The sequence below is a fragment of the Rhodovarius crocodyli genome (assembly GCF_004005855.1).
GTDB classification, from domain to species: domain Bacteria; phylum Pseudomonadota; class Alphaproteobacteria; order Acetobacterales; family Acetobacteraceae; genus Rhodovarius; species Rhodovarius crocodyli.
In genome coordinates, this window is record NZ_SACL01000002.1 from 331,039 (window position 1) to 554,684 (window position 223,646).

Annotated in this window: 210 protein-coding genes and 5 tRNA genes (2 of these 215 only partly in view); 120 read left to right on the plus strand and 95 right to left on the minus strand. The window is 69.4% G+C overall.

Going from position 1 to position 223,646, the window contains the following annotated elements:
• A protein-coding gene (gene hxsC / locus EOD42_RS07575; RefSeq protein ID WP_240655046.1) for a His-Xaa-Ser system radical SAM maturase HxsC crosses the window boundary here: on the plus strand, window positions 1-202 show its final stretch. 989 nt of this gene lie to the left of the window's left edge; the window shows 202 of its 1,191 coding nt (coding positions 990-1,191); its start codon lies beyond the left edge, outside the window; its stop codon occupies window positions 200-202.
• A gap of 29 nt (window positions 203-231) precedes the next feature.
• Here hxsC and EOD42_RS26495 read toward each other — a convergent pair whose 3' ends face one another.
• Together EOD42_RS26495 and EOD42_RS25835 are read right to left on the minus strand one after the other, a co-directional pair.
• Window positions 232-2,577, minus strand: a complete 2,346-nt coding sequence (locus tag EOD42_RS26495; protein ID WP_127786896.1) for a hypothetical protein — start codon at window positions 2,575-2,577, stop codon at window positions 232-234.
• Between the two features lies 1 nt (window position 2,578).
• On the minus strand, window positions 2,579-4,669 hold the full coding sequence (locus EOD42_RS25835; RefSeq protein WP_164867821.1) for a hypothetical protein: 2,091 nt from the start codon (window positions 4,667-4,669) through the stop codon (window positions 2,579-2,581).
• A 340-nt stretch (window positions 4,670-5,009) separates the two neighbouring features.
• Here EOD42_RS25835 and EOD42_RS26635 point away from each other — a divergent pair, with 340 nt between their 5' ends.
• The 4 genes from EOD42_RS26635 to EOD42_RS26720 are packed head-to-tail and all read left to right on the plus strand — an operon-like array spanning window position 5,010 to window position 7,941.
• Complete coding sequence (locus tag EOD42_RS26635; protein ID WP_408902154.1) at window positions 5,010-5,438, plus strand: helix-turn-helix domain-containing protein; 429 nt, start codon at window positions 5,010-5,012, stop codon at window positions 5,436-5,438.
• Entirely contained in the window at window positions 5,438-6,358 is a 921-nt protein-coding gene (locus tag EOD42_RS07595; protein ID WP_127786899.1) for a helix-hairpin-helix domain-containing protein, read from the plus strand. The genes EOD42_RS26635 and EOD42_RS07595 overlap by 1 nt, the downstream gene beginning before the upstream one ends.
• Window positions 6,359-6,388: 30 nt before the next feature.
• Complete coding sequence (locus tag EOD42_RS07600) at window positions 6,389-7,627, plus strand: hypothetical protein (protein WP_127786900.1); 1,239 nt, start codon at window positions 6,389-6,391, stop codon at window positions 7,625-7,627.
• Complete coding sequence (locus tag EOD42_RS26720) at window positions 7,624-7,941, plus strand: VpaChn25_0724 family phage protein (RefSeq protein WP_456308044.1); 318 nt, start codon at window positions 7,624-7,626, stop codon at window positions 7,939-7,941. The genes EOD42_RS07600 and EOD42_RS26720 overlap by 4 nt, the downstream gene beginning before the upstream one ends.
• 103 nt (window positions 7,942-8,044) lie before the next feature.
• Here the strand turns inward: EOD42_RS26720 and EOD42_RS07605 are convergent, their stop codons facing one another.
• The 4 genes from EOD42_RS07605 to EOD42_RS07615 all read right to left on the minus strand — a co-directional run bounded on the left by EOD42_RS07605 (window position 8,045) and on the right by EOD42_RS07615 (window position 11,723).
• Window positions 8,045-8,722, minus strand: a complete 678-nt coding sequence (locus EOD42_RS07605) for a hypothetical protein (protein WP_127786901.1) — start codon at window positions 8,720-8,722, stop codon at window positions 8,045-8,047.
• Window positions 8,723-8,850: 128 nt separating this feature from the next.
• The gene (locus EOD42_RS07610; protein WP_127786902.1) at window positions 8,851-9,096 is read right to left on the minus strand and encodes a hypothetical protein; all 246 of its coding nucleotides are present in this window, start codon (window positions 9,094-9,096) and stop codon (window positions 8,851-8,853) included.
• On the minus strand, window positions 9,093-9,266 hold the full coding sequence (locus tag EOD42_RS25840; protein WP_164867823.1) for a hypothetical protein: 174 nt from the start codon (window positions 9,264-9,266) through the stop codon (window positions 9,093-9,095). Before EOD42_RS25840 ends, EOD42_RS07610 begins: the two co-directional genes overlap by 4 nt.
• 1,125 nt (window positions 9,267-10,391) lie before the next feature.
• On the minus strand, window positions 10,392-11,723 hold the full coding sequence (locus EOD42_RS07615; protein ID WP_127786903.1) for a tyrosine-type recombinase/integrase: 1,332 nt from the start codon (window positions 11,721-11,723) through the stop codon (window positions 10,392-10,394).
• Window positions 11,724-12,874: 1,151 nt separating this feature from the next.
• Between EOD42_RS07615 and EOD42_RS26640 the strand changes: the two genes are divergently transcribed.
• Complete coding sequence (locus tag EOD42_RS26640; protein ID WP_408902155.1) at window positions 12,875-13,084, plus strand: helix-turn-helix transcriptional regulator; 210 nt, start codon at window positions 12,875-12,877, stop codon at window positions 13,082-13,084.
• A 177-nt stretch (window positions 13,085-13,261) separates the two neighbouring features.
• A complete protein-coding gene (locus EOD42_RS07625) occupies window positions 13,262-16,948 on the plus strand; it encodes an Ig-like domain-containing protein (protein ID WP_127786905.1) in 3,687 nt (1,228 codons plus the stop codon).
• Window positions 16,949-17,344: 396 nt separating this feature from the next.
• On the opposite strand, the gene EOD42_RS26500 is transcribed toward EOD42_RS07625, so the two are convergent.
• The 8 genes from EOD42_RS26500 to EOD42_RS07665 all read right to left on the minus strand — a co-directional run bounded on the left by EOD42_RS26500 (window position 17,345) and on the right by EOD42_RS07665 (window position 25,120).
• The gene (locus EOD42_RS26500) at window positions 17,345-17,470 is read right to left on the minus strand and encodes a hypothetical protein (protein WP_276318134.1); all 126 of its coding nucleotides are present in this window, start codon (window positions 17,468-17,470) and stop codon (window positions 17,345-17,347) included.
• Between the two features lie 281 nt (window positions 17,471-17,751).
• Window positions 17,752-18,453 carry a hypothetical protein gene (locus EOD42_RS07635; RefSeq protein WP_127786907.1) on the minus strand — a complete coding sequence of 234 codons (702 nt, stop codon included), beginning with the start codon at window positions 18,451-18,453 and terminating at the stop codon, window positions 17,752-17,754.
• Window positions 18,454-18,562: 109 nt separating this feature from the next.
• Window positions 18,563-20,995 (minus strand): DNA ligase D, encoded by a 2,433-nt coding sequence (ligD, locus tag EOD42_RS07640; protein ID WP_127786908.1) that lies wholly within the window; start codon window positions 20,993-20,995, stop codon window positions 18,563-18,565.
• Window positions 20,992-21,855 carry a non-homologous end joining protein Ku gene (gene ku / locus EOD42_RS07645; protein ID WP_127786909.1) on the minus strand — a complete coding sequence of 288 codons (864 nt, stop codon included), beginning with the start codon at window positions 21,853-21,855 and terminating at the stop codon, window positions 20,992-20,994. The genes ligD and ku overlap by 4 nt, the downstream gene beginning before the upstream one ends.
• 92 nt (window positions 21,856-21,947) lie before the next feature.
• Complete coding sequence (locus EOD42_RS07650) at window positions 21,948-23,165, minus strand: MFS transporter (protein WP_240655048.1); 1,218 nt, start codon at window positions 23,163-23,165, stop codon at window positions 21,948-21,950.
• Between the two features lie 111 nt (window positions 23,166-23,276).
• Window positions 23,277-24,341 carry an ACR3 family arsenite efflux transporter gene (gene arsB, locus EOD42_RS07655; RefSeq protein ID WP_456308046.1) on the minus strand — a complete coding sequence of 355 codons (1,065 nt, stop codon included), beginning with the start codon at window positions 24,339-24,341 and terminating at the stop codon, window positions 23,277-23,279.
• Window positions 24,338-24,769: an arsenate reductase (glutaredoxin) gene (arsC, locus tag EOD42_RS07660; RefSeq protein WP_127786910.1), complete on the minus strand. Its 432-nt coding sequence runs from the start codon at window positions 24,767-24,769 to the stop codon at window positions 24,338-24,340. The genes arsB and arsC overlap by 4 nt, the downstream gene beginning before the upstream one ends.
• 12 nt (window positions 24,770-24,781) lie before the next feature.
• The gene (locus EOD42_RS07665) at window positions 24,782-25,120 is read right to left on the minus strand and encodes an ArsR/SmtB family transcription factor (RefSeq protein WP_127786911.1); all 339 of its coding nucleotides are present in this window, start codon (window positions 25,118-25,120) and stop codon (window positions 24,782-24,784) included.
• A 47-nt stretch (window positions 25,121-25,167) separates the two neighbouring features.
• Between EOD42_RS07665 and EOD42_RS07670 the strand changes: the two genes are divergently transcribed.
• On the plus strand, window positions 25,168-25,701 hold the full coding sequence (locus tag EOD42_RS07670; RefSeq protein ID WP_127786912.1) for a DUF6428 family protein: 534 nt from the start codon (window positions 25,168-25,170) through the stop codon (window positions 25,699-25,701).
• Here the strand turns inward: EOD42_RS07670 and EOD42_RS07675 are convergent.
• Entirely contained in the window at window positions 25,698-26,183 is a 486-nt protein-coding gene (locus EOD42_RS07675) for a glutathione peroxidase (protein ID WP_127786913.1), read from the minus strand. The two genes, EOD42_RS07670 and EOD42_RS07675, sit on opposite strands and share 4 nt — an antisense overlap.
• A 160-nt stretch (window positions 26,184-26,343) precedes the next feature.
• Here EOD42_RS07675 and EOD42_RS07680 point away from each other — a divergent pair, with 160 nt between their 5' ends.
• Complete coding sequence (locus tag EOD42_RS07680) at window positions 26,344-27,357, plus strand: Bug family tripartite tricarboxylate transporter substrate binding protein (protein ID WP_127786914.1); 1,014 nt, start codon at window positions 26,344-26,346, stop codon at window positions 27,355-27,357.
• Between the two features lie 55 nt (window positions 27,358-27,412).
• On the opposite strand, the gene EOD42_RS07685 is transcribed toward EOD42_RS07680, so the two are convergent.
• Entirely contained in the window at window positions 27,413-28,123 is a 711-nt protein-coding gene (locus EOD42_RS07685; protein WP_164867825.1) for a CBS domain-containing protein, read from the minus strand.
• A gap of 150 nt (window positions 28,124-28,273) precedes the next feature.
• On the opposite strand from EOD42_RS07685, the gene EOD42_RS07690 reads away from it, so the two are divergent.
• Window positions 28,274-30,031 (plus strand): flavin-containing monooxygenase, encoded by a 1,758-nt coding sequence (locus EOD42_RS07690; protein ID WP_127786916.1) that lies wholly within the window; start codon window positions 28,274-28,276, stop codon window positions 30,029-30,031.
• 334 nt (window positions 30,032-30,365) lie between these two features.
• On the opposite strand, the gene EOD42_RS07695 is transcribed toward EOD42_RS07690, so the two are convergent.
• Genes EOD42_RS07695 through coaBC form a run of 4 tightly spaced genes read right to left on the minus strand, consistent with a single transcriptional unit; the run spans window position 30,366 to window position 33,146 of the window.
• The gene (locus EOD42_RS07695; RefSeq protein ID WP_127786917.1) at window positions 30,366-30,740 is read right to left on the minus strand and encodes a DsrE family protein; all 375 of its coding nucleotides are present in this window, start codon (window positions 30,738-30,740) and stop codon (window positions 30,366-30,368) included.
• The gene (locus EOD42_RS07700) at window positions 30,737-31,519 is read right to left on the minus strand and encodes a HesA/MoeB/ThiF family protein (protein WP_127787206.1); all 783 of its coding nucleotides are present in this window, start codon (window positions 31,517-31,519) and stop codon (window positions 30,737-30,739) included. Before EOD42_RS07700 ends, EOD42_RS07695 begins: the two co-directional genes overlap by 4 nt.
• Before the next feature lie 2 nt (window positions 31,520-31,521).
• Complete coding sequence (gene dut, locus EOD42_RS07705) at window positions 31,522-31,968, minus strand: dUTP diphosphatase (protein ID WP_127786918.1); 447 nt, start codon at window positions 31,966-31,968, stop codon at window positions 31,522-31,524.
• Entirely contained in the window at window positions 31,965-33,146 is a 1,182-nt protein-coding gene (gene coaBC / locus EOD42_RS07710) for a bifunctional phosphopantothenoylcysteine decarboxylase/phosphopantothenate--cysteine ligase CoaBC (protein ID WP_127786919.1), read from the minus strand. The genes dut and coaBC overlap by 4 nt, the downstream gene beginning before the upstream one ends.
• An 86-nt stretch (window positions 33,147-33,232) precedes the next feature.
• On the opposite strand from coaBC, the gene EOD42_RS07715 reads away from it, so the two are divergent.
• Window positions 33,233-33,307: transfer RNA gene (locus EOD42_RS07715), tRNA-Thr, on the plus strand.
• Between the two features lie 80 nt (window positions 33,308-33,387).
• Entirely contained in the window at window positions 33,388-33,705 is a 318-nt protein-coding gene (locus tag EOD42_RS07720) for a hypothetical protein (RefSeq protein ID WP_127786920.1), read from the plus strand.
• Here EOD42_RS07720 and EOD42_RS07725 read toward each other — a convergent pair.
• The 4 genes from EOD42_RS07725 to wecB are packed head-to-tail and all read right to left on the minus strand — an operon-like array spanning window position 33,671 to window position 37,034.
• Window positions 33,671-34,078 (minus strand): thiol-disulfide oxidoreductase DCC family protein, encoded by a 408-nt coding sequence (locus EOD42_RS07725; protein ID WP_206020288.1) that lies wholly within the window; start codon window positions 34,076-34,078, stop codon window positions 33,671-33,673. The genes EOD42_RS07720 and EOD42_RS07725 overlap by 35 nt on opposite strands.
• Window positions 34,075-34,698: a glutathione S-transferase family protein gene (locus EOD42_RS07730; RefSeq protein WP_127786921.1), complete on the minus strand. Its 624-nt coding sequence runs from the start codon at window positions 34,696-34,698 to the stop codon at window positions 34,075-34,077. Before EOD42_RS07730 ends, EOD42_RS07725 begins: the two co-directional genes overlap by 4 nt.
• A gap of 18 nt (window positions 34,699-34,716) precedes the next feature.
• Window positions 34,717-35,937: a UDP-N-acetyl-D-mannosamine dehydrogenase gene (wecC, locus tag EOD42_RS07735; RefSeq protein WP_127786922.1), complete on the minus strand. Its 1,221-nt coding sequence runs from the start codon at window positions 35,935-35,937 to the stop codon at window positions 34,717-34,719.
• Window positions 35,934-37,034 (minus strand): non-hydrolyzing UDP-N-acetylglucosamine 2-epimerase, encoded by a 1,101-nt coding sequence (gene wecB, locus EOD42_RS07740; RefSeq protein ID WP_276318135.1) that lies wholly within the window; start codon window positions 37,032-37,034, stop codon window positions 35,934-35,936. Before wecB ends, wecC begins: the two co-directional genes overlap by 4 nt.
• Before the next feature lie 189 nt (window positions 37,035-37,223).
• Here wecB and EOD42_RS07745 point away from each other — a divergent pair, with 189 nt between their 5' ends.
• Together EOD42_RS07745 and EOD42_RS07750 are read left to right on the plus strand one after the other, a co-directional pair.
• On the plus strand, window positions 37,224-38,150 hold the full coding sequence (locus tag EOD42_RS07745) for a tetratricopeptide repeat protein (protein WP_127786923.1): 927 nt from the start codon (window positions 37,224-37,226) through the stop codon (window positions 38,148-38,150).
• The gene (locus EOD42_RS07750) at window positions 38,150-38,785 is read left to right on the plus strand and encodes an LON peptidase substrate-binding domain-containing protein (protein WP_127786924.1); all 636 of its coding nucleotides are present in this window, start codon (window positions 38,150-38,152) and stop codon (window positions 38,783-38,785) included. Before EOD42_RS07745 ends, EOD42_RS07750 begins: the two co-directional genes overlap by 1 nt.
• A 21-nt stretch (window positions 38,786-38,806) precedes the next feature.
• Here EOD42_RS07750 and EOD42_RS07755 read toward each other — a convergent pair whose 3' ends face one another.
• Window positions 38,807-39,085 (minus strand): hypothetical protein, encoded by a 279-nt coding sequence (locus tag EOD42_RS07755; RefSeq protein WP_127786925.1) that lies wholly within the window; start codon window positions 39,083-39,085, stop codon window positions 38,807-38,809.
• 109 nt (window positions 39,086-39,194) lie between these two features.
• Complete coding sequence (locus tag EOD42_RS07760) at window positions 39,195-39,881, minus strand: SCO family protein (protein ID WP_127786926.1); 687 nt, start codon at window positions 39,879-39,881, stop codon at window positions 39,195-39,197.
• A 233-nt stretch (window positions 39,882-40,114) separates the two neighbouring features.
• Here EOD42_RS07760 and EOD42_RS07765 point away from each other — a divergent pair, with 233 nt between their 5' ends.
• From EOD42_RS07765 to EOD42_RS07785, 5 genes are all read left to right on the plus strand, one after another.
• On the plus strand, window positions 40,115-41,446 hold the full coding sequence (locus EOD42_RS07765) for a CmpA/NrtA family ABC transporter substrate-binding protein (protein WP_127786927.1): 1,332 nt from the start codon (window positions 40,115-40,117) through the stop codon (window positions 41,444-41,446).
• Window positions 41,446-42,294, plus strand: a complete 849-nt coding sequence (gene ntrB / locus EOD42_RS07770) for a nitrate ABC transporter permease (protein ID WP_127786928.1) — start codon at window positions 41,446-41,448, stop codon at window positions 42,292-42,294. The genes EOD42_RS07765 and ntrB overlap by 1 nt, the downstream gene beginning before the upstream one ends.
• Complete coding sequence (locus tag EOD42_RS07775; protein WP_127786929.1) at window positions 42,291-43,121, plus strand: ABC transporter ATP-binding protein; 831 nt, start codon at window positions 42,291-42,293, stop codon at window positions 43,119-43,121. Before ntrB ends, EOD42_RS07775 begins: the two co-directional genes overlap by 4 nt.
• Before the next feature lie 15 nt (window positions 43,122-43,136).
• Window positions 43,137-43,619, plus strand: coding sequence for a cyanase (gene cynS / locus EOD42_RS07780; protein ID WP_127786930.1), 483 nt, complete (start codon window positions 43,137-43,139; stop codon window positions 43,617-43,619).
• Window positions 43,620-43,831: 212 nt separating this feature from the next.
• Complete coding sequence (locus EOD42_RS07785) at window positions 43,832-46,141, plus strand: molybdopterin guanine dinucleotide-containing S/N-oxide reductase (RefSeq protein ID WP_127786931.1); 2,310 nt, start codon at window positions 43,832-43,834, stop codon at window positions 46,139-46,141.
• A gap of 37 nt (window positions 46,142-46,178) precedes the next feature.
• On the opposite strand, the gene pdeM is transcribed toward EOD42_RS07785, so the two are convergent.
• Window positions 46,179-46,916, minus strand: a complete 738-nt coding sequence (gene pdeM / locus EOD42_RS07790; protein WP_127786932.1) for a ligase-associated DNA damage response endonuclease PdeM — start codon at window positions 46,914-46,916, stop codon at window positions 46,179-46,181.
• Window positions 46,913-49,345: a ligase-associated DNA damage response DEXH box helicase gene (locus EOD42_RS07795; protein ID WP_408902145.1), complete on the minus strand. Its 2,433-nt coding sequence runs from the start codon at window positions 49,343-49,345 to the stop codon at window positions 46,913-46,915. Before EOD42_RS07795 ends, pdeM begins: the two co-directional genes overlap by 4 nt.
• Window positions 49,346-49,439: 94 nt before the next feature.
• Here EOD42_RS07795 and EOD42_RS07800 point away from each other — a divergent pair, with 94 nt between their 5' ends.
• The 10 genes from EOD42_RS07800 to EOD42_RS07845 all read left to right on the plus strand — a co-directional run bounded on the left by EOD42_RS07800 (window position 49,440) and on the right by EOD42_RS07845 (window position 58,493).
• Window positions 49,440-50,453, plus strand: a complete 1,014-nt coding sequence (locus tag EOD42_RS07800; protein ID WP_127786934.1) for a ligase-associated DNA damage response exonuclease — start codon at window positions 49,440-49,442, stop codon at window positions 50,451-50,453.
• A gap of 135 nt (window positions 50,454-50,588) precedes the next feature.
• Window positions 50,589-51,419, plus strand: coding sequence for a sugar phosphate isomerase/epimerase family protein (locus EOD42_RS07805; RefSeq protein WP_127786935.1), 831 nt, complete (start codon window positions 50,589-50,591; stop codon window positions 51,417-51,419).
• A 48-nt stretch (window positions 51,420-51,467) separates the two neighbouring features.
• Window positions 51,468-52,820, plus strand: a complete 1,353-nt coding sequence (locus tag EOD42_RS07810; protein ID WP_127786936.1) for a peptidylprolyl isomerase — start codon at window positions 51,468-51,470, stop codon at window positions 52,818-52,820.
• On the plus strand, window positions 52,820-53,626 hold the full coding sequence (rsmA, locus tag EOD42_RS07815) for a 16S rRNA (adenine(1518)-N(6)/adenine(1519)-N(6))-dimethyltransferase RsmA (RefSeq protein WP_127786937.1): 807 nt from the start codon (window positions 52,820-52,822) through the stop codon (window positions 53,624-53,626). Before EOD42_RS07810 ends, rsmA begins: the two co-directional genes overlap by 1 nt.
• Window positions 53,627-53,651: 25 nt before the next feature.
• A complete protein-coding gene (locus EOD42_RS07820) occupies window positions 53,652-54,821 on the plus strand; it encodes a M20 aminoacylase family protein (protein ID WP_127786938.1) in 1,170 nt (389 codons plus the stop codon).
• 49 nt (window positions 54,822-54,870) lie between these two features.
• Window positions 54,871-56,271, plus strand: coding sequence for a cryptochrome/photolyase family protein (locus EOD42_RS07825; protein WP_127786939.1), 1,401 nt, complete (start codon window positions 54,871-54,873; stop codon window positions 56,269-56,271).
• 34 nt (window positions 56,272-56,305) lie between these two features.
• Window positions 56,306-57,049 carry a metallophosphoesterase gene (locus EOD42_RS07830; RefSeq protein ID WP_240655050.1) on the plus strand — a complete coding sequence of 248 codons (744 nt, stop codon included), beginning with the start codon at window positions 56,306-56,308 and terminating at the stop codon, window positions 57,047-57,049.
• Between the two features lie 46 nt (window positions 57,050-57,095).
• Window positions 57,096-57,419 (plus strand): ETC complex I subunit, encoded by a 324-nt coding sequence (locus tag EOD42_RS07835; protein ID WP_127786940.1) that lies wholly within the window; start codon window positions 57,096-57,098, stop codon window positions 57,417-57,419.
• A gap of 22 nt (window positions 57,420-57,441) precedes the next feature.
• Window positions 57,442-57,518, plus strand: a tRNA-Arg gene (locus tag EOD42_RS07840).
• Between the two features lie 78 nt (window positions 57,519-57,596).
• Complete coding sequence (locus EOD42_RS07845; RefSeq protein ID WP_127786941.1) at window positions 57,597-58,493, plus strand: LysR family transcriptional regulator; 897 nt, start codon at window positions 57,597-57,599, stop codon at window positions 58,491-58,493.
• A gap of 13 nt (window positions 58,494-58,506) precedes the next feature.
• Here EOD42_RS07845 and EOD42_RS07850 read toward each other — a convergent pair whose 3' ends face one another.
• Genes EOD42_RS07850 through EOD42_RS07865 form a run of 4 tightly spaced genes read right to left on the minus strand, consistent with a single transcriptional unit; the run spans window position 58,507 to window position 62,474 of the window.
• Entirely contained in the window at window positions 58,507-59,310 is an 804-nt protein-coding gene (locus EOD42_RS07850; RefSeq protein WP_127786942.1) for a GDSL-type esterase/lipase family protein, read from the minus strand.
• 1 nt (window position 59,311) lies between these two features.
• On the minus strand, window positions 59,312-59,968 hold the full coding sequence (locus EOD42_RS07855; protein ID WP_127786943.1) for an alginate O-acetyltransferase AlgF: 657 nt from the start codon (window positions 59,966-59,968) through the stop codon (window positions 59,312-59,314).
• Window positions 59,965-60,948: an alginate O-acetyltransferase AlgX-related protein gene (locus EOD42_RS07860; RefSeq protein ID WP_127786944.1), complete on the minus strand. Its 984-nt coding sequence runs from the start codon at window positions 60,946-60,948 to the stop codon at window positions 59,965-59,967. The genes EOD42_RS07855 and EOD42_RS07860 overlap by 4 nt, the downstream gene beginning before the upstream one ends.
• A 44-nt stretch (window positions 60,949-60,992) precedes the next feature.
• Window positions 60,993-62,474: a cellulase family glycosylhydrolase gene (locus EOD42_RS07865; protein ID WP_127786945.1), complete on the minus strand. Its 1,482-nt coding sequence runs from the start codon at window positions 62,472-62,474 to the stop codon at window positions 60,993-60,995.
• On the opposite strand from EOD42_RS07865, the gene EOD42_RS07870 reads away from it, so the two are divergent.
• Window positions 62,473-63,597, plus strand: coding sequence for a zinc-dependent alcohol dehydrogenase family protein (locus tag EOD42_RS07870; protein WP_240655052.1), 1,125 nt, complete (start codon window positions 62,473-62,475; stop codon window positions 63,595-63,597). The genes EOD42_RS07865 and EOD42_RS07870 overlap by 2 nt on opposite strands.
• A gap of 39 nt (window positions 63,598-63,636) precedes the next feature.
• Window positions 63,637-65,193 (plus strand): ABC transporter substrate-binding protein, encoded by a 1,557-nt coding sequence (locus EOD42_RS07875; RefSeq protein ID WP_127786947.1) that lies wholly within the window; start codon window positions 63,637-63,639, stop codon window positions 65,191-65,193.
• A 124-nt stretch (window positions 65,194-65,317) separates the two neighbouring features.
• On the opposite strand, the gene EOD42_RS07880 is transcribed toward EOD42_RS07875, so the two are convergent.
• Both EOD42_RS07880 and EOD42_RS07885 read right to left on the minus strand, forming a co-directional pair.
• Window positions 65,318-66,538 (minus strand): ABC transporter substrate-binding protein, encoded by a 1,221-nt coding sequence (locus EOD42_RS07880; RefSeq protein ID WP_127786948.1) that lies wholly within the window; start codon window positions 66,536-66,538, stop codon window positions 65,318-65,320.
• 45 nt (window positions 66,539-66,583) lie between these two features.
• The gene (locus tag EOD42_RS07885; protein WP_127786949.1) at window positions 66,584-67,543 is read right to left on the minus strand and encodes a LysR family transcriptional regulator; all 960 of its coding nucleotides are present in this window, start codon (window positions 67,541-67,543) and stop codon (window positions 66,584-66,586) included.
• A gap of 94 nt (window positions 67,544-67,637) precedes the next feature.
• Between EOD42_RS07885 and EOD42_RS07890 the strand changes: the two genes are divergently transcribed.
• The 7 genes from EOD42_RS07890 (at window position 67,638) to mgtA (ending at window position 75,891) form a co-directional block, all read left to right on the plus strand.
• Window positions 67,638-69,104, plus strand: coding sequence for a 4-hydroxyphenylacetate 3-hydroxylase family protein (locus tag EOD42_RS07890; protein ID WP_127786950.1), 1,467 nt, complete (start codon window positions 67,638-67,640; stop codon window positions 69,102-69,104).
• A complete protein-coding gene (locus tag EOD42_RS07895; protein WP_127786951.1) occupies window positions 69,104-69,514 on the plus strand; it encodes a RidA family protein in 411 nt (136 codons plus the stop codon). Before EOD42_RS07890 ends, EOD42_RS07895 begins: the two co-directional genes overlap by 1 nt.
• Window positions 69,515-69,611: 97 nt before the next feature.
• A complete protein-coding gene (locus tag EOD42_RS07900) occupies window positions 69,612-70,652 on the plus strand; it encodes an ABC transporter substrate-binding protein (protein ID WP_206020289.1) in 1,041 nt (346 codons plus the stop codon).
• A gap of 6 nt (window positions 70,653-70,658) precedes the next feature.
• A complete protein-coding gene (locus tag EOD42_RS07905; protein ID WP_206020290.1) occupies window positions 70,659-71,507 on the plus strand; it encodes an ABC transporter permease in 849 nt (282 codons plus the stop codon).
• Entirely contained in the window at window positions 71,504-72,298 is a 795-nt protein-coding gene (locus EOD42_RS07910) for an ABC transporter permease (protein WP_206020291.1), read from the plus strand. Before EOD42_RS07905 ends, EOD42_RS07910 begins: the two co-directional genes overlap by 4 nt.
• Window positions 72,285-73,364, plus strand: a complete 1,080-nt coding sequence (locus EOD42_RS07915) for an ABC transporter ATP-binding protein (RefSeq protein WP_127786952.1) — start codon at window positions 72,285-72,287, stop codon at window positions 73,362-73,364. The genes EOD42_RS07910 and EOD42_RS07915 overlap by 14 nt, the downstream gene beginning before the upstream one ends.
• A 40-nt stretch (window positions 73,365-73,404) precedes the next feature.
• Window positions 73,405-75,891: a magnesium-translocating P-type ATPase gene (gene mgtA / locus EOD42_RS07920; protein ID WP_127786953.1), complete on the plus strand. Its 2,487-nt coding sequence runs from the start codon at window positions 73,405-73,407 to the stop codon at window positions 75,889-75,891.
• Between the two features lie 25 nt (window positions 75,892-75,916).
• On the opposite strand, the gene EOD42_RS07925 is transcribed toward mgtA, so the two are convergent.
• Window positions 75,917-76,576: a peroxiredoxin gene (locus EOD42_RS07925; RefSeq protein ID WP_127786954.1), complete on the minus strand. Its 660-nt coding sequence runs from the start codon at window positions 76,574-76,576 to the stop codon at window positions 75,917-75,919.
• Between the two features lie 153 nt (window positions 76,577-76,729).
• Here EOD42_RS07925 and EOD42_RS07930 point away from each other — a divergent pair, with 153 nt between their 5' ends.
• Window positions 76,730-78,049, plus strand: coding sequence for an LLM class flavin-dependent oxidoreductase (locus EOD42_RS07930; protein WP_127786955.1), 1,320 nt, complete (start codon window positions 76,730-76,732; stop codon window positions 78,047-78,049).
• A 261-nt stretch (window positions 78,050-78,310) separates the two neighbouring features.
• On the opposite strand, the gene EOD42_RS07935 is transcribed toward EOD42_RS07930, so the two are convergent.
• Both EOD42_RS07935 and EOD42_RS07940 read right to left on the minus strand, forming a co-directional pair.
• Window positions 78,311-79,312, minus strand: coding sequence for a glycosyltransferase family 4 protein (locus EOD42_RS07935; RefSeq protein ID WP_127787213.1), 1,002 nt, complete (start codon window positions 79,310-79,312; stop codon window positions 78,311-78,313).
• A 41-nt stretch (window positions 79,313-79,353) separates the two neighbouring features.
• Window positions 79,354-80,157 carry a UDP-2,3-diacylglucosamine diphosphatase gene (locus EOD42_RS07940; RefSeq protein ID WP_127786956.1) on the minus strand — a complete coding sequence of 268 codons (804 nt, stop codon included), beginning with the start codon at window positions 80,155-80,157 and terminating at the stop codon, window positions 79,354-79,356.
• Between the two features lie 161 nt (window positions 80,158-80,318).
• Here EOD42_RS07940 and EOD42_RS07945 point away from each other — a divergent pair, with 161 nt between their 5' ends.
• The 14 genes from EOD42_RS07945 to EOD42_RS08010 all read left to right on the plus strand — a co-directional run bounded on the left by EOD42_RS07945 (window position 80,319) and on the right by EOD42_RS08010 (window position 93,651).
• On the plus strand, window positions 80,319-81,194 hold the full coding sequence (locus EOD42_RS07945) for a diacylglycerol/lipid kinase family protein (protein ID WP_164867826.1): 876 nt from the start codon (window positions 80,319-80,321) through the stop codon (window positions 81,192-81,194).
• A 62-nt stretch (window positions 81,195-81,256) separates the two neighbouring features.
• Window positions 81,257-81,931 (plus strand): RraA family protein, encoded by a 675-nt coding sequence (locus EOD42_RS07950; protein ID WP_127786958.1) that lies wholly within the window; start codon window positions 81,257-81,259, stop codon window positions 81,929-81,931.
• Between the two features lie 135 nt (window positions 81,932-82,066).
• The gene (locus tag EOD42_RS07955) at window positions 82,067-83,590 is read left to right on the plus strand and encodes a L,D-transpeptidase family protein (RefSeq protein WP_127786959.1); all 1,524 of its coding nucleotides are present in this window, start codon (window positions 82,067-82,069) and stop codon (window positions 83,588-83,590) included.
• A 7-nt stretch (window positions 83,591-83,597) separates the two neighbouring features.
• A complete protein-coding gene (locus tag EOD42_RS07960; protein ID WP_240655054.1) occupies window positions 83,598-84,215 on the plus strand; it encodes a DUF882 domain-containing protein in 618 nt (205 codons plus the stop codon).
• The gene (locus EOD42_RS07965; RefSeq protein WP_127786960.1) at window positions 84,191-85,270 is read left to right on the plus strand and encodes a GSCFA domain-containing protein; all 1,080 of its coding nucleotides are present in this window, start codon (window positions 84,191-84,193) and stop codon (window positions 85,268-85,270) included. Before EOD42_RS07960 ends, EOD42_RS07965 begins: the two co-directional genes overlap by 25 nt.
• On the plus strand, window positions 85,267-86,139 hold the full coding sequence (locus EOD42_RS07970) for a WcbI family polysaccharide biosynthesis putative acetyltransferase (protein WP_127786961.1): 873 nt from the start codon (window positions 85,267-85,269) through the stop codon (window positions 86,137-86,139). Before EOD42_RS07965 ends, EOD42_RS07970 begins: the two co-directional genes overlap by 4 nt.
• A 74-nt stretch (window positions 86,140-86,213) precedes the next feature.
• Entirely contained in the window at window positions 86,214-87,230 is a 1,017-nt protein-coding gene (locus EOD42_RS07975) for an ABC transporter substrate-binding protein (protein ID WP_127786962.1), read from the plus strand.
• A 56-nt stretch (window positions 87,231-87,286) separates the two neighbouring features.
• Complete coding sequence (locus EOD42_RS07980; RefSeq protein ID WP_127786963.1) at window positions 87,287-87,964, plus strand: ABC transporter ATP-binding protein; 678 nt, start codon at window positions 87,287-87,289, stop codon at window positions 87,962-87,964.
• Complete coding sequence (locus tag EOD42_RS07985) at window positions 87,964-88,731, plus strand: ABC transporter permease (protein ID WP_127786964.1); 768 nt, start codon at window positions 87,964-87,966, stop codon at window positions 88,729-88,731. Before EOD42_RS07980 ends, EOD42_RS07985 begins: the two co-directional genes overlap by 1 nt.
• On the plus strand, window positions 88,728-89,432 hold the full coding sequence (locus tag EOD42_RS07990; RefSeq protein ID WP_206020292.1) for an ABC transporter permease: 705 nt from the start codon (window positions 88,728-88,730) through the stop codon (window positions 89,430-89,432). The genes EOD42_RS07985 and EOD42_RS07990 overlap by 4 nt, the downstream gene beginning before the upstream one ends.
• On the plus strand, window positions 89,429-90,094 hold the full coding sequence (locus EOD42_RS07995) for an ATP-binding cassette domain-containing protein (RefSeq protein ID WP_127786965.1): 666 nt from the start codon (window positions 89,429-89,431) through the stop codon (window positions 90,092-90,094). The genes EOD42_RS07990 and EOD42_RS07995 overlap by 4 nt, the downstream gene beginning before the upstream one ends.
• A gap of 103 nt (window positions 90,095-90,197) precedes the next feature.
• On the plus strand, window positions 90,198-91,484 hold the full coding sequence (locus EOD42_RS08000) for an ArgE/DapE family deacylase (protein ID WP_127786966.1): 1,287 nt from the start codon (window positions 90,198-90,200) through the stop codon (window positions 91,482-91,484).
• Window positions 91,481-92,446, plus strand: a complete 966-nt coding sequence (locus EOD42_RS08005) for a tripartite tricarboxylate transporter substrate binding protein (protein ID WP_127786967.1) — start codon at window positions 91,481-91,483, stop codon at window positions 92,444-92,446. The genes EOD42_RS08000 and EOD42_RS08005 overlap by 4 nt, the downstream gene beginning before the upstream one ends.
• Window positions 92,443-93,651: a M28 family metallopeptidase gene (locus EOD42_RS08010; protein ID WP_127786968.1), complete on the plus strand. Its 1,209-nt coding sequence runs from the start codon at window positions 92,443-92,445 to the stop codon at window positions 93,649-93,651. The genes EOD42_RS08005 and EOD42_RS08010 overlap by 4 nt, the downstream gene beginning before the upstream one ends.
• 36 nt (window positions 93,652-93,687) lie before the next feature.
• On the opposite strand, the gene EOD42_RS08015 is transcribed toward EOD42_RS08010, so the two are convergent.
• From EOD42_RS08015 to EOD42_RS08025, 3 genes are read right to left on the minus strand one after another with little or no spacing between them, the layout of a single operon-like run.
• Window positions 93,688-95,016: a cytochrome c gene (locus EOD42_RS08015; RefSeq protein WP_127786969.1), complete on the minus strand. Its 1,329-nt coding sequence runs from the start codon at window positions 95,014-95,016 to the stop codon at window positions 93,688-93,690.
• Entirely contained in the window at window positions 95,013-96,779 is a 1,767-nt protein-coding gene (locus EOD42_RS08020) for a GMC family oxidoreductase (protein WP_127786970.1), read from the minus strand. The genes EOD42_RS08015 and EOD42_RS08020 overlap by 4 nt, the downstream gene beginning before the upstream one ends.
• Window positions 96,776-97,534: a gluconate 2-dehydrogenase subunit 3 family protein gene (locus tag EOD42_RS08025; protein WP_127786971.1), complete on the minus strand. Its 759-nt coding sequence runs from the start codon at window positions 97,532-97,534 to the stop codon at window positions 96,776-96,778. Before EOD42_RS08025 ends, EOD42_RS08020 begins: the two co-directional genes overlap by 4 nt.
• A 304-nt stretch (window positions 97,535-97,838) precedes the next feature.
• Here EOD42_RS08025 and EOD42_RS08030 point away from each other — a divergent pair, with 304 nt between their 5' ends.
• Genes EOD42_RS08030 through EOD42_RS08040 form a run of 3 tightly spaced genes read left to right on the plus strand, consistent with a single transcriptional unit; the run spans window position 97,839 to window position 100,430 of the window.
• The gene (locus EOD42_RS08030; RefSeq protein WP_164867827.1) at window positions 97,839-98,594 is read left to right on the plus strand and encodes an AraC family transcriptional regulator; all 756 of its coding nucleotides are present in this window, start codon (window positions 97,839-97,841) and stop codon (window positions 98,592-98,594) included.
• A gap of 55 nt (window positions 98,595-98,649) precedes the next feature.
• Window positions 98,650-99,477: a PhzF family phenazine biosynthesis protein gene (locus tag EOD42_RS08035; RefSeq protein WP_127786973.1), complete on the plus strand. Its 828-nt coding sequence runs from the start codon at window positions 98,650-98,652 to the stop codon at window positions 99,475-99,477.
• Window positions 99,477-100,430, plus strand: coding sequence for a tripartite tricarboxylate transporter substrate-binding protein (locus tag EOD42_RS08040; protein ID WP_127786974.1), 954 nt, complete (start codon window positions 99,477-99,479; stop codon window positions 100,428-100,430). The genes EOD42_RS08035 and EOD42_RS08040 overlap by 1 nt, the downstream gene beginning before the upstream one ends.
• On the opposite strand, the gene EOD42_RS08045 is transcribed toward EOD42_RS08040, so the two are convergent.
• From EOD42_RS08045 to EOD42_RS08060, 4 genes are read right to left on the minus strand one after another with little or no spacing between them, the layout of a single operon-like run.
• Window positions 100,431-101,906 (minus strand): M81 family metallopeptidase, encoded by a 1,476-nt coding sequence (locus tag EOD42_RS08045; RefSeq protein ID WP_127786975.1) that lies wholly within the window; start codon window positions 101,904-101,906, stop codon window positions 100,431-100,433.
• Window positions 101,907-101,909: 3 nt separating this feature from the next.
• Complete coding sequence (locus EOD42_RS08050; protein ID WP_127786976.1) at window positions 101,910-103,481, minus strand: ABC transporter substrate-binding protein; 1,572 nt, start codon at window positions 103,479-103,481, stop codon at window positions 101,910-101,912.
• The gene (locus tag EOD42_RS08055) at window positions 103,478-105,199 is read right to left on the minus strand and encodes an aconitase/3-isopropylmalate dehydratase large subunit family protein (RefSeq protein WP_127786977.1); all 1,722 of its coding nucleotides are present in this window, start codon (window positions 105,197-105,199) and stop codon (window positions 103,478-103,480) included. Before EOD42_RS08055 ends, EOD42_RS08050 begins: the two co-directional genes overlap by 4 nt.
• Window positions 105,199-106,077, minus strand: a complete 879-nt coding sequence (locus EOD42_RS08060; RefSeq protein WP_127786978.1) for an isocitrate lyase/PEP mutase family protein — start codon at window positions 106,075-106,077, stop codon at window positions 105,199-105,201. The genes EOD42_RS08055 and EOD42_RS08060 overlap by 1 nt, the downstream gene beginning before the upstream one ends.
• Window positions 106,078-106,133: 56 nt before the next feature.
• Between EOD42_RS08060 and EOD42_RS08065 the strand changes: the two genes are divergently transcribed.
• Window positions 106,134-107,525, plus strand: coding sequence for an aminotransferase-like domain-containing protein (locus EOD42_RS08065; RefSeq protein WP_127786979.1), 1,392 nt, complete (start codon window positions 106,134-106,136; stop codon window positions 107,523-107,525).
• Here EOD42_RS08065 and cls read toward each other — a convergent pair whose 3' ends face one another.
• Window positions 107,526-108,965 carry a cardiolipin synthase gene (gene cls, locus EOD42_RS08070; RefSeq protein WP_127787216.1) on the minus strand — a complete coding sequence of 480 codons (1,440 nt, stop codon included), beginning with the start codon at window positions 108,963-108,965 and terminating at the stop codon, window positions 107,526-107,528.
• A 72-nt stretch (window positions 108,966-109,037) separates the two neighbouring features.
• Here cls and EOD42_RS08075 point away from each other — a divergent pair, with 72 nt between their 5' ends.
• The 13 genes from EOD42_RS08075 (at window position 109,038) to EOD42_RS08135 (ending at window position 126,249) form a co-directional block, all read left to right on the plus strand.
• Complete coding sequence (locus EOD42_RS08075; RefSeq protein ID WP_240655056.1) at window positions 109,038-110,324, plus strand: NCS2 family permease; 1,287 nt, start codon at window positions 109,038-109,040, stop codon at window positions 110,322-110,324.
• Between the two features lie 186 nt (window positions 110,325-110,510).
• Window positions 110,511-110,954 (plus strand): MarR family transcriptional regulator, encoded by a 444-nt coding sequence (locus EOD42_RS08080; protein WP_206020294.1) that lies wholly within the window; start codon window positions 110,511-110,513, stop codon window positions 110,952-110,954.
• Window positions 110,951-112,327 carry an efflux transporter outer membrane subunit gene (locus tag EOD42_RS08085; protein WP_127786981.1) on the plus strand — a complete coding sequence of 459 codons (1,377 nt, stop codon included), beginning with the start codon at window positions 110,951-110,953 and terminating at the stop codon, window positions 112,325-112,327. Before EOD42_RS08080 ends, EOD42_RS08085 begins: the two co-directional genes overlap by 4 nt.
• Window positions 112,327-113,718: an efflux RND transporter periplasmic adaptor subunit gene (locus EOD42_RS08090; protein WP_164867828.1), complete on the plus strand. Its 1,392-nt coding sequence runs from the start codon at window positions 112,327-112,329 to the stop codon at window positions 113,716-113,718. Before EOD42_RS08085 ends, EOD42_RS08090 begins: the two co-directional genes overlap by 1 nt.
• Complete coding sequence (locus tag EOD42_RS08095; protein WP_127786983.1) at window positions 113,715-116,897, plus strand: efflux RND transporter permease subunit; 3,183 nt, start codon at window positions 113,715-113,717, stop codon at window positions 116,895-116,897. The genes EOD42_RS08090 and EOD42_RS08095 overlap by 4 nt, the downstream gene beginning before the upstream one ends.
• Before the next feature lie 3 nt (window positions 116,898-116,900).
• Window positions 116,901-119,993 (plus strand): efflux RND transporter permease subunit, encoded by a 3,093-nt coding sequence (locus EOD42_RS08100; protein ID WP_127786984.1) that lies wholly within the window; start codon window positions 116,901-116,903, stop codon window positions 119,991-119,993.
• Between the two features lie 92 nt (window positions 119,994-120,085).
• Window positions 120,086-120,739 carry a hydrolase gene (locus EOD42_RS08105; protein WP_127786985.1) on the plus strand — a complete coding sequence of 218 codons (654 nt, stop codon included), beginning with the start codon at window positions 120,086-120,088 and terminating at the stop codon, window positions 120,737-120,739.
• A 94-nt stretch (window positions 120,740-120,833) separates the two neighbouring features.
• Window positions 120,834-121,670, plus strand: coding sequence for an alpha/beta fold hydrolase (locus EOD42_RS08110; protein WP_127787218.1), 837 nt, complete (start codon window positions 120,834-120,836; stop codon window positions 121,668-121,670).
• 47 nt (window positions 121,671-121,717) lie between these two features.
• Window positions 121,718-121,978, plus strand: coding sequence for a DUF1427 family protein (locus EOD42_RS08115; protein WP_127786986.1), 261 nt, complete (start codon window positions 121,718-121,720; stop codon window positions 121,976-121,978).
• Between the two features lie 16 nt (window positions 121,979-121,994).
• Entirely contained in the window at window positions 121,995-123,854 is a 1,860-nt protein-coding gene (locus EOD42_RS08120) for an amidohydrolase (protein ID WP_127786987.1), read from the plus strand.
• A complete protein-coding gene (locus EOD42_RS08125; protein WP_127786988.1) occupies window positions 123,854-124,234 on the plus strand; it encodes a DoxX family protein in 381 nt (126 codons plus the stop codon). Before EOD42_RS08120 ends, EOD42_RS08125 begins: the two co-directional genes overlap by 1 nt.
• Complete coding sequence (locus EOD42_RS08130; RefSeq protein ID WP_127786989.1) at window positions 124,224-125,801, plus strand: MFS transporter; 1,578 nt, start codon at window positions 124,224-124,226, stop codon at window positions 125,799-125,801. Before EOD42_RS08125 ends, EOD42_RS08130 begins: the two co-directional genes overlap by 11 nt.
• An 88-nt stretch (window positions 125,802-125,889) precedes the next feature.
• A complete protein-coding gene (locus tag EOD42_RS08135) occupies window positions 125,890-126,249 on the plus strand; it encodes a helix-turn-helix domain-containing protein (protein ID WP_164867829.1) in 360 nt (119 codons plus the stop codon).
• Here EOD42_RS08135 and EOD42_RS08140 read toward each other — a convergent pair.
• From EOD42_RS08140 to EOD42_RS08160, 5 genes are all read right to left on the minus strand, one after another.
• The gene (locus EOD42_RS08140; RefSeq protein ID WP_164867830.1) at window positions 126,234-127,778 is read right to left on the minus strand and encodes an ABC transporter substrate-binding protein; all 1,545 of its coding nucleotides are present in this window, start codon (window positions 127,776-127,778) and stop codon (window positions 126,234-126,236) included. The genes EOD42_RS08135 and EOD42_RS08140 overlap by 16 nt on opposite strands.
• Before the next feature lie 16 nt (window positions 127,779-127,794).
• On the minus strand, window positions 127,795-128,544 hold the full coding sequence (locus EOD42_RS08145; RefSeq protein ID WP_127786992.1) for an SDR family oxidoreductase: 750 nt from the start codon (window positions 128,542-128,544) through the stop codon (window positions 127,795-127,797).
• Between the two features lie 65 nt (window positions 128,545-128,609).
• Entirely contained in the window at window positions 128,610-131,432 is a 2,823-nt protein-coding gene (locus EOD42_RS08150) for an ATP-binding protein (RefSeq protein WP_127786993.1), read from the minus strand.
• 68 nt (window positions 131,433-131,500) lie between these two features.
• Window positions 131,501-132,886, minus strand: coding sequence for a M20/M25/M40 family metallo-hydrolase (locus tag EOD42_RS08155; RefSeq protein WP_127786994.1), 1,386 nt, complete (start codon window positions 132,884-132,886; stop codon window positions 131,501-131,503).
• A gap of 52 nt (window positions 132,887-132,938) precedes the next feature.
• Window positions 132,939-133,931, minus strand: a complete 993-nt coding sequence (locus EOD42_RS08160) for a Bug family tripartite tricarboxylate transporter substrate binding protein (RefSeq protein ID WP_164867831.1) — start codon at window positions 133,929-133,931, stop codon at window positions 132,939-132,941.
• Between the two features lie 184 nt (window positions 133,932-134,115).
• Between EOD42_RS08160 and EOD42_RS08165 the strand changes: the two genes are divergently transcribed.
• Window positions 134,116-134,838: a GntR family transcriptional regulator gene (locus EOD42_RS08165; RefSeq protein WP_127786996.1), complete on the plus strand. Its 723-nt coding sequence runs from the start codon at window positions 134,116-134,118 to the stop codon at window positions 134,836-134,838.
• A gap of 35 nt (window positions 134,839-134,873) precedes the next feature.
• Window positions 134,874-136,514, plus strand: a complete 1,641-nt coding sequence (locus EOD42_RS08170) for a M28 family peptidase (RefSeq protein ID WP_164867832.1) — start codon at window positions 134,874-134,876, stop codon at window positions 136,512-136,514.
• 257 nt (window positions 136,515-136,771) lie between these two features.
• On the opposite strand, the gene EOD42_RS08175 is transcribed toward EOD42_RS08170, so the two are convergent.
• The 8 genes from EOD42_RS08175 to EOD42_RS08210 all read right to left on the minus strand — a co-directional run bounded on the left by EOD42_RS08175 (window position 136,772) and on the right by EOD42_RS08210 (window position 145,484).
• Complete coding sequence (locus EOD42_RS08175) at window positions 136,772-138,352, minus strand: ABC transporter substrate-binding protein (protein WP_127786998.1); 1,581 nt, start codon at window positions 138,350-138,352, stop codon at window positions 136,772-136,774.
• Window positions 138,349-139,818, minus strand: a complete 1,470-nt coding sequence (locus EOD42_RS08180; protein ID WP_127786999.1) for a M81 family metallopeptidase — start codon at window positions 139,816-139,818, stop codon at window positions 138,349-138,351. The genes EOD42_RS08175 and EOD42_RS08180 overlap by 4 nt, the downstream gene beginning before the upstream one ends.
• 4 nt (window positions 139,819-139,822) lie before the next feature.
• Window positions 139,823-140,197, minus strand: a complete 375-nt coding sequence (locus EOD42_RS08185) for a nuclear transport factor 2 family protein (RefSeq protein WP_206020295.1) — start codon at window positions 140,195-140,197, stop codon at window positions 139,823-139,825.
• A 74-nt stretch (window positions 140,198-140,271) separates the two neighbouring features.
• Complete coding sequence (gene argH / locus EOD42_RS08190) at window positions 140,272-141,777, minus strand: argininosuccinate lyase (RefSeq protein ID WP_127787001.1); 1,506 nt, start codon at window positions 141,775-141,777, stop codon at window positions 140,272-140,274.
• Between the two features lie 153 nt (window positions 141,778-141,930).
• Complete coding sequence (locus EOD42_RS08195; protein ID WP_127787002.1) at window positions 141,931-142,632, minus strand: amino acid ABC transporter permease; 702 nt, start codon at window positions 142,630-142,632, stop codon at window positions 141,931-141,933.
• Entirely contained in the window at window positions 142,629-143,291 is a 663-nt protein-coding gene (locus tag EOD42_RS08200) for an amino acid ABC transporter permease (protein WP_127787003.1), read from the minus strand. Before EOD42_RS08200 ends, EOD42_RS08195 begins: the two co-directional genes overlap by 4 nt.
• Window positions 143,291-144,121 carry a transporter substrate-binding domain-containing protein gene (locus tag EOD42_RS08205; RefSeq protein WP_127787004.1) on the minus strand — a complete coding sequence of 277 codons (831 nt, stop codon included), beginning with the start codon at window positions 144,119-144,121 and terminating at the stop codon, window positions 143,291-143,293. The genes EOD42_RS08200 and EOD42_RS08205 overlap by 1 nt, the downstream gene beginning before the upstream one ends.
• Before the next feature lie 16 nt (window positions 144,122-144,137).
• Complete coding sequence (locus EOD42_RS08210) at window positions 144,138-145,484, minus strand: NAD(P)/FAD-dependent oxidoreductase (protein ID WP_127787005.1); 1,347 nt, start codon at window positions 145,482-145,484, stop codon at window positions 144,138-144,140.
• A 99-nt stretch (window positions 145,485-145,583) separates the two neighbouring features.
• Here EOD42_RS08210 and EOD42_RS08215 point away from each other — a divergent pair, with 99 nt between their 5' ends.
• A complete protein-coding gene (locus EOD42_RS08215) occupies window positions 145,584-146,486 on the plus strand; it encodes a LysR substrate-binding domain-containing protein (RefSeq protein ID WP_127787006.1) in 903 nt (300 codons plus the stop codon).
• Window positions 146,487-146,526: 40 nt separating this feature from the next.
• Here the strand turns inward: EOD42_RS08215 and EOD42_RS08220 are convergent, their stop codons facing one another.
• The 9 genes from EOD42_RS08220 to EOD42_RS08260 form a co-directional block, all read right to left on the minus strand.
• Window positions 146,527-147,498: a tripartite tricarboxylate transporter substrate binding protein gene (locus EOD42_RS08220; RefSeq protein ID WP_127787007.1), complete on the minus strand. Its 972-nt coding sequence runs from the start codon at window positions 147,496-147,498 to the stop codon at window positions 146,527-146,529.
• An 8-nt stretch (window positions 147,499-147,506) separates the two neighbouring features.
• Window positions 147,507-148,310: an N-acyl homoserine lactonase family protein gene (locus EOD42_RS08225; protein WP_127787219.1), complete on the minus strand. Its 804-nt coding sequence runs from the start codon at window positions 148,308-148,310 to the stop codon at window positions 147,507-147,509.
• 5 nt (window positions 148,311-148,315) lie between these two features.
• Window positions 148,316-149,665, minus strand: a complete 1,350-nt coding sequence (locus EOD42_RS08230) for an MFS transporter (RefSeq protein WP_240655058.1) — start codon at window positions 149,663-149,665, stop codon at window positions 148,316-148,318.
• Window positions 149,666-149,702: 37 nt separating this feature from the next.
• On the minus strand, window positions 149,703-151,112 hold the full coding sequence (locus EOD42_RS08235; protein WP_127787008.1) for an FAD-binding oxidoreductase: 1,410 nt from the start codon (window positions 151,110-151,112) through the stop codon (window positions 149,703-149,705).
• Window positions 151,109-152,035, minus strand: a complete 927-nt coding sequence (locus EOD42_RS08240) for a 2-hydroxyacid dehydrogenase (protein ID WP_127787009.1) — start codon at window positions 152,033-152,035, stop codon at window positions 151,109-151,111. Before EOD42_RS08240 ends, EOD42_RS08235 begins: the two co-directional genes overlap by 4 nt.
• A 6-nt stretch (window positions 152,036-152,041) precedes the next feature.
• Window positions 152,042-152,701, minus strand: a complete 660-nt coding sequence (locus EOD42_RS08245) for an RraA family protein (RefSeq protein WP_127787010.1) — start codon at window positions 152,699-152,701, stop codon at window positions 152,042-152,044.
• Between the two features lie 10 nt (window positions 152,702-152,711).
• On the minus strand, window positions 152,712-153,689 hold the full coding sequence (locus EOD42_RS08250; RefSeq protein WP_206020296.1) for a Bug family tripartite tricarboxylate transporter substrate binding protein: 978 nt from the start codon (window positions 153,687-153,689) through the stop codon (window positions 152,712-152,714).
• Between the two features lie 89 nt (window positions 153,690-153,778).
• A complete protein-coding gene (locus tag EOD42_RS08255) occupies window positions 153,779-154,807 on the minus strand; it encodes an NAD-dependent epimerase/dehydratase family protein (protein WP_127787012.1) in 1,029 nt (342 codons plus the stop codon).
• A gap of 1 nt (window position 154,808) precedes the next feature.
• Window positions 154,809-156,254 carry an aldehyde dehydrogenase gene (locus tag EOD42_RS08260; RefSeq protein WP_127787013.1) on the minus strand — a complete coding sequence of 482 codons (1,446 nt, stop codon included), beginning with the start codon at window positions 156,252-156,254 and terminating at the stop codon, window positions 154,809-154,811.
• A gap of 114 nt (window positions 156,255-156,368) precedes the next feature.
• Here EOD42_RS08260 and EOD42_RS08265 point away from each other — a divergent pair, with 114 nt between their 5' ends.
• The 7 genes from EOD42_RS08265 to EOD42_RS08295 all read left to right on the plus strand — a co-directional run bounded on the left by EOD42_RS08265 (window position 156,369) and on the right by EOD42_RS08295 (window position 162,911).
• The gene (locus tag EOD42_RS08265) at window positions 156,369-157,034 is read left to right on the plus strand and encodes a GntR family transcriptional regulator (RefSeq protein WP_127787014.1); all 666 of its coding nucleotides are present in this window, start codon (window positions 156,369-156,371) and stop codon (window positions 157,032-157,034) included.
• Between the two features lie 174 nt (window positions 157,035-157,208).
• On the plus strand, window positions 157,209-158,564 hold the full coding sequence (gene miaB, locus EOD42_RS08270) for a tRNA (N6-isopentenyl adenosine(37)-C2)-methylthiotransferase MiaB (protein ID WP_127787015.1): 1,356 nt from the start codon (window positions 157,209-157,211) through the stop codon (window positions 158,562-158,564).
• Entirely contained in the window at window positions 158,561-159,637 is a 1,077-nt protein-coding gene (locus tag EOD42_RS08275) for a PhoH family protein (RefSeq protein WP_408902147.1), read from the plus strand. The genes miaB and EOD42_RS08275 overlap by 4 nt, the downstream gene beginning before the upstream one ends.
• Window positions 159,621-160,112 carry an rRNA maturation RNase YbeY gene (gene ybeY, locus EOD42_RS08280; RefSeq protein ID WP_127787016.1) on the plus strand — a complete coding sequence of 164 codons (492 nt, stop codon included), beginning with the start codon at window positions 159,621-159,623 and terminating at the stop codon, window positions 160,110-160,112. The genes EOD42_RS08275 and ybeY overlap by 17 nt, the downstream gene beginning before the upstream one ends.
• Window positions 160,113-160,125: 13 nt before the next feature.
• Window positions 160,126-161,022: a hemolysin family protein gene (locus EOD42_RS08285; RefSeq protein WP_127787017.1), complete on the plus strand. Its 897-nt coding sequence runs from the start codon at window positions 160,126-160,128 to the stop codon at window positions 161,020-161,022.
• A 93-nt stretch (window positions 161,023-161,115) separates the two neighbouring features.
• Window positions 161,116-162,495: an aminotransferase-like domain-containing protein gene (locus tag EOD42_RS08290; protein ID WP_127787018.1), complete on the plus strand. Its 1,380-nt coding sequence runs from the start codon at window positions 161,116-161,118 to the stop codon at window positions 162,493-162,495.
• Between the two features lie 14 nt (window positions 162,496-162,509).
• Window positions 162,510-162,911: a DUF983 domain-containing protein gene (locus tag EOD42_RS08295; protein WP_127787019.1), complete on the plus strand. Its 402-nt coding sequence runs from the start codon at window positions 162,510-162,512 to the stop codon at window positions 162,909-162,911.
• Window positions 162,912-163,017: 106 nt separating this feature from the next.
• Here the strand turns inward: EOD42_RS08295 and EOD42_RS08300 are convergent, their stop codons facing one another.
• From EOD42_RS08300 to EOD42_RS08345, 11 genes are all read right to left on the minus strand, one after another.
• Window positions 163,018-163,821 (minus strand): MetQ/NlpA family ABC transporter substrate-binding protein, encoded by an 804-nt coding sequence (locus EOD42_RS08300; protein WP_127787020.1) that lies wholly within the window; start codon window positions 163,819-163,821, stop codon window positions 163,018-163,020.
• An 11-nt stretch (window positions 163,822-163,832) separates the two neighbouring features.
• On the minus strand, window positions 163,833-164,654 hold the full coding sequence (locus EOD42_RS08305) for a MetQ/NlpA family ABC transporter substrate-binding protein (protein WP_127787021.1): 822 nt from the start codon (window positions 164,652-164,654) through the stop codon (window positions 163,833-163,835).
• Window positions 164,655-164,690: 36 nt separating this feature from the next.
• Window positions 164,691-165,332 carry a methionine ABC transporter permease gene (locus EOD42_RS08310; RefSeq protein WP_456308079.1) on the minus strand — a complete coding sequence of 214 codons (642 nt, stop codon included), beginning with the start codon at window positions 165,330-165,332 and terminating at the stop codon, window positions 164,691-164,693.
• A 20-nt stretch (window positions 165,333-165,352) separates the two neighbouring features.
• On the minus strand, window positions 165,353-166,465 hold the full coding sequence (locus EOD42_RS08315; protein WP_240655060.1) for a methionine ABC transporter ATP-binding protein: 1,113 nt from the start codon (window positions 166,463-166,465) through the stop codon (window positions 165,353-165,355).
• Window positions 166,466-166,473: 8 nt separating this feature from the next.
• Complete coding sequence (locus EOD42_RS08320) at window positions 166,474-166,689, minus strand: SH3 domain-containing protein (protein ID WP_127787022.1); 216 nt, start codon at window positions 166,687-166,689, stop codon at window positions 166,474-166,476.
• 49 nt (window positions 166,690-166,738) lie between these two features.
• Window positions 166,739-166,882 carry a hypothetical protein gene (locus EOD42_RS25845; protein WP_164867833.1) on the minus strand — a complete coding sequence of 48 codons (144 nt, stop codon included), beginning with the start codon at window positions 166,880-166,882 and terminating at the stop codon, window positions 166,739-166,741.
• A 57-nt stretch (window positions 166,883-166,939) separates the two neighbouring features.
• Window positions 166,940-167,671 carry a GntR family transcriptional regulator gene (locus EOD42_RS08325; RefSeq protein ID WP_164867834.1) on the minus strand — a complete coding sequence of 244 codons (732 nt, stop codon included), beginning with the start codon at window positions 167,669-167,671 and terminating at the stop codon, window positions 166,940-166,942.
• 47 nt (window positions 167,672-167,718) lie between these two features.
• Window positions 167,719-168,690, minus strand: a complete 972-nt coding sequence (locus tag EOD42_RS08330) for a Bug family tripartite tricarboxylate transporter substrate binding protein (RefSeq protein WP_127787024.1) — start codon at window positions 168,688-168,690, stop codon at window positions 167,719-167,721.
• A 327-nt stretch (window positions 168,691-169,017) separates the two neighbouring features.
• Window positions 169,018-169,407 carry a cupin gene (locus EOD42_RS08335; RefSeq protein WP_127787025.1) on the minus strand — a complete coding sequence of 130 codons (390 nt, stop codon included), beginning with the start codon at window positions 169,405-169,407 and terminating at the stop codon, window positions 169,018-169,020.
• A gap of 14 nt (window positions 169,408-169,421) precedes the next feature.
• Complete coding sequence (locus EOD42_RS08340) at window positions 169,422-170,108, minus strand: DUF2848 domain-containing protein (RefSeq protein ID WP_127787026.1); 687 nt, start codon at window positions 170,106-170,108, stop codon at window positions 169,422-169,424.
• Window positions 170,108-171,310 carry an FAD-dependent oxidoreductase gene (locus tag EOD42_RS08345; protein WP_164867835.1) on the minus strand — a complete coding sequence of 401 codons (1,203 nt, stop codon included), beginning with the start codon at window positions 171,308-171,310 and terminating at the stop codon, window positions 170,108-170,110. The genes EOD42_RS08340 and EOD42_RS08345 overlap by 1 nt, the downstream gene beginning before the upstream one ends.
• Window positions 171,311-171,514: 204 nt before the next feature.
• Here EOD42_RS08345 and EOD42_RS08350 point away from each other — a divergent pair, with 204 nt between their 5' ends.
• The 7 genes from EOD42_RS08350 to EOD42_RS08380 all read left to right on the plus strand — a co-directional run bounded on the left by EOD42_RS08350 (window position 171,515) and on the right by EOD42_RS08380 (window position 178,278).
• Window positions 171,515-171,961 carry a type II 3-dehydroquinate dehydratase gene (locus tag EOD42_RS08350; protein ID WP_127787028.1) on the plus strand — a complete coding sequence of 149 codons (447 nt, stop codon included), beginning with the start codon at window positions 171,515-171,517 and terminating at the stop codon, window positions 171,959-171,961.
• Window positions 171,958-172,869, plus strand: a complete 912-nt coding sequence (locus EOD42_RS08355) for a 2-hydroxyacid dehydrogenase (RefSeq protein WP_127787029.1) — start codon at window positions 171,958-171,960, stop codon at window positions 172,867-172,869. Before EOD42_RS08350 ends, EOD42_RS08355 begins: the two co-directional genes overlap by 4 nt.
• 202 nt (window positions 172,870-173,071) lie before the next feature.
• A complete protein-coding gene (locus tag EOD42_RS08360) occupies window positions 173,072-175,243 on the plus strand; it encodes a TonB-dependent siderophore receptor (protein WP_127787030.1) in 2,172 nt (723 codons plus the stop codon).
• Window positions 175,240-175,728 carry a DUF3649 domain-containing protein gene (locus EOD42_RS26320; RefSeq protein WP_240655062.1) on the plus strand — a complete coding sequence of 163 codons (489 nt, stop codon included), beginning with the start codon at window positions 175,240-175,242 and terminating at the stop codon, window positions 175,726-175,728. Before EOD42_RS08360 ends, EOD42_RS26320 begins: the two co-directional genes overlap by 4 nt.
• Window positions 175,725-177,272, plus strand: a complete 1,548-nt coding sequence (locus tag EOD42_RS08370; protein ID WP_127787031.1) for a PepSY-associated TM helix domain-containing protein — start codon at window positions 175,725-175,727, stop codon at window positions 177,270-177,272. The genes EOD42_RS26320 and EOD42_RS08370 overlap by 4 nt, the downstream gene beginning before the upstream one ends.
• Window positions 177,272-177,601, plus strand: a complete 330-nt coding sequence (locus tag EOD42_RS08375; protein WP_127787032.1) for a DUF3325 domain-containing protein — start codon at window positions 177,272-177,274, stop codon at window positions 177,599-177,601. The genes EOD42_RS08370 and EOD42_RS08375 overlap by 1 nt, the downstream gene beginning before the upstream one ends.
• Before the next feature lie 14 nt (window positions 177,602-177,615).
• Window positions 177,616-178,278, plus strand: coding sequence for a DUF4198 domain-containing protein (locus EOD42_RS08380; protein WP_127787033.1), 663 nt, complete (start codon window positions 177,616-177,618; stop codon window positions 178,276-178,278).
• A gap of 129 nt (window positions 178,279-178,407) precedes the next feature.
• Here the strand turns inward: EOD42_RS08380 and EOD42_RS08385 are convergent, their stop codons facing one another.
• Window positions 178,408-179,115 (minus strand): LrgB family protein, encoded by a 708-nt coding sequence (locus EOD42_RS08385; RefSeq protein ID WP_127787034.1) that lies wholly within the window; start codon window positions 179,113-179,115, stop codon window positions 178,408-178,410.
• The gene (locus tag EOD42_RS08390) at window positions 179,093-179,509 is read right to left on the minus strand and encodes a CidA/LrgA family protein (RefSeq protein WP_127787035.1); all 417 of its coding nucleotides are present in this window, start codon (window positions 179,507-179,509) and stop codon (window positions 179,093-179,095) included. The genes EOD42_RS08385 and EOD42_RS08390 overlap by 23 nt, the downstream gene beginning before the upstream one ends.
• Window positions 179,510-179,597: 88 nt before the next feature.
• Between EOD42_RS08390 and EOD42_RS08395 the strand changes: the two genes are divergently transcribed.
• Complete coding sequence (locus EOD42_RS08395; RefSeq protein WP_127787036.1) at window positions 179,598-180,470, plus strand: LysR family transcriptional regulator; 873 nt, start codon at window positions 179,598-179,600, stop codon at window positions 180,468-180,470.
• Here the strand turns inward: EOD42_RS08395 and EOD42_RS08400 are convergent, their stop codons facing one another.
• Together EOD42_RS08400 and EOD42_RS08405 are read right to left on the minus strand one after the other, a co-directional pair.
• Window positions 180,471-181,763: a glycosyltransferase gene (locus tag EOD42_RS08400; RefSeq protein WP_127787037.1), complete on the minus strand. Its 1,293-nt coding sequence runs from the start codon at window positions 181,761-181,763 to the stop codon at window positions 180,471-180,473.
• Window positions 181,756-182,376 carry a TetR/AcrR family transcriptional regulator gene (locus EOD42_RS08405; RefSeq protein ID WP_127787038.1) on the minus strand — a complete coding sequence of 207 codons (621 nt, stop codon included), beginning with the start codon at window positions 182,374-182,376 and terminating at the stop codon, window positions 181,756-181,758. Before EOD42_RS08405 ends, EOD42_RS08400 begins: the two co-directional genes overlap by 8 nt.
• A 153-nt stretch (window positions 182,377-182,529) precedes the next feature.
• Between EOD42_RS08405 and EOD42_RS08410 the strand changes: the two genes are divergently transcribed.
• Both EOD42_RS08410 and EOD42_RS08415 read left to right on the plus strand, forming a co-directional pair.
• Complete coding sequence (locus tag EOD42_RS08410; protein WP_240655064.1) at window positions 182,530-183,516, plus strand: alpha/beta hydrolase family protein; 987 nt, start codon at window positions 182,530-182,532, stop codon at window positions 183,514-183,516.
• A gap of 29 nt (window positions 183,517-183,545) precedes the next feature.
• Window positions 183,546-184,199: a DUF1028 domain-containing protein gene (locus tag EOD42_RS08415; protein WP_127787039.1), complete on the plus strand. Its 654-nt coding sequence runs from the start codon at window positions 183,546-183,548 to the stop codon at window positions 184,197-184,199.
• A gap of 185 nt (window positions 184,200-184,384) precedes the next feature.
• Here the strand turns inward: EOD42_RS08415 and lpxB are convergent, their stop codons facing one another.
• From lpxB to hisI, 4 genes are read right to left on the minus strand one after another with little or no spacing between them, the layout of a single operon-like run.
• Window positions 184,385-185,575: a lipid-A-disaccharide synthase gene (gene lpxB, locus EOD42_RS08420; RefSeq protein ID WP_127787040.1), complete on the minus strand. Its 1,191-nt coding sequence runs from the start codon at window positions 185,573-185,575 to the stop codon at window positions 184,385-184,387.
• Window positions 185,572-186,438 (minus strand): carbon-nitrogen hydrolase family protein, encoded by an 867-nt coding sequence (locus EOD42_RS08425; protein WP_240655066.1) that lies wholly within the window; start codon window positions 186,436-186,438, stop codon window positions 185,572-185,574. Before EOD42_RS08425 ends, lpxB begins: the two co-directional genes overlap by 4 nt.
• Complete coding sequence (locus tag EOD42_RS08430; RefSeq protein ID WP_127787042.1) at window positions 186,435-187,028, minus strand: GNAT family N-acetyltransferase; 594 nt, start codon at window positions 187,026-187,028, stop codon at window positions 186,435-186,437. Before EOD42_RS08430 ends, EOD42_RS08425 begins: the two co-directional genes overlap by 4 nt.
• Window positions 187,029-187,038: 10 nt before the next feature.
• Window positions 187,039-187,425, minus strand: a complete 387-nt coding sequence (hisI, locus tag EOD42_RS08435; RefSeq protein ID WP_127787043.1) for a phosphoribosyl-AMP cyclohydrolase — start codon at window positions 187,423-187,425, stop codon at window positions 187,039-187,041.
• Window positions 187,426-187,446: 21 nt separating this feature from the next.
• On the opposite strand from hisI, the gene EOD42_RS08440 reads away from it, so the two are divergent.
• The gene (locus tag EOD42_RS08440) at window positions 187,447-187,926 is read left to right on the plus strand and encodes a Fur family transcriptional regulator (RefSeq protein ID WP_127787044.1); all 480 of its coding nucleotides are present in this window, start codon (window positions 187,447-187,449) and stop codon (window positions 187,924-187,926) included.
• A 134-nt stretch (window positions 187,927-188,060) separates the two neighbouring features.
• Here the strand turns inward: EOD42_RS08440 and EOD42_RS08445 are convergent, their stop codons facing one another.
• A complete protein-coding gene (locus tag EOD42_RS08445; RefSeq protein ID WP_127787045.1) occupies window positions 188,061-188,432 on the minus strand; it encodes a YraN family protein in 372 nt (123 codons plus the stop codon).
• Window positions 188,413-189,480: a threonine aldolase family protein gene (locus EOD42_RS08450; protein WP_127787046.1), complete on the minus strand. Its 1,068-nt coding sequence runs from the start codon at window positions 189,478-189,480 to the stop codon at window positions 188,413-188,415. Before EOD42_RS08450 ends, EOD42_RS08445 begins: the two co-directional genes overlap by 20 nt.
• A 68-nt stretch (window positions 189,481-189,548) precedes the next feature.
• Between EOD42_RS08450 and EOD42_RS08455 the strand changes: the two genes are divergently transcribed.
• Together EOD42_RS08455 and upp are read left to right on the plus strand one after the other, a co-directional pair.
• Window positions 189,549-190,100, plus strand: coding sequence for a DUF4337 domain-containing protein (locus EOD42_RS08455; protein WP_127787047.1), 552 nt, complete (start codon window positions 189,549-189,551; stop codon window positions 190,098-190,100).
• A 170-nt stretch (window positions 190,101-190,270) separates the two neighbouring features.
• On the plus strand, window positions 190,271-190,897 hold the full coding sequence (gene upp / locus EOD42_RS08460) for a uracil phosphoribosyltransferase (RefSeq protein WP_127787048.1): 627 nt from the start codon (window positions 190,271-190,273) through the stop codon (window positions 190,895-190,897).
• Between the two features lie 40 nt (window positions 190,898-190,937).
• On the opposite strand, the gene EOD42_RS08465 is transcribed toward upp, so the two are convergent.
• Window positions 190,938-193,124, minus strand: coding sequence for an ATP-binding protein (locus EOD42_RS08465; protein ID WP_164867837.1), 2,187 nt, complete (start codon window positions 193,122-193,124; stop codon window positions 190,938-190,940).
• A 337-nt stretch (window positions 193,125-193,461) separates the two neighbouring features.
• Between EOD42_RS08465 and rpsB the strand changes: the two genes are divergently transcribed.
• From rpsB to gloA, 15 genes are all read left to right on the plus strand, one after another.
• Window positions 193,462-194,259: a 30S ribosomal protein S2 gene (gene rpsB, locus EOD42_RS08470; RefSeq protein WP_127787050.1), complete on the plus strand. Its 798-nt coding sequence runs from the start codon at window positions 193,462-193,464 to the stop codon at window positions 194,257-194,259.
• A 186-nt stretch (window positions 194,260-194,445) separates the two neighbouring features.
• On the plus strand, window positions 194,446-195,363 hold the full coding sequence (gene tsf, locus EOD42_RS08475; RefSeq protein ID WP_127787051.1) for a translation elongation factor Ts: 918 nt from the start codon (window positions 194,446-194,448) through the stop codon (window positions 195,361-195,363).
• A gap of 133 nt (window positions 195,364-195,496) precedes the next feature.
• Complete coding sequence (pyrH, locus tag EOD42_RS08480) at window positions 195,497-196,237, plus strand: UMP kinase (RefSeq protein WP_127787052.1); 741 nt, start codon at window positions 195,497-195,499, stop codon at window positions 196,235-196,237.
• A gap of 10 nt (window positions 196,238-196,247) precedes the next feature.
• The gene (gene frr / locus EOD42_RS08485; RefSeq protein ID WP_127787053.1) at window positions 196,248-196,820 is read left to right on the plus strand and encodes a ribosome recycling factor; all 573 of its coding nucleotides are present in this window, start codon (window positions 196,248-196,250) and stop codon (window positions 196,818-196,820) included.
• Window positions 196,820-197,569, plus strand: a complete 750-nt coding sequence (gene uppS, locus EOD42_RS08490; protein WP_127787054.1) for a polyprenyl diphosphate synthase — start codon at window positions 196,820-196,822, stop codon at window positions 197,567-197,569. The genes frr and uppS overlap by 1 nt, the downstream gene beginning before the upstream one ends.
• Window positions 197,566-198,420, plus strand: coding sequence for a phosphatidate cytidylyltransferase (locus EOD42_RS08495; RefSeq protein ID WP_127787055.1), 855 nt, complete (start codon window positions 197,566-197,568; stop codon window positions 198,418-198,420). Before uppS ends, EOD42_RS08495 begins: the two co-directional genes overlap by 4 nt.
• Window positions 198,411-199,580 (plus strand): 1-deoxy-D-xylulose-5-phosphate reductoisomerase, encoded by a 1,170-nt coding sequence (gene dxr / locus EOD42_RS08500; protein ID WP_127787056.1) that lies wholly within the window; start codon window positions 198,411-198,413, stop codon window positions 199,578-199,580. The genes EOD42_RS08495 and dxr overlap by 10 nt, the downstream gene beginning before the upstream one ends.
• A gap of 11 nt (window positions 199,581-199,591) precedes the next feature.
• The gene (rseP, locus tag EOD42_RS08505) at window positions 199,592-200,707 is read left to right on the plus strand and encodes an RIP metalloprotease RseP (protein ID WP_206020298.1); all 1,116 of its coding nucleotides are present in this window, start codon (window positions 199,592-199,594) and stop codon (window positions 200,705-200,707) included.
• A gap of 88 nt (window positions 200,708-200,795) precedes the next feature.
• Window positions 200,796-203,153: an outer membrane protein assembly factor BamA gene (bamA, locus tag EOD42_RS08510; RefSeq protein WP_240655094.1), complete on the plus strand. Its 2,358-nt coding sequence runs from the start codon at window positions 200,796-200,798 to the stop codon at window positions 203,151-203,153.
• Window positions 203,154-203,172: 19 nt separating this feature from the next.
• Entirely contained in the window at window positions 203,173-203,958 is a 786-nt protein-coding gene (locus EOD42_RS08515) for an OmpH family outer membrane protein (RefSeq protein ID WP_127787058.1), read from the plus strand.
• A gap of 6 nt (window positions 203,959-203,964) precedes the next feature.
• The gene (gene lpxD / locus EOD42_RS08520) at window positions 203,965-205,011 is read left to right on the plus strand and encodes a UDP-3-O-(3-hydroxymyristoyl)glucosamine N-acyltransferase (protein ID WP_127787059.1); all 1,047 of its coding nucleotides are present in this window, start codon (window positions 203,965-203,967) and stop codon (window positions 205,009-205,011) included.
• A 5-nt stretch (window positions 205,012-205,016) separates the two neighbouring features.
• Window positions 205,017-205,463: a 3-hydroxyacyl-ACP dehydratase FabZ gene (fabZ, locus tag EOD42_RS08525; protein ID WP_127787060.1), complete on the plus strand. Its 447-nt coding sequence runs from the start codon at window positions 205,017-205,019 to the stop codon at window positions 205,461-205,463.
• Complete coding sequence (gene lpxA / locus EOD42_RS08530) at window positions 205,460-206,278, plus strand: acyl-ACP--UDP-N-acetylglucosamine O-acyltransferase (RefSeq protein ID WP_127787061.1); 819 nt, start codon at window positions 205,460-205,462, stop codon at window positions 206,276-206,278. Before fabZ ends, lpxA begins: the two co-directional genes overlap by 4 nt.
• Window positions 206,275-207,126 carry an LpxI family protein gene (locus EOD42_RS08535; protein ID WP_127787062.1) on the plus strand — a complete coding sequence of 284 codons (852 nt, stop codon included), beginning with the start codon at window positions 206,275-206,277 and terminating at the stop codon, window positions 207,124-207,126. The genes lpxA and EOD42_RS08535 overlap by 4 nt, the downstream gene beginning before the upstream one ends.
• On the plus strand, window positions 207,123-207,509 hold the full coding sequence (gene gloA / locus EOD42_RS08540; RefSeq protein WP_127787063.1) for a lactoylglutathione lyase: 387 nt from the start codon (window positions 207,123-207,125) through the stop codon (window positions 207,507-207,509). Before EOD42_RS08535 ends, gloA begins: the two co-directional genes overlap by 4 nt.
• A 56-nt stretch (window positions 207,510-207,565) precedes the next feature.
• Here the strand turns inward: gloA and EOD42_RS08545 are convergent, their stop codons facing one another.
• The 3 genes from EOD42_RS08545 to EOD42_RS08555 all read right to left on the minus strand — a co-directional run bounded on the left by EOD42_RS08545 (window position 207,566) and on the right by EOD42_RS08555 (window position 211,844).
• Window positions 207,566-208,600 carry a ribonucleotide-diphosphate reductase subunit beta gene (locus EOD42_RS08545; protein ID WP_127787064.1) on the minus strand — a complete coding sequence of 345 codons (1,035 nt, stop codon included), beginning with the start codon at window positions 208,598-208,600 and terminating at the stop codon, window positions 207,566-207,568.
• A gap of 364 nt (window positions 208,601-208,964) precedes the next feature.
• Window positions 208,965-210,809, minus strand: a complete 1,845-nt coding sequence (locus EOD42_RS08550; RefSeq protein ID WP_408902148.1) for a ribonucleoside-diphosphate reductase subunit alpha — start codon at window positions 210,807-210,809, stop codon at window positions 208,965-208,967.
• A 360-nt stretch (window positions 210,810-211,169) separates the two neighbouring features.
• Complete coding sequence (locus EOD42_RS08555; protein WP_127787066.1) at window positions 211,170-211,844, minus strand: GntR family transcriptional regulator; 675 nt, start codon at window positions 211,842-211,844, stop codon at window positions 211,170-211,172.
• 193 nt (window positions 211,845-212,037) lie between these two features.
• Here EOD42_RS08555 and EOD42_RS08560 point away from each other — a divergent pair, with 193 nt between their 5' ends.
• The 12 genes from EOD42_RS08560 (at window position 212,038) to EOD42_RS08615 (ending at window position 219,464) form a co-directional block, all read left to right on the plus strand.
• Window positions 212,038-212,769, plus strand: coding sequence for a sulfite exporter TauE/SafE family protein (locus tag EOD42_RS08560; protein WP_127787067.1), 732 nt, complete (start codon window positions 212,038-212,040; stop codon window positions 212,767-212,769).
• A 66-nt stretch (window positions 212,770-212,835) separates the two neighbouring features.
• Entirely contained in the window at window positions 212,836-213,126 is a 291-nt protein-coding gene (locus tag EOD42_RS08565; RefSeq protein ID WP_127787068.1) for a hypothetical protein, read from the plus strand.
• Between the two features lie 41 nt (window positions 213,127-213,167).
• Entirely contained in the window at window positions 213,168-214,487 is a 1,320-nt protein-coding gene (gene chrA / locus EOD42_RS08570; RefSeq protein WP_127787069.1) for a chromate efflux transporter, read from the plus strand.
• A 97-nt stretch (window positions 214,488-214,584) separates the two neighbouring features.
• Window positions 214,585-214,667 (plus strand) — tRNA-Tyr (locus EOD42_RS08575).
• Between the two features lie 59 nt (window positions 214,668-214,726).
• A tRNA-Gly gene (locus EOD42_RS08580) sits at window positions 214,727-214,800 on the plus strand.
• Window positions 214,801-214,868: 68 nt separating this feature from the next.
• Window positions 214,869-216,056 (plus strand): elongation factor Tu, encoded by a 1,188-nt coding sequence (gene tuf, locus EOD42_RS08585; RefSeq protein WP_127787070.1) that lies wholly within the window; start codon window positions 214,869-214,871, stop codon window positions 216,054-216,056.
• A 53-nt stretch (window positions 216,057-216,109) separates the two neighbouring features.
• Window positions 216,110-216,186 (plus strand) — tRNA-Trp (locus tag EOD42_RS08590).
• Between the two features lie 82 nt (window positions 216,187-216,268).
• Window positions 216,269-216,460 (plus strand): preprotein translocase subunit SecE, encoded by a 192-nt coding sequence (gene secE, locus EOD42_RS08595; protein ID WP_127787071.1) that lies wholly within the window; start codon window positions 216,269-216,271, stop codon window positions 216,458-216,460.
• A gap of 12 nt (window positions 216,461-216,472) precedes the next feature.
• A complete protein-coding gene (gene nusG, locus EOD42_RS08600) occupies window positions 216,473-217,012 on the plus strand; it encodes a transcription termination/antitermination protein NusG (protein WP_127787072.1) in 540 nt (179 codons plus the stop codon).
• Between the two features lie 58 nt (window positions 217,013-217,070).
• Window positions 217,071-218,024 (plus strand): tripartite tricarboxylate transporter substrate-binding protein, encoded by a 954-nt coding sequence (locus tag EOD42_RS08605; protein ID WP_164867838.1) that lies wholly within the window; start codon window positions 217,071-217,073, stop codon window positions 218,022-218,024.
• Window positions 218,024-219,136: a serine hydrolase domain-containing protein gene (locus EOD42_RS08610; RefSeq protein WP_127787074.1), complete on the plus strand. Its 1,113-nt coding sequence runs from the start codon at window positions 218,024-218,026 to the stop codon at window positions 219,134-219,136. The genes EOD42_RS08605 and EOD42_RS08610 overlap by 1 nt, the downstream gene beginning before the upstream one ends.
• Window positions 219,137-219,194: 58 nt before the next feature.
• Entirely contained in the window at window positions 219,195-219,464 is a 270-nt protein-coding gene (locus tag EOD42_RS08615; protein WP_127787075.1) for a hypothetical protein, read from the plus strand.
• Here EOD42_RS08615 and EOD42_RS08620 read toward each other — a convergent pair.
• From EOD42_RS08620 to EOD42_RS08630, 3 genes are all read right to left on the minus strand, one after another.
• On the minus strand, window positions 219,454-220,530 hold the full coding sequence (locus tag EOD42_RS08620; protein ID WP_240655070.1) for an isocitrate/isopropylmalate dehydrogenase family protein: 1,077 nt from the start codon (window positions 220,528-220,530) through the stop codon (window positions 219,454-219,456). The two genes, EOD42_RS08615 and EOD42_RS08620, sit on opposite strands and share 11 nt — an antisense overlap.
• A 25-nt stretch (window positions 220,531-220,555) precedes the next feature.
• On the minus strand, window positions 220,556-222,622 hold the full coding sequence (locus tag EOD42_RS08625; protein WP_127787076.1) for a methyl-accepting chemotaxis protein: 2,067 nt from the start codon (window positions 222,620-222,622) through the stop codon (window positions 220,556-220,558).
• A 71-nt stretch (window positions 222,623-222,693) separates the two neighbouring features.
• Window positions 222,694-223,646 carry the 3' portion of a tripartite tricarboxylate transporter substrate binding protein gene (locus EOD42_RS08630; RefSeq protein ID WP_127787077.1) on the minus strand. It continues 16 nt past the right edge of the window, so only the last 953 of its 969 coding nucleotides appear in the window; its start codon lies off the right edge, out of view; its stop codon occupies window positions 222,694-222,696.

Sequence of the window (223,646 nt, forward strand, 5' to 3'; positions counted from 1 at the left end):
CAACTTACCACTCTGCGTCTTGCCCGAAGGAGTGCGGCCCTGGGCTGTCCGCTCAATCTCGGACTGGAAGAACGATCGCCCTGATGTCTGTTCCTCTTGCAGTGCAGCAGGGCGCTGCGCAGGCTTCTTCACGACAGGGAAGACCAAGTTTAGTCGAGGCATCCAACCCATCGCTGAACCGGTTACTTTTCTTGGTAGATGACCGCTGGCAATAGAGTACCTAGTCAGCTTTTACCGCCCGTTCCACTGCCCAACGATACCACCTGCCGTGCCGCCCATGACTGCCTGCGCCAGCATCCGAGCCCGCAGCGACGCGCCCTCATCCCGCTGTGCCCGGGCGCGAAGGCGGTTCACAGTCTCCACGTTCCGCGCCGCGTCCGTGTCCATGAGGATGCGGGCTAGTTCCCGACTAGTGCTGTCGTTAACCCCGCTATAACGCCGCACAGCCGGGCTCAGGATGCGCGCTAGTATCCCGCCACTGCCGGTCAGTGCGGATAGCATGAACTCTGCGGGCGCTGCACCGTCGTCCTGGCCTTGTGCGAGCAGGCGTGCGGTCTGCGAGTTGACGCGCGGGGAAATTGTGCGCTCGACATCGGCCATGCCGGCTTCGCGGCGAAGGATGTCGACCAGCATCTGCCGTCGAGCGGGTTCTGGCTCGATGGCTTCCAGACGGCGACCGTGCCGTCGATCCTCAGCCAGCACTCGTGCCAGTGATGGAGCGCGTGCTGGGTCGCTCGTCATGTCGGTGATCGCTCGGCCGGCGCCCAGTCGATAGAAGTCCCGTGCTTCCGGCGACAGGTTATCGACCTGGCCGGCCACGACATCCGGGTTGGTGCGGAACGCGGCCTGACCCTGCCGCAGCGCGCCCATGGCCTCGGAAGGCCCCGCCCAGGCTGCACGCGCCGCAGCATACCCCGGGCTCGCGCCGTCCAGCGTGTCCAGCAGCGAACGGCGCATGCCTTCGACAGCGCGGCCGTACTGGTTGAGTTGCAGTTGCCCCGTGGGCTGGCGGAACGTCTCTAGTTCATCGTCCAGACCGCGCTTGATCGCGTCCATGAGGCGAAGGTTCGGCGCCTGGCCATCCACCAGCACGAACCGGCCGGCTTCGGTGCCATCGGTGGGGGCTTCTGCCATCGCGCGCTGCCTTGCCGTGACGGCGCGTTCATATGCCTCTCGCTCGGCGGCGGTCGCGGCTTCGTCCACCACCCGGCCCTGCACCGGGTCGTTGAGGTAACGCGGCTGAGGCGGCACCGGCTCCGGGGGGAAGGTGGCCTCCACACGTGCACCAGCCACGCCATTGCGCTCGCCGGGGCGGATATAGCGCACCCCGTAGTCCTCTGGGTTGAAGGCGCGTCCCTCGGCGAGGTGCTCCATCTGGATCACACGAAGGCCGCGCTGCATGGCCTGCTGCCCGAGCGGATCCGACGCCATCTCGGCAAGGCGGGGCAGGGCGGTGTCATCTAGCCGGCCAGCAAAGGCACTCTCGTACAGCGGGCGAGCCTGGGCAGATCGCCGCGCCTGAAGCTCGGCCACCTCATCCATCACCCGCGTGCCACCGCCGCCGCCCAGCGCCTCGTCAACGGCCTCGGCCACCCGTTCAGGACGTCCAGCACGCCGCATCTGCACAAGGCGATCGGCGGTATCCATCGCCGGGCCGGGTGTGTTCGCGGCGCCAGCGGTGAGGTTCTGCAGATTGCGCCCGCCGCTATCCACCAGCGCAGCCACACCACCGCCGGGCGGGTTCGCGGCCACCTCGTTCAGGGAGGCGCCATCACGGCCCAGGGCGCGAAGAACCTGGCGCTCCGCCGTGGCGGTCGGGTCGGTCAGGTTGAAGGTGCGTCCGACATCCGAGATGACGCGGCCAGCCAGTGGGAGCGCCGTGCCAAGCGCACCACCAACGACGCCACCCACGGCGGCGCCCTGGCCGGCTCCGGCCGCGCGATTGCCGAAGCCACCTTCGCCCTCACCGAAGCCGGTGGCTGCACCAGCGGTGGCGCCGAGGGCCAGACCACGGGCCGGCAGTGATGTCGCGACGCGCGCCGCACCTGACGCGCCCGGCAGGCCGGCAAGCGTCCCGCCCAGCGCCGTCAGACCAGCGGTGGCGCCGGTTGCTCTGCCGACAGCCCCAGCGGCTCGTGCAGCCAGGCCGCCCGGGGCCAACATACCGGCAACGCCACCGCCGACATTGGCGACAGTGGCAGCAATCGGGTTGTCCTCCTGGAACACGCGGTCGCGCGCGCGGCCCTCGGCAAGGGCCTGCTCATAGGTGATGTCGCCGAGGGAGCGGGCGCCCGCGATGATCTCGTCACCGAAGCCGAAGGTGAGCCCGTTCAGGGCTTGGCGGGCGAGGCCACCAGCATAGCCGGTGACGCCGCTGTTCTGCTCGCGCGCGGTAGTGTTCTCGCGGTTGCGCCGATCACGCTGGACCACCTCCTGCACATCGCGCCAGGAATTGCCGTCAAGGAACAGCTCTCGGCCCGTCTCGTCGTTCCTCGCGCGTCGTGGTGCTACCCACTGACCGTTGTCATCGAGGATGCGGATTTCGCCCGCGTCGTTGACGATGATGTTGTTGGCCATGTCAGCGGACCTCCCTGAAGCCAGGCGGCAGCGGCGGCACCGAACCCGCCGGCTGACCACCACGGAATGCACCACCCGGCATCTCGGCGCGCATGCTCTCGATGACCTGCCGGCGGGCATTCGCCTTCTGCTCGATCACTTCGCGGCTATCCCCCGGGCTGGGGAAGAAGCGGGTTTGCACGTCCAGGAGTTCCTGGTTGGTGAAGGCAGCGCCGGTCTCGCGGCGTAGCACGCCAGCAGCAAATTGGCGGACCGCGTTGAAATACTGCTGGTCGTTTGCGTCCAACCCCGGGTTCACTGCGCCTTCCGGCAGGTTGCGCCATGCCGCCAGTACGGGGGCCGATGGGATCCTGACGCGGGACAGGATGCGGTCGGCGCCTTCCGCTGCCTGGCCGAACATGTTGGCGCGGCCCTGGGCATCGGTCAGCGGTTGGTCGCGGCGTGCCGTGCCGGGAATGATGCGTGGGGCGTTCGGGTCGGTGACCGCAGGTGGTTCGGCCACAGTGCCAGGAACCGGGCCAGGACGCTGCGGAGTGCCGGGGTCGATGGGCGCTACAGGGAGAGGTGCGGCACGCGGGCGGGGAGGCTGTGTGCCGGCCTGCGGGGCCTGCTGACTGCCGGATGGCGGCGGGGGCAGGTCAGACACGTCGCGCGGCACCATGGCGAGGACACGGCGCTGCCCGGTCGGGTCGTTCGGGTCGGCAACCTCCTGCGGTGCCCCGCCCTCCCGCAGGAAGGTGTAGGCGCGCCGGTATAGCGCGACTTCCTCGGGCGTGGCTGTGCCATCGGCGATCTTGGGGCCGAGTTGCATGGCGAGGTTCGTTGCCTGCGCCGTCATGCTGGTGCCCTCGAACGCACCGGACCGAGGCACGGTATAGACCGGCTGGCCCGTGCGCGGGTTGATGAAGGTTGTTCCCGGCTGGCCAGGAATGGGACGCTGGTTGTCTGCCGACAGGCCAGCCGTAAGGCGGGCCATGCTTTCGGCATGCGCGCGCCCGGCCGCATCTCGGCCAAGCTGGAACCGTTGGTCGTCGGCGCGCTGCTCGCGCCGTTCCAGGCGGGCCGCATCACGTTCCATCCCAGCCTGTGCCATCGGCAGCAGCGATTGGGCATACTCGCGGATCAGCGGGTTGCTCTGCGTGCCGCCCATCAGCGCGATAGCGAGCAGGCGGCTGTTCTGGTTGCCCGGTGCCATAGTCGCATTGGGCTGTGCAGTCCCCGCCACGGCAGACGCGAGCATCTGCCGGTTATCCGAGATGGGCGTGGAAACGCCAGACAGGCTTTCACGCGGAGGCGCAGGCCGAGGGCCGGGGGGCTGCTGGGGCTGAGTGCCAGCGACCGCTGAGGCCAGGGACGGCGCCTGCGGTGCGGGAGGCTGGCCTGCGACTGCGCCTGTTCGCGCCAGAACTGGTTGCGGCGAGCCGTAGTCGGAGGCCGCCGCACGGGGCGCAGAATTCCAGTAGGAGTTGCCGAGCGCGGCAAGCCGCTGCTGTTGCTGTTCGCCGGTCAACCCAGCGTCGGCCAGGATAGCAGCGCGCTGCCGCCCGAGATCATCGGTAAGTCCGCGCAGTGCGGGCGACGCCACTGGAGCGCCCGGACCATCTGGCACGGGCACATCCGGAGCCGAGGGGGAGGCAGGCGCCATTACTCCGGTCGGGGCATAGCCACGCGGAAGGCCGCCGGGCGACATCGGCGCCTGCGCAGGCTGCTGCGGGGCAGCCGGCGGCGGCAACGGCTCGGACTGGATCGGCGCCCGGGGCATGTTGCCCGCACTCGGGGCAGCGGCGGGTGTTGCAGGCTGACCGCCATTCATCAACGCGCTGACTAGGCCCGACTTGTCGATGAAGGCCGACAGTTCACGCTGGCGGCCGTCCTGAAGCTCGCGCGCGTCGCGATCCGCCTGTTGGAGGCCTAGATTGCCGCGAAGGATGTTGATGAGGTGCGCGGCGCCCTGCGTGTGGCTGCGGATAGTCTGCGGATTGTCCTGTGCCAGGATCTCGGCCAGCCGCCGGTTGCGCTGGATAGCGGCGGCCTCGGGGTCGCGCATGAACAGCTGGTTGTCGCCCGTCAGGGCGGCGAGGTGGCCTGCCATCGGCTTGCCCTTTCACCAATTTTGCCGCGCGCATCATAGCACAAAATGGGAAAGAGCATCACTTTCACATCGTCAATGGCGCGCAAATCTGCGGAATTCCTATGCGCAGCGGAGCTGGAAGGCAGTTCCTTGGACCTTCTGGCAAATGGCGCCGATGATCGGCGGAAATGCAGGATGGATGAAGCCAATGGATAATCGCTGGCTGACGCGACGGGCAGCGGCGGCATACCTAAGCCTGAGGGAGAGCGTATTTGCCGACTACGTCCGGGCCGGCACACTCCCTCAGCCATCGGCGGTGCTTGCTGAGGCGCGTTGGGATCGCGACGCAATTGACGCAGCGATGTCCGCCGGGGGCGCGCCTTCCGCCATAGATCGCCCGACAACGCGGACCTACCCGACAGATGAGGCAGATACCCGGCGCCTCGATAAGCTGTCAGGCAGCGCTCGCCTTCAGCTGAGAGATGTTGCGGCCCTGCTAGGTTGCACACCGCGTATGGCTCTGAAGCTCGTGGGGGCTGGAGAGTTACCGGCGTCGCGGGTTGGGAGGATCTGGACCGCCCGAAAAGCTGATATAGACGCCTACCTCGCCCGCACGGCCAATAGCGCTCCGCCGCGCTCCCGCGATGTGATTTGGCGGTCACCGCAGCTGGCCGGCCGACATCGGCGCGAGCGAGTGATTTCAGAGGAGGAGTACGAGCGCATGATCGGTCTTCGGCCGGCCATCTCCCCATTGGCGCCTCAGAAGGCGAAGCGGGGTAAGATATCCTGATGGATGAGCGATGGCTCACGCGGCGTGAGGGGGAGTTCGCGGTCCGGCTGGGGCTCCGCATGGTGAAGGGGCTTTCCAACCCGCATGCCGCGGCGATCGTAGCGGCGCGTGGCGGCGCCCCGTTCAGATCCACGGACGAGCTTTGGCACCGGGCGGGCGTGCCTGCGGCAGCGATGGTGCAACTGGCGGAGGCGGATGCGTTCCAGCCCTCGCTGGGCTTGGCCAGGCGAGAGGCGTTGTGGGCGCTGAAGCCGCTGCGGGATGAACCCTTGCCGTTGTTTGCAGCCGCCTCCCAGCAGGCCGAGATGCTGGTACCTGAGGTGCATGAGCCCGGCGTTACGCTGCGACCCATGACTGCGGGCGGCGAGGTGGTGAAGGACTATGGGCATGTCGGGCTGACGCTGCGGGACCATCCGCTGACCTTTCTGCGCGAGGATCTGAAGCGCCGCAGGATCGTGACCTGTGCCGAGGCTGCGGCAGCGCGTGATGGCAAGTGGCTGGAGGTGGCGGGCATCGTGCTGATCCGGCAGCGGCCGGGGTCAGCGAAGGGGGTGATGTTCATCACCATCGAAGACGAGACAGGCATCGCCAATCTCGTCATCTGGCCCAGCATGTTCGAGCAGGAGCGGCGGACAATCCTCAGCGCCGGCATGCTGGCGGTGAAGGGGCGTATCCAGCGTGAGGGCGAAGTGGTGCACCTGGTTGCAAAGCGCCTCACCGACATGTCCCCGGAGCTGGCTGGCGTGGGCGAGAGGGACACGCCGTTCCCGGTGCCGCATGGGCGGGGGGATGAGTTTCACAACTTCAGCTCAGCGCCTGATCACCGAGATGCGCCGCCGAGGGGGCTACGCACGCGGGACATCTACATCCCCGACCTGCACATCGACAGCATCAAGGTCAGGCCGAGGAATTTCCGCTAGTCCTGGCACCCGAGCGAGTCGGAGAGAGCCATGACACGTGAGGAGCTTCACGCTCTGGTATGGGCAAAGCCGATGCGGACGGCTGCTGCTGAACGCGGCATCTCAGATGTGGCACTGGCCAAGCAATGCCGCAGAGCAGGCGTGCCGGTGCCCCCGCGAGGCTATTGGAATAAGGTCCACGCAGGGAAGGCAGTGGTTGCGCAATCTCTTCCCCCACTTCCTCCAACCCCGCTTCAGAAGGCAGGCCTTGGTGGTCTGTTCCCCGCTCTCAAGGCCCCACCCACCGGGGTTGGAGGTACAAATACGAAGGCACTGCTTCGCCCAGAATTTCTAGATCTAGCAGAAGCAAAAAAGCGCATTGAGGCTGTCCTTGGAGGCTTGGATCTCCGTAGGCGCTTCGCGCAGTCTCATCCGATTGTGGCTAAGCTACTTGAGCAGGAAGAGAAGCGGAAAACCAAAAGACGCCCTGGTGAAGATGATGCATACTACGAACTTTTTTATATAAATTTATCAAAGCCGATACAGCAGAGGCGCCTGAAATTTCTTTCCAAACTCCTGAATTTTTTAGGTGATCTCGGAATAGATGCTTTTGGGAGCAAACAGGAAGGCGAAAACTTCTCGCTGGAGATAGGGGCGTCGTCCGTGAGTATCCTTATTGGAGTCGAAGACGGTTCCCACAAAGACCCCTTTCGTCATCGGCGCAGGGCAGGTGTGCCGGACAAACCAGGGATACGCCTCGACGTCCTCGAAGACGGTCGTGACGGCAGATCAACTGTCCGAACGTGGCGTGACGGCGCGCTGCCTATTGAGCAGCAATTGGCCGACATCCTGCGGGGGATACTCTTTTATGCGGAAACCCGGGCACGCCAAGGCGCGATCCGAGGCTATGACTGGGCAATAGCTGACCGAATGAGGAAGGCGGAGGAGCTAGAAGCTGCTGCAGGCCGTGCGAGAGAGCAAAGGATCGCTTGTGAAGCGGCGGCTCTGAAGGCGCGGCGGGATGCGCTCTTCGGGGGCGCAAATGACCTCGAGCAAGCTGAGCGTATCCGGCGATATGTCGCGGCAGTACGAGAACGGTGTGCTCAGTTGCCCGAGACGCTGGCTCCCGATCTTCTTGCCCAATGGACGCTTTGGGCCCTCAGCGAAGCTAATGCCCTCGACCCAGTGCTGTCGGGACGAGTTTTGCGAGACACGAAGCGTTGGGTGGGGCCCGTCAACCATCCCGCGATTGATGGCGACGGGGCTACCGGACAGGACATACACCGATGAAATCTAACATTCCGGACGGGGTCCTAGAAATTGCTCGAGAACATCGAGCCCTTGCGACACTTCGCCTACTCGATCGCCTAGGACCATGCTCGAATGCTGAGGTGCTTCAGGGATGTTTGGGTTTAATTGGGCTGCGTGGGTCCAGGGATTCATTCATCGAGCAACTACACGCTCTGGCTGAACAGAAACTCATTACCCTCGAGAAATGCGAAAGGGTGCACGTCGTCGAGCTGACCGCGCGAGGCGCTGACGTAGCAGCCGGACGGCTTGAAGTTCCCGGCGTGGCGAAGGCATACCCCGAATGTCCGTACTAATCGCATAGACCCCTATGCTCCCTATGCTCCCTATGCGTTTAGGGGTCAGCGCCAAAGTCGGATGAGCTCTCTGTGCGAGTTCGACGGATTTGACGGGCAGCGGTTATGCGAACTCGACGGCTAACGCTGCCCGGTAGGCGTCCAGGTAAGGGCCAATCTGGCCCATCAGCGATCCCCCAAACCGGGGGTTCAATTCGAACACCAACGGAACGCCCTCATGCACCCGGTAGTCGAAGCAGCAGGTCCCTTCCGTGAAGCCTACTGCCTGGAGGATGCGCTGAAAGCATTCGAGGTGAGGTGTCTCGTCGGTCTGCCACTCGGAGCGAAGTTCGCCCATCCGAATGCCTTTGACGTAAGGGCCGAGCGGCATCTCATAGCGGATGGTGGCTTCGAACATCACCTGGCCGTTTCGGAGAAGTAGGTGTGTGGCCCACTCCTCGTTGCCGGGAATGTACGCCTGTAGGAAATGCTCTGCTGGATCTAGTGCGCTGGGCGGTAGGCCGTGCAGAATTCGTGAGTGCTCGCCCCAGGCGTCTCGCCGCCGCTTCAGGATAACGGGGAAGCTGTCCGGCACTTCCACGATGGCCGGGATGTGCTTGCCGAGACCCGCCTCCATCACGGCAAGATTGAAGGCCAGCTTGTCGTGGCACAGCGCTTCTGAAGCCGCGGTCGGCACGATCGCATTGGGTGAATGGCGCCCTTCAAGGCACTGGCGATCAAAGAGCGTAAGGGGAACTACAACGTCTGCGTCACACAGGTTGGCCTCCGACAGAAGTGCCATACTCCCGGTCCAACCTGCATCGGAAGCGCCCTGCAAAAGTCGATCTTGCCACTCTGTACGCAACCCAAAGAGCACTCGTTTCATACTGCTGTCTCGCGATCATTCAGTCGTTTCAGCACGCATCGCCACTACATCAGCGGCTGCCAGCCGGGCAGTAACTCCACCATCTGGTCAGGGCTGGCGATGATGGCCCGCTCGACAAATGGCGTGTCTCGGCCGGTCAGGAATGACGTGACCGCCCCTACGATGAAGCGCTCCGAAATTGTGGACGAAGCTCCGAATAGTGGCACCTCGAACACTGCGCCGACGCTCTCGGGAATGTCCGCCCGGCCTACAAGCCGTTGCTCGCCAGCGATATCGCGATAGACCTTCACGGGAGCACCTCTTGGCCTTCCTCGGCGAGGTAGCCGCGAGCCGTCAGCCAGCGCACCAGGATGATGTTCATCAACTGGGCCTTGTTGCATCCTACCTGCCTGGCTGCCTTGTCGAGCGCGTCGAGTGTGGTTTCCTCGATGCGTGTTCCCACAAACTTAGATCTGCTCATCCATCGATTGTAGCAGGTGACGACACGCTCATCAGCAAATCGGCGATCTCATTCGCCAGTCGGGAGTATGGGCTCGTCCTGCCCGATCACGCCTTGCTTCGCCGCGATTGAGAACGCCGTCACATATACGACCTTCCGCCCTTGGCTTCCGAGTTGATGCCAGAGCTTCATAAGCCTCTCCCAGTCCTTAGGGCCTGGGTTAGGCACGTCAGCGCCGGGGCGGTTGATGTCGAAGCCGAACGGCGTGTTCTTCAAGATGCGGACTCCATGCCCTCAAGCGTCTTGTTCCCCGCATCTCTAAGCCGTTGCCCGACGATAGGTTGCGACGGCCAGTAGTGGGAGCCGTAACCCCCAGTGCGAAGCGGGCACCTAGCTGGCTGGAACCGTGCAATCCCGCAACTATCCTTGGGTTGAGGAGCGCAGCATGTTGTTCTCGCTCTGGTGGAACTGTTGCTGCTCGTCGGGATAGGAGCACAGCCCTTCCCAAACATGGCGCAAGACGGCTGCCTCAAAGCTCCGTCCGTGATCAGTGAGAGCGTCTTCCGCATAGCGGAGCATGGCGACGATTGACTGCTTGGTGCGCTGGACTTCCGTGACGCCATCATTCTGGTGGACCACTTACTCAACCCCGTTTCTGTCGATGCCTCGTGATCATGCGACTCGGGAGGCAATAGGCAACTTACGGTTGCATAATCACTCACATGTGAGTGATTGCCTGTTGCATAAATGGCACAATTTCCGATGGGACATTCGCTTGTCATCAGAAGCCTTTGGAATCGTGCTCTCATTGAGCCGTTCTGATTGAAATTGCTTACGGATGATCACGTAGAAGTGAAGTCCAAAATACAACCTATGATAGAGTTTGTCGGGTTGACGAGGGCGGGCGCCCTGTTGCAGCGCCACCAGAACCGCGTTTCAGGAAAATTAATGCCCGGTCATTCGATTGCCGGGCAAGGTAATTGATCCGGATTCGTATCAATGATTTGTGAGCTGATGTGCTTCCAGTGAGCAGTTGTGGGCTTCCGCTTCGGACCAAACGCATCCGCTCGCCCCCCCCTATGACCCCTATGCTCCCTATGCGTTTGGGGGTCAGCGTCAAAGTCGGATCAACGGGTCTGGGGGTGTTCAGCTAGCATTGCGAGGGAGAAGGCGCACAACGTTGCTCGGCTGCGGCTTGCCCTCAATGGCCGCCGCCAGCGATGAGGCCCAGGCTTCCATAGCTGCCACCCTCTCAGGCCAGCGGACTGCATACTGATAGCCGCCCATGACGCCCCCGCGGGTAGCTGACTGCTTGTGGTTAAGCATGGCGTCCGCGACGGATTCAGAAACGCCCACCTCTGCGACGCCTGTGGCAAAGGTCCGGCGCAGATCGTGCCAGGCCCAATCATCAAACCCGGACAGCTCGTCCAGCTTGGCGTTGATGGCCGAGAAGGTGGACAACGGATTGTCGGAGACAGGGGCTTTGAAAACCAGCCCGGTCTTGGGTTTGCCTGCGGCCTCATGTCGCTGCCGGAGTATATCCAGCACCAAGGCAGGGAGGTGCAGGCGGTGGGGCTCCCCGTTCTTCGTCATCTTCCCAGCCTGCGTCCAGATCGCTCCATCAAGATCCACATGCCGCCAGTCCATTCTGGCCGCCTCGATCCGGCGGCAGGGAACCACCAGCAGGAAGCGGGCAAAGTCCCGATGCACCCCATGGTCCATACCCTCCGCAGCTTTCCAGATGATGGCGGCTTGGTCAGGGGTGAGGTGACGGGTCCGAGGAGCGGCAGGCTTAGGGCGCTTATCCTTGCCGATCGAGAGGCAAACGTTAGACGGCGCATGCCCATCATCCATGCACCAGTCCAGGAATCGTGAGACGGCTCCGAAGCGATGGCGGGCAACAGCTGGACGCTTGGCTTCGGCGCGCAGCAGGGTGCGCAGATCGGGGGCACTTACATCCCGCACCGCCTTGTCGCCAGCCTTCATGGTCTCCACCGCAGCACGCAGGTGGGCCAGCTCTGTAGCCACATAGGCGGCACCTGGGGTGCCACGGCCCCTCATCTTCGGGCGGTGGGGCAAGGCCTCAGCGTAAATCTCCACTAGGCGGTCCACGGTGGCGGCGATCTTCACCGCGTTCGCCCTGTGGGCTGCCTTCCGCTGTCCTGCTGGGTCACCGCCTGTAGCCAGCGATCCCTTGGTCTTGTTCGCCTCCAGACGGGCGTCTTCAGGGGAGTGACTGGCCGGCGTGCCAATCATCAGGCTGCGGGTGGGGAAGCGCTTACCGGTCAATGGATCCATGCCGCGGGGCTTGTAGGAGTAGACCCAGGACATGGCGGTGGGGTTCACCACCAACGCCAAGCCCCGGCACTCCATATCGCGGATCACTGTCCGCACCCCGGTGGCACGACGCTTCCAGGCGCCCTCAATGGAGGTGCGCGTGATCCGCACCGGCCCTTCGCTCTGCACCTTGATCGCCATGCCCGTACCCTTGGTCTGACCGGACGCAAATCCTGTGCCCCTGACCGGACATTGACCGGACGCGAGGCACGTAGTCAAGCGGAGAGGTGCGTAGGGTGGCGGAGGCTAATGCTAGGATAAGTCTATGACTCTCAGCGATTCTAAGGAGGCCAGCGGAAGCCAGCGTAGGCTAAACCCGATGATTCCTAATCCTGGGGCCGTGGGTTCGAATCCCGCCGGGGACACCAAACATTTCAAACGTTTCAGGCCGTTTTCCGGAATCTTGTTGAGAGGCTGCGCCTTTTTTGCGGACTCTTGGCGGATCCTTCAGAATGACACTGGTTGGCAGTCGTGGGCGGCTCAGTCGAGGCTGGCTCCATTAAAGCCATGCCGCCGCCGCATGTCGGACGGCCTTGCGGAAGCCATTACGGCGGTTCCGCGCGATCCTGGGACCGCCGTCCCAACTTCCTGATCTTATATCCAAGTTCTGGTTGAGAATAAGAAATCCCTGCATGAGGGGTCCGGCGGTCCGCCCCCCTGCATCCTTCAGAGATTTGTCCCCACCCTCTGGCAGGTCCGGTCGCATGCGGCCTTTGCAGGCGTTGCGCCCCGTCGCCCTGTAACAGCCCCGTTGTACCCTCCTTGCAATGGCTGGCTAGTGAATGCGCGTGCCGTGGCTTTGCGCATAGTGGGCAAGCAATTCCCAGGGATTTGGGGGATACGTCGTCCGGGAGCTTGCTTTCTCTTTGAGGGGTAAAATTAGAATCCCAGTTGATAAAATTTATAACATATTTACCGTATTTCACATTAACATGATGCGGCATAAGATGATCGTCAATATTGATGATATTGCTAGAGGTCTTGTCAGTCCCATTTTGTTTTTGGATGAAGGAGGCCGGATTCTGTCTGCGAGCGTGACTGCTCTCGCCTTCCTGCAGCACCAAAGTGCAGTTTATGTCGTGGAGGGGGTGCTGCGGCTCCGACGCGAGGAAGAGGAAGCTACTTGGCGCGCAGTTCTTGGGTGCGCTGCCCCCCATCACACTTTCTTAACGTTACGAAGTCGGACTGGGTCGCCAGTTACCCTGCTTTCAATAGATCGTCCGATATCAAATCTTTTGATCGTTTCAATTTCGGTGCTGGAAGGTGCAGGCGTAAGGCCCCCTAGCCCACAGATGCTCCGCGACACATTCCGCTTCAGCCGAAGGGAAACGGATGTGGCCCTCGGTATCCTTATGGGCCTGAGACCAACTGACATCGCACAGACACTGTCAATTTCGGTGGAGACAGTTCGCAGCCATCTCAAATCTGCGATGGCGAAGGCAGGCTGTACACAACAGGCTCAGTTGGCGTTGCTGCTTGCAAGATTGCCATCTGAAACATAACGCCGACCGTTAACCGGGATATGTTCGATGACGCAATCAGCCATTGGTCTATATTTTTGAATTTCACCCAACCGGGTGAAGTTTCGTTCGATTTGCTGCTGCTAATCCGGGTCACGAAAATTTGAGTCACGATGCGCTCCTCTCACTGGACGCCCGTGGCAATCCGGGAGCGATGAGATGAGCGGCACCACCATTCCCCTCGCCGGCGGCGGTATGGATTATACCGGGACGTCTGGGTCGGATACGCAATACGGCACGGAATACGATGACGTGCTGCGCGGGGTGGATGGTGGCGACCAGTTGTATGGCCGGTTGGGCGACGACCTTCTGGAAGGCGGCATCGGCAATGACAGGCTGGACGGCGGCGATGGCAACGACACGCTGCTAGGCGGCGGCGGCACCGACAACCTGTTCGGTGGCAATGGTAACGACATCCTGCGCGGTGGGGATGGCAATGACTATCTCGATGGCGGCAGCGGTCGCAACGACCTGGATGGTGGCGACGGAGATGATTACCTCAACCTGACCTATCAGGGTGGCATCGCGACGGGCGGCACCGGCAATGACACGCTGGAGGCTTCCGTCACCGATGACGGCGTCTCCAGCTATGCCATCGATGCCGGTGACGGCGACGACAGCATCTACATCTATGGGTACGCCCCATCGTCGCACCTCTCCATTACGGGCGGTGCCGGGTACGATGTTCTCTACATCCAGACAGATTATTGGTACCCGTCCCTGGATACGGCTGTGATCCATGGCGTCGAGAAGATCGTTACCTACCAGTCGCTTGTCCTCGCGGACAGCTTGGTTGGCGCAGGCCAAACTCTGCAGGTGCTGGCGAATTCCTACGGCATCACGATCGATGGCAGCGCCGAGACCGACGGCAAGTTGCTGTTGTGGGGTGGCAGCTATAACGACCGTCTGATCGGTGGGGCGGGTGACGACACCCTCAATGGCGGCAACGGTAACGATACCCTGCGCGGCGGCCTCGGCAACGACACCCTCGATGGCGGCGATGGCGTTGATACCGCCCTGTATGCAGGCCCCTCCAGCCTCTACAACTGGTACTACACCGGCATCTTCGACACCTTTCGCGTCGAGGGCGCCGAGGGTTCCGACCTGCTGAAGAACATGCAGTATCTGCAGTTCTCCGACCGCACCATCACCCTGCGCCCGGCCGGTCTGCCGGTCATCGTGGCCCCCGACAACTCCGCGGTCATCGGTACCAATGATCCTGAGCAGTTGATTGGCGATGCGCGGGACAACATCCTCTCCGGCACCGGTAGCACCGACCGGTTCGAGTCTGGCCTGGGCACGGATCTGATCCGCGACGTTATCGCGGATCTCGATGGCGACGTGATCGCGGGCTATGAGATCGGGGAGCGCATCCAGGTCCAGGGAGCGCTACTTGCCCCCGCCCAGGTCAGCTACGAGCTGGGCGCTGCGGGCAGCGGCGTGATCCGCATCGAGACCACCGGCGACACCACGCCCGAGGCCACCATCACCCTGCTCGGCGAAGGCACCACCCCGCTGCCGGCCGGGCTGGTGCTGCGCACCGAACAGGTTGGCGGCGACACCTTTATCTGGCTGGAACGCGGCACCCCTGGCGCGCTGACGAACTTCCGCGTCGCGTCCGGCAGCGATGCCGGCACGTCCAGCGAGGACGGTATCACTAGCGCCGACGTTCTCACCTTCACCGGCTTTGCCGCTGCCGGCGCCGCCGTCACCCTGCGTGAGGGGGGCGCCGCCATCGCCACCGGCACCGCCGATGCGCAGGGCCAGTTCTCGATCGCCGTGCCCGGCCTGGCCGAAGGCCAGCACGCCATCACCGCGGAATGGCTCAAGGATGGCAGCACGGCACATACGCCGGGCGTGATGCATGTCCAGATCGACCGCACCGGGCCGCAAGGTTCGGTCAGTGTCACCTCCGCGCTCGGCACCACGACAGCGCCTGGCGCAGTGGGCACGCTGCCCGTGCTCAACGCCGGCTCGACCGCCACGGCAACCTTTACTTTCTCAGAGGCCGTCTACGGACTCACCTCCAGCGCCTTCACGGTTTCTGGCAGTGCGCAGATCACCAATGTCGCGACCACGGACCACATCACCTACACCGTCACCCTTGCGGGGCTCACCGGGCAAGACGGCGTGACGGGCAGCGTCGGCATCGCACCGGGCGCCCTGACGGACATCGCCGGCAATGCAGTGCAGGTGCTGAGCACCGGCCTATCCACCGACCCCACGAATGACTTCTACGTCGATACGGTCCGGCCCGGCGCAGTCATAGCGCTCGCGCCCGGCGCCATCGGTCCTAACTCGGCCGTAACCGGCACTGTTACCTTCTCTGAGGCTCCGGCGGCAGGGTTCGACCCGGCGCAGCTGGTGCTGGCCAGCGCCGGCACCATCAGCTTCGGCGCCAGCCCGTTGAACGGCAGTGTCCTGACCTTCACCTGGCACACCCCGCAGGATCTCGGCAGTGCCACGCTCAGTGTGGCCGGTGCGGCATACGCGGATCGCGTCGGCAATGCCGGTACTGATGCGTCACTACCCGTCACCGTGGTGCAGGTGGAACTGCCTGGTATCGAGATCCACAGCCCGCCGGTCTGGGGGCAGGTCTTCACCGGCAGCATCGGTCAGGATGTGTTTCGCATCCAGGGCGGCAACAACACCATCCTGGCTGGCGGCGGCAGCGACGATATCTACGTCACTGGCTGGGGCAACCATATCGAGGGCGGGGCAGGCAACGACCTCATCCAGGGCACCCAGGGCAACAGCTGGATCGACGGTGGTGACGGCAACGACATCATCGCCGCGGGCGGCCACAACAACGTCATCTTCGGCGGCGCCGGCGACGACACGATCTGGTCTGGAGAGGGCAATGCCACCGTCGATGGCGGTTCTGGCAACAACATCCTGTATGTGAAGGGCTGGAACAACCTGATCACTGTGGGTGACGGCGACAACCGCATACAGGACGCCGATGGCCAGGTGACGCTGACGGCGGGCAACGGCAACAACACCGTGGCACTACTGGGCTGGAACAACCACCTGACGCTGGCCAACGGCAACAACCATGTAACGGTCGCCTGGGGCGGCCATACCACCATCGCTGCCGGCAATGGCAACAACACGATCGAGCTGTCGGGCTGGTCCAACATCGTCAGCACGGGGTTGGGCAACGACAAGGTATGGGCAGGGATGGGCATGTCCACCATCTCGACCGGCGCGGGCGATGACGAGGTGTGGTTGGGTGCCTCCGGTGGGTCACGTGTGGAACTGGGTGACGGCAATGACGTGGTGCTTACCGGCGGCGCTTATGGCGATGTGCTGATCGGTGGGCGTGGCAACGACCAATACGTGCTGCGGGACGTATCGGCCACCATCGTTGAGAACCCGGGTGAGGGCTATGACACCGCCTGGGTGGCGGTGGATGGCTATACGTTGGCGGCCAATGTCGAGTACGGCCGGCTGATCGAGACCGCGACGCGGCTGACGGGTTCGGCTGGGAGCGATGTCCTGGTGGGCAACAGCGCCGGCAGGGCCAGCAATCTGGATGGCGGCGGGGGCGACGACACGCTGTGGGGCACCGCGGAGGCCGATATCCTGAAGGGCGGGATGGGTGACGATGTGATCTACTCTCAGGGCGGGCTGGACACCTTTGTGTTCGACGCCGCGTCCTGGGGGCATGACCAGATCAGCGGCTGGCTGTTGGGGCAGAAGCTGGATCTGCGCGGGTCGGGCTACGGTTTTGGCGACCTGACCGTCGTGTCTAGTGGCGGCAACAGCCAGGTGAGCGTCGGCGACAGCAGCATCTTCGTTCATGGTGCAGCCAGTTTGGCAGTAGGCGACTTCATCTTCGGTTAGAGAGCTGAAAGCGCGCTGCCGCTGCTGCCTGTCTTGCTGCAGAAGGTCGGGGTATCGGCCTCGACCTTTATTCGCTTGGGGGCGATTGCGGAGGAGCTTTGGTCAGTAGGGGCGAAGAGCATCCAGATCGCGCACCTAAGAAGTTTGCTCTGTGTGGCTTGCTGCGGCCCCGGGAAAAGCAGGCGGGCAGGGGTCTTGTGGGGGGGCAACCTTCGCCAGCGCGCCCCATCAGCGTCGCTCGGTCTAACCACGATCGCCGGACTCGATCCTTGCGATGGCTGATTGCCGCCTTTTCCGGCGCGGGCAACGGATCGCCAGCGCTGAGGACATGATCCGCCCACCGCGGCAGGGCCTCGGCTCGCTCTGCCGCGAAGTCATGAACCTGATAGATGCCCTTCACCCATGGGTGGTGGCACTGGCGGCATGATTGAGGATGCGATCCGCGACATCCGGCAGCACACCCAGCCTGGCCATGGCCGTCACGCCGGTCCGGCGGAAATCATGTATGCGCCACGCAGGCATCTCAATGCGCCTTTCACCTTCGACGGCACTGGCTTTCTGTCTCTACTCAGCGATGGGGTATCCATCCGGGCCTTCGCCTTCGAGTAAGCCCGGGGGCCGTCACCGCCTTCGCCCCGCAGGCCCGTCTTTCCGGGCTGCCAGACACAAGGCCCACCCGGCCTATCCCACCGAGCGTGAGGCACGCCACCATCCGGAGACGGTTCGGCGCGGGTGGATACTACGCCCGGCGATCAACCCGGAAGGCTTGTTGCGCGGCGTCGACTTTTCGCAATCTGCCCGCCTCAGCGCGGGGCTGAGGGCCAGTTCGACAGGAACTCCCGGGGCGAGTGCCGCAGCCTCTCCTTGCCGATGCCCATGATGATCGCGTCCATGCTGTGCGTGTTCTCGGCACCATGGGCATCCACCACGATCTCGTGGCCCACATGCGCGCCGAAACTGCCCAGCACGTCCCCTCGCACGGTGAAGCAGATGCCGACCGCGTCGGAGGTGTTGTTGGAAGTCGAGGCGCGATGCAGCTGCTGCTGCCTGAACAGGTTGAAGGCCGGCATCTTGAGGTAGGAGGCCATGCCCGGCCCGTTGAAGGAGATGAACGGCAGCCCCGCCCAGTTGCCGACCACCTCGGCCAGCCCGCCGCCCAGCGAATGGCCGCACATGCTGACCTGGCGGCCATACGCGATACTCAAGGCCCATTTCACCATGGTGGTGGCGCTGCCGGCCATGTTCGGGATGGCGTTGACACCTATCCGGGCATTGCCGGCACTCTGCGAGACAGAGGCGCCCCCCCTGCCATGAGCGCCCGAGAAGCCGACGATCACGTCGCTGTTATTGGCAAAGACGCCGCCCTGGTAACCATTGCCGTACCAGGTCGCCCACTCCCATTTCTGAACCTGCCAGCCCTCGAGGTTGCCCATGTTGACCGCGGGGCCGTCCTGGCGGGCATAGACCGCCTTGGCGACATCCGCGTAGTTCTCAACAGTGGCCATGAATCCGGATCCCCGCGTGTTTCGCCATTGGTGGGGCAATACCGCAGGGACTTCAACGTGGCGTGAACGATGGGGCTGATCGGCAGGCCCGATCGCGCGCGCCGGCACCTCATTGCCGCCGGACCAGCCTTGCCATCGCCTCCCGCAGCGGCCGGGCGGCATCGTCCAGATCGGGCCAGGGGTCTTTCAGCGTGCGCTTCAGCCCATCCGGCAGATGAATCGCCGAGGGGCCGAAGGCCTGCCTGCGCCGCCATCCCTGTTGCACCTGCCGCCAGCTGACGGGCAAGGCCACCGGCGCGCCCGGCCTCGCGCGCGGGGAGAAACTCGCCACCGCGGTCGCCAGCAGGTCGTTGCGCAGATAGTCGAGGAAGATGCGCCCCTTGCGCGCCTTCTTGGCCAGGGCCGTGGTGTACCGGTCCGGCGCGTCATGCTCCATCATGGCGCAGAGCAGCCGGGCGAACTGCTTGGCCTCCTCCCAGCCGCTGCCGTCCTTTCGCGCGCGCGCGATCGGCACCAGCACATGGATGCCCTTGCCGCCGGTCAGGCGCGGAAAGCTCTCCAGCCCCAGCGCGCCCAGCCGGTCGCGCAGCTCCAGCGCCGCATCGCGCACCGTGCGGAAATCCGCGCCCTCGCTGGGGTCCAGGTCGAAGATCAGGCGATCCGGCCATTCGGGCGCATCGGCCGGCGCGCCGCCCGGGTGCAGTTCCAGCACCGAGATCTGCGCCAGGTCACGCAGCGCGCGGGCGTTGTCGATGCGCAGATACTCCCGCGGCTGGCCGGGCATGCGCAGGCTGCCGATGCTATCGGGCTGGCCGCGCATGGGGTGGCGCTGGAAGAAGTGCTGGCCGCCGATGCCGTCCGGGGCGCGCAGCAGCGCGAGCGGTCGGCCGGCGACATAGGGCAGCAGCGCCTCGGCATAGCGTTCATACCAGGCGGCCAGATCGGCCTTGGTGATGGCCGGCTGGTCATCGGTGGCGGGCCACAGCACCCGCTCGGGGTGGGTAAGCCTGGAGACGGTGGGCATCGTCACCTCCCGCGCGGGCTTGTCCTCCCGCAATCCCTGGAAGCTGGCATGGCGCAGCAGCCCCTCCGCGCCGAAGCCGCCATAGGCGACCTGCGCGACCAGGCTGGGCTGCACCCAGACCGGCGCGCCGCCCGGCTGGCGGGCGGGGGCGGTGGTGAAGGGATGGCGCGGCTGCGCCAGCTTCTCCAGCCGCGTGACCAGCCGTTTCGCCATGGCCTCGGAAAAGCCGGTGCCCACCCGCCCGGCATAGCGCAGCCCGCCATCCTCCCGCACGCCCAGCAGCAGCGCGCCCAGGCGCTTGCCGTGCTTGTCGCGCGTGAAGCCGCCGATCACGAACTCATCGTCGTTGCGGCACTTCGCCTTGGTCCAGCCGCCGTCACGGCCGGAACTGTAGGGGGCGTCGCTGCGCTTGGAGACGATGCCCTCAAGCCCGGTGCGGCAGGCGGCTTCGAGCATGACGTCGCCGGGCGCGGCGAAATCCTCGACATAGCGCAGGGCATCCGGCGCCTTGCGCAGCAGCCTGCGCAGCGCGGCCTTGCGCTCGGCCAGGGGCTTTGGGCGCCAGTCCTGCCTGCCGTCATGCAGCAGGTCGAAGGCATGGAACACCAGGGGATGCGCGACCTCGCCCGCCAGGGTGGCCTGCAGCGCGGCGAAGCTCTGCGTGCCGTCCTCGGCCACGGCGACCGCCTCGCCATCCAGCAGGGCATCGGCCAGGCCGGCCGCTGCCTCGGCCAGGGTGGGGAAGCGGTCGGTCCAGTCCAGGCCGGTGCGGGTGCGTATGGTCACTTCGCCGCCCGCCACCCGCAGCTGCAGGCGATAGCCATCGAGCTTCTGCTCATGCAGCCAGTCGTCGCCGCCGGGGGGCTGGTCGACCAGCCGGCACAGCTGCGGGGGCACGAAATCGGGCATGGCCTGGTCCTTGGCGCCCTGCTTCGCGGCGCCGGCCGCGATCTGCGCCATGGTGCGGCCGCTGTCGACGGAGGTCGCGGCCTTCAGCACCGCATCGCCCTTGCCGGGAGTGGCGACGCTGTCCTTCTCCTTGATCAGCAGCCAGTTGTGCCGCGTCTCGCCACGGCGCGGCTTCATGCGCACCAGCACGAAGCCGCCGCGCAGGCGCTCCCCGGCCAGGACGAATTTCAGTTCGCCCTTCTCCAGATCCTCGTCGACGGTTTCGGGTGACAGCGGTGCCCAGCTGCCCCGGTCCCACAGCATCACGGTGCCGCCGCCATAGGCGGGCTTCGGGATGGTGCCCTCGAAGCTGCCGTAGTCGAGCGGATGGTCCTCGACCTCTACGGCCAGGCGTTTGTCTGCGGGGTCGAGCGAGGGGCCGCGCGTCACCGCCCATGACTTCAGCACGCCTCGCCATTCCAGGCGGAAATCATAGTGCAGCCGCGTCGCGTCATGTTTCTGCACCACGAAGGACAATTGCCTGCGCGACCGTGCTGCCCGCCCCGGCGGCTCCGGGCTGGTCGAGAAGTCCCGCCGGCTGTTGTAGTGTTCAAGCCGGCGGGCGGTCATGACGCGCGCCTGGGGGCGGCGGGTTTCTTCTTGGCGGCAGGTGCCTTGGCGCTCTTCTTCGCGGCGGGCCGGCGCTGGGCGGCCTTGCCTTCAAGGCTCTGCCGCAGCGCCTCCATCAGGTCGATCACATTGCCGCTCTTCGGCGCCTTCCGGCGGCGCCCGCCGCCGCCGTCGCCGCCCTGTTTCGACGCGATCAGCTCCCGCAGCGCCTCCTCATAGCGGTCGTTGAAGGAGGACGGGTCGAACTCGCCCTCGAACTGCTCGACGATCTGCCGGGCGATGGTGGTCATGCGCTTGTCGGGCTTGCCGGCCGGGATGTCGTCGAAGAATTCCGCCGTGTCGCGGACCTCGTCATGGCTGCGCAGGGTGGTCAGCAGCATGCCCTTTCCGCGCGGCTCGATGGCCACCACGCGTTCCCGCGCGCCCATCACCAGCCGGGCGATCGCGATGCGGCCCGCATCCTCCATCGCGGCATGGATCACGGCGAAGGCGTCCGCGCCCGCCTTGCCTTCGGGCGCCAGGTAATAGGGCTGGTCCCACCAGATGCGGTCGATGCTGGCCGCATCCACGAAGCGCTCGATATCGAGCAGCCGCGTGCTTTCGAGACGGACGGAGCGCAGCTCCTCATCGGTCAGCAGGACGTACTGGTCCTCCTCGACCTCGAAGCCGCGCACCAGGTCGCGCCGCTCGATGGGTCCGCTGTCCGGGTCGATCATCTGCTGGCGGACGCGGTTGCCCGTCTTGGGATTGATGAAGTGGAAGCGCACGTCACGGCTGGTCGAGGCCGCCGCATAGAGCGAGACGGGGCATGTCACGAGGGACAGGCGCAGATGGCCCTCCCATGTCGGCCTGATCGCCATGGCCTGCTTCTCCGGCGCGGGGGTCAACCGGGCAACGCCGTCAGGCCGGGCAAGGTTGCCTACGGCCCGGGGGGGGCTTCCCGGTCTTCTCGCTACCGGGTGCGGGCGGGGCCGGCCGGCACCCGCCGCGCGGTCAGCAGGGCAAGCCAGGCGGCCAGCAGCAGCAGCGCCGCGGCGGCGGTGAAGCTCATGACGTGGCCGCCCAGGTCGAACAGCACGCCGCCCACCGTGGCGCCCAGGGTGATGGCCAGCTGGATCAGCCCGACCATCAGCCCGCCCCCGGCCTCCGCGTCGTCGGGCAGGGTCAGCGCGAGCCAGCTCCACCAGGCGACCGGCGCGGCCGTCGCGACGAAGCCCCACAAGGCCAGCAATGCCCAGGTCGCGGGCATGCTGTGGCCGAAGGCCACCAGCGCGAGCGCCATGCCGGCCATCGCGACCGGCCCCCCGACCAGCAGGCGATACAGCTGGGTGTGCACCGCAGCACCGACCAGCAGCGTGCCGAGGAAGCCCGCCACGCCCATCGCCAGCAGCATGAGGGAGAGGGTGGTCACGTCCGCGCCCGTCACCGTCTCCAGGAAGGGGCGCAGATAGGTGAACAGGGCGAACTGCCCCATGAAGAAGATGGTCACGGCCGCCATGCCGAGCGCGACCACGGGGCGGCGCAGCAGCGTGAGGATGCCACGGCGCGCGCCGCGGCCGGCCTGCATCGGCGGCAGGCTGGCCGCCTGCCAGACCAGCACGACGGCCGCCAGCGGCACCACGCAGAAAAAGGCGCCCCGCCAGCCGATGATCCCGCCCAGGAAGCTGCCGAGCGGCGCGGCGACGACGGTGGCCAGCGCGTTGCCGCCGTTCAGGATGGCGAGCGCGCGGGGCACATCGGCCACCGGCACCAGCCGCATGGCGGTGGCCGCCGACATCGACCAGAAGCCGCCGATCGCGATCCCGATCAGCGCGCGGCCCAGCAGGAACGGCACATAGCCCGGGGCGAGCGACACCAGGCTGCCCGAGGCCACCATGAGCGCCGTCATAATCAGCAGCAGGTTCCGGCGATCCATGCCGCCGGAAAGCCGCGCGATGAGGAAGCTCGTCAGCACGGCGAAGGCGCCCGAGACGGCGATGGCCTGTCCGGCCTGGCCCTCTGTGACGTGCAGGTCGGCCGCGACCGGGGTCAGCAGGCTGACCGGCATGAACTCCGAGGCGATGAGGACGAAGGCGCCGAAGGAGAGGGAGAACACCGCCCCCCAGCGCGGGCGTGAAGCGGTCTCTGACGACGCGGCGCGCGCGTCGCCTGCCATGGCGGTCTGTTGCATGGGCCAAGACATACTGTCGCGGCCCCGTGGGGATTACCCGGCCTGGCAGGGATGGGCTGATCGCCCCCGTGCATCAATCGGCCGGCCGGGCGGCCGCGGGGCGCGTGCCCGCTACTGCCCGCGCTCGTACCACCCGCGCGAAGCCCGCACGATCCGCACGACAGAGAGCATCACGGGAACCTCGATCAGCACGCCCACCACGGTGGCCAATGCCGCGCCCGACTGGAAGCCGAACAGCACGATGGCGGTGGCGACGGCCAGTTCGAAGAAATTGCTGGCCCCGATCAGCGCGGAAGGGCCGGCCACGCACCACGCCACCCCGAGCCGCCGGTTGAGCCAATAGGCCAGCCCCGCGTTGAAATAGACCTGGATCAGGATCGGCACGGCCAGCAGCAGGATGACGGTGGGCTGGCGCACGATCTGCTCGCCCTGCAGGCCGAACAGCAGCAGCAGCGTGGCCAGCAGCGCCAGCAGGGACCAGGGGCCCAGCCGATCCAGCACGCGCTGCAGCAGCGGCTGGCCGCCACTCTCCAGCAGGCGGCGCCGCCACAGCTGCGCCACCGCCACAGGCAGCACGATGTACAGCCCGACCGACAGCAGCAGTGTGTCCCACGGCACGGTGATGGCGGACAGGCCGAGCAGCAGCCCCACCACCGGCGCGAAGGCCACGACCATGATCAGGTCGTTCAACGCCACCTGGCCCAGGGTGAAGTTGGGCTCGCCATCCACCAGGTTGGACCACACGAACACCATCGCGGTGCAGGGGGCCGCCGCCAGCAGGATCAGCCCGGCCATGTAGCTGTCGATCTGGTCTGCCGGCAGCAGGGGGCGGAACAGGGTGCCGATGAACAGCCAGCCCAGCAGCGCCATCGAGAACGGCTTCACCAGCCAGTTGATGCCGACGGTGGTGGCGATGCCCTTCCAATGCATGCCCAGCTGCCCCAGCGCCGCCGGGTCGATCTTCAGCAGCATCGGGATGATCATCAGCCATACCAGCAGCGCGACGGGCAGGTTGACCTCGGCGACGGTGGCCGAGCCCAGGGCCTGGAAGGCGCCGGGCATCGCCTGGCCCAGCGCCACCCCGGCCACGATGCACAGCCCCACCCACAGCGTCAGGAAGCGTTCGAAGATGCCCATCGCGGCAGGCTTGCCGGGCTGCATCACGGCCTCGCTCACGATGCGCGGCCTTCGACGCGGCGGCCCTCGGCGTCCACCACCTTCTCGCCGTCCTCCTTGGTGAAGGCGCCCTGCTGGGCGGGCAGCAGTTCCAGCACCAGCTCGGAGGGACGGCACAGCCGCACGCCGGCGGGCGAGACCACGATCGGGCGATTGATCAGGATGGGATGCGCCATCATGGCATCCAGCAGCTGCGCCTCCGTCAGGGCCGGGTCGCCCAGCCCCAGCTCGGCATAGGGGGTGCCCTTTTCCCGCAGCAGGTCGCGCGCCGTGATGCCCATGCGGGCGATCAGCCCGGTCAGCTCCGCACGGCTGGGCGGGGTCTTCAGGTATTCGATCACATGCGGCTCGATGCCGCTGTTGCGGATCATCGCCAGCGTGTTGCGAGAGGTCCCGCAATCGGGGTTGTGATAGATCGTGACGCTCATCTCGGGGCTCCGTCAGGGGCAGTCGCAGGCGGCCAGGGCGGCCATGGCGGGGGCGCAGACCTCCGGGTGGCCCTGGCAGCAGTCGCGCATCAGAAAGGCGATCAGCCCGGACAGCGTGTCGAAGGTGGCGCTGTAGCGGATCGACCGGCCCTCCCGGCGGGACTGGACCAGCCCGGCCTGTTCCAGCTGGTTCAAATGGAAGGAGAGGCGTGAAGAGGCGGCATCCAGCGCATCCCCGATCGCGCCCGCCGCCAGCCCCTCGGGCCCCGCCGTGACCAGCAGCCGCACGATCCTGAGGCGGGTTTCCTGCGAGAGGGCGGCGAGGGCAGCGAGGGCTTGCGTTTCGTCCATGGACATTTCAATATCTCAAAAGAAATTGAAATGAAAGTGGCAGAACGATGAACGTCCCGGCACTTCCCATCGCGATCGCCTTTCCGGCCGATCCCTCGCTGAGTGACCTGCTGTCGGCACTCGCGCTGCACGGCGACCGCGCGCTGGTCGTCACCTATGCGGACCGCACCATCCGGCCCGGCTTTCACGTCACGGAGGTGAAGGCGGGTTCCTTCGTCACGCTGGACTGCGGCGGCAACCCGGACAGCTGGCATGAGACGGTGCTTCAGCTGGAGGACCTGCCCGCCAACGACACCACCCCCGACTACATGCCGGTGTCGAAGTTCCTCGCCATCCTGGCCAGGGTGGGGGAGAAGGTGGCGCTGGACCGCGAGGCGCGCGTCACCTTCGAGCTCGGCCGCCCGGGCGAGGCGATGCAGGTGATGGAGCCCGAGGCGCTGGCGATCGAGCCCGGCCGCGTCGTGCTGCGCCTCACGCCCCGCGCGGCCATCTGCAAGCCGCGCCATCGCGGTGAGCAGGCGGCCAGGGAGAGGGCCGCCGCCACCGCCTGTTGCGCGCCGCGCAGCGGCTGCTGCGGCTAACTGCCGGGCAGCAGCGCCTCGATCGCCCCCGCCAGGGACTCCGGCTTGGCGGAGGGCGCATAGCGCTTCACCACCCGCCCGTCCGGCGCGATCAGGAACTTGGTGAAGTTCCACTTCACCTTGCGCGTGCCGAAGATGCCGCGCGCTTCCTCGGTCAGGTGCCGGTAGAGCGGGTGCGCGCCCGGCCCGTTCACCTCGGTCTTGGCGAAGACGGGAAAGGTGACGTCATAGCGGGAGGAGCAGAAGCTCCTGATCTCGGCCGCATCGCCCGGTTCCTGCGCGCCGAACTGGTTGCAGGGGAAGCCCAGCACCACGAAGCCGCGCGGGGCATAGCGGCGGTACAGCGCCTCAAGCCCCTCATATTGCGGGGTGAAGCCGCAGCGGCTGGCCAGATTCACCACCAGCAGCGCGCGGCCGGCGTAATCGGACAGGCGCTGCTTCTGGCCGTCGATGGTGAGGAGGTCGGTGTCGAAGCTCGGCATGGGGTTGAGCTAGCACAAATCGCGGGCAAGGCCAGGGCAGGCTATGCTGCTCTGCACAATTTTGCGGCGCTTGGCGCTTGCCCTTCGTGGCCGGCGGGGTTACTGCGCCCCCAACATCGGCACCCTGCAATGGGGCCGGTCGCTGACAGCGGAGACAACAATGCAGCGTCGTAACCTTCTTCTCGGCACCGCCTCGGTCGCCGCGGCGGGCCTGTCGGCCGACCGCGCCATGGCCCAAGGGGGAAACCCTGGCGATGCCTTCCCCAGCCGGCCCATCCGCCTGGTGGTTCCCTTCGCGCCCGGCGGCGCGGTGGACATCACCGGCCGCGTTCTGGCCGAGCGCCTGCCCTCGATCCTGGGCCAGACCGTCACGGTGGATAACCGCGGCGGCGCCGGCGGCAACCTGGGCGGCGATGCCGTCGCCAAGGCCGAAAAGGACGGGCACACCCTGCTGCTGGGCACGGTGACCATGTTCGCGGCCAACAAGTTCCTGTACCGCCGCTCCATGAGCTATGACCCGATCCGCGACTTCGCGCCGGTCAGCCGGGTGGCGACGGGCACGGTGCTGCTGGTGGTCAACAGCCAGAAGCCCTGGCGCACCTTCCAGGAGCTGATCGAGTATGCCCGCCAGAACCCGGGCAAGGTCACGATGGGTTCCTCGGGCACCGGCACGGTCAGCCACCTGACGATCAGCGCCGTGGCGCGCGCGGCGGGCGTGGACATCACCCATGTGCCCTATCGTGGCGGCGGCCCTGCCATCACGGACCTGCTGGCCAACTCCATCGACATGATGTTCGACGTGATGCCGGCCCTGATGCCGCATGTGCGCGAGGGCCGCTTCCGCGCGCTCGCCGTCGGCAGCGCGGACCGCGTGGACTATGTGCCGGGCCTGGAGAATGTGCCCGGCATGCGCGAACTGCTGCCCAGCGCCAACATCGACATGCAGAGCTGGTACGCCGTGACCGCCCCCTCGGGCGTGCCGGCCGCGCGCATCCAGCGCCTGCACGACGCCGTGCTGCAGGTGGTCCGCACCCCCGACTACCGCGCGAAGCTGGAGCCGCTGGGCTTCAAGCCCGTGTGGGACGAGACCCCGGCGGCCTTCGGTGACTATATGCGTGAGCAGGAGCAGCTGTGGCAGCGCATCGTGGCCGAATCCGGCGCCACGCTGGACTGATCCGGCCCATGGCTCCGGGGGCGACCTCCCGGAGCCGTTCTTTTTTGCGCGGCGCCTAGAACGAGGCGCGCATGAGCAGCGGCATGTCCTTCATGCTGTCCTGCACCCTGGTCACGCCCGGCACATCGCGCATCAGCACGACCAGCGCCTTGCGCATGTCGTCCGAGCGCGCATAGCCGTAGAGCGTGACCTCGCTGCCCTCCACGCTGGGATAGACCCAGAAGGTGTCGGTCCAGGGCTGGCTGCGCAGGGCCTGCACCACGGCCTGCAGCAGCGTGGCCTCGCCCGAGGCGACACGCTCCGCCGGCTGCTGCAGCACCGCCCGCAGCAGATCCGCGCGGGAGACGATGCCCACCAGCCTGCCCTGGCGCAGCACCGGCACGCGGCGGATCCGGCGCTCCTCCATCAGCTGCGCGATCCCGTCCAGGCCGGTGGTCTCCTCGGCCGTCACCAGCTCAGCGGTCATCACATCCCGCGCGGTCTTGCCGCGGGCCTTCACGAAGCGCTGCAGGGTGGGGGTGGCGGTCCGGAACAGGTCCAGGAACCAGTTGAAGGGGCCGCGCGGTGCATCGGCCAGGCGACGGATCAGGTCGCCCTCCGTCACCACGCCCAGCAGCTCCCCCTCCGCACCCACCACCGGCACGGCGGAAATGCCGCGCCCGGCCAGCAGGCGGGCGATCTCGGCCACCGGCATTTCCGGCGGCACGACGGTCAGGTTGCTGGACATCACATCCTTGGCACGCATGGCGATAACGATCCCGGTCATGGTTGATCCCCTCTCGGGGTATGCGGGGAAGCCTAGATACATTTCCAAAAGTTCACGTTGATGCATGTCAAGGAATGGGAGGCGACCACCCCCCTTCTGCTTCCGCCGGAGCTGGGGAAAGATGCCCGGAACAAGAACCGGAGACGCCCGATGCCCCATGCCGAAATGAGCCGACCCTTGCCCGAGGCGGTCACCGCCTGGCTCGGTGCCTTCGGCCATGCACTGGCGATGGGGGATTCCACGGCGGCCGCCGCACTGTTCCTGCCCGACGGGCATTGGCGCGACATCCTGGCCTTCGGCTGGGACATCCGCACCACCTCCGGCCCGCAGGAGATAGCGCGCGTGCTGGGGCAGGCCCTGCCTGCCACCCGCCCGCACGGGTTCCGGCTGGCTGCCGGCCGAACGCCGCCCCGCCATGTGCGCCGCGCCGGGCAGGAGGTGGTGGAGGCCTTCGCCACCTTCGAGACGGCGGCCGGCCATGCCAACGCCGTGCTGCGCCTGCTGCCGGACCCCGATGCGCCGGGCGAGCTGCGCTGCTGGATGCTGGCCACCAGCCTGGACAGCCTGCACGGGCATGAGGAAACCACCGGCATGCGCCGGCCGACCGGCGAGGATTTCTCCCGCAAGTTCGGCGCCGAGAACTGGCTGGACCGGCGTAACCGGGCCCGTGCCTATGCCGACCATGACCCCACCGTGATCGTGGTGGGGGCGGGGCAGGCGGGGTTGGCCATCGCGGCGCGGCTGTCCCAGCTCGGCCTCGACACGCTGATCATCGACCGGCAGGCGCGCATCGGCGACAACTGGCGCAAGCGCTACCACTCGCTGACGCTGCATAACGAGGTGCATGTGAACCACATGCCCTACATGCCCTTCCCGCCGACCTGGCCGGTCTTCATCCCGAAGGACATGCTGGCCAACTGGTTCGAGCATTATGTCGAGGCGCTGGAGCTGAATGCCTGGACCGGCACCAGCCTGACCGCCGGCAGCTATGACGATGCCGCCGGCCACTGGACCGTGACCCTGCGGCGCGAGGACGGCACCGAGCGCGTGATGCGCCCGCGCCACCTGGTCTTCGCCACCGGCGTCAGCGGCATTCCCATCATGCCGAACCTGCCGGGGCTGGAGGATTTCCAGGGCACGGTGATGCACTCAGGTGCCTATACCGAGGGCTCCGCCTGGAAGGGTAGGCCGGCGCTCGTGCTGGGCACCGGCAACAGCGCGCATGACGTGGCGCAGGACCTGCACGCCAGCGGCGCCGATGTCTCGATGATCCAGCGCAGCCCCACCCATATCGTGGGCATCCGCCAGGCCCAGGCCGTTTATTCCATCTATGCCGAGGGCATTCCCATCGAGGACTGCGACCTGCTGGCCACCGCCATGCCCTATCCCGTGCTGATCAAGGCGTACCAGATCGCGACCGCCCATGCGGCCATCGAGGATGCGCCGCTGCTGAAGGGGCTGGCCGATCGTGGCTTCAAGCTGACAGGCGGCGAGGACGATACCGGCTTCCAGATGATGTATCTGCGCCGGGGCGGGGGATATTACTTCAATGTCGGCTGCTCAGACCTCGTGGCCGACGGCAGCATCGGGCTGGTGCATTTCCAGGACATCGAGCGTTTCACCGCGACCGGTGTGCTGATGAAGGACGGACGGGAAGTGCCGGCGGAGCTGCTGGTCCTGGCCACCGGCTATCGCAACCAGCAGGAGGTGGTGCGCCGCGCCCTGGGTGACGCGGTGGCCGACCGGATCGGGCCGGTCTGGGGCTTCGACGATGGCGGGGAGTTGCGGAACATGTGGCGCCCGACAGGCCAGCCGGGGCTGTGGTTCACGGCAGGCAGCCTGGCGCAGTGCCGGATTTATTCGAAGTTCCTGGCGTTGCAGGTGAAGGCGGCCGAACTGAGTAAGTAATTATGTTCTTTTTTGGAAAAAAAGAACCAAAAAACTTTTTGATTGTTTCTGAGATGCGCCTGTCTATTAGGGTTTTCCCAAAAAATCACAAAGTCTTTTTGCTTTTTTTTCTTCAGAAAAAGAAGAATTAACCCTCTGGGGCGCTTCCGATATCAATCAGTTTCGTCATTGAATCTTTACCCTCTGCCCCAATAATGCCACGGAGGCGCCCAAACCGCGCCCAGACCCACAGCCAGGATGGCGACCGTCAAACGAGGTTCGCCATGCGCCTGCTCACCCTGCTTCGGAACTGGCTCAACTACCGCCCCGAGCGCCGCTACATGCGGGGCTCGCGCTAAAGGGTCAGCATCTGGGCTCCGGCGCCGATGCGCGACAGGAAGCCCACCAGCCCCGAGACCTCCACGCCGGGCAGCAGGGCAGCGCCGCGCAGCCCCTCCATCGCCAGCCCGGCGTCGCAGACCAGCAGGCCCACGCCCAGCTCCTGCGCCGCTTCGCGCAGCGCGCTCAGCGGCGCCACCCCGGCCGAGGCAACCTCCGCCTCGCGCGGGTCCGCCTCCAGCGGGCGTTCCGCCAGCAGGGCACGGGTTCCGGCATTCGTCGCGAAGATCGTCACGTCCCGGCCGATGGCGGCCGCCGCGGTGGCCACCATCAACGCGTAATGCGCGCGCTCATGCCCGCCCGAGATCAGGATGATGCCCAAGGCACTCATGTGATGTCCGTGATGGTCGGCGTCTCACCGCACAGGGCGCATGCCAGGTCGCGCTTCAGCCTGATGGTGCGCATGCGCGCATCCAGCGCATCCCATAGCAGCAGGCGGCCGGTCAGGGTTTCACCGATGCCCAGGATCAGCTTCAGCACCTCGGTCGCCTGCAGCGTGCCCATCACGCCGGTGACCGCACCCAGCACCCCGGCCTCGGAGCAGCTGGGCACCAGCCCGTCCGGCGGCGGTTCCGGGTGCAGGCAGCGCTGGCAGGGAAAGCCCTGGCCCTCATGGCTGCGGAAGACCGAGAGCTGCCCCTCGAAACGCAGCACGGCGGCCGAGACCAGCGGGCGGCCCAGCAGATGGCACGCATCGCCCAGCAGGAAGCGGGTGGGGAAATTGTCGGTGCCGTCGCAGATGATGTCGTATTGCGGAATGAGTTCGCGCGCGGTGGCGGCATCCATCCGGCGCTGATGCACCTCCACCTTCACCTCGGGGTTCAGCTGGTGCAGGGCCTCGGCCGCGCTGTCGGCCTTGTTGCGGCCCAGGCGCTCCGTGGTGTGGGCGATCTGGCGCTGCAGGTTCGACAGTTCCAGCGTGTCGTGGTCGATCAGCCCCAGCGTGCCGACGCCGGCGGCCGCCAGATACATGGCGAGCGGTGAGCCCAGCCCACCCGCGCCCACGATCAGCACCCGCGCCTCGCGCAGCCGCGCCTGGCCCACCGCGCCCACCTGCTGCAGCAGGATGTGGCGGGAATAGCGGTGGATCTCGGCCTCGGAGAAATCCAGGTTCACGGCCGGGTGCCCGTGCTGCCGAAGCCGCCCGCGCCGCGCGTGGAGGAGGGCAGTTCCGCCACCTCCTCGAAATGCCCGCGCGTGACCGGGGCCAGCACGGCCTGCGCCAGCCGCATGCCGCGCTCCACCACGAAGGGCTCGGCGCCGGTGTTGAGCAGGATGATGCCGACCTCGCCGCGGTAATCCTCGTCGATCGTGCCGGGGGAATTCACCAGCGCGATGCCGTGCTTGAGCGCCAGGCCGGAGCGGGGGCGGATCTGCCACTCATGCCCGGCGGGCAGCGCCACGCACAGGCCCGTGGGCAGCAAGGCCCGCGCGCCGGGCGCGATGGTGACGGGGGCGGCCACGGCCGCCAGCAGGTCCATGGCGGCGGCGCCCCCGGTGGCGTAGCTGGGCAGGGGCAGGCCTTCGGCGTGGGGAAGGCGCTGGACCAGGATCTTCATGCAAAGGCCTCTGCGATACGGGCCGCGAGTCGCGCGGCCACGTCAGATTTGGGCAGGCGGGGCCAATCCTCCACCCCCTGCTTCGTGACAAGATGAATGGTGTTCTCCTCAGCCCCGAACACACCTACTGAGACATCATTGGCCAGGATCCAGTCGCAGCCCTTGCGGGCCAGCTTGGACTTGGCGTGCTCGATCACATGCTCCGTCTCGGCCGCGAAGCCCACGACCAGGGCGGGGCGCTGCGCGTGGGTCGACAGCGTGGCCAGGATGTCGGGGTTCAGCGTCATCGACAGGGTCGGCGCGTCGGCACCCGGTTCCTTCTTCAGCTTCTGGTCGGCCTCGCGCGCGACGCGCCAGTCCGCGACGGCGGCGGCGCAGACGGCGGCATCGGCGGGCAGGGCGGCCTCGCAGGCGGCCAGCATGTCGCGCGCGCTCTCGATGCGCACGACCTCCACGCCCGGCGGGTCAGGCTGGACCACGGGCCCCGAGACCAGTGTCACCCGCGCGCCGAGCGCCGCCAGCGCGCCCGCGATGGCATGGCCCTGCTTGCCGCTGGAACGGTTGGAGATGTAGCGCACCGGGTCGATCGGCTCCTGCGTGGGCCCGGAGGTGACGATGATGTGCCGCCCCGCGAGAGGCTGCGGGCCGAAGCTGTCTCGCACCATGTCCAGCAGCTCATCGGGTTCCACGAAGCGGCCGGGACCGGATTCGGGCTCCGCCATGGCGCCGCTGGCGGGGCCGGCGAAGCGCACGCCGCGCGCCTGCAGCTTGGCCACATTGGCGCGGGTGGCCGGGTGTTCCCACATGGCGGGGTTCATGGCGGGCGCCGCCAGCACGGGCGCGCGGGTGGCCAGCAGCACGGTGGAGGCGAGATCCGGCGCCAGCCCGTTGGCCATCAGCGCCAGCATGTTGGCGCTGGCGGGCGCCACCACCACCAGGTCGGCCCAGCGCGCGAGCTTGATATGGCCGATGCTTTCCTCGGCCGCCCACAGATCCTGGTGCACCGGCTGGCCCGTCAGCGCCGCGAGCGATTCCCGGGTGACGAAGCGTGCGCCGCCTTCGGTCAGGATGGCCATGACCGAGGCGCCCTCGGCGCGGGCCAGGCGGATGAAGGCGAGTGTCTTGAAGGCAGCCACGCTGCCCGAGACGATGAGGAGGATGCGCTTGCCGGTGAGCATGGGGCGCAGGCTAGCCCAGGGTGGGTGGCGGCGGAACCATCCTCCCCCTTGAGGGGCGCGCCCGGGCACCGTAGAACCGGGCCCGGGCCGGGTTAGCACAGCGGTAGTGCAGCGGTTTTGTAAACCGAAGGTCGGGGGTTCGATCCCCTCACCCGGCACCAGCCCTTCCTGAAAAAAAGTATGCCAAGGAAACCGACCTGTAACCGGGACGTTATACGCTCGATCTCATTCATCGACTGTAATGAACAAGGACGAAGGCGGCATGAGCGTGAACCTGGAGGCGGCGGAAGTGATTCTGATGCGGGGGGAACTTGATCGCCTCCGATCCGTGGCGCCCGACGCGCCCAACCGCTGCCCGGACCACGAAAACCGCATCCTGCGCCTTCAGGCGGAAATCGCGCTGCGCACGGGCGGCGGCAAGCCGATCGCCCTGCCCATCGCACCGGGAACCGCGCAGGAAATGGCAGGGCGCAAGCTGCGCAAGGTTCCGGCCCAGCGGGGCGAGGCGGGTGCCCTGCCGCGCCTTATCGCAGCACCCGGGATCTCTGCTCGGCGCTAGGCAGCCAGCAGCTTTCCCGCTTGCCGAACAACCGGTAGCGGTTCCGCGCGACCAGCCGGTAGACGGCATCGCGCAGCCGCTTCGGCACGAAACCCAGCGCCGTCGCCGCGCGCCAGGGCCAGCCCAGCCCGCCCCAGATCGCCAGCACCGCGTCACTGTCCCGCAGCGCCATTCCGTCGCGCACCACGATCATGGTGTCAGGGTCCGCGGGGTCGATGCCGAAGCGCCGGTACAGCGCCTGCCCGGCTTCTCCCTGCATGGAAGCAAGCCTGAACACGCCCGCCTTGTCATGCCGCAGCACGAATTGCGCATTGGCCGAGCACAACACGCACATCGCATCGAAGACGATGACGGGCGGCTCGGCGGCCATCATGGCAGGCCGTTGCGGATGTGCCGCATGAAGGCCGGGCGCGCGGAGAGGCGCTCATAATAGGCCGACAGCGCCGGCAGTTCGGGCCTGTCGGGGATGTTCCGCATGCTGAACCAGCGATGCACGATGAAGCCCGCCGGGATATCGGCCAGGGTGAAGGCGTCGCCCGCCAGGAAAGGCGAGGTCAGCGCCTGGTCCAGAATGACCATGCGCGCCTTGTAGCCCTCGCGCGCCGGGCCCGCGATATGCGGCTGGCACCAGGGCTCCAGCCCCTGCTCGCCGCCCAGATAGGCGCCCTGCATGGGGCCGGTCATTTCATAGGCCACCCAATCCATCCAGGCCTCGACACCCGCCCGCGCCACCAGGTCCTGCGGGTACAGCGCCCAGGCCTGCTGGCGGGAGGCGAGGTAGCGCAGGATCACATGGGATTCGCGGATCACCGCGGCACCGTCCAGCAGGACCGGCACCTTGCCCAGCGGGTTGATCGCCAGGAACTCCGGCACCTGGGTGTCGCGGTGAAAGCGGCCCCAATCCTCCTGCTGGAAGTCGAGCCCCAGCTCATCCAGCAGCCACAGCACCTTGCGGACATTGAAGGCGTTCTTGCGCCCGAGCAGCTTCAGCATGCGGGCAGCATGGCGCGTTCAGGCCAGCAGGCCAACCGTGTCCAGCACCATCTTTCCCTCGGGCCTGAGGCCGTGGAAGGCGCGATGGGCGACCAGTATGGCGATGATGTCGGCCTCCTCCAGCGCCTCGGCCAGCGTGACCTGCCGGGCGCGGCCGGCGAGGGAGGCGGGCAGGGCGGCCAGATGCGGTTCCACCACCATCAGTTCCAGGCCCGTCTCGCCCGCCATCTCAACCGCGATGGCCAGGGCCGGACTTTCCCGCAGATCCTCGATATCCGGCTTGTAGGACAGGCCAAGGATGGCCAGGCGCGGCGCCTTCAGCCGGGCTGCCATGGCGCGCAGCCGGGCCGCGACATCGCGCGGGCGGGCATCGTTCACGGCGCGCGCCGTGCGGATCAGCGGCGCGGCATCAGGCGCCGCATCCACCAGGAACCAGGGGTCCACCGCGATGCAATGCCCGCCCACCCCGGGGCCGGGGCGCAGGATGCCCACGCGCGGATGCCGGTTGGCCAGGGCGATGGCCTGCCAGATATCGACGCCCACCGCCTCCGCGATGCCGGCCAGCTCATTGGCGAAGGCGATGTTGGCGTCGCGATAGGCGTTTTCCGACAGCTTCGCGAATTCCGCCGTGCGGCAGTCCGTGACCAGGCAGGCGCCGGTCGCGAAGCTCTCATACAAGGCACGGGCACGGGCGGCGCAGCCGGGCGTCATGCCGCCGATGATGCGGTCGTTGGCGATCAGTTCCTTCAGCGCCTGGCCGGGCAGCACGCGTTCCGGGCAATGGGCGATGTGGATGTCGCCGGGGCGCCCCAGCGCGGGCAGGCGCAGATCGGGTCGGGCCAGGGCCAGCCGGGCCGCCAGCCCCTCGGTCGCGCCGACCGGGCAGGTGCTCTCGACGATCACGCAGTCACCCGGGCGCAGCAGAGGCGCGATGGCGTCGCCGGCCGCATGCAGGAAGGACAGGTCGGGCCGGCGATCCGCAGTGAAGGGCGTCGGCACCGCGATCAGGTGATAGTCGGCGGCGACAGGCGACGGGCCCGCCGAGAGCCTGCCGGTCTGCACCGCGGCCTGCAGCAGCATGGCCAGGTCAGGTTCCTGGAAATGCGGGCAGGCGCCGTTCACGGCCGCCACCACGGCCGCGCTGGTGTCGCACCCCCACACCCGGTGCCCGCGCGCCGCCAGCAGCGCCGCCGAAGGCAGCCCCACATAGCCGAGCCCCGTGACGCAGACCTCGCTCATCCCAGGAATTCCCGGATGGCCGCCACGATCCGGGCCGAGGCCCGGCCGTCGCCATAGGGAAACACCGGCCGGGCGCGGGCGGCGTATTCGCCGGGGTCCATCAGCAGGGCGGCCTCGGCCTCGATGCGCGCGGGGTCGGTGCCGATCACGCGCACCACCCCGGTCGCCACCGCCTCCGGGCGCTCGGTCACCTCGCGCAGCACCAGCACGGGCTTGCCCAGGGCGGGCGCTTCCTCCTGCAACCCGCCGGAATCGGTGATGACGAAGCGGCAGGCGCGCATGGCCTGGATCATGGCCGGATAGTCCAGCGGGTCCGTCAAGGTAATGCCCGGCCGGCCGGAGAGCGCCTCATGCACCGCGCCCCGCACCGCGGGGTTGGGATGCACCGGATAGAGCAGTTCCACATCGCCGCGCGCGGCGACCCGGCGCAGCCCCTCCGCAATGCGGCGGAAGCCCTCGCCGAAGCTTTCCCGGCGATGGGCCGTGACCAGGATGCGGGGCAGGGCGGGCGCGGGCGGCTGCGGCAGGCTGCCGGCCATCGCGAGCAGCGCGTCGATCGCGGTGTTGCCCGTCACGATCACGCGCCCCGCCCCGTATTCCCGGGCGAGGTTGGCCGCGGCCTCCGCGGTGGGGGCGAAGCGCAGGGCCGCGATGGCATCCACCGCCACGCGATTGGCTTCCTCCGGGAAGGGGCGGGTCAGGTCATGGCTGCGCAGACCGGCCTCCACATGGCCGACCGGGATGCCGGCGTGAAAGGCCGCGAGCGCCGCGCCCAGCGCCGTCGTGGTGTCCCCATGCACCAGCATCAGGTCGGGGCGCAGTTCCTCCAGCACCGGGGGCAGGGCCGCGAGAATGGAGGAGAGCAGCGCCACCGGCGCCTGGCCCGGCCGCATCAGCGCCAGGTCCCGGTCGGGCGCCGCGCCGAAGGCGGCGAAGACCTGGGCCAGCATGTCGCGGTGCTGGCCCGTGGTGCACAGGCTGTGGCGGAACCCGGCCTGCTTCAGCGCCCCCGCCAGCGGCAGCATCTTGATGGCCTCGGGCCTGGTGCCGAGGATGGTCAGCACATGGGCCGGCCCATGCTCGCCTGGGTTGTTCACGCGCGCTATCGCGGATTCCTCCGGCTGGCGATACAACCAGAGCGATAGGACGTGCCCGTGTGGGCACGCAAGGGTTTTGCAGGATCGTTACGTCCCGCACGCATTCCCGCCCCGGGGCGTGGCGGCGGCGGGCATCTTGCCTTATCCCTGTGCCGGACACATCTGCCGCTCACGCCAGGGACAGAACCGATGCAAGTGATTTCCGACATGCAGCCGCCCGCCGGGCCCGATCCCGTGATGGACGGTGACCAGAAGACCTTCATGCAGGATGTGGTGCAGGCCTCTCGCGAGGTTCCCATCCTGGTTGATTTCTGGGCGACCTGGTGCGGCCCCTGCAAGACCCTGACCCCCGCGCTGGAGAAGGTGGTGCGTTCCGCCGGCGGCCGTGTGCGGCTGGTCAAGATCGACATCGACCAGAACCGCCAGCTGGTGCAGCAGCTGGTCCAGATGGGCCTGCCGCTGCAGTCCGTCCCCACCGTCGCCGCCTTCTGGCAGGGCCAGATCGCCGACATCTTCCAGGGCGCCCTGCCCGAGAGCGAGCTGCGCCGCTTCGTCGAGGCGCTGCTGAAGATGGCCGGCGGGCAGATGCCCGGCGCCGACCTGCTGGCCGAGGCCGAGACCGCGCTGGAGGAAGGCGACGTCCAGACCGCCGCCGAGATCTTCGCCGCCCTCATCGAGCAGGAGCCCGAGAACCCCAAGGCCTATGCCGGGCTCGCGCGCTGCATGCTGGCGCTGGACCAGGAGGAACAGGCGCTGGCCGTGCTCGACGGCGCGCCCGAGAAGATCGCGGCCCATGCCGACCTCACGGCCATCCGTTCCCAGATCGAGCTGGCGGCCGCGGGCCGCGAGGCGCAGTCCAAGTTCGGTGAGTTCGAGGCGCGCCTCGCGGCCGACCCCGACGACCACGCGGCGCGCATCGACCTGGCCGTGGCGCTGAATGCCGCCGACCGGCGCGAGGACGCGGCCGAGCAGCTGCTGGAAGCCATCCGCCGCGACCGCGTCTGGAACGAGGAAGCCGCCCGCAAGCAGCTGCTGAAGTTCTTCGAGGCCTGGGGCTTCATGGACCCGGCCAGCGTCAAGGGCCGCCGCGCGCTGTCGGCGATCCTGTTCAAGTAGTGCCCTTTCCGCCCCCGCGTGCCGAGGAACTGCCGGATACCATCGCGGTCTTCCCGCTGCCGGGGGCGTTGCTGCTGCCGCATGGCCGCCTGCCGCTGAACATCTTCGAGCCGCGCTATCTGGCGATGGTCGAGGATGCGCTGGCGGCGGGGCGGATGTTCGGCATGATCCAGCCCGATGCGGCGGGCGGCACCTATGCCGTCGGCTGCCTCGGGCGCGTCTGCTCCTTCGCGGAGACGGATGACGGGCGGATGCTCATTACCCTGACCGGCCTCGCGCGGTTCCGCACGCGGGAGGAAGCGCCGCCCCGCCGGGGCTATCGGCGCATGCGGGTCGATTTCTCGGCGTTCACCCAGGACCTGGCGCCGCTGCCCGCCGAGGCCACGCTGCGCCCCGGAGAGCTGGAGGCGGTGCTGCGCCCCTATTTCCTGGCGCGCGAGATGGAGGTGAACTGGGACGCGATCGCCCGCATGCCCGAGGCGGTGCTGGTCACCACCCTGGGCATGCTGTGCCCCTTCGAGGTCGCGGAGAAGCAGGCGCTGCTGGAGGCCGGGAGCCTGCCCGAGCGGGCGGCGATGCTTCTGGCGCTGGTCAAGATGGGAATGCACGGCGAGGGCGGGCGGCGGCCCAGCTGAGGCCCGCCCGCGAGGGGCGCCTCAGTCGTTCGGGTGGCGCAGGTGCCACAGCCGCTCATGCGCGGCGACCAGGCTTTCCATGTTGCGCCGGCGGTTGGCATCCGGATGGCTCGGGCGGCGCATCAGCATCATTTCCAGAATGCGCAGCAACTGCTCGGCCACCTCGAAATCGCCCTGGTCGCAGGCCTGGTGGAACGCAATCAACACCTTGTCGGACAGGCGGCGGCTGTATCGAAGCTGCGGCGCCTTGGAGGCGTCGGCGGCTTCGGCCGTCTCAGTCAGTCTGTCGTCGCTGTCCATTGGAAAAAATCTCGATCCGTGCAGAAAATTGACACATCGCATGCGGTGTTAGGAAGCGGCATGCAACTGCCCCGGGGTCATAACGGCCGGTGATCACGAAATTGTGAGATCAGCGGCTCGCGTTGCTTCGCATTTGCATCGCAACGCTGCGCGCCATGTCGTCAACACTTGTCTCAGGGCGGTAGAGCGTCCGCACCCGACCATCCGGACCCACCAGATAAATGAAGCTGGAATGGTCCATCAGATACTCGTTCATCTCCCGCGGCTGGACCTTCTGGTAGAACACGCGGAAGCGGCGCGCGGCCTCGGCCACCTGCTCGCTCGTGCCGGTCAGCCCCTGCATGCGCGGATGGAAGCGGCTGACATAGTCGGCCATCACCGCCTGGGTGTCGCGGTCCGGGTCGATCGTGATCATCATCGGCGTCACCTGCTCACCGGCCGGGCCCATGGCGTCCAGCACATCGGCGATGCGGCCGAGCTCCGTCGGGCAGACATCGGGGCAATAGGTGTAGCCGAAATACAGCAGCATCCACTTGCCGGCATAGTCGCGCTCGGTCACCGCCTGGCCGTCCTGGCGGGTCAGGCTGAAGGGGCCGCCGAGGGAGACGCCGGAGGGCAGCTGAACCCCGCCGCCCACATTGGGCACCGGCATGGACTGGCCGAAGATGGAGGCCAGGCGCTGCGCGAAGGCCTCGCCCACATCCTGGCCTGGGGCGCGGGTGAACCAGGCATGCGCCCACACGCCGCCGATCGCGACGATCAGGACCAGACAGGCATAGCGGATGAATTTGAGCATGCGGCGGGCATAGCCCGGCCGGGCCGGAGCGCCAAGCCGCGCGATGGCCGCCGGCGGCGCTGGGGCGGGCGGGGCCCGTTCTGTCGCGATGTCGCGAGGATAGGCAAAAACAACGCTATCTGCCCGACCGGGCGGCAGGGCCGGCGTGGACGCACCGCAACTGCCTTCGATTTCATCCTTCGGGCCTGCCCGGCTGCGCCAAGCTTCCCGCCTCTCAAGGAGGTTCCCGCCCGATGGCCCGTTTCCCCCTGCCTTCCTGCGGTTGCGGCCGGCCGCATGCGGGCTTCGCCTGCACCGAGGCGCCCGGCGACGGCACCGGCGCCGAAGGCAGGCTGGTGGAGGAGACGGTGCTGCGGGCGGTGTTTCCGGATGCCGCCACCCGCCGCTCCCTGATCGCGGCCTTCGGCCTCGGCACCGTCATGGCCGCCATCGCCGATGTCCTGCCTTTGGGCATCGCGCGTGAGGCGCTGGCCCAGGCGCCCGGCCCGCTGGAGAAGTCCGCGCTGAAGATCGGCTTCATCCCCATCACCTGCGCGACGCCCATCATCATGGCGGACCCGATGGGCTTCTACCGCAAGCACGGGCTGAACGTGGAGGTGATCCGCACCGCCGGCTGGGCGGTGATCCGGGACCGCGCCATCGCCCGCGAATATGATGCGGCCCATATGCTGAGCCCGATGCCGGTAGCGATGTCGCTGGGCGTGGGGGTGGCGGCACCGCAGCCCTGGGCGGTGGCGGCCATCGAGAACATCAACGGCCAGGCCATCACGCTGGCGAACAAGCACCGCGAGAAGCGCGATCCGAAGGACTGGAAGGGCTTCCGCTTCGCCGTGCCGTTCGACTTTTCCATGCACAACTACCTGCTGCGCGCCTATCTGGCCGAGCACGGCATCGACCCGGATCGGGACGTGCAGATCCGCTCCGTGCCGCCGCCGGAGATGGTGGCCAACCTGCGCGCGGACAACATCGACGGCTTCCTGGGGCCCGACCCCTTCAACCAGCGCGCGGTGTTCGATGGGCTGGGCTTCATCCATGTGCTGACCAAGGATTTCTGGCAGGGCCATCCCTGCTGCGCCTTCGCGGTGCCCGCCGGCATGCCGCGCGAGATGCCCAACACCTTCGCCGCGCTGATGCGCGCGATCGTGGAGGCCACAGCCCATGCCGACAAGGCAGAGAACCGGCGCGAGGTGGCGGCCGCCATCTCTGGCCCGAACTACCTGAACCAGCCCGAGACGGTGGTGACCCAGGTGCTGACCGGCACCTTTGCCGATGGGCTGGGCCAGGTGCGCCGCGTGCCCGACCGCATCGGCTTCGACCCCTATCCCTGGCATTCCATGGCGATCTGGATCCTGACCCAGATGCGCCGCTGGGGGCATCTGCAGCGCGATGTGGACTACACCGCCGTCTCGGGCCAGGTGTTCCTGGCGCTGGATGCCGGGCGCGTGATGCAGGGCATGGGGCTGCCGGTGCCGGCCAGCCCGCTTCGTAAGGAGACGATCTTCGGCCGCGAGTTCGACCCGGCGGCGGCCGGCGCCTACCTCAACTCCTTCGCCATCCGCCGTTGATGCAGGCCGTTCCCGCCTGGAAGGCGGCGCTGCTCTCTCTGGCTATCCTCGCCGTGTTCCTCGGCGCCTGGGAACTGGCGCTGAAGGCGGGTGCCGCGGGCGGCGGGGCGGCCATCGACCCCGAATACGCGGCCCTGCTGGGCCAGGCCGCCCAGCAGGGCGGCCGCACCCCGATGCCGGCGCCCAGCCAGATCGCGGTGCGATTGTGGGAACTGCTGCGCGACCCCTTCTATGTGCGCGGCCCCAATGACCAGGGCATCGGCATCCAGGTGGCGTGGTCGCTGGGGCGGGTGCTGCTGGGCTTTCTGATCGCGGCGGTCGTCGCCATTCCGCTGGGCTTCGTCATCGGCATGTCGCCGCTGTTGAACGCGGCGCTGAATCCCTTCATCCAGGTGCTGCGGCCGGTCTCGCCGCTCGCCTGGATGCCGCTCGCGCTGTTCACCATCCAGGACAGTTCGATCAGCGCCATCTTCGTGATCTTCATCTGCTCCATCTGGCCCATGCTGATGAACACGGCCTTCGGTGTCGCCAATGTCCGCCGCGAATGGCTGAACGTGGCCCGCACGCTGGAGGCCGGGACCTGGCGCACCGCCTTCCGCGTCATCCTGCCCGCCGCCGCCCCCACCATCTTGACCGGCATGCGAATTTCCATCGGCATCGCCTGGCTGGTGATCGTGGCCGCCGAGATGCTCGTGGGCGGCACGGGCATCGGCTACTGGGTCTGGAACCAGTGGAACAACCTGTCGCTGGCGGACATCGTGATCGCGATCCTGATGATCGGGCTGGTGGGCCTCGCGCTCGACCGGCTGCTCGGCCTCGTTCAGCGGTGGGTGGCCTGGCAGGAATGAAGCCTTATGTCAGCGTGGAGGGGATAGCCCGGCGCTTCCCCGGCCTTACCGTGTTCCAGGATGTGTGGTTCGGCATCGCGCGGGGCGAATTCGTCTGCCTCGTCGGCCATTCGGGCTGCGGCAAGACCACCATCCTGAACATCCTGGCAGGGCTGGACAGCCCCAGCGACGGCGGGGTGGTGGTGGATGGGCAGGAGATCACCGGCCCCGCGCTGGACCGCGCCGTGGTGTTCCAGGGCCATGCGCTGATGCCCTGGCTGACGGCCGAGCAGAATGTCGGCTTCGCGCTGTCCTGCCGGAAACCCGGCTGGGGCAGGGCACGCCTGCGGGAGGAAGCGCGCGCCGTGCTGGCCAAGGTGGGGCTGGAGCACGCCGCCGACCGCAAGCCCGCCATGCTATCGGGTGGCATGAAGCAGCGGGTGGGCATCGCCCGTGCCCTCGCGGTCCAGCCCAAGATGATGCTGATGGACGAGCCCTTCAGCGCGCTGGATGCCCTCACGCGCGGGTCCCTGCAGGAGGAAGTCTCCCGCCTGACGACCGAGGCCGGGCAGACCGCCTTCATGATCACCCATGACGTGGATGAGGCGATCCTGCTGGCGGACCGCATCCTGCTGATGACCAACGGCCCCGAGGCGCGCATCGCCGAGGTGCTGGTGAACACGCTGCCGCGCCCGCGCATCCGGGCCACGCTGCACCACCAGCCCGGCTACCACGGCCTGCGCGACCACATCATGGATTTCCTCGTCACGCGTTCCCGCACCCTCGCGGGGGCGCCGCCCGAGGGATACGACCCCCGCGACCCGCCAATCGTGCGGTTGGCGGAATAAGCACAGGAGAATGCGATGACCCGCACCCAACTCACCGAGAAGATCCTCGACATCAAGCGCGAGAAGGGCTGGAGCTGGAAATACATCTGCGGCGAGATCGGCGGCATGTCCGATACGCTGATCGTGGGCGCGCTGCTGGGCCAGATGAAACTGGTGAAGCCGCTGGCCGCCAAGGCCGCCGCCCTGTTCGGCCTCAGCGCCGCCGAACAGTCCATGCTGAACGAGGTGCCCTATCGCGGCATGCCGATGCCGCCCACCGACCCGCTGATCTACCGTTTCTATGAGATGGTGATGGTGAACGGCCCGGCCTGGAAGGCGCTGATCGAGGAGGAATTCGGCGACGGCATCATGTCCGCCATCGACTTCGACTTCGACTTCGAGCGCATGCCGCATCCCAAGGGTGACCGGGTGAAGATCAGCATGTCGGGGAAGTTCCTGCCGTATAAATATTATGGGGCGGAGCAGGGGATTCCGGAATATGGCTTTAAGGAGGAGTAAGAGACGTTCTTTTTTGTAAAAAAGAACCAAAAAACTTTTTGAAATTTGTGTGGCTCCAGGGGTTGGGACCGTCTTAACCACTGACGGGCGCCAAATTCTCAAAAGTCTTTTTGCTTCTTTTTCTACAGAAAAAGAAGGCCCTTCTCACCCCCCTGGCGCCCTGCCACGTCTTCCTGCTGTAATGCTTCGGCTGCGAACGAGGTGTTGAAGGCATGGACGGGATCGAGTGGCGGACGCATAGCTCCCATTGGGGCGTGTTCAGCGCGGGCTGGAAGGACGGCGAGCTGGTCGTCCGCCCGCATCCGTCGGACCCGGACCCCAACGGCATCCTGCAGAACCTGCCCCAGGCGCTGCGCCACCAGGCGCGCGTCGGCCAGCCGATGGTACGCCGCGGCTGGCTGGAGCGCGGCCCCGGCCCGGACGCCACGCGCGGCGCCGATGAGTATGTCGCCGTCTCCTGGCCGCAGGTGCTGGACCTGCTGGCGAAGGAACTCGCGCGGGTGCAGGAGCAGCACGGCGTCGCCTCGATCTTCGGCGGGTCCTACGGCTGGTCCAGCGCGGGGCGTTTCCACCATGCGCAGAGCCAGGTGCACCGCTTCCTGAACAATGTGATGGGCGGCTATGTGCGGTCGGTGAACAGCTATTCCGCCGGTGCCTCGGCAGTGATCCTGCCGCATATCCTGGGCCATTACGAACAGCTCTCGCGCAACACCATCACCTGGAAGGCGGTGGCCGAGCACAGCGAGGTGGTGCTGGCCTTCGGCGGCATGGCGCTGAAGAACTCCATGGTGGCGGCGGGCGGCATCAGCCGGCACATCGAGCGCGGCTCCATGGCGCGCGCGGCCGAACGCGGGGCGCGCTTCGTGCTGATCTCGCCCCTGCGCGGCGACCTGCCGGAGGAAGCGCGCGCGGAGTGGATGACGCTGACGCCGGGCACCGACACCGCGCTGATGCTGGGCATCGCCCACACGCTGGTGGCCGCCGGCAAGCACGACCAGGCCTTCATCGAGCGCTACTGCGTGGGCTGGGACAAGTTCGCGCCCTATCTGCTCGGTGTCTCTGACGGCCAGGCCAAGGATGCCGACTGGGCGGCCGCGATCTGCGGCGTGCCGGCCGAGCAGATCCGCGCCCTGGCGCTGTCGCTGCCGGGCAAGCGCGTGCTGGTGACCGTGGCCCATTCCCTGCAGCGCGCCGAACATGGCGAGCAGCCGGTGTGGATGGGCGCCGTGCTGGCCGCCATCCTGGGCCAGATCGGCCTGCCGGGCGGCGGCTACGGCTATGCGCTGGGGGCACTGGGCCATACGGGGCGCGAGACCAACATCGCGGCCGTGGCCTCGCTGAACCAGGGCAAGAACTCGGTGGCGGACTTCATCCCCGTCGCCCGTATCTCGGACATGCTGCTGAAGCCCGGCGAGCCCTATGAGTATAACGGCCAGCACCGCACCTATCCGGACATCAAGCTGGTCTATTGGGCGGGCGGCAACCCGTTCCACCACCACCAGGACCTGAACCGCCTGCGCGCCGCCTTCCGCGGCATCGACACGCTGGTGGTGCACGAGAATGCCTGGACCGCGACCGCCCGCCACGCCGACATCGTGCTGCCCGCCACCATGACGGCCGAGCGCGAGGATATCGGCAGCAGCGCCGTGGACCCGGTGGTGGTCGCGATGAAGCCGCTGGCCGAGCCCTTCGGCGAGGCGCGCGACGATTACTGGATCTTCTCCGAGCTGGCCCGGCGCCTGGGCAAGGAACAGGAATTCACCGAGGGCCGAGACGTGCGCGCCTGGCTGCGCGTGCTGTATGCGCCGCTGGAGAAGCGCATGGCCGATCTGGGCCAGCCCGTGCTCAGCTTCGACGAGTTCTGGGAGGCGGGCGAGGCGGTGGTGCCGCAGACCCCGGACACCGGCGGCTTCCTCGCGGCTTTCCGGGCGGACCCGGCGGGCGAGCCGCTGCCCACCCCTTCGGGCAAGATCGAGATCTTCTCCGAGACCATCGCGGGCTTCGGCTATGACGACTGCCCGGGCCACCCCGCTTGGCTCGCGCCCACCGAGGTGCCGAGCGCCGAGGAGCCCCTGCATCTGGTGGCCAACCAGCCCGCGACCCGCCTGCATTCGCAGCTGGATTTCGGCGGCCATAGCCAGGACAGCAAGCGCCGCGGGCGCGAGGTGATGTGCATCCACCCCCGGGATGCCGAGGCGCGCGGCATCGAGGACGGCCAGGTGGTGCGCCTGTTCAACGGGCGCGGCGCGTGCCTGGCCACCGCGCGCGTGACGCCCGATGTGATGGCGGGCGTCGTGCAACTGCCGACCGGCGCCTGGTACGACCCGATCGACCCCGGCGAGGCCAACCCCATGTGCGTGCACGGCAACCCCAATGTGCTGACGCGGGACAAGGGCACGTCACGGCTGGCCCAGGGCTGCACCGGGCAGCTGACGACGGTGCAGGTCGAGGCCTTCACGGGCAACCTGCCGCCGATCCGGGCCTTCGTGCCGCCGGGGATGGAGGCGATGGCGGCGGAGTAATGAGCCCTGCGCCCCGTTGAGGGGCAGCGCCCCGGCGCTACGGGAAACTCGGCCACCCTTCATCCACCCGCTCCCGCTCCGGCGCGCTTTCCGGCACCACGAACGGCACCGGCGCGCTGTGCAGCCGGTCCTTACCCAGCAGGAATACCCGCCCCTGCCGGTGCGCCAGCGGCGCCAGCGCGGGGCTGCGCACGTCCAGCCCGCCGGTCAGCGCGCCGAAGGCCGGCAGCACCACATGCTGCGGGCCGGCCAGGAAGCAGGGGCGGCTGATCCGGCCGGCCCGCGTCTCCAGGCTGGCCTTGGGGTGGTAGTGGCCGCTGATCTCGCCTTCGCGGTGGCGCGCGATCGGCCCGCCGCCGATATGGCGGAACCGCATGGGGCCGAGCGCCAGCTCCTCCATCGCCTCGCCGGGCAGGCTGGCGGGGGGCGCGGGGTCGTGGTTGCCCAGCACCCAGGTCACGCGCAGCCCGGCCAGCAGGGCGGCCAGGGTGGCGCGGTCGTCGTCGGCCAGGCGCGCATGGCCTTCGGCGTCATGAAAGCTGTCACCCAGCAGCACCAGGTGGCGCGGCTCATAGCGGCGCAGCACGAAGGAGAGCTTCTTCAGCGTCTCGCGCGTGTCGTATGGCGGCAGCAGCCGGCCGCGCGCGGCGAAATGGCTGGATTTTTCCAGATGCAGGTCCGCGACCGCCATCAGCCGCTCGCCGGGCCACAGCAATACCCCGCTGGGGCACAGCATCAGGCGGTGGCCCACGATATGGATGGGGGCGGCGATCATGACCGTCCCCCGGGGCGGCGCTTTCTCGGGCGGGGTTCCCGGGGTGCGGGCGGCAAGGCTTCGTTCACGTCGTTCAGATTCCCCTCGAAACTTTCGGCACCGCCGGTGGCTTCCTCCACCAGGGCGGCAGCCTCGGCCAGCAGCGCGTCCTCGGCGCCGCCGGCCACCCATTCGCGCCCCACTTCGATCAGCGCCGGCACCGCCAGCGGCGACACGCAATCCAGCACCCGGTGGCGGATATGCCCCTTCGCGCGCGCCAGCAGGGCGGCGATGCGCGAGATGTCCGTCAGGCCCGAGGCCGCTTCGGCGCGGGTCGCGCGCAGCAATATATGGTCCGGCTCATGCCGGCGCAGCACGTCATAGATCAGGTCGGAATTGACCGTCATCTGGCGCTTGGATTTCTCGGCGCCGGGGTGGTTCTTGTCGATCAGCCCCGCGATCATGGCGATGTTGCGGAAGGTCCGGCGCAGCATGGAACTCTCGGCCATCCACTCGTCCAGATCCTCGCCCAGCATGTCCTCGCTGAACAGGGTCTCCATGTCCGTGGGCTCGAAGGCGCTCCAGGCCGAGAGCACATAGTCCGTGCTGACATAGCCCATGGGGGCATAGCCGAGGCGCTCCATCCGCTTGGTCAGCAGCATCCCCAGGCTCTGATGGGCCAGCCGTCCCTCGAAGGTATAGGCCACCAGGAACCATCGGCCGCCACGCGGGAAGGTCTCGATCAGCAGGCCATCGGGCTCCGGCAGCTCACTGCGCAGGCGCTGCATGTCCAGCCATTCGCGCACCGGGTCGGGCAGGGCGGACCAGCGGGACGGGTCATGCATGATCTCCCGCACCTCGGCCGCCAGATAGGTCGAGAGCGGCAACCGGCTGCCGCCATAGGCCGGCACGCGCGGCTCACCCGGGCCACCGCCGGGGCGGACCATGGCCACCACGCCGTCCATAGCCTCGAAGCGCAGCACCTGGCCCGCGAACAGGAAATTGTCGCCCGGGCGCAGGGTGGAGACGAACCATTCCTCCACCTCGCCCAGCATGGGCCCGCCGCGCATGCGGATCTTGACCAGCGGCTGCTCGACGATGGTGCCGAGGTTCATGCGCAGCTGCCGGGCGATCGCCGGGCCCCGCACATGCATATAGCCCTCGGCGTCGCGGAACAGGCGGCGATAGCGTTCATAGACCCGCAGCGCGTAGCCGCCATCCTCCACGAAGCGCAGCACGTCGTCGAAATCCCGGCGGGGCAGGGCGGCATAGGGGGCGGCGCGTGTCACCTCGGCGAACAAATCGTCGGGCAGAAAAGGCGCGTGGCAGGCCATGGCCAATATGTGCTGGGCCAGCACGTCCAGCCCGCCGGGGCGCGGCGGGTCGCCATCCTGCTTGCGGGCCTTCACGGCACCCAGGGCGGCCACGCATTCGATCACCTCGAAGCGGTTGGCCGGCACCAGCGTCGCGCGCGATGCCTCATCCATGCGGTGGTTGGAGCGCCCCACCCGCTGCATCAGCCGCGACACGCCCTTGGGCGCGCCCACCTGGATCACCTGGTCCACATCGCCCCAGTCGATGCCGAGGTCGAGGCTGGAGGTCGCGACCACGGCGCGCAGCTTTCCCGCCGCCATCGCGGCCTCCACCTTGCGGCGCTGTTCCACCGTCAGGCTGCCATGGTGCAGGGCGATGGGCAGCACCGCCTCGTTCATCCGCCACAGGGCTGCGAAGATCAGCTCCGACTGGGCGCGGGTGTTGACGAAGACGATGGTGACGCGGGCGGCCTCGATCCGGCGATAGATCTCGGGCGCGGAGGCGAGCCCCATATGCCCGCCCCAGGGCAGGTGCCCCTCCGGCAGCTGGATGTCGATGTCCGGCAGGGCGCCGCCCGCCACCTCGACCAGCTTCGCGTCCGCGGACCGGCCGCTGGGGGCCACATAGGCGCGCAGCGCATCCGGGTGCGCGACGGTGGCCGACAGCCCCACCCGCGCCGCGCCCGGCACCAGCGCCGAGAGGCGGGACAGGCACAGCGCCAGCTGGTCTCCCCGCTTGGTGCCGGCCAGCGCGTGGATCTCGTCGATCACGATGCGGCGCAGGCCGCCGAACATCTCCCGCGCCTCGGGCAGGGAGAGCAACAGGGTCAGGCTCTCGGGCGTTGTCAGCAGGATGTTGGGTGGTTTCTCACGCTGCCGGGCGCGGCGGTTGGCGGGGGTGTCGCCGGTGCGGGTCTCGATGGAGATATCGAGCGCCATCTCCGACACCGGCGCCACCAGGTTGCGGGCGATGTCCACCGCCAGCGCCTTCAACGGCGAGACATAGAGGGTGTGGAGCCCCTCGCGCGGGGTGGCGGCCAGCTCCGCCAGCGTGGGCAGGAAGCCCGCCAGGGTCTTGCCCGCGCCGGTCGGCGCGATCAGCAGCGCGCTCTCGCCGGCCCGCGCGGCGTCCAGCATCGCGATCTGGTGCGGCCGGGGTTGCCAGCCGCGCCGATCGAACCAACTCTGCAAAGGTTCCGGCAATGTTCTCACTGAGGAGGCGTCTTACACCGTGCCGCCGCACCCCGAAAGCTGGCTTCGCGTCACGGAGGCCGGGCTGTTCTGTGAACCGGGCGGGTTCTACATCGACCCGACCCGCGCCGTGCCGCGCGCCGTCATCACGCATGGCCACTCTGACCACGCGCGCCCCGGTCACATGTCCGTGCTCGGCACGCCCGAAACCCTGGCCATCATGCGCCTGCGCATGGGTGAGGAGCGGGCAGGGCTGACGCAACAGCCGCTTGCGTATCATTCCCCGCTCGACATCAACGGGGTGCGCGTCACGCTGGTCCCGGCCGGGCATGTGCTGGGCAGCGCCCAGGTGGTGATGGACTGGCAGGGCAGCCGGGCGGTGGTCAGCGGCGACTACAAGCGCAGCCCCGACCCGACCTGCCCGCCCTTCGAGCCCGTGACCTGCGACGTGTTCGTGACGGAGGCGACCTTCGCCCTGCCGGTCTTCACCCACCCGAAGCCCGCCGACGAGATCGCGAAGCTGCTGCGCTCGGCCAGCCTGTTCCCGGAACGCACCCATGTCATCGGCGCCTACTCGCTGGGCAAGGCGCAGCGGATGATCGCCCTGCTGCGCCAGTCCGGCTGGGACCGGCCGGTGCATCTGCACGGGGCGCATGTGGCGATGTGTGCCTTGTATGAGGAGCTGGGCGTGAAGCTCGGCCCCCTGCTGCCGGCGACGGTGAAGGACAAGGCCGCCCTGGTGGGGGCCATGGTGCTGGCCCCGCCTTCGGCCATCGCGGACCGCTGGGCCAGGCGGCTGAACGACCCCATCCCCTGCATGGCCTCGGGCTGGATGCGTATCCGGGCCCGGGCAAGGCAAGGGGGCGTGGAGCTGCCCCTCGTCATCTCGGACCATGCCGATTGGCCCGAGCTGCTGCGCACCGCGCGTGAGGTGCAGGCGCCCGAGATCTGGATCACCCATGGGCGGGAGGATGCGCTGATCCATGCCCTGTCCGGCATGGGCATCCGCGGCCGGGCGCTGCATCTGGTGGGGCTGGAGGAGGGGGAGGAGTAGGATCGGCCGTTTCGCACGATCGGGCAGCATATGATTATCATGCGTGCGAATATGTGTGAAATTTCACGGAGTTGATTACAATTTGAGCGCGAAACGTTGTTCCGCTGCCCGAATCACTGCGCTATCCCGCCCGCCATGGAATTCGTGCTGTGCAATGAGCTGCTGCGTGACCTGACCTTGCCGCAGCAGGCCGACCATGCCGCCGCCCTCGGCTATGCGGGGCTTGAGGTGGCGCCATTCACCCTGGAGGCAGACGAACCCCACCGGATGCCCGCGCATGAGCGCCGCCTGCTGCGCCGCGCGGCCGAGGACGCCGGCGCCCCCATTCTCGGCCTGCACTGGCTGCTGGCCGCACCCGCCGGGCTTTCCATCACGAGCGCCGACCCCGCGCTGCGCGCCCGGACGCTGGACGTGATGCAGGGGCTGATCGCGCTGGCGGCCGATCTGGGGGCGGAATATCTGGTGCATGGCAGCCCCGGCCAGCGCGTCGTCTCCGCCCAGGGGGACGCGGAACGCGCGAATGAGGCCATGCTGATGGCCGGCGATTGGGCCCGGGCCGTCGGCGTCACCTATATCATTGAGCCGCTGGACCCCGGCCAGACCAACTGGATGTCCTCAACGCATGAGGCCGTGGCCTTCACCGAGGCCGCTGGCAACCCGCATCTGGCCACCATGCTGGACGTGAGCGCGGCCGAGAACACCGAATCCGAGACGGTGCCGGACCTGCTGCGCCGCTATGTCCCCACCGGCCAGATCGCCCATATCCATCTGAATGACCGTACCCGCCGGGGCCCGGGGCAGGGGGTGGACCGTTTCATTCCCATCCTCGAAGCCCTGATCGAGACGGGCTATTCCGGCAGGGCGGGGGTCGAGAGTTTCGACTACCTGCCCGACGGGCCCGGCACGGCCGCGCGCGCCATCGGCTATCTGCAGGGCTGCCTTGAGGCCATAGGCCGCCGGCCTTAGCGCCGTTGGGGCATAGCCATGAGCAAGACCGGAGGCTAAACAGGCCGCATGCTTCCTAGCGCTTCGTCTCTGACGCCTTCGATCCGGCTTGCGGCCGCGCTTTCCGCCGGGCTTTCGCTGCTGGTCGCCGCCCCAGCCTGGGCGCAGGGGCGCGCACCGCGCCCGCATGCCGCGACCGAGGCGCCGCAGCCACCACGCGGCAACGTCAACCGCATCCTGGCGGTGGTCAACGGCGATGTCGTGACCCAGTCCGAGGTGTCCAGCCGCACGCGCCTGTTCGCGCTGAATGCCGGCTTCGCGGCCTCCGGCGAGATGCTGGCCCGCATGGAACCCCAGGTTCTGCGCCTGCTGGTCGATGAGAAGCTGCGCATGCAGGAAGTGCAGCGCCGCCAGATCCCGGTTTCCGACAATGACGTGGCCGACGCCCTGCGCGACATCGAGCAGCGCAACGGCCTGCCGCGCGGCGCCCTGACCGCCCAGCTGCGCCAGGCCGGCATCCAGCCGCGCAGCCTGTATGACCAGATCCGCGTGCAGATCGGCTGGGGCCGCCTGGTGCGTGTGCTTCTCGGCAGCCAGTTCGAGGTGCCCGACTCCGAGGTTCAGGAGCTGATCGCCAGCCAGCGCGCCCGCCAGGACCAGGCGGCGTATCTGCTGGGCGAGATCTTCATCCCCGTGGACAACCCCGCCCAGGAAGGCGAGGTGACCACCTTCGTGAACGATGTGGTGACCCAGCTGCGCCGGGGCCTGCCCTTCCCGGTGGCTGCGACCCAGTTCAGCCAGTCCTCCACCGCCGTGCAGGGCGGCGACATGGGCTGGCAGGGCCTGGACCGGCTGGACCCGGCGGTGGCGGCCATCGTGCCGCGCATGCCGCCCGGCGCCATCACCAACCCCATCCGCGTTCCCGGCGGCTTCCAGATCATCGCCATGCGCCAGCGGCGCGAGGGCGGGCCGAATGGCGGCGTGACGCAGCTGACGCTGCGGCAGGCGAACTTCCCCTTCCCCGGCCGGCTTGACCCGCAGAATCCGACCGAGGCGCAGCGCGGCGTGGTGGAGCGCGCGATGCGCATCAGCCAGTCCGTGCGCGGCTGCGAGGCCTTCGAGCAGCAGGGCCGCGCCGGCTCCGACCGCCCGGCCGATCCGGGCCCCGTCGTGCTGGAGGCGGTGAACCCGCCGCAGCTGCGCAGCCTGCTGGCGGGGCTGACGCCCGGCCGGTCGTCCCAGCCGCTGATCTCGCCCGAGGGCGTGACCCTCATCATGGTCTGCTCGCGTGAGCGTCAGGCGCCGCAGGGCATGAGCGCCGATGCGGCGCGTGAGCAGCTGCGCCGCGACCGTATCGAGACGCTCTCGCGCCAGCTGCAGCGTGAGCTGCGCCGCCGCGCCGTGATCGACAACCGCGCCTGATGGGCACCACCCTGCGCGATGTGGTGGCCCGGCACGGGCTGGCCCCGCGCAAATCGCTCGGCCAGCACTTCCTGCTGGATGAGGGTGTCTGCACGCGCATAGCGGCCCTGGCCGGCGAGCTGACCGGCCGGCACGTGCTGGAGGTGGGCCCCGGGCCCGGCGGGCTGACGCGGGCATTGCTGGCTCGGCCGCTGGAAACCCTGCTGGCCTGCGAGCTGGACGACCGCGCCATCGCGGCGCTGGCCGAGATCGGCGACCCGCGCCTGACCGTGCTGCACCAGGATGCGATGAAGCTGGATGCGGCCGCCGCCATTCCGGCACCGCGCCAGATCGTGGCGAACCTGCCCTATAATGTCGGCACGCCGCTGCTGATCGCCTGGCTGCGCCAGGCGGCTTCCTTCGAGCGCCTGACGCTGATGTTCCAGCTTGAGGTCGCGGAGCGCATCTGCGCCGCCCCCGACACGGAACATTACGGGCGGCTGGCGGTGCTGAGCCAATGGACCTGCGAGTGCCGGGTGCTGATGCGCCTGCCGCCCGGCGCCTTCTCGCCCCCGCCCAAGGTGCATTCCGCCGTGGTGGGCCTGGTGCCCCGCGCGCAGCAGCCCGAGCCCGCGCTGCTGGCCGCGATGGAGAAGCTGACCGCCGCCGCCTTCGGCCAGCGCCGCAAGATGCTGCGCGGCAGCCTGAAGTCCCTGGGCGATGCGGAGGGTCTGCTGGCAAGCTGCGGCATCGCGGGCGACCGCCGGGCGGAGACGCTGAGCATCGCCGAATTCGACGCGCTGGCACGGCAATTGATGGCGCGCTGACGCGCCCCAACCCGCGGAGACACGCATGAGCCTGGTCGAGAAAATCGCGCAACGCCTGCCCGAGTACACCGCCTGGCGCCGCGATTTCCACGCGCATCCCGAGGTGGGCTTCGAGGAGCACCGCACGGCCGGGCTGGTGGCCGAGCGACTGCAGGCCATGGGTATCGAGGTGCATACCGGCATCGGCGGCACGGGGGTCGTGGGGGTGATCCGCGGCAAGGCCACCGGCAACACGCCGCGCACCGTGGGGCTGCGCGCCGACATGGACGCGCTGCCGCTGACCGAGGCCAATGCCTTCGCCCATGCCAGCACGCACCAGGGCCGCATGCATGGCTGCGGGCATGACGGGCACACCACCATGCTGCTGGCCGCCGCCCGCGAACTGGCCGAGACCCGGGATTTCGAGGGCACGGTGCACCTGTATTTCCAGCCCGCGGAGGAGCTGGGCGCCGGCGCGCCGGCCATGCAGAAGGATGGCCTGTTCCAGCGTTTCCCGGCCGATGCGGTCTATGCCCTGCACAACCGGCCGGGCATGCCGGTGGGGCATTACGGGCTGCGCTCCGGCCCCATGCTGGCGGGCGTGACCTTCTGGGACATTCATGTGCAGGGCAAGGGCGGCCACGCCGCGCGGCCCGAGGTGACGCATGACCCGGTGGTATGTGGCGCCGCGCTGATCTCGGCCCTGCAATCGGTCGTGTCCCGCAATGTCTCCCCCCACGCCCAGGCGGTGCTGAGCGTGACGGGCATGGAGACGGGGCGTGCCTATAACGTCATTCCCGACGGCGTGCGGCTGTTCGGCACCGTGCGCACCTATGCGGTCGAGGTGACGGACCTGATCCGGGAGCGGATGGGCGCGCTGGCCTCCTCGGTCGCGGCGGGTTTCGGCTGCACCGCGCAGCTGGATTTCCGCGTGCTGACCCCGCCCCTGATCAACAGCGCCGAGAACGCCGAGCGGTTCGGCGATGCGGTGGCCGGGCTGGTCGGTGAGGACAAGGTGAAGCGCGCCATGCCACCCAGCATGGGCGGCGAGGATTTTGCCTATTTCCTCCAGGAAGTCCCGGGCGCCTTCCTCAATGTCGGCAACGGCACGGAGGGGGCGGACCTGCACCACCCGCGCTATGACTTCAACGACGAGGCCATCCCCTATGGCGCGGCGGCGCTGGTGGCGGTGGTGCGCAAGGAACTCGGCGCGTAAAATCCGAGCGGCCGGTTCAACTATCCGGCCGCATAACTATTCTGTGGGGATGACGCCTTCCATCCTCTGGTTCCGCCAGGATCTGCGCCTGGCCGACAACCCCTCCCTGCATGCGGCCCTCGAATCGGGGCCGGTGCTGCCGGTCTATGTGCTGGATGACGCGGCGGCGGAGGAATGGGCGCCCGGCGGGGCGCAGCGGTGGTGGCTGCATCATTCCCTGGCGGCGCTGGCCGCGGATCTGGCCGCGCGGGGGGCGCCGCTGCTGCTGCTGCGCGGCGATGCCGCCACCCTGCTGCCGCATCTGGCCGGGACCATCGGGGCGGGCAGCGTCCATGCCGGGCGGATGTATGAACCCTGGGCGCGCCGCCGCGACGAGGCGGTGCACCACGCCCTGGCCGAAACGGGCCGGAAGCTCACGCTGCACAGCGCCACCCTGCTGCATGAGCCGCACCGGCTGCGGACGGGGCAGGGCAAGCCTTATTCGGTGTTCACACCCTTCTCGCGCGCTGTATTCGCCCTGGGCGAGCCTGCGCCGCCTCTACCCGTGCCGGACCGCATCGCCTCGGTCGCGTCGCCGCTGGACCCGCTGGCGCTGGAGGGGCTGGACCTGCTGCCGCGCCCGCCCATCCCGGAATGGTGGTCCGAGTTCCCCGATCATTGGCAGCCCGGCGAGGCAGGGGCCGCCCGTCGCCTGGCGCGGCTGACGCCGGAGCTGCTGGCCGCCTATCCGGCCCGCCGCGACATCCCCGGCGAAGACGCGACCTCGGCCCTGTCGCCGCATCTGCGCTTCGGGGAGGTTTCGCCCCGCCAGGTGTGGCATGCGGCGCGGGAGGCCGGGGCGGCGGGCGAGCACACCTTCCTGAAGGAGGTGCTGTGGCGCGATTTCTCCTATCACCTGCTGTGGCACCGGCCTGAGATGCCGCAGACGGCCCTGCAATCGAAGTTCGGCGAGTTTCCCTGGCGGCCTGATTCCCGCCTTCTGGCGGCCTGGCAGCAGGGGCGCACGGGCTATCCCATCGTCGATGCCGGCATGCGCCAGCTGTGGCGCACGGGCTGGATGCACAACCGGGTGCGGATGGTGGCGGCCAGCCTGCTGGTGAAGCACCTGTTGCAGCCCTGGCAGCACGGCGAGGCATGGTTCTGGGACACGCTGGTGGATGGTGACTTGGCATCCAATGCGGCGTCCTGGCAGTGGGTGGCGGGCTGCGGGGCGGATGCCGCCCCCTATTTCCGCGTGTTCAACCCGGTGCTGCAGGGCGAGAAGTTCGACCCCGAGGGCAGCTATGTCCGCCGCTGGGTGCCGGAGCTGGCGGGGGTTCCAGGCCGTTTCATCCATAAGCCGTGGGAGGCGCCGCGCCCGCCTGCCGGCTACCCCGCCCCCATCGTGGAACATGGCAGAGGCCGAGAGCGGGCGCTTGCCGCCTATGCCGCCCTGCGGGATGAAGGTTAAGACAGTGATCTGACAGTCCTTGATGGTGGCGGGCGTGGATGATGGTGCGGCATGGCGGGACCCCTTGCGGCTGCGGGAGCGCGGATTTCGCGGCCTGCGGGTGGTGGGCGACGTGCATGGCGATGCCAGGGGCTTCGAATCCGCCGCCGCCGGGGCCGAGGCCGGCGGGCTGTTCCTGCTGCAGCTGGGTGACCTGACGGATGGCGGGCATGACAGCCCGGCCGTGCTGCGCCGCATCTTCGCGCTGATGGATGAGGGCCGCGGCCTGTTCCTGCTGGGCAACCACGAGCACAAGCTGCGCCGCGCCCTGCTGGGCGTGCGGCTGCGCGGCATGACAGAGGCGCTGGAGAACACGCTGGCGGATATCGACGCCGCCCCCGACCGCGACGCGCTGCGCGCCCGGCTGATCCTGGAGATCGGGCGCGCGCCGGTCTGGCTGCGGCGCGGCAACACCATCTTCGCCCATGCCGCCTACCACCCGGCCATGCTGCATGAGCCTTCGCCGCCCGATGCCGGCGCGCGCCGCGTGGAACCCCCCGTCACGCGAGCGATCTACGGCCAGGTCGTGGCGGGCCCCAAGCGCGACGGCTACCCCGAGCGCCTGCTGCACTGGGTCGATTCGATCCCGCAGGGCATCACGGCCTATGTCGGGCACGACACGCGCAGCACCGACGGCCGCCCCTGGTACACCCGGGGCCGCCATGGCGGAGAGGCCGTGTTCCTCGATACGGGCGCCGGCAAGGGCGGACATCTCTCCTGGCTGGACCTGCCCCTTTGAGGGGGGCGGCAACGGGGGTATAGGAAGCGCTTCGAAAGGAATTCGCATGAGCCTGGTGAAGCCCGCAGCCCGCATCTTCAGCCCCTCGCGCAACGCGATGCAGTCCGGCCCCGGCAAGACCGGGGACTGGGTGCTGGAATTCGCGCCGAACACGCGCCCGGTGGTGGACCCGCTGATGGGCTGGACCGGTGGCCTGTCCACCCAGCGCCAGGTGCGTCTGAGCTTCCCTTCCCAGGAAGCCGCGGTGGCCTATGCCAAGGCCGAGGGCCTGCATTACGTGGTCGAGGTGCCGCCGGCGCGCCGCCCGATCAAGCCCAAGAGCTACTCCGACAATTTCCGCAATGACCGGCGGGAAAACTGGACCCACTGAGGTCCGCTGTTGAGGTTGCCGGGCGCCCTTAGCTCAGATGGATAGAGCAGGAGCCTTCTAAGCTTCAGGCCGCTGGTTCGAATCCAGCAGGGCGCGCCATCTCCCCACCGGGCTCTGCCCATGAAACTCCGTCCGCTCCCCACTTCCCGGCGCGCCGGGAATGACTAGCTATGCGGCATGAGCCGTACCGATCTCTCCGATCTCCGCCTGTTTGCCGCCATCGCCCGCTTCCGCAGCTTCCGCCGGGCGGCGGATGAGATGTCGGTCTCCACCTCAGCCCTCAGCCACGCGATCAGCAAGCTCGAACGCCGGCTTGAGGTCAGGCTGCTGCACCGGACCACGCGCAGCGTGACCCCCACCGAGGCGGGCATGCTGCTGCTGGAGGGGCTGACCAGCGGCTTCAGCCAGATCGACGGCGCGCTCGACCAGCTCAACCGCTTCCGCGACCAGCCGATCGGGCGCATCCGCCTGACGGCGCTGCGGTTGAGCCTGGGCATGCTGCTGGACCAGCTGTTTCCCGTCCTGGCCGAGCGCTATCCGGGCATCGAGCTGGAAGTCTCGGCCGATGACCGGATGGTGGACCTGGTGGCGGAAGGCTTCGATGCGGGCATCCGCTTCGGCGATACGGTGCCGCAGGACATGGTGACGGTGCGCCTCTCGCCCGACCTGCGCTGGGTCATCGTGGGCGCGCCTTCCTACTTCGCGCGGCACGGAAGGCCGCGGGAGCCGGGTGATCTGGCGGGCCACCAGGGCATTCGCGGCCGTTCCGGCAACGGGCGTCTGTATGAGTGGGAGTTGGGGGCGGCGTGCGATGTCCACGTCTCGGCGCCGGCGGTGCTCTGCGTGAGCGACCCTGATGCGTCCATGCGCGCGGCGGTGGCGGGTGTGGGGCTCGCCTATCTGCCGGAGGAGATGGTGCGTCCCCAGCTGGCCGATGGCCGGCTGGAGATCGTGATGCCCGAATGGGCCTCGCCCGGGGCGGGCTTCCACCTCTATTACCCCAGCCGCCGCCAGCTGCCGGCGGGCGTCCGTATCCTGATCGACCTGCTGCGCGAGATCCGCCCGCTGGGCTGAACCGCGCCGCCGCCTATTCGCCCATCAGCCGCCGGATCGTGGGCTCCATCGCGGCGGCCACGATGCCATAGCCCACCATGGTCAGGTGCAGCCGGTCGAAGCTTACCTGCTCCGACAGGTTGCCCTCGCGGTCCAGCAGATAGGGGCCGAGATCCAGGTAGAAGGTGCTCTCATTGTCGGCGCAGCGCTGGATCAGCGCGTTGACCTGGGCGTTCACCGCGCGCAGCGGCTCGGTGGCTGTCGCGCCGCGCGGCAGGATGCCCAGCAGCAGCACCTTGGTGCCCGGAGAACGCGTCTGGATGAAGCGCGTGATCTCGGCCAGGCCCTGGGCCACGTCCTCGGGCTTGCCGGACCATTGCGTGTTGTTGGTGCCGAGCAGGATGACCGCGACGCGCGGCCGCATGTCGCCCCATTGCCCATTGGCCAGCCGGTACAGCGCGCCCTGGGTGAAGTCGCCCCACAGGCCGAGGTTCACCGGGTTGCGATGGCCATGGAACTGCCGCCACAGGCCGGGGTCGAAATACTGGGTGATGCTGTCGCCGATGAAGACGATGCCCGCGCGGCTGCGGTCCACCCCCTGCAACTGCTGGTCCAGCTGGGCGCGGCGGCCGCGCCATTCCGGGCTTTCCAGATTCTCGGCCGCGGCCTCACGCGGCAGCGGGGTCGCGCGCGGGATCGCGGGGCAACCCAGCGCGGCCTGCTGCGACGGGGCAGGGGCGGCGGGCGGCGGGGGCTCGCGGCTCGTCACCAGCACGCCGCCCAGTATGCCCACGGCCAGCGTGCCCAGCAGCAGCAGGGGAATGCGGAAGCGTTCCATCTCAGCGGCGCCTTTCGGTGCTGTCGCGGGTGATGAAGGCGACGGGTGCGGCCCCGGGGCGCATCAGCCAGATGCTGTACATGCCCCCGGCCTCCAGCCCGCCGAGGCGCAGCGAGGCTGCCGCCCCGCCGCAGCGGGCGGCCAGATCGGCCTCCACCGGGTTCACGCTGCGTGACTGCGCGGCGCCCGGCGCCACGCTGCGGAACACGGCGGTGCCGGCCGGCATGATCGCCAGTTCGCCATCCGCGCAGGCGCCCGTCGCGTTGTAGAAGGACAGCCGCGCGCGCAGCTGGTTGAACTCGGCCTGGTCGGTCACCGGCTCCGCGGCCACGCGGCCGTCGCGCTCGACCAGCAGCAGGGTGGTGAAGCTGCCCGGCGCCAGGCGCAGCGTGCGTCGCCCGCCGGGAAACTCCACCGCGACATCGCGGCCCTGCACGCGCTCGACGATCGTGTAGGGCGACACGCGCGCATCATTCGCGGTGCCCAGCGCACGCGGCGCCCCCTGTTCGGCCCGCACCGAGACCTCGGCCCCCGTCGCGTTCACATAGCGCAGGAAGGCGGCACCGGCCGGAGGCTCCGGGTCATAGAGAAAGCGCTGCGCCTGGGCCGGCAGCGCCGACACCAGGGCGGCAGCGGCGGCCAGCAGCGCGCGCCTCACCGCGCCACCGCCCGGCGCAGGTCATTCAGGAACTGCGGTGCGGGCATCGCGCTGGCGGGTTCCCACCAATTGCCGGCATCGGGCATCTGCTCCAGGCTGCCCTCCATCAGCTGCCACAGCAGCACCTTGGGGCGCTGGGCGCGGAACTGGCTGCCGGTGACGTAGTCCAGCAGGGTGCGATAGGGGCCCACGCGGGCCGTCTTCCACACCAGCGCCACCGGGCGGTTCAAGGCGCTGCTCAACACATGCGGATAGCCGAAATAGGGCTGCATGTAGCTGTTGCCGACCACGACCACATCGGCGTTGTCGTCCTCCAGCAAGCCGCCCGCCACGCTGCCCCCGCCCGAGGCCGCGGCCGCCTGGCGGATACGGAAGCGTTCCGCCGGGAAGCGGGCCTTCTCGGCCTCCGGCAGCAATTGCAGGAAGTCGCCGCTGTGGACGTTGGTGATGAAGTTGCCGAGCCGCGTGCCGGGGCGGCGGCTGGCCGGCAGCTGCACCGCGCCCTTGATGGCGTTGGCCATGTCGATGGCCGCGGCCTCGGCACCCACGGCGGTCCAGTGGCTGTCGGCCTTGAAGAACACCGCCTCGCGCTGGCTGGTGCGCAGGTTGGCCAGCAGGGTCGCGTAGTCGGGCACGATGGCGCCCGCCTGCCGCAGCTGCGTCAACGCCTGCTCGTAGCGGCGCTGGGCGTCCTGGTTGGGCTGGAAATCGGGGGGCAGCATGTCCGCCAGCACCCGGGCGCGGGTCGGGATCAGCGGCACCGCCACCTCCATCCCGGCATCCTTCAGGATGCGGATGACCTGGCCCGCGAGCTGGATCACCGGGCGCATGCGCTGCGCGCTGGCGCGGCGGATATCCTCCCAGCCGGCGAAGATGTGGCTGTCCTTGCCGAAGACGATGTTGCCCCGGACCTGGGCCAAGGCCGGCTGCGCCAGGGCAAGACCAGCGCCCGCCGGCAGCAGGATGCGGCGTGTCAGCATCCGCGAAATCCCCGTTCCAAAAATCGTCACTGTGAACGGAAAGTTCACAGGCCCCGAGGATTACCACGATCTATGCGATTGGCACCATCTCCTGAGCCGCCGGAGCCATCGACGGCGCGTGTTGTCAGCCGGTCGCCATCCAGCCGCCATTCGGCGCAGCTTTCGGCGCCGCCGCGCAGGTGGGGAAAGCGCTGGCACATCCGCCCCTCGGCCGAGATGCGCCAGGTGCCCGGGTAACGCTGGCCGTCATGCCCCGCGACCATGCTGCCGTCCGGGTTGTAGTAGATGGCGCCCCAGGGGCCGGATTCAGTGTTGCCCGCGATGGCGCGGCGCAGTTCCTCGGGGGCCATGGCGCGCGGCGCGGGGGGGCGGGCGCCCTGGACCCTGCTGCCGGCGCGGGCCGCCAGCGCCTGGCGGATGAACTGGCCCCAGTCGGGGCTGGGGGCGAAGGTCTCGGGGTCCGCCAGCAGGCTGGGGGGGAAGCTGTGGCTGAAGCTCCAGGCGGTCCAGCCCAGGCCCGCCTGGTCGAAGGCGTTCATGATGGCGTCCCGATACCGGCCCGGTCCGCGATGGGCGCTTTCCGGGTGGCCGTTCTCACCGAAGCCGAATTCGGTGGCGATGACGGGCAGGCGCCGGGCGGGCGCCAGGAAGGCGTCCTCCCACGAGATATTCCACTCGCTGCCGGCATAGGGATGGGCGGCATAGGCCACATTGGGCCGCCGCACTGGGTTGGCCACCGCGTGGCGCAGGTTATAGCCGAATTCCAGCCCGCCCAGGATCACCGGCCGTACCGGGTCATGCACGCGGATGGCGTCGATCAGCCCCTCGGACCAGTCGCGCAGCCGCGTCCAGTCCTCCTCCGTGGTGTCGTAGTCGAACTGGCCGGGCGAGTTCTGCCGGACCGGCTCGTTGAACAGCTCATAGAAGGCGATGGCGGGTTCGTCGCGATAGCGCCGGGCCACCTGTTCCCAGAAGGAGCGGATCTCGGCCTGGCTGGTCTCGTAGAGCTCGCCATAGCGCCAGTCGAGCAGCGACTTGTAGGTCTCGTCGGGCGGGTAGCCGATGCTGTGGTAGCAGATGATGAGATAGAGGCCGTAGCGGCGCGCATAGGCCACCGACCAGTCGATGACGCGGAACACCTCCGCCACGCCATGCCGGCGCCACAGGGCGGGCAGCACGGAAATACGGACCGTCTCCGCCTGCCAGTCCACCGCGGCCCGGAAAAGCCGGCGGTCGAAGAAGCCGATCTGCCGATCCTGGCGCTGGGCGATCCAGACCACCTCCGGCACCGCGACCCCGCGCAGCACGCGGGTGCGGCCCAGCTGGTCCACGATGCGGTTGCCGTCGGTGCGGAAGCGCTGCGGGTAGTCGGCCGGCACCGCCACCGGCGTCTCGGGCGCGTTCAGATCGGGCGGGCCCGAGGAGCAGGAGGCCACAAAGAACACCAGCAGCAGTCCCGCCCACTTGCGCAACCGTTGCCGCAGGCCCTTCAATGCCGTGGAAGAGGAAACATCAACGATGCGCATGAAGGCCGCCGTCCTGCATCAGCAGGGCCTGCCCCGCCCCTATGTCGAAACCAAGCCCCTGGTGATCGAGGAGGTGGAGCTGGACCCGCCCGGCCCGGGCGAGGTGCTGATCGAGATCGCGGCCGCGGGCCTGTGTCATTCCGACCTGTCCACCATCGAGAATCTGCGCCCCCGGCCCATGCCCATCATCATCGGGCATGAGGGTGCCGGCGTCATCCGCGAAACCGGCCCCGATGTCCATGGTCTGCAGAAGGGCGACCATGTGGTGTGCCTGTTCGTGGCCAGCTGCGGTGATTGCCGCCCGTGCCGCAAGGGCCGCCCCAACATCTGCGAGGGCGGCTTCGCGGCCCGCGCGGCGGGCACGCTGCCCTCGGGCGCCAAGCGCCTGAAGCTGAACGGCGAGTTCATCCACCACAATTCCGGCCTGTCCCTGTTCGCCCAGTATGCGGTGGTGGACCAGTCCGCGCTCGTGAAGATCCCGAAGGATGTGCCGCTGGCCGACGCCGCGCTGTTCGGCTGCGCGGTCATGACCGGGGCAGGGGCGGTGCTGAACACGGCCGGCCTGCGCGCGGGTGAGGAGATCGGTGTGGTGGGCCTCGGCGGCGTCGGCATGTCGGCGCTGCTGGCGGCCGTGGCCGCCGGGGCCAGCCGCGTGGTCGCGGTGGACATGAACCCGGCCAAGCTGGAGCTGGCCCGGCAATGGGGCGCGACCCACGCCTTCGACGCGCGGGACCCCGATTGCGCCGCCAAGGTGCGGGAGGCGACGTCCGGCGGCCTCGACACCGTGATCGAGACGGCGGGCGCCATCCCGGCGCTGCAGCTGGCCTATGCCATCGCGGCCCGCGGCGGGGAGGTGATCACCGCCGGCCTGCCGCACGTGAACTCGGCCTTCCCACTGCCCGCCTTCAACATGGTCAGTGAGGAGAAGGCGGTGCGCGGCAGCTATATGGGCAGCTGCGTGCCGACGCGGGACATTCCGAAGCTGCTGGGCATGTACCGGCGCGGCACCCTGCCCGTGACGCGGCTGCAAAGCGGCACGATTGCCCTGGAGGAGATCAATGCCGGCTTCGACCGGCTGGCCGCCGGCGAGACGCTGCGACAAATGCTGCTTCCCAACGGTTAAGGCCGCGTTACGCTCCCGTCATCGAGACGGGAGCACCTGATGCGCAAGAGTCTGTTCGCCGCCCTGTTGCTGGCGCCCCTCACCGCCGGGGCGCAGACCCTGGCCATCGGCGCGGCGTCCCCCGTCACCACCGTCGATCCGCAATTCTACAACACCGGGCCGAACAACGCGCTGACAGCGCATATCTTCGACCATCTGGTGGAGCGCGACGCCCATGCGCGTGCCACGCCGGGCCTTGCCAGTTCCTGGCGGGTGCTGACGGATACCAGCTGGGAGTTCACGCTGCGGCCCAACGTCACCTGGCATGACGGCCGGCCCTTCACGGCCGAGGATGTGGTGTTCAGCATCGCCCGCGTGCCCACGGTGCAGGGTTCGCCCGCCAGCTTCGCTGGCTTCGTGCGGGCCATCGAGCGTATCGAGGTGGCCGACCCGCATCGCCTCATCATCCATACCCGCACGCCCCACCCGCTGCTGCCGCTGGACCTGTCATCGGTGTCCATCGTCGCGCGCCACGCGGCCCAGAATGCCGGCACCGAGGATTTCAACAGCCTGCGCGCGGCCATCGGCACCGGCCCCTATCGCCTGACATCCTTCCGCCCCGGCGACCGTGCGGAGATGGTGCGCAACGACGCCTGGTGGGGCCCGGCCCAGCCCTGGCAACGCGTGACCTATCGCATTCTCGCCAATGACGGCGGCCGCACCGCGGCGCTGCTCGCCGGCGACGTGGACATCATCGAGCAGGTCCCCACCGCCGACATCCCGCGCATCCGTCGCGACCAGCGTTTCGCGATCTCAGAAATGGCCTCGGCGCGCGCCATGTATCTGGGCACGAACCTGGCCGGCGACACGGCCCCCGGCATCACCGACAATGCCGGCAACCCGCTGCCCACCAACCCCTTGCGGGACGTGCGGGTGCGCCAGGCCATCAGCCTGGCCATCGCCCGCGACCAGCTGGCCGAGCGCGTGATGGACGGCACCGCCGTGCCCACCGCGCAATGGCTGCCCGAGGGCGCCTTCGGCTTCGATCCCTCGCTGCCCGCGCCGCGCCAGGACATCGAGCGCGCCCGCCAGTTGCTGGCCGAGGCCGGCTATCCGGACGGTTTCCGTGCCAGCATCGGCACCCCCAACGACCGCTGGCCCAATGACGCGCGCCAGGCCCAGGCCATCGCGCAGATGCTGACGCGGGTGGGCATCCGCGCCACCGTGGATGCCATGCCGTTCCCGGCCTATGCCGCGCGCAATTCCCGCATGGAATTCGGCATCCGGCTGGCCAGCTGGGGCAGCAGCAGCGGTGAATCCTCGAACTTCCTGATCAACATCGTCAGCACCTACAACCGCGAGCGCCGCACCGGCGCCGCGAACTGGAACCGCTTCTCCAGCCCGGAACTGGACGCCATGGTTTCACGCGGAAGTGCCACCATGGAGGACGGCGCGCGCGAGGCGGTGTGGCACCAGGCCACGCGCTTTGTTTACGAGAACATGGCGGTGATCCCGCTGCTGCAGCTCAACAATATCTGGGCGCTGCGGCGGGGGATCGAGCATGAGCCGAGCATCGGTGAGGCGACGCTGGCGATCAGGACGAGGCCGAGGAGATAAATGTTCTTTTTTGGAAAAAAGAACCAAAAAACGTTTGGGAGTTTAGGGGCGCGCTACCGGCCGGGGTGCCCCTAAACTCATAAAGTCTTTTTGCTTCTTTTTCTTCAGAAAAAGAAGAAAGCCTTCACGTCCTCAACAACGGGCACTCGCTCTCCGCCGCCGGCCGGAACGCTTCGTCGCCTGGAATGGTCTTCACCACCTCCAGCAGATCCCACTCCCCGCGCGACTGCGACGGCGCCTTGGCCCGCATCAGGTACATGTCGCGGATGATGCGCCCGTCCTCTCGGATGCGGCCGTTGCGGGTCATGAAGTCGTTGATGGGGGTGGCCCGCATCTTGGCCATCACGGGTTCCGCCGCGTCGCTGCCCGCGTCGCGGATGGCGTTGAGGTAATGGGTCACGGCGCCCCACATGCTGGCCTGCATCATGGTGGGCGGGCGGCCATGGATGCGCTGGAAGCGCTGCGCGAAGGCGCGGGTCTGCTCGTTCTGGTCCCAGTAATAGGCCTCGGTGAACAGCAGGCCCTGGGCGGTGTCCAGGCCGATGGCCTTGATGTTGGTCAGCAGGCACAGCAGGGCCGCGGGCTGGATGCCCCGGCGCAGCAGGCCGAACTCGCCCATCTGCTTCACGGCGTTGATCAGGTCGGTGCCGGCCACTGCAAGCCCCACCGCATTCGCGCCCGAGGAAGCGGCGCGCAGCAGATGGGCGGAGAAATCGGCCTCATTCAGCGGCGCGCGGCTGGACCCCACGACCTCGCCGCCCAGGGCGCGCACCACGGCCGCGCCATTGGCCTCCAGCGAATGGCCGAAGGCGTAGTCGGAGGTGATGAAGTACCACTTCCGCTTGCCCTCCGCGATCATCGCCGAGACGGTGCCGCGTGCGAGGGCGTAGTTGTCGAAGGTCCAGTGCAGGCCGTTCGGCGTGCAGGCGCGGCCGGTCAGTTCCGTGGTGCCGGCGGCGATCGAGACGTTGATCTTGCCCTTCTCGCGCGTCAGCTGCTGCACGGCGAGCGCCACGGCGGAATTGCCGATGCCGAAGATGGCGTCGACCTTTTCCTGGTCGTACCAGCGGCGGGCGATGGCCATGCCGATGTCCGGGCGGTTCTGCAGATCGCCGTAGACCAGCTCGATGGGGGCGTTCAGCACGCGGCCGCCGAAATCCTCGATGGCCATGCGGGCGGCGACGACATCACCCATGCCCTGCTGGTCGGCAAAGGGGCCGGACATGTCGTCCAGCACGCCGATCTTCACCACATTGTCCGAGGCATTGGCGAGCGCCCTGGAGGCAGGCCAGATGGCGGCCGAGGCCAGGCCGCCCGTCAGCAGGCGGCGATTGATGGGAAGCATGGTCGGTTCCTCTCCAATGGGCCCTCTTGATGGGGCGATGCCGCATCATTGCGGGTTTGGCGGGGCCTGGCCAGCGCGTTCCGGCACGCGGCGCGGGTCGAAGATGCCGCCATCGCCGAAGGCCACCCGCACGAAGCGCGCCAGCGCCTTCACGGCGGGGCGCGACGCGGGGCCCGGGGCCGCGGCCAGCACCAGCCGCGTGGGTTCCAGCCGCCGGTTCAGCGGCACGGAGGTGATGCGGCTGCCGTCGATCGCATAGGGGGTTTCGGGCTGCACGTTCTGGATGGTCCAGCCGAGGCCATTGCCCACCAGCCCGCGCAGCAACTCCTGGCTGCGGCTGCGAAAGCCGATGCGCGGCGTCAGCCCGCAGGCACGGAACAGGCCGTGGAAATAGTCGCGCGAATGCGGCAGGTCGAGCAGCAGGTAGGGCTCGTCGATCAGCTCCTCCAGGCCGAGGCTGCCGCGCCGCGCCAGGCGGTGGCGCAGCGGCAGCACCACCACGGGCGCCAGCATGGCCACGGGCGTGACCACCAGCCCGTCAGGCAGGCCGAAATCATAGGTCAGCGCGATCTCGGTGCGGCCGGCTTCCAGGGCGGCCAGCACCTCGTCATGGTCGCCTTCCTCCACCCGGATCGAGACGCGCGGCGCACCCTGGCCGAAGCCGCCCAGGATGGCCGGCAGATAACGCGGCGCGATGGTCAGGAAGCAGCCCATGGAAACCTCGCCGGCCAGTTCCTCGCCCAGCGAGGTCGCGGAATGCATGAAGTCCTCCGCATGGCGCAGCAGCAGCCGGGCCTCGGCCACCACGCGGGTGCCGGCGGGGGTCAGCGTCACGCCGCGCGCGTGGCGGCGCAGGAACAGGGCGATGCCCATCTCGCGCTCCAGCGCCGCCACCGCCTCGGAGATCGAAGGCTGCGAGACGTTCAGCCGCTTCGCCGCCCCGGTGAGGGACTGCGTGTCGGCCACCGCCACCAGGTAGCGCAGGGCGCGCAGCGAGGGTTGCATCGGCATTTCCTATGCAAAAGACCGGAAAACAATATTTCCCCGATGCGTAATGGCTCTGCAATCCTGCCGGCCACACTGATTTCAGGAGCACCCCATGATCCGCACCGGCGCCCAATACCGAGAGGGCATCCGCGACGGCCGTGAGGTCTGGGTCGAGGGCGAACGCGTCCGCGACGTCACCGCCCACCCCGCCTTCAAGCCCATCATCGACGTCAAGGCGCGCATGTACGACATGGCGCATGACGCGAAGTTCCAGGACGCGCTGACCTATACCGAAGGCAGCGCCCGCCACAGCGTCTACCAGCAGCCGCCCCGCACCAAGGAGGATTGGCAGCGCAAGTGGCATGCCGTGGACCTGCTGCTGAACGACATCGGTGGCGTGGCCACGCGGCTGGGCGACGAGACGGTGGGCGAGATGTGGTCCCTGCAGGATGGCCGCGACATCCTGGCCGAGATCGACCCGCGTTTCGCCGACAACATCGACAACCACATCCGCCGCGTGGTCGAGCTCGACCCCTTCCATGTCTCGGCCAACACCGACCCCAAGGGCGACCGCAGCCTGCCCCCCGGTGAGCGTGACCCGGACATGATGATCCGCGTGGTGAAGGAGACCGATGCCGGCATCATCATCCGCGGGGCCAAGTTCGAAACGGCCGCGGCCTATGCCGACCAGGCCTATCTGAAGCCCACCGTCGGCGCCTGGACCAATGAGGCCGAGAGCCCGCACGCGGTCGGCTGCATCGTGAAGATGGGCGCGCCCGGCGTGCGCCACATCTGCCGCATGCCCTATGCCAACCGCGCCCCCGCCGAGGACATCCCGCTCGCCTCCCGCTTCGACGAGGTTGAGGCGCTGGTGGTGTTCGACGACGTGCTGATCCCGTGGGAGGACGTGTTCTTCTACCGCCACACCCGCGCGGCCCAGCAGGTGCGCGCCACCCTGCACCGCTACAGCGCCTTTCCCTATGTGCTGCGCATTCTCTACGTCGCCGACATGATGATCGGGGCCGCGATGTGGAACGCGAAGCAGACCGGCCTCGAGAAGCTGCAATCGGTGCAGGAGAAGCTGGCCGACCTGGCCGTGTACCGGGAGGGCATCCGCGCCCATCTCACGGCCTCCATCGCGCTGGCCGAGGTATCGCCCGCCGGGCTGCTGATGCCCAACCAGTCCATCCTCTATGCCGGGCGCGTGCTGGCCTGCAGCCAGCTGCCCGCCATGATGCACGCGGCCCGCGAGCTGATGGGCGGGCAGATCTGCGTGACGCCGGAGCTCGCGCAGTTCCGCGGCGGCGCGGCACCCTGGCTCGACAAGTTCTACACGCTGAACAAGGAGTGGGGCGCGGAGGACCGGCGCAAGCTGCTCGCCTTCGCGCGTGACCTTCTGAACAGCGACTATGCCGGCCACCGCCTCGCTTTCGTGCAGTTCGCGCAGGCACCGCATTTCAATCACCTTCAAGCCGTCTACAAAAGCTTCGACTTCTCTGGCCCACTGGATTTCGTCCGCCGCAGCGCCGGCATGTCGGAACGCATCCTGGGCGCCGCTGCCAACAAGGATAAGCACTGATGGTCACGCACACCCGCATCCGCGCCTTCAACACGAAGGACGCCTACCCCGAGCAGAAGCTCGACAACGACGTGTGCATGGCCGTGCGTGCGGGCAACACGGTCTATCTGCGCGGCCAGACCATGATGGACCTGGACGGCAAGCTGGTGGGCATCGGCGACCCGGCCGCCCAGGCCGACAACGCCATGCGCTGCGCCGAGATCCTGCTGAAGGAGGCAGGGTCGGAGCTGTCGCACATCGTGAAGATCGTGATCTACATCACCGACCGCGCCTATCGCGAGCCGGTCTATCAGACCATCGGCCGCTGGCTGAAGGGCGTCTACCCGGTCAGCACTGGCATCATCGTGAACGGGCTCGCGAAGCCCGAATACATGATGGAGATCGACATCATCGCCGAGATCCCGGCCTGATCCGCTTGAGCCAGGATTATTCATCCTGGCTCAAATTTTCCTATTGAGTGAGGATCGAATCTATTTAATCTCATTGTCGGAACGAAGGAGGCTCAGAATGGTCGAGTTCACCCGGCGGCGCGCCGCGCTGCTGCCCGTGGCGGCTCTCGCGATGCCGCACATCGCCAACGCCCAGGCTGGGCGCATCTCCGTCTCCATCTGGGGCGGCTCCTGGCGCGACATGGTGCAGGCCGCCATCGCCGCGAAGTTCACGCGTGAGACCGGCGCCACGGTCGAGTTCCAGACCGGCGGCACCATCGACCGGCTGAACCGCGCCAAGCTGGCGAAGGGCAGCCCCGAGAGCGACCTCACCTTCACCACCTCTCATGTCGGCTGGCTGTACCAGTCCGACGACCTGTTCGAGACGCTGGACATGTCGCGCATCCCCAATGCCGCGAACCTGGTCGAGCAGGCCAAGATCAGCCCGGGCCATATCGGCACCTGGGCCTATGTCTACACCATCGGCTATCGGCCGGACCTGCTGCCGGGGGTGAACTTCACCTCCTGGAACGACCTGTGGGCGCCCGCGATGCGTGAGAAGCTGGCCGCCCCCGATTGGGACCCGTCCCACCTGATCGCGGTGGCCGCCAAGCTGGCGGGCGCCGATGCCGCGACCTGGGAGCGCGGGCAGGACAAGCTCCGCGCGCTGAAGCCCAATTTCAAGGCCTTCTACACCAACGACGCCAACGGCCAGCAGCTGCTGGCCAGCGGCGAGACGCCGGTGCAGGTCATCCTGTCGATGAATGCGCATTACCTGGTGAACCAGGGCATGAACGTGCGCCTGTCCATCCCGCAGGAAGGCGGGGTGCTGGGTGTCGATACCGTCGCGATCATGAAGGGCAGCCGCCGTCAGGAGCTGGCCTACAAGTTCATCAACACCTGCCTGGACCCCGAGGTGCAGGCCGCGATCGCCAATGACAAGAAGGGCTCGCCCACCGTCACCAACGCGCGGCTCGACCCGGCCGTGGCGGCGCTGCCCGGCGTGTTCACCACGCCCGAGCAGTGGCGCACCCAGGCGCTGATCATCGACCACCGCCTGCGCGCCGAGAAGACCAATGAGTGGCGCCGCTGGTTCCAGGAAAACATCATCGCGCGCTGATCCCAGGTGACGCGCCCGTTCCTTCGCCTGTTCGTCTCCCCCGCCGCGCTGGTCGCGGCGGGCTTCCTGCTGGCGATGGCGGCCATCCTGCAATACGCCGTGCTCGCCCATATCCCGGGTGAGCTGAACCCCGGCGGCTTCACCCTCCGCAACTTCCAGGAGATGCTGAAGCCGCTCTATGCCGGCGTGTTCTTCGATACCGTGCGCCTGTGCTTCCTGACCGCCGTGCTGGCCCTGCTGGCGGGCTATCCGCTGGCGCTGGCCATGGTCCGGGCGCGGAACCCCTATATCAAATCGGCCATCCTCATCATCTCCGTCACGCCGCTGTTCCTGGGTGAGGTGGTGCGCACCTATGCCTGGCTGATCGTCCTCGGCAACCGGGGCTTCATCAACGGCGCGCTGCTGTGGCTGGGCATCATCGACCAGCCGGTGACGCTGATGTTCACCACGGGCGGCGTCATCATGGGCCTGGTGCACGTCACGCTGCCGGTCGTGGTCATCATGTTGTCGGCCGCCATCAGCCATATCGACCGGGACCTGGAGAAGGCGGCCGTGGCGCTGGGGGCGAAGCCGTTCCGCGTGTTCCTGACGGTCACCCTGCCGCTGTCCATGCCGGGCATCGTGGCCGCGCTGACCACGGGCTTCGCCTGGACCTTCTCGGCCTTCGCCACGCCGCAGATCATCGGCGGCGGGCGGGTGAACATGGTCTCCAACCTCGTCTATTCGCTGGGCTTCTCCAGCTTCAACTTCCCCTTCGCGGCGGCGCTGTCCATCGCGGGCCTGCTGCTGACCGCGGTGTCGCTCGCCGTGTTCCGCCTGATGCTGAGGCCGCTGGAAAGGATGGGTGCGAAGTGACCACCGCCTTCCGCCTGCTGGTGGTGCTGCTGCTGGCCTTCGTGCTGATGCCGGCCGTCGTCGCCTGCATCGCCGCCTTCGACACCCGCGCGCTGATCGCCTTTCCGCCCGTGGGCTTCACCTGGCGCTGGTTCGTCCGCGCGCTGACCTATGAGGATTTCCAGATCGGCTTCGTCAACAGCCTGCATGTGGCGGCGATCGCGTCCAGCATCGCCATCATCGTCGGCAGTGCCGTGGCCTATGCGATCGACCGTTATGATTTCGCGGGCAAGCGCGTGCTCGAAGCCATCCTGCTGGCCCCCCTCGCCATCCCGCATTTCACCATCGGCCTCGGCGCGCTGATCGTGGCCTATCAGGTCGGCATGGCGCGGGGCTGGTCGGTGGTGGTGGCGTGCCATGTGGTGCTGGTGCTGCCCTTCGTGCTGCGCAGCCTCTATGTCTCGCTGAAGAACATGGACCCGCGGCTGGAGGCAGCCGCGCTGTCGCTGGGGGCGAAGCCGTGGCGCGTGCTGCTGACGGTCACGCTGCCGGGGCTGGCGCCGGGCCTGGCCGGCGGCTGGATATTCGCCGCCATCCTGTCCTTCAACGAATTCACGGCCTCCCTGTTCGTCACCGTCCAGCGCACCCAGACGCTGCCGGTCGCCATGTACAACTATGTGCGCGAATACGCGGACCCCTCCATGGCCGCGCTCTCGGCGCTCTACATCCTGCTGACCACGGTGCTGCTCACCGTGGCCAATCGTTTCCTCGGCCTCGGCCGCATTCTCGGGACCGAAGATGTCCGGCATTGACGATGTTCTCCGGCTAGACGGCGTGGGCAAGAAGTTCGGCGCCTTCACCGCCCTGCATGAGGCCTGGCTGCGCGTGCAGCCCGGCGAGTTCGTGACGCTGCTCGGCCCCTCGGGCTGCGGCAAGACGACGCTGCTGAACCTGATCGCGGGGTTCCTGGAAGCCGATGCCGGCGAGATCTTCATCGGCGGCAAGCTGGTGACGCAGACCCCGGTGTGGGAGCGCGACATCGGCATCGTCTTCCAGTCCTATGCGCTGTTCCCGCACATGGATGTGGCGAAGAACGTGGGCTACGGGCTGCGCGCGCGCGGGGTTTCCCGCGCCGAGGAAGCCGCCCGCGTGGCCGAGGCCCTGGCCATGGTGCGGCTCTCGGCGCTGGCCGACCGCAAGCCGCGCCAGCTCTCGGGCGGGCAGCAGCAGCGCGTGGCCCTCGCCCGCGCGCTGGTCATCCGCCCCAGCCTGCTGCTGCTGGACGAACCCTTCTCGGCACTCGACCGCAACCTGCGGATGGAGATGCAGTTCGAGCTGAAGGAGATCCAGCTGAAGCTCGGCGTCACCACCATCTTCGTCACCCATGACCAGGGCGAGGCGATGTCCATGTCGGACCGCATCGCCGTGATGTCCGAGGGGCGCATCCTGCAGCTCGACACGCCGGAGGCCGTGTATCGCCGCCCGGCGCACCGCTTCGTCGCGGGCTTCATCGGCGATGCCACGGTGCTGCGCGGCCGCCTGCTGGGCATGCAGGGTGGCAAGGCGGGCGTCTCGGCCGCGGGCGTTACCTTCTCGGTGCCCGCCGCGCCGCTGGAGGGCGTGGCACCGGGCGCCGATATCGACGTCTTCCTGCGCCCCGAACACCTGCACCCCGCCGAGGGCGGGGAGGCGCTGGAGGGCACCGTCGTCAGCCGCGCCTATCTGGGTGACAGGGCGGAACTGCTGGTCGAAACCCCCGGCGCCGGCCGCGTGCTGCTGCGCGTGCCGGGCCTGGCCGCGCTGGAGCGCTGGGGCGTCGGCGCGCCCATCCGCATGGGGTTCGCGGGGGCGGAGCCGGTGGCCTTTCCCACCGGCTGACTTCTCGCAACCGAAACGAAATCGGGTCTAGGCTGCCGCCATGGCAGCTCCCGACTCCCCATTCTGGCACCAGCCGCTCTCCTCCACCCTCCAGTCGCTCGATGCTTCCGATGCCGGCCTGACCGGTGCCGAGGCCAAGGCCCGCCTCGGCCGCTACGGGCCCAACCTGGCGGCACCCCCGCCCGGCCGCCGCCTGCTGGCCCGCATCGGGCGGCGGCTGATCGAGCCCCTGGTGCTGATCCTGCTGATCGCGGGGGCCATCGCCGGCATCAGCGGCGATGTCGCGAGCTTCGTCATCATCTCGCTCATCGTCGCGCTCTCCGTCACGCTGGACGTGGTGCAGGAGCGCCGCGCGGAGGCCACGGCGGATGCGCTGCGCCGCCAGGTGGCGCTGTCGGCCCGCGTGCGCCGCGACGGCGCGCTGGTCGAGATCCCGGTCGAGCAGGTGGTGCCCGGCGATGTGCTGGAGCTCTCGCCCGGGGAGCTGGTGCCGGCCGACGGGCTGCTCCTCGCGGCACGCGATGCGCATGTGAACGAGGCGCTGCTGACCGGCGAGGTGTATCCGGTGGAGAAGAAGCGCGCGGATGCGGCGGAGGAGGGCGCGCTCTATGCCGGCACCGCCTTCGTCAGCGGCTCCGCCAGCATGGTCGCGGTGCTGACCGGCCCGCGCACGCGTTTCGGCGCCATCTCCGCCGCGCTGGAGGCCGAGGCCCCGCCCACTGCCTTCCAGATCGGGGTGCGGCGGCTGGGCGTGCTGATCGTCAGGCTCACGACCTTCCTGGTGCTGTTCGTGCTGCTGGCGCATCTGGTCTTCGCGCGCCCGCCGCTCGAATCCTTCCTGTTCGCGGTGGCGCTGGCGGTGGGGCTGACGCCGGAGCTGCTGCCCATGGTCATGACCGTCACGCTTTCGCGCGGGGCGGCGCGGATGGCGGCGCGCCAGGTGGTGGTGAAGCGGCTGGCCGCCATTCACGACCTGGGCGCCATGAACGTGCTGTGCACCGACAAGACCGGCACGCTGACCGAGGCGCGGATCACCCTGGCGGGCACGCCCGATGTCTCGGGCGCGGACAGCGCGCGGGTGCTCGAGATGGCGCGCGCCAATGCGGGGCTCGCGGCCGGCGTGCCAGGTCCGCTCGATGCCGCCATCCTGGCGGGCGGCGGGGCAGGGGCGTGGCAGCGGATGGACGAGGTGCCCTTCGATTTCGAGCGCCGCTGCGCCTCGGTCCTGGCGGGGCAGGGCGAGGAACGCCTGCTGATCACCAAGGGCGGGCCGGAGGCCGTGCTCTCCCGCTGCGCCAGTGTCGAGACGCCGGACGGCCCCCGCCCGCTGGATGACGCGATGCGCGCCCGCATCGCGGCGCTGGAGGAGGAGAAGGCCGGGGCAGGGCTGCGCATGCTGGCCGTGGCCGTCCGCCCCTTCGGCGGCACCGCCGCCGCGCGTGAGGACGAGCAGGGCCTGTGCCTGGTGGGCTTCTGCCTGTTCGAGGACCCGCCCAAGCCCTCGGCCGGCGAGGCGATCCGCCGCCTGACGGAGGCCGGGGTGCGGGTGAAGGTCATCTCGGGCGACGCGGCGCCGGTGGTGGCGCATCTGGCGCGCACGCTCGGCATGAAGCGGCTGCGGGTGCTGACCGGGCCCGAGATGGAGGGCATGCCCAGCGCCACCCTGGCGCGGCTGGTGCTGCAGGTGGACCTGTTCGCCCGCATCTCGCCCGAGGGCAAGCTGCGCATCATCCGCGCCCTGCAGAAGCACGGGGCCACGGTGGGCTTCATGGGCGACGGCATCAACGACGCGCCCGCCATCCATGCCGCCGATGCCGGCATTTCCGTGCAGGGGGCCACCGATGTGGCCCAGGCCGCGGCGGACCTGATCCTGCTGCAGCCCGACCTCGGCGTGCTGGCGGACGGGCTGATGGAGGGGCGGCGGACCTACGGCAACATCATGAAGTACATCCGCATGGGCACCAGTTCCAATTTCGGGAACATGCTGTCCATGGCGCTGGCCTCCATCGCCATTCCCTTCCTGCCGCTGACGCCGGTGCAGGTGCTGCTGAACAACCTGCTCTATGACTTCTCCGAGACGGGCATCCCCTTCGACACGGTGGACGAGGCGACGACCGCGCGCCCGCATGGCTGGCAGATGGCGCCGCTGCTGCGCTTCACCCTGGTCATGGGCGCGCTGTCCTCGGCCTTCGACATGGCGACCTTCGCGCTGCTGGTCTGGGTGTTCCAGGCGGGGCCGGAGGTGTTCCGCACCGCCTGGTTCCTGGAAAGCATGGCGACCCAGATCCTGGTGATCTTCCTGATCCGCAGCGCGGGGCCGTTCTGGCGGCATTGGCCGCACCCGGTGCTGGCCGGCACGTCGCTGGCCGCGCTGGCGGTGGCGGTCTTCCTGGCGCTGGGGCCGCTGGCGCCGGTGCTGGGCTTCGCGCCGCTGCCGGGCGCGCTGCTGGGGGCGATCGGGCTGCTGGTGGTGCTGTACCTGGCCGCCGCCGAATTGCTGAAGCGCGTGGCGTTGCCCAGGCGGTGAGGCCGGGCAACGCCGCCGCCGCGCCCTACTTGGGCTGCGGCACGATCCGCAGATAGGGGCGCGGCGCGTCCCAGCCATTGGGGTAGATCTTCCTGGCTTCGTCATCCGAGACGCTGCCGGCGATGATCACCTTGTCCCCGTCCTGCCAGTTCACCGGCGTCGCCACCTTGTGCTTCGCGGTCAACTGCATCGAATCAAGCACGCGCAGGATCTCGTCGAAGTTGCGCCCGGTGGTCATCGGATAGCTGATCATCAGCTTGATGCGCTTGTCGGGGCCCACGATGAACACGGTGCGCACCGTGGCGTTGTCAGCGGCCGTGCGGCCGTCGGACCCGCCGTCCAGGCTCTCGGGCAGCATGTTGTACAGCTTGGACACGTTCAGGTCCGTGTCGCCGATCATCGGGAAGTTGGGGTGGGTGCCCTGGGTGGCCTCGATGTCCTCGGCCCATTTCGCATGGTTGGTCACGGGGTCCACGCTCAGGCCGATGACCTTGGTGTTCCGCTTGTCGAATTCGGGCTTCAGCTTGGCCATGTAGCCCAGCTCGGTCGTGCAGACCGGCGTGAAGTCCTTGGGGTGGGAGAACAGGATGGCCCAGGAATCGCCGATCCATTCATGGAAATCGATCACGCCCTCGGTGGTCTGCGCCTTGAAGTTAGGCGCCTCGGAATTGATCCGCAGAGACATCGCCCGCTTCCTCTCATCGGTTGTCGTTGCGCGTATCACAGCATAGCTCGCTCGCGCCCAGGTAGTGACGCTTTACGGAAGCGCAATGAGCGCCCCACTTGTCCGTACCACCGGGGCGGCGTAACCCTGGGCTTCAGGGAAAAGGAACACGGCATGCCGGCAGACAAACCGCGCCAGATTCGTCTCGGCCTCTTCATGCAGGGGGCGGGGCACCATGTGTCGGGCTGGCGTCATCCTCAGGCGGAATTCGGCGGCGAGAATCTGGGGCTGATCCAGCGCATCGCGAACACGGCCGAGCAGGGCCTGTTCGACATGCTGTTCCTGGCCGACGGCCTGGCCTCGGCGGCCGACATGCACCCCAGCTTCGTGGTGCGCATCGAGCCGATCGCGCTGCTCTCGGCGTTGGCCATGTCGACCAAGCACCTGGGCCTGGCCGCCACCGCCAGCACCACCTATGGCGAGCCCTATCACGTGGCGCGCGCCTTCGCCTCGGTGGACCACCTTTCGGGCGGCCGCGCGGCCTGGAATGCCGTCACCACCTCCTATGCGCGCTCGGCCGCCAATTTCACCCGCGGCGAACACCCGAGCCACGATGAGCGATACGCCATCGCCGAGGAGTTCCTGGATACGGTGAAGGGGCTGTGGGACAGCTTCGCCGACGACGCCTTCCCGAAGGACAAGGAAAGCGGCGTCTATGTGCGCGGCGACCGCATCCACACCCTCGACCACAAGGGCAAGTACTTCTCGGTCAAAGGCCCGCTGAACTCATCGCGCCCGCCGCAGGGCCACCCCATCATCATCCAGGCCGGCTCCTCGCTGCCCGGCCAGAAGCTGGCGGCCCGCACCGCAGACGCCGTCTTTACCGCCCAGCAGAGCCTGGAGGAGTCGAAAGCCTTCTGCGACAGCCTGTCCCGGCTGATGGCCGAGGAAGGCAGGGCGCGCCACACGCTGCACGTCATGCCGGGCTTCTGCCCCGTGGTCGGCGCGACCGAATCCGAGGCCCGCGCCGAGTTCGAGAAGCTGCAATCCGGCATCGACCCCGTCGCCGCCCTGCGCCTGCTGTCGGACCGCATCGGCCATGAGCTGTCGGGCTACAACCTCGACGAGCCGCTGCCCGACCTGCCGGAATCCCAGGCCCTGCAATCCCGCGCCAAGCTGCTGACCCAGATGGCGCGCCGCGACAACATGACCCTGCGCCAGCTCTCCAACCTGGTCGCCGGCGCGCGCGGGCACCGCATCGTCTGGGGCACGCCCGCCCAGATCGCGGATACGATGCAGGAATGGTTCGAGGCCGGCGCCGCGGACGGCTTCAACATCATGCCGCCCTTCTTCCCCACCCAGTTCGAACGCTTCGTCGAATCCGTGGTGCCGGAACTGCAGAAGCGCGGCCTGTTCCGCACCGCCTACGAAGGCACGACCCTGCGCGAGAACCTGGGCCTGGAACGGCCGAAGAACCGGTTCTTCGAGGGGTGAAGGTGGGCCGGGGCCTTGCCCCGGACCCCAGCCAGGGGCTTTGCCCCCGGCACCCCCACCAAAGGCCGAAAGGCCTTTGGAAACCGGGAGCTGAAAGTTTGAGGAAGGGGCTGTAGGCGCGCTTGGAAGCGGCGGGCGTTCTGAGCCCCTTCCTCAAACTTTCAGATAGCTGATGGGTTCCAAGGGTCGCTACGACCCTTGGCGGGTGTCCAGAGGGCGGAGCCCTTTGGTGGGGTCGGGGGCAAAGCCCCCGGTCCGCCCTCACCCATGAAGAACCAGCTGCTTCCGGAACTGTGCCGCGCAGGCGGCCCAGGAGTAGGTTTCGGCGTGGGCGCGGGCGGTCTCGCGGCTGCATTCCAGCGCGGCGAGGCAGGCTGTGCGCAGGTCATCGTCCAGCTGGCCGGCGCCGGGGTTGGTCACCACATCGCGCGGGCCCATGACCGGATAGGCCGCGACCGGCGTGCCGCAGGCCATGGCCTCCAGCAGCACCAGCCCGAAGGTGTCCGTGCGTGAGGGGAAGACGAACACGTCGGCCGAGCGATAGGCGCTGGCCAGGTTCGCGCCGCTTCGCCAACCCGCGAAATGCACGGCGGGGAAGCGTGCCTGCAGATCCGCGCGCTGGGGCCCGTCGCCGACCACGACCTTGGTGCCCGGCAGGTCCAGGGACAGGAAGGCCTCGATGTTCTTCTCCACCGCCACGCGCCCGGCATACAGGAAGATGGGGCGCGGCAGGTCGGCGAACTCGGTGGGGCCCTCGGGGGTGAACAGCGAGAGGTCCACGCCCCGCGTCCAGGGCAGCACATGGCGGAAGCCTCGCTCGGCCAGCTCGTTCTGCAGGGTGGCGGTCGCGGCATAGGTGCCGCTGGCGGCATTGTGGAACCGCCGCAGCCAGGCCCAGGCGAGGCGCGGCGGCATGCCGGTGCGCGCATGGACGTATTCGGCGAAGCGGGTGTGGAAGCTGGTGGTGAAGGCCCAGCCGCGCTTGCGGCACAGGCGCCGCGCCGCCATGCCGAGCGGCCCCTCGGTCGCGATATGCATGGAGTCGGGCCGGAACTGGTCCACCAGCCGCTTCAGCCGGCGCGCCGGCAGCAGCGCCAGCCGGATCTCGGGATAGCTGGGCATCGGCATGGTGTGGAATCGGTCGGGGCCGATCACCTCCACCACGTCGCCGCCGGCGCGCAGTTCCTCGTTCACGGTCGAGAGGGTACGGACCACGCCGTTGACCTGCGGGTACCAGGCGTCGGAGACGATCAGCAGCCGGATGGGGGCACCCGGCAAGGGATGTCGCGGTTCAGCGGAACGGATCAAGCGGGCACGGTCTCTGCGGCGGTGCTGCCGCGCCACATGCTCAGGCGGTTCTCCTGCGCCCAGTCGATCAGGCGGAAGGTGCCGTCGGTCTCCTCGACCAGGGCGGTGCAGCTTTCCACCCAGTCGCCGCAGTTCATGTAGGCCGTGCCCTGCACGTCGCGCATCTCGGCGTGGTGGATGTGGCCGCAGACCACGCCGTTCAGCCCGCGGCGGCGGGCCTCTCCGGCGAGTGCCACCTCGAAGCGGTCGATGGCCTTCACCGCCTCCTTCACCTGGCGCTTCAGCCATTGGCTGAGCGACCAGTAGGGGTAGCCGAAGCGCTGGCGGGCCGAGTTGAACACGCGGTTGATGACCAGCGCCCAGTCATAGGCCCAGTCGCCCAGATAGGCGAGGAACTTGGCGTAGCGGATGACGCCGTCGAACTCGTCCCCGTGCATGATCAGGTACTTCCGGCCGTCGGCGGCCTCATGCACCGCCTCGCGCGCCAGCTTCACGCCCGCGACCTCGAGGCCAAGCCACTGGCGGAACATCTCGTCGTGGTTTCCGGGGATGTAGGTCACCTTGGTGCCGCGCTCGGCCTTCTCCAGCAGCAGGCGCAGCACCTCGTCGAATTCCTCGTGCCAGTACCAGCTCTTGCGCAGGCGCCAGCCGTCCACGATGTCGCCCACCAGGTACAGGTGGTCGCATTCGGTGCGGCGGAGGAAGTCGATCAGGAAATCGCTCCGGCAGCCGCGGGTGCCGAGATGAATGTCCGAAATGAAGACGGCGCGGTGGCGCCGCTGGGTCTGGCCGTTCTGCATGGCGCGCCCGGATTCCTTCTTGCGGTCGCGGTCCGGATAAACCGGGTCGCACGGCTTTCGCGTGAAGCTTCGATGAAGGAAAAAGCCCGGTTTTCCGCCGGTCACAGCGATGTCACGCGGCTGGCATCGAATTGTCACGCAGCCCGGGTAAGGCCCCGCCCGTGCTGATCATCTTCAATCCCGTGGCCGGGGGCAGCCGCCGCCGCCGCTTCGCCCGCGCCCTGCGTTGCCTGCGTGGCGCGGGCGCCCGTGTCGAGATCGCGGAGACCCGCCACGCGGGCCATGCCGCCGTCCTGGCCGCCGAGGCCGCCCGGCGTGGAGAGCGCCTGATCGTGGCCGGCGGCGGCGACGGCACGGTGGCGGAGGTCGCGGGCGGCATGGCCGGCAGCGGGGCCACGCTGGGGCTGCTGCCGCTCGGCACCGCCAATGTGCTGGCGCATGAGCTGGGCCTGCCGATCGGCCCGGAGCAGGCGGCGGGCGTGCTGATGACCGGGCGCGAGGTGGTGCTGCGCCCCGGCATCGCGCGCTATCCGGGCGGGCGGCAGCGGCTGTTCGTGCAGATGCTGGGCGCGGGCTTCGATGCCGCGGTCGTCACGCATCTCAACCCCGCCGAGAAGCGGCGCTTCGGCAAGGGGGCCTATCTGGCCGAGAGCCTGCGCCAGATCGGGGCCTATCGTTTCCCCACCATCCTGGCCGGGCTGGATGACGCGCCGATGCAGGCGGTGGCGAGTGTCATCGTCTCGAAGGGGCGGCTCTATGCCGGCCGCTTCGTCGCGCTGCCGGGCGCGAGCCCGCTGCATGCCGGCTTCTCGGTGCTGCGCTTCACGCGGGGCGGGCCGCTGGCGACCATGATCGCGGGCAGCGCTCTGCCGCTGGGGCTGCTGCACCGGGTTCCCGGCGCGGTGCTGGAGCGGGCGGGACGGGTTCACCTGGCCTCCGCCTCCCCCGTGCCGGCCCAGGCGGATGGCGATGCGGCGGGCGAACTGCCCGTCGTGATCGAGGACGCGCCGGAGGGCCTGCCCTTTCTGGTGCCCTGAGGGGGCTCTCGACCTCGCCCGGCCACTGTGCTGCCTTGCCGCATCCAGGAAAGGTAGCGTCCATGCCCATCGGTTTCCGTATCCGCCCCGTCACTGATCGCGTCGATCCCGCCCTGTGTGAGCGCGCGAGGAAGATCCCGGCCGCCAATATCGGTGATGTGATGAACCGCATGCAGTCCATGCGCGGGGGCTTCCGTGCCTTCGGCGGGCTGCGCACGATCGCGGGGCCGGCCTTCACGGTGCGCGCCTGGCCGGGCGACAACCTGATGCTGCATCGCGCCGTGGACATGGCCGAGCCCGGCGACATCATCGTCTGCGACGGCGGCGGGGGGCTGGATTGCGCCCTGATGGGCGACCTGATGCTGGGGCACGCCACGGCGCGCGGCATCCAGGGCGTGGTGATGGACGGCGCCGTGCGCGACATCGCGGAGCTGGCGCAGATGAAGATCGGCGTCTGGGCACGCGGCCACACCCCCGCCGGCCCCACCAAGGAGGGCCCGGGCGAGATCGGCACCACCCTGGCCTGCGGCGGCCTGTCGGTGGCGCCGGGTGACCTGATCGTTGCCGATGAGGACGGGGTGGTGGTGGTGCCGCGCGCCGAGGCCGAGGCCGTGATCACGGCGGCCGAGGCGCATCAGGCCAAGGAAACCGCCATCACCGCCGCGATCCGGGGCGAGGGCTGGGATCGCGGATGGGTGGCGGAGGCCCTGCGCGCGAAGGGTTGCGAGGGCGCCTGAACGCACGGCTTTGCACCCTGGCGGCGTATTCGCTATGTTCCCGCGCATGGGTGCCGCAGGGGGGCGCCCGCGGCGCAGTCCAGGGTCCCGCAGGGGGTGGGCACCAGGCGCGCCCCTGTAGAAAGGGTTGCTGGCATGAAGGCGCCACAGACGGATAGTTCGGCCCCAACCGGCGGGGCGCTGGGGCGCCGGCACGCGCTGCTGGCGGCCGCCGGCATGACGCTGCTGCCCGGCATCGCCATGGCCGCGGACATGGACGCCGTGGAACGCCTGGCCCAGCGCCTGCGCGGGCTGGAGGCCGACGGCCTCGACCCCGCCTGGTACCAGATCCCGCCGCGTGAAGCCGCCTATGCCGACCCGGCGGGCTATGCCGCCGGCGTGCAGAACGCCGCCCGCCTGGCCCTGCAGGACCTGGTGCAGGGCCGTGCCGCCATCCCCACCGGCCGCATCGACATCCGCCGCGACCCCGCGGCGAACCCGATCGGCCCCTGGCTGACGGAACTGTCGACCGCGACCGAGCCCGTGACCGTGATCGAGCGCGCCGCCATGCTGCCCGAGGGCGCGGCCCCGCTGAAGGCCAAGCTGGCCGAGGCCCGCGCGCGCCTCGCCGGCTGGACCTTCCCCCAGATCCCGGTCAGCGGCACGATCGAGCCTGGCCGTACCGACAGCCGCGTGCCCGCGATGCGTGAGCGGCTTTCCGGCACCGACCCCGTCCTGGCCGCCAGCCCCCTGCCGGCGGACCCCAACCTGTATGACGAGACCCTGCAGGCGGCGGTGCGCCGCTTCCAGCAGGGCGCGAACCTGGAAGTGGACGGCCGCGTGGGCCCCGGCACCCAGGCCGCGATGAACCGCACGCCCGAGAACGACATCACCTCCCTGCGGGTGGCGCTCGATATGCGGCGAGGGGCCTGGAAGCCCGGGCATGAGCGCCGCGTGGACGTGAACCTGCCCGACTTCACCCTGGCGGTGAAGGAAGGCGACCGCCTGGTGCTGGGCATGGATGTGGTGGTGGGGCGCCCCGGCCGCGCCACCCCGCTGCTGGCCACCCGCCTGACCACGGTGCAGTTCAACCCGCCCTGGGGCGTGCCGGTCCGCAACGCGGTGGAGGACAAGCTGCCCCAGCTGCAGCGCAACCCGCTGGCCCTGCAGCGCGCGGGCATCCGCATCTTCCAGCGCGTGGACGGCGAGACGACCGAGGTCGATCCCACCACGATCAACTGGCGCAGCTACAGCCGCACCAACTTCCCGTTCATCATGCGGCAGGACCCGGGTGAGCTGAACGCCCTCGGCCGGCTGAAGTTCATCATGCCGAACGGCGAAGACATCTACATGCACGACACCTCGGAGCCGCACCTGTTCCGCCGGCCCGAGCGTGCCTATTCCTCCGGCTGCATCCGCCTGAGCCGCCCCATGGACTTCCTCGTGATGCTGATGGAAGGCATGGACGGCTGGAACCGCCCGCGCATGGAGCGCAGCGTGGCCGAGGGGCGCACCTTCTCGGTGCCCCTGCGGCGGCAGCTTCCCGTCCGCCTCCTGTATCAGACCGCCGTGGTGGAGAACGGCGGCGTCCGCATTCGTCCCGATATCTATGGGCTGGATACCCAGTACCTGCGGGCCATGGAACGTGGCCCCGCCCGGCCCATCGCTTCCCGGAGCTGACACGACTATGAATTTCCTCGGCCATTGCTGCCCCGCCTGCGAGGGGCTGGAAGCCTCTCTTCGCCTGGAATGCGACGCCCCATCGAAGCCAGGGCGCCGCGCCCTGTTCGCGGCGGCGCTGGCAGGCACGGCAGGGGTCATGGCCACGCCACCGGCAGTGGCGCAGGTATTCGGCGGCGGGCCGCGCAGCATCGCCATCCACCGGCTGCAGACCGGTGAGAGCGTGAACGGCACCTATTGGCATGACGGCCGCTATGACCGTGAGATGCTGCGCCAGCTGGATTGGGTGATGCGCGACCCCCGTATGAGCGAGGCGACGCCGATGGACCCGCGCCTGTTCGACGTGCTGGCCACCGTCCAGGCCCGCATGGGCGCGCAGGGTGAGGCCTGGCACGTCGTCTCCGGCTATCGTGCGCCGGAGACCAACGCCATGCGTTCCCGCGAGTCCCGCCGGGTGTCGCGCGTGTCGCTGCACATGTCCGGCATGGCGGCGGATGTGCAGCTCACGGGGCGCAACTCGCTTCAGCTGGCCCGCGTGGCGGCCGAGATGCAGCTCGGCGGTGTCGGGCTCTATCGCCGGGACGGTTTCATCCACCTGGATTGCGGCCCAGCCCGCCGCTGGTGATGGGCGCCCCGCACCCCTATCGCCGCCTTCCGCCGCAGCGCTTCTGGCGCCACGCGGCGCGCGAGGCGGCGGAAGGCGTGCCCGACCCCGTCACCCCGCCCGATTTCCGTATCGGCCCCGATGATGCCGTGGCCACGGCGGGGTCGTGCTTCGCCCAACATATCGCGGCGCATCTGAAGGCGGGCGGGTTCAACCTGCTGGTCACCGAGACCGATGCCGGGGCGGTGGAGGCACCGTTCTCCGCCCTCTACGGCAATGTCTACACAGCGCGGCAGATGCTGCAGCTGGCGCGCCGCGCCCATGGGCTGTGGCGGCCGGGCGAACAGGCCTGGCGCCGCCCCGACGGCCGCTGGGTGGACCCGTTCCGCCCGCAGCTGTTCCCCGCCGGCTTCGAGACGCCCGAGGCCGTGGCGTCCGCCCGGCTCTCGCATCTGGCCGCCGTCGAGCGCCTGCTGGCCGAGGCGCGGGTGCTGGTGCTGACGCTGGGGCTGACCGAGGCCTGGCTCGCGCCCTGCGGTGCCGCGCTGCCGGTGCCCCCCGGCGTGCTCGGCATCGAGGAAGGGGCCGGCGAGGCCCGCTTCCACAACTTCACCTTCGAGGAGGTGGTGGCCGACCTGGACGCGCTGATGGAGGAGCTGCTGGAGGACAATCCCGGCCTGCGCGTCATCCTCACCGTCTCTCCGGTGCCGCTGGTCGCGACCTATGAGGCGCGGCATGTGCTGGAGAGCAACACATTGAGCAAGGCCGTGCTGCGCGCCGCCGCGGGCCGCGCGGCGGACCGCCATGCCGCCGTCACCTATTTCCCGTCCTTCGAGATGGTGACATCGCCGCTCGCGCCCGCCGATGCCTTCGCGGCTGACCGGCGCTCGGTCTCCGACGCCATGGTGGGGCGGGTGATGGGCGTGTTCTCCCGCCATTTCCTGGCCGAGCGCGGCAGCCTGCCCAACGCCCCGGCAGCCCCGTCCGCCGCGCCCGACATCACCCCCGAACAGGAGGCGGCCTTCCGCGCCCGCTCATCCATCCTGTGCGACGAGGAACGCCTGGACCCTTCATGAAGATCGGTGTGCTTTTCAGCTGCCAGCACGCCATGCTGGCTCATGCGCTGCGTGCCCTCGTGCCCGGCAGCCATGTGCCGCATTACGATCTGGCCGATTGCCGCACGCCGGAGGCGCAGCAGGAAGTGCTGCGTCACCTGGAGGGCAGCGACATCCTGATCACGGCAGGCGCGCCCGAGGAGTTCGGGCCGCTGCACGACCCGGTGCTGGCCGGGCGGGTGAAGGCGCTGCACCAGTTCCCGTCGCTCAGCTTCGGCGGTTTCCATCCCGACACGGTGCACATCCCGCTGCCGGACGGCCACACGCTGCACGGGCCGACGGGCCAGTATCACTCACGCCTGGCGCTCGGGGCCTATCTGTCGGGCTTTTCGCCCGGCGAGGCGGAACTGCTGTTCAACCGCCGGGTGTTCTCGCGGCTGGGCTATCTGGGGGCCTTCGCGCTCGAAAGCGCGCTGATGACGCGGCTCTATGCCGACTACGGCATCGAACTGACCGAGGCGCTGGAGCGCTGGCGGGCCCGGGGGGTGTTCATGCACAGCGTGAACCACCCGCTGAACTTCGTCATGGTCGACATGGCCGTGCTGGTCGCGCGGCGGCTGGGGCTGATGCAGCCGGGGGGATGGGCCGACTGGCTGGTGGTGGAGGACAATCTGCGCCTGCATCCCCGGCACCCCGTCCTGCCGCCCCTGGCCAGGGAGCTGGGGGTGGAGGGCGAGACCGGCTTTCACATCGGCGGGCCGCGTGTGGCCGAAAATTCCCTCTCGCTCGGCCAGTTCCTGGCGGCGGAATACGCGGCCTTCCAGGCCCGGCCGCATGAGGTGCTGCGCGGTGCCGAGGGGCTTGATGCCGTGATGACGCTGCTGGCCTGACGGACGCACCACGCGTTCCTCTTGGAAGCGCGCGGGAATTCCGCCAGCATCCCCCCGCCCGAGGAGGACCCGCCATGGCCGACGCACCGCTCCGCACCCGTTACCGCATCACCCGCCGTGGGGCGATGCTGGCGCTGACCGCCGTGCCCGGGGCGCGGGTGGCGGTGGCGCAGAGCCTGGACAAGGTCACCTTCCAGACCGACTGGCGCGCCCAGGCCGAGCATGGCGGCTATTACCAGGCGGTCGCCGCCGGCATCTATCGCCGCCACGGTATCGAATGCGACCTGCGCCAGGGCGGGCCGCAGCAGAACCCCATCCAGCTGCTGCTCGCCGGCCGTGTGGACATGGTGATGTCCAGCGCCTTCTCCGCGCTGAACTTCGCGCGTGAGGACGTGCCCTTCACCTGCATCGGCGCCATCATGCAGAAGGATCCGCAGATCCTGATGACGCATGAGGGCAACGGCATCGAGCGTTTCGAGGACATGCGCGGCAAGCCCATCCTCGTCGCGTCCTCGGGGCGTGCCACCTATTGGCCGTTCCTGAAGGCGCGCTTCGGCTTCACGGACGAGCAGATCCGTCCCTACACCTTCAACATCGCGCCCTTCCTGGCCGACCGGAACGCCATCCAGCAGGGCTTCCTGGCGGCCGAGCCGCTGACCGCGATCGAGGCCGGCGCGCGCCCCAAGGTCTTCCTGATCGCCGATGCCGGCTACGAGTGCTACAACGCCACCATCAACATCAGCCGCCGCATGGTGGCCGAGAAGCGCGACCTGGTGCAGCGCTTCGTGAACGCCACGATCGAGGGCTGGGCCGAGTTCATGAAGGGCCAGGACATCGCGGCGGCCTCCGCGCTGATCATCCGCGACAACCCGGAAATGTCCCAGGCCAAGATCGACTACGCGATCCGCACCCTGAACCAGAACGGCGTGGTCTCCAGCGGCGACGCGCTGCGCGACGGCATCGGCGCGATGAGCGCGGATCGCTGGAACCGCTTCTATGCCTCCATGCGCGACAGCGGGGCCTATCCGGCCGGTATCGACGTGGCCAAGGCCTATGACCTGTCCTTCGTGAACAAGCGCGTGGGGATGTGAGCCTCGTCTCGCTGAGGCAGGTAGGGCGCCGCTTCCCCAAAGGGCGGGGGGGCGGGATGCAGGCGCTGGCGGGGCTCGACCTCGACATCGCGGAGGGTGAGTTCCTGGCGGTGCTGGGCCCCTCGGGCTGCGGCAAGTCGACCATGCTGCGGCTGATCGCGGGGCTGGAGGCACCGGATGCCGGCACCATCACGGCCCCCGGCCGCGACATCGGCTTCGTGTTCCAGGAACCCACGCTGATGCCCTGGGCCGGCGCGCTGCGCAATGTGGCGCTGCCGCTGGAACTGGCGGGCATGCCGCGCCGGCAGGCCGAGGCCCGCGCCGCGCAGATGCTGGAACGCGTGGGCCTGGGCGACTTCGCCGCCGCCTATCCGCGCGCGCTGTCGGGCGGCATGCGGATGCGGGTTTCCATCGCGCGCGCCCTGGTCACGCGGCCGCGCCTGCTGCTGATGGATGAGCCCTTCGCGGCGCTGGACGAGATCACCCGCTTCCGCCTGAACAATGACCTGCTGGCGCTGTGGCGGGAGCTGCGCTGCACGGTGGTGTTCGTCACCCATTCCGTGTTCGAGAGCGTGTACCTCGCCGAGCGCATCGCCGTGATGTCCGCGCGGCCGGGCAGGGTGGTGGCCCAGCACCTGGTGCCGGCGGCAGACCGCGCGGAGCCCGAGTTCCGCACCTCCGCCGCCTATGCCGCCCATTGCCGGGCCGTCAGCCACGCGCTGGAGGCCGCCTGATGCGCCATCTGAAATACCTGCTGCCGGCGCTGGTGGGCCTGGCCTTCCTGGGCGGGTGGGAGTGGATCGTGCGCGCCAACGCCATCCCGCCCTATATCCTGCCCGGGCCCGTTCTGGTGGCGCGCACCCTGGCGCGGGACTGGAACTCGCTGTCCGTCTCGCTGCTCGTCACCCTGCAGATCACCTTCGCGGCGCTGGTGGTGGCGGCCGCGCTCGGTCTGCTGCTGGCGGTGCTGTTCAGCCAGTCGCGCCTGCTGGAACTCAGCCTGTTTCCCTATGCGGTGGTGCTGCAGGTGACACCCATCGTGGCGGTGGCGCCGCTGATCATCATCTGGGTGGAGGATGTGCGGGTCGCGCTGCTGATCTGCGCCTGGATCGTCGCCTTCTTTCCCATCCTGTCCAACACCACGCTGGGGCTGAACAGCACCGACCGAAACCTTGAGGACCTGTTCCGCCTCTATGGCGCCACGCGCTGGCAGAAGCTGTGGCGGCTGCGGCTGCCGACGGCGCTGCCATACTTCCTGGCGGGGCTGCGCATCTCGGGCGGGCTGTCGCTGATCGGGGCGATCGCGGCGGAATTCGTGGCTGGTACGGGCGGCGCCGCCTCGGGCCTGGCCTATCGCATCATGGAGGCAGGCTTCCAGCTGCAGATCCCGCGCATGTTCGCGGCGCTCGCCCTCATTTGCTTCACGGGCATCCTGATCTATCTGGCGCTCAGCCTGGTGTCGCACCTGATGCTCAGGCGCTGGCACGAAAGCGAGCGGTGAACGATCTATCCTCGGCATTGGCGCAGGCGGCGGGGTTGCTGCTGCAGGGCGACCCGGGCTTCCGGCGCATCGTGGGCCTGTCTCTGCGCGTCAGCCTGACGGCGGTGGCGGTGGCGGCCATGATCGGCCTGCCCGTGGGCGCGGCGCTCGCGGTCGCGCGCTTTCCGGGGCGCGGGGCGGTGATCGCCGCCATGAACGCGCTGATGGGGCTGCCGCCGGTGCTGTGCGGCCTGCTGGTCTATCTGCTGCTGTCGCGCTCGGGCCCGCTCGGGCAGTTCGGCCTGCTGTTCACGCCGACCGCCATGGTGGTGGCGCAGGCGGCGCTGATCGCGCCCATCCTGGCCGCCCTCTCCTGCCAGCTGCTGCAATCCCTGTGGGAGGAATACGCCGAGCAGCTGCGCAGCCTGGGCATTTCGCGCCTCGGCGCCGTGCCCACCCTGTTGTGGGAGGGGCGCTTCGGCCTGATCACGGTGCTGCTGGCGGGCTTCGGCCGGGCGGCGGCGGAGGTGGGCGCCGTGATGATCGTGGGCGGCAACATCGAGGGCTTCACCCGCGTCATGACCACCGCCATCGCGCTGGAGACCAGCAAGGGCGACCTGCCGCTGGCCATCGCGCTGGGCCTGGTGCTGATGCTGGTGGTGCTGGGGGTGAACCTGTTCGCCTGGGCGCTGCGCGGCTGGGCGCAGAGGAGCGGGCATTGATCCGCGCGGAGGGGCTTTCCTATGCGGTGGGCGGCGTGCCCATCATCCGCGACCTGTCCTTCGCGGCGGCGCTTGCCGCGCCGCTGCTGATCCTGGGGCCGAACGGGGCCGGCAAATCCGTGCTGCTGCGGCTGCTGCACGGGCTGCTGCGGCCCGATGCCGGGCGCATCGAGGTACCGGGCCCGCAGGCGATGGTGTTCCAGCGCCCGGTGCTGCTGCGCCGTTCCGCGCTGGAGAATGTGCTGTTCCCGCTGCACGGGCCGGAGGCCGCCCCGCGCGCCCGTGCCGCGCTGGAGCTCGTGGGCCTTTCCGCCATGGCCGACCGGCCGGCGCGCCGGCTCTCGGGCGGGGAGCAGCAGCGCCTTGCACTCGCGCGTGCCGCCGCCCTCGCACCCCGCATCCTGTTCCTGGACGAGCCCTGCGCGGCGCTGGACCCCGCGGCCACCCGCGCGGTGGAGGAGATCATCGCGCATCTGGCCGCGGCCGGCACGCGCATCGTCATGACCAGCCATGATCTGGGGCAGGCGCGGCGCCTGGCCGGTGAGGTCTTGTTCCTGCATCGCGGCCGTTTGCTGGAACACACCCCTGCCGCCGATTTCTTCACCACCCCCCGCACGGCGGAGGCCGCCGCTTTCCTGCGCGGGGAACTGCTCTGGGCTTAGTCATCGATGCATGCGCGGTGACATTTAACGCCGGCCGCGCCGGTTGTCGGTACACTGTTCCCCTGCAAAGCTCCGTCCCACGCAAGACGAAAACGGAGCCAACATGCCCGATGCTGCCATCCTCGCCCGCCTGAAGGCCGCGGTTGAGGAGAATTTCGCCGCCGAGACCGAGTTCCTGGCCGATCTGGTGCGCTTCCCCAGCCTGCGCGGGCGGGAAGCGCCGCTGCAGGACTGGGTCTCCCGGCAGTTCGCGGCACGCGGCTGGGCGGTGGACCGTTTCTCGCTGGCCGATGTGCCGCTGGCGCAGCACCCCAAGGCCAGCCCGATGGTGGATTGCGACCCCGCAGGCAGCTTCCAGGTGGTGGGCACCAAGCGCGCCGCGACCCCCAAGGGCCGCAGCCTGATCCTGCAGGGCCATATCGACGTGGTGCCCGAGGGCCCGACCGAGATGTGGACCTATCCGCCCTATGCCGGGCATGTGCATGACGGCTGGCTGTACGGGCGCGGCGCGAACGACATGAAGGCGGGCGTCGCCAGCATGATATTCGCCATGGACGCGCTGGCCAAGGCCGGGCTGGTTCCCACCGCCGACATCCATGTGCAGACCGTGACCGAGGAGGAGAGCACCGGCAACGGCGCGCTCTCGACCCTGCTGCGCGGCTATCGCGCCGATGCGGCGCTGATCCCGGAGCCCACGGGCGGCAGCATCACCCGCGCGCATACCGGCACGCTGTGGTTCCGCATCCGCGTGGCCGGCGTGCCCGTGCATGTGGCCGTGGCCCAGACCGGCAGCAACGCCATCATGTCGGCCTATACGCTGGTGCAGGCGATGTATGACTACACCGCCGAGGCCAACAAGGCGGCCCTGACCCACAAGTGGTACAGCGACATCGACAGCCCCATCAAGTTCAACCCCGGCATCATCCGGGGCGGTGACTGGGCCAGCTCCACCCCCGCCTGGTGCGAGGTGGATTGCCGCATCGGCCTGCTGCCGGGCCAGGACATCAAGGAAGTGCAGAAGGCGGTCGAGGCCACCATCGCCGGTGCCGCCCGCAAGGACGCCTTCCTGGCCAACAACCCGCCCAGCGTGACCTGGCACGGCTTCCTGGCCGACGGCTTCGTGCAGGAGCCGGGCACCGAGGCCGAGGCCGTGCTGGCCGCAGCCCACATGGCGGCCTTCGGCAGCGAGATGCCGGCGCGTGCCTCCACCGCCGTGAACGACACCCGCTTCTATGGGCTGTATTTCGACATGCCCGCGCTGTGCTACGGCCCGAAGGGCGAGGGCAACCACGGCTTCGATGAGCGCACGAACCTGGCGCATCTGAAATCCACCACCCTGGCGATCGCCACCTTCATCGCCGACTGGTGCGGCGTCGAGGAGGCGGCATGACCACCCGCCGCACCTTGCTGGTGGCGGCCGGCGCCGCCGCGCTGGCCACGCCCGCCCTGGCGCAGTCGGATTGGCCGAGCCGCGCCATCCGCGTCGTGGTGCCCTTCGCGCCCGGCGGCTCCTCGGATGTGCTGGGCCGGCTGATCCAGCCCGGCATGCAGCAGGCCCTCGGCCAGCCCGTGGTGGTGGAGAACCGCGCGGGCGCGGGCTCCATGCTGGGGGCGGAATACGTCGCCCGCTCGGCGCCCGACGGCTACACCTTCCTGCTGGCGGACCTGCCCTTCGCCATCATCCCCGCGGTGATGGAGCGCGTGCCCTACAACCCGTGGGACGACTTCACGCGCGCCAGCCTGATCGGCGTGGCGCCGCTGATGATGTTCGTGGCCAACAACGTGCCGGCGAACAACATCCAGGAATTCGTGGCCCTGGCGAAGGCGCGGCCCGACACGCTGACCTATGGCTCGGGCGGCGTGGGGGCTGCCAGCCATCTGGTGGGTGAGATGTTCCAGGCAGCCACCGACACCAAGCTGGTGCATGTGCCCTATCGCGGCGGCGGGCCCGCCATGCAGGACCTGGCGGCGGGCAATGTGCAGGCGGTGTTCGTCTCGCTCGCCTCGGCCCTGCCGCAGGTGCTGGCGGGGCAGGTGAAGGCCATCGGCGTGATGTCGCGCACGCGCCTCGCGGCGCAGCCCAACGTGCCCACCTTCGAGGAAGCGGGCATCGACCTGGTCAGCGAGCACTGGTGGGGGCTGATGGCGCCCGCCCGCACGCCCCAGCCGATCCTGGAGAAGGTGACGCAGGCGCTGAACAGCACCCTGGCCTCGGCGGCCATCCAGCCGCGGCTGGATGCGCTGGCCGTGCTGCCGCGCGCCACCGGCCAGGCGGATTTCGAGACCTTGCTGCGGGCCGATCTGACCCGTATTGCGGAGATCGCCAGAAGCAAGAACATCCGCGCCCAATGACCCTCGACACCGTCCTCGCCTCCGTCGCCGCCGACCCGCTGCTCTGGAGCGACTTCAACGCGCTCTGTGATGCGGGGGGGCGGCTGGCGGGCAGTTCCAGCGAAAGCTCGGCCTTCACGCTGGCCGCGGTGCGGATGGCGGCCATCGGCCCCACCCGCAACGAGCCCGCGCCCTATGCCGGCTGGACCTGCCATGAGGCGCGGGTGGTGCATGAGCCGAGCGGCGAGGAGATCGCCTGCGCGCCGCTGCTGGGCAGCATGCCCTGCCAGGACCTGGTGCTGGACGTGAAGGATCTGGGGCGGGGCGCGCCCGGCCATGCCGGGCTCGACGGCCTGGCCGTGCTGGCGCGGCACGAATACCCCTTCGCGACCCACACCATCCATCGCCGCGTGAAGCTGAACGCGGCGCGCGATGCGGGGGCGGCGGCCTTCCTGATCGTGCAGCCTGAGCCGGGGGTGGGGCCCGTTTCCGGGTCGTCGGGGCGCGCGGGCGGGCCGGGCATCCCGGCGTTGGGCATCGGCATCGAGGGTGCGACCAGGCTGCTTTCGGGCGGCAAGGTGCGCATCAGCGTCTCGGCCGAGGACCGGGCGATGGAGACGCCGAACCTCATCATGGAAATCCCGGGGCGCGGGCCTGATTACGTCGTGCTGTCCGCGCATCTGGACGGCCATCCGCTGGCGGAATCGGCGCTGGACAACGGCACGGGGGTCGCGGCCGCGCTGGCCATGGCGCGGGCCGTGCGGCCCTTCGTCGAGAATGCCCCGCGCGGTTTGATGGTCTGCATCTTCGGCGCCGAGGAATGGGCCCTGGCCGGCAGCAAATCCTGGCTGGCCGCCATGGACCCCGACCGGCGTGACCGCATGTCCTTCAACCTGAACCTGGACAGCATCGCCGGCAGCCCGAACCTGACGGCCCTGACCAGCGGCTTTTCGAAGCTGCCGGATTTCCTGACCGGCGCGGTACCCGGGCTGGGCATCCATGAGCCGCTGATGACCAATAGCGACCATGCCAATTTCGCGGCGCATGGGGTGCCCGCCACGCGCATCGTGGCCGGCTTCAATGAGCCGGACTGCCGGCTGCGGCTGATCCTGACCGGGGCGGACAAGCGCCGCCTGGCGCCGGAGCCTGAACTGCGGGCTGCGACGCTCGCCTGCACGCGCATGCTGTGGCAGGCGCTGATGGCCCCGGAGCTGGACCTGCGCTGAGGACAACCGGGGGCCTGGGGCCCCCGGCCGATGGCGCTACGCGACGGCGTGCCGGCGCCTGCGGCGGCGCATCAGCAACGCCGTGGCCAGCACCAGCAGGCACACGAGCACCACGCCGCCGATGACGAGCGCCCAGGGCTTTTCGGGCTCCCCATCGCGCTGCTTCGCGACCTCATGCGGTGCCACGGGCGGGGCGGCATTGCCCCAGCTGTTGCGCACATAGGTCAGCACATCCGCCACCTGCTGGTCGTTCAGCCGCCAGCCGAGCGAGGGCATGGCGGGCGTGGTCGGCGCGCCGGGCGTCTGCGCGCCCTGGCTGCCGGCCAGCACCAGATGCACCAGCGTCTCGGGATTGGCCTGGCGCAGCAGCGGGTTGCCGGCCAGGGCCGGGAACAGCTGCCGGGCGCCGCGCCCTTCGCCGCCATGGCATGCCGCGCAATTGGCGGCATAGATGGCCCCACCGGCCTGCATGCGCGGCTCGGTCGCGGCCAGGGGCTGCGGGGCGGGCGGCGCCGTGCCGTTTAGGGACCGCAGATACACCGCAATCGCCCGCAGATCGGCATCGCTCATGCGCGAGGTGGAGTTCTCCACCGCCTCGCGCATCGGCCCGGAGGCCACGCTATGCGTGTTCACGCCCGTGCGCAGGTAGGTGACCAGTTCCTCCTGGCTCCAGCCGCCGATGCCGGTCTGGCTGTTGCCCGTGATGTCGGGCGCGAACCAGCCCTGCAGCGAGGCACCGCGCAGCGCCTGGCCGGTGTCGTCCGCGCCCATGATGTTCTTGGGCGTGTGGCAGGACCCGCAATGGCCCGGCCCCTGCACCAGATAGGCACCCCGGTTCCATTCGGCCGATTGCGCGGGGTCGGCGCGGAAGGGCTCGGGCCGGAAGTTCAGCAGGTTCCAGCCCCACATCGCGAGGCGGATGTTGAACGGGAATGGCAGCTGGTTGGCCACCACCGCGTTCCGCACCGGCTGGACGGTCGCCATATAGGCCCAGAGATCGGCGATGTCCTGGTCGGTCATCATCGAGTAGGCCGGGTAGGGCATGGCGGGGTACAGGCGCCGGCCGCCATGGCCGATGCCGGTGCGCATCATCCGGGTGAAGTCGGCCTCGTTCCAGTTGCCGATGCCGGTCTCGGGGTCCTGGGTGATGTTGGGCGGCACCAGCCGGCCGAAGGGTGTCTCCAGCGGGGCGCCGCCAGCGAACGGCGCGCCGCCCGGGCGCGTGTGGCAGGCCATGCAGTCACCCAGCACCGCCTGGTACTGGCCGCGCGTGATGCGGTCGGCCTGGTCGGCGCCCTCGGCATGGGCGGTGGCGCCGCCCATGAGCAGGGCCAGCGCGGCCAGCGTGTTGCGAAGCGCGCTCATGCCGCCACCAACGGCTGGCCGGCCGCCTTCAGGTAACGGTTGCGGATGGCATCCGCCGCCAGGAAGGCCAGCGCGCCCACCGTGCCGGTCGGGTTCTTGCCCGCGTTGTGCGCGAAGGCCGAGGCACCGACGACGAACACGTTGTTCACGTCCCAGCTCTGCAGATAGCGGTTCACCGCGCTGCGCGTGGGGTCGGTGCCCATGATGGCCCCGCCCGTGTTGTGGGTGCTCTGGTAGGGCACGGAGTTCCAGGCCTTGGCCGTGCGGCTGGTGGTGTATTGCCGCCCGCCCAGGGCACGGGCGACCTCCTCCGACCGGTCGGACATGAAGTGCGACATGCGGATGTCGTTGTCCGGGAACTCGAAGGTCATGCGCAGCAGGGGCCTGCCGTGCCGGTCCTTATAGGTCGGGTCCAGGTCCAGGTAGTTGCCGCGCTGCGGATAGCTGCTGCCCTGGCAGCTGAAGCTGAGCGTGCTGCGGTAGTTGCGTGCCGTCTCCCGCTTCCAGGCGCTGCCCCAGCGCGGCGTGCCGGGCGGCACGGGCCGGTAGCCGATGGGCCGCGCATTGGTCGGGATGCAGTTGATGCCCGCACCGCCCACGAAATCCACGCTGCCGTGGTCGAAGGCATCGCCGTTGTAGTCGTCCACGGACTGGCCGAGGGAGCCCGCGGCGATGAAGGGATTGAACTCCTTGCCGTCGAAGAACACCTGGGTGCCGCAATTGGTCTGATAGCAGTAGTTGCGCCCGACCGTGCCCTCGTTGGTGTTGGGATCATACTGCTTGCCGATGCCCGAGAGCATCATCAGCCGCACATTCATCAGCCCATAGGCACAGAGCAGCACGATGTCGGCGGGCTGGAAGAACTCCTCGCCCGAGGCATCCATGTAGGTCACGCCGCGCGCCATGTTGCCCGAGCGGTGCTTCTCGATCTTCAGCACCTCGCATTCCGTGCGCAGCTCGAAGTTGGGCTTGCGCATCAGCACCGGCAGCACGCAGGTCTGGGCGCTGGATTTGGAGTAGTTGGCGCAGCCGAAGCGTTCGCAGAAGCCGCACATGGTGCACTGCCCCATCGCGATGCCGAGCGGGTTCACGTATTCGGCCGAGAGATTGGCCGAGGGGGTGGGGAAGGGCGACAGGTTCAGGGATTTCGCGGCCTCGGCGAACAGCGTCGGCGCATAGGTCATCTGCATGGGCGGCAGCGGGTATTCGCGGGCGCGCGGGTCCTCGAACGGATTGCCGCCCGGCTGCTTCTGGCCGCGGATGTTGCCGGCCTTGCCCGAGATGCCGCAGAGGTATTCGAAGGCGTCGTAGAAGGGCTCCATCTCGGCGGCCGTCACGCCCCAGTCCTGCAGGTCGAGGCCCGCGAACTTGGCCGCGCCGTAGCGTTCGGTCAGGTGGCTGTTGATGCGGAAGTCGCTGTCCCAGAAGCGCCAGGTGTGGCCGTTCCAGTGCACGCCCGCACCGCCCACCCCGTGGCCCGGCAGGAAGGAGCCGTAGTCGCGCATGGGCAGCGCCGTCTGCCCGGCATTGTTGCGCATGGTGATGGCTTCCGTTCCCGGCTGGAGGAACAGGTCGCGACGGATGGCGTAGCGCAGCTCATCCTGCGCATAGCCGATGTTGAAGTCGGTGGCGGTGTCGCGCCAGGGGCCGCGCTCCAGCGCCAGCACGTCCAGCCCCTCGTCGGCCAGCTCATTGGCGATGATGGAGCCGGTCCAGCCCAGCCCCACGATCACCACATCCTTGCGGGGGAGAATGCGCGTCATCGTGCGGCCCCCGCCCTGGGCGACCATTCGGCGGCACCCATGATGGAGACGGGCGGCTGCGGATAGCGCTGGTTATGCCTGGAAACCCAGTCCCGATAATCATACCGCGTGCCCGGGAAGCCCAGCATCCGCCAGGACGCCATGCCCCGGTTGCCGCCATAGACGGGGTCGGAGAAGAAGCCCTCCATCGTGTTCTGCAGCAGAAGGTTGAAGAAGCCGGCGCCGCCCTGCGGCAAGGTGATCTCGTTCTTGTCGAGGCCGGTCAGGAAGGCGTCCTGCTCCTCGGCCGGCAGGGCCGCGAAGGGGCGGTTCTTTTCCCGTTTCAGCCAGCTGTCGATGGCGGCGAGACCCGCGCGGTAACGCTGGGCCGGGTTCGCCTCACCCTGATAGCCCTGGGTGGGCAGGCCCTGGGCGAAGGGGCCCCTGGTATAGAGGCGGCTGGAATTGCCGTAGGGGCCCGCCAGCTGGCGGTCGATGAAGACGGCGCAGCCGGCCTCCTTGCCCCCGACGCTGAGGTCATCGGCCGGGATCAGCCGGTCGACCATGGCTTCGACCGCCACGGCCTCATCCTGGGTGAAGAACAGCCAGGCGCCGGGCAGCACGGGGCGCGGCGGGTCGGCGGAATAGGTCCTGAAGGGAAGGGCGCCGGAATAGCTGCGGGCGGCGGCGGCATGGGCGCCGGCCGCCAGCGAGATGGCGGTGACGGAGGCGAGGAGTTCGCGGCGTGAGCCGGAACCGTTGGGTGGGCTTAGCATAGGCCTGCCTTCCTGCTGCGCGGCCCCTGGGGGCGGCATCTGCGAGAATCCTGGAGAAAAGCCTACGCCCCGGCGCGAATCTTGGAGCAGTGAGATGGGGTGTGCTCACGGAAAGCCGGATGAATGGCGCCGGAGGGCACGTGGTGCCGGCCTCCTGTCCGGCACGCGTCGGGCGTGTCACGGCGTCGCGTTGGAGCGCAGACGCATAATAGAAACGCCGCTTCATGAATTTAGTTGCGCAGGCGATGTGACATGTCGGTGATGTAATGCGCCACCGCGCGGCCCGGGCATGTTAGGGCAGGGCATGGCTTTCTCCCTGGGCGATGCGGATTGGGCCGCCACCGATGCGCGGGGCGGCGACTATGCGATGGACTGGCACACGCATGACTGCGCGATGCTGCTGTTGCCGCGAACAGGCGTGATGCGCGTGGCGCTGGAGGGGATCGGGCGCACCGAGCACGACCTGCGCCCGGGCGAGGGGCTGATCGTGACGGCGGGCGTCGGCCACCGCACCCGTGCCGGCAGCCGGGACCATCGGCACCTGGCTTTCTATCTCTCCCGGGCGCGGCTGGCGGCCTGGCTGCCGCGTGGCGCCGACTGGCGCAGCGGGCCGCTGCCGGGGCCGCTGCTTCCGCTGCTGGCCTATCGCGACGGGCTGGCGGCGGGGGAGGAGCGGGCGGGCCTCACGGACCGGCTGATCGTGGCGGAGTTCCTGTCCCACGCCATGCCGCCGCTGGCGCGCGACCATGGGGCGGCGCTGGTGCGGGCGGTGGCCGCGCATCTGTCGGCCGACCCGGCCGCAAGACATGACCTCGATGGACTGGCCGCCCGTTTCGGCGTGTCGCGCCGCCACCTGACGCGCCTGTTCCGGCGCCATGCCGGAGAGGGCATCAGCGACTTCCTGCAACGGCTGCGCGTGAACGCCGCCGCCGGGCGGCTGGCGGCCGGCGCGGGCGTGCTGGAGGCCGCGGGTGCGGTGGGGGTGGCCTCGCCATCCCATCTGGCGCGCATGTTCCGGCGGCAGACCGGGCACGCGCCCGGCAAGGCCCGATCAGGCTGAACTGATGGCCCGATCGGGCGCGCGGTGCCGCCCCGTGCCCGGGTAAGCCCGGGCCATGGAAACCATCCTGATCAGCGTCTTCCCGGCCGCCCCGGGCGGCGGCAACCCGGCCCCTATCGTGCCGCGCGCCGATGGCATGTCGGCCGAGGCCATGCGCGAACTCGCGGCCCGGCATGGCCATGAGAGCGCCTTCGTGCTGCGCCCCGAGGACCCGGCCGGCGCGGACTACCGCTTCCGCTTCTTCGTGCCCGCGCATGAGATGGAGATGTGCGGCCATGCGACGCTCGGCGCCTCCTGGCTGCTGCGCCGGCGCGGCGAAGCGATGGGCGCGTCGCTGGCCATCGAGACGTTGTCCGGCAAGGTTCATGCCTTTTTCGACGGTGACGACGTGGAGATCACCCAGCCCGCCGGCGAGGCCCGCGGCATCGCGGACCCGGCCATGGTGCTGGACGCGCTGGGCCTGACGCCCTGCGACCTGCTGCCCGCCCCGATCCTGAACGCCGCCACCAGCCGGGTGAAGACGCTGGTCATGCTGAAGGATGTGGAGCGCCTGCATGCGCTGTCGCCCGACGCCGCGAAGGTGAAGGCGGTGTGCGACGCCATCGGCTCGACCGGCCTGTATCCCTTCGCGATGGGGGCAGGCGGCACCGCCCATGCGCGGCAGTTCCCCCGCGCATCCGGCTATCCGGAGGATGCGGCGACGGGCATCGCGGCCACTGCCCTTTATGCCGGGCTGCGCACATTGGGCGCCGCCCCACCCAGGCTGGTGGTGCGCCAGGGCGAGGCCATGGGGCGCCCGTCCGAAATCAACGTCCATGCCGCAGCTGATGGCGGGTTGCGCCTGTCCGGGCGCGTGGAGATGCTTGAGGAGGGCCAACACTGATGCTTCGCCGTTCCCTGCTGGCCACGCTGGCCATCCCCGCCGTGGCCAAGGCGCAGACCCCCTGGCCCACCAACGCCGTGCGGCTGGTGGTGCCCTATGCCGCCGGCGGCCCCACCGATGTCGCCGTGCGCATCCTGGCCGAGGCGCTGGCCGCTCCGCTCGCGGCCCGGGTGGTGGTGGAGAACCGCACCGGTGCCGGCACCGTGGTCGGCACGGATGCGGTGGCCAAGGCGCGGGACGGGCACAGCTTCCTGGTTGCGACCGTGGCCCATGCGGTGAACCGGGCGGTGGTGGCGCAGCTGCCCTTCGACCCGGTGGCGGATTTCCGCGGCGTGGCGCTGGTCGGCACCGTGCCGCAGATCCTGCTGGTGCAGCGCGACCTGCCGGTGAATGACCTGGCGGGCCTGCTGACCCTGCTGCGGGCGGAGCCGGGCAAGCATGCCTATGGCTCGGCGGGCATCGGCAGCGCGCAGCATCTGGCGGCGGAGCTGTTCCGCACCTCCGCCCAGGTGCAGATCGAGCACATTCCCTATCGCGGCGCGGCCCCTGCCGTCACGGATCTGGTGGCAGGGAGGCTGACGCTGGTGATCGACAGCGCCGCCACGGCCTTGGCGCAGCTGCGCACGGGCCAGGTGAAGGCGCTCGCCGTGACGTCCCCCGCGCGGCTGCCCGCCCTGCCGAACGTGCCCGCCATGGCCGAACTGCTGCCGGGCTATGAGGCCTATACCTGGAACGCCGTGCTGGCACCGGCCGTCATGCCCGATGCGGCGGTGGCGCGGATGAACGCGGCGGTAAACCAGACCCTGCGCGAGGGCCGCACCGCCGCCCGCCTGACGGAGCTCGGCATCAGCGTCACGCCCGACAGCACGCCGCCCCAGGTGGACCGTTTCGTGGCGGGTGAGATGGCGAAGTGGAGCGCGGTGCTGGCCAACGCCGGCATCCGCCCCGAATAGTCAGGCGATCAGCTCACCCACCGCATCCTCGTCCAGCGGCCAGATCGGGCGCTGGACGTTCTGGTAGTCGATCAGCCGGTAGTCGTCGCGCCGCAGCAGCCCGTCCGAATGGATGTGCAGCACGCCGGCCAGGATCGGGTCGTAATGCGCGCGGAAATGGTTGCTGGACTTCAGCACCAGCAATTTGCGCTGGGTGGGATCGATGCCGACATGGGTGAACAGCTCCCGCCCCAGCGCCTGGGTGCGGGCGGAATTGAGCACCACATCGATACCGCCGATGCGGATGGCGGCCAGATCCCCCAGCTCCGACTGGGTGGAGCCATAGGTCTGCGTCGCGTCGCGCGCGAGACCCGTGACCTTCACCATCGCGTCGATCGGCTGCCCCGAGGCAGGGCCGGTCTTGCCGCCGAAGCGCAGGGGGAACTCGGCGCCCAGCCCCGCCGCGAAGCAGGTGCGCACCGCCACGGGGTCATACAGCGGGCCGAGGGCCACGTTGGTCACGCCCTTCTCGATCATCCGCCGCAGGATGGTGGTGTTGTCCGATGGCCCGCCGCCGCCGGCGTTGTCCGAGGCATCGGTGACCGCGATCGGCTGGCCGGGCATGGCGAGCGCCGCGTCGATGCCCTCATCCACGCCATGGAAGCGGGGCGTCGTCACGCCGCGCAGGGCCGCGAATTCCTGGCCCAGCAGGGTGGCCACGCGGTCGGCCGCCGCCTTGTCCCCATCGGCCACCACCAGCAGCCGGCACCCCATTTCCGGCACATCGGCATAGGGGTAGCAATGGCCGATGGACACCGAGAGGATGCCGTCCTTCCCCTCAAAGCCGGTGGCACGGTCCACGAAGGCGCGCATCAGCGGATGGGTGGTCGGGAAGCTGCCGATCTGCCTGCAATCAAACACCGACATCACGGGGCGCAGGCGCCCGGCCAGCGTGCCGAGGACGAAATCCAGCAGCTCATGCGCGCGCGCCACCGTGTCGGTGTGCGGGTATTCCTTGTACATCACGATGATGTCGGACAGCCCCACGCGCTTCAGCGTCAGGTGGCAATGCGGGTCCAGCTCCACGCCGATCACGCAGCCGGGGCCGACCAGCGCGCGGGCGCGTTCCAGCAGGTCGCCCTCGACATCGTCATAGCCGAAGGCGGCCATGGCGCCGTGCATGCCCAGCAGCAGCGCATCCAGGGGCAAGGCATCCGCGATCTCACTCAGGATGGTGTCACGCATGGCTTCGTAATCGGCGCGGTTGGTGCGCCCGCCCGGGCTCGCGTGGAAACAGCTGCCCTCGACCAGGGTGAAGCCGTCCTTCGCCGCGCGGTGGCGCGCCACCCACAGCTGGGCGGTGCATTGCTTCGGCCCGTCATCCGGGTGTTCGCCCGGCCCGTACAGCACCGACTGCGCGTAGTCGTCCCGGCAGGTCGGCACCGGGGAGAAGGTGTTGGATTCCGTGCCGATCGAGGCGGTGTAGATGCGGGTCACGCCTCAGCCCTTCCGCACATTATGGAACAGCGGGAAGCCGCCCAGGATGCCCGACAGGTTCCGGCGATAGGCCGTCTCCTCGAAATACTGGCCGAGGGGCACATAGGGGACATCGATCATCGCCTGGGCCTGCATCTCACGCGCCACGCGCTGCTCGGTGGCCAGGTCGGTAGCGGCGAACCATTCGGTGCGCAGCGCCTCCAGCCTCGGGCTGGTCGGCCAGCCGGGGTTGCTGCGCTCACCCAGGCCGCGCGTGTTCTGGTGGCTGGCGGGGTTGTAGGCCTCAAGCCCCGCGATATTGGTGAAGTAGATCGACCAGCCGCCCTGATCCACCGGGTCCTTCTTCAGGCGGCGCTGCACCACCGTGCCCCAGTCCACCGTCTGCAGATCCACGTTGAAGCCGATGCGGCGCAGCAGGTCGGCGCCCACGATGGCCAGCGCGTTCAGCTGCGGATAGTCGCCCGCGCCCATCACCACGATGCGCTCACCCTTGTAGCCGGCGGCGGCCAGGTCACGTGCCGAGCGCGCCAGGTCGCGCGGTGAGGTCACGGCCTCCATCCCGGCATCATTGGCCAGGGGCGTGCCCGGGGTGAAGATGCCCACCTTGTCGCGCCAGTGGCTGCGGTCCTCGCCGGCGACCGCGGTCAGGAAATCCGATTGCTCCACCGCGCGCAGCACCACCTGGCGGATGGCCGGGTTGTTGAAGGGCGCCTGCAACTGGTTGAAGCGCATGATGGGCAGGGAGCCATCCTGGTCCGTGCGGCTGAGGGCGACGTTGCGGTTGCGGCGCAGGCTGGGCAGCAGGTCGACCAGCGGCTTCTCCAGCCAGTCCACCTCGCCATTGCCGAGCGCGCCGGCGGCGGTGGCGGGGTCGGGGATGACCATCCATTCCACCCGGTCGATGAACACGCGCTTGGGGCCGGCGGTGCGGCTGGGCGTGCCCTCGGCGCGCGGCACATAGCCGTCGAACTTGTCATAGACCAGCCGGCTGCCACCGACATATTCGCCGCGGTTGAAGCGGAAGGGGCCGCTGCCGATGATCTCGCTCACCTGGCGGTCGGCGGGGCCATTGGCCAGGCGCTCCGGCATGATGGCGGGCATATAGCTGGACGGCTTGCCGAGGGCGGCCGGCAGCAGGCCGAAGGGGCGCTTCAGGCGGAACTGCACCGTGCGGTCGTCGAGTGCCGACAGCTCATCGGTCACGGCCCGCAGTTCCTGCCCGAAGGCATCCCGCCGCCACCAGCGCTGCAGGCTGGCCACCACATCCCTGGCCAGCACCGGCGTGCCGTCATGGAACTTCAGCCCCTCGCGCAGGGTCAGTTTCCAGCGCCTGCCGTCATCTTCCATGACATGCCCCGCCACCATCTGGGGCGAGACCTCGAAGCCGTCATTGGTCCCGTACAGCGTGTCATAGACGAGGAAGGCGTGGTTGCGCGTGACATAGGCGGTGGTGAAGGTCGGATCGAGCACGCCCACATCGGCCTGCGGCACGAAGCGGACCACGCTGCCCTGCTGGGCGATGGCCGGGGCGGCGAACAGGCCGGCGCTGCCGGCCAGCAAGGAACGACGGTTCATAACGGGGTCTCCATCAGGCGTCGGGGATCGGTGAGGCGGCCCGTCACCGCGCTGGCGGCGACGGTGGCGGGGCTGGCGAGAAGGATCTCGGCGCTGCGGCTGCCCATGCGGCCGGGCGCGTTGCGGGAACCGGAGGAGACACACACCTCCCCATCGCCCAGCAGGCCCATGTGCAGGCCCGCGCAGGCGCCGCAGCCGGGCGGCGTCAGCACGCAGCCGGCATCGAGCAGGGTGGCGAGCGTGCCGTCCCGCAGGGCGGCGGACTGCACGGCGCGGGAGGCGGGCGTGACCAGCATGCGCACCCCCGGCGCCAGGCGGCGGCCGGCGAGAATGGCGGCGGCCTCGCGCAGGTCCTCGATGCGGCCATTGGTGCAGGTGCCGAGGAAGGCCTGGTTGATGGCGGGCGCGCCGAAATCCGCGATGGGGGCCACCCGGCCGGGCAGGGCGGCCATGGGCGACAGCGCGCCAAGATCGACCACGACCTCCTGCATATAGGCCGCCCCGGCGTCGAGACGCGGCCAGCCATGGTCGGGCGGCACCATGGCCGCCTTGGCGCCGAGCTCGACGGCCATGTTGCACAGGGTCATGCGCTGGGCCGTGGACAGCGAGGCCACGCCCGGCCCGTGGAACTCCAGCGCGCGATAGGTGGCGCCCGCGCTGCCCATCAACCGCAGCAGCGTCAGGCAGATGTCCTTGGCGGTCACGCCGGGGTTGAGCACCCCGTCCAGCACGATGCGGATGGTCTCGGGCACCCGCAGCCAGATACGGCCGGTGGCCCAGACATGAGCGGTCTCGGTGGCACCGAGCCCCGTGCCGAAGCAGCCGACCGCGCCCAGCGTGGTGGTGTGGCTGTCGGCGTTGAAGGCCAGCTCGCCGGGCTTCACCAGCCCCTGTTCGATGCAGATCTGGTGGGAAATGCCCTCGCCCACCTCATGCAGCCGCTCCACGCCGAGGCGTTGCAGGAAGCGCCGGCCCTCGGCATGGGCGGTGGCGTGCTCCACCGTCTCGGCCGGGGCGAAATGGTCATAGAACACACCGAGCCGTTCCGGATGCGGCAGGCGGGTGACGCCGGCGCGATCCAGGTGGTGCATCAGCAGCGAGATGGTGTCGTCCGGGATGAAGCAGTGGTCGGGCGTCACCTCGGCCATCTCGCCCGCGCGCAGGGGGCGGCCGGCGGCGCGGGAGAGGATCTGCTCCGCCAGCGTGCCGTTGTCGCGGACAGGCGCATGCAGCGGCGCGGGGGCCGCGGCCGCCAGGCCCGCGAGCAACCCGCCGCGGGCGATGATCGCCAGCAGCGCGGCGGGCAGGGGCGGTACGGCAAGACGCTGCCCGTCCGCCTCGATCCAGCCCTCGGCCAGGTCGGCGGTCACGGTGGCCCCGGTCTCCAGCGCAGGCAGTTCCGGGCAGGCCACGGCGGGCAGGCCGTTGTTGATGCAGTTGCGGAAGAACAGGCGGGAGAAGCCGCGCGCCACCACCAGCTTCACGCCGGCACCCAGCAGGGCGGTCACCGCTTCCTCGCGCGCGCTGCCGCCGCCCAGGTTGTCGCCGGCCACCAGCACCGGGTGGGCGGCCACGCGGGCGGGCCATTCGTCACCCAGCCCCTGCAGCGCATGGGCCGCCTGGCGCCTGTGGTCCGTGATGCCCATGAAGCGCGCGGGGTAGAGAAGGTCCGCGTTGATGTCGCTGCCCGCGACCAGCGCGCTGCCGGAAACCCGCATCAGCCCTGTTCCGGCCGGTAGCGCGTGTCCATGGCGGCCACCGCCTCCAGCCCGACGATCTCGTTGAACTCGGCAAAGCCGCTCATCCGGTCGGCCATGGCGGCATAGGTGCCGGCGCGGTTCACCTCGGCATACAGGTCGCCCAGGGCCCGCGTCACGGCGAACACCACGTCGGGGTTCTGCACGAAGCGAAAGCCCATGGCCGCGATCTCGGCGGCGGGCGGGGTGGGGGAACGGCCGCCGAGCGCCCAGTTGAACACGGTGGGGCAGTCGAACTGCGGCGGCACGGAGGCCATCTGCTCCATGGTCTCCAGCGCCTCGATGAAGATCATGTCGGCGCCGGCCTCGCGATAGGCATGGGCGCGCTCCAGGGCGTCCTCGTAATTCGTGACCGCCAGGGCGTCGGTGCGGGCCAGGATGGCGAAATCGGCGTCGCGGCGGGTGTCCACGGCGGCCTTGATCTTGGCGACCATCTCCGCCTTCGGGATCACCCGCTTGCCTGCCATGTGGCCGCAGCGCTTGGGGGATACCTGGTCCTCGATCTGCACCCCCGCGACGCCGGCCTTCTCCAGCCCCCGGATCAGCCGCCCGACATTGAGATGGTTGCCGTAGCCATCATCGCCGTCGGCCAGCAGCGGCACGCCGATACGGTCCGCGATGCGGGCCGCGGTCTCCACCATCTCGGTCAGGGTCAGATAGCCGACATCGGGCAGGCCGAGGCGACCGGCGGCCACGCAATAGCCGCTCATATAGGCCATCGGCAGGCCGGCGCGCTCGGCCAGCAGGGCCGACAGCGCGTCATAGACGCCGGCCATGGGGATCAGCTCGGTGCCGGCCATCAGCTGGCGGAGGGCGGCGGGGCGGGATTCTGTGCTCACGTCACGCAGAATGAACCAGTACGATTTTATGGCAATCGGCAAATTGTACTGGTTTAATGTGCGGGCGCGCCGCGGCGCATAGGAAAGCGTCAGCCGATGCGTTATCAGGCAGCACCGTTCCCGCCCGGAGAATCCGTCCCCTGGCCACACCCAAATTCCTGACGCTGGTCGACCATCTGGCCCAGGGCATTGCCAGCGGCCGCTGGCGCGAGGGCGAGCGCCTGCCGCCGCAACGCGAGCTCGCGGCCCAGTTCGGCGTGACCATCGCGACCATGACCCGCGCCGTGGCCGAGGCGACGAGGATGGGGCTGGTGATCGCGCGTCCCGGCAGCGGCACCTATGTGCGCGGCGCCGAGGCACCGGAGCCCAGCGGCATCGACCTGCGGCTGAACAACGTGCCCATCGTGCCCGGCATCCGCGCCGCGCTGGCTGCGGCGATGGCCGAGCTGGGGCGTGAAGGCGACCCGGAGCGCCTGTTCGGCTACAACCCCGGCACGGGTGCCGCCCGACACCGCGCGGCGGCCGCCCGCTGGGTGGCGCCGCGCGGCCTGACCACCTCGGCCGAGGGGCTGCTGCTGTCCCACGGCGCGCAGCACGGCCTGGCGGCCTGCCTCGCGGCGCTGGCCCGGCCCGGCGACACGGTGCTGTGCGAGGCCTGGACCTATGCGGGCTTCCACCGCCTGGCGGCCGAGGCCGGCCTGCGGCTTCAGGGCGTGGCCATGGACGAGGAAGGCATGTGCCCCGAGGCGCTGGCCCGGGCCCTGCGTGAAACCGGCGCGCGCCTGGTTCTCTGCAGCCCCGCCGTGCAGAATCCCACCACCGCCACCATGGGGCTGGCGCGCCGCCGCGCCATACTGGACGCCTGCCGGGCAGTGGATGCCTTCGTGCTGGAGGACGACGTCTGCGGCTATCTGGCCGGCGACACCCTGCCGCCGTTGGCCGAGCTGGACCCGGAGCGCGCGGTCTATATCACGGGCCTTTCCAAGGCCGTCGCCCCCGGCTTCCGGCTGGGGCTGCTGCGCCCCCCGGCGCGCCTGCGCGCGGCCATCACCCAGGCGCTGGGCGTGCATCACTGGGTCGCCCCGGGCTTCTATGCTGAGGTCCTGGCCCGGCTGGTCGAGGCCGGGGTGCGGGCCGATCACCGGGCAGAGGTCGCGGCGCGCATGGCGCTGCTGGCCGCCCCGCTAGGCCTGCGGCCGCCGCTCGCCAGCTATCACGCCTGGCTGCCGGTGCCCGATGTCTGGCCCGTGGGCGATTTCGTGGCGGCGCTGGCCGGGCGGGGCGTGCTGGTGTTGCCGGCCGGGCATTTCGCCGTGGCCGGGGCGCCCGCGCCGCGCCATGTGCGGCTGTGCCTGGGGGCGGTCCCGCCCGAGGCGCTTTCCCGTGCGGCGGGCATCATCGCCGGGCTGGCGCGCGAACAGCCCTGGGCCCAGCAGGCGATGGTCTGACTACAGCAGCGGGCTGAACATGGTCAGCGCATTGTCCCACAGCCGACGCGGCAGGCCGCGCCCGCGCAGGGCCTTCCGCGTCACCTCGATGGAGGCCGCGCGATAGACCTCCTGGCGCGCCCGCACCTGCGTCACGATGTCGCCCGGTCCGAGCAGGGTGTTGTTCTCCAGGTTCAGCTCCATGCTGCGCCGGTCCATGTTGGCGGAGCCCACCAGCGCCACCTCGGCGTCGGCCACCAGCGTCTTGGCGTGCAGCAGCCCGCCCTGGAACTCGAAGACGCGCACGCCCGCATCCAGCAGGTCCGGGTAATGGGCCTTGCCGATCGCGCCCACCGCCCAGGAATCATTGCGCGCCGGCAGGATCAGGCTGGTGGCCACGCCCCGCCGCGCGCAGGCGATGAGGGCCGCCAGCACCGGCGGGTCCGGCACGAAATAGGGGGTGGTGATCACCACCTCGCGTTCCGCGCCGCACAGCAGCCCGACGAAGACGTCCGACATGGCGCCCCGCACCGCCAGCGGGCCGGTGCCGAAGGCGATGGCGGGAAAGCCGCCTTCCAGCGGTGCGGGCGCCGCGGGGGGCAGGGCCAGCTCCTCCTCCGTCTCGGCCATCCAGCTGGCGGTGAACAGCAGCTGGTTCTGCAGCACGACCGGCCCCTGGAAGCGCAGCATGATGTCCACCCAGGGCGCGAAGCGGCGCTTGATCCGGAACTCCGGGTCGGCCGCGTTCTGGCTGCCGCCATAGGCGATGCGGTCGTCGATCACGACGATCTTGCGGTGGTTGCGCAGGTCCGCCCGGTTGCCGAGGAAGAACAGCAGCCCCCGGTCGACCTTCAGCGCGGCGCAGAGCTGCACGCCGTCCCGCGCCATGTCCCGCCAGTGGCGGGAACGGATGAGCGAGCGCGAGCCCAGCCCGTCCGCGATGACCCGGCAGGCCACCCCGCGCCTGGCCGCCGCCCGCACCGCCTGCATCAGCCGCAGGCCGTTATTGTCGGCCAGCCAGATGTAGAAGGAGATGTGGACGCTGTGCCACGCCGCATCGATATCGCGCACCATGGCGTCGATGGCCGCGTCGGCATCGGCCAGCACGGTCGCGCGGTTGCCGCCCACGGCAGGCACGGCGGCGATGGCCTCGCAGCGGCGGAACACAGGCCGGAAGCCCGCGGGCAGGGCAGGGGCGCCCGCGATCACGGGCGGCCATGCCGCGCGAAGCTGGCCGCGCAGCGCCTGCGCCACCTGCAGGGAGCGCCGGCGCACCCGGCGCTCCAGCCAGGGCTCGCCCACCAGCAGATAGGCCGCGATCCCCAGGCCCGGCAGCAGCAGCAGCGCCAGCACCCAGGCCGCGCGCGAGGAAGGGTCCTTGCCGTCCACCAGGATGGCGCGGCCGACGGCCGCGATCTGGGCCGCGGCCAGGCAGAGCCCCCAGAAGAATTCGCCTGACATGGTCACGCCGCGACTATGCCAGATTCGGATCGAATCGGCGTATCGTTGCGCAGCCAGCCAGGAGGACCCGCCGTGGACCGCTTCTTCTCGCTCTCAGCCCGCGGCACCGATACCCGCACCGAGATCATCGCCGGCCTCTCCACCTTCCTCACCATGGCCTACATCATCGTGGTGAACCCCTCGATCATGGCGGCGGCGGGCATCGACCAGGGGGCGGCCTTCGTCGCGACCTGCCTGGCGGCGGCCATCGGGTCGATGTTGATGGGCATGATCGCGAATTTCCCGATCGCGCTGGCGCCCGGCATGGGGCTGAACGCCTATTTCGCCTTCGCCGTGGTGCAGGGCATGGGCGTGCCCTGGCAGGTGGCGCTGGGGGCAGTGTTCCTGTCGGGGCTGGTGTTCCTGGCGGTTTCCCTGCTGCGGGTGCGCGAATGGCTGGTGAACGGCATTCCGGTCTCGCTGAAATTCGGCATCGCGGCCGGCATCGGCTTCTTCCTCGGCCTGATCGGGCTGAAGAACATGGGCCTGGTGGTGGGGCATCCGGCCACGCTGGTGGCGCTGGGGCCGATCGCGCAGACCTCCACCCTGCTGGCCTGCGGGGGCTTCCTGCTGATCGCGGGGCTTTCGGCGCGCGGCGTGCCGGGGGGCATCGTCATCGGCATCCTGGCCACGGCGTTGGCCGGGATTCCCTTCGGGCTGACCACCTTCCAGGGCATCGCCAGCCTGCCGCCCTCGCTCGCGCCCACCTTCCTGCAACTGGACATCGCGGGCGCGCTCGGCCTCGGCGTCCTGAGCATCGTGTTCACCTTCTTCCTGGTGGACCTGCTGGACAACACCGGCACGTTGATCGGCACGGTGCACCGCGCGGGGCTGATGCGGCCGGACGGCACGGTGCCCAACCTCGGCCGCGCATTGCTGGCCGATTCGACCGGCGCGGTGACCGGGGCGGTGCTCGGCACCTCCACCACCGTCAGCTACATCGAGAGCGCGGCGGGCATCCAGGCGGGCGGGCGCACCGGCCTCACGGCGGTCACGGTCGGGGTGCTGTTCCTGCTGGCGCTGTTCCTGGCGCCGCTGGCCACCTCCATCCCGGCCTTCGCCACCGCACCCGCGCTGGTCTTCGTGGCCTGCCTGATGGCGCGCTCACTGAAGGAGCTGAACTGGGAGGATTCGACCGACTACATGCCCGCCATCGTGACGGCACTGGCCATGCCCTTCACCTTCTCCATCGCGACGGGCATCGGCCTCGGCTTCATCGCCTTCGCGGGCGGCAAGGCGATCGCGGGCCGTGCGGCTGAGGTGCATGGCGCCGTGTGGCTGATCGCGGCGCTGTCTGTCGTGAAGTTCGCGCTGGCCTGATCGCGGGCGTGACGAAATGTCACGCAGAATGACTTTTGTTTCTTATCAATTGGTTATAGTTGTGGGCGCCCCGTGCCGCCGGTAATCTCATGCCCGTGAGGTAACCGATGGTTGCGACGGGCGTTTCTCTCTCGACCCGAATGATTTGATAAGATATGCGTATCAAATCGGGCGAGAGGATGTGAAATGAGCGCAGCAGGCGCGGATGAAGGGGTCGCCGTGCTGCGCGCGGTCATGGCGCTCGGCCGCAGGCTGCGCGCGGCGCGCCCGGCGGCCGGGGTCAACCTCTCGGGCCTCAGCCTGCTCGGCACGCTTGCCAGGCGTGGCCCGATGCCCGCCGCCCAGCTGGCCCAGGCCGAGCGCCTGCAGCCGCAATCCCTGACCCGGCTGATCGCCGCCCTGGAACGCGACGGGCTGATCGAACGCCACCGCTCGGACGCCGACCGCCGCGCGCTGCTGATCGCGCCCACCCCGGCCGGCCGCGCCGCGCTGGCCGAGGAGATCCGCATCCGCCAGGCCTGGCTGGACCGCGCCATGCACAGTGCCTTGTCGGCCGAGGAGCGCCGGACCCTGGCCATGGCCGCCGAGGGCATGATGAAACTGGCCCAGGCCGAGGATGTGCAGCCATGAGCCTGCCGAGACGCGGCCTCTGCGCCGCCCTTCTGCTGTCAGGGTGCGCGGTGCGCCTGCCGGGCACCAATTCGGGCATCGAGCTGCCCGACCGCTTCACCGCCGCCGAGGCCGCGGCCCTGTGGCCCGCCGTCGATTGGTGGAAGGGCTTCGGCTCGTCGGAGCTGGATGCGCTGATGGCGGCCGCCGCCACCGGCAGCTTCGACATCCGTGCCGCCGAGGCACGGCTTCGCCAGGCCGATGCCCAGGTGCGCGTCACCGGCCAGGCGCTGCTGCCCACCGGCAACCTGACCGCCAACACGACGCGCAGCCAGACCTCGGGCACCACCAGCGTCAGCGGGCGCACCACCATCCGCTCCATCGACGCGTTGTCGCTGAATGCCAGCTACGAGCTGGATTTCTGGGGCCGCAACCGCGCGGCGCTGGAGGCCGCGCGGCAGTCCCGCAACGCCAGCCGCTTCAACCTGGCCGTGGTGGGGCTGACGACCCAGGCCTCGGTCGCCAATACCTATCTGCAGGTGCTGGCCTCGCGTGAGCAGCTGGAGATCCAGCAGCAGAACCTGGCGGCGGCCGAGCGCATCCTGTCCCTGCTGCGCATCCAGGTGAATGCGGGCACCTCCTCGGGGCTGGAACTCGCGCAGCAGCAGACGCTGGTGGACCAGCAGCGCGCGCAGATCCCGCCGCTGCGCCAGGCGGTGGCGCAGAACACCGCCTCGCTCGGCACGCTGACCGGGCAGGTGCCCGAGCGTATCGCGGCCCCGCGGATGAAGCTGGCGGAGCTGCGGGTGCCGCCCGCCAGCCCCGGCCTGCCGTCGGAGGTATTGGCCCGCCGCCCCGACATCGCCCAGGCCGAGGCCACGCTGACGCAGTATCAGGCCAGCGCCTTCAGCGCGCGGGCGGCCATGCTGCCGGCCTTCACCCTGACCGCCAGCGGCGGCTTCCAGTCCCTGCTGATCGAGAACCTGCTGCGCCCGGGCTCGGCCGTGTTCAGCCTGGCGGCGGGGCTGACCCAGCCGATCTTCCAGCTGGGCCAGCTGCGCGCCCAGGCCCGGCTGACCGAGGCCCAGGCCGAGGAAATGCTGGAGAACTACCGCAAGGCGATCGTGGCGGCGCTGGTCGATACCGAGAACGCGATCGTGGCGCTGAACGAGACGACGGACCAGGAGCGGCTGCAATCGGCCGCCACCCGCAGCGCCGAGACGGCGCAGGGCATCGCGGAGACCCAGTTCCGCGTCGGCACCGTGCCGCTGATCAATGTGCTGAACACCCAGCAGACCCTGTATTCCGCGCGCAACCAGCTGGTGCAGGTGCGCCTCGCACGCTTCCAGGCGGCAGTCGGCCTGTTCCGCGCCCTGGGTGGAGGATGGTCGTAATGCCCGGAGATTCCCCGATGATCGAGAACCCCGGGCATGCCGCGCCGCCGCCGGCGCGCCGCAGGCGCCGCGCCTGGCCCTGGCTGCTGCTGATCCTGCTGGTCGCGGGCGGGGCAGGGGGCTGGTACTGGTGGACCCACATGCGCCAGCCCGCGGCCACCGAGGCCCAGCAGGGCCGGCGCGGCGCCGGCCAGGGGCGCCCCGCCATTCCCGTGGCGGCCGCCCCCGCCACCCCGCGCGATATCCCGATCCGCCTCGCGGCGCTGGGCACCGTGCAGGCGCTGAACAGCGTGACGCTGCGCGCCCAGGTGGAGGGTGTGCTGCTGGAAGTGGCCGTGACCGAGGGCCAGGAGGTCGAGGCGGGCACCGTGGTCGCCCGGATCGACCCGCGCCCCTATGCCGCGGCGCTGGCCCAGGCGGAGGCCAAGCGCGCCCAGGACCAGGCCCTGCTGGCCAATGCGCGGGTGGATCTGCAGCGCTATACCGAACTGGCGCGCGCCGCCGGCGCCTCCCGCCAGCAGCTGGATACCCAGCGCGCGCTGGTGCAGCAGTATGAGGCGCTGATCCAGGCCGATGAGGCCGCCATCGCCTCCGCCCGCACGCAGCTGGATTTCACGACCATCCGCTCCCCGGTCAATGGCCGGGTGGGGCTGAGGCAGGTGGATCCGGGCAATGTGGTGCGTTCCTCCGACACCAACGGCGTGATGGTGGTGAACCAGCTGCGGCCGATCACCGTCTCCTTCACATTGCCGCAGCAGCAGCTGCGCCAGGTGCTGACGGCGATGGGCCAGGGGCCGGTCGCGGTGCAGGTGGTGGACGCCGCCGGCCAGACCCAGGCCGAGGGCACGCTGCTGACGCCGGACAACCAGGTGGACACCACCACGGGCACGGTGCGCTTCAAGGCCACCTTCCCGAACGACAACGGCCTGCTGTGGCCGGGCGCCTTCGTGAATGTGCGCCTGACGGTGGGCACGCTGCGCCAGGTGCTGACCATCCCGCTGGAGGCGGTGCAGCGCGGCCCGCAGGGCGCCTTCACCTTCGTCCTGCAGGAAGACAGCACGGTGAAGCAGCGCCCCCTGACGCTGGGGCTGGTGACGGACCGCGTGGCCGTGGTGCAGCAGGGGCTGCAGCAGGGTGAGCGGGTGATCACCTCCGGCGCGCTGCGGCTGGATGATGGGGCGCGGGTGGTGATGATGCAGCCCCAAGGCGGCGGGCAAGGTGGCGCCCAACCCGGTGGTGGCCAACCCGGTGGCGGCCAGCCCGGTGCTGGCCAACGCTGGCGCCGGCCCGGGGCAGAGCAGCCCGGCGCGGGCCAGGAAGCCCCGCAGGGCCAGCGCCCGGAACGCCGCCAGGCGCCCCAACAGGCCCCCCAACAGGCCCCGGCCCCGTGAACGTCTCCGCCCCTTTCATCGCACGGCCGGTCGCCACCACGCTGCTGTCCATCGCCATGCTGCTGGCGGGGCTTCTGGGCTACATGCAGCTGCCGGTCTCGGCCCTGCCGGAGGTGGACTTTCCCACCATCGAGGTCACGACCCAGCTGCCCGGGGCCTCGCCCGAGACGGCGGCGGTGCAGATCACGGCCTCCCTCGAACGCCAGCTCGGCCAGATCGCCGGGCTGACGACGATGATCTCCTCCTCCGGGCCCGGCGTGTCGCGCATCACGCTGCAGTTCGACCTGGGGCGGAACATCGACGACGCGGCGCAGGACGTGCAGGCCGCGATCAACGCATCTCGCGGCACCCTGCCGCAGAACCTTCCCTATCCGCCGGTCTATTCCAAGGTGAACCCGGCCGACCCGCCGATCCTGACGCTCGCGCTCACCTCCGAAACCCTGCCGATCCATCGCCTGTCCGATGTCGCGGACACGCTGCTGGCGCAGCGGCTCAGCCAGGTCTCCGGCGTGGGGCGCGTCTCGGTGCAGGGCAACATGCGCCCGGCCGTGCGGATCCAGGCCGATCCGCAGCGCCTCGCGGCCTATGGGCTGTCCATGGAGGACATCCGCAGCGCCGTGGTCAGCGCCAACCAGGCCGGGCCGAAGGGCTCGCTTGATGGGCCGCGCCAGGCCAGCACGGTCATGGCGAATGACCAGATCACGGCGCCGGCCGATTTCGCGCGCGTCGTCATCGCCTGGCGCAACGGCGCGCCCGTGCGCCTGTCCGATGTGGCCAATGTGGTGGACGGGCTGGAGAACACGCTGAACGCCGCCTGGCTGAACGGCAGCCGCGCGGTGCTGCTGGATGTGCAGCGCCAGCCCGGCGCCAACATCGTGGCCACCGTCGAGCGCCTGCAGGACCAGCTGCAGGGCCTGCAGAACGCCCTGCCGCCCGGCGTGCGCCTGACCATCGTGGCCGACCGGACGGAGACCATCCGTGCCTCGGTGCATGAGGTGCAGTTCACGCTGATCCTGTCGGTCGTGCTGGTGGTGCTGGTGATCTACCTGTTCCTGCACAGCGCGCGCGCGACGCTGGTGCCGGCCGTGGCCCTGCCGCTCTCCATCATCGGCACCTTCGGCGTGATGTGGGTGTGCGGCTTCTCGATGGACAACCTGTCGCTGATGGCGCTGACCATCGCGACCGGCTTCATCGTGGACGACGCGATCGTGATGATCGAGAACATCGTCCGGCTGATCGAGAAGGGCGAGAAGCCGCTGGCCGCCGCCTTCAAGGGCGCGGCCCAGATCGGCTTCACCGTCGTATCGCTGACGGTCTCGCTCATCGCGGTGTTCATCCCGCTGTTGTTCATGACGGGCGTGGTGGGGCGGCTGTTCCGCGAATTCGCCCTCACGCTCACCATCTCCGTCCTCGTCTCCATGGTGGTGTCGCTGACGCTGACGCCGATGATGACCGGCCTGCTGATGCGCCCCGCCGCCGAGATGAAGCCCGGCCTGCTGCCCCGCATCGCGGAGCGCGGCTTCGACTGGCTGCGCGACCGCTATGTCTCCACCCTGGACGTGGCGCTGCGCCACCAGTGGCTGATGCTGCTGGTCACCTTCATCACCATCGGCGCCACCGTCTGGCTGTATGTGGTGGTGCCCAAGGGCTTCCTGCCGCAGCAGGATACCGGCCTGCTGACGGTCATCACGGAGGTGCCGCAGGATGCCTCCTTCACCCGCCTGGCGGAGCGCCAGCAGGAAGTCGCGCGCGTGGTGGCCGAGGACCCGGATGTCGCGCGCGTGACGGCGGTGGCCGGGGCGGGCGGCATCAACGCGGCCCAGAACCTGGGCAGCCTGACGGCTGTTCTGCGCCCGCGCGCGGATCGCGTGGCCAATGCGCAGACGATCGCGGAACGTCTGCAGGCGCGCCTGGCCGCCATTCCCGATGTCTCGGTGCAGATCCAGTCCGTGCCCGACATCCGCATCGGTGCGCGTGCCAGCGGCACCGCCTTCCAGTACACGCTGAGCGATTCCGACACGGCGCGCCTGGCCGAATGGGTGCCGCGGCTGGTGTCGCGGCTGCATGACGCGCCGGAGCTGCGCAATGTCGCGAGCGACCTGCGCGATGGCGGGCTGCGCCTCTCGGTGAATGTCGACCGCGACCTGGCCGCGCGGCTGGGCGTGACCATCCAGGCGGTGGACGACGTGCTGTATGACAGCTTCGGCCAGCGCCAGATCTCCACCATCTATGGCCAGGCCAACCAGTACCGCGTGGTGCTGGAGGTCGACCCGGCCATGCGCGACGACCCGGCGCTGATCGGGCTGCTGCGCATTCCGGGGGCCGTCAGCAACACGGGCGGCGGCACGGGCGCGACCCAGGTGACGTCGGGTGCCACGGTGGCCGCCACCAGCGCCAGTACCAGCGGCAACTACCAGGTGCCGCTATCGGGCATCGCCGCCATCACCCGGCAGGCGGGGCCGCTGACCATCACCCGGCAGGACCAGTTCCCCGCCGTCACCATCGGCTTCGACCTCGCGCCCGGCGTCTCGCTCGGCCATGCGGTGCAGGCCATCGAGGGCGCCCAGCGCGCGCTCGGCATGCCCGACACCATGCAGGGCGAGTTTTCCGGCGACGCGGCGGAGTTCGCCAGTTCGCTGGCCAGCGAGCCCTATCTGATCCTGGCCGCCGTGGTGGTGATCTATCTCGTGCTCGGCATGCTGTACGAGAGCGCGATCCATCCCATCACCATCCTCTCCACCCTGCCTTCGGCCGGCATCGGCGCGCTGCTGGCGCTGTGGTTCATGGGGCTGGATCTGTCGGTCGTGGGGCTGATCGGCATCGTGCTGCTGATGGGCATCGTGAAGAAGAACGCGATCATGATGATCGACTTCGCGCTGGAGGCGCAGCGCGACGAGGGTATGACCTCCTTCGAGGCGATCCGCGAGGCCTGCGTGCTGCGCTTCCGCCCCATCATGATGACCACCATGGCCGCCCTGCTGGGCGCCGTGCCGCTGGTGCTGGGCGACGGGCCGGGCAGCGAGCTGCGCCTGCCGCTCGGTGTGTCCGTCATCGGCGGGCTGCTGCTGAGCCAGGTGATCACCCTCTACACCACCCCCGTCATCTACCTGGCGCTGGAACGGCTGCGGCCGAGCCGCGCGCCGGAACCCATCCCCCGCTCCTCCCTCGGGGAGGGCTGAACCATGTCGATCTCGGCCCCCTTCATCATGCGGCCGATCGCGACGACCATGCTCGCGATCGGCATCGCGCTGGCCGGGATCGTAGCGTGGTTCGGGCTGGCGGTGGCGCCCCTGCCGCGGGTGGACCTGCCGACCATCGTGGTGAACGCCAGCCAGCCGGGCGCGGACCCGGCAGTGATGGCGGCCTCCGTCGCAGCACCGCTGGAACGGCATCTGGGCGCCATCGCGGGCGTGACCGAGATCACGTCGACCTCCGCCCTCGGCAGCACCTCGATCGTCGTGCAGTTCGACCTGAACCGCCCGGTGGCGGAGGCCGCGAAGGACGTGATGGCGGCCATCAACGCCGCCGGCAGCGACCTGCCGGCCGGCCTGCCCAACCCGCCCACCTTCCGCCGCGCCAACCCGGCCGATGCGCCCGTGCTGATCATGGCCATCACCTCCGACCAGCTGGAGCCCTCGGCGGTCTATGACGCGGTGGACAGCATCGTCTCCCCGCGCATCGCCCGCGTGCCGGGCGTGGCCCAGGTGGTGGTGACGGGCGCCGAGCAGCCGGCCGTGCGCGTGCAGGTGGACCCGGCGGCCGCGGCCTCGGCCGGCATCACGCTCGAGAACATCCGCTCCACCATCACCTCCTCCAACGTCACCCAGCCGGTGGGGCTGTTCGACAACGGCGTGCATGCGGGCGCCATCACGGTGAATGACCGCATCGAGCGGCCGGAGGACTATGCCAACCTGATCCTGCGCACTTCCAACGGCGCCATCATGCGCCTGTCGGATGTGGCCCGGGTCTCGCCCGGGGTGCGGGACCGCCGGCAGGGCGGCAACTACAACGGCCGGCCCGCCGTGCTGATGATCATCTTCAAGCAGCCGGACGCCAATGTGATCGAGGTGGTGGACGGCATCCGCGGCATGCTGCCCACGCTGCAGCGCTGGATCCCGGCGGGCATCGACATCAACATCATGCGCGACCGCACCCAGACCATCCGCGCCAGCGTGCTGGATGTGCAGCACACGCTCTACATCTCGATCGCGCTGGTGGTGATGGTCGTCGCGATCTTCCTGCGCCGCTTCTCTGCCGTGCTGGCGGCGGCCATCGCGGTGCCGCTCTCGCTGCTCGGCACGCTGGCGGCCATGTGGCTGATCGGCGCCTCGCTCGACAACCTGTCGCTGATGGCGCTCACCATCTCGGTGGGCTTCGTGGTGGACGACGCCATCGTGATGATCGAGCAGATGATGCGCCTGCGCGAGCGTGGCGTGCCGCCCTTGCGGGCCGCGCTCGAAGGCGCGCGGCGCATCGGCTTCACGGTGGTCTCCATCACCGTCTCGCTGATCGCGGTGTTCATCCCGCTGCTGTTCATGCCGGGGGTGGTGGGGCGGCTGTTCCGCGAATTCTCCATCGTGCTGGCCGTGGCGGTCGCACTCTCGGCCGTCATCTCCCTGACCGTGACACCCATGGTGGCCGGGCGCCTCGGCACCGGAGAGGAGAAGCCGCCCGGCTGGTTCGGCCGCCGGTTCGAGCGCCTGATGGACTGGATCATCGAGGGCTACATGCGCAGCCTGGCGGTGGTGCTGCGCTGGTCGCGCCTGGCGCTGCTGTTCACCGTGGCGCTCGTGGGCGTCACGGTCTGGCTCTACATCATCGTGCCCAAGGACTTCTTTCCGCAGCAGGATACCGGACTGATCGCGGGCGCGGTGCAGGCCGCGCCCGATACCTCCTTCCAGACCATGATGCAGCGCCAGACGGAGGCCAGCCGCATCATCATGCAGGACCCCGCGGTGGCGGCGGTCGGCGGCTCCGTCGGGGGCGGCAGCGGGCGCGGCGGCGTCAGCTCCGCCAGCCTGTTCGTCTCCCTGAAGCCGCTGGAGGAGCGGCCGGGCGTCACGGCCGACATGGTGATCAACCGGCTGCGCCCGCAGCTGGGGCGCATCGCCGGCACCCAGACCTTCCTGCGCGCCGTGCAGGACATCAATGTGGGCGGGCGGTCGGGCAATGCGCAGTTCCAGTACGCGCTGCTGGCGGCCGACCTGGATGAGCTGCAGAACTGGTCCGAGGCGCTGGTGCGCCGCCTGAAGGAGATACCGCAGCTGCAGGATGTCTCCTCCGACCAGCAGCGCGCGGGGCTGATCACGCGGCTGGTGGTGGACCGGGATGCCGCCGCGCGCCTGGGCCTGACGGTGCAGGGCATCAACGCCGTGCTGAACAACGCCTTCGCCCAGCGCCAGGTCAGCGTGATCTACCGCACGCGCAACCAGTACCGCGTGGTGATGGAGATCGACCCGGCGCTGACCGAGGACCCCAACCAGCTGATGCGCATCTTCCTGCCCGGGCGGGGCGGCACCTCCATCCCGCTCGGCGCGGTGGCGCGGCTGGAACGGGCCAGCGCGCCGCTGGCCATCATGCACCAGGGGCAGTTCCCGGCCTCGACCATCACCTTCAACCTGGCACCCGGCGTGGCGCTGGGTGAGGCATCCACCCTGGTCGAGCAGGCGCAGCGCGACATCGGCATGCCGCCCAGCGTGCGCGGCGAATTCGCGGGCAATGCGCGGGTGTTCCGCTCGGTCCAGCAGGGGCAGGGGCTGCTGGTGCTGGCGGCTCTCGCCTGCATCTATCTCGTGCTCGGCATCCTGTATGAGGACCCGTGGCACCCGATCACCATCATCTCCACCCTGCCCACGGCGGGCATCGGCGCGCTGCTGGCGCTGATGCTGACGGGCACGCCCTTCACCGTGATCGCGCTGATCGGCGTGATCCTGCTGATGGGCATCGTGAAGAAGAACGGCATCATGATGGTGGACTTCGCGCTGGAGCATGAGCGCGAGGAGGGCGCGGCCCCGATGGAGGCCATCCTGGCCGCCTGCCGCGAGCGTTTCCGCCCCATCCTGATGACGACGCTGGCCGCCCTGCTGGGGGCCGTGCCCCTGGCCATCGGCGCGGGGGCAGGCAGCGAGCTGCGCCGGCCGCTCGGCATCGCCATCATCGGTGGGCTGGCGCTGTCGCAGATCCTCACGCTCTACACCACGCCCGTGGTGTATCTGGCCCTCGAAAGGCTGAAGGCGCGGCTGGGCAGCAGGACGCGGAAGGTGGCGACGGCCTGAGGCGGGGCGGCGCCGAAAAGGTACGAAGGGTGCAAGCCCGAAGCGGGCGCACAAGGGCAGGTTGAGGCCATACACCTCACAAGGACCTTCCCATGGCCCTCACCGCTACGCCGACCCCCGGCAAGATGCTGCTGAACGCCGATGACCACATCCTGGTCATGATCGACTTCCAGTCGCAGATGTCCTTCGCCACCAAATCCATCGACGCGGTGAACCTGCGCAACAACGCGGCCCTGATCTCACACGCGGCGGCCGGCTTCGGCGTCTCCACCATCCTGACCACCGTGGCCGAGAAGTCCTTCTCGGGCCCGATGTTCAGCGAGATCACGGATGCCTTCCCCGGCCAGGCGCTGCTCGACCGCACCTCCATGAACACCTGGGAGGATGCCGCGGTGATCGAGGAGATCAACCGCATCGGCAAGCCGCGCATCGTCCTCGCCGGGCTGTGGACGGGCGTGTGCATCGTGGGCCCCGCGCTGTCGGCCATCGACCAGGGCTTCGAGGTGTATGTGATCGCGGATGCCTGCGGCGATGTCTCGACCGAGGCGCATGAGCGCGCGATGGAGCGCATGATCCAGGCCGGCGCCCGCCCGATGACCAGCCTGCAGTATCTGCTGGAGCTGCAGCGCGACTGGGCCCGCACCGGCACCTACGAGATGACGACCGGAATCGCCAAGAAGTTCGGCGGTTCCTATGGCCTGGGAATCATCTACGCCAAGTCCATGTTCGGCGCGCATGAAGGCTGAGGCCACCCGCCGTGAGGGGGCGGCCCTGCTGGCCGCTTCCGCCATGCTGCCGGCCCTGGGCCGGGCGTCCACCACAAGCGAAGGACAGACCGCGATGAGCACCGTGACCACGCCCGATGGCGTCGAGATCTTCTACAAGGATTGGGGCCCGAAGAGCGCCCAGCCGATCATGTTCCACCATGGCTGGCCGCTGAGCGCCGATGACTGGGACGCGCAGATGCTGTTCTTCCTGTCGAAGGGCTTCCGCGTGGTGGCCCATGACCGGCGCGGCCATGGGCGCTCGGCCCAGGTGGCGGACGGCCATGACATGGACCACTACGCCGCCGATGCCTTCGCGGTGGTGCAGCATCTGGACCTGCGCAATGCCGTGCATATCGGCCATTCGACCGGCGGCGGCGAGGTCGCGCGCTATGTCGCGAAGCACGGCCAGCCCGCCGGCCGCGTGGCCAAGGCCGTGCTGGTCAGCGCCGTGCCGCCGCTGATGCTGAAGACCCCCGCCAACCCCGAGGGCCTGCCCATCGAGGTGTTCGACGGCTTCCGCGCGGCGCTCGCGGCCAACCGCGCGCAGTTCTTCCGCGACGTGCCGGCCGGGCCCTTCTATGGCTTCAACCGCCCGGGGGCGACCGTGCATGAGGGCGTGATCCAGAACTGGTGGCGCCAGGGCATGATGGGTGGTGCCAAGGCGCATTACGACGGCATCAAGGCCTTCTCCGAGACCGACCAGACCGATGACCTGCGCGCCATCACGGTGCCCACGCTGGTGCTGCACGGCGATGACGACCAGATCGTGCCCATCGCCGATGCCGCGTTGAAGTCGGCGCCTCTGCTCAGCCGCGGCACGCTGAAGGTCTATCCCGGCTTCTCGCACGGGATGCTGACGGTGAACGCCGACACGCTGAACGCCGATCTGCTGGCCTTCATCCAGGCGTGAACCCCGCGGGCGGGCCGCGCGGCCCGCCCCTTTCCGAGAGCAATCACATGAAGGTCTATCTCGCCTCGATCGGCGCGGGGCTGCTGGTGGGCGTGGTCTACAGCCTGCTCAACGTCCGCTCCCCCGCGCCGCCCGTGGTGGCGCTGCTCGGCCTGCTCGGCATCCTGCTGGGTGAGCAGATCGTGCCGCTGGCCAGGCGCGTCTTCGCCGGCCACCCGATCAGCGTCTCCGTCATCATGGAAGACAGCCGCAACCACCTGTTCGGCCACCTGCCGTCGCGCGCCGCCAAGCCCGCCGACGAAGCGTAATTCCGGAGAACCCGCCATGGCAGCCACCGCCGCCCCCGACATGATCCTGCACAATGGCGGGATCACCAGTCTCGACCGTGCCAACCCGGCGCCCGAGGCCGTGGCCATCACCGCCGGCCGCTTCAGCGCGGTGGGCGAGGCCCGCGACATCCTGCCCACCGCCGGCCCCGGCACCCGCGTGATCGACCTCGGCGGCCGGCGGCTGATCCCGGGCCTGTTCGACAACCACCTGCACCTGATCCGCGGCGGGCTGAACTTCAACATGGAACTGCGCTGGGACGGCGTGCGCAGCCTGGCCGATGCGATGGATATGCTGAAGCGCCAGGCGGCCGTGACGCCGCCGCCGCAATGGGTGCGCATCGTGGGCGGCTTCACCGAGCATCAGTTCGAGGAAAAGCGCCTGCCGACGCTGGCCGAGATCAACGCGGCGGCTCCGGAAACGCCTGTCTTCATCCTGCACCTGTATGACCGTGCCCTGCTGAACGCGGCCGCCCTGCGCGCCGTGGGCTATGACAAGGACACGCCCAACCCGCCGGGCGGCGAGATCCAGCGCGACCCCGACGGCACGCCCACCGGCCTGCTGCTGGCCAGGCCGAATGCGACCATCCTGTACGCGACGCTGGCGCGCGGGCCGAAGCTGCCGCTGGAATACCAGCTGAACTCCACGCGCCACTTCATGCGCGACCTGAACCGGCTGGGTGTCACGAGTGCCATCGACGCCGGCGGCGGCAACCAGAACTACCCCGATGACTATGAGGTCATCCAGAAGCTGGCCGCGGACGACCAGCTGACCGTGCGCATCGCCTACAACCTGTTCACCCAGAAGCCGAAGCAGGAGAAGGAAGACTTCCTGCGCTGGACCAGTGAGAACAAGTACCAGCAGGGCGACGACTATTTCCGCCTGAACGGCGCGGGCGAGATGCTGGTCTATACCGCCGCCGATTTCGAGGATTTCCGTGTCGAGCGCCCGGACATGCCCGAGAGCATGGAAGGCGACCTGGAAAGCGTGGTGCGCGTGCTGGTGCAGAACCGCTGGCCCTGGCGGCTGCACGCCACCTATGACGAGACCATCACCCGGGCGCTGGACGTGTTCGAGAAGGTGAACGAGGAGATGCCGCTCGACGGGCTGCACTGGATCTTCGACCACGCGGAGACCGTCAGCGAGCGCAGCCTGGAGCGCATCGCGCGGCTGGGCGGTGGCGTCGCGGTGCAGCACCGCATGGCCTATCAGGGCGAGTATTTCGTCGAGCGCTATGGCGCCCGCGCCGCGGAGGCCACCCCGCCGGTGGCGAAGATGCTGGAGATGGGGGTGAAGGTCTCGGCCGGCACCGACGCCACCCGCGTCGCCTCCTACAACCCCTGGGTCGGGCTGTACTGGCTGGTGACGGGCCGCACCGTGGGCGGCACCCGCATCACGCCCGAGCGCAACACGCTGGACCGCGAGACCGCGCTGCGCATGCTGACCGAGAAGGTCACCTGGTTCTCCAACGAGGAAGGCAAGAAGGGCCAGATCGCGGTGGGGCAGCTGGCGGACCTGGCCGTGCTGGACCGCGACTATTTCTCGGTGCCGGGTGACGAGATCCAGGACATCACCTCGGTGCTGACGGTGGTGGGCGGGCGCATCGTGCATGGCGCGTCGGACTACGCGCCGCTGGCCCCCGACCTGCCGCCCGCCATGCCCGACTGGTCGCCGGTGCGCCGCTTCGGCGGCTATCAGCAGCGGCGGCAGACGCCCTTCGCGCGTGCCGTCTCCTGCTGCGCCACCTCCTGCGGTGTGCATGGGCACGACCATGCGCGGGCCTGGGCATCGGCCACGCCGGCCGGGCAGGATCGCGGCTTCTGGGGGGCGCTCGGCTGCTCCTGCTGGTCGTTCTGATGGCGCGCGCTCTCACCTTCCTCGGGCTGCTGCTGCTCTGCGCGGCCTACCTCCAGGGCGGGCTGAACAAGCTGCTCGATTTTCCGGGCGCGGTGGCGGAGGCGGAGCATTTCGCCCTGCCGCTGCCCACGGTCACGGCCGTGCTGACCATCATTCTCGAACTCGGCGCCAGCCTGCTGATCCTGACCGGGCGGCTGCGCTGGCTGGGGGCGCTGCTGCTGGCGGTCTTCACGCTGGCGGCCACCTTCATCGCCAACCGCTATTGGGCGCTGCCGCCGGGCCATGAACGCTTCATGACCGCCAATTCCTTCCATGAGCATCTGGGGCTGGTGGGCGCCTTCCTGCTCGTCGCCATCCGGGACCTGGCCCATGAGCGGTGAACCCAAGGGCGGCAGCTTCGCCCCGCTGCTGCAGCCCACCTTCGCGCTGCTGTGGTTCGCCACCGTCATCGGCAATATCGGCAGCTTCATGCGCGATGTGGCCAGCGCCTGGCTGGTGACCGATCTCGGCGCCGGGCCCGCCGCCGTCTCGCTGATCCAGGCGGCGGGCACGCTGCCGGTTTTCCTGCTCGCCATCCCGGCGGGTGTGCTGGCCGACATCCTGGACCGCCGGCGCTTCCTGCTGGCGGTGCAGGTGCTGCTGGCGCTGGTCAGCCTGTCGCTGATGGCGCTCGCCGAGACGGGCGCGATGTCGGTGGCCGCGCTGGTGGGGCTGACCTTCCTGGGCGGCATCGGCGCCGCCCTGATGGCCCCCACCTGGCAGGCCATCGTGCCGGAGCTGGTGCCGCCCCGCGACATCCGCAGCGCGGTGGCGCTCAACTCGCTCGGCATCAACATCGCGCGCGCCATCGGGCCCGCGGCGGGCGGGCTGCTGCTGGCCGCATTCGGCGCCACCATCACCTATGGCGCGGATGTCGCGAGCTATGTCGTGGTGATCGGCGCGCTGCTGCTGTGGCGCCGCCCGCCTGGCGAGGACGACCCGCTGTCCGAGCGCTTCGCCGGCGCCTTCCGGGCCGGGCTGCGCTATGCGCGCTCCAGCCGGGAACTGCATGTGGTGCTGGCGCGGGCGGCGCTGTTCTTCGTGCTGGGCAGCGCGATCTGGGCGTTGCTGCCGCTGGTGGCACGCCAGGTGCTGGGGGGCGACGCCGGCTATTACGGGCTGCTGCTGGGCGCGGTGGGGGCGGGGGCCATCCTGGGCGCCTTCCTGCTGCCCATGGCGCGCCGGCACCTGGACATCGACGGGCTGCTGCTGGGCGCCTCGCTGCTCACGGCGCTGGCGATGGTGCTGCTGGCGCTGGCGCCGCCGCGCATGCTGGCGCCGCTCGTGCTGGTGCTGCTGGGCATCGCCTGGATCACGGCGCTGACCGGGCTGAACGGCACCGCGCAGTCCATCCTGCCCAATTGGGTGCGGGGGCGGGCGCTCGCCGTCTACCTGACCGTGTTCAACGGCGCGGTCACGGTGGGCAGCCTGCTGTGGGGCGCGGTGGCGGAGGGCATCGGCGTGCCCGCCGCCCTGTGGGTGGCCGCCGCCGCCCTGACGGCCAAGGCGCTGCTGCTGCGCCGCTTCCCGCTGCCGCGCGGGGAAGCCGATCTCAGCCCCTCCCGCCACTGGCCCGAGCCGCTGCTGGCGGCACCGATCGAGCACGATCGCGGCCCGGTCACGATCCTGATCGAATACCGGCTGGCGCCCGGCACGGCGGCGGAGTTCCGCGCGCTGGCGCACCGGCTCTCGGCCGCGCGGCGGCGGGATGGCGCCTATAGCTGGGGCCTGGCCGAGGATGCGGCCGACCCCACCCGCGTCATCGAATGGTTCATGGTCGAATCCTGGGCCGAGCATCTGCGCCAGCATCGCCGGGTTTCCCATGCCGATGCCGATCTGCAGGGTGAACTGCGGCGCTTTCACATCGGCCAGACCCCGCCGGAAGTCAGGCATTTCCTCGCACTCTGAGCGTTTCACAGCTTTTCACGGCTTTTGGCTGTCTCACCGGCCGCTTCGGCCCGAAGCCTCCTCCGGCACCCGCCGGAGGGGGGCACCGATGAACCAGACCATGAATGCGGGGCTTGCCGCCTGGCAGGCCCGCAAGCTGACCGACCACATCGACACCAACCTGCCCGAGGACCTCAGCGTGGCGCGGCTGGCCACGCTGGTCGGGCTCAGCACCGGCTATTTCTCACGCGCCTTCCGCATCAGCTTCGGCACCTCACCGCATGCCTATGTGCTGCTGCGACGGCTGGAGCGCGCCAGGGCCCTGATGCGCCAGCCCGCCCATGCCCTGTCCGAGATCGCGCTGGAATGCGGCTTCTGCGACCAGCCGCACCTGACCCGGCGCTTCCAGGAGGCCATGGGCGTGAGCCCGGCGGCCTGGCGGCGCGAGGCGCTTTATTCGGCCGCCTGAGCGGCATCCATGGCGAGGGTCAGGCTGTCCATGCGGGGGGCATAGCGGATGCCCCCTCGCATGGCCCACAGGCTGGCCACATGCAGCAGCGGCACCATGGCCACATCCTCATGAAAGGCGAGGCGCGCGGCCTGGCGCCACAGGCCCTGGCGGCGCGGCGTGTCCGCCGTCGCCAGGGCTTGGGTCAGCAGCGCGTCCAACCGCGGGTCGCCGTATCCCGTGCCGTTCAGCGCGCCCATGCCGCGGCCGGCGTCGCGCGTGGCGAGAAAGGCGTTGAGGAAGCTGTTCGGCTCTCCCGGTCCGGTCAGCCAGCCGGACAGCGCCACGCTGAAGCGGCCCGCCGACAGGCGCGGGAAGAAGGCGGCCGGCGGCAGGACTTCGACCTCGGCCTCGATGCCGGCCTGCCGCCACATCTGGGCCACGGCCTGCAGCAGGCGCGTGTCGTTGGGAAAGCGATTGCCGGTGCCGGTCAGCGTCAGGCGCAGGCCATCGCCAAGGCCGGCCTCGGCCAGCAGGCGGCGCGCGGCGGCGCGGTCCATCGCGGGCGGTGCCAGCGCCGGATCATGGGACGCGCGGCCGGGCGGCATCAGCTGGCCGGCAGGTTCCGCCGCGCCGTCCATCACCTGTTGCGCCAGGGCCGCGCGGTTGACGGCCAGCGACAGGGCCCGCCGCACCCGGCGATCACGCAGCGGGTTGTCGGCGGCCGCCTGCCGGCTCATCGCCAGGAACATGATGCGCGTGCCGTCCTGCCGCGCCACATGCAGGCCCTCCGTGGCAGCCAGGCGGGGGCCGTCGCGCAGGGGCACGTTCTCGATCAGATCCACATCGCCGGCCAGCAGCGCCGCGACCCGGGCGGCGTCATGGGGCAGGATGCGCAGCCGGATTTCGCTCCAGGGCAGGGGCGCGCGCCCCCACCAGCCCGCGGCGCGCTCCAGCACGGCGCCCTGGCCCTGGCGGTATTCCGTGAGGCGATAGGGGCCGCTGCCGATCGCGGCGGGGCCGCCCGGGTTGAAGTCGCCGGGCTGGGCCGTGGCGGCGATGCGCGCGGGTACGATCATGATGGTCGTCAGCCCGTTCGGCAGCAGGGGCCCCGGCCCATGCGTGAACACGCGCAGCACCTGGGGCGAGACGACCTCCACCCGCTGCAGCCCGACCAGGAAGGGGGTGTAGCGCGCCGGGCTGTTGGCGATGGTCGCGGCGCGGCGCAGGCTGGCCGACGCATCCTCGGCCGTCACGGCCGTGCCGTCGGAAAACCGGGCGGCGGGGTCGATGCGCAGCTCCCAGCCGTCGCCGGACGGCAGCGGCGCCCAGCTTTCGGCCAGAAGCGGCAGCAGCCGGCCGTCGCCCGACCATTGCAGCAGGCTTTCATAGAGGTGCCGGTGCAGGGTGAAATTGCCGGCATCGGCGTGGAAATGCGGGTCCGCTGTGGTCGGCATGACAGAGAGGCCGATCCGCAGTTCCGCCGCGCCGGCGCCGCCGGCCAGTAGCGACAGCGCGAGCGCCGCCGTACTTCGCCTGAATATTCTCATGGGCAGAAAATAGCAGCTAGGCCCCGTAGCCGCCATCGATGGTCAGCACCGTGCCCGTCACGTAGGAGGCGCCTGGCCCGGCGAGGAACAGGATGCCGGCGGCCACTTCCTCGGCCGTGCCGAAGCGGCCGAGGGCGGTCGCGGCGCGCTGGCTCTCGGCGAAGGGGCCGTTGGCCGGGTTGCGGCTGCTGTCGATGGGGCCCGCCTGCACCACATTCACCGTGATGCCGAGCGGGCCGAGATCGCGCGCCGCCCCCTTGCTGAACCCCACCACCGCCGCGCGGCTGGCCGCGTATTCGGCCAGGCCCGGGGCCCCCGCATGGTCGGCCGCCATGCAGCCGACGGAGATGATGCGCCCGCCGCGCCGCATCAGCGGCACCGCGGCGCGGATGGTGGTGAACACCCCCTGCACATTGACGGCCGCCTGGGCGGCCAGCGCCGCGTCATCGGCATCCGGGTCATCCACCCCGCCGGTGGCGAAATGCGCGGCGTTGTTCACCAATATGTCCAGCACGCCGAAATCCCGGGCGACGGCCCGGATCAACCTGTGGATGTCCCCGGTATGGCCCTGATCGGCGCGATAGGCGCGGGCCAGGCAGCCGCGGCCCTCGGCGCAGCGCACCAGCCGGGCGGCGGCTTCCTCGTCGCGGCTGTAGCTGATGGCCAGCGCCGCCCCCGCGTCCGCCAGCGCCAGCGCGGCGGCGCGCCCGATGCCGCGCGACCCGCCGGTGACCAGCGCCACCTTTCCCGACAGCCTGACCGACACGCCGCGTTGTTCCCCTCTGCCTGGCCGGACATGCTGACAGGCGCCCCAGGGGTTGGATTGGAGATTTATGCGGTGTCGGTGGCGGCGAGCAGCGCCCGCGCCTCAGCCAGCAGGGGGCAGGCGGCATCGGCCGGGAAGCGGTTCAGGATCGCGGCCAGGCGGTCCCGCTCCGCCTCGCAGCCGGCCCGGCCCATCCGGCCCAGGCTCACGGCCGCGCGCAGCGACCAGGCATGCGCCTGCTGGCGCCCGGCCACGGCCAGTGCCTCCGCGAACTGGGCGGCGGCTTCCTCCTCGCGGCCCTGCACCAGCAACGCCTCGCCGATCAGGCGGATGTATTCGGCCTCGAACCACAATTCATGCGCGCCGCGCGCATCGGCCAGCGCGGTCAGCAGGGTCGCGAGCGCCTCCTCCGGCCGGCCGAGCCGCAGCTGGGCCCGCGCGACGCCGGCGCGCATCATCGGCATGCGGGCGGTAAATGCCGTCGCCGGCATCTGGCCCAGCCTTTCCTGCAACAGGGCCAGCCCCGCCGCGGTGTCGCCCGCCTCGATGCGTTCCAGCGCCAGGTAGCAGTCGCTCCAGAGCACCCAGCCCCGCGTCTGGCGGTATTCGGCCTGCATCAGCGCGCGCAGCGCCGAAGCCCGCTGCATGTCGCCCTGCAGATAGGCCAGCGGCCAGGAGGCGAGGCCCAGGGCGAAGATCTCGCTGAAGGGGTGCTGCATGGCGCGCGCCTCGCCCAGTGCCTCCTCAGCCACCGCCATGGCCCGCGCCGTCTCGCCCTGCAGCCACAGGATCCGCGCCAGGGTAGCCCTGGAGAGGATACGCTGGTCATAGAAATTCAGCTTGCCCTGATGCGGGCGCAGCAGGCCGGTCGGATAGCGCGCCAGCATCCCCTCGGTCAGCCGGCGCGCTTCAGCCTGCTCACCCATCATATGCAGCACATAGCCTTCGAGGCGGTCGCCGACCGGCCCGTCCTCCAGCAGGCCCGCGCTCCAGGCCAGCTCGCGGAAGCGGCGGGCATGGCCCAGCGCCTCGCGGTAGTCGCGGCGCATCGAACCCAGCGCCAGGCCGTTCAGGGCGCGCAGCTGGTGGTCCACGTCGCCCAGCTGCTCCGCGAAGACCAGCGTGTTGACCCAGGCCGATTCCAGCGTGCCGGACAGGAAGACGGTGATGGTGCCGAGCGCGGCATAGAGGCGCATGCCCTGGCGCGGATCGGGCTCAACCTCGGCACGGAAGGCGGCGACGGCGTGTTCCAGCCGGCGGCGCGCCTCATCCACCAGCCCGCAGGCGGACCACAGCGGCACGGCCGCCACCGTCAGCACGATGCCCATCCCCGGCAGCGCGCCGTCGCACAGGCACCAGTCGATCGCGCAGCGCAGGTTGTCCAGGTCCGGCATCAGCCGGGCCCGGGCCTCGGCCACCGGCAGCTTGTCCCACAGCGGCTCGGCCTCGCTGAACAGCTGGGTATAGTAGCGGGCATGGGCATCGGCGACGGAGCCGGCCTCCCCGGCCTCGGCCAGCTTGTCGGCCAGATACAGCCGCGTGGTGTCCAGGCAGCGATAGGCCTGTTCCTCCAGCCGCGGCTGCAGGGTCAGGAAGGATTTGTCGAGCAGCCTTCCCACCAGGTCGATCACCTCCACCGGGTCCTGGCCGGGCTCGGCGGCGATGGCGATGGCGGCATCCATCGGGAAACAGCCCTGGAACACCGACAGCCGGCGCGCCACGCGCTGTTCCTCGGCGCTCAGCAGGTCGTGGCTCCAGTCCAGCGTGGCGCGCAGCGTCTGGTGGCGGGGCAGGGCGGTGCGCCGGCCCTGCATCAGCAGGCGGAAACGGTCGTGCAGCCGGTCCGCCAGCACCTGCAGGCCCAGCTGCGGCACGCGGGTGGCGGCCAGCTCGATGGCGAGCGGAATGCCGTCCAGCTGGCGGCAGATGCGCGCGACCAGCGGTGCCTCGGCGTCGCTCATCTCCTCGGGCGCGCCGGCGGCGCGGACCCGTTCCCGGAACAGCGCCACCGCCGGGAAGGACGCCACGGCCTGGGCCGTCAGCGCCTCGCCTTCGGGCGGGCTTTCCATGGAGGGCAGGCGATAGGTCCATTCGCCCTCGGCGCGCAGCGGTTCCCGGCTGGTGGCCAGCACCCGCACGCGCGGGCCGGCCGCCAGGATCTGCTCGGCCAGGCGCGCGGCCTCCGCGATCACATGCTCGCAGCTGTCGAGGATGATGAGGCGGTGCGCCTGGTCCAGCAGCGCCTCGAAGCGGCCCGGCGCGCCCTCGGCGCCGTGGTTCAGCGCGCCCAGCAGCTGCCCGGCCGCCAGCGTGCCGTCGGTCAGCGCGCCCAGGTCGATCATGATGGGGGGCTGCTCGAAGCGGGCGGCCACCCGCTGCGCGACGCTGAGCGCCACCGTGGTCTTGCCGACGCCGCCCGCGCCGATGACGCTGACGAAGCGGTGCCGGCCCAGCGCCTCGTCCAGCAGCGCGATCTCGGCATCGCGCCCGACCACGGATTGCAGGCGCACCGGCAGCTTGCTGGCGGCGGGCGGCGCGGGCTGGGGCGGCTGGGCCTGCACCGGGGCCACGAAGCTGTAGCCCCGGCCCGGCACGGTCAGCACATGGCGGCCGTCGGTCTCGCTGTCGCCCAGGGCGCGGCGCAGGGCGGCCATCTGGGCGCGCAGGTTGGAATCATCGACGTGCCGCCCAGGCCAGACGGCCGCCACCAGCATGTCGCGTTCCAGCACGGCGCCCGGATGCCGGACGAGCGCGATCAGCAGATCGAGCGCCCTCTGGCCGATCCGCACCTCCTTGGCGCCGCGCAGCAGCATCTTGCGGGCCGGCAGCAGCGTGAAATCCCCGAAGCGGATTTCCTCGGCGCCCATCCCGCGGCCTTCGTCAGGCATGCAAGTTGGATCTCGACATCGCACCGCAGCAGATAGCGGGAAGCGGCGCCGCGATCCAGGGGCGGGTGCTAGGCGGCCCCGAAATCCCACCAGAGACCCGCCACCAGCCCCAGCCCCTCGCGGAAGAGTGACCCCAGGCCGTGCTCATCGGGCCCGTGCTGGCTGCAGCCGCCATAGGAAAGCGGGATCCAGATAACCGGCGTGCCCAGCGCCTCGCGGAAGAACTCCGAGGGGCCCGACGCTCCGATATTGGGCACGATATTGGGCCGGCGCCCGGCGGTGCGCGCCATGGAGGCCACGGTGCGCTTCACCCAGGGGTCCTCCGGATCGGTGCGGGAGGCGGGGAAGTACTGGCGCTCCGTCACCGGCCGCACATCGACCATGGACAGGCCACGGGCATCCAGATGCGCGCGCAGCGCAGGGATGATGCCGTCCGCCGGCACGTCCACCGTGTGGCGCAGCTGGATGCGCGCCTTCGCCGTGCCGCCCACCGCGTTCACCGGGGATGCCGGCTGGCCGCTGATCGAGGCCAGCACCACGGCGCTGGACCACATGAAGATGCGCTCCGCGCGGGACATGCCGGGCTCGCCCCAGCCGGCATCGGCGCTGGGGGCGCCGGCCAGGTCCTCGGTGATGACGGCGGCGCAGGCGTCGCGCACCGCCTGCGGGATCTCGGCGGGCGTCCAGCCCGGCACCAGGATGCGCCCGTCCTGCGAGACGATGGAGGCGATGGCATGGGCCAGGATCACGCCCGGGTCGGTCAGCAGCCCGCCCCAATGGCCGGAATGGAAGCCGCCTTCGCGCAGCTCCACCACCAGGTCCATCGCGGCGCTGCCGCGCGTGCCGAGCGTCACCTCGGGGATGGTGGTCGATTGACGCAAGCCATCGAAGGCGATGAACACATCGGCCGCGCACAGCGCGCGGTCGCGCTCCAGCATCGCCTTCAGCCCCGGGGAGCCCGCCTCCTCGCCGGTCTCGACCATGACCTTCACGTTGAAGCCGAGGCGGCCGCGCTCGGCCAGCACGGCGGCGAGGGCCTCGATGGCGACCAGATGCTGGCCCTTGTTGTCCACCACGCCGCGGCCATAGAGGCGGTCGCCCTCGACCGTGACCTTCCAGGGGTCGAGGCCCGCGCGCCACAGCTCCGGCATGCCGCGCACCACGTCGCCATGGCCGTAGATCAGCACGGTGGGCAGGGCCGGGTCCTCGATGCGGGTGGCCAGCATGGCCGGGCCGTGGATGGGCTCCGGGTTATCCAGCAGACGCACATCGAAACCCATGCCCGCCATCATCGGGCCCAGCACGTCGCGGGCGTAATGCTCCAGGTCGGGCTTGCGGCCGGGCGGATGGCTTTCGGTCGGCACGGCGACCAGCGCGCTCAGGCGCTCCAGGAATCGGCCGTCATCGTATCCGGCATGGGCGCGCGCGATCGCGCCGTCACGGGTGGCACCCATGGCGTGGTCCTCACTGTCAGAAAGGGGCGGGCGCCTGGCGGCGCCCGGTATGTCAGCCGTCGATGCGGATGTTCGCGGCCGAGATCACCCGCCGCCAGCGGGCGATATCGAAACGCATGAACTCGTCCAGCTCCTGCCGCGTGTGGGTCATGGGCGACAGGCCCAGATCACCCATGCGGGCGGCGAAATCCGGCTGGCGCGTCACGGCGATGGTGGCGTCATACAGGCGCTGCGCGATCGGGGCAGGCAGTCCGGCCGGGCCCATCAGCGCGATCCAGCCATAGAAGTCATAGTCCGGCACGCCCTGGTCGGCGATCGGCACGACATCCGGCATGAAGGGCGAGCGCTCCTTCGAGGTCACGCCCAGCGCCCGCAGCCGGCCGGTGCGCACCAGGTCCGCCGTGGCCACCAGCGTGTCGGAGGCCAGCAGGATCTGCCCGGAAAGCAGGTCGTTCATCGCCGCCGCCGAACCGCGATACGGCGCATGCGTCATCCGCACGCCGGTCAGCGTCTCGAAATACGCCATGGCCAGGTGCGACGTGGAACCGTTGCCCGAGGAGCCATAGAACAGCCGGCCCGGATTGGCCCGGGCATAGGCGATCAGCTCCTGGATGTTGTGCACCGGCAGGGACGGGTTCACCACGAACAGATGCGCGCCGATGGACAGCGGCGCCACATGGGTGAAGTCGCGCACGGGGTCATAGGGCAGGTTCGGATACAGCGCGGGCGCGATGGTCAGCGGCCCCGCATTGGCGATGCCGAGCGTGTAGCCGTCAGCCGGGGCGCGGGCGACGAATTCGGTGCCGATGGTGCCGCCGGCGCCGCCGCGGTTATCCACCACCACCGGCTGGCCGAGGATGTTCATCATCCGGTCGGCCACGAAGCGGGCCACCAGATCCGACGAGTTGCCGGGCGGGTAGGCGACCACGAGGCGGATCGGCTTGTTGGGGAAGGAGCCCGTCTGGGCCAGTGCGGGGGCGGCGAGCAGCGCCGCGGCACCGGTCAGCGCCACGCGGCGCCCGGGGTGGAAATTCGTCTTGGTCATGCAGTTCTCCTGGCCTCTCGGTGGGCCGGCGTTCCCCGTCTGGCCGGACCCTAGCAGGCCGGAAAATGTTGACAAGCTGTTTTTATGATTGTAAGACAAAAAGACAAATTTGCCGTATGAACGGCCCCCGTTACCGCGCTGCGGCAATCGGCTATGCAACATCGATGGACGGAAACCCGAGCGGATGGACGGCACCATGGTGGCTATGACGGATGACGCATTGCTTGTGGCGGGACAGGCGGTCAGCCTGCGCTCGCTGGTCGCGGACCGCTTGAGGCTGGCCATCATCACCGGACGCTTCCACCCGGGCCAGCAACTGCGCGAACGCGAGCTGTGCGAGCTGACCGGCGTGAGCCGGCCTTCCCTGCGTGAGGCATTGCGTGTGCTGGAAGGCGAGGGGCTGATCACCACCATCCCGCATCGTGGCCCGATGGTGACGGCACTGATGCCGGAGGAGATCGACCAGATCTACGCCCTGCGGCAGGTGATGGAGAGCTTCGCCGCCCGCGAATTCGCCAAGGCCCGCCGCCCTGCCGATATCGCGGCGCTTGAGGCCGCGATGACGAAGCTGGAGGCGCTGGTCGACACCGGCACGCCGCTGGAGCTGTTCGAGACCGGCACCGCCTATTACGCCACGATCGCCGCCGGCAGCGGCAATCCCTATCTGGCCCAGACGCTGGGCGCGCTGCACAACCGCATCGCCCTGGTGCGCTTCATCTCCCTGCACCAGCCCGCGCGCAACCGCCACAGCTTCGCCGCCCTCCGTGCCCTGGCCGAGGCCATCAAGGCAGGGGACGCCGCCCGCGCCGAGGAACTCAGCACCGCCCATATGGCGTCCGTCGGCGCCCGGGCCCGCATGATCGTCGAGGCCGGCTATCGCCTGCCCGAAAACGCCCCAGCCGCCTGAAGATGGGCGGCCTGAATTCCGGGAAAGAGAACCGCATGACCAGCCAAGCCGCCATCGAGCGCGTCGACAGCGCCGAGATGATGCGCCACCTGACGCATATCGCGCCCTATGTGAAGCTCAGCGGCTCCGCGCAGGAGGCCGAGAGCCTGCGCTACATCCAGTCCGTGCTGGACGGCTACGGCTATGCCACCACCTGGATCGAGCACGACGCCTATATCAGCCTGCCCGGTGCGGCGCGCGTGACCGTCGATGGCCGGGAACTCAAGGCCATCACCCATTCCATGTCGCAATCCTCGCTGCCCGGCGGGTTGTCCGCGCCGCTGGTCTATGTGGGCGACGGCACCGAGGCCGATTTCGCGAAGCAGGACGTGACCGGCTGCATCGTGCTGGCGGAGGGCATCGCCTCGCCCCCCGTGTCCTTCCGTGCCTCGCGCGCCGGCGCGCTGGGGCAGCTGCACATCTCCCCGCATGAGCACCTGCACGAGATGTGTCTGTCCCCCGTCTGGGGCAACCCGTCCGACGAGACGCTGGCCAACATGCCGAGCACGGTGGTCTGCACCGTGTCCGACGCCGATGGCTCCGCCCTGCGCGCGGCATTGGCCGGTGGCGCCCGACCCGCCGTGACCCTGTTCGCCGAGGTCGATACCGGCTGGCGCAAGACGCCCCTGCTGGTGGCCGAACTGGTCGAGCCCGGCCAGGACTTCATCCTGTTCAGCGGCCATCACGACACCTGGTACGAGGGCGTGATGGACAACGGCACCGCCAACATCACCATGATGGAAGTGGCGCGCGTGGCCGCCCAGCAGCGCGCCGACTGGAAGCGCGGCCTGCGCCTGTGCTTCTGGTCCGGCCATTCCCACGGCCGCTACTCCGGTTCCTCCTGGTACGCCGACACGCATTGGCAGGAGCTGGAAACCCGCTGCGCCGTGCACGTCAACATCGACAGCGTCGGCGCCAAGGGCGCCAGCGTGCTGTCCGAGGCGCCCACCGCCATCGAACTGCACGGCCTGGCCCATGACGTGATCGAGAAGCAGTCCGGCCAGAAGCTCAAGACCAAGCGGATCGGCCGCGGCGGCGACGAGAGCTTCTGGGGCATCGGCATTCCCGCCATGTTCATGGCCTTCTCCGAGCAGGTGCCGGGCAATGTGAAGATGCGCCATGCCCTGGGCTGGTGGTGGCACACCTCGGGCGACCTGCTGGACAAGATCGACCCCGAGAACCTGGCCCGCGACGGCCGGATCTACCTGGAGATCATCCACCGCCTGCTGAGCGCCGAGGTGCTGCCCATCGATCACGCACGGCAGCTCGACGCGCTCTCCGCCGAACTGGCCAAGCTGGCCCCGCCCGGCCTCGACCTGGCCGACCTGCAGGGCGACATCGCCGCCCTGCGCACCGCGCTGGAGGCCGCCCGCGCCGATTGGGACGCGCCCCGCCTGAACGCCGCCCTCATCCGCCTCTCCCGCGCGCTCGTCCCCCTCGACTACACGCGCGGCGACCGCTTCATCCACGACCCCGCCATGCCCGCCGCACCCTGGCCCAGCCTGGACCCGCTGCGCCGCCTGGCCGCCGCCACGCCCGACACCGACGCGGCACGCCACCTCGCCGTCTCGGCACGCCAGGCGCGCAACCGGGTGGCCCATGGGCTGCGTGAAGGACTGAAGGCGCTTGGGGGGTGAGGGCGTGCTCCGGGGGTTTCACCCCCAGGCCCCCACCAAGGGCTCTGCCCTTGGAACCCGCCAAAGGCCGAAAGGCCTTTGGAAACCGGGAGTTGAAAAAGCCGGAGAGGGACATCGTCCCTCTCCGGCTTTTTCAATTAACTCAAGTGGGTCCAGGGGCCACAGGCTCCTGGCGGGGGGTTCCAAGGGGCGGCGCCCCTTGATGGGGTTCAGGGGCGAAGCCCCTGTGCGCCCTTGCCCCCCCAGGCTGCCCTCAATCACTCAGGCGCCCGGGCCAACCAGAAGCGCATCCGGCCGTCTGCGAAGGCGGGCACGGTGAAGCCGCGGCGGGAGGCGAGGAGCATGGGTTCGCGGTAGAGTGGGATCATCCAGAAATTGGCGCGTTCGATGGCGAAGGCTTCCGTCAGCAGGGCGGTGCGGCGGGCGGGGTCCATCTCGGTTGCGATGCGCTCGACAAGGGTGTCGAGGGCCGGGTCGGAGGTGCGGCCGGCGTTCCAGCTGCCGCGTTGCTGGCTGCGGGTGGCGAGCACGTTGTTGAGGATGGAGAAGCCGTCGAGCTGGGGCGTGTTGGCCCAACCCATCAGGTACATGTCCTGGTCGCGCGTGCGGAAGCGCTGCATGTAGGCGGCGAAGCGCAGCCCGCTGTAGGTGACGCGGATGCCCACGCGCGCCCACATGGCCGCCGAGGCCTGGCAGAGGCGGTCTGCGTTGACGAAGCGGTCGACCGGGCATTCCAGCGTCATGGCGAAGCCGTCCGGGTAGCCGGCCTCGGCGAGCAGGCGCTTCGCGCCTTCGGGGTCGAAGCGGGCGCGCTGCACGGATTGGGCGTCGTCGTAGCCGGTGATCTCGGAGGCGATGAGCGCGTGGGTGGGGCGCGTCAGCCCGCGCATCACGCTGCGGGTCACGCCGTCGAGGTCGAGCGCCATGGTCATGGCCTGGCGCACGCGGCGGTCGGCCAGCGGGTTGCGGTCGCCGCCGCCGGAGGTGCGGTGCGCCTCATCCACGTTGAAGCCGTAATACATCACGCGCAGGTCCTGGGCCTCGACCAGGGTGATGTTGGGGTCACGGCGCAGGCGCTCGGCGTCCTGCAGGGGGGTGGGGGTGATGACGTCCAGCTGGCCGGAGAGCAGGGCGGCGAGGCGGGTCGCGTCATTCGGCACGGGGCGGAAGGAGACACGGTCGATGTTGTGCGCGCGCCGGTCCCACCAGTCGGGGAAGGCTTCCAGCACGGTTTCGGAATCGAGTGTGCGGGAGACGAGGCGGAACGGCCCGGTGCCGTTGGTGTTGACGTTGGCGTAGCCCGCGCTGCCGCGCGCGGGGTCGGTCGGCAGCGAGGCATCGTGCCGCTGCATCCAGGCCTCGCTGAGGATGGCCACGCCCGCCAGGTCGTTGATCAGCACGGGGTAGGGGCCGCGCAGGATGACGTCGACGGTGTCGGGGCCGCTCTGCTCCACTTCCTTGATCATGTGCGTGACCGAGGCATAGGGCGAGTTGGGCACGCTGGCCCGCCGCAGGGAGGCCACGACATCGGCGGGCGTCATCGGCGTGCCGTCATGGAACTTCACGCCCTGGCGGATGGTGAAGCGGTAGCGGTCGGGCGCCAGCACCTCCCACCGCGTCGCCAGCCCCGGCTCGAAGCGCAGATTGGCGTCGAGGCGGACGAGGCTTTCGTAGATGTTGCCCAGCAGGGCCGCATTGGCGGTGCTGAACACGCCATGCGGGTCCATGGTCGTCACTTCGCCGTTGTTGCCCCAGCGGATGCTGCGCTGGGCCTGGGCGTCGGGCGCGGCGAGGAGGGCGAAGGCGGCGGCCGCGATGGCCCAGCGAAAACGCTTCATGCGTTGCTCCTGTCGAGCGGGAAGATCGGGCGGCGGACGTGCCGGTAATCGAGCGACAGCAGGTCGAGCGTCGCGACGCCGGGGCCGGTGCAGTCCACGTGGCCGCGGGCCAGCGGGAGGAAGGCCGGGCGGTGGTTGGTCTTGGATTTCAGCACGATGTAGCGGTAGCGCGTGGGTTCCAGCCCGAAGATGCGGTACTGGAGCGGGTCCAGCGCCTCGACGCGGCCCTCGCTGACCACCAGCGTCACGCGCCCGGCGTCCAGCACCACGCAGCGGCCGAGATCGACCGGCATGCCGGTGAAGATCGGCCCCTCCACCGTGAAGCGGCCGAGGGCGATGGTGCGCACCGTGCCGGTCAGGCGCAGCGGCACCAGCGGCTCCTTCAGCGCCGGAATGGGCATCTTGCCGCCGATATCGAGGGTCACGGTCGCACCCACGCCGGCCGCGATCATCTCGGCCACCGCCTGCGGGTCGCAGATCGGGCCGGCCAGGATGCCGTCCAGCCCTCGTTCGAGGGCGGCCGCGACGACCGCCATGGAATCCATGGTGCCGCCCGAATGGCAGTTGTCGGAGAAGTCGGCGAGGATCACCGGGCCTTCCATGGCGGCCGCGCGCTCCATGGATTCCGCCAGCGGCTCGAAGGGGGCCGAGCGGAAATCCTCCCGCAGGGACCAGGCGAGGTCCGCGATGGCCTGGGCGGCGGCGCGGGCGGCCTCCGCATCGCCGTTCGCGGTGGCCACCACGGTCATGCAGGTGTCCTCGGTATCGGCGAGGGGAAAGCCCGTGAAGACGGTCATGCAGGGCATGCCGGCGGCCTCGGCCGCGTCGGCGGCCGCGATCAGGCGCGACATCGGCTCCCGGTCGGTCAGGCACTTCACCATGTCGGGCATCATCGGCACGCGGGCCGCGACGGTGACGGGGTTGAGGCGGCCTTCCAGCACATCCCGCAGCAGGCGGCCGGCCTTGCGCCCGGTCTCCGGCATGTCCGTGTGCGGGTATGTGCGATACCCCGGCATCACGCTGCAATTGTTCATGAACTGGTCGGAGAAATTGGCGTGGCTGTCGACCGAGACCCCGATCGGCAGGCCGGGCCGCGCCGCACGGATGCGTCGCAGCAACTCGCCCTCACCATCCGGAAAGCCTTCCGCGACCATGGCGCCGTGCAGGTCCAGCATCATGGCGTCGCAGCCGAGCGCGGCTTCGCACAGGATATCCGACAGGCGCTCGAACGCGTCGCGCTCGACGGGGCCGGAGGGTAGGCAGCGGGCGGCGATGGGCACCGTCACCTCGGCGCCCATTTCCTCCGCGATGTCGAGCAGCCCCGACAGGCTGTAGCCGGAATGGCGGAAGGCCCTGTAGGCGTCGGCGCCGTAAAGCGGGCCGTCGGGCCCGAAATCCTTCCAGCGGGTGGGCACGGGCGAGAAGCTGTTCGTCTCGTGCTTGAACATCCCGGCGACGATCTTCATGGCGTCAGGCGCGCCGCACGGTCTTCAGGTAGGTATCCTTCTTGACGATCAGCCCGTCCCGGAACTCCCACAGGTCGCAGCCCTGCACGTCGATGGTCTTGCCGTCGGCCGTCTTGCCGGTCATGCGCCAGGCCGTGACGGCGCGGTCGCCCGAGGCGAACTCGTAGTCACGCGCGAAGGAAAGATCGGGCATGCTGCCGTAGACGGCGGCCAGTGCCTCCCGCACGGCGGCCTTGCCCTTGATGGCGCGGCCCGCGGGTTCCGGCCCCGCCGCCGCGCAGAAGGTACAGTCCTCGGCGAAGAAGGCCATGATGCGGTCCAGGTCGCGGCTGTTGAAGGCCGCGCCGATGTCCTGCATCAGCTCTGGGGTCACGCTCATGGACATTTCTCCTGGACAATGATTTGTCCAGGAAGCTTGGGGGCGAAGCAAAACCCCGTCAATGCGGCGCGGCGTCAGCCGGCCAGGGTGCGCATCGCGCGGCTGCGCGTTTCGGCGGCAGCGGCGACATGCGCGCGCCAGCCCGCCACCTGCGCGTGCTCGGTGGCCAGCGCCGCGTGCATCGCGGCCGCCATGCGCCGTACCTCGGCGGGTGCGGGCCCGCCCAGTGTGGTGCGCGTCATCACGCAGCGCGTCGGGTCCAGCGCCTCTGCCACCTGTCCGGCCGAAAGCCCGGCCTTGTGGCCCGCGACCTCGATCGAGGCTTCCTCGACCAGCGCCAGCGTCGCCTCATGCGCGCCTAGTCCCGCATCCATCAGCCGGCGGACGACCGCGCCCGCCACATGGTGGGCCGTGCGGAAGTCCATCCCACCGTGCCGCACCAGCAGATCCGCCAGGTCAGTCGCCGTGGAGTAGTTGGCGCGCGCCCGCGCCAGCAGCAGGTCGGCCTTGGGTTCCGCCCCGGCGGCGATGATGCGGGCCAGCGCCAGGGCACGCAGCGCCTCGGTCAGCCCGCCCCACACCATGGACAGCGCCTCGCGGTTCGCATCCAGCGTGTTGGTGAAATGGCTGCCGCGGATGCAGGCGCCCGCCGAGGTGAAGGCCGCGATCACATGGGATGCCTTTGCCTTCAGATGCTCCAGCACGATCGGGTTCTTCTTCTGCGGCATGATCGAGGAAGTGCCGCAGATGGAATCCGGGAACTCGACGGCCGAGAACTCATGGCTCACGAAGACATGCATGTCCTCGGCGAAGCGCGACAGGGTCAGCGCCAGCTCGGCCGCGGCGGCCGTGATCTCCAGCGCGAAGTCGCGGCTGGCCACGCAGTCCAGCCCGTGTTCCAGCACGCCGTCGAAGCCGAGCAAATCGGCCACCATCGGCCGGTCGATCGGGAAGCCGGTGGTGGCGAGCGCCGCCGCACCCATGGTGGACAGGTTCACCCGCTTCCACGCATCCAGCAGCCGCCCGGTGTCACGCGCCAGGGCAGAGGCGATGCCCGTCAGGTAGTAGCCGAAGGTGATGGGCTGCGCCGGCTGCAGATGGGTGTAGCCGGGCATCACCACCTCGGCGAACAGCACCGCGCGCTCCAGCAGGATGGCACGCAGGGCGTGGGCGCCCTCAAGCAGCTGCAGCAGCAGCTCGCGGGCGCGCAGCCGGTCCATGGCGGCCGACAGGTCGTTGCGGCTGCGCGCGATGTGCAGCCGGCCACCCGTATCGGCGCCGGTCAGCTCGATCAGCCGCGCCTCGATGTTGAAATAGGCATCCTCGCGCAGCGGGTCGGCCTCGATGGCCTCATGGCCTTCGGCGTCCATGTGCAGCAGGGCGGCGGCGATGTCGCGCGCCTGGGCGGGCGTGACGATGGATTGCTTGGCCAGCATTAGCAGATGCGCCTGGTTCAGCGCCGAAATCAACGGGAAGGCCACGGGCAGGTCACCGGCCACGCGGGGGCCGTAGATGTGTTCCACGACCTCGGGCGCGATGGATTGGGTCAGCCGGCGGCTGACCTTGGAGGCGTCGTTCATGATGGGGCGTTCCTTGGAAGAACAGTCTTCTTTTTCTGTAGAAAAAGAAGCAAAAAGACTTTTGTTAGTTTTGGTTCGAACTAACTAAAATGTAATTATTTATTTTCTAAAATAAACAAAAGTTTTTTGGTTCTTTTTTGCAAAAAAAGAACATCACAGCGACGCCGCATCCGGCGCCGCCACGACAGCGCGCGTCCCGCCCTTCGCCAGCCGCCGTTCCAACCAGCGCGACAGGAGCGACAGGCCGGAGCTGATGACGAAATAGACCGCCAGCACCACGCCATAGATCTGGAAGGACGGGTTCACGCCCAGCATCACCGTGCTTCGCTCGATGATCAGCCCACCGGCCTTCAGGAACTCCGTGACGCCCACCAGGGCGCCGAGCGAGGTGGACTGGAACAGCAGTGCCAGCAGGCCGGTATAGGCGGGCAGCACCGCGCGCGTCGCCTGCGGCCACAGGATCAGCAGGTAGATCTTGGCCGTATGCAGGCCGAGCGCGCGCGCGGCCTCGGTCTGGCCGGCGGGCACGGAGGTGATGCCGGCGCGCACGATCTCGGACGCATTGGCCCCACCCCACAACGACAGGCCGAGCGCCACGGCGGGGAAGGGTTCAAGCGGCACGCCCACGAAGGGCGCGCCGAAGAAGATGGTGAAGATGGTGACGATCAGCGGGATGTCGCGGAACGTCTCCACATACAGCGCCACGGCGACGCGCAGGGGCTTGGGCTTCAGCGTCGCCAGGCTGCCCAGCACCACGCCGATGGCGGAGGATGCCAGCAGCGTGACCAGGGCGAGCGACAGCGTCGCCTTCAGCCCGATCCACAGCAGCGGCAGGTTTTCAATGATCAGGTTCATCGGCGGAACGGGGCCTGCAGGCGATGTTCGAGCAGCCGTACCGCGAAGGACAGGCTGAGCACGACGGAGAGATAGCCCACCAGCAGCACCGCCAGCATCTCGAAGGCGCGGAAGTCCGACGCGATGCGGTCGAAGGCGACACCCGTCAGTTCCTGGATGCCGATGGCCGACAGGTAGGCGCTGTTCTTGATGACCGAGACGCAGGTGTTGAGCATGGAGGGTAGCCCCACGCGGATGGCCAGCGGCAGCCCCACCAGCCGCAGATACTGCGCCTGCGTGAGGCCGAGCGCGCGGGCGGCTTCCTTCAGGCCCGGCGCGATGGCGGCCAGGCCGCCGCGCACATTCTCGATCTGGAAGGCGCCGGCCCACAGCGTCAGGCACAGCACGCCCGAGGCGAACAGCGAGAGGGTGAGGCCGAGCGTCGGCAGGCCGAAGAAGATGAAGAACAGCTGCACCAGGATCGGCGTGTTGCGGATCAGCTCCACATAGGCGGCGATGATGTGCGAGAGCACCGGCACCTTCGCCACCCGGATGCTGGCCCCCACCAACCCGATCACGATCGAGAAGAGGACGGCCAGCGCGCTCGCCTGCACGGTCAGGGACAGCCCGCGCAGCAGCGCGGGCAGCCAGCGGACCAGATAGGCGAGGTCAAACTCCATCAGCGAGCCGCCGGGCGCGGGTCGTTGAAGGCGGAGAGGTAGAAGGCACGGGTTTCCTCAGGCACCCACTGGGCGACCCAGCGGTTGTACAGGTCCTCGCGCTTCATGCGGTCCAGCGCGGCATTCACCCAGGCCATCCACTCGGGCTCGTTCTTGCGCACGCCGACGGCGGCGTCGGTGACACCGAACGGCTCACCCACCAGGCGCAGGGAGGGGTCGCGCGCGGCGATCACGATCAGCGTCGCGGCATCATGCGAATAGGCATCACCGCGGCCCTGCAGCAGGGCGGTCAGCGCGTCCGACGCGGTGTTGAGGCGCAGCGTGTTCAGGTTCGGCATGTTCGCATCGAACCACAGCGCCTGGGTGGAGCCGCGCAGCATGATGACGGTGCGGCCCGCCACATCGTCCAGCCGGCGGATCGGGCTGTTCTGGCGCACCAGGATGTCGGAGCCGCCCCAGCGATAGGGGTTGGAGAAATCGATCACGCGGGCACGGTCGGGCGTGACACCCAGCGTCGCGATCAGGAAATCCACCCGGCGGGCGTTCAGCTGCGGGATGCGGTTTTCCGCCGTCACGCAGGTCAGCTCGACCTTGTCCGGGGAACCGAAGGCCCAGGTCGCCATCTGGCGCGCCATCTCGACCTCGACGCCCGCGAAGCCGCCATCGGCACCGCGGAAGCCGTAAGGCGGCTGGTCGCAGCGCACACCGGCGCGCAGAACGCCCGCCGCGCGCATGCCCGACGGCAGCGGCGGCAGGTCCTGTGCCATCGCAGGCGTGGCGATGCCCAGGGCGAGAAGGGCGGCGCCGAAGGCGCGGCGGAAGGTCTTCATGGTCAGCCTCCTGTGGTCAGTGATGGTCTGGCACGCGGCCCAGGCGCTCGGCGAGCACCTCGCCCGGGTTCGCCGCGAAATCGGCGAGGTGGTAGGCGGCAGAGGCGGCGGGCACGAGGGCGCGGCGCAGCGGCGCGAAGGGAACGGCGGGGAAGGGGATGTCGGCGAAGAAAGCGCGGCGGTTGGTCCGTCCCAGCATCAGCTGGGCCGCATGCCAGCCCAGGAAGCTCATCAGCGCCACGCCGTTGCCGTTGCAGCCCACGGCATGCAGCACGCCGTCCTGCTCGGCCACATGCGGCAGGCGGTCCGCCGTCATGCCCACATAGCCGCCCCAGGCATGGGTCAGGCGGATGGGTTCCAGCTCCGGGAAGATGCGCAGCATGCGCGCGCGCATCAGCGGCGCCAGCTTCGTGGGCGTGGTCTGGATCGCGCGCGGGCGGCACCCGAACAGCAGCCGGGTGCCGTCGGGCGAGGGGCGCAGATAGGTCAGCTCATTGCGGCTGTCCGTCACCATGCGCAGCCTGGGGATCAGCCGGGCGAGCATGCCCTCGGGCAGGGGCTCGGTCGCGATCTGGAAGCTCATGACCGGGATCACGCGCTTCTCCAGCCAGGGGCTGGCGGCGTCCGTGTAGCCGTTGGTGGCATAGAGGATGTGGCTGGCCCGCACCTGGCCGCGATCGGTGTGGGCGATGTGGCCGCCCGGCACGCGTTCCGTGCGCTGCACGCGGGCGTGGCTGTGCAGCGTGGCGCCGGCACCGCGCGCCGCACCCCGCAGGGCGCGGTTCAGCTTTGAGGGATGCACCCCGCCGTAATCCTCGACCACGAAGCCGCCGTGGAAATAGTCGCTGCCCACTTCCTGGCGCTGTTCGGCGCGCGAGAGGATGCGGATCGTGACGCCGGTCTTGCGGTGCAGGGTCTCCGCGTTGCGCTTCAGCGTGTCCAGGTGGCTGGGGGCGAAGGCGCCGAAGAAGCGGCCGACCAGCTGCAGGTCCGCGTCCAGGTTTTCCCGCGCCACCAGCTCCTTCAGGAACTCGAAGGTGGCCTTGCTGTCCTCCAGCGCGGCCGCGGATTTCTCGGCGGGCAGGCCCTTCAGCGCCTCGGTCAGCACCAGCTTCTGGCCGGAGCTGACCATGCCGCCGGAGCGCGAGGAAGCGCCGCCACCCAGCGGCCCGCCATCCAGCACCGCGACCGAGGCACCCGCGCGCGCGGCCTCCAGCGCGGCCGACAGGCCGGCGAAGCCGCTGCCGATGATCAGCACATCGACATTGCCCGGCAGCGGCGCGGCGCTCGCGTCCTCGGGCGGCGCGGCCTCCCACCAATAGGGGGCTTCGCGGAACTCGGGGTGGAACGAGGAATCGGTCATGTCAGGTCCCTTGGGCCCCCGGCGAGGCCCGCGTTATTGACACTCAACGGACATGATGCCGTCAAATGCCTTGAAACGCTGTTCCCATAACCCAGAGGCATGGACTGCATGGATCTGAAGCAGGTCGAGGCCTTCCGCGCGGTGGCGCGGCATGGCGGTTTCTCCCGCGCGGCGCGGGCGCTGGACGTGACACAGCCCTCCCTCACGCGATCCGTCGCGCGGCTGGAGGAAGCCGTCGGCTTCCCGCTGTTCCTGCGCGGCCACGGCGCCGCGCGGCTGACACCCGAGGGCGATGCCTTCCTGCGGGAGGTGGAACGCGCCTTCACCGGGCTGGAGCGCCTGCGCGTGGCCGCGCAGGACATCCGCCATTTCGGTACCGGCCGGCTGCGGGTGGCCTGCCTGCCCGCGGTGGGCGGCGGCTTCATGCCGCGCGCGATCAGGCGTTTCGTCGCGAACTATCCGGAGGCCACGATCTCCCTGCAGGTGCGGCCTTCCGCCACCGTCTATGAATGGGTGGCCAGCCGGCGCTGCGACGTGGGGGTGGCGGCGCCGCGTCCGGGCTTCGCGGCGGTGGAGGAAGAACCGTTGCTCGACATGGCGGGCGTGCTGGTGATGCCGCGCGGCCACCCGCTGGCAAAGCTGCGCCGGACCCTGACGCCCGAGGATGTCGCCGATGAGCCCTTCCTGGCTTCCTCGCCCGAGGACGGCCCGCGCCATGCCGCCGATGAGGCCTTCGCCTCGCTGGGGTTGAAGCCGCGCATGCGGGTGGAGACGCAGTTCGGCAACACGCTGTGCGCCCTGGTGGCGGAGGGGCTGGGCGTTGCCGTGGTGAACCCGGTGGTGGCGCGCGATCATGCGCGGCTGCCGATCGTGGCCAGGCCCTTTCTGCCGGAGGTGCGCTTCACATCCCGGCTGCTGCGGGCGCGCAACAGCCCGCTGGACCGGCTGGCCGAGGCCTTCATGGCCGTGCTGCGGGAGGAGGCGGCGACGGCGATGGGATGAGGTGGGCGGGGGGCGCGCCCCCCCCCCGCGCCCCTGGGGCTCAGCCCTCCGACCAGGGCTGGCGCTGCCACATCTGGCGGAAGCGGCCATTGGCTTCCTCCAGCCGGTCGCGCCAGGCGGGGCCTTCCAGATAGTCCATGTCGGTGAACTGGATGCGGCACTGTTCCTTGAAGGCCGGATCGTTCGCGACCTTCGCGGTGGCTTCGCGCAGGCGTGCCACCACATCGGCCGGCGTGCCCTTGGCCACCACGATCCCGCGCTCCGAGCTCATGGTCACGTCGAAGCCCGCATCCTTGAAGGTGGGCACATCCGGCGCGAAGGAGGAGCGCACGGCGCCGCCCTGCACCAGCATGCGCACGCCCTGGGGGCTGGCCGCGACCTCACCCACGTTCAGCCCGCCGACCTCGACCTGGTTGCCCAGGATGGCGGTGCGCATCGGGCCGGCGCCGGGGAAGGGCACATGCACCAGCTTCACGTTCGCCGCCGCCTGGAACAGCACCAGCGCCAGATGCTCATCCGTGCCCACGCCGGTGGAGCCGAAGGTGATGGTCTCCGGCGCCTGGCGCGCGCGCGCGACGAGATCGGCGAAGTCCTTGATCGGGCTCGCGGCCGGCACCGAGAAGGCGGAGGGGTCGGCCACCAGGTTCGCGATGTACTCGAAGTCATTCAGGTTGAACTGCGGCGTCCGGCGCTCGATCGGCAGCGTGACCAGCCCGGGCATGTTCGTGATGCCCAGCACATGGCCGTCGGGCCGCGCGCGGGCGACATAGGCAAGCCCGATCTCGCCGGAGGCACCCGGGCGGTTGTTCACCACGACCGAGCCGCCCAGCTCCTTCTCAAGGAAGCGGGCGAAGGTGCGGGCCGTGACATCGGTGCCGCCGCCGGCGGCGAAGCCCACGATCAGCTCCATCGGCCGGTCGGGGAAGCGGGCGCGCTGTGCCAGGGCAGGGGTCGAGAGCGCCGTGGCGGCAAGCGCCATGAAGGCCGGGCGGCGGCCGAACGCGGTGGTCATGGGTTTCCTCACTTGGTCATTGGCGGAAGATGTAGCTGAACGGTCTCGCCCTGGCTGCCCGGCAGTTCGGGGTAGAGCTTGCGGACCTCCGGGTCGTGGCCCGGCACGACGCGGGCGTCGTCGCCGGCCAGGCGGCGGGCGGTGCGCCAGCCGCGGGCCATGGCGCCCAGGTCGAAGATGATCGGGAAGGGCTCCTCCCGCAGCAGGTTCGCGTAGAAATGCGCGGCGTCGCTGGCCAGCACCACCGGGCCGCGCGCGGTCTCGACGCGGACCATCTGGAGGCCGTCGGTGTGGCCGCCGACGCGATGGAGGCTGACGCCCGGCGCGATCTCGGCATCGCCGTCATGGAACTCGACCCGGCCGGCATAGAGGGCGCGGACCATGCGGACCACATCCTCCACCTCGAAGGCGCCGCGCAGGCAGGAGAAGCACATGTTCCTGCCGGTGGCGAAGCCCATCTCGCGTTCCTGCAGATGGAAGCGGGCCTCGGGGAACAGGTCCAGATTGCCGGCATGGTCGTAGTGCAGGTGGGTGATCACCACGTCCCGCACGCCGGCGGGCTCGCAGCCGGCCTCGCGCAGCGCCACATCGACCGTGCGGGTGATGTGGCGCCCGCCGCCGGGGCCCTTCTTGGCCAGGGTCTCGGGCGTGAAGCCGGTGTCGACCACGATCTCCCGCTTCCCCGCGCGCAGCAGCCACACGAAATAGTCGAGCGGCATGGGCGCGTCGTGCGGGTCGGGCGCGTGGACGAAGTTGTCCGCCGCGCGCCGCTCCTGATAGCCGTAGCGAAGGGCCAGCACCTCCCACTGCATGGCGCTCACTCCGCCGCCTGCGGCCGCGCTTCCCCTTGGGGTGCGCGCTGCGGGAAGTGCTGCCGCCCGATCATGGCCACCACCAGCGTGGCCAGGCCGGCCACGCAGGCCACCAGCAGCAGGCCGCCCGTGAAGTCACCGGTCGAGGTCTTGATCCAACCCATCACATAGGGGCCGGCGAAGCCCGACAGGTTGGCCAGCGAGTTGATGACCGCGATGCCGGCGGCAGCCGCCGCACCGGACAGGAAGCTGCCCGGCAGCGTCCAGAATACCGGCTGGCTGCCATAGATGCCGAAGGCCGCGATGGCGAAGCACAGGATCTTCAGCACCGGCTCCTGAATGACGGCCGCTGCGGCGAAGCTGCACGCGCCGACCGCCAGGGCGAACACCAGGTGCCACTTGCGCTCACCGGCCGCATCCGAGCGGCGGCCCCAGACTACCATGCTGATGGCGCCCACCAGCGAGGGGATGGCGGCCACGAAGCCGGTCTGCAGGTTGGACAGGCCGAATTCGCGGATGATGGAGGGCAGGAAGAAGCCCACCGTGTAGTTCATCGCGACCACGCCGAAATAGACGAAGCCGAGCGCCAGGACGAGCGGGTTGGCCAGCGCCGCCAGGGGGCTGTGCGTGGCGACACCGGCGCGCTCGCGCTCCTCCTGCGCCAGGCGGGCGGCGAGCCAGTCGCGCTCGGCGGGCTCCAGCCACTTCGCCTGCCCGGGCTTGTCGGTCAGGTAGCCCAGCACGATGGCGGCCAGGATAACGGCGGGAATGGCCTCGATGATGAACATCCACTGCCAGCCGGCCATGCCGTGGAAGCCGTCCAGCCCCAGCAGATAGCCCGACAGCGGCGCGCCGATGACGCTGGCCAGCGGCAGCGCCGTCATGAAATAGCCCACGACGCGGGCGCGATAGGCGCTGGGGAACCACAGGGTCAGATAGAAGATGACGCCGGGGAAGAAGCCGGCCTCGGCCGCGCCCAGCAGCAGGCGGATGGTGTAGAACACCGCCTCATAGGACAGGCCGGTGGCGGCGGAAATCTGCGGGATGAAGCCCATCGCCCCCGACAGCACGCCCCAGGTCACCATGATGCGCGCGATCCACATGCGCGCGCCGAAACGGTGCAGCGCCAGGTTCGACGGCACTTCGAACAGGAAGTAGGTGACGAAGAAGATGCCGGCACCGAGGCCGTAGACGGCCGCCGAGAAGCCCAGGTCGCGGTTCATGGTCAGGGCGGCGAAGCCCACATTCACGCGGTCGAGGTAGGAGATGATGTAGCAGAGGATGAGGAAGGGCACGATGCGCAGCATCACCTTCCTCATCGTGGCGCTTTCCTGCGCCTGGACGGTACCGGACATCAGATTCTTCCGTATTGCTGGGCGGCGCGCGCAGGCTTCATGGCAGCAGCACGCCTGGATTGAGCAGGCCCTTGGGGTCGATGGCCTGCTTGACGGCCCGCATCAGCCGCAACGCGGTGGGCTGCTTGTAGCGGGCGAGATCATGGGTGCGGACGCGGCCGATGCCCTGCTCGGCGCTGATCGAGCCGCCGAGCGCATCCACCGCGTCATGCACCAGGTTGGAAAGGTCGGGCTGCATGGCGTGCAGCTGCGCGTCGGTGCCTTGGGCCGGGCGGGCCACGTTGTAGTGCAGGTTGCCGTCGCCCAGATGGCCGAAGGTGAAGTTGCGGATGCCGGGGAAACGCGCCTGGAGTGCCGCATCCGTACTCTCGACGAAGCCCGGCACGGCGGAGACGGGCAGCGACACGTCATGCTTCAGGCACTTGCCGTCCTCGGCGAGCGCCAGGGTGATGCTCTCCCGCAGGGTCCACATCGCGCGGGCCTGGGCGATGTTCTGGGCGAGGGCCACATCCTCGACCTCGCCGGCCTCCATCGCCTCGCCCAGCACGGCTTCGAGGCGGGCTGTGGCGTGTTCCTCGCCCTCGGCGTCGCTGATTTCCAGCAGCACGTACCAGCTGGCGTCCCAAGGGGGCTGAAAAGGCAGGCGCTGCTGCGGGTAGGTGGCCGTGACCAGTTGCAGGCAGGCGCCGGACATCAGCTCGAAGCCGGTCAGCGCCGCGTGGAAGCCGCCGCGGCAGCGCGAGAGGAAGGCGCCCGCCTGCTGCACGCCGGGCAGGGCGGCCAGTGCCGTCAGCCGGGCGGCGGGCTGCGGAAACAGCTTCAGGGTCGCGGCCGTGATGATGCCGAGCGTGCCTTCGCTGCCGATGAACAGGTCGCGCAGGGAATAGCCGCTGTTGTCCTTGCGCAGGCCGCGCAGCCCGTCCCAGATCTCGCCGTCGGGCAGCACCACTTCCAGGCCCAGGCACAGCTCGCGCGCATTGCCATAGCGCAGCACGGCGGTGCCGCCGGCATTGCTGGCCAGATTGCCGCCGATCATGCAGCTGCCCTCGGCGCCCAGCGAGAGCGGGAACAGCCGCCCGGCGGCCTCGGCCGCCTGCTGGATGGATTGCAGGATGCAGCCGGCCTCGACGGTGATGGTGTCGTTCTCGGTGTCGATGGCGCGCACGCGGTTCAGGCGCGCCAGGGACAGCACGATGCCGTTGCCATCCGCGCCCGGCACGCCGCCGGCCACCTGGCCGGTGTTGCCGCCCTGCGGCACCACGGGGGTGCCGTGTTCGGCACACAGCCGCATCACCGCCGCGACCTGGGCGGTGTCGGCGGGGCGCACCACCGCCTGGGCCTGGCCGCGCACCAGCTTGCGCCAGTCGGTCAGATAGGGGGCGGCTTCCTCGCCGGTCAGCACATGGTCGGCGCCGATGGCGGCGCGCAGCGCGTCCAGCAGGCTCATGCCCGCACCGGGGTCAGCAGGCGGCCCTCGCGCCCGAAGGCGATCAGATTGTCCACGACGAGCTGTTCCATGGCCTCACGCGTCTCACGCGTGGCGCTGCCGACATGTGGGGTCAGCACGACATTGTTGCGGTGGAACAGCTCGGGCGGCGCACCCGGCTCGCCCTCCAGCACATCCAGCCCCGCGCCGCCCAGGGCGCAGATGTCGAGTGCGGCGATCAGCGCCGCCTGGTCCACCACGGAGCCGCGGCCGATATTGACCAGGATGCCGCGCGGCCCGAGTGCGGCCAGCACCTCGGCCGAGACCAGGTGATGGGTGGCGGGCCCGCCCTCGCAGGCCACCACCAGAAAGTCGCTCCAGGCCGCGAGTTCGACCAGGGAGGCCATGTAGGCATAGGGCACATCCGCCTTGGGCCCGCGGCCGTGATAGCGGATGTCCATCGAGAAACCCTGGCCACGGCGCGCGATGGCGCTCCCGATGCGGCCGAGGCCCAGGATGCCCAGCTTCTTGCCCGAGACCTTGGTGGTGATCGGGAAGCGGCCCAGCTCCTTCCACTCGCCGGCGCGCACATAGCGGTCGGCGGCGGGAATGCGCCGGGCGGCCGCGATCATCAGCCCCCAGGCGAGATCGGCCACGCAATCGTCCAGCACATCGGGCGTGTTGGCGACCGGGATGCCGCGCGCGGCGGCGCCCGCGACATCCAGCGTGTCATAGCCCACGCCCCAGCTGGAAATCGCCTTCAGATTCGGCAGCGCCGCCAGCATCGCCGCGTCGCAGCCGCGCCGCACGCTGGTGGCCAGCAGTTCCACCCGGGCGCCGTGCTGCTCCAGCCAGCCCTTCGGCTGTTCCCACAGCCGCACGGCGCCGAGCGCGTCCAGCTGCGGGTCGGCGTGGGTGCCGATGGGGGCCAGTTGCAGCAGCATCGGCGATCAGCCCTTGGGCGAGAGGTAGCCGGTGGCGCGGCCCGCCTCGGCGAAGGTCTGGCCCTGGTGCATGCGCTCCTCCACCGCGAGGTCGGCGGCCATCAGCGCCTCGGCCTTGGGCAGGATCTCCTCGACCTTCGCGCGGGGCACGACCACCACGCCGGTCTCGTCGCCGACCACCAGGTCGTCCTGATGCACGGTGATGCCGCCGATCTCGACAGGGCAGCCCAGCGGCATCAGCCGCAGGCGGCCCTTGCCGGTGGTGGGCGCCACATGGCGGCTGGCCAGCCACAGGCCGGTCTTGCGGATCTCATCCACGTCGCGGCAGGCGCCGTCGATCACCACGCCGGCGGCACCCAGCTGCTTCGTGCCGTAGGCCGCGAGGCCGCCCATGGTGGAGATGGGCTGCCCGCCCACATCCACCATCAGCACGCGGCCGGGGGCGGCGGCGGAGACGATGCGCCCCACCGCGAACTCGGCCTTCTCGAACTCATGCAGCTTGCCCGGCACCTGGCGCGCCGTGGTGGCGAAGCCGCAGATGCGCCCGGAGCCGGATTGCAGCGTCATGCCCTGCACCACGCCCCAGATGTCGAAATAGTCGAGCGCGTCGGACCAGGTGCTGACGGGAATGGCGCCGGCGCGGGTCAGGATGTCTTCGTCGGTCACTGGGCGATCCTCAGTTGATGGTGGCGCCGGAGACGCGGACCGCCTCGGCCCAGCGGGCGGTCTCGGCCGCGATGAACTGGTCGAAGCGGGCGGGCGGGTAGTTCGTGACGTCGCCGCCCATCTCGACCAGGCGGCGGGTGAAGGCGGGGTCGGCCACCAGCGCGCTGATGTCGCGCGCGATCTTCTCGCGCAGGTCATTGGGCAGGCTGGCGGGGGCGAAGGTGCCGAACCAGGTCGCGGCCTCGAAACCGGCCATCCCCGCCTCGGCGAAGGTCGGCACGTTCGGGATGGCCTGCATGCGGTTGGGGTGGGCCAGCGCGATGGCCTTCATCTCGCCGCTCTGGATATAGGGCAGCACGGCCGACAGCGTGCTGAAGGAGGCATCGACCAGCCCGCCCAGCACATCCGTGTTCAGCGGTGCGTCGCCGCGATAGGGTACATGCTCGGACCGCACCTCGGCCTTCAGCGCGAACAGCGCCTGGGTCAGGTGCTGGGCGGTGCCGTTGCCGGTGGAGCCGAAGGTGATGCCCTGGCGCTGGGCCTTACCCCAGGTGATGAACTCACGCAGGCTGGTGGCCGGCACGTTCTTGGACACGACCAGCACCAGCGGCACGATGGCCGTCAGGGTGATGGCGGTGAAATCGCGGATCGGGTCGTAGGAGAGGCTGCGATACAGGCTCTTGCTGATGGTGTGCGCGCTGGTCGTCTCGAACAGCGTGTAGCCGTCGGGCTCGGAGCGGGCGACGACCTCGGCGCCCAGGGTCGCGCCGGCACCGGCGCGGTTTTCCACCACCACCGGCTGGCCCCAGACGGGCGTCAGCTTCTCCGCGATCATGCGCGCGATCACGTCCGTCGCACCACCCGGCGGGTAGGGGACCACGAAGCGCACGGGGCGGGTGGGATAGCGGCCCTGGCCGAAGGCCGGGGCGGAAAGGGAGAGAAGGGGAGCACCGGCCATCAGGCCCAGCGCGCGGCGGCGCATCAGCATCTTGGACATCCTCGGCATCGTTGGATCGGCCCGTCATCAGTCCCGGCGGGCGCGGGTGGTGCCGGGCGGCGGACCGCCCGGCGTCGTTCTCACGCGTTGCGCTTGGCCTCGGCGTCGCGCCAGGCCAGCAGGCGGCCCAGCCCTTCGCGCATGGTCACCTGCGGCTCCCAGCCGATGGCGTCCTTGGCGGCCTTGTGCACGATCTCGAAGGCACCGCCGGAGGTCAGGCGCACCTTGGTCGGATCGGGCTCCACCAGCTCGGCCTGCAGGTCCGGGCGGCCGGAGAGTTCCGCCACCAGGTTCACCAGCTGCAGCGTGGTGATGGGCTCGGGGCCCGAGGTGTTGACGGCCACATCGGTGGACGGGGCCTCGATCGCCATGCAGCAGGCGCGCGCGAGGTCGCCCACATAGACGAAGTGCTTGGTCTCGCTGCCGTCGCCGATCACCTTCGGGCGCTCACCGCGCTTGATGGCGTCATGCGTCTCCACGATGTAGAGCGCGTTGGCGGCGCGGTAGTGCTGGCGCTCACCGTAAACGGTGGAGAAGCGCAGCACGACGTAGTCCTGCCCGTGCTTGCGGAAGGCGTCACGGCACAGCTGCTCGCCCATGATCTTGGACGCGCCGTACAGGATGGCGGCCGGGGGCGCGCCTTCGGAGTGGAAGGGCACGCCTTCGACCAGGTCACCCTTCACGCCCGGGCCATAGCCGTAGACCGCGTTGGAGGAGGAGAAGACCAGCTTCTTCACCTTGTTGGAGCGGCAGGCCTCCAGCACGTTCTGCACGCCGCGCACGTTCACATCGATGCCGCCCCAGGGGTCGCGGTCGAAGTTCAGCGTCATGTAGGCGGCGAGGTGGACGATGGCGTCCACGCCCTCGGTCGCGGCCAGAAGCTGATGCAGCTTCAGGATGTCGCCCTGGACGACCTTGACCTTCGGGTTGCCTTCCAGATGGGCGATGTTGGGCTGCCCGCCGAAGGAGAGGTTGTCGAAGATGATGACCTGCTCGGCGCCGCGCGCCAGCATTTCATCCACGGTGGCCGAGCCCACGAGGCTCGCGCCGCCGATCACCATGAGCTTGCTGCCCTTCACCGGGACAGCGGCGGATGCCTTGTGCGCCATCTCAGCGGGCCACCGACATCGGGTTTTCGTGCAGACCGAAATACATGCTCTTCACCTGTGCGTAGAGGCGGAGGCCGTCGATGCCTTTCTCGCGACCGATCCCGCTGTTCTTGAAGCCACCGAAAGGCGTGGTGGTGACGGATTGCTTGTAGGTGTTGATCCAGACGGAGCCGGCTTCCAGCGCGCGGCCGATGCGCCACGCCTTCTTGAAGCTCTCGGTCCAGATGCCGCAGGCCAGGCCAAAGGCCGTGCCGTTGCCCTTTTCGATCAGCTCCGCCTCGTCCTTGAAGGGGATGGCGACCAGCACGGGGCCGAAGGCCTCCTCCTGGCAGGTCAGGCTGTCATAGGCCAGGCCGTCGATGATGGTGGGCAGGTAGTAGGCGCCGCGGTCGTAGTCGCCGCCCGTCGGCACCTCGCCGCCGCACAGGATGCGGCCACCCTCCTGGCGGGCGCGGTTCACGAAGGCCACCACGCGATCACGGTGATGGAAGCTGGCGAGCGGGCCGACCTCCACGCCGGCGGCATCGGGGGGTAGCACCTTCAGCGTCTTGGCGCGCGCCACGATCTGGGCGAGTACCTCGTCATAGATGCTCTCCTCGATCATCACGCGGGAGCCCGCGACGCAGGATTGGCCGGCGGAGCCGAAGATGCCCGCGACCACGGCGGCCACCGCATGCTCGATGTTCGCATCCGCGAAGACCACATGCGGGGACTTGCCGCCGAGCTCGAGGGCGACGGGGATCAGCTTGTCACCGCAGGTGCGGCCGATGGCGCGGCCCGTGGTGGTGCCGCCCGTGAAGCTGACCATGCGCACGCCGGGGTGGGCGACCAGCGCGGCACCGATATCGGCGCCCTTGCCCTGCACCACCTGCAGCATGTCGGCAGGCAGCCCGGCCTTCAGCGCGATGCGCGCCAGCTCGGGGCCCAGCAGCGGGCTGTCCTCGCTGGGCTTCAGCAGCACCGCATTGCCCGCCGCCAGCGCCGGCGCGACCTTGGTCGCGTCGTTCATGATGGGCGAGTTCCAGGGCGTGATCGCCGCCACCACGCCGAAGGGCTCCAGCACGGTGAAGGAGACATACTCGCCGCGGCTCGGCGTCACGTTGGTCTCGATCGTCTCGCAGACGCCGGCATAGTAGCGGAAGGTGCCGATCGCGCTCTCGACCATGCCCCGGCATTCGGCCAGCGGCTTGCCGTTGTCCTTCATCTGCAGGGTGGCCAGCGCCTCCTTCTCGGCGGCGATGCCGTCGGCGATGGCGTTCAGCACCAGCGCGCGGCGGTGCGGCAGCAGCGATTTCCAGCCGGAATTGTGATAGGCGTGCCAGGCGCGCCCGACCATCGCGTCGAGCTCGTCCGTCGTCGTGACCTGCACCTTGCCCACCACCTCGCCGGTGGCCGGGTTCGTGCTGATCAGATCCTCACCCTGGAGGGCGGGCGGTAGCGCATCCATTGCGGCGTTCCCTCAAGTCTTGCGGCGAGGGTTTGCGCCCATTGCGACATCTTGCAAAGGAACTCGATGTCGCTAATTTGAACGATAAGATTATCGATAGTTTTTGGAAGAATATTGCCCAAGCCCCCCACCCTGGACGTGGAACTGCCCGAGCAGGTCGCCGCCGTCATCGCCGCCATCGAGACCGACATCATCCGTAGCCGGATCCTGCCGCGCACGCGGCTGATCGAGGACCACCTGATGGAGGACTACAACGCCAAGCGCCATGTGGTGCGCGCCGCGCTGGCGGAGCTGCAGCGGCTGGGCGTGGTGGTGAAGCCGCGGCATCGCGGCGCGGAGCTGCCGCGCTTCGAGAAGGCGCAGCTGGATGACCTGTATGCCATGCGCGCCGTGCTGCACCGCGCCGCCGCCCAGGCGACACCCCTGCCGGTGCCCCGCGCGCGGCTGGCCGAGGTGGTGGCTGCCATGAAGGCCCATGCCGCCGCCGCCCGCAGCGGCGACCTGATCCGCATCCACCGGGAAAACATGGCCTTCCACCGCGCGCTGTACGGGCTGTGCGACAACCCCTACCTGGCCGAGTCCATCCGCCTGCATGACTGGCTGAGCTTCCCCGCCCGGGCCTATGGCGCGGCCGACCCGGGCGCGCTGGCCCAGGCCTGCGCGGAGCATGAGGCCATGGTCCAGGCCCTGCGCGACAAGGACCGGGACACGCTGGAGCGCCTGTCGGTCATGCACATGGATCGCGCGCGCCAGCTCTATATCCAGAAGTTCCTGGCCTGATCCCGCTCTGTCACGCATCGGACGCTTGACCGGCGCGGGTGGGTTTTGGAAGGGTTTGCACTGCAATGACGCACGATTCTGCCCCCCGGAGGATTCTCTCCGCTTGACCCAAGCCCCATGGCCTCGCATGTGCAGGGCCGCCGCGCTGTTGCGGCGTAGTGGGTATTGCGGACTATGACCAAGCGGCTGCTGATCCGGACCTGGGGCTGCCAGATGAACGTGTATGACAGTGAGCGCATGGCCGAGGTGCTGGCGCCGCTGGGCTTCGGGCCGACGGAAGCGCCCGAGGAAGCCGACATGGTCATCCTCAACACCTGCCACATCCGCGAAAAGGCGGCTGAGAAGCTGTTCTCCGAGCTCGGCCGCCTGCGGCTGGTCAAGGAGGAGCGCCGCCAGGCGGGGCGCGACATGGTGCTGGCCGTGGCCGGCTGCGTCGCCCAGGCCGAGGGCGCCGAGATCGCGGCCCGTGCCCCCTATGTCGATATCGTGATGGGCCCGCAGACCATCCACCGCCTGCCGGAGATGGTGGCCCGCGCCAGCCGGGCGGGCGGGCTCGTGCTCGACACCGACTTCCCCGAGGAAAGCAAGTTCGACCACCTGCCCGAGGCCCGGACCCAGCAGGGCGTGACCGCCTTCCTGACCGTGCAGGAAGGCTGCGACAAGTTCTGCTCCTTCTGCGTGGTGCCCTATACGCGCGGCGCCGAGACCTCCCGCCCCGCTGCCGCCGTGCTGGCGGAAGCCCGCCGCCTGGTCGAGGCCGGCGCGCGTGAGATCACGCTGCTGGGCCAGAATGTGAATGCCTATCACGGCGAGGGCGTGGGCGGGCTGTCCGGCCTGGTGCGGGCGCTGGCCGAGATCCCGGGGCTGGCGCGGATCCGCTACACCACCTCTCACCCGCGCGACATGGGCGATGACCTGATCGCGGCGCATCGCGACATTCCGCAGCTGATGCCCATGCTGCACCTGCCGGTGCAGAGCGGCTCCGACCGCGTGCTGCAGGCGATGAACCGCGGCCACACGGCCGACGAATACCGCCGCCTGGTGGACCGCCTGCGCGAGGCGCGCCCCGACCTGGCGCTGACGAGCGACTTCATCGTGGGCCATCCGGGCGAGACGGATGCCGACCACGAGGCCACCATGCAGCTGGTGCGCGACATCGGTTTCGCCGGCGCCTTCAGCTTCAAGTATTCCGCCCGCCCCGGCACCCCGGCCTCCCGCGCGCCGCTGCAGGTGGCGGAGGCGGTGAAGGATGCCCGGCTGGCGGAGCTGCAAGCCCTGCTGGCCGAGCAGCAGCGCGGCTTCAACGCCGCGCGCGTCGGGCAGGAATTCGATGTGCTGGTGACGGGCCCCGGGCGCCACCCGGGCCAGATCGCCGGCCGTTCCCCCTGGTTGCAGGCGGTGCATGCCGAGGGGCCGCAGGGCCTCGAAGGCAGCATCATCCGCATGCAGGCCGTCTCGGCCACCGCCAACTCGCTCACTTGCGTTCTGAAGGACAGTGCCAAACCCTTGCCGGAGCAACACGCCGCTTGAGCACGACCTACACCCCCCGCCTTTCCTCCCGCCCGTCGGGCACGGCCATCGGTGCTTCCGAGAGCCGATCCGTCACCTTGCCCTTCGAGGACAACCGATTGCTCCAGGAGCTGTTCGGTGCCCATGACGAGCATATGGTGAAGGTGGAGAAGGTGGCGGGTGTGCGGGTGGACCGCACGCGCAACGGCATCTGCATCACGGGCCCGGTGGAGCGCACGATGGTCGCGGAGGCGGCGCTTCGTGGGCTCTGGCACGGGCTGCAGCGCGGCGAGGGCTGCACCATGGCCCAGGTGGACGGCGCGCTGCGCTTCGCCGAGGGCGAGCAGGAGCCCCGCCTGCCGCTGCGCGACCTGCCGCAGATCCGCACCCGCCGCGGCACGGTGGCCCCGCGCAGCCCCGCCCAGGCCGCCTACATGGAAATCCTGGGCAAGCACGACATCAGCTTTGGCCTCGGCCCCGCCGGCACCGGCAAGACCTATCTGGCCGTGGCGCAGGGTGTCGCCATGCTGATGGCCGGCACCGTCAGCCGCATCGTGCTGTCCCGCCCGGCCGTGGAGGCCGGCGAGCGCCTGGGCTTCCTGCCGGGCGACATGAAGGAGAAGGTCGATCCCTATCTCCGCCCGCTGTATGACGCGCTGAACGACATGGTGCCCGGCGACCAGCTGACGCGCCGCATGTCCGCCGGTGAGATCGAGATCGCGCCGCTCGCCTTCATGCGCGGGCGCACGCTCGCCAATTGCTTCGCCATCCTGGACGAGGCGCAGAACACCACCCCCGCCCAAATGAAGATGTTCCTGACGCGCCTGGGTGAGGGCAGCCGCATGGTCATCACCGGCGACCCCAGCCAGATCGACCTGCCGAACGGCCAGCCCTCGGGCCTGGTGGAGGCGGTGAACATTTTGCAGAACGTGCCCGGAATCGGCATGATGCGCTTCTCGGAGACCGATGTTGTGCGCCACCCCTTGGTGGGACGCATCGTTGCGGCTTACAACCGCGCCGAGGAGCGGGCAGAGCCCGCGCAACACACCCGCCGTGGACGCGGCTGGGCAGGAGAACATGCCGGACCGAAGTAGTCCCCCGGAGGGCCGATCTAGGCCCTTCATCGAGATCATCACGGCGGCGCCAGGCTGGCGTCGTCTGGTGAAGCAGCCGGAGTTGCTGGCGCAGCGCGCCGCACTCGCGGCCATCCGTGCGAACGGCGTGCCGGTCCCCCGCGGGGCCGCGCTGACCGTGCTGCTGGCGGATGACCGCACGTTGAAACAGCTCAACAGCGACCATCGCGACAAGGTGAAGCCCACCAATGTCCTCAGCTTTCCGGGCATCGGCCCGGCGCTGGGCGATATCGCCATCTCGGTCGAGACGGTGCGGCGGGAAGCGCAGGCCGAGGGCAAGAAGCCCACGGCCCATTTCGCGCATCTGATCGCGCACGGCACGCTGCATGTGCTGGGCCATGACCATCTGGAGGCCGGCGAGGCACGGTTGATGGAGCGCACGGAGTCGCGCGCCATGGCCATGATCCGCCAGCCCAACCCATGGCGCCGCACATGAGGGGGCGCCGCCTATGAGCGAGGGAACCAACCCGCCCTGGATCGCGCGGCTGGCGGGCAAGCTGCGCAAGCGGCCGCACGAATCGCTGCGCGACCGCGTCGAGGAACTGATCGTGGCGCCGGAGCCGGAGGACGAGGAAACCTCGACCACCGAGCTCGACGCGAACGAACGCGCGCTGCTGACCAATGTGCTGAAGCTGCGCGGCACCACGGCGGTGGATGTGATGGTGCCGCGCGCGGACATCATCCCGCTGCCCGACAGCCTGACGATGGAACAGGCCATCGCCGCCACCGCGCGCGAGGGGCACTCCCGCTACCCGGTCATCCACGGGCAGCTGGATGAGGTGCTGGGCATGGTCCACATCAAGGACATCTTCGCCTATGCCGGCGCCCGCGAGGAGTTCAGCCTGCGCAAGATCCTGCGCAAGCCGCTGTTCGTGGTGCCGAGCGTGCCCGTGCTCGACCTGCTGCTGCGCATGCGGCAGGAGCGCATCCACATGGCGCTGGTCGTCGACGAGTATGGCGGCATCGACGGCCTGGTCACCATCGAGGACCTGGTGGAGACCATCGTCGGCGACATCGCGGACGAGCATGACGAGGTGGGCGCGCCCCACATCACGGAACGCCTGGACGGGACGATCGACCTGGATGCGCGGACCACGGTGGGCGAGTTCGAGGCCCGTTTCGGCCCGGTGCTGACCGAGGAGGAGCGCGGGGCGGACATCGACACGGTGGGCGGCCTGGTCTTCACCCTGGCCGGCCGGGTGCCGGTTAAGGGTGAGCTGATCAGCCATTCCTCAGGCCTGGAGTTCCGGGTGCTGGATGCGGACCCCAGGCGGATCAGGCGGTTGCGGGTGCGGCCGCCGGGCGCAGGCACTGTAGCGGGGGCCGGCAAGGCCGCCGCCGAATGAAACAGGCGCCCTTCGGGGCGCCTTTTTTGTCTGTATTGTATGTGCCTGATTTCCTGAATTGATGCAGGCAATGTGCATGCATATCTTCCCGGCATGTCCAGCAATCCCAGCATCTGGCAACCCGCCGTCAGCCGCAGCGAAGGCCCGCTCTACCTGGCCATCGCCGATGCGCTGCAGGCGGACATCCGCTCCGGCGAGTTGCCGCCGGGACGGCGCCTGCCGCCCCAGCGCAGCCTGGCGGAGGCGCTGGGCGTGGACTTCACCACCATCAGCCGCGCCTATGCCGAGGCCGCGCGGCGTGGCCTGGTGGAGGGGCGCGTAGGGCAGGGCACCTTCATCCGCGCCCAGCCGGTGCCGCAGGCGGTCCGGCCCGATGCCGAAAGCGGCATGCTGGACATGAGCATGAACACCCCGCCCATGCCGGCCGATGCCGCCCTGGCCCGGCTGGTGGCCGAGACCCCCTTGCCCGACCTGCGTTTCCTGATGCGCTACCAGACCCCGGGCGGCACGCGTGAGGACAGGGCGGCGGGGGCGGCCTGGCTGGCGCCGCGCCTTGGCGCCGTGCCGCTGGACCGCCTGCTGGTGGCACCGGGCGCGCAGGGCGCGCTGCTGGCCGTGCTGGGCACGCTGGCCCAGGCAGGCGACACCATCTGCGCCGAGGCGCTGACCTATCCCGGCCTGATCGCGGCGGCGGCCCATCTGCGCCTGCGCCTGGTGGGGCTGCCCATGGATGCCGAGGGCATTCTGCCCGACGCTTTCGAGCAGGCGTGCCGGGAGCGCGCGCCCCGGGCGCTCTACTGCAACCCGACCCTGCAGAACCCCACGACCATCACCCTGCCGGCCGGCCGGCGCCTGGCGCTGGTCGAGATCGCGCGCCGCCATGGCGTGCCGATCCTGGAGGACGATGCCTATGGCGCGCTGCCCGAGGCAGGCCCGCCGCCCATCGCAGCCTTCGGGCCGGATGTGACCTGGCATGTGGCGGGGCTGGCCAAGCCGGTCTCTCCGGTGCTGCGCGTCGCCTATCTGGTGGTGCCCGAAGGCGCGCCGCTGCAGCGCGTGGTGGGCGCCATCAGGGCGACGGCGGCGATGGCCTCACCGCTGGGCGCGGGGATCGCGACGCGCTGGATCCATGACGGCACCGCCGCCGCCATCACCGCCGGCATCCGCCGGGAAGCCCGCGCCCGCCAGCGCCTGGCCGCGCGGCTGCTGCCCGCGGATGCGCTGCGCGCCGACCCGGAGGGCTTTCACCTGTGGCTGTCCCTGCCGGCGCCCTGGACGCGGGGCGCCTTCGTCGCGCGGCTGCGGGCGGCCGGCGTGGGGGTGGTGGCAAGCGATGCCTTCACCCTGGCCGAAGCGCCGGAGGCCCTGCGCATCGGCCTCGGCGCGCCTGCCGATAGCGGCACGCTGGAACAAGCATTGGGCATCATCGCGGGCCTATGGCGCGATCTGCCCACCGATACCCTGATCGTCTGAAAGACCATCCTGCCATGAATGAGCCACGCCAATGGCCGCCCTTGTCGCCCTTCCAGGTCGGCATCCGCGGCCGCTGCCCCCGCTGCGGCGAGGGCCACCTGTTCGACGGCTTCCTGAAGCTGGGGCGGAGCTGCGAGGTGTGCGGCCTGGACTACAGCTTCGCGGACCCGGCCGACGGCCCGGCCTTCTTCGTCATCTGCTTCGCCTGCATCCCGAGCGCCCTGCTGGGGGTGTGGATCGAGGTGCAGTTCCAGGCGCCCTACTGGGTGCATCTGGTGACCACGCTGCCCTTCGTGCTGCTGACCTGCATTCCGCCGCTGCGGCCGCTGAAAGGCTGGCTGGTGGCGAGCCAGTATCAGAACGAGGCAGGGGAGGCGCGGGTGGCGGTGAAGGAAACCGGGGTGCCCGCCCCTTAGGCCCCCGGTAAGGGGCGCCGCACCCTGCGTCCCCGCCAAACGCTTACCAGGTGGGGGGGCAGGGCCCCTCAATGGAGGCTCGGGGGGCACAGCCCCCCGAACACGCTCAGCCGCCCGAGATCACCGCGCCGCCGAAGGTTGCTTCCACCCAGGCCTTCACCTCCGGGTTCGCATAGCCGGATGCCAGCTTGCGCGCCCAGGCCGCGTTCTCGTTCGCGCGGCGCACCACCACCAGGCAGGTGTAGACGCTCTGCTCATTCTCGCGCGCCAGCGCGTCGCGCAGGGGGTTGAGGCCGGCGGGCACGGCGTAGTTGCCGGTGATGGCACCGGCATCCACGTCATCCAGCGCGCGCACGATGGTGGCGGCCTCCAGCTCCACGATGCGCACGCGCTTCGGGTTCTCGGTGATGTCGGCAACCGTCGCGCGGTGGTCCGCGCCGGCGCGCAGGCGGAACACCCCGGCCTGGGCCAGCAGCAGCAGGGCGCGGCCGCCATTGGTCGGGTCGTTCGGAATGGCCACGCGCGCGCCGTTCGGCAGGGAGGCCAGGTCGCGGTGCTTGCGGGAGAACACGCCCATCAGCGTCAGCACGGTGCGGCCGACGGAGACGAAGTCATAGCCGCGCGCGGCCTTCTGCGCCTCCAGGAAGGGCATGTGCTGATAGGCGTTGGCATCCAGGTCGCCCGATTGCAGGGCGGCGTTGGGCTGCACGAAGTCGCTGAACTCGGTGGCGCGGGTGATGAAGCCGTCGCGGGCGAGCACTTCGCGCACCTTCTCGAAGGCCTGGGCATGGACGCCCTGGGTGACGCCCACGCGCACCGGGCGGGCGGCGGTGCCCAGATCGGCACCCTGGGCGAAGGCAAGGCCCGGCGCCACGAGGGCGGGCAGGCTCAGAAGGGAACGACGCAGCATGGTGATGCTCCTCAGAAAGCGGGGACGACGGCGCCCTGGAAGGTCGCCTGCACGAAATCCTTGATTTCCTGGTTCTGATAGGCAGCGACCAGGCGCCGCACCCAGGGGGCGTTCTGGTTGTCGCGATGCACCGCGATGAGGTTGGCATAGGGGCTGTCGGAGCTTTCCAGCGCGATGGCGTCGCGCACGGGGTTCAGCCCGGCCGGGATGGCGAAGTTGGTGTTGATGGTCGCGGCTTCCACTTCCTCCAGCGCGCGGGGCAGCTGGGCGGCTTCCAGCTCCACGATGCGCAGGCGGCGCGGGTTGGCGGTGATGTCGGCCACGGTCGCGCTGTAATCGGCACCCGGGCGCAGGGTGAACGCGCCATGCTGGGCCAGCAGCACCAGGCCGCGCCCGCCATTGGTCGGGTCGTTCGGAATGGCGATGCGCCCGCCATTGGGCACATCGGCGATGGCGCGGTGGCGCTTGGAATACAGGCCCATCGGGAAGATCAGCGTCTTGCCCACAGACACCAGCGGCAGGCGGCGGTCGCGCACGGCCTGGTTCAGGAAGGGCTCATGCTGATAGGAGTTGGCGTCCAGGTCGCCGGCGGCCAGCGCCGCGTTGGGCTGGATGTAGTCGCGGAATTCAGTGACACGCAGGTGCAGGCCGTCGCGGGCCGCGATCTCCTTCACCTTCTCCATCACCTGGGAATGCGGGCCGGCGGTGGCGCCGATGCGGATCGGGCGGGCGGCGGTGCCGATCTCGGCATTCTGGGCCTGGGCCAGGGCGGGAGCCCAAAGGGGAGACGAGAAGACGGTGGCGGCCAGCAGGCCGCGGCGGGTGTTGATCATTGTTTCTGCCGTGTTTTCTTATCGATGCCGGGTTTTTTATCGGTGACTGAGCTTGCGGACGAGGTAATCGCCGAGGGATTGCAGCCCCTGCACCAGGATGATGAGCAGCACCACGACGGTGGCCATCACCTCAGGCATGAAGCGCTGGTAGCCGAAGCGGATGCCGAGATCGCCGAGCCCGCCGCCGCCGATGGCGCCTGCCATGGCCGAGAAGCTCATCAGCGAGACGACGGCCACCGTGGTGGCGGCGATCAGGCCGGGCAGGGCCTCGGGCACCAGCACCTTGGCCACGATCTGCAGCCGGGTGGCGCCCATGGCGCGCGCGGCCTCGACCACGCCGGGGTCGACCTCACGCAGCGCGTTCTCGAACAGCCGCGCCAGGAAGGCGGTGGCGGCGAGGGCCAGCGGCACGATGGCCGCCGTGGTGCCGATGGAGGTGCCGACCACGAGGCGCGTGAAGGGAATGATCGCCACCATCAGGATGATGAAGGGGGTGGAGCGCAGCGCGTTCACCAGCAGCCCGATCGGCCGGTTGACCCAGCCATTGGGCGACAGGCCCCGGGGGGCCGTGACGAACAGCAGCAGCGCGATGGGCAGGCCGAGGGCGACGGAGATGGCCGTCGAGGCGCCGACCATGATCAGCGTCTCCCAGAAGGCTTCCAGGAACAGGTCCTGCATGGTGGGGGTCAGCCAGCTCATCAGGCGTGCTCCTCGATGGGCGTGACGGTCAGGCCGAGTTCCTGCATCCAGAGCAGGCTGGCCGTGACCTTGGCGGGCGCGCCATAGGCGGCGACGGCCATGATGCCGAAGGGCTCGCCCGAGATCTCGTCGATGCGGCCCGAGACGATGTTGTAGTCCACGCCGAACTCGCGGCTGGCCTGGCTGATCACGGCACGCGTGCTGTTGGGGCCGGCGAACAGCACATGGGCCAGGTAGCGGGTCTCGCCGGCCTCGGGCGCGGGCAGGCGGGCGATGGTCTCGGCGGGCACCGAATGGCCGATGACCTCGGACACGAAGCGGCGCGTGGTGGGCTGCGCGGGCCTGGTGAACACGTCGAAGACGCGGCCGTGCTCGATCACGCGGCCTGCCTCCATCACCGCCACGCGGTCGCAGATGGCCTTCACCACGCCCATCTCATGGGTGATCAGCAGCACCGTCAGGTCCAGCCGGGCCCGCAGGTCGCGGATCAGGGCCAGGATTTCCTCGGTCGTCTCGGGGTCCAGCGCGCTGGTCGCCTCGTCGCACAGCAGCACGCGGGGGCGGGAGGCCAGCGCGCGCGCGATGCCCACGCGCTGCTTCTGGCCGCCGGAGAGCTGTGCGGGGTAGGCGTTGGCGCGGGCTTCGAGGCCCACCAGGGGCAGGATCTCGGCCACGCGGCTGCGGCGCTCGGCTGCGGGTACGCCGGCCACTTCCAGCGGGAAGGCGATGTTCTCGGCCACCGTGCGGCGGGAATGCAGGTTGAAGTGCTGGAACACCATGCCGATGCCCCGGCGCGCCCGGTTCAGCCCCGCATCGTCCAGCCCCAGCATGTCGTCGCCCAGCACCCGCACCTGGCCGCTGTCCGGACGCTCCAGCAGGTTAACACAGCGGATCAGTGTGGATTTGCCGGCGCCGGAGCGGCCGACAATGCCGAAGATCTCGCCGGGCTGGACCGAGATGGACACGTCGTCGAGGGCGAGGGTTCCGCCGGCGGCATAGCGCTTGCGGAGCCCCTCCAGCACGATGGCGGGCGGTGCGGAATTCTGCATGGTGGCGGCGGTATGCCCCAGGGAGTGCGGAACCGCCAGGGCCTGCGAAAGCAGCCCTGCCATTACAGCCATCAGTGGCGCAGCGAGGTACCCAGCGGGGGCACGGTCGGGTGGTTCACCGCCAGGTGCAGGCGGGCGATGCGTTCCGCTGCCTCGGGGGTCGCGAAATCCTGGCGGTCGAGGTCCGAAAGCCGGCCGTCGAGGGCGATCAGGAACCAGCCCTGGTCGCCGCGCTGGAGCAGGGCGACGACGGAGCCGGCGGCGGAGATGGGAAGGGAGGTGCGCATGGGAAGCTCGCTGTCATGAAAACCACAGGAAAAAACGCGTATTCCTGGATCAGCAACAGCGCATGGCGACCGCCAGCGTCTCCTCATCGGCGGGCATGAGGATATTCAGCGCCACACCGGCTGCCGCGGCCATGGCGGCGAGCAGGGAGGGCAGGTCGATCGCGAGGAGCGAGGAGAGGACGACGCTGGACATGGCGTGGATATACACACGCCAATTCGTACATTCAACGTGAAACTCTTATTCCACACATTAATTCGCGGAATGGGGCCACCCATCCCGCACGCGCTGCGTGACGTTGCGGCGGAACGCCTCGATATGCCGCGCCAGCGCGCGCGACGCCGCCGCGCCGTCACGCGCCTCCATCGCCTCCACGATCTCGCGGTGGTCGCGCAGCACGGTGCCCTGCTGGGTCTGCTCGTTCAGCGAGATGAACCAGAACCGCACCGAACGGTCATGCAGGTTGCGCAGGATGTCCGAGAACACGGCCGAACCCGAGGCGCGCGCCAGCAGGTCGTGGAACTCACGATCCAGCAGCATCATCGTCTCGGTATCGTGGCTGGCCTCGGCGGCGGCGGTGCGGTCGATCACGTCGCGCAGCGCGGCCAACTCCTCGTCGGTCACGTTGCGCGCCGCCAGCTTGATGGCGCGGCATTCGTTGATGACGCGCGCCTCGATGATCTGGAGCAGTTCCTCCGGGTCCACCGGGCGCACTTCCAGGCCCTTGCGGGGGCGGATGGTGACCAGCCCCTCCAGCGCCAGCTTGGCCAGGGCGTTGCGCACCGGCATGCGGCTGAGGTTCAGCCGCGTGCCCACCTGCGCCTCGTTCAGCTTTTCGCCGGGGGCGAAGCGGCAGGTGATGATGTGGTGCTTGATGATGTCATAGGCGCGGTCCTTCAGGGCGACCGCGCGCTCACGGGGGGCTGCGGGGATTCGGGCGCGCCTCGGGGTCACTGAATCGGCCTCAGGCTTGGTCTCGCCCATCCCCATCTCCATGCCTATCCCAACCGCATTGCAACAAAACTGCCGAGTCAGTCCAGACTTGCGCCGGAAACCCGCACCGCCTCACGCCATAGTGGTGCGTCGCGCTCGATCGCCTGGCGGAAGGCCGCGGGGGTGGAGCATTCCGGGGTGGTGCCCAGGCGTTCCAGCGCGCTGCGGAAGGCCGCGTCCTGGCAGGCCTGGCCCAGCAGGCTGGCCAGCCGGTCGATGATGGGCTGCGGGGTGCCCGCGGGGGCGACCAGGCCGTTCCAGGTCTCGGCGCGGAAGCCCGGATAGCCCTGCTCGGCCACCGTCCGCACGCCCGGCAGGCTAGGCAGGCGATTGGGGCCGGCGATGGCGATCACGCGCATGCGCCCGCCGCCCAGATGGGGGATGAAGTCCGACGGGTTGCCGAAATAGGCCGGGACCTCGCCCGCCAGCAGCGCCTGCATGGCCGGCGCGCCGCCGCGATAGGGGATGTGCTGCATCTCGATGCCGGCGGCCTGCAGCAGCAGCGCCATGGCGAGATGGTTGGAGGAGCCGGGCCCTGCGGAGCTGAAGTTCAGCCGGCCGTTCTCGGCCCGGGCGCGGGCCACGAACTGCTGCAGGTCCGTAACACCCAGGCTCTCGGACACGCCCAGCACCTGCGGGTTGCCGGCGACGATCGAGATCGGCGCGAAGTCGCGCAGCGAGTCGAAGTTCACCCGTGTCAGCGCCGGCAGCATCACCAGCTGAGAGGCGCTGGCGGTGAACAGGGTGTAGCCGTCGGGCGCCGCGCGCATGGCGGCCTCGGCCGCGATGGCGCCGCTGGCGCCGGTGCGGTTCTCGACCACCACGGAAACACCGAGCTTCTGGCCCAGCCATTCCGAAGCAAGGCGGCCGATGCCGTCCGTCACGCCGCCTGGCGCGAAGGGGACCAGCACGCGGATGGGCCGATCAGGCCATTGGGCCTGCGCGGCAGGCGCCACGCACAGCGCGGCAAGGGCAATGAAGGCGCGGCGCGCCCAGACGGAGGACAGCATGTTTCGGCTCCTTCCCGGGGAGGTCGAAGATATCAGGGAGGCCGGGCGCAAGCTCTGTGGCTCGCTGGCCGGGTAGTGCCGTGTGCTGGGGCGTCTGCTCAGGGGCTTCGCCCCCGAGACCCCGACCAGGGCTCTGCCCTGGACCCGCCAAAGGCCGAAAGGCCTTTGGAAACCATGGATTGGCGCCCTTGATCAGGAGTGGGGGCGCTAAAGATAAGTGCTGGCAAAAGCCCCAGGCTCCCCGGGGTCCAGGGCCGCTACGGTCCTGGCGGGGTTGTCAGGGGCAGGGCCCCTGACTGGGGGTTTCGGGGGCAACGCCCCCGAGGCTCACGCCTTCGGCGTCTCGTCGTAATAGTGCATCTCCAGCAGGATGCAGCCGTTCACCGACTTGAACGGCCCGTGCCAGGCGCCGGGCGGACGGCAGGCATAGGCCGCGACGTCGAAGTTCTCGCCGCCATTGCCCTCGGCGTCGTTGCCCACAATGAGGTCGCCGGAGACCAGCCACACCTCTTCCCAGTAGTCATGCACGAAGGGCGCCTTGGTGAAGGTGCCGGGGTCCAGCTTCAGCAGGCGGGTGCGGTGGCCGCGCTTGTTGGCCTCGTCCAGGCTGCCGGCCAGGATCTTCTCCTGCGCGCCGCCCGAATAGCCGGCGGGCAGGCGCCAGCCGGTGCTCATGTCGGGGACGTGGAATTCAAGGTGTTCCTTGACGATGGGCATGGGTCAGAGCCTCCTTAAACGCCGAGCCAGCGGGCGGTGTAGCTGTGGGTGATGGTGCGGTTCAGCACCGGATCGCGCAACTCCAGGCGGAACTCGCGGCGGGGGCGGATGCCGCCCTTCACCGGCAGGGTGCCGCCCAGCATGGCGCTGCCGGGGGGCAGGGAATTGCCCAGCTTCTCCCACGCGGCGATGGTGTCCAGCGGGTTCAGCATCGCGTCCACGCTGCCGGCCTGATAGGGCACGAAGCCCGCGCCGTCATCGACGAAGCTGTGCAGCTCCAGCTTGTCCCAATGGGCGGCCACATCGGCCATCTTCCACAGGGTGGGGGCCACGGGCTTCGGGCACATCTGCTTGGAGACCGGGATGGAATAGGCTTCCACCTCGCGGTCCGTGTGGTCGGAGGCAAGGCCCACCCAGCGTTCGCCGTCGGCATCCACCACGATCACGAATTCGGCCTCGCCGCTGGAATCACCGCCCAGGCAGTCGATGTCGGGGCTCGTGGTCAGCAGCTCCGCGCCGCCCAGGTAGAAGCAGGGGGTGGTGGCGGGCGGGGCGACGCCCAGCGCGGCCAGCTCCTCGATGTGCTCCTGCACCTTGTGCGGGTCACGGCCGGTCCAGCCGGCGATGATGAGGTTCCTGATCTCGATCGCACGGGTTTCCGAACCCGAGGCGGTGACGCAGGTGAAGGTGAGGGTGGGCATCAGTCGATCTCCGCGGCTCGGCGCAGGCTGTTGATCATGGAAACCTGAAGCAGATAGGCGTGGGCCTTGGCGGGGTCCGAGGCGGCTTCGGCCATCCGGTCACGGAAGGCGGCCTGGGCCTCGGGCTCCTTGGCTTCCAGGTTCTGCTTGTTGGTGATGGTCTGGCGCTGGACATGCTCGACCGTCACGCCGCGCCGCTGGCGGTCGTACAGGTCCAGCACATCCTCGGCGTCGCCGTGCCACACGCGGGCCAGCTTGGCGCCGAGGTTCACGGCATCATGCACGCCGCCGTTCAGCCCCATGCCGCCCAGCGGGTTGTTGATGTGGGCCGCGTCGCCCGCCAGCAGGATGCGCCCCTTGCGGAAGGTCTCCGCCACGCGCTGATGCACGCGGTACAGGGTGCGGTGGCGCGTCGGGTAGTCGTCGCGCCCGGCCTTGATGCGGGCGAAGCGGGCGCGGGCGAATTCCGGGCTCAGGATCTCCTCGTCCGACAGCTCGGCCGAGGTGGGGAACATGGCCCGCCACAGCCCGCCCGGCTCGCCGCCCGGCACGCGCAGCAGGAAGAACCATTCCTCCGGGTCGGCGTAATAGGACACGTCGGCCAGGTCAGGGATGATCGAGCGGAAATCGAAGGGGGTGGAGAGCACCAGGAAGCGCTCGGGCCAGGTGAAGCCCTCGAAGCTGAGGCCCGCCGATTTGCGCACCGCGCTGTGCGCGCCGTCGCAGCCGATGACGTGGCTGCCCTCGATGCGCGTGCCGTCCGCCAGCGTAGCGACGACATGGCTGCCTTCATCGGCCACGGCCGCGACCTTCGCGCCGAAGCGGATGGAGAAGCCCGGCTTGTCCTTCAGGATGTCGTGCAGGATGCGCGTCAGCTTGAACTGCTCGCATTGCAGGCGGAAGGGGTGGCGGGTGACGTCGGCCAGCACGCCGAAATCGAAGGTGGCGATCACGCCGTGGTCGCGCCTGCGATACTGCATCAGCGGCGCCACGAAGCCCTGTTCCACCATGCGCTCGGCCGCGCCGTATTCGGCCAGCATGTCGAGGGTGGGGGCATGGAAGGTGGAGCCGCGCATTTCGCCGGACAGCTCGGTGCCTTCCTCCAGCACGGTGACGGGCACGCCGTGGCGGATCAGTTCCGCGGCGGCGACCAGTCCGACGGGGCCTGCGCCGACGACCAGGACGGGTTTCGGGTCTGCCATCGAGTCCTCACAGCAACCTTGTGGGGCGAAGATGGCCTGGATGTCAGGTTGGCGCAAGCGTGAAATCTCACAGTGAAATGTCACGCTGGTTTGGTGGCGGTATTTCTGCCCGCCGGGCGGGCAGGCGCTGCCTTTGCTGCCCCTTCGCGCGCCATGCGCCCATCGGCCCTTGACCCGCATCGCGCACCCCCGCCCAATGCGGCCATGCGCCTGCTTTTCCTCAACGGACCCAACGCGAATCTCTACGGCCACACGGCCAAGGGAACCTATGGCGGCGAGACCTTCGAGGACATCGGCACACGCTGCCATGCCAAGGCGCTGGAGGTCGGTGCCAGCCTCGACTTCCGCCAGAGCCAGAGCGAGGGCGAGCTGGTCGAATGGATCCAGCAGGCCCGCCCCGAGGGGCCTGACCCCGCCGATGGCATCATCATCAACGCGGCCGGCCTTTCCTACACCTCCATTGCCATACTGGACGCGCTGCTGGCCTTTCCCGGGCCGGTGATCGAGGTGCACATGTCCAACATCCACCGGCGGGAGCCGTTTCGCCACAAGACCTACACCGCCCAGGCCGCGGTGGGGTCGATCTGCGGTTTGGGGCCGCTCGGCTATGAACTGGCGATCGAGGCGATGGCCGGGCTGGTGCGGGCGTGATCCCGGTCGTCTTCCACTCCCTGGTCGATGACCCCAAGGCCTGGGAAGCGGCGCTGCGCGCCCATCTGCCCGAGGTCGATTTCCGCGTGGACGGCCCGCCCGAGGGCGTGGTGGCCGCCCTGGTCTGGAAGCCGCCCCCGGGCTTCTTCGCGCCCTTCCGCGACCTGAAGCTGGTGGTGAATCTGGGGGCGGGGGTGGACAGCCTGGTGGGCCGCGACGACCTGCCGCCGCTGCCCATCGCGCGGCTGAACGATCCCGGCATGGTGGCGCTGATGCGCAGCTACGTGCTCTGGGCCGTCACGCGCTATGCGCGGGATTTCCACCTGCACGCGCGCAGCCGGCAGTGGCGCTACATCCACCCCCGCCCGCTCGCCACGCACCGCGTCACGGTGCTGGGTCTGGGTGAGCTCGGCACGCCCGCCGCCGAGGCGCTGGCGGGCATGGGCTATGCCGTCACCGGCTGGGCGCGCAGCGCGAAATCCATCGCGGGGGTGCGGTGCCTGCATGGCCGCGCGGGGCTGGAACAGGCGCTGGCCGAGACCGACACGCTGGTCGTGCTGCTGCCGCTGACGCGCGACACGCGCGGCCTGCTGGGGGCGGCGGAGCTGGCCCTGCTGCCGCGCGGCGCCAACCTGATCAATGTCGGGCGCGGGCCCGTGGTCGAGGAAGCGGCGCTGCTCGACGCGCTCCGGTCGGGCCAGGTCGCGGAGGCCACGCTCGACGTGTTCGAGACCTCTCCCCTGCCGGCGGACCACCCGTTCTGGGCGATGGAGAATGTCTTCGTCACCCCGCATCTCGCCTCCATCACCGTGCCGGAGGCCGCGGCCGCCGACGTGGCCGAGAGCATCCGCCGCGTGCTGCGCGGGCAGGAGCCGCTGCACCGTATCGACGCCGAGCGCGGCTACTAGGGCCTTCGCCGGCCGCGCCTCAAACGCGGCTCTGCACCGGCCCCGGACTTCTGTGACATTTCGGCAACCATTCGGGTCTCCGGGGAAGGGATCATGCCCCGGCATGTCCGCGCCCTATTGCTGACATTGAGAATCACTTGCAATAACCGGCGCGAGGGCACCCACCGGGGGTGTCCGCGAGTTCCCGCGCCGAGAGATTCCGATGCTCCACCCCCCCTCGCATGACCGCGCCAGGCTGGTCTCCCTTCTCGCCCTCAGCCTGGCGATGGCCGCCGGGGCGGCGCATGCCCAGACCACAGACGCCGAGCCCCAGGCCACGCCGCTGCGCGTTCCGGAAGTCCAGGTTCAGGGCGCGCGAGAGACCGCGACCGGCCCCGTCGCGGGCATCTCGGCCGAGCGCAGCATGAGCGGCACCAAGACCGACACGCCCCTGATCCTGACGCCGCAGAACATCACCGTCGTGACGCGCCAGCAGATGGACCTGCTGAACACCCGCAACCTGGGCGAGGTGCTGTCCTACACCGCCGGCGGGCAGGGCATCCTGTCGGACTTCCGCGGCGAATACGGCACGGTGCGCGGCTTCACGCCCGATACCTATCTGGACGGGCTGCGCCTGCCCGTGCCCGTCACCGCCCATTCCTGGCGCGTGGAGCCCTGGGGGATGGAGCGCGTGGAGCTGTTGCGCGGCGCCAATTCCGGCCTGTACGGCCAGGGCAATCTGGGCGGCATCATCAACAGCGTCAGCAAGACGCCCTATGTCGGCCAGACCAATGAGGTCGCGATCCAGGGCGGCAGCTTCGGCCGCGTGCAGGGCATGTTCGACGTCGGCGGCAGCCTGACCAGCGACAATTCCCTGATGTACCGGGTGAACGGGCTGGTCCGGCGCTCCGACACCTACGTCGAGGGCGGGCGGGACAACCGGGTCTATCTGGCCCCCTCGCTCAGCTGGCGGCCGACGGGCGACACCACCATCACGCTGCTGGCCAGCTACATGCGCGACGATGCGGGCATCACCGGCCAGTGGCTGCCGGCCTTCGGCACCGCGCTGTACAACCCGAACGGCCGCATCCCGCGTGACCGCGCGACCGGTGAGCCGGGCTGGGACCGCTATCACCGCACCCAGTACGGCGTCGGCGCGCGCATCGAGCACCGGCTGAGCGATGCCTGGACCCTGCGTTCCAACCTTCGCTACACCTATCACGAGCTGGACTACGCCTCGATCTACGCCAGCGGCTACAGCCCGGCGACGCAGCAGCGCACGGTGGGCCGCGTCGCGTCCTATCAGAACCCGACCTACCGCAGCTTCGCGATCGACAATTCCGCCGAGGGCCGCTTCCGCACCGGCCCGCTGGAGCATGTGCTGCTCGCCGGGCTCGACTTCCGCTGGACCAACCTGCATTCGCGCACCTATGCGGCGGCGGCGGGCTCGCTGGACGTGATCACCCCGCGCTACGGCTATCGCCCCGGCACGCTGCCGCTGACGGCCTCCACCAACCAGAACCTGCTGCAGACGGGCCTGTATGTGCAGGACCAGATCAGCTGGAACCGCTGGCACCTGACCCTGACCGGCCGCCAGGACTGGGCCGACACCGGCACCACCAACAACCGCACGCGCACCAACAGCAGCCAGCGTGATTCGGCCTTCACCGGCCGTGTGGGCCTGCTCTATGCCTTCGACTTCGGCCTGTCGCCCTACTTCTCCTATGCGACCTCCTTCCTGCCGAGCGTCGGCAGCCTGTCGCCGGCGCGCGGCGGCGGCGCCTTCCGCCCGGTGACGGGCGAGCAGTTCGAGGCCGGCATCAAGTACCAGCCGCCCGGCCAGTCCAGCATGTACAGCGCGACCATCTTCCAGCTGACCCAGCAGAACGCGCTGACCACCGACCCGCTCTACACCGGCTACTCGATCCAGACGGGCGAGGTGCGGGTGCGCGGGCTGGAGCTGGAGGCGCGCCTGGCGCTGACGCCCAACCTGAACGTCCTGGCTTCCTGGACCGCGCAGGACCCCGAGGTGACGCGCAGCACCACCGGCAATCTGGGCATGCGCCCGGCGGCCATCCCCGCGCATACCGGCGCGCTGTGGGCCGACTACACCTTCCGGGTGAATGACGAGCTGCGCATCACGCTGGGCGGCGGTGCGCGCTACTACGGCAACACGCTGGGCAACGGCGCGCCCACCGCGACCTCCCCGCAATTCCATGTGCCGAGCTTCACGCTGTTCGACGCGGCAGTGCGGGCGGAATGGCGCAACTGGCGCATGACGGTGAACGCCCAGAACATCGGCGACCGGCTGTATACCAACGCCTGCTACTCCTACAGCTCCTGCTCCTACGGGGCTGGTCGCGCGGTGTTCGCGACGCTGGGCTATCGCTGGTGAAGGGGGTGATCGACGCCGGGCGAGGTTTCCTCGCCTGGTGCGCCTCCGCTGACGCCCGCCGGGTCGCCGTTGCCCTTCTGGGCGGCGGTGCGGCGGGCGGCGCCGCGTTCCGCGCGGCCGCGCTGCATCCGGCGACGGCCTCGGGCGTGTGGCCGCTGGTGCTGGGCGTCGCGGCCTTCGTCGTCGCGGGGCTGTGCATCTGCGCCTTCCGCAGCGGCTGGCGCTGGCCGGGCATCGCGTCGCGCGCCATCGCGGCCATCCTCGGCGGCTATGCGGTGGGGGCGCTGGTTTCCGTCGCCTGCGCCGTGCTGCTGCCCATGTTCCGGTCGGAGGCCGTGGCCACCGGCATGATGCTGAGCTTCCTGGCCTATGCCGGGGTGGTGATCTGGGTGTTCGCCGCGCGCAATGCCTGGCGCGCCTGGGCGGGGGTGGTGCTGCCCTGCCTGTTCCTGGGCGTGGCCAGCTGGCTCGGGAGGTCGGCATGAAGCAGGGCTTCCGCCAGTGCATGGCCTGGCTGCACACCTGGGCCGGGCTGATCCCGGGCTGGATCCTGTTCGCCGTGTTCCTGACCGGCACCGCGGCCTATTGGCGCGGCGAGATCACCGCCTGGTCGCGCCCCGAGATGCGCATGACCGACAACGGCCCGGAGGCCGCCGCCATGGCGATCCGGGAGCTGCAGCGCATCGCCCCCGATTCCCCCAGCTGGTTCATCGGCCTGCCCACCGAGAGCGACCCGTTGCTGCGCCTGTTGTGGCGCGCCCCGGGTGAGCGGCGGTTCCGCGACAGCGTGCTGGACCCCACGACCGGGCGCGTGGCCGAGGGCGGCGAGACGCGCGGCGGCGAGTTCTTCTATCGCTTCCATTTCGAGCTTCACATGCAGCCTATCTGGGGCCGCTGGGTCGTGGGCATCTGCGCCATGGCCATGCTGGTCGCGATCATCAGCGGCGTGATCACGCACCGGCGCATCTTCGCGGATTTCTTCACCTTCCGACCAGGCAAGGCCGCGCACCGGTCATGGCTGGACGCGCATAATGTGCTGGCCGTGCTGTCGCTGCCCTATCACCTGATGATCACCTATACCGGGCTGCTGACGCTGATGGTCATGTACATGCCCTGGGGCATGCAGGCGGCCTATGGCAACGACCAGCGGGCCTTCTTCGCGGAGGCGTTGGGCTTCTCCTCGCCCGAGCGCCCGGCGCGCCGTCCCGGGGAGTTGACCGACATCGCACCCCTGGTGGCCGAGGCGATCCGCCGCTGGCCCGAGGCCGGGGTGCGGCGGATCAGCGTGTCCAATCCGGGCGACGCCAATGCCGGCATCGTGCTGGGGCGCGGCGACCGGCATGACCTGGCGATCAGGCGGCAGGAACTGGTCTTCGCGGGCACGACCGGCGAGCTGCGCGCCGCCACCGGCAACAGCCGCCCGGCCGCGATGACGGTGGGTGTCGGCTATGGCCTGCATTTCGCGCGCTTCGAGATGCCCTTCCTGCATTTCCTGTTCTTCCTGTCGGGGCTGGCCGGCACCGCCATGGTCGGCACGGGGCTGGTGATGTGGGTGGCCAAGCGCCTGCCCAAGAAGAACGAGACCCGCCATTTCGGGATCAGGCTGGTCGAGATGCTGAACATGGGCACCGTCTTCGGCCTGCCCATGGCGATGTTCGGCTTCTTCTGGGCCAACCGGCTGCTGCCGGCCGTGATGGAGCAGCGCGCCCAATGGGAGATCAAGGTCTTCTTCGCGATCTGGGCCGTGACCTATCTGCACGCGGCCTTCCGCCCCGGCAGGCGTGGCTGGGCGGAGCAGGCGGTGGTGATCGCGGCACTCTGTCTGCTGCTGCCGGTGGTGAACGCGCTGACCACCCGCTTCAACCTGGGCCATACGCTGATGGCCGGTGACTGGCTGATGGCGGGGATGGATATCGGTTTCCTCTGCTTCGGCCTGTTCTTCGCCTGGGCCGCGCGCAAGCTGTGGCGCCTGCCCGCGCCCGTCGCGAAGCCCGCCAGGGCGGGGCGCCTGCGGGAAAGCGAGGCGTGATGGCACTGCTTGCCCTCGGCCTTGCCTATCCCGGCTTCCTGTTGCTGGCGCTGGCGATGGAACGCCATCACCGCGACCTGCTGGGCGGGGTGCCGCTGCCCCCGCGCCGGCGGCTCTACACCGCCTCAGGGTGGCTGTTGCTCGGCCTGTCGCTTCTGCCCTGCGCCGCGCTGTGGGGATGGACATTCGGCGTCGTCGCCTGGCTGGGCGTGCTGGCCGTGGCCGCGACGACGGTCGCGATGCTCTCAACCTATCACCCGCGGCTGGCGCTGATCGCCGCGCCGCTGGTTCCCGTGCCGGGCGTTGTCGCCTGGTTCGGCTTTCATTGACACAAGGAAACACCATGATCCGTTGGATGCCCCTGGCCGCGATGCTGCTCGCCGCCGCCCCTGTCGCCGCCCACCAGATCTGGCTGGAGCGTGAGGGCCAGACCGCGCGGGCCTATTTCGGTGAGCCGGTGGAAGGCGTGCGCGAACGCACGGGCGGCCTGCTGGACCGCGTGCCCGGCCCGCGCAGCTTCACCACCGATGTCGCGGCCGCGACCGCGATGACGCGCGGCGCCGACCATTTCAGCGCCACCCTGCCGGCGGGCACGGGCGATGTGCGGCTGATCGAGGACGGCTTCCCGCCCTTCGGGCGCGAGGAGAAGACCAAGGCCATCATGCTGGCGCGCGAGGGCCGCGCCGAAACCCGCCACGCCATGGATCTGGAGATCGTGCCCGTCACGGCCGGCGGCAACGAGTTCACCGTGATGCTGCGCGGCCAGCCCCTGCCGCGCGCCGAGGTGACGGTGGTGGCGCCGCCGCGCTGGGAACGCCGCCTGCAGGCCGATGCCCAGGGCCGCGTGCGCTTCGACACCCCCTGGGCCGGGCGCTATGTCGCGGAGGTGATCCACACCGACCCGACGCCGGGCGGCACGGGTGATGGGGCGTATCAGCGGATCCGCTTCGTTTCCACGCTGTCGTTCACGGTGCAGGAGGGGATTGCCTGGACGGGGCAGCGATAGGAGTAATCTTCTTTTTCTGAAGAAAAAGAAGCAAAAAGACTTTGTGAGTTTAAGGGCTGTCTGGCCAATGAGACGCCCTTAAACTGTCAAAAATTTTTTGGTTCTTTTTTACAAAAAAGAACGTTGTTATTATCTTAGCGCCATCGCCAGCAACGGCGCCGCCAGTACATTGGTCAGCCCCACCATCACCATGACCAGCCCAGCGATGGTGCCTTCCTCGGCGCCGATCTGGTGCGCCTTGGCCACCCCCGCGCCATGCGCGCCCATGCCGAACAGCGCCCCGCGCGCCAGGCTGCTGCGCAGGGGCAGCCAGACCAGCAGCGCCTCTCCGAAGGCCGCCCCGAACACGCCGGTGCAGATCACGAACACCGCCGTCAGGTCCGGCACGCCGCCGATATCGCCCGAGACCACCATGGCAAAGGGCGTGCTGAGCGAGCGCGGCAGCAGGCTCAGCCGCAGGTCGCCGTTCAGCCCCAGCAGGCTGGCCAGCCCATAGGCCGTGAGAATGGAGGTGCCGCTGCCCGCCGCGACACCCATGGCGAGCACCGGCCAGAAGCGGCGGATCATCGCGCGCTGTTCGTAGATGGGCACGGCGAAGGCCACCGTGGCCGGGCCCATCAGCATCAGCAGCCAGCGCGTGCCGCCGATATAGTCGCGATAGCTGGCATGCAGCGCCAGCAGCAGCGCGATCAGCAACACGGGCGCCAGCACCAGCGGCGAGGACCACCAGCGCCGCAGGCGTTGGTTCAGCCGCTTGGCCGCGACATAGAGCCCGATCGTGGCGGCCGACCAGAAGGCGGCCAGCCCGGCGGCTTCAAGCCATGCGAGGCTGGACACGGTCCATGCTCCAGCGGCAGCAGAACTCGACGACCAGCGCCGTCACGGCCATGACCGTCACGGTGCCGACCAGGATGACGGCGGCGATCTTGATGCCGACCCAGCCCATCAGTTCCGGATGGTCCGTCACGGCCAGCACGGCGGGGACGAAGAACAGCAGCAACTCACCCAGGAAGAACTGCGCGCCGCGGCGCGTGCTGGCCACCGACAGCCGGCCGCTGAACAGCAGCGCCAGCATCAGCCCCAGCCCCAGCACGCCGCCCGGGACGGGCAGGTGGGTGGCCCGTGTCAGTGCCTCGCCCGCCAGCCAGAACAGCACCATCAGCGCCATCTGTCCCAGGCGGGACATGTGCAGGCGGCGGCGGAACAGGATGGTCGTGGCATGGAGCGACATGTGACACCTCTGGGACAGAAGGTATGTCGCAACGCAGCATGAACAAAATGAATTGTCTGACTGTTAATTAGTCCATATTGGAATGCCCATGGAACTCCGCACCCTGCGCGTCTTTGTCGAGGTCGTGCGCCAGGGCGGCTTCACCGAAGCCTCCCGCATCGTCGGCGCCACCCAGTCCACCGTCAGCAAGGCGGTGAAGCAGCTGGAGGACGAGCTCGGCCTGCAGCTTCTCGACCGTGTCGGCCATCGCTCCAGCCTGACCAGCGCCGGAGAGATCGTGTTCCGCCGCGCCCAGCGCCTGCTGGCCGAGCGCGACGACCTGGTGACGGAGCTGGACGAGCTGCGCGGGCTGAAACGGGGCGTGCTGCGCCTGGGCCTGCCGCCCATCGGCAGCGACGTGCTGTTCGCGCCCGTCTTCGCGGCCTTCCGCGCGCGTTATCCGGGGGTCGAGATCCGGCTTGTGGAACACGGCTCCAAGCGGCTGGAGGAGGTGCTGCGCGCGGGTGAGGTGGATCTGGCCGGCGTGCTGCTGCCCATACCGGACGATTTCGCCTGGCAGCGCATGCGCCATGAGCCGATCGTGGCCCTGATGCCCGGCGAGCACCCCATGGCCGGGCGCCGCGCGCTGAGCATGGCGGAGTTGGCGGAGGAGCCCTTCGTGCTGTTCGAGGCGGGCTTCGCCCTCAACCCCATCATCCAGGATGTCTGCGCCCGGGCAGGCTTCGTGCCGCGCGTCGCCGCGCGCTCCAGCCAGATCGGCTTCATCGTGGAGCTGGTGGCGGCGGGGCTCGGCATCGCCTTCCTGCCACGCATGATCGCGGAGCTGCGCGCCCATGGCAGCCTGCGGGTGGTGCCGGTGACCGATGCCGGGATGGACTGGCAGATGGCCCTGGCCTGGCGGCGCGGCGGCTATCTGCCGCAGGCCGCCAGGGCATGGCTGGAATTGGCCAGGGCGGTCTGATCAGGCCGCCTGGCAGCAGCTCCGCGGCGCCGCCTCGTCCTCCAGGATGGCGACGGCGGGGCTGACCTCGGCCTCACGCGCCACGGCGGCGCCCAGGGCCATGGCCGCGCCGGTGAAGGCCGGCTCCTCCAGCAGCCGTGCCAGGGCGGCGCGGATCTCGGCCACGCCGCTGTCCGGCGGCAGGGAGAGGCCAGCGCCGCGCTCGGCCACGCGGGTCGCGTTGTCGAACTGGTCGCGGCCATGCGGCAGCACCAGCATCGGCCGGCCATGGGCCAGTGCCTTCATCACCGTGCCGTGGCCGCCATGGGTCACCACCAGGGATGCCTCGGCCATGATGGGGTGGTGGGGCGCCTTTTCCATCAGCACCACATTGCCCGCGCCCCGCAGCGCCCCGCGCGGGATGGACCCGCCGAGTGTCACCACCGCGCGCATGTCCAGCCCGGCGATCGCGTCGATGACGCGCTGCAGTGCCCCGCCGTGGTTCTGGAAGGTGGTGCTGAAGCTGACGAGGGCCAGCGGCCGGCGGTCATGCGGCAGGAAGGGGGAATGCCATTCGCCGGCCCAGGCCGCTTCCTCCAGCTCCGGCCCCAGATAGTCCATCCCCGGCGGCAGCACCTCGGGCGCGAAGTCGAAGGCGCGGGCGGTGGCGAGCAGGGTGCGGGATGCGACCTCCAGCTGGTCCACCAGCCGGGCCAGCGGCCGCAGGCCGAGGGCGGCGCGTGCCAGGTTCAGCTGGGGCAGCCGGCTGTCCAGCAGCGCGTGGCTACCCTGGGTGACGGCCGCGTGCAGGGCGCGGTCCTCCTCGGTGCGGGCGGGCGGCAGGCCGGGGCCCACCGGCGGCACGCCGGGCAGGGGGAACATGCTGATGTTGGTGGCCAGCACCACCACGCGCTGGCCCCGCGCCTCACAGGCCATGGGCACGCCCAGCATCAGGTCGCTGCAGACCACGAGGTCCGCGGGCTCGCGCCGCAGTTCCTCCAGCAGGTCCTCGGCGTGGGAGAGGGCGGGGCCCACGATCAGCGCGTCCAGCGCATGCAGCATGCCGTCCTGCGGCGTGGGCTGGGCCCAGTCGCGGATGTATTCGCTGGCGGGTTCGCGGGTGGCGCGGCTGGGGGCGCGGGTCCAGGGCATGAAGCCTGCCCCGGTGGCCTCGGCCTCGGCACGGTTGCATGCCTCGCTCATGATCCGCACCCGGTGGCCGCGCGCGACCAGCCGCCGCGCGATGCTCAGCACGGGCGGCAGCGCGCCCCCGCCCTCGAAGGTGGTGAACAGGAAGGAACGCGGTTCAGGCATCTGGGGTCTCCTGTGGCGCGATCGCGCCCATGATGAAGGTGAACATGACGGTGCGCAGCGCCTCGGGCGGGCGGCCCATGTCGCGGCGGATGAGGTTCCAGAGGGTGAGGTCGGTGGCGGCCACCAGCGCGTCCAGGCGGCGCTCGCGCGCCTCGGCCGGCAGCGGCGCCAGCCAGGGGGCCATGCATTCGCCCACCCAGGCGCGGTGGTTGCGCCGGCCGATGTCGTTGGCGGCGCGAAGCGCGGGCCAGCGCGCTTCCTGGTGCAGGGCGCGCATCACCTTGTCGCCCGTGATCTCGTAATCCTCGATCAGCACGCGCAGCATCGCGTCGATGTCGCCGGGGTGGACCACGCGACGGGCCTTGATGCTGACCGCCATGCGCTGCCAGCTGGCCTCCAGCAGGCCTTCCTTGCTGCCGAAGCGGCGCACCACGGTCGGCACCGACACCCCGGCATCCCGCGCCACGCGGTCGAGCGTGACCAGGTCGAACCAGTCAGCCGTCAGTGCCGCGTCGAAGGCATCCAGGATGCGGTGGGCGGTCTGCTCGGCCGCGATGGCGCGGGCGCCCTGGCGGTAGCTGCGCTTGGCGGGATGCTCGGGGTTGGATTTCATGTTTGTGGGAATAACGCCAAATATCCGGGCGCGCAATCATTCAATGTAAGTATGACTTGCACGAAAATGCATGCCGAAGATGGCTTCAAGCCGAAGCTGATCCCGCCTAGGCTCACGCCCATGTTACGGGCCTGGGTTCTGGGATTGCTGTGCTTGGCGCTACCCGCGCTCGCGGAGGAGCCGCCGCTGCTCGTCTCGGGCATGGGCAGCTTCCATATCGGCGGGCGCCAGGCCGAGGTCAGCGGCCGCCCGGTGCGCGAGGTGCAGCTGGCCCCGGGCGCGCGGCCCGTGCGCATCGACCCCAACGGCACCTATCGCGTGGACGGCATGTATGTGCAGTACCACCACCCCGCCACACGGCGGGGCCGGGTGCCGCTGATGCTGTGGCACGGCGGCGGCATGACGGGCGTCGTGTGGGAAACCACCCCCGACGGGCGTGAGGGCTGGCAGACCTGGTTCCTGCGCCGCGGCTGGAGCGTCTATGTCAGCGACGCGGTGGAACGCGGGCGTTCCGGCTGGGCCATGTTCCCCGACATCACCCCGGCCGAGCCCATCTTCCTGACCATGGCCGACCCGTGGGAGCGGTTCCGCATCGGCGCCGGCCCCGGAAGCTGGCGCAGCCGCAGCGCCATTCCCGGCACGCAGTTCCCCACCGATGCCTATGAGCGCTTCACCGCGCAGCTGGTGCCGCGCTGGGTGGTGACGGATGCGGCCGCCACGGATGCCTATACCCAGCTGCTGCGCCAGGTGGGACCGGCCGTCGTCCTGACCCACGCCCAGTCCAGCCTCTATGCCTTGCGCGTGGCCAAGGCCGAGGCCGAGCGGGTGCGCGCCCTGGTGCTGCTGGAGCCCACCGCCTTCGGACCCATGACGCCCGAGGAGCTTGCGCCGCTGCGCGGCATGCCGGTCCTGGTGCTGTATGGCGATTTCATCGAGCAGGACCCGCGATGGTCGGCGGCGCATGAGCGCGGCACCCAGTTCGTCGAGGCGCTGCGCGCGGCGGGCGGCCAGGTCGAGGTCGTGGAACTGCCGGACCGCGGCATTCGCGGCAACAGCCACCTGATGATGATGGACCGCAACAACGGCGCGGTGGCCGAGGTGGTCCAGGGCTGGCTGGCAGCGCGCGGGCTGTGGGAATAGGCTGCGCCCCGGAATCGGGGACGCATCGCATGACCTTCTCGCTGATCGCCCGCTGCGCCCGCACGGGGCAGCTGGGCATCGCCACCACCACCTCCGGCATCGCGGTCGGCAGCCGTGTGCCCTGGGCCGCCGCCCATGTCGGCGCCGTGGCCACCCAGCACCGCACCGACCCGCGCCTGGGGGCGCGCGGCGTGGAGCTGCTGCGTTCGGGCTGCACGGCGGAGGAGACGGTGGCCGCTCTCGCGGCTTCCACCCCCGACCACCAGTGGCGGCAGATCGGCGTGGTGGATGCCGAGGGCCGTACCGCCTTCTTCCACGGCGCGCGGGTGAAGCCGCGCTCGGGCGCGGTGCAGGGGCAGGGGGTGCTGGCGCTGGGCAACATCCTGGCCAATGACGACGTGCTGCCCGCCATGGTCGCGGGCTTCGACGCAGCCTCGGACGCGCCCCTGGCCGAAAGGCTGATCCGGGGGCTGGAGGCCGGCGAGGCCGCGGGCGGCGAGCACGGCGCCATCCAGTCCGCCGCGCTGTATGTGGTGGCCGAGGAGAGCTTTCCCTATGTCGACCTGCGGGTGGACCGGGGTGCCGCGCCGCTGGAGGAATTGCGGGCGCTGTGGAAGGTCTATCTGCCTGAGCTGGACCTGTATGTGCGCCGGGCGGTGGATCCGGAGAGCATGGGGGCGTGACGTCAGGGGCGTTGCCCCCGACACCCCCAGTCAGGGGCTCTGCCCCTGACAACCCCGCCAGGAGATAATATCTCCTGGACCTGATAGTAGTTTGGCGCCAGACACTTGGCAGTGTGGGGCGCCGATTTTATTATTAATATAAACCTTATCAAGGTTTTGTGCCAAATCCCCGGGGTCCAGGGCCGCTACGGTCCTGGCGGGGATCCAAGGGGCGGCGCCCCCTGGTGGGGGTCCGGGGGCAAAGCCCCTGACACCGCCCGCAGCACCGCCTCCGCCGCTGCCGCACTGGGTGTGCCTTCCGCCGGCGTCAGCCGGGCCAGCGCATCCGCGAAGCCTTCCAGCTGACGGGCGCGCGCGCCGCCGCCTTCCAGCAGCGGTGCCAGCGTCGCCGCCAGTGTCGCGGGGTTGCACGCCTCCTGCAGGAGTTCAGGCACCACCTCGCGCTCGGCCATCAGGTTCACCAGGCTGACGAAGCGCACCTTCAGCATGCGCCGCACGATCATGGCGGTGATGGGGTTCACCCGATAACCCACCACATGCGGCAGCCCCGCCACGGCGCATTCCAGAGAGGATGTGCCGGATTTGATCAGCCCCGCCTCGGCGGCGGCGAAGGCGTCGTATTTCTCGGCGATGTCGCGCACCAGGATGGGCTGGCGCGGCCAATGCGCGGTGGCGGCGCGCACCGTATCCTCCACGGGGCCGGCGAGCGGCACCACGGCGCGGATGCCGGGCGGCAGCAGCGCCAGCGTCTGCCCGAACACCGGCAGCAGGCGTGAGACCTCGGTACGGCGGGATCCGGGCATGACGATCAGCAGCCGCTCATTGGCGGCCAGCCCGTGCTTCGCGCGGAACCGCACGCCGTCCCCGCGGTCGGCGCCGCTCTCCAGCACCGGGTGGCCCACGAAATCCACCGGGATGCCGTGCGGCTCGAAGAACGGCGCCTCGAAGGGCAGCAGCGCCAGGATGCGGTCCAGCTTGGCGGGCAGTTTCTTCGCGCGGCCCTGGCGCCAGCCCCAGACCTGGGGGGCGACATAGTGGATGACCGGAATGCCCATGGCCTTCACCCGGGCGCCCACGCGCAGGGTGAAGCCGGGGCTGTCGATGGTGATGACCGCGGCGGGGCGGCGGGCCTGGATGTCGGCCACCGTCTCGTCCAGCCGGCGGGACAGGCTGCGGATCTTGGGCAGCACCTCCAGCAGGCCCATCAGCGCCAGTTCGCGCATGGGGAACAGGCTGGCGAAACCCTGTTCGGCCATGCGCTCGCCGCCCACGCCGGCGAAATCCAGCTCCGGGCGGCGCTGCCGCAGGGCCGTGATCAGCCGCGCGCCCAGCACATCGCCCGAGGCCTCACCGGCGATGACGTAGAGCAGGGTCAAGAAAACACCGCGCGGGTCACGGGCTCGATCGGCGCGCGCGGCCAGTCGCGGTGGTTCAGCACCGCGCCCTCCCGGCGCACCGTCTCCACCATGCCCGCGTCGATCTCGGCATAGACCCAGCCCGGGGCGTTCAGCGCGCCCTCGGCGATGATGCCGTCATCGGGGAAGCCCCGGTCGGCCGGGCCATACACGCCGGCGGCGCCCACATTCTCATCCAGTGCCGAGGACCAGGGCGCGGAACCCACGGTGGGCGCGACAGCCAGGATGCACTGGTTCTCGATGGCGCGCGCGCGCGCGCTGATCGCGACGCGGGTGAAGCCCGCCAGGCTGTCGGTGCAGGTGGGGACCAGCACCAGCCAGGCCCCGGCCTCCACCTGGGTGCGGACATGCTTGGGGAATTCGCTGTCATAGCAGATGGAGATGCCGACCAGCCCCCAGGGCGTGTCGAACACCCGCGGCGAGGCCCCGCGCGAGACGCCCCAGCGCTCATTCTCGAAGCGCGTCATCTGCCATTTGTCCTGGAAGGCCAGGCTGCCGTCGGGGCGGATCAGGGGCGCGCGGTTGATGATGATCCCGCCCGAGCGCATGGGCAGGGTGCCGGGCTGCAGCCACACCTTGTGCCTCACGGCGGCGGCGCGCATGGCGGCCAGCACCTCGTCATAGGCATCGACCATCGCGACCAGCTCGGCGGCCTCACCGGGTTCGGCGGCAAGCGTCGGCGCCAGCTCCATCGAGGCATATTCGGGCATGAGCAGCAGGTCGGCGCGCGGCGCGGCCTCGGCCACCAGCGCGTCCAGCCGGGCGGCATAGGCGGCGAGCGAGGCATGGCGCTCCACCTTCCAGGCGAGGGTCGCGAGCCTCACAGCGCGCGGGTCCAGAAGGAGAGCGTGTGCGGCGTCTCGCGCCCGACATCGCCCGGTTCGGCCCAGCGGAACACGCAGGCCAGCTCGGGCCGGTGGGTGTAGCCGCGCTTGCGCCAGAACCCGTCGAGCGGCGTGTAGCCGGCCGGGCGGCGCGGGTCATTGGGGTTGCGTACCACGGCGCAGAAGGTCGCGACCTTGGCGCCGATGGCGCGCGCATGCGCCTCGCGGTGCCGGAAGAAGCCCACGCCCACGCCCCGGCCGCGATAGGCCGGGAGCAGCACGCTTTCCCCGAAATAACAGTGCTCCGCCGGATCCAGCCCCTGGCGGGTGAAGGCATCGCGCACCGGGGCCGCGGCCTCCGTCATGGGCTGGCAGGTGGCCGCCCCCACGATCTCCTCGCCCAGCCGCGCCAGCACCACCGCCGCACCGGGGCTGTCGGCATAGGCGCGCAGATAGCCTTCCTCGTAATCGGCCGCGCCCTCATACAGATAGGGCCACTCCGAGAAGACCTGGACGCGCAGGCGCGCCACGGCGGGCAGGAACGGGTGCAGCGCGGCACCCGTCACGGTGGAGAGTTCGATCTCGGCCATGTGCGCTCGCTCAGTGGCCGTAGAGCTTGTCCGGGGAGATCTCGGGCGCGGTGATCGCCACCAGCTCGCCCTCGCGCTCGGCCTGATAGAAGCAGCTGCGGCGGCCGGTGTGGCAGGCCACCCCCAGCTGGTCCACCAGGGCCAGCAGGGTGTCGCCGTCGCAGTCCAGCCGCAGCTCCTTCAGCGTCTGCACCTGGCCGCTGGTCTCGCCCTTGCGCCACAGCCCGCGACGGCTGCGGGAGTAATAGCAGACCCGGCCGGTGCTCAGCGTCTCGGCCACGGCATCCCGGTTCATCCAGGCCATCATCAGCACCTCGCCGGTGTCGTGCTGCTGGGCGATGCAGGGCACGAGCCCGTCGGCGTTGAAGGCGATGGCGGAGAGGAGCGGGTTTTCCATGGGCGTGATATAGTCGTTTCCATGCACGATCACAGCCACCATGATCATCACCACCACCATCACGCGCCGCTGGACACCCAGCTGGCCGAGGCGGAGGCGCTGTGCCGCAAGTCAGGGGCGCAGCTGACCCCGCTGCGCCGCCAGGTGCTGGCCTTGGTGCTGAAGGCGGAGCAGCCGGTCGGCGCCTATGCCCTGCTGGACCAGCTGAAGGCCGAGCGGGCAGGGGCGGCCCCGCCCACCGTGTACCGCGCGCTGGATTTCCTGCTGGAACAGGGGCTGATCCACCGCGTCGAAAGCCTGAACGCCTATGTCGGCTGCGTCTCGGCCGGGGAGCAGCACGCGCACCAGTTCCTGATCTGCCGCGACTGCGGCACGACGCTGGAGCTGAGCGACGCCGGCATCGAGGCCGCGCTGAAGGCGGCGGCGGCGCGGGAAGGGTTCTCGGCGCTGAAGATGACCGTGGAGATCGAAGGGGTGTGCGGGAATTGTCAGGGGGCGTGAGGCGGGGGCTTTGCCCCCGGACCCCCAGCCAGGGGCTCTGCCCCTGACCACCCCGCCAGTCGATCATATCTCCTGGACCTGATGGGGGTTTGGCGCCTGGTCGGGGTCTCGGGGGCGAAGCCCCTGAGGGGCCACTACATCACCCGGAACGCATCCTTGATCCGCCGCACCTGATCCCCCGCCACCACCATCACGTCGAACCGCACCCCTGCCGCGCCATGCCCAGGGTTTTCCGCCATCCAGCATTCCCCGGCCGCCAGCAGCCGTGCCTGCTGCCTGGGCTGCAGCGCATACGCCGCCTCCGACAGGCTGGCCCGTGCCTTCACCTCGATGAAGGCCAGCAGCCCGTCCTGTTCCGCGATCAGGTCGATCTCGCCGGCGGGCGTGCGGCAGCGCCGGGCCAGCACTTGCCAGCCCTCGGCCAGCAGGGCACGGGCCGCGGCTTCCTCCGCGCCGCGCCCGCCGGCCTCGGCGCGCAGCCCGCGCTCAGCCCTTTGCCAGGACACCGCGGATGATGGTCAGGGCTTCCTCGATCTGGGCCGCGGTCACGTCCAGATGGGTGCAGGCGCGCACCCGCCCGCCCAGGCCCGAGATCATCACGCCCTCGGCGCGCATCGCGGTCTGGAAGGCGTCCAGGCTCATGCCCGTCTCCTTGATGTCGAAGAAGATCAGGTTGGTGTCGGGTTCCTGCACCACCACGCCCGGGATCTGCGACAGGCCGCGCGCCAGGGCCTTGGCGTTGGCGTGGTCTTCGGCCAGGCGCTCGATGTTATGGGTCAGCGCATAGTCGCAGGCGGCAGCGCAGATGCCGGCCTGGCGCATGGAGCCGCCGAGCCGCTGCTTCCAGCGCCAAGCCTGGCCGATGAACTCGCTGCTGCCGCACAGCACCGCGCCCAGCGGCGCGCCGAGGCCCTTGGTGAAGTCCAGCCACACGCTGTCATAGGATGCCGTCATCTCGGCGGCGGAAATCCCGGCCGCGACGCAGGCGTTCATCAGCCGCGCGCCGTCCATATGGGTGGCCCAGCCCTGCTCATGGGCGATCTGCGCCACGGCGTTCAGCTGCTCGATCGGCCAGACGCAGCCGCCGCCGATATTGGCGGTCTGCTCCACCTCCAGCAGGCGCTGGGGCGGTGCGTAGCGGGTCTTCGGGCGGATCGCCTCGCGCAGCTGGTCGGCGTTGAACATGCCGCGCGCGCCGGGCAGGCCCATGATCTGCACGCCGGTCAGCGCGGCATGGGTGCCGCCTTCGCTGGTCAGGATATGGCTGCTTTCATGCGCCACCACCTCATCGCCCTTCTGGCAATGGGTCAGGATGGCGATGACATTGCACATGGTACCGGAGGGCAGGAAGATCGCCGCCTCCTTGCCCATCAGCGCCGCCATGCGGTCGCACAGCGCGTTCACGGTCGGGTCGTCGCCATGCTGCTCGTCGCCGACCGGCGCGGACATCATCGCGTCCTTCATCGCGGCGGAGGGGCGGGTCTGGGTATCCGAATACAGGTTGATCCGGACGGGGGGCGCGCCCGGCGGCGGGCGGAGCGGTGCATGTACCATAATGTGACGGTAGCGCGGGCCCGCGCGCCATGGCATCCCCTGCGCACCCGAAAACAGGAGCGATTCGCATGGCCGGGCACGGCGCGCATCATGGTGGTGAGAACAAGGGCGTGGCCCTGCTGATCTCGGTGCTGGCCCTTTTCCTGGCCGTGGCCGAGATGGGGGCCAAATCCTCCCAGACGGAGGCGCTGAACGCCAATGTCCAGGCCGCCAATCTCTGGAGCTTCTTCCAGGCCCGCACCATCCGCCAGACCACCGTGCAGACGGCGGTGGAGGCGGCGGAGCTGGACCGCACGGAGGCCAACCGCGAGGCGACGGAGACCCAGCAGCAGCGCTGGCGCGCCCGCGTGCAGAACTGGGAGAGCGAGCCCAGCACCGGCGAGGGCCGGCGTGAGCTGACGGCCCGCGCCCGCGCCGCCGAGGAACGCCGCGACCTGAGCATGGCGCGCTACCACATGTTCGAGTTCGGCTCGGGCGCGTTCCAGGTGGCCATCGTGGTGGCCTCGGCCGCCATCATCACCGGGGTGGGGCTTATGATCTGGTTCGCCGGCGCGCTGGGGCTGATCGGCGTGGGGCTGACGGCGCTGGGGTTCTTCGCGCCGACGCTTATTCATTTGTAAAGTATTCACGTTCTTTTATGGAAAAAAGAACCAAAAAACTTCTGCGAGTTTGGCGTGCCCTGACTGCGGGTGCGCAACAAACTCGAAAAGTCTTTTTGCTTCTTTTTCTTCAAAAAAAGAAGAATCCCTAAACCCTTGATCCCCTTGGCACCCGCGCGCCATACAGGCCCATGAGCTTCCGCGTCTGCGACCACGCCCTGGCCCGCCACAAGTTGACCACCCTGCGCCGGGTGGAGACGGACAGCCCTACCTTTCGCCGCGTGATCGGCGAGTTGGGGCTGATCCTGGCCATGGAGGCGCTACGTGACCTGCCGGAAGCCGATCGCGCCATCGACACCCCGCTGACCGCCATGCAGGCCCCCTGCCTGGCCGCACCCGTGCCCTGCATCGTGGCGGTCCTGCGCGCGGGGCTGGGCCTGACCGAGGGCGCCCGCCTGCTGCTGCCGGAGGCCCCGATCGGCCATGTGGGGCTGGTGCGGGACGAGCACACCCTGCAGGCCAGCCGCTACCTTCTGCGCCTGCCGCCCGATATCGCGGCCCGCGGCGCGCTGGTGATGGACCCCATGCTGGCCACGGGCGGCAGCGCGATCCAGGCGGTGACGGCGCTGAAGGAAGCCGGCGCGCGCGACATCCGCTTCGCCTGCGTGGTCGCGGCACCCGAGGGCGTCGCGCGCTTCGCCGCCGCCCATCCCGATGTTCCCGTGGTGGCGGCCGCGCTGGATGAGCGGCTGGACGAGCGCGGCTATATCGTGCCGGGCCTGGGCGATGCCGGGGACCGCTGCTTCGGCACCGCCTAAGGGCGACGCCCGTCTTCAGGCGACAGGGCGATGCCCGTCTTCAGGCGACGGTCGGCCGCGCCTGCTGTGCCAGCCCGGCGATCCTCCGCACCAGCACGTCCCGCTGATAGGGTTTGGCCAGGATATCGAATTCCGGCACTTCCTTGCCCAGCACCGGACCCGTGTAGCCCGAGGCCAGCAGCACCCCGATGCCGGGGTGCAGTTCCAGGGCCCGGCGGGCGAGATCCATGCCGGAGATGCCGCTCGGCATCACGACATCGCTGAACAGCACGTCCACCTGCTCGCCGTTCTCCAGCAATTCCAGCGCCTGCCGGCCATCGGCGGCGGCCAGCACGCGGAAGCCGGCCTCGCGCAGCATCTCGGCCACCATCTCCCGCACCTGGGCGTCGTCCTCGGCGACCAGCACGGTGGCGCTGGCCATGGCGACCACGGCGGCCTGGCGCTGCTGCTGCGGCTCGGGCACGCGCACGCCGGTTCCGGGCGTCAGCGGCAGGAACAGCGAGACGCCGGTGCCGCGCCCCGGTTCGCTGCGGATGGCGACATGCCCGCCCAGCTGGCGCACGAAGCCGAACACCTGGCTGAGGCCGAGGCCCGTGCCGCGACCCGGCGCCTTGGTGGTGAAGAAGGGCTCGAAGGCGCGCGCCAGCACGTCGGGCTCCATGCCGGACCCGCTGTCGGTCATGCGGATCTCGGTGAAGGGGCCGGGATGGGCCTCCTCATTGTTGATCAGGTCCGCGCGGGACAGCCAGGCGGTGCGGGTCGAGATCTCGACCTCGCCGCCCTCGGGCAGGGCGTCGCGCGCGTTGATCGCGAGGTTCAGCAGGGCGGCCTCCAGCTGCGCGGCATCGGCGTGGCAATGCGGCAGGCCGGGCGAGAGTGACAGCCGCAGCGTGACGGCCTCGCCCAGCGCGCGCTGGATCAGCGGCTCGAAGCCCGTGACCAGGGCATTGGCGTCCAGCGCCTCGCGCTTCAGGGGCTGGCGGCGGGCGAAGCTCAACAGGCTGGAGTTCAGCCGCGCGCCCCGGGCCACGGCATCGCGCGCCGCGGCCATCAGGCGCTTGGCCCGGTCATCGGCCTGGGCGCCCAGATGGCGTTCCAGCATCTGCACGGTGCCCAGGATGGCGGTCAGCAGATTGTTGAAGTCATGCGCGATGCCCCCGGTCAGCCGGCCCATCGCCTCCAGCCGCTGGGCCTGGGCCAGCTGTTCCTCGGCCCGCTCGCGCTTCTCGATCTGCTCGCGCAGCTCCCGGGCGGTGCCGGCCAGGCTCTGCAGCGCGGCCTGGGCGGCCACCCAGCGGTTGCAGGCCAGCCAGGTGACGAAGCTGAGCGCGAAGGTGATGGCCGCCGTCACGGCCAGGACCACCGCCGTCGTGCGGCGCCATCCGGCCAGGATCTCGGAACGGGGCAGGGCGTAAGTGACCAGGATCTGCTCCTGGCCCACCCGGCGGGTCGTGGCCAGCCATTCCTGGTGGTTCGCGTCGCTGACCCAGCTGGGCTCGGTGCCGCCCGCGCGCGCGAGCTGCAGCAGGCTGGATGCCGCCGGCGTCACGGAGGGCTGGGTACCGGGCGGGCATCGGGCCAGCACCGTTCCGTCCTCCCGCAGCAGGGCGATGTAGCGCTCCCCGGTGCCGGCCATGGTCTGCCACTGCTGCTCGAAATAGGCAGGCGGGACGGAGCCGAGATAGACACCATCGAAGCGCCCGTCCCCGCTCAGGCGCGGGCGGCTCATGGTAAAGGCGAGTTCGCCCGAGGTGCGCCCCACCAGGGGCTCGCCGAAATACACGCCGTTGTAGCCTTCGGCGTGGTGGCGGAAGTAGTCCCGGGTCGCGAGGTTCACCTGGGGCGTGGGCCAGGCGATGCTGATGGCCAACAGGTCTCCGTTGGGCTCCACGATATGAAGGACGCGCAGCTGGTTCACCCGCTGGTCCAGGGCGCGCAGGCCCTGATGGATGCGTTCACGCTGCGCGCGCAGTTCCTCCCACGACAGACCGCGCAGCAGCTCACCCATGCGGTCCAGCACCAGGGCGTTGGTGTCCACCACCTTCAGCGCGTGCTCTGTCGCGATGGTGGCGATGCGGTCCACCCGCTGGGAGGCGGTGGTCAGGCTGCGCTGGTAGTCGTGCCAGACGAAAAGACCCGCGGCCAGGAAGGGCAGCAGCATGGACGCTGCCAGCAGCACCCTGAGCGACCAGGGCGGTGAAAGGCGGGGACTGTCGGGCGCGAGCATCGGGGGACCTGGCAAATATGGCAAAATCATGCCCTGTCACACGCGCGACTTGCAATCCGAATCACTGCGAACCGACGGGGCCGGGGGTGACTTCCGCGCATCGTGACCGTGGCAGCGGTGCGGCGGGCGCGGGCAGGGGGGTGTCCGGGTGACTTGCACGCGCCGCTGTAATGGGGCATGAGCCTGCGCGTCACGTTCCCGGCCCCGCCGGGGGCGCGGCAATTCTCACGCGGTGCGCCCTTCCTGCCCGACAATGGCGATGAAGGTCCGGTCCCCGACTATCGGGGGTGCAGCACCGCGGAGGCCCAACCGGACTGAATGTGAAGGAAAGATCGCCATGGCGATGCCCGTCGTTACCCTGCGTGGCCTGCTCGAGGCCGGTGTCCATTTCGGCCACCACACCCGCCGCTGGAACCCGAAGATGGCTCCGTACATCTTCGGCGTGCGCAACCAGGTCCACATCCTGGACCTGCAGCAGACCGTCCCCATGATGGACCGCGCCCTGAAGGCCGTCCGTGACGTGGTGGCCGGCGGTGGCCGCGTGCTGTTCGTCGGCACCAAGAAGTCGGCTGCCGAATACGTGGCCGAGGCCGCGCAGCGCTGCGGCCAGTATTATGTGAACCACCGCTGGCTGGGCGGCATGCTGACCAACTGGAAGACCATCACGGGTTCCGTGAAGCGTCTGAAGGAAATGGAAGGCCGCCTGGGCGGCGACGTGGAAGGGCTGACCAAGAAGGAAGTCCTGATGCTGACCCGCGACAAGGAAAAGCTTGATCGCGCGCTGGGCGGCATCAAGGACATGGGCGGCCTGCCGGACATCATCTTCGTCATCGACGTGGTGAAGGAGAAGCTGGCGATCGAGGAAGCCAACAAGCTGGGCATCCCGGTCATCGGCGTGGTCGACAGCAACTCCGACCCCTCGGGCATCACCTTCCCGATCCCCGGCAACGATGACGCCATCCGCGCCATCAACCTGTACTGCGACATGGTCGCCGGTGCGGTGCTGGACGGCATCTCGGCCGAGCTGGGTTCCTCGGGCGCCGATCTGGGCGCGATGGCCGAGCCCCTGCCGGAAGAGGCGCTGGAAGCCGAGGAAGTCGCGGCCGAAGCCCCCGCCCCGGCCGCCGAGGCCTGATGTTTCCCGCCCCGGGCCGCGAGGTCCGGGGCGGAACACTTCCGGGCAGGCCCTTTGGGGCTTGCCCCGGGACGCATGGCAATGGAAGTTTCATGGGCCCGCCGGGCCGGAACACCTTGCCAGCCCCATGGATTGACGGGCATCGCCTGATGCCCAGACGCAAACCCCGTTCTGGAGAGAGCGAAGATGGCCGAGATCACCGCCGCGCTGGTGCGCGACCTGCGCGAGAAGACCGGCGCCGGCATGATGGACTGCAAGAAGGCGCTGGTTGAGTCGAACGGCGACATGGAAGCCGCCATCGACTGGCTGCGCAAGAAGGGCCTGTCCGCCGCCGCCAAGAAGTCCGGCCGCGTGGCCGCCGAAGGCCTGGTCGGCACCGCCACCGGCCCGACGGTCGGCGCCATGGTCGAAGTGAACGCCGAGACCGACTTCGTTGCCCGCAACGAGAGCTTCCAGAACTTCGTCGCCGAAGTGGCGGGCCTGGCCCTGTCCGTGGGCGAGGACGTCGAGAAGCTGAAGGCCGCGACCTATCCCGGCACCACGCATTCCGTGCAGGATGAGCTGACCCGCCTGATCGCCACGATCGGCGAGAACATGACCATCCGCCGCGCCCGCGTGTTCCGCGTGAACGAGGGTGTGGTCGCCGCCTATGTGCACAACGCCGTGAAGCCGGGCCTGGGCAAGATCGGCGTGCTGGTCGCCGTCGAGTCGACCTCCGAGCTCGCCGCGCTGGAGACCCTGGGCCGCCAGGTGGGCATGCACATCGCCGCCACCCGCCCCGAGGCGCTGGACACCTCCGCCGTGGAGGCTTCCGCCCTGGAGCGCGAGCGCGCGGTGCTGACCGAGCAGGCGCTGGCGTCCGGCAAGCCCCCCGCCGTCGTCGAGAAGATGGTCGAGGGCCGCATCCGCAAGTACTACGAGGAAGTGGTGCTGCTGGAGCAGGTGTGGGTGCATGACGGCGAGAGCCGCGTGAAGCAGGTGGCCGCCAAGGCCGGTGCGAACCTGACCGGCTTCGCCCGCTTCCAGCTGGGTGAGGGCATCGAGAAGGAAGTCGGTGACTTCGCGGCCGAAGTGGCTGCCCAGGCCGGCATCACCAAGGGCTGAAGCCTTGCGGGGGCGGCTTCGGCCGGCCCCCTCCTGTCCGGCGCGGGAGGTTCCCTTCCGCGCCGTTCTTGTGACTCCCGCGCGCCGCTCCTAATGTGCGCGCGCCCACCAGGCCCCAGGCACGGACATACCCATGAGCGAAACCGCCACCCAGGCTGAAAGCCCCACCTACAAGCGCGTGCTGCTGAAGGTCTCCGGCGAGGCGCTGCTGGGCGGTCGCGAATACGGGCTGGACAACGCGACGGTGAAGGCCATCGCCGAGGATGTGCGCGATACCGTGGCCCTGGGTGTGCAAGTGTGCCTGGTCATCGGCGGCGGCAACATCTTCCGCGGCGTGGCCGGGGCCTCGGCCGGCATGGAACGCGCCCAGGCCGACTACATGGGCATGCTGGCCACCGTGATGAACGCGCTGGCCATGCAGAACGCGCTGGAGCGCATGGGCGTGCAGACGCGCGTGCAGTCCGCCATCGAGATGAGCTCGATCTGCGAGCCCTATATCCGCCGCCGCGCGATCCGCCACATGGAGAAGGGCCGGGTGGTGATCTTCGCCGCAGGCACCGGCAACCCCTTCTTCACCACCGACACGGCGGCTGCCCTGCGCGCCGTCGAGATGGGCTGCGAGGCGCTGCTGAAGGGCACGCAGGTGGACGGCATCTACAGTGCCGACCCGCGCAAGAACCCGAGCGCCGAATTCTACACGCGCCTGACCTATCTTGAGGTCCTGGCGCGCGACCTGCAGGTCATGGACGCCGCCGCGATTTCCGTTGCGCGTGAGAACGGCCTGCCGATCATCGTCTTCAACATTCACGAACCGGGTGCCTTCCGCGAGGTGATGCTGGGCCATGGCCGCTTCACCACCGTGAAGGACGACTGAGGAGAGCATCATGGCCGCCCCCGCAGACCCCAAGGCGCTGAAGGAAGACCTGCGCCGCCGCATGGACAGCACCATGGAAACCCTCAAGAAGGAGTTCCAGGGCCTGCGCACCGGCCGTGCCAGCCCCGCGCTGCTGGAGCCGATCCGCGTCGAGATCTATGGCGCCGTCTCCCCGCTCAACCAGGTGGCCAACGTCTCGGTCGGCGGGCCCGGCCTGCTGAACGTGCAGGTCTATGACCGCGGCCAGGTGAAGGCGGTCGAGATCGCGATCCGCGATTCCGGACTGAACCTGAACCCGCAGACCGAGGGGCAGACCATCCGCGTGCCGCTGCCGCCGCTGACGACGGAGCGCCGCAACGAGCTGTCCAAGCAGGCCGCCAAGTATGCCGAGGGCGCCAAGATCGCCGTGCGCAACGTGCGCCGCGACGGCATGGAGCAGGCCCAGGGCTGGAAGAAGAAGAGCGAGATCTCCGAGGACGACGCGAAGCGCCTGGAGAAGGAAGTCCAGACCCTGACCGACGACTACGTGAAGAAGGTCGACGCCGCCTTCGCCGAGAAGGACAAGGACATCAAGTCGGTCTGATGGACGGCAGCGCCGACCCCGCGCGCGGTTCCGGCACCGGCCAGCGGCCCGTGCCCTGCCACGTCGCCATCATCATGGATGGCAACCGCCGCTGGGCGGAGGCGCGGGGCCTGCCGGTCGCGCTCGGCCACCGGGCGGGGGCCGAGGCGCTGCGCCGCGCCATCCGCGCGGCCGGCGAGGCGGGGGTGCAGTGGCTCACCGTCTTCGCCTTCTCCTCCGAGAACTGGCGCCGCCCGGCCGAGGAGGTGCAGGAGCTGACCGGGCTGCTGCGCTTCTACCTGAACCATGAGGTGAAGGCCCTGGCCAAGGAAGGCGTGCGCCTGCGCGTCATCGGGGACCGTTGCCGCTTCGGTGAGGAACTGCGCGCCCTGATCGAGCGCGCGGAGGCCGACACCGCCTCCAAGACCCGCCTGAACCTGAATGTCGCGCTGAGCTACGGCGCGCGGGACGAGATACTGGCCGCCGCCCGCGCGGTGGCCGAGGCCGCGAAGCGCGGCGCGCTGGACCCGGCGGCGCTGGACGAGGCGACCTTCGAGGGTTTTCTGGCCACCGCCGGCATGCCCGACCCCGACCTGATCATCCGCACCAGCGGGGAGCAGCGGCTGTCGAACTTCCTGCTGTGGCAGGCGGCCTATGCCGAATTCGCCTTCCTGCCGGTGCTGTGGCCCGATTTCGATGCGGAACAGTTCAACGCGGCGCTGGAAAGCTTCGCGACGCGGGACCGCCGCTATGGGGCGCGCAACCCGTGAGTGTCCCACCCGTGGTCGCCGCGCCCAGCGGCCCCTGGCGTGACCTGCGCAAGCGGGCGCTGACGGCGGCCCTGCTGGGGCCCGCGGCGCTCGCCTGCGTGTGGCTCGGCGCCTATTGGTACACCGGCCTGATGGCGGTCTGCGTCGCCGGCCTGTCCTGGGAATATGTCCGCATGTGCGGCGGGCGCAGCCGCACCCTGCCGGGCGCGCTGGTGCCGCTGTTCGTGCTGGTGGCCTGCGCCATCTCCGCCTTCTCTGAGCGCCTGGCCGGCGTGCCGGTGGCGGGCGCCATCCTGCTGGTGGGGGCGGCGGCAGCCTGGTTCTCGGCCAGGCGGCGCGGCGTGCCGCCGATCTTCCTCGGCGCGGGCGTTCTGTATATCGGCATCGCCGGCATGGCGCTGATCGAGCTGCGCCACGACAACGAGGCAGGGCGCGAGAACGTGCTGTTCCTGCTGCTGATCGTCTGGGCCTCCGACACCTTCGCCTATATGGCCGGCCGGTTCTTCGGCGGGCCGAAGCTCGCGCCCGCGATTTCCCCGGGCAAGACCTGGTCGGGGGCGCTCGGCGGGCTGGCGGGCGCGATGCTGGTGGGCGTCATTGCCGCGGAATTCATGGAGCCCCGGGCCTCGGGACTCCACGCGATACTGGTGGCGGGCGTTCTGGGGATGGTATCCCAGGCGGGTGATCTGGCGGAAAGCTGGCTCAAGCGGCGCTTCGGCGTGAAGGATTCCTCGCAGCTCATTCCCGGGCATGGGGGGCTGCTCGATCGGTTGGACGGCATCTTGGCGGCGGCCCCGGTCGCGGCCATCTGGAGTGCCGTGTTGGGCATGGGGGTACATCTGTGGCGGTAAGGCGCGTAACGGTTCTGGGCGCGACCGGCAGCATCGGTCGCAGCACCGCGGCCTTGCTGGAGGCAGCATCCCCCGGGGAGTTCGAGGTCGAGGCGCTGGTCGCCGGGCGCGACGCCGCCGGGCTGGCGGCACAGGCGCGCAAGCTGGGCGCGAAGCTGGCCGTGGTGGCCGATGAGGCGGCGCTGCCCGCCCTGCGCGAGGCCCTGGCCGGTTCCGGCATCGAGGCCGCGGCCGGCGAGGCGGCGGTGGTAGAGGCCGCCTCCCGCCCCGTGGACTGGACCATGGCGGCCATCGTGGGTGCGGCCGGCCTGGCCAGCACCCTGGCCGCGCTGGCGCGCGGGGGCACGCTCGCGCTCGCCAACAAGGAATCGCTGGTCTGCGCCGGCCCCATCGTCCTCGATGCCGCCAAGGCCTCGGGCGCGCTGCTGCTGCCGGTCGATTCCGAGCACAACGCCATTTTTCAGGCCCTGGTGGGGGCCGCGCCCGAGAGCATCGAGCAGATCATCCTGACCGCCTCCGGCGGGCCGTTCCGCAACGCGACGCTGGCCGAGATGCGGGCCGCGACGCCGGAGCAGGCGGTGAAGCACCCCGTCTGGTCCATGGGCGCCAAGATCTCGGTCGACAGCGCCTCGATGTTCAACAAGGGGCTGGAACTGATCGAGGCCGCGCGGCTGTTCCCGGTCGAGCCCCGGCAGCTGGGCGTGCTGGTGCACCCGCAATCGGCGGTGCATGGCCTGGTGCAGTACAAGGACGGCTCGCTGCTGGCGCAGCTGGGCACGCCCGACATGCGCACGCCCATCGCCCATGCCCTGGCCTGGCCGCACCGCATGCAGGTGGATGTGCCCCGGCTGGATCTGGCCGCGCTGTCCAGGTTGGAATTCTCGGCCCCCGACCCGGTGCGCTTCCCCGCGCTGCGCCTGTGCCGTGAGGCGCTGGAGGCGGGCCACGGCGCGCCCTGCGTGCTGAACGCCGCCAATGAGGTGGGCGTCTCGCTGTTCCTGGCCCGCCGGCTCGGCTTTCTGGATATCGCCACCGTCGTCGAGGAGACCCTGGCGGCGCTGGGTGGCGAACGCGTGCCCGATTTGGCCGCCGTGCTGGCGCTGGACACCGCCGCCCGCGCCCGTGCCCATGAGATCGCCGCCCTGCGCGCGGCCGCCTGAGGGGAGAGATCATGCTCGGTTTCCTGCCGGATTTCGCCCGGACCATCATTTCCTTCCTGGTCGTCCTGGGGGTGCTGGTCTTCATTCATGAGCTCGGCCACTACCTCGCGGCGCGCTGGCGCGGCGTGCATGTGGATGTGTTCTCCATCGGCTTCGGCCGCACCATCGCCAGCTGGCGCGACCGGGTGGGCACCGAGTGGAAGGTCTCCTGGCTGCCGCTCGGCGGCTATGTGAAGCTGCACGGCCAGGCGGACCTGGCGGACATCCCGCCCGAGGAACTGGCCCAGCTGCGCCCGGGCCAGACCTTCCACGACAAGCCCGTGCGTGACCGCGCCATCGTGGTGGCGGCCGGGCCCGTGGCCAATTTCCTGCTGGCGATCGTGCTGTTCGCCTTCCTGTTCGCCACCCATGGCCGGCCGATTCCCGATACCACCATCAATGCCGTGACGGCCGGCTCCGCCGCCGAGGCCGCCGGCGTGATGCCGGGCGACAAGGTGGTTTCGCTCGACGGCGAACCGATCCGTCGATTCGAGGAGCTGCAGCGCCATATCCAGCCCCGTGCCGGCCAGTCCGTCAGCATGGTGCTGGACCGCGAGGGGCGTCAGGTCACGGTTCGTATCACCCCCACCGTGCGGCCGGGCAGCGAGCAGGCGCCTGTCGGCGTGCTGGGCGTGCAGGGCGGCGGCGCGCGCTTCGAGCGGCTGGATCCGCTCTCCGCCATCGGGGCGGGTGTGGCCCAGACCTGGGACGTGACGTCCCAGACGCTGGTGGGAATCGGCGAGATGCTGGCCGGGCAGCGCAGCGCGCGTGACCTGGGCGGGCCGATCCGCATCGCCGAGGTGAGCGGCGAGGCCGCCAGCCTGGGCTGGGTGGCGGTGGTCAACCTGATGGCGCTGCTGTCGGTCAGCCTCGGGCTGCTGAACCTGTTCCCGGTGCCCATGCTGGATGGCGGGCACCTGGTCTTCTACGCCGCCGAGGCCATTCGCGGCCGCCCGCTGTCGCTGCGCGCGCAGGAGATCGGGTTCCGCGCCGGCTTTGCCCTGCTGATCTGCCTGTTCGTCTTCGCCACCTGGAACGACATTGCCCATGGCAGCATCGGGCGCTGGGTCGCGGGGCTGATCGGTTGAAGATTTCGTGCCACATGACGGCCCTATTTGGGCGGGTAGCGGCGCCACTCGCACCCCGCTATGTTGCCCGCCGCTGAGATCAGGAATGATGCGCCCCTTGAACACCACGCTCCGCGGCCTACTGCTGGCCTCCGTCTGCCTGGCCCCGCTGGCCGCCGCCACCGACGGCGCGGCGCAGAGCCGTCGCGGCGCCGCCCCAGCGCCAGCGGCCGTGCCCAATGGCGGCCCGGTGACGGCGGTCGAGGTGCGCGGCAACCAGCGCATCGATGTCGATACGGTCCGCAGCTACATGCTGATCCAGCCCGGCGATGCCTATGACCCCGACCGCGCCGACCGCTCGCTGCGCAGCCTGTTCGCCACCGGCCTGTTCGCCGATGTGCGCATGTCCCGCGATGGTTCTCGCGTGATCGTGACCGTGCAGGAGAACCCGGTGGTCAACCGGGTGGCCTTCGAGGGCAACCGCAAGATCAGCGACGATACCCTGCGCCCCGAGGTCCAGCTTCGCCCGCGCGGCGTGTTCACCAGCCAGCTGGCCCAGGCCGACCGCCAGCGCATCCTGGATCTCTATGCCCGCCGCGGCCGCTTCGCGGCGCGGGTGGAGCCCAAGATCATCCGCCTGGACCAGAACCGCGTGGATGTGGTGTACGAGATCACCGAGGGCGATGCCGCCCTGGTCTCGCGCATCAACTTCGTGGGCAACCGTACCTATTCCGATGGCCGCCTCCGCGACGTGATCTCGACGCGTGAGCAGGCCTTCTATCGGTTCTTCTCCTCCTCAGACACCTTCGATCCCGACCGCCTGAACTTCGACAAGGAGCTGATGCGCCGCTTCTACCTGCGCAACGGCTTCGCGGATGTCGAGGTCGGCACGGCCTCGGCCGAGCTGGCGCCGGACCGTTCCAGCTTCTTCCTGACCTATCAGGTCAATGAGGGCACCCGCTACCGGATCCGTCGCCTGACGGTGAACACCACCTTCCCGAACCTGGAGACGGCCTCGCTTCGGCAGCGTCTCGATATCGCGGAAGGCAACTGGTACGACGGCGATGCGGTCGAGCGCGCGACCCAGCAGCTGTCGGACCTGGTGAACCTGCGCGGCTATCCCTTCGTGGACGTCCAGCCGCAGGTGGAGCGTGACCGTGAGAACGGCACCATCGACCTGACCTTCAACATCACCGAGGCGCCGCGCATCTATGTCGATCGCATCGACATCACCGGCAACTCCCGCACCCAGGACCGCGTGGTCCGCCGCGAGTTCCGCATCGCCGAGGGCGACGCGTTCAACGCCGCGCAGATCCGCCGCTCCCGCGAGCGTATCCGCAACCTGGGCTATTTCAGCGATGTGCAGGTGACCTCGACGCCGGGCTCGGCCGCGGACCGCGCCGTGATCAACACCAACGTCACCGAGCGCGCGACGGGTGAGGTCAGCATCGGCGGCGGCTATTCGACCGATGCCGGCTTCCTGGCCGACCTCGGCCTGCGTGAGCGCAACCTGCTCGGCACCGGTGTGGATGCCCGCCTGAACGGTACCATCGCCCAGCGCCGCAGCCAGGTGGACGTGTCCGTCACCGACCCGTACTTCCTGGACCGCAACCTGGCGGTGGGCGCCGACGTCTTCCTCGTGCAGCGCAACCTGCAGAGCTACTCGGGCTATTATGAGCGCCGCATGGGCTTCGCGGTGCGCGCCGGCTACGAGATCAACGAGCGGCTGCGCCAGAACTGGTCCTACACCCTGGTCGACCGTAATGTTTACAACATCCTGAGCACGGCCTCGCGCTACATTCAGGAGCAGCGCGGCCGTACCCTGCTGTCGCAGGTGTCCCAGACCCTGTCCTATGACATGCGCGACACCGCGATTGAGGCGCGGCGCGGCTATCTGCTGCGCTGGGGCCTGGACGTGGCGGGCCTGGGCGGCGACGTCGCCTATATCCGCAACCGCGTGGACGCGGCCCTGCTGCTGCCCTTCGAGCGCGTGTTCGGCGACCCGGACTATGTGCTGCAGCTGTCGGCCAATTTCGGCCATCTGCATCCGTTCGGCTCGCGCTTCTCCGCCTCCGGCGAGCGTGACCGCATCGTCGACCGCTTCTTCCTGGGTGGTGAGAACCTGCGCGGCTTCGCGATCGCCGGTATCGGCCCGCGCGACGTGAACACGCGGGACAGCCTCGGCGGCCGCATGATGTGGACGACCAGCGCAGAGATGCGCTTCCCGCTGCCGCTGCCCAGCGAGCTCGGCCTGATCGGCCGCGCCTTCGTGGATGCGGGCGCGCTGAGCCAGGGCCCGCGCGGCAACGACATCTTCAACAGCTCGGTTCCGCGCATCGGCGCGGGCGTCGGCATTTCCTGGCGCAGCCCCTTCGGCCTTATCAACATCGACGTCGCCCAGGCGATTTCGAAGCAGCGCTATGACGAGACCCAGGTCTTCCGCTTCGGTTTCGGCACGCGCTTCTGACTACGGAACAGGTATGGACATGACACAGACGTTGATCGGGCGCGTGCTGCGCGCCGTGGTGGTGACGGGGCTGATCGCCGGCCCCGTGCTGACCCAGACGGCTTCGGCGCAGCAGGATCCGGGCTTCTTCGTGCCCGGTGGCCAGCAGCGCCCCGCCCAGGGCGGCCAGCGTCCGGCCCAGGGCCAGCCGCAGCGCCCGGCCCAGGCCCCGGCCGCCCAGCGCCCGGCCGCGCCGCCGCCGCTGCCCGCCGGCCAGGCCCCGCCGGCGCCCGTCATCGGCATCGTGGACATCCCCGAGATCCAGCGCGTCTCCACCGCCTTCACCCAGGTGCGCGAGGAGCTGGAACGCCGCCGCGCCCGCCTGAACGAAGACCTGCAGCGCGAGCAGAACTCCTGGCGTGAAGCCCAGCAGGCGCTGGCGACCGAGCGTGCCGGCCTGTCGGCCGACCAGATCCGCACCCGCGAGCGTGACCTGCAGGACCGCATCACCGAGAGCCAGCGCCAGTTCCGCAACCGCGCCCAGGCGATCGAGCAGGCCGGCCAAGCCGCGCTGGTCGAGTTCGAGCGCGCGCTCGGCACCGTCATCCGCCAGGTGGCGCAGTCCCGCAGCGTGAACATCGTGCTGCCGCGTCCGCTCGTGATCCTGAACGAGCCGCCCTTCGACCTGACGGAGGAGATCGCGCAGCAGCTGAACCGCGTGCTGCCGCGTGCTACCGTGCCGGCCGAAGGCGCTGCGCCCGCGAACGCCCCGGCGGCCGCGCCGGCCACGCCGCGTCAGCAGCCGGCCCAGCAGCCGCGCCGCTGATCCATCATGGCGGCTGATCCGCGCTTCTACCCGCAGGCGGGTCCGCAGCCGCTCGAAAAGGTGCTGGCGGCGGCCGGCGCCTCTCCCCTTCAGGGAGAGGCCGCCGGCCGCCTCTTTGCCGGTATCGCCCCGCTGGAGAGCGCGGGGCCCGAGCATGTCGCCTATCTGGACAATGCGAAACTCGCCTCCCGGCTCGGCGCGACATCCGCCGGCGCGGTGATCCTGCGCCAGGACATGGCCGGGCATCTGCCGGAAGGCTGCCAGCCCATCGTGGTGAAGGCGCCTTCGCTGGCCTTCGCCCAGGTGGCTCGGCTGTTTCACCCCGCCCGTGTCGCCCAGGCCGGGCGTCATCCGACCGCGATCATCGCCGAGGATGCCGTGGTCGCGAGCGACGCCGAGATCGGCGCCTATGCGATGGTCGGCGGCGGTGCCCGTATCGGCGCCGGCTGCATCCTGCACCCGCATGCCGTGGTGGGCGCCGGCGTGATCCTGGGTGACGAGTGCGAGATCCACAGCCACGCCAGCATCAGCCATGCAGTCTGCGGCAAGGGCGTGGTGCTGCATCCCGGCGCGCGGGTGGGCCAGGAGGGCTTCGGCTTCGTGCCGACGCCGGACGGGCGTTTCGTCACCATGCCCCAGCTCGGCCGCGTGATCCTGGAGGACGCGGTGCAGGTCGGTGCCAACAGCTGCATCGATCGCGGCGCGCTGGAGGACACGGTGGTGGGTGCCGGCACGCGCATCGACAACCTGGTGCAGCTCGGCCACAACGTCAGGACCGGCCGCGGATGCGTGCTGGTCAGCCAGGTGGGGGTCTCGGGCTCCACCACGCTCGGCAATTATGTGACCTTGGCGGGCCAGGCTGGCCTGGTCGGCCACATCCATGTCGGTGATGGTGCGCGGGTCGGCGCGCAGGCCGGCATCGTGAACGACGTGCCCGCGGGGGCGGAGGTTTGGGGAACACCGTCCCAGCCCGTGCGCCAGCACCTGAAGGAAATCGCCACGCTGCGGCGCATGGCGGCTGAATACACGCGCAAGAAGAGAGACCAGGGATAGACCCCATGAGTGACCGGACGCTTGATATCAAGGGGATCATGGCCGCGATCCCACATCGCTACCCTCTGCTGCTGCTGGATCGCGTGGCGGAGCTGGTGCCGGATGAGGGCTGCATCGGCATCAAGAACGTCACGATCAACGAGTCGTTCTTCCAGGGCCATTTCCCCACCGACCCGGTGATGCCGGGCGTGCTGATCGTGGAAGCGATGGCCCAGACCTCGGCCGTGCTGGTGGTCGAGACGCTGGGGCCGGATGCGCGCGGCAAGCTCGTCTATTTCATGTCGATCGACAACGCCAAGTTCCGCCGCCCGGTGGTTCCCGGCGACCAGCTGCAGCTGCACGTGAAGAAGGTGCAGCGCCGCATGAGCGTGTGGAAGTTCACCGGTGAGGCCATGGTGGACGGCAAGGTGGTGGCCGAGGCGACTTTCTCCGCGATGATCAGGGACCGATGAACCATATCCATCCTTCGGCGGTAATCGCCGACGGCGCCCGCATCGGTGCGGGCGTCACCATCGGGCCGTTCTGCACGGTGGGCCCGGATGTCGTTCTGCACGACGGTGTCGAGCTCGCTTCCCACAACGCGGTCGAAGGGCACACCGTGCTGCACGAAGGCGTGCGGCTCGCCCCCTTCGCCTCCGTCGGCCTGCCGCCGCAGGACCTGAAGTACAAGGGCGAGCCCACCCGGTGTGAGATCGGGGCCCGCAGCTATCTGCGTGAGCACGTGACCGTGCATCGCGGCAGCGTGGGCGGCGAGGGCATCACCCGCGTGGGCGCCGACTGCCTGTTCATGGCCTGCAGCCATGTCGGGCATGACTGCCAGGTCGCGGACCGGGTGATCATGGCCAACAACGTGCTGCTGGGCGGGCATGTGCGCGTGGGTGAGCAGGTGTTCATCGGCGGCGCCGCCGCGGTGCATCAGCTGGTGCGCATCGGCCGTCACGCCATGATCGGCGGGCTGGCCGGTGTCACCAACGACATCCCACCTTTCGGCAACGCCTTCGGCCTGCCGGCGCGCCTGGTGGGGCTGAACTTCATCGGCCTGCGCCGCCGCGGCTTCACCAAGGATGATCTGGCGCAGATCCGCCTGGCCTTCCGCCTGCTGTTCAAGGACCCGGGTGTGTTCGCCGAGAAGCTGGTGGTGGCGCGCGAGCGTTTCGCCGGCAACGCCCTGGTCGAGGAAGTGCTGGGCTTCATCGGCGGCGGCGATCGCCGTCGTGAGCTGATCCGTCCCGGCCGCATGGCCGTTGAGGAAGAGGACGACGCATGAGCGGCACCACGCTGGGGATCATTGCCGGCGGCGGGGATTTCCCGCTGCGCCTGGCGGATGCGGCGCGGCTTGCCGGCCGGCCGGTCTTCATCGTGGCCATCAAGGAATTCGTCGATCCCGCCATGCTGGCGGGATACCCGCATGAGATCATCCGTGTGGGGGCCGGCGGCCGCATCGTGGCGGCGCTGAAGAACGCCGGCGTGAAGCAGATCGTGCTCAGCGGTTCCGCGCGCCGCATGAGCATCCTCAGCATGCTGCCGGATGCCTGGATGGCGGGTGCCATCGCCCGGATCGGCAAATCCGTGCTCATGGGCGGCGATGACACCTTGCTGCGTGGCGCCACCCGCGTGCTTGAGGAGGAGGGCTTCGAGATCGTGCCCCCGCTGAGCATCCGGCGCGACCTGATGCCGTTGCCGGGCCTGCTGGCCGGCCCCGGTCCGGATGCGGACCAGAAGGCCGACATCGCCCGCGGCATTGAGGTGCTGCGCGCGCTTGCTCCGGCCGATGTGGGGCAGGCGGCGGTGATCCAGCAGGGGCTGGTGCTCGGGATCGAGGCCGTGGAAGGCACCGACGCGCTGCTGGCCCGTGCCGCGGAACTGCGCCGCGAGGGCCCGGGCGGGGTTCTCGTGAAGATCTCCAAGCCGCAGCAGGATGAGCGCCTGGACATGCCGACCGTGGGCCCGCAGACCGTGCGCGGCGCGATCGCCGCCGGGCTGGCGGGCATCGCGATCGAAGCAGGCCGCACCGTGCTGGCCGACCGCGAGGAGACGCTGCGGTTGGCCGACGAGGCCGGGTTGTTCGTGATCAGCCTGGCGGTGGACGAGTTCATGCAGGAGATGGCCGGATGAGCAGCTTCCTTCACACCATGATCCGGGTCGGTGACCTGGACCGCAGCGTGGCCTTCTACACTCAGCTTCTGGGCATGAAGGAACTGCGCCGGCGCGATGTGCCGGATGGCAAGTATACCCTGGTCTTCGTGGGTTTCGGGCCGGAGCCCGAGCATGCGGTGATCGAGCTGACCTATAACTACGGCGTCGAGAAGTACGAGCAGGGCACTGCCTTCGGGCACCTGGCGATCGGCGTGCCGGATGTCTATGCGCTGTGCGACGCTCTGCGCGCGGGCGGGGCCAAGATCACGCGTGAACCGGGGCCGGTGAAGTTCGGCACCACCGTGATCGCCTTCGTGGAAGACCCGGACGGCTACAAGATCGAGCTGATCGAGCGGAAGTAGTCCGGCTGACCGGAGTAAGGCGCCCCACCCTCGCGGGTCGGGCGCCTTTTTCGTGCCTATCGCAGCGTGATCTCGCCTTCGGGCTGGGTGTCCGCGAACACGCTGTCCGCGAAGGCTTCTTCCCAGGTGCCGCCGGTGCTCGCCTTGGAGTATTCGGTCGAGCGGTTCTCGAAGAAGTTCGTGTGCTCCACGGCGTTCAGGATCTCATCCAGCCAGGGCAGGGGGTTCTTCTCGATGTTGTAGAGCGGCTGGAGGCCCAGCTGCTGCAGGCGGCGATCCGCGATGAAGCGGATGTATTCCTTGGTCTGCGCGCCATCCAGACCCTGCACGCCGCCCAGCTCGAAGGCCAGGTCGATGAAGGAATCCTCGTGCTCCACGATGGTGGCGCAGATCTCGGTGATCTCGTCCTGCAGTTCCTGCGTCCAGATCTCCGGGTTTTCCTGCACGAAGGTGCGGAACAGGCGGATGATGGACAGGCAGTGCAGCGTCTCGTCGCGCACCGACCACGTCACGATCTGGCCCATGCCCTTCATCTTGTTGAAGCGCGGGAAGTTCAACAGGATGGCGAAGGAAGCGAACAGCTGCAGCCCTTCGGTGAAGGCGCCGAAGGCCGCCAAGGTCTTGGCGATTTCCTTCTTCGAATCCACCGTGAAGGACTGCATGTAGTCGAACTTGTCCTTCATCTCCTTGTACTTGAGGAAGGCGGTGTATTCGACCTCGGGCATGCCGATGGTGTCGAGCAGATGCGAATAGGCCGCGATGTGGATCGTCTCGATGTTCGAGAAGGCGGACAGCATCATCAGCACTTCAGTCGGTTTGAAGACCTGGCTGTAGTGCTTCATGTAGCAGTTGTTCACCTCGACGTCGGACTGGGTGAAGAACCGGAAGATCTGGGTGACGAGGTTGCGCTCGGAATCGGTCAGGTTCTTCTGCCAATCCTTCACGTCGTCGGCCATCGGCACTTCTTCCGGCAGCCAATGTACCCGCTGCTGCGTCAGCCAGGCATCATAGGCCCAGGGGTAGCGGAACGGCTTGTAGACCGGGTTACCCGTCAGCAGGTCGATCTTTTCGGGAATTTCGCCATCCGGCATCGCGGTCGTCCTCGATAGAAACGCGTCATGCGTAGGTAGCGCGGATGCGCGGCTTGCGCGCGAATCATGCTGCCTGCGTTGGTTCGGATTATGGCCCGGACAGTGCTGATTCGGGAGCCTGCGTGGCTTATTTTGTGATTGATACGCATCAACACCACTAGATGTGGTGTTTTTGGCGTAATCTGTGGATATCGGGGATATGATGGGGGCGGTCCGGCTTGCCGGAGGCCACATTAAGCAATCTTCTTTTTCTGAAGAAAAAGAAGCAAAAAGACTTCATGAATTTAAGGGCGCGCCAGTCTTGATCTGGCGCCCCATAAAATTGCCAAAAGTTTTTTGGTTCTTTTTTACAAAAAAGAACTCGTCACTGGCAGGCGAGGCACTCTTCATAATCAGTGCTGCTGCTTGCCGGCGCGGATTTGGCCGTCGGCACCAGTTCCACCGCCAGCGCCTTTTCACTGATCGTGTCAGCACGCTGGATCGACAGGCTGCGGCAGTAATAGAGCGACTTCACGCCCTTTTTCCATGCCTGCATATGGATCTGGTGCAGGTCGCGCTTATGCACATCCGCCGGCAGGAACAGGTTCACCGACTGGCTCTGGCAGATATAGGGCGTGCGGTCGGCCGCATGCTCCACCACCCAGCGCTGATCCAGCTCGAATGCGGTCTTGTAGGCCGCGCGCTCCTGGTCATCCAGGAAGTCCAGGTGCTGGACCGAGCCCTTGTTGACCGTGATGGAGGTCCAGGTGTCCTCGTCGTTGCGGCCGTACTTCTCCAGCACCTTCGCCAGATACGGGTTGCGCACGATGAAGCTGCCGGACAGCGTCTTGTGGTTATAGACGTTGGCCGCGATCGGCTCGATGCCGGGGCTCGCACCGCCGCAGATGATGCTGATCGACGCCGTGGGCGCGATCGCCATCTTGTTGGAGAAGCGCTCCATGAAGCCGTATTCGGCCGCGTCGGGGCAGGGGCCGCGCTCCTCGGCCAGCTGGCGCGACGCAATGTCGGCCTGGGCGCGGATGTGCTTGAACATCTTCTTGTTCCACACCTTCGCGACCACGCTCTCGAAGGGAACGTTCAGCCCCTGGAGGAAGGAGTGGAAACCCATCACGCCGAGGCCGACCGAACGCTCGCGCATCGCGGAATAGCGGGCCTTGGCCATGCTGTCCGGGGCGGTGTCGATGAAGTTCTGCAGCACATTGTCGAGGAAGCGCATCACGTCCGGGATGAACTGCTCGTCGTCCTTCCACTCCATCCAGGTCTCGAGGTTGAGCGAGGACAGGCAGCAGACGGCCGTGCGCTGCTCACCGTGATGATCGGTGCCGGTCGGCAGCGTGATCTCGGAGCACAGGTTGGAGGTCTTCACCTCGAGGCCCGCGAGCTTGTGGTGCTCGGGGCGTGCGTTGTTCACGGCATCCGAGTAGATGATGTAGGGCTCGCCCTGCTCCATGCGCGCCATCAGCAGGCGGATCCAGATGGAACGAGCGGAGACGCTGCGCACCACGGCGCCGTCCTTGGGGGACAGCAGGGCCCAGGGCTCATCGGCCTCGACCGCGCGCATGAAGGCGTCGCTGAGCAGCACGCCATGGTGCAGGTTCAGCGCCTTGCGGTTCGGGTCGCCGCCGGTGGGGCGGCGGATGTCGATGAATTCCTCGATCTCGGGGTGGTGCACCGGCAGGTACACGGCGGCCGACCCGCGGCGCAGGCTGCCCTGGGAGATGGCGAGGGTCAGGCTGTCCATCACGCGGATGAAGGGCACGATGCCGCTGGTCTTGCCGTTCTGGCCGACCTTTTCACCCAGCGAACGCAGGTTGCCCCAGTAGGAGCCGATGCCGCCGCCCTTCGACGCCAGCCAGACATTCTCGTTCCACAGGCCCACGATGGATTCGAGGCTGTCGTTGGCTTCGTTCAGGAAGCAGCTGATCGGCAGCCCGCGCGTCGTACCCCCGTTCGACAGCACAGGCGTGGCCGGCATGAACCACAGGCGAGAGATGTAATCATAGATTCGCTGGGAATGGGCCGCGTCGTCGCCGTATGCCGAAGCCACGCGGGCGAACAGGTCCTGGTAGGATTCGCCCGGCAGCAGATAGCGGTCGTCGAGCGTCGCCTTACCGAATTCGGTCAGCAGCGAATCACGGCTTCGGTCCACCTGGACCTGGTGATGGCCCTGGAGCTGAATGGCATCGAACACGGTAACATCCCCCTGCATTCCCCTGTCACTGAACATGCCGAGTTTCCCTTCGCGCCACAAGATATAGTCTGAACCAACCGTTTGCCCCACCATATGCTGCGTGGGAAGAGGGGGTCAGCGAAGCCGCGGCAAACCGCCGATGTTCGCTTCCTGTTCTAGTAGGGCGTTATCCCGCCCGATCTCAAGCACCCTGCGATCACATTGCGTAACAGGCCTGGCCGATGGGGGCAGGGGGGTGTCGCAAGCCATCCCCGCCATCCACAGCGGCGCCGGTTATCCACAGGGCTGAAAGGGCGGAAATCCGGGCCATCCGGGATGGGGCACCCGCGCCGGCGGGCATCGCGAATCCGAATGAAGGATTCGCGACACCCGGGCGAATCAGGCCAGACTGATTCCGTAACGATGTGCGCGGGTGTCGAGCCATGAGGTGCGCCGCTCGACCACATGCTCGGCCACGTCGAAGGCCAGCCGGTCGATGCGCAGCACCGGCGTGCCCGCGGGCAGGTGCAGGATGCGCGCGGTCTCGGCATCCGCGATCTCGGCGCCCATGCTTTCCTCGGCGTGGGCGACGGTCACGCCATGGGCGCGCTGGTAATGGACGTACATCTCCGTCTCCAGCTCCCGGTTCACCGGCAGGTTCAGGCCGGGGAAGCGTTCCGCCGGCAGCACGATGCGCTCCCGGATCACGGCCTGGCCGTCCAGCAGGCGCAGGCGCTCGATCACGATTTCCTCTCCCTCATGCTCGATGGAGGTGAGCAGGGAGCTCGCCTGCGCCTTGGCGCCATCGGCACGGCGCAACCTGAAGAAGTGGAACAGCGCGCGCTCTGAGGTATGGACCGCCACCACGCTGCCCTTGCCGTGCACCTTCACGATCAGGCGTGATCGCTCCAGCTCCGCCAGGGCGCGCCGCAGGGTCCCCTGGGAAACGCCCAGTTCCTCGGCCAGGCTGGGCTCGGCGGGCAGGGCCATGCCGGGCGGCCATGTGCCGTCGGCGATGCGCTCGCGCAGCACGGCTTCGGCCCTGGCATAGAGTGGTTGACGGGACAGCTTCATGGGGCGCGGACACTGATGGCGGATGGCTTCGGGATCAAGCAGCATTTTTGCACTGCAAAAGCACTTGTGTCTGATACAAGACTATGCGAACTTCCATGCAACGAGGAAACGTTCTTGCAAGGCAGCCCTGGCTGGGCGCGCGGACGCTCCGCGCGCCCAGACCAGATGGCCTTTATCGTGATCCCTTCCTGACATGTCGTTCGAGTTGATCGCCCTGGCATTCGTGATGCTGGGCGCGTCCTTCTGTTCCGCCGTTGCCGGCTTCGCGATGAACCTGATCGCGGCGGGCGTCCTGCTTCACATCATGACCCCGCAGGAACTGGCGCCCCTGCTGCCGGCCTGCAGCCTGTGCGTGCAGGCCGTGACGCTGCGTGCCGTGTGGTACGCGATCGATTGGCCGCGCCTGTGGCGCTATGTCGTGCCGGGGCTGATCGGAACCCCGGTGGGCGTCTGGCTGCTGGGGGCGGGCAGTGTCCGCGGCCTCGTCATCTTCATCGGCGTCGTGCTCGTGCTCTACAGCGGCTACATGCTGACGCGGCTGATCCTGCGCCGGCCGCCGCCCGAGGTGCGCGCCAACCGCAGCATCGACGTGGCCGTGGGCTTCGGCTCCGGCGTGCTGGGCGGCATCGGCGGATTCTCGGGGCCGCTGATGGCGCTGTGGGTCGATATCCAGGGGCTGAACAAGAATGAGGCCCGGGCCCTGCTGCAGCCTTTCATCGCGGGCCTTCAGGTCATGGCGACCGGCACGCTGCTGGTGAAGGGGTACTTCACGCAGCAGACCTGGATCATGCTGGCGGTGGCGGTGCCGGCGCTGGTGCTCGGCAGTTGGCTCGGCCTCAAGGCCTATCACGCCATGCCGCCGCAGCTGTTCCGGATTTCGCTGCTGGTGCTGCTGATGGTCTCGGGCCTGTCGCTGCTCTGGTGAATCGCGCGGCGCATTAACGGGTGCTTTACCGAGTCGCGGCATGACTGGCGCACAGGAGGATTTCCCATGAGCCAGCACCTGCCCGACGGCCTGTTCCCCATCGGCACCCTGCACACCGGCTGGCCCGCCGCGCATGAGACCGATGCCCTGACGCTGGTGCGCAGCGTGACGGGGGCCGTGGTCTCGGTCACGGCGGCGCTGAAGCGCGTGAATGCGCTGCTGGCCGCGGAGACGCGGGACCACGCGGCCCTGGCGCGCGCCGTCGCCTCGCTGAACTATGCGGTGGCTGACCAGCGCCAGGCCGCGAGCGGCGTGCTGGAGCGCCTGTCGGCCGAGATCGTGCCCGGCGTGTCCTGACGGCCCGGTTCCGCTAGAACTGGCGCCTTCACGGAGGCGCCATGACCACGAACCTGCCCAGCTTCGCCGAGGCCTTCCGCGTCTGGCTGCGCATCGGCTGCCTGTCCTTCGGCGGCCCCGCCGGCCAGATCGCGCTGATGCACCGTGAGGTGGTGGAGGAGCGCCGCTGGGTCAGCGACGCCCGATTCCTGCATGCCCTGAACTTCTGCACCCTGCTGCCGGGGCCGGAGGCGATGCAGCTCGCCACCTATCTGGGCTGGCTGATGCATGGCGTGCGCGGCGGCGTCGCGGCCGGGCTGCTGTTCGTGCTGCCGGGCGCGCTGGTGCTGCTGGCGCTCAGCCTGGTCTATGCCGCCTTCGGTGATGTGCCGGTCGTCTCGGCGCTGTTCCTCGGCCTGAAATCCGCCGTGCTGGTGCTGGTGATCGAGGCCCTGCTGAAGGTGGGGCGGCGGGCGCTGAAGGGGGGCGTGGCCTGGGGCACGGCGCTGGCCGCGTTCCTGGCGCTGTTCCTGGGCGGCGTGCCGTTTCCGGTCGTGGTGCTGGCGGCGGGGCTGCTGGGGCTGGCCTTCCCGCAGGCCTTCGCGCCGGCGGCGCACGGCAAGGCGGGGCAGGGGGCCGACAGCCTGCTGGATACGCATCTGGCCGCGAATCCGGGCTATATCGCGGGGCTCGCGCCCGGCGCGCGGCGGGCGGGTCTGGTCGCGCTGGCGATGTGGATCTGGCCCGTGGTGCTGCTGCGCGAATCGGGCGGCGTGTACGGGGACGTGGCCTGGTTCTTCTCCAAGATGGCGCTCGTCACCTTCGGCGGGGCCTATGCCGTCCTGGCCTATGTCGCGCAGGAGGCCGTGGAGCATTACCGCTGGCTGACCGCGCCCGAGATGCTGGCGGGGCTGGGCCTGGCCGAGACCACCCCCGGCCCGCTGATCCTGGTGCTGCAATTCGTGGGTTTCCTGGCTGGGTTGCGGCTGGGCGGGGGCTATGGCGGGGCCGTGGCCGCCAGCGCGCTGACGCTGTGGGTCACTTTCCTGCCCTGCTTCGCCTGGATCTTCCTGGGCGCGCCCTTCGTCGAGCGCCTGCACGGGGTGGAGCGCCTGAAGGGCGCGCTGGCCGCCGTGACCGCGGCGGTGGTGGGGGTGATCGGCAATCTGGCGGTGTGGTTCGCGCTGCGGGTGCTGTTCGCGGAGCTGCGGCCGGGAATCCTGGGCGTGGAATGGCCGGTGGGCGCCAGCCTGCAATGGTTGCCGCTGGCGCTGGCCATCATGTCCGCCTTCACGCTGCTGTGGCGGAAAACCGGGGTTCTGCCGGTGCTGGCGCTCTCGGCGGGCTTCGGGCTGGCCGCGCGGCTGGCGGGTCTTGCGTGATTTAGCGCATGGATTTCGTGCCCCCCACGTTGACAGGGCGCGCCATTCAGCCATAACGCGCCCCACCTGCTGCTGGGAAACACCACGGCCTCAATGAGGAGGGGTGCCCGAGTGGCTAAAGGGGACGGACTGTAAATCCGTTGGCTTGCGCCTACGCTGGTTCGAATCCAGCCCCCTCCATATCTGCCTCGTGTTTTCGGGCAGCAGGTAGCTTGCGTACTCGTCCCTCGCGGGGCTGCGCGGGTGTAGCTCAATGGTAGAGCCCCAGCCTTCCAAGCTGGTTGTGCGGGTTCGATCCCCGTCACCCGCTCCACGCGGGAGGGCAGCGCCAGTGGGCCGGGTTGCAACAGGGTTACTTGACGTAACAGACGGAGCTGTCTGATGGCCAAGGCTAAATTCGAGCGGAACAAGCCGCACTGCAACATCGGCACGATCGGCCATGTTGACCACGGTAAGACGTCGCTGACGGCGGCGATCACCAAGGTGCTGGCGAAGTCCGGTGGTGCGTCCTTCACGGCGTATGACCAGATCGACAAGGCGCCGGAAGAGCGCGCCCGCGGCATCACGATCTCGACGGCGCACGTCGAGTACGAGACCGCGAACCGCCACTACGCGCACGTCGACTGCCCCGGCCACGCCGACTACGTGAAGAACATGATCACGGGTGCGGCGCAGATGGACGGCGCGATCCTGGTGGTGTCCGCGGCCGACGGCCCGATGCCCCAGACGCGTGAGCACATCCTGCTGGCCCGCCAGGTGGGCGTGCCCGCGCTGGTGGTGTTCCTGAACAAGATGGACATGGCGGACCCCGACCTGGTCGAGCTGGTGGAGATGGAGGTGCGCGAGCTCCTGTCGTCCTACAAGTTCCCGGGCGACGACATCCCCGTGATCAAGGGCTCTGCCCTGTGCGCCCTGGAAGACAAGCAGCCGGAAATCGGTGAGCAGGCGATCCTGGAGCTGATGGCGGCGGTTGACGCCTACATCCCGCAGCCGGAGCGTCCGAAGGACCGTCCGTTCCTGATGCCGATCGAGGACGTGTTCTCGATCTCCGGCCGTGGCACCGTGGTGACCGGTCGCGTCGAGCGCGGCATCATCCGCGTGGGCGAGGAAGTCGAGATCGTGGGCCTGAAGGACACGGTGAAGACGACGGTGACCGGCGTTGAGATGTTCCGCAAGCTGCTGGACAGCGGCGAGGCGGGCGACAACATCGGCGCGCTGCTGCGCGGCACGAAGCGTGAAGACGTGGAGCGCGGCCAGGTTCTGGCGGCGCCGGGTTCGATCACGCCGCACACGCAGTTCAAGGCCGAGGCGTACATCCTGACGAAGGAAGAGGGCGGCCGTCATACGCCGTTCTTCACCAACTACCGTCCGCAGTTCTACTTCCGCACGACTGACGTGACGGGCGTGGTGACGCTGCCGGAAGGCGTCGAGATGGTGATGCCGGGTGACAACGTGTCGATGGACGTGCAGCTGATCGCGCCGATCGCGATGGATGAGGGCCTGCGCTTCGCGATCCGCGAAGGTGGCCGCACCGTCGGCGCCGGCGTGGTGGCCTCCATCGCGAAGTAACCCTCTTGCATCCGGCGCGCCCCTCTTTAGGGTGCGCCGGTTGCCTGGGGTCTAGGGGCGTAGCTCAATTGGCTAGAGCGCCGGTCTCCAAAACCGGAGGTTGGGGGTTCGAGACCCTCCGCCCCTGCCACTTTTCCGCAGGCGCCCAGCCCGGTCAGGCTTCCTGATCAGGCTGCGGCGCCGCATTGTTGAGAGAGCACGAGGGTACTGGCTTGGCGAAGTTCGATCCAGCGCAGTTTGTCCGGGAAGTGCGCACCGAAACGGCGCGCGTCACCTGGCCGTCGCGCAAGGAAACCCTGGTGACGACCGGCATCGTGCTGGCGCTGTCGGCGCTGGCGGCCGTGTTCTTCCTGGTGGTGGACCAGCTGATCCAGCTGGCCATGTCCTTCGTGTTCCGTATCTGAGGAGCGCCGACGGTGGCCGACAAGAAGTGGTACGTGGTGCATGTGTACTCGGGCTTCGAGAAGAAGATCGCCGAGCAGATCCAGCACCAGGCTAATCAGACGGGCCTCGCCGACAAGATCGAGGACATCCTGGTCCCCACGGAGCAGGTCACCGAAGTGCGCCGCGGCCAGAAGACCGAGACCGAGCGCAAGTTCTTCCCCGGCTATGTGCTGGTGAAGATGGAAATGACCGACGACACCTGGCACCTCGTGCGTGACACGCCGAAGGTGACGGGCTTTCTCGGCGCCAAGAACAAGCCGACGCCGATCACCGAGGCCGAGGCGATGCGCATCGTCAAGCAGCTGACGGATGACGCCGAGAAGCCGCGCCGCCCCGCGGTGGTCTTCGAGGTGGGCGAGCAGATCCGCGTCACCGACGGCCCCTTCACCAGCTTCAACGGCACGGTGGAGGAAGTGGACGAGGAGAAGGGCCGCCTGAAGGTCTCCGTCTCCATCTTCGGCCGCTCCACCCCGGTCGACCTGGAATACGGGCAGGTCGAGAAGCTCTCGTAAGCGAAAGGGGCCTGCGGGCCCCTTTTTCATGGGCGTGATTGCGCCCACCATGGCGCCCATGCTGCGCCGCTCCCTTCTCCTCGCCTCCTTGGCCTCTCCCTTGGCCACCCCCGCGCTTGCCTTCGACAAGCCGATCCGCCTCATCGTGCCTTTCGCCCCTGGCGGGTCGCAGGATGTGCTGGGCCGGCTGCTGGCCCAGGCGGCCGCGCCGGGCCTCGGCCAGCAGGTGGTGGTGGAGAACCGCGCCGGCGCCGGCGGTGTGCTGGGTGCGGAGGCCGTGGCCCGCGCGGCACCCGACGGCACCACCCTGCTGCTGGCCACCGCCGGGCAGACCACCATCGCCAAGGCCATCGGGCGCAACCTGCCCTATGACGCGCTGGCCAGCTTCACCCCCATCCTGCACCTGTCGGACAGCCCGGTCGCGCTGCTGGCCGCCCCCGACATGCCGGTGAGCGACATCGCCGGGCTGCTGCGCATGGCGCGTGAGGCCCGTGAACCGCTGCCCTATGCCTCCACCGGCATCGGCACGAACACGCATCTGATCATGGAGGATCTGAAGGCCCGCGCCGGGCTGAATGTCGAGCATGTGCCCTATCGGGGTGCTGCCGCGGCCTTCAACGATCTCGCGGCGGGGCGCATCAGGCTGATGTTCGTTTCCGTGCCCTCGGTGCTGACCTCCGATGCGCGGCAGTTCAAGGTGCTGGGCGTCACGTCCCGCACGCGCTTTCCGGCCCTGCCCAACACGCCGACCCTGATCGAGGGCGGCGTGCCCGGCTTCGAGGCCAGCATCTGGACCGGGCTGACCGGCCCCGCCGGCATGCCGCCGGCCGTGGTGGCGCAGATCGCCCAGGCCTTCCAGGCCGCCATGCGGGCCGAGCTGTTCCAGTCGAGGCTCGACAGCCTCGGCGTCACGGTCAATGGCAGCGACGGTGCCGCCTTCGGCGCCATGCTGCAGGATGACCTGGCGCGATGGACCCGGGTGGCCGCCCCCCTCAACATCCGGCTCGACTGATGACCCACCAGCACCTTCCGCCCGGCGGCGAGTTCCTTCTGCTGCCGCCCACGCTGCAGCCCCACGCCTATGCCAATGTGGACCGCATGTTCGCCACCCGCGTCATCCGGCGCGGCCCCTCCGTCACGCCGCTGCCGCGAGGCGCGGGCATCGCGCCGCGCTACACCCATGGCGGCGTCGGCGACTATATGGACCGCGGCTGCGTGGCAGGGCTTCTGGTCATCCATCGCGGCCAGGTGGTGCTGGAGCAATACGGGCTCGGCCTGCGTGAGGACGGCCGCTGGTCCTCCATGTCCATGGTGAAGTCGCTGACCTCCACCCTGGTCGGCGCGGCCATCAGGGACGGCCATATCGGCACCCTGGCCGACAAGATCTCGGATTACGTGCCTGGGGTGCGCGGTTCCGCCTATGACCGGGTCTCGGTGCGGGACCTGATCACCATGTCCTCCGGCGTGGGCTGGAGCGAGGAATACACCGACCGCGATTCCCATGTGAACCAGTACAGCCGCTGCCTGGGCGAGAAGCGGGCAGGGGGCGTGCTGGAGATCCTGCGCGGCCTGCCCGCCGAGCATGAGCCGGGCAGCTTCTTCCACTACAACACGGGTGACACCTTCCTGCTCGGCTGCCTGCTGACGGCGGCCACCGGCGAGACGCTGGCCGGCTACATGAGCCGCAAGGTCTGGGCGCCGCTGGGCATGGAGCAGGACGGCTTCTACACCCTGGAATCCGAGGGCGGGCAGGAGATCGGCGGCAGCCGGGCGGGTGCGACCCTGCGCGATTTCGGCCGCTTCGGTGAGTTCGTGCGCCGTGGCGGCGACGGCATCCTGCCCGATGGCTGGGTGGAGGAAGCCGCCACCCCGCATTTCACGCTGGAACCCGGCCAGAGCAGCTATGGCGCCACCGGCTATGGCTACAGCTGGTGGATCAACGGCGACGGCGCGATGGTCGCCGTGGGCTTCGCCGGCCAGTCGCTCTACATCAACCGCGCGCGGGAACTGGTGATCGTCACCCTCTCCGCCCAGCCGCAGCCGCCCTATGCCGCCGCCTATGGGCGGGATTTCCGGGCGGAGCGTCAGGCCTTCCAGGCAGCGCTGATCGAGAGCCTTTCCTGACCACTTCCTTCACCGGGCATGTTTCGTCACAGTGGCGGAACATGGCCGGAGCCTTTGCATGCACATGACCCTGGTGATCGCGGCGGGACTTCTGCTGCTGGCGGTCTTCCTGCTGTTCGGCTGGCTGTGGGGCGCGAGTGCCGAGGGCATCGCCCTGGCCGCGCGCTGCTTCCTGCCGGCCTGGGCCGTTCTGGCGGTGGCCAATATGTGGGTGGGCGTGACGCGCGCGGGCTATACCATGGGCCAGGAGCTGCCGATCCTGACCGTGGTGTTCCTGCTGCCGGCGGCGGTGGCCGGCCTCGTCATGTGGCGCCTGCCTACGCCGTAAGGCGCCGCACCACGGCGCGCCCGGTCTCGCGCGTGCCCAGCCTGCCGCCCACATCCACCGTGGCCTCACCGGCCTGAACCGCCTCCGCCACGGCGGTCTCGATCGCTCGGGCGGCACCCGCGAAGGCCTCGCTGCCCAGTCTCTCCGCGTGCCAGCCCAGCAGCTGCGCCGCCGACAGGATCAGCGAGAAGGGGTTGGCGCGGTCCTGCCCGGCGATGTCCGGAGCGGAGCCATGTGCCGCCTGGGCCATCGCGTGCCCGGTGCCCGCATTGACCGAACCGCCGAGCCCGATGCTGCCCGACAGCTCCGCCGTCAGGTCCGACAGGATGTCGCCGAACATGTTGGTGGTGACGATCACGTCGAACTTGCCCGGCGCGCGCACCAGATGGGCGGCCATGGCGTCCACGATGTATTCGTCCATCGTCACCCCCGGGAAATCGGCCGCGGCCTTGCGGCATTCCTCCAGGAACATGCCGTCGCCGATCTTCAGCACATTGGCCTTGTGCACGGCATGCACCCGGCCGCTGCGGGTGGCGGCGATCCGGAAGGCGGCCCGCGCGATGCGGGCGCAGCATTCGCGGGTAATGCGGCGCATCGACACGCAGACATCGGGTGTCACCAGCATCTCGCTGCCGCCCGATTCCATGTTGCGGTCGGCGTAGAAGCCCTCGGTGTTCTCGCGCACCACCACCAGGTCGAAGGGCTCGACGGCCGGGTGGGGCACGCCCGGATAGGTGCGCGCCGGGCGCACATTGGCGAACAGGTCCAGCTTCTTGCGGAAGAACATCGACGGGTTGATGCCGCCCTTGCTCTCATCCGTGTAGTCGAAGGTGGACATGGGGCCGAGGACCAGGCCGTCCGCCGCCTGCACCTTCTCCAGCAGCTCCGGGCGGACGGTGATGCCGTGGCGCTTCAGGCTCTCATGCCCCGCGATGTCATGCTCCAGCCTGAGGCCGAGGCCGAAGCGGTCCGAGACCGCCTCCAGCACCGAGACGGTCGCCTCGGTGATCTCGGGGCCGATACCGTCCCCGGGCAGGACGATCAGGTGCATGGCGTTGCGGTTCATGAGGCTTCCTCCTGGAGCCCCGATATTAGGCCGCGTGCAGCTCACCCAGGAAGCGGCGCACCTCGGTCCTCAGCCCGCCCACGCTGCTTTCCACCTCATGCGCGATGCCGCCGAGGCGCCCCGCGGTTTCCCGCGCGGCGTCGGTCTCGCAGACCAGCTTCTCGGTGCGCTCGCGCGCGCTGCCGCTGGCGACGGACACCCGCTCCACCGCCTGGGCGATCTCGGCCGTGGCCGCGCGCTGCTCCTCGACGGCGGCGGCCACCTGGGTGGTGATGTCCGAGATCTGCTGCACCCTCTCGGCCACGCCCCCGATGGAGGTCACGGCATGCTGGGTGGCACCCTGGATCGCGGAGATCTGGCCCGAGATTTCCTGGGTGGCGCGGGCGGTCTGGGCGGCGAGCGCCTTCACCTCTCCGGCGACCACGGCGAAGCCCTTGCCGGCCTCTCCGGCGCGGGCGGCCTCGATGGTGGCGTTGAGTGCGAGCAGGTTGGTCTGGCCCGCGATTTCCTCGATCAGCCGCACCACCTGGCTGATGCGGCCCGCGGCCTGATCCAGCGCCCGCACCTCCTCGGAGGAGCGGTTGGCGTCCTCGGCCGCCGATTGCACGCCATGGGCAGCCTCTGCCATGCGGGCCGCGATCTCGCGGATGGAGGCCGAGAGCTCGGTGACGGAGGCGGCGGCCGTGCCGACATGGTTCGCGGCATCGGCCACCTCGCTCGCGGTGCCATGGGCCATGCCGGCGGCCTGGCCGGCCGCGCTGTCCATGGCGCCGGCGGCGGCGATCAGCCCATGCGCGGCCTTGTCCACCACGGCCAGCTCGCGTTCGGCCGCGCTGTCGAAGGCGCGGGCGGCGGCGGACAGGCGCTCGGCCTCCGCCAGGCGCGCGGCCTGCTGCGCGGCGGCCTGCTCGGCCAGCCGGCGGGCTTCCGCCGCGCGGTCGCGCAGGCTGCGCACCGCGCCCGCCATGGCGCCGATCTCGTCGCGCCGCTCGCTGCCCGGCACTTCCAGCGCCAGGTCGCCGTCGGCGATGCGGCCCAGCGCGCCGCCCATCTGGGACAGCGGGCGCAGCACGCGGCGGCGCACCAGCAGCAGCGCCGTGGCGGCGGCGCCGGCGGCCAGCAGCACCAGGCAGGCGGCGAAGGCCAGGCGGATGCGGGCCTCGCGGATCAGTTCATGGGCCACTCCCAGACCCTCGGAGAGCGCGGTGTCACGCAGGGCGAACACCTCGTTCAGCACCGGCACCGTCCAGCGGCGGAACTCGGCGAAGCTCATCCCGCTGGGTTCGCCTTCGCGGGCGCTGGCCCAGAGCTGCCGGTAGCGTGCCTCTGCCGGGCCCATCAGGTTGGCTTCCAGGCCACGCTGCGCGGCGGCCAGCGGCGCGGGCGCGCCCAGCGTCGAGATGCGCTGGCGGATCGTGTCCCAGATGCCGGCCACGCGGCCGGTCAGTTCCTGGATCTGCCACAGATAGTCGCGCGGATAGGCATTGCCCGACAGCACCACCGTCAGCAGCGAGGAACGGGCACCGTTCACCTCGCGCATCGACTGGGCGGCGCGCGCCAGGGAAATCTGGTCCGACAGCAGGGGCACCGCCATCGCGATGTCGCGCTCGATGCGGTCGGCGGCCTGGTTCAGCTGGACCTGCACCGTGCCCATGCCGTCCACCATGGCGTTATGCGCCGTGGCGGGGCGCTGGGCGCGCGGCTGGGCCGTGGCGGCGGCCGCTGCCGCCCGCACGCGCCCGAGCGCGGCGAGCGACGCCTCGACCGGATTGGCCGCGCCCGGATAGGCGAGGGCCAGGGCGCGCCCGGCCTCCGCGAAGGCGGTGTCGGTCGCGGTGCCGCTGGTCTCGATGGGCGCGCGCGCCGCACCGGTCATGGCCTGGTCGCTGCCGAAGGCGTTGTTCCAGGCCCCGCGCTCCAGCGTCATGAACTGGCCGATGCGCATCACCCCGCCCAGCGCCTCCACCCGCGCCAGGGCAAGGTTCAGCGCCCGCTGCTCCTGCCAGGCGCTGACGGCGATCCAGCTGGCCGAGACGCCCACCAACAGGCTGAGCCCCAGCACGAGCGAGTTCAGAAGTGTGGATATGCGCATGGACGGCCTCCGGTCGGTTCCGGAGGCCAAGCTGACGGCTCGGGCTTAACGTTCCGTTCCCAGGGCCGGGTTCAGCCCGTGGCGAGGCCGAGCCGCCTCACGCGCTGTTCCTCCTGGTCGGCCGTGCGCTGGATGAAGCTGGCGTAGCTGTCGCTGTCCAGATACTCCAGCGGCATGTCCAGCCGCGCCAGGGTGGCGATATGCGCGGGGTCGTTCAGCGCGGTGCGGAAGCCGTCATGCAGGGCGCGCACGATCGCGGGTTCCATCCCCTGCGGCCCGACGAGGCCATAGGGCGAGGTGACGACCATGTCCCGATAGCCCAGCTCGCCCAGCGTCGGCACCTCCGGCAGCTTGGGGGAGCGGTTGCGCGACCAGACGTTCAGCGCGCGCAGCTGCCCGTCCTGGATCATCTGCAGCACGCCCGAACCCGTGGCGGAGGCATCGATATGCCCGCCGATCAGGGAGGGCACGGCATCGCCTTCGCCCCGGAAGGGCACATGCAGGGGCTGCACATTCTCCTTCTCGGCCAGCTCGATCAGCGTCAGGTGCGGGGTGCCGTTGGCGCCTGTATTGCCGAGCTTCACCTCGCCCGGGCGGCGGCGCATGTCGGCCAGCAGGTCGCCCCAGCTGCGATAGGGGCTCTCATTGCGTACGCAGACCATGAACAGATAGCCCGTCAGGTGGATGACCGGCGTGAAGTCGGTGCGCGGGTTGAAGGCCATGCGCTGCATGAAGGGCAGGCGGATGGCGGGCAGGGCGAACTGCGCCAGGGTATAGCCATCGGGCCGCGTGTTGCGCATGTTGGTCGCGGGCAGGGTGCCGCCGGCGCCGGGGCGGTTCTCGATGATCACGGTCTGGCCGAAGGCGCGCGTCGCGGCCTCGGCGAAGCTGCGCATCTGCACATCCGTGGCGCCACCCGCCGGGAAGCTGATCTGGATGGTGATCGGCCGATTCGGAAAGGCCTGGGCGGCGGCCAGGCCGGGTGCCAGGCCCGGCAGGGCCATTGTTGAGAGCGTGAACCGCC

Excerpts from the sequence above, each read along its gene's own strand:
- EOD42_RS26495 (WP_127786896.1), bottom strand. The coding sequence starts at position 2,577 with ATGGCCAACAACATCATCGTCAACGACGCGGGCGAAATCCGCATCCTC.
- EOD42_RS25835 (WP_164867821.1), bottom strand. The coding sequence starts at position 4,669 with ATGGCAGGCCACCTCGCCGCCCTGACGGGCGACAACCAGCTGTTCATG.
- EOD42_RS26635 (WP_408902154.1), top strand. The coding sequence starts at position 5,010 with ATGTCCGCCGGGGGCGCGCCTTCCGCCATAGATCGCCCGACAACGCGG.
- EOD42_RS07595 (WP_127786899.1), top strand. The coding sequence starts at position 5,438 with ATGGATGAGCGATGGCTCACGCGGCGTGAGGGGGAGTTCGCGGTCCGG.
- EOD42_RS07600 (WP_127786900.1), top strand. The coding sequence starts at position 6,389 with ATGACACGTGAGGAGCTTCACGCTCTGGTATGGGCAAAGCCGATGCGG.
- EOD42_RS26720 (WP_456308044.1), top strand. The coding sequence starts at position 7,624 with ATGAAATCTAACATTCCGGACGGGGTCCTAGAAATTGCTCGAGAACAT.
- EOD42_RS07605 (WP_127786901.1), bottom strand. The coding sequence starts at position 8,722 with ATGGCACTTCTGTCGGAGGCCAACCTGTGTGACGCAGACGTTGTAGTT.
- EOD42_RS25840 (WP_164867823.1), bottom strand. The coding sequence starts at position 9,266 with ATGAGCAGATCTAAGTTTGTGGGAACACGCATCGAGGAAACCACACTC.
- EOD42_RS07615 (WP_127786903.1), bottom strand. The coding sequence starts at position 11,723 with ATGGCGATCAAGGTGCAGAGCGAAGGGCCGGTGCGGATCACGCGCACC.
- EOD42_RS26640 (WP_408902155.1), top strand. The coding sequence starts at position 12,875 with ATGCTCCGCGACACATTCCGCTTCAGCCGAAGGGAAACGGATGTGGCC.
- EOD42_RS07625 (WP_127786905.1), top strand. The coding sequence starts at position 13,262 with ATGAGCGGCACCACCATTCCCCTCGCCGGCGGCGGTATGGATTATACC.
- EOD42_RS26500 (WP_276318134.1), bottom strand. The coding sequence starts at position 17,470 with ATGCCTGCGTGGCGCATACATGATTTCCGCCGGACCGGCGTGACGGCC.
- EOD42_RS07635 (WP_127786907.1), bottom strand. The coding sequence starts at position 18,453 with ATGGCCACTGTTGAGAACTACGCGGATGTCGCCAAGGCGGTCTATGCC.
- ligD (WP_127786908.1), bottom strand. The coding sequence starts at position 20,995 with ATGACCGCCCGCCGGCTTGAACACTACAACAGCCGGCGGGACTTCTCG.
- ku (WP_127786909.1), bottom strand. The coding sequence starts at position 21,855 with ATGGCGATCAGGCCGACATGGGAGGGCCATCTGCGCCTGTCCCTCGTG.
- EOD42_RS07650 (WP_240655048.1), bottom strand. The coding sequence starts at position 23,165 with ATGCAACAGACCGCCATGGCAGGCGACGCGCGCGCCGCGTCGTCAGAG.
- arsC (WP_127786910.1), bottom strand. The coding sequence starts at position 24,769 with ATGAGCGTCACGATCTATCACAACCCCGATTGCGGGACCTCTCGCAAC.
- EOD42_RS07665 (WP_127786911.1), bottom strand. The coding sequence starts at position 25,120 with ATGGACGAAACGCAAGCCCTCGCTGCCCTCGCCGCCCTCTCGCAGGAA.
- EOD42_RS07670 (WP_127786912.1), top strand. The coding sequence starts at position 25,168 with ATGAACGTCCCGGCACTTCCCATCGCGATCGCCTTTCCGGCCGATCCC.
- EOD42_RS07675 (WP_127786913.1), bottom strand. The coding sequence starts at position 26,183 with ATGCCGAGCTTCGACACCGACCTCCTCACCATCGACGGCCAGAAGCAG.
- EOD42_RS07680 (WP_127786914.1), top strand. The coding sequence starts at position 26,344 with ATGCAGCGTCGTAACCTTCTTCTCGGCACCGCCTCGGTCGCCGCGGCG.
- EOD42_RS07685 (WP_164867825.1), bottom strand. The coding sequence starts at position 28,123 with ATGACCGGGATCGTTATCGCCATGCGTGCCAAGGATGTGATGTCCAGC.
- EOD42_RS07690 (WP_127786916.1), top strand. The coding sequence starts at position 28,274 with ATGCCCCATGCCGAAATGAGCCGACCCTTGCCCGAGGCGGTCACCGCC.
- EOD42_RS07695 (WP_127786917.1), bottom strand. The coding sequence starts at position 30,740 with ATGAGTGCCTTGGGCATCATCCTGATCTCGGGCGGGCATGAGCGCGCG.
- dut (WP_127786918.1), bottom strand. The coding sequence starts at position 31,968 with ATGAAGATCCTGGTCCAGCGCCTTCCCCACGCCGAAGGCCTGCCCCTG.
- coaBC (WP_127786919.1), bottom strand. The coding sequence starts at position 33,146 with ATGCTCACCGGCAAGCGCATCCTCCTCATCGTCTCGGGCAGCGTGGCT.
- EOD42_RS07720 (WP_127786920.1), top strand. The coding sequence starts at position 33,388 with ATGAACAAGGACGAAGGCGGCATGAGCGTGAACCTGGAGGCGGCGGAA.
- EOD42_RS07725 (WP_206020288.1), bottom strand. The coding sequence starts at position 34,078 with ATGATGGCCGCCGAGCCGCCCGTCATCGTCTTCGATGCGATGTGCGTG.
- EOD42_RS07730 (WP_127786921.1), bottom strand. The coding sequence starts at position 34,698 with ATGCTGAAGCTGCTCGGGCGCAAGAACGCCTTCAATGTCCGCAAGGTG.
- wecC (WP_127786922.1), bottom strand. The coding sequence starts at position 35,937 with ATGAGCGAGGTCTGCGTCACGGGGCTCGGCTATGTGGGGCTGCCTTCG.
- EOD42_RS07745 (WP_127786923.1), top strand. The coding sequence starts at position 37,224 with ATGCAAGTGATTTCCGACATGCAGCCGCCCGCCGGGCCCGATCCCGTG.
- EOD42_RS07755 (WP_127786925.1), bottom strand. The coding sequence starts at position 39,085 with ATGGACAGCGACGACAGACTGACTGAGACGGCCGAAGCCGCCGACGCC.
- EOD42_RS07760 (WP_127786926.1), bottom strand. The coding sequence starts at position 39,881 with ATGCTCAAATTCATCCGCTATGCCTGTCTGGTCCTGATCGTCGCGATC.
- EOD42_RS07765 (WP_127786927.1), top strand. The coding sequence starts at position 40,115 with ATGGCCCGTTTCCCCCTGCCTTCCTGCGGTTGCGGCCGGCCGCATGCG.
- ntrB (WP_127786928.1), top strand. The coding sequence starts at position 41,446 with ATGCAGGCCGTTCCCGCCTGGAAGGCGGCGCTGCTCTCTCTGGCTATC.
- EOD42_RS07775 (WP_127786929.1), top strand. The coding sequence starts at position 42,291 with ATGAAGCCTTATGTCAGCGTGGAGGGGATAGCCCGGCGCTTCCCCGGC.
- cynS (WP_127786930.1), top strand. The coding sequence starts at position 43,137 with ATGACCCGCACCCAACTCACCGAGAAGATCCTCGACATCAAGCGCGAG.
- EOD42_RS07785 (WP_127786931.1), top strand. The coding sequence starts at position 43,832 with ATGGACGGGATCGAGTGGCGGACGCATAGCTCCCATTGGGGCGTGTTC.
- pdeM (WP_127786932.1), bottom strand. The coding sequence starts at position 46,916 with ATGATCGCCGCCCCCATCCATATCGTGGGCCACCGCCTGATGCTGTGC.
- EOD42_RS07795 (WP_408902145.1), bottom strand. The coding sequence starts at position 49,345 with ATGCTGGACGCCGCGCGGGCCGGCGAGAGCGCGCTGCTGATCGCGCCG.
- EOD42_RS07805 (WP_127786935.1), top strand. The coding sequence starts at position 50,589 with ATGGAATTCGTGCTGTGCAATGAGCTGCTGCGTGACCTGACCTTGCCG.
- EOD42_RS07810 (WP_127786936.1), top strand. The coding sequence starts at position 51,468 with ATGCTTCCTAGCGCTTCGTCTCTGACGCCTTCGATCCGGCTTGCGGCC.
- rsmA (WP_127786937.1), top strand. The coding sequence starts at position 52,820 with ATGGGCACCACCCTGCGCGATGTGGTGGCCCGGCACGGGCTGGCCCCG.
- EOD42_RS07820 (WP_127786938.1), top strand. The coding sequence starts at position 53,652 with ATGAGCCTGGTCGAGAAAATCGCGCAACGCCTGCCCGAGTACACCGCC.
- EOD42_RS07825 (WP_127786939.1), top strand. The coding sequence starts at position 54,871 with ATGACGCCTTCCATCCTCTGGTTCCGCCAGGATCTGCGCCTGGCCGAC.
- EOD42_RS07835 (WP_127786940.1), top strand. The coding sequence starts at position 57,096 with ATGAGCCTGGTGAAGCCCGCAGCCCGCATCTTCAGCCCCTCGCGCAAC.
- EOD42_RS07845 (WP_127786941.1), top strand. The coding sequence starts at position 57,597 with ATGAGCCGTACCGATCTCTCCGATCTCCGCCTGTTTGCCGCCATCGCC.
- EOD42_RS07850 (WP_127786942.1), bottom strand. The coding sequence starts at position 59,310 with ATGGAACGCTTCCGCATTCCCCTGCTGCTGCTGGGCACGCTGGCCGTG.
- EOD42_RS07860 (WP_127786944.1), bottom strand. The coding sequence starts at position 60,948 with ATGCTGACACGCCGCATCCTGCTGCCGGCGGGCGCTGGTCTTGCCCTG.
- EOD42_RS07870 (WP_240655052.1), top strand. The coding sequence starts at position 62,473 with ATGAAGGCCGCCGTCCTGCATCAGCAGGGCCTGCCCCGCCCCTATGTC.
- EOD42_RS07865 (WP_127786945.1), bottom strand. The coding sequence starts at position 62,474 with ATGCGCATCGTTGATGTTTCCTCTTCCACGGCATTGAAGGGCCTGCGG.
- EOD42_RS07875 (WP_127786947.1), top strand. The coding sequence starts at position 63,637 with ATGCGCAAGAGTCTGTTCGCCGCCCTGTTGCTGGCGCCCCTCACCGCC.
- EOD42_RS07880 (WP_127786948.1), bottom strand. The coding sequence starts at position 66,538 with ATGCTTCCCATCAATCGCCGCCTGCTGACGGGCGGCCTGGCCTCGGCC.
- EOD42_RS07885 (WP_127786949.1), bottom strand. The coding sequence starts at position 67,543 with ATGCAACCCTCGCTGCGCGCCCTGCGCTACCTGGTGGCGGTGGCCGAC.
- EOD42_RS07890 (WP_127786950.1), top strand. The coding sequence starts at position 67,638 with ATGATCCGCACCGGCGCCCAATACCGAGAGGGCATCCGCGACGGCCGT.
- EOD42_RS07895 (WP_127786951.1), top strand. The coding sequence starts at position 69,104 with ATGGTCACGCACACCCGCATCCGCGCCTTCAACACGAAGGACGCCTAC.
- EOD42_RS07900 (WP_206020289.1), top strand. The coding sequence starts at position 69,612 with ATGGTCGAGTTCACCCGGCGGCGCGCCGCGCTGCTGCCCGTGGCGGCT.
- EOD42_RS07915 (WP_127786952.1), top strand. The coding sequence starts at position 72,285 with ATGTCCGGCATTGACGATGTTCTCCGGCTAGACGGCGTGGGCAAGAAG.
- mgtA (WP_127786953.1), top strand. The coding sequence starts at position 73,405 with ATGGCAGCTCCCGACTCCCCATTCTGGCACCAGCCGCTCTCCTCCACC.
- EOD42_RS07925 (WP_127786954.1), bottom strand. The coding sequence starts at position 76,576 with ATGTCTCTGCGGATCAATTCCGAGGCGCCTAACTTCAAGGCGCAGACC.
- EOD42_RS07930 (WP_127786955.1), top strand. The coding sequence starts at position 76,730 with ATGCCGGCAGACAAACCGCGCCAGATTCGTCTCGGCCTCTTCATGCAG.
- EOD42_RS07940 (WP_127786956.1), bottom strand. The coding sequence starts at position 80,157 with ATGCAGAACGGCCAGACCCAGCGGCGCCACCGCGCCGTCTTCATTTCG.
- EOD42_RS07950 (WP_127786958.1), top strand. The coding sequence starts at position 81,257 with ATGCCCATCGGTTTCCGTATCCGCCCCGTCACTGATCGCGTCGATCCC.
- EOD42_RS07955 (WP_127786959.1), top strand. The coding sequence starts at position 82,067 with ATGAAGGCGCCACAGACGGATAGTTCGGCCCCAACCGGCGGGGCGCTG.
- EOD42_RS07960 (WP_240655054.1), top strand. The coding sequence starts at position 83,598 with ATGAATTTCCTCGGCCATTGCTGCCCCGCCTGCGAGGGGCTGGAAGCC.
- EOD42_RS07970 (WP_127786961.1), top strand. The coding sequence starts at position 85,267 with ATGAAGATCGGTGTGCTTTTCAGCTGCCAGCACGCCATGCTGGCTCAT.
- EOD42_RS07975 (WP_127786962.1), top strand. The coding sequence starts at position 86,214 with ATGGCCGACGCACCGCTCCGCACCCGTTACCGCATCACCCGCCGTGGG.
- EOD42_RS07980 (WP_127786963.1), top strand. The coding sequence starts at position 87,287 with ATGCAGGCGCTGGCGGGGCTCGACCTCGACATCGCGGAGGGTGAGTTC.
- EOD42_RS07985 (WP_127786964.1), top strand. The coding sequence starts at position 87,964 with ATGCGCCATCTGAAATACCTGCTGCCGGCGCTGGTGGGCCTGGCCTTC.
- EOD42_RS08000 (WP_127786966.1), top strand. The coding sequence starts at position 90,198 with ATGCCCGATGCTGCCATCCTCGCCCGCCTGAAGGCCGCGGTTGAGGAG.
- EOD42_RS08005 (WP_127786967.1), top strand. The coding sequence starts at position 91,481 with ATGACCACCCGCCGCACCTTGCTGGTGGCGGCCGGCGCCGCCGCGCTG.
- EOD42_RS08010 (WP_127786968.1), top strand. The coding sequence starts at position 92,443 with ATGACCCTCGACACCGTCCTCGCCTCCGTCGCCGCCGACCCGCTGCTC.
- EOD42_RS08015 (WP_127786969.1), bottom strand. The coding sequence starts at position 95,016 with ATGAGCGCGCTTCGCAACACGCTGGCCGCGCTGGCCCTGCTCATGGGC.
- EOD42_RS08020 (WP_127786970.1), bottom strand. The coding sequence starts at position 96,779 with ATGACGCGCATTCTCCCCCGCAAGGATGTGGTGATCGTGGGGCTGGGC.
- EOD42_RS08025 (WP_127786971.1), bottom strand. The coding sequence starts at position 97,534 with ATGCTAAGCCCACCCAACGGTTCCGGCTCACGCCGCGAACTCCTCGCC.
- EOD42_RS08030 (WP_164867827.1), top strand. The coding sequence starts at position 97,839 with ATGGCTTTCTCCCTGGGCGATGCGGATTGGGCCGCCACCGATGCGCGG.
- EOD42_RS08035 (WP_127786973.1), top strand. The coding sequence starts at position 98,650 with ATGGAAACCATCCTGATCAGCGTCTTCCCGGCCGCCCCGGGCGGCGGC.
- EOD42_RS08040 (WP_127786974.1), top strand. The coding sequence starts at position 99,477 with ATGCTTCGCCGTTCCCTGCTGGCCACGCTGGCCATCCCCGCCGTGGCC.
- EOD42_RS08050 (WP_127786976.1), bottom strand. The coding sequence starts at position 103,481 with ATGAACCGTCGTTCCTTGCTGGCCGGCAGCGCCGGCCTGTTCGCCGCC.
- EOD42_RS08055 (WP_127786977.1), bottom strand. The coding sequence starts at position 105,199 with ATGCGGGTTTCCGGCAGCGCGCTGGTCGCGGGCAGCGACATCAACGCG.
- EOD42_RS08065 (WP_127786979.1), top strand. The coding sequence starts at position 106,134 with ATGTGCGGGCGCGCCGCGGCGCATAGGAAAGCGTCAGCCGATGCGTTA.
- cls (WP_127787216.1), bottom strand. The coding sequence starts at position 108,965 with ATGTCAGGCGAATTCTTCTGGGGGCTCTGCCTGGCCGCGGCCCAGATC.
- EOD42_RS08080 (WP_206020294.1), top strand. The coding sequence starts at position 110,511 with ATGAGCGCAGCAGGCGCGGATGAAGGGGTCGCCGTGCTGCGCGCGGTC.
- EOD42_RS08085 (WP_127786981.1), top strand. The coding sequence starts at position 110,951 with ATGAGCCTGCCGAGACGCGGCCTCTGCGCCGCCCTTCTGCTGTCAGGG.
- EOD42_RS08090 (WP_164867828.1), top strand. The coding sequence starts at position 112,327 with ATGCCCGGAGATTCCCCGATGATCGAGAACCCCGGGCATGCCGCGCCG.
- EOD42_RS08100 (WP_127786984.1), top strand. The coding sequence starts at position 116,901 with ATGTCGATCTCGGCCCCCTTCATCATGCGGCCGATCGCGACGACCATG.
- EOD42_RS08105 (WP_127786985.1), top strand. The coding sequence starts at position 120,086 with ATGGCCCTCACCGCTACGCCGACCCCCGGCAAGATGCTGCTGAACGCC.
- EOD42_RS08110 (WP_127787218.1), top strand. The coding sequence starts at position 120,834 with ATGAGCACCGTGACCACGCCCGATGGCGTCGAGATCTTCTACAAGGAT.
- EOD42_RS08115 (WP_127786986.1), top strand. The coding sequence starts at position 121,718 with ATGAAGGTCTATCTCGCCTCGATCGGCGCGGGGCTGCTGGTGGGCGTG.
- EOD42_RS08120 (WP_127786987.1), top strand. The coding sequence starts at position 121,995 with ATGGCAGCCACCGCCGCCCCCGACATGATCCTGCACAATGGCGGGATC.
- EOD42_RS08125 (WP_127786988.1), top strand. The coding sequence starts at position 123,854 with ATGGCGCGCGCTCTCACCTTCCTCGGGCTGCTGCTGCTCTGCGCGGCC.
- EOD42_RS08130 (WP_127786989.1), top strand. The coding sequence starts at position 124,224 with ATGAGCGGTGAACCCAAGGGCGGCAGCTTCGCCCCGCTGCTGCAGCCC.
- EOD42_RS08135 (WP_164867829.1), top strand. The coding sequence starts at position 125,890 with ATGAACCAGACCATGAATGCGGGGCTTGCCGCCTGGCAGGCCCGCAAG.
- EOD42_RS08140 (WP_164867830.1), bottom strand. The coding sequence starts at position 127,778 with ATGAGAATATTCAGGCGAAGTACGGCGGCGCTCGCGCTGTCGCTACTG.
- EOD42_RS08150 (WP_127786993.1), bottom strand. The coding sequence starts at position 131,432 with ATGCCTGACGAAGGCCGCGGGATGGGCGCCGAGGAAATCCGCTTCGGG.
- EOD42_RS08155 (WP_127786994.1), bottom strand. The coding sequence starts at position 132,886 with ATGGGTGCCACCCGTGACGGCGCGATCGCGCGCGCCCATGCCGGATAC.
- EOD42_RS08160 (WP_164867831.1), bottom strand. The coding sequence starts at position 133,931 with ATGACCAAGACGAATTTCCACCCCGGGCGCCGCGTGGCGCTGACCGGT.
- EOD42_RS08165 (WP_127786996.1), top strand. The coding sequence starts at position 134,116 with ATGGACGGCACCATGGTGGCTATGACGGATGACGCATTGCTTGTGGCG.
- EOD42_RS08170 (WP_164867832.1), top strand. The coding sequence starts at position 134,874 with ATGACCAGCCAAGCCGCCATCGAGCGCGTCGACAGCGCCGAGATGATG.
- EOD42_RS08175 (WP_127786998.1), bottom strand. The coding sequence starts at position 138,352 with ATGAAGCGTTTTCGCTGGGCCATCGCGGCCGCCGCCTTCGCCCTCCTC.
- EOD42_RS08180 (WP_127786999.1), bottom strand. The coding sequence starts at position 139,818 with ATGAAGATCGTCGCCGGGATGTTCAAGCACGAGACGAACAGCTTCTCG.
- EOD42_RS08185 (WP_206020295.1), bottom strand. The coding sequence starts at position 140,197 with ATGAGCGTGACCCCAGAGCTGATGCAGGACATCGGCGCGGCCTTCAAC.
- argH (WP_127787001.1), bottom strand. The coding sequence starts at position 141,777 with ATGAACGACGCCTCCAAGGTCAGCCGCCGGCTGACCCAATCCATCGCG.
- EOD42_RS08195 (WP_127787002.1), bottom strand. The coding sequence starts at position 142,632 with ATGAACCTGATCATTGAAAACCTGCCGCTGCTGTGGATCGGGCTGAAG.
- EOD42_RS08200 (WP_127787003.1), bottom strand. The coding sequence starts at position 143,291 with ATGGAGTTTGACCTCGCCTATCTGGTCCGCTGGCTGCCCGCGCTGCTG.
- EOD42_RS08205 (WP_127787004.1), bottom strand. The coding sequence starts at position 144,121 with ATGAAGACCTTCCGCCGCGCCTTCGGCGCCGCCCTTCTCGCCCTGGGC.
- EOD42_RS08210 (WP_127787005.1), bottom strand. The coding sequence starts at position 145,484 with ATGACCGATTCCTCGTTCCACCCCGAGTTCCGCGAAGCCCCCTATTGG.
- EOD42_RS08215 (WP_127787006.1), top strand. The coding sequence starts at position 145,584 with ATGGACTGCATGGATCTGAAGCAGGTCGAGGCCTTCCGCGCGGTGGCG.
- EOD42_RS08220 (WP_127787007.1), bottom strand. The coding sequence starts at position 147,498 with ATGACCACCGCGTTCGGCCGCCGCCCGGCCTTCATGGCGCTTGCCGCC.
- EOD42_RS08225 (WP_127787219.1), bottom strand. The coding sequence starts at position 148,310 with ATGCAGTGGGAGGTGCTGGCCCTTCGCTACGGCTATCAGGAGCGGCGC.
- EOD42_RS08230 (WP_240655058.1), bottom strand. The coding sequence starts at position 149,665 with ATGTCCGGTACCGTCCAGGCGCAGGAAAGCGCCACGATGAGGAAGGTG.
- EOD42_RS08235 (WP_127787008.1), bottom strand. The coding sequence starts at position 151,112 with ATGAGCCTGCTGGACGCGCTGCGCGCCGCCATCGGCGCCGACCATGTG.
- EOD42_RS08240 (WP_127787009.1), bottom strand. The coding sequence starts at position 152,035 with ATGCTGCTGCAACTGGCCCCCATCGGCACCCACGCCGACCCGCAGCTG.
- EOD42_RS08250 (WP_206020296.1), bottom strand. The coding sequence starts at position 153,689 with ATGCTGATGCGCCGCCGCGCGCTGGGCCTGATGGCCGGTGCTCCCCTT.
- EOD42_RS08255 (WP_127787012.1), bottom strand. The coding sequence starts at position 154,807 with ATGGCGCACAAGGCATCCGCCGCTGTCCCGGTGAAGGGCAGCAAGCTC.
- EOD42_RS08260 (WP_127787013.1), bottom strand. The coding sequence starts at position 156,254 with ATGGATGCGCTACCGCCCGCCCTCCAGGGTGAGGATCTGATCAGCACG.
- miaB (WP_127787015.1), top strand. The coding sequence starts at position 157,209 with ATGACCAAGCGGCTGCTGATCCGGACCTGGGGCTGCCAGATGAACGTG.
- ybeY (WP_127787016.1), top strand. The coding sequence starts at position 159,621 with ATGCCGGACCGAAGTAGTCCCCCGGAGGGCCGATCTAGGCCCTTCATC.
- EOD42_RS08285 (WP_127787017.1), top strand. The coding sequence starts at position 160,126 with ATGAGCGAGGGAACCAACCCGCCCTGGATCGCGCGGCTGGCGGGCAAG.
- EOD42_RS08290 (WP_127787018.1), top strand. The coding sequence starts at position 161,116 with ATGTCCAGCAATCCCAGCATCTGGCAACCCGCCGTCAGCCGCAGCGAA.
- EOD42_RS08295 (WP_127787019.1), top strand. The coding sequence starts at position 162,510 with ATGAATGAGCCACGCCAATGGCCGCCCTTGTCGCCCTTCCAGGTCGGC.
- EOD42_RS08300 (WP_127787020.1), bottom strand. The coding sequence starts at position 163,821 with ATGCTGCGTCGTTCCCTTCTGAGCCTGCCCGCCCTCGTGGCGCCGGGC.
- EOD42_RS08305 (WP_127787021.1), bottom strand. The coding sequence starts at position 164,654 with ATGATCAACACCCGCCGCGGCCTGCTGGCCGCCACCGTCTTCTCGTCT.
- EOD42_RS08310 (WP_456308079.1), bottom strand. The coding sequence starts at position 165,332 with ATGCAGGACCTGTTCCTGGAAGCCTTCTGGGAGACGCTGATCATGGTC.
- EOD42_RS08315 (WP_240655060.1), bottom strand. The coding sequence starts at position 166,465 with ATGGCAGGGCTGCTTTCGCAGGCCCTGGCGGTTCCGCACTCCCTGGGG.
- EOD42_RS08320 (WP_127787022.1), bottom strand. The coding sequence starts at position 166,689 with ATGCGCACCTCCCTTCCCATCTCCGCCGCCGGCTCCGTCGTCGCCCTG.
- EOD42_RS25845 (WP_164867833.1), bottom strand. The coding sequence starts at position 166,882 with ATGTCCAGCGTCGTCCTCTCCTCGCTCCTCGCGATCGACCTGCCCTCC.
- EOD42_RS08325 (WP_164867834.1), bottom strand. The coding sequence starts at position 167,671 with ATGGGCGAGACCAAGCCTGAGGCCGATTCAGTGACCCCGAGGCGCGCC.
- EOD42_RS08330 (WP_127787024.1), bottom strand. The coding sequence starts at position 168,690 with ATGCTGTCCTCCGTCTGGGCGCGCCGCGCCTTCATTGCCCTTGCCGCG.
- EOD42_RS08335 (WP_127787025.1), bottom strand. The coding sequence starts at position 169,407 with ATGCCCATCGTCAAGGAACACCTTGAATTCCACGTCCCCGACATGAGC.
- EOD42_RS08340 (WP_127787026.1), bottom strand. The coding sequence starts at position 170,108 with ATGCCCACCCTCACCTTCACCTGCGTCACCGCCTCGGGTTCGGAAACC.
- EOD42_RS08345 (WP_164867835.1), bottom strand. The coding sequence starts at position 171,310 with ATGGCAGACCCGAAACCCGTCCTGGTCGTCGGCGCAGGCCCCGTCGGA.
- EOD42_RS08350 (WP_127787028.1), top strand. The coding sequence starts at position 171,515 with ATGCGCCTGCTTTTCCTCAACGGACCCAACGCGAATCTCTACGGCCAC.
- EOD42_RS08360 (WP_127787030.1), top strand. The coding sequence starts at position 173,072 with ATGCTCCACCCCCCCTCGCATGACCGCGCCAGGCTGGTCTCCCTTCTC.
- EOD42_RS08370 (WP_127787031.1), top strand. The coding sequence starts at position 175,725 with ATGAAGCAGGGCTTCCGCCAGTGCATGGCCTGGCTGCACACCTGGGCC.
- EOD42_RS08375 (WP_127787032.1), top strand. The coding sequence starts at position 177,272 with ATGGCACTGCTTGCCCTCGGCCTTGCCTATCCCGGCTTCCTGTTGCTG.
- EOD42_RS08380 (WP_127787033.1), top strand. The coding sequence starts at position 177,616 with ATGATCCGTTGGATGCCCCTGGCCGCGATGCTGCTCGCCGCCGCCCCT.
- EOD42_RS08390 (WP_127787035.1), bottom strand. The coding sequence starts at position 179,509 with ATGTCGCTCCATGCCACGACCATCCTGTTCCGCCGCCGCCTGCACATG.
- EOD42_RS08395 (WP_127787036.1), top strand. The coding sequence starts at position 179,598 with ATGGAACTCCGCACCCTGCGCGTCTTTGTCGAGGTCGTGCGCCAGGGC.
- EOD42_RS08400 (WP_127787037.1), bottom strand. The coding sequence starts at position 181,763 with ATGCCTGAACCGCGTTCCTTCCTGTTCACCACCTTCGAGGGCGGGGGC.
- EOD42_RS08405 (WP_127787038.1), bottom strand. The coding sequence starts at position 182,376 with ATGAAATCCAACCCCGAGCATCCCGCCAAGCGCAGCTACCGCCAGGGC.
- EOD42_RS08415 (WP_127787039.1), top strand. The coding sequence starts at position 183,546 with ATGACCTTCTCGCTGATCGCCCGCTGCGCCCGCACGGGGCAGCTGGGC.
- EOD42_RS08430 (WP_127787042.1), bottom strand. The coding sequence starts at position 187,028 with ATGGCCGAGATCGAACTCTCCACCGTGACGGGTGCCGCGCTGCACCCG.
- hisI (WP_127787043.1), bottom strand. The coding sequence starts at position 187,425 with ATGGAAAACCCGCTCCTCTCCGCCATCGCCTTCAACGCCGACGGGCTC.
- EOD42_RS08440 (WP_127787044.1), top strand. The coding sequence starts at position 187,447 with ATGCACGATCACAGCCACCATGATCATCACCACCACCATCACGCGCCG.
- EOD42_RS08450 (WP_127787046.1), bottom strand. The coding sequence starts at position 189,480 with ATGGTACATGCACCGCTCCGCCCGCCGCCGGGCGCGCCCCCCGTCCGG.
- EOD42_RS08455 (WP_127787047.1), top strand. The coding sequence starts at position 189,549 with ATGGCCGGGCACGGCGCGCATCATGGTGGTGAGAACAAGGGCGTGGCC.
- upp (WP_127787048.1), top strand. The coding sequence starts at position 190,271 with ATGAGCTTCCGCGTCTGCGACCACGCCCTGGCCCGCCACAAGTTGACC.
- EOD42_RS08465 (WP_164867837.1), bottom strand. The coding sequence starts at position 193,124 with ATGCTCGCGCCCGACAGTCCCCGCCTTTCACCGCCCTGGTCGCTCAGG.
- rpsB (WP_127787050.1), top strand. The coding sequence starts at position 193,462 with ATGGCGATGCCCGTCGTTACCCTGCGTGGCCTGCTCGAGGCCGGTGTC.
- tsf (WP_127787051.1), top strand. The coding sequence starts at position 194,446 with ATGGCCGAGATCACCGCCGCGCTGGTGCGCGACCTGCGCGAGAAGACC.
- pyrH (WP_127787052.1), top strand. The coding sequence starts at position 195,497 with ATGAGCGAAACCGCCACCCAGGCTGAAAGCCCCACCTACAAGCGCGTG.
- frr (WP_127787053.1), top strand. The coding sequence starts at position 196,248 with ATGGCCGCCCCCGCAGACCCCAAGGCGCTGAAGGAAGACCTGCGCCGC.
- uppS (WP_127787054.1), top strand. The coding sequence starts at position 196,820 with ATGGACGGCAGCGCCGACCCCGCGCGCGGTTCCGGCACCGGCCAGCGG.
- rseP (WP_206020298.1), top strand. The coding sequence starts at position 199,592 with ATGCTCGGTTTCCTGCCGGATTTCGCCCGGACCATCATTTCCTTCCTG.
- bamA (WP_240655094.1), top strand. The coding sequence starts at position 200,796 with ATGCGCCCCTTGAACACCACGCTCCGCGGCCTACTGCTGGCCTCCGTC.
- EOD42_RS08515 (WP_127787058.1), top strand. The coding sequence starts at position 203,173 with ATGACACAGACGTTGATCGGGCGCGTGCTGCGCGCCGTGGTGGTGACG.
- lpxD (WP_127787059.1), top strand. The coding sequence starts at position 203,965 with ATGGCGGCTGATCCGCGCTTCTACCCGCAGGCGGGTCCGCAGCCGCTC.
- fabZ (WP_127787060.1), top strand. The coding sequence starts at position 205,017 with ATGAGTGACCGGACGCTTGATATCAAGGGGATCATGGCCGCGATCCCA.
- lpxA (WP_127787061.1), top strand. The coding sequence starts at position 205,460 with ATGAACCATATCCATCCTTCGGCGGTAATCGCCGACGGCGCCCGCATC.
- EOD42_RS08535 (WP_127787062.1), top strand. The coding sequence starts at position 206,275 with ATGAGCGGCACCACGCTGGGGATCATTGCCGGCGGCGGGGATTTCCCG.
- gloA (WP_127787063.1), top strand. The coding sequence starts at position 207,123 with ATGAGCAGCTTCCTTCACACCATGATCCGGGTCGGTGACCTGGACCGC.
- EOD42_RS08545 (WP_127787064.1), bottom strand. The coding sequence starts at position 208,600 with ATGCCGGATGGCGAAATTCCCGAAAAGATCGACCTGCTGACGGGTAAC.
- EOD42_RS08550 (WP_408902148.1), bottom strand. The coding sequence starts at position 210,809 with ATGCAGGGGGATGTTACCGTGTTCGATGCCATTCAGCTCCAGGGCCAT.
- EOD42_RS08555 (WP_127787066.1), bottom strand. The coding sequence starts at position 211,844 with ATGAAGCTGTCCCGTCAACCACTCTATGCCAGGGCCGAAGCCGTGCTG.
- EOD42_RS08560 (WP_127787067.1), top strand. The coding sequence starts at position 212,038 with ATGTCGTTCGAGTTGATCGCCCTGGCATTCGTGATGCTGGGCGCGTCC.
- EOD42_RS08565 (WP_127787068.1), top strand. The coding sequence starts at position 212,836 with ATGAGCCAGCACCTGCCCGACGGCCTGTTCCCCATCGGCACCCTGCAC.
- chrA (WP_127787069.1), top strand. The coding sequence starts at position 213,168 with ATGACCACGAACCTGCCCAGCTTCGCCGAGGCCTTCCGCGTCTGGCTG.
- tuf (WP_127787070.1), top strand. The coding sequence starts at position 214,869 with ATGGCCAAGGCTAAATTCGAGCGGAACAAGCCGCACTGCAACATCGGC.
- EOD42_RS08605 (WP_164867838.1), top strand. The coding sequence starts at position 217,071 with ATGCTGCGCCGCTCCCTTCTCCTCGCCTCCTTGGCCTCTCCCTTGGCC.
- EOD42_RS08610 (WP_127787074.1), top strand. The coding sequence starts at position 218,024 with ATGACCCACCAGCACCTTCCGCCCGGCGGCGAGTTCCTTCTGCTGCCG.
- EOD42_RS08615 (WP_127787075.1), top strand. The coding sequence starts at position 219,195 with ATGCACATGACCCTGGTGATCGCGGCGGGACTTCTGCTGCTGGCGGTC.
- EOD42_RS08620 (WP_240655070.1), bottom strand. The coding sequence starts at position 220,530 with ATGAACCGCAACGCCATGCACCTGATCGTCCTGCCCGGGGACGGTATC.
- EOD42_RS08625 (WP_127787076.1), bottom strand. The coding sequence starts at position 222,622 with ATGCGCATATCCACACTTCTGAACTCGCTCGTGCTGGGGCTCAGCCTG.